Source organism: Sphingosinicella sp. BN140058, from assembly GCF_004135585.1.
In the GTDB taxonomy this organism is placed as follows: Bacteria; Pseudomonadota; Alphaproteobacteria; order Sphingomonadales; family Sphingomonadaceae; genus Allosphingosinicella.
The window spans coordinates 5,461,192-5,687,239 of sequence record NZ_CP035501.1 but is presented as its reverse complement, the minus strand read 5'-3'; the positions used below and the strand labels follow the sequence as shown (position 1 = coordinate 5,687,239).

The window sequence follows — 226,048 nt, the reverse complement described above, 5'->3', positions numbered from 1 at the left end:
AACGTCGTCGACGCCATATTCCTCGAGGAGACCGCCCATGCCGATCATCAGCGCCGCCGCCCAGGTACGCAGACCGGCATAGGCCTCGATCGGCAGAGGGCCGTCGGCGATCACCTCCGCCAGGGCCGTGCGCTTGTCTGCCGGAACCCGGCCGAGGATGGGCCGCGGCGTGTCGAGAGCGAACAATTGCGCCGCTCCCGGCGGGATGTCGTCCTCGCCCTGCTGGTAGGTCTCGAGGACGAGCTCGTCGGCGTCTGCGATCACCCGCTCGATGGCAGGCGAGCGCCAGCGGAATCCCGGCGGCAGGACGTGGATCGTCCCGAGCAGGTAGATCTTGGTATCGGCATCCTCGAGCAGCCACATCGCAGGGCGGGGCTGATAATTCTGGACGACCGGGGCAGGCAGCGCCCTTTCCGCCGCCGGTGCGACCTCCGGCTCGCCCGAAGGCTTGCTCTGCGCTGCCGCGGCGGAGGTGGCGAGCGCCGCGGCGATGCCGACAACCGCGAAGTTTCGCCATGACCTCAATGACATGCCCTCGCTCTCATCCAATAGGCTCCCGCCGGCGCGATCTCTGCAGCCTCGCTGCGGATCGGTCAATCGCCAGCGCTTCCCTTGACCGGTCGCGGGGCTTGCGCCAAGGCAGATCAACATTCTTTGTTGCAGGTGCGAAGCAGATCGACGTGGACAAGCCGCCCAGCTTCCAGACGCTCATCCTCACCCTCCATGATTATTGGAGCCGGCAGGGATGCCTCATCCTCCAGCCTTATGATCTCCAGATGGGGGCGGGAACCTTCCACCCGGCAACGGCGCTGCGCGCGCTGGGCCCCAATCCCTGGAAGGCCGCCTACGTCCAGCCGTGCCGGCGTCCGACCGACGGCCGCTACGGCGAGAATCCGAACCGGCTGCAGCATTATTACCAATATCAGGTGATCCTGAAGCCGAGCCCGCCCGATCTCCAGGCCTTGTACCTGGGGTCGCTGAGCGCGATCGGGATCGACACCCTCCGACACGACATCCGCTTCGTCGAGGACGATTGGGAAAGCCCTACGCTGGGCGCCTGGGGGCTCGGCTGGGAGGTCTGGTGCGATGGCATGGAGGTGACGCAATTCACCTACTTCCAGCAGGTCGGCGGCTATGATTGCAAGCCTGTCGCAGGGGAGCTCACCTACGGTCTCGAGCGACTGGCGATGTATATTCAGGGCGTCGACAACGTCTACGATCTCGCCTTCAACGATGAAGGGGTCCGCTACGGCGACGTCTTCCTCGAGAATGAGCGCCAGTTCAGCGCCTATAATTTCGAGGTCGCCAACACCGAGACGCTGTTCCGCTGGTTCAAGGATGCGGCCGAGGAAAGCGCCCGCTGCATCGAGGCGAAGCTGCCGCTGCCCGCCTATGATGAAGCGATCAAGGCGAGCCACATCTTCAACACGCTCCAGGCTCGCGGGGTAATCTCGGTCGCCGAGCGCCAGGCCTATATCGGCCGCGTTCGCGATCTCGCGAAGGGTGCATGCCAGGCCTGGATGGAAAAGAACGGATGGGCGGCGTGATGGCCGATTTCCTGCTCGAGCTCCTGTCCGAGGAAATTCCGGCGCGGATGCAGGCCAAGGCCTCCGCCGACCTTGCTCGCCTGTTCGCGGAGCAGCTCGCCGCCGCCGGCCTCAAGGCCGAAGCGATCGAGAGCTATGCGACGCCCCGGCGGCTGGCGCTGATCGCCCGCAACCTTCCGGCCGAGACCGCGGCCGTCCAGGAAGAGGTGAAGGGTCCGCGGACCAGCGCGCCGCCGCAGGCGCTCGAAGGCTTCCTGCGCAAGACGGGCCTCTCCCGCGAGCAACTGGTCGACCGCGACGGTGTGCTGTTCGCGGTGATCGACAGGCCGGGGCGGGCCACCGCCGCATTGCTCGCCGAAGCGGTGCCGGCGATCGTGCGCGCCTTTCCCTGGCCGAAATCGATGCGCTGGGGTGCCGCTTCGGCCTCGACCGAGAGCCTGCGCTGGGTACGCCCCTTGCAGGGCATCGTCGCCTTGTTCGGCGAAGACATCGTCGAGTTCGATATTGCCGGCGTGGCGTCGGGCGCAGCGACGGTCGGCCATCGCTTCCACCATCCCGGCATCATCACGATCGGCAGCGCCAACGATTATGTCGAGAAACTGCGCGCCTGCCACGTCATCGTCGATGCGGCGGAGCGCCGGCGCATCATCGAAGACGGCGCGCGCGCTGCCGCCGCCGCCGAAGGGCTGAGCCTGGTCGAGGATGAAGGCCTGCTTGCCGAAAATGCCGGCCTGACCGAATGGCCGATGCCGCTGCTCGGCCGCTTCGACCCTGCTTTTCTCGAAGTCCCGCGCGAGGTGATCCAGCTCACCATGCGCACCAACCAGAAATATTTCGCCTGCATCGATGCCGCCGGCCGGCTTGCGCCGAACTTCGTCTGCACGGCCAATATCGAGGCTTCCGACGGCGGCGCATCGATCGTCGAAGGCAATCAGAAGGTGCTCGCCGCCCGTCTGTCCGACGCCAAATTCTTCTGGGAGCAGGATCTCAAGCAGCCGCTGGAAAGCTTCCTTCCCAAGCTCGAAGACATGCTGTTCTACGAAGGCATGGGCAGCCTGCGCGCAAAAGCGGACCGGATCGGGGCGCTTGCAGCGGAGATCTGCCGGAGATGGTTCCCCGAGCGCGACCCCGAGACGGCACGGCGCGCCGGCCTGCTCGCCAAGGCCGATCTCGCCACCGCGATGGTCGGCGAATTCCCGGAACTCCAGGGCGTGATGGGCGGCTATTATGCGGAGAAGGCGGGCGAGAAGCCGGGCACCGTGTCCGCGCTCACGCAGCAATATGTGCCTGCGGTCGAAGGCTGCATTCCGGCTTGCGTGGCGCTGGCCGACCGCATCGACACGCTGAGCGCCTTCTTCGCGCGCGGTATCCGGCCGACCGGGTCCAAGGATCCGTTCGCGTTGCGGAGGGCGGCCTTGTCGATCATCCAGACGATCCTCAGCAACGGCACCCGGCTGAACTTGCGCGAGGCGCTTGGCCTTGCGGAGACGAAAGCCGACGTGGACGAGCTGATCGCGTTCTTCGCCGATCGGCTGAAGGTGCAGCAGCGCGAAGCCGGCGTGCGCCACGACCTCATCGATGCGGTATTCGCGCTCGGCGGCGAGGACGATCTCGTCCGGCTGCTCGCGCGGGTGAAAGCGCTGCAATCGTTCGTCGAGACGGGCGAGGGCGCCGACCTCCTGGCCGGCTACAAGCGTGCCGCCAACATCCTCAAGAAGGAGGGGTGGGGCGCAGCGTCGCGGGCGATGGCCGGACCGGAGAACGAGTCGATCCCGCAGACCGGCGAGGAGGATCCTCTGGTCCTGGTCGACGATCCGCAGCTCGCCGAGGCGGTCGCCGCGTTCAACCAGCGGCACCCGATCGCCTATGCGCCGGAGCCCGAGGAAGCCGTTCTGATCGACGCGATCGATGCGGCCGCGCCGCAGGCGCAGGCTGCAATCGAGGCGGAGGATTTCGAAGGCGCGATGGCCGCGCTGGCATCGCTGCGGGCGCCGGTCGACGCCTTCTTCGACAAGGTCACCGTCAACGATCCCGATCCGGTGAAACGCGAAGCGCGGCTCGATCTTCTCGCGCGGATGCGCGACGCGGTGCACCAGGTCGCCGATTTCTCGAAGATCGAGGGCTGACGCGCCGCCCGCCGTTCAAGAACAGCAGACGATCCCGCACCGTCCCCATGGATGCGCGGGCAGACAAGGAAGGCTGGCAATGACGCAGTACGTGTACCGGTTCGGAGGCGGCGTTTCGGACGGCGGCAAGGGCGACAAGAACCTGCTCGGCGGCAAGGGCGCGAACCTTGCGGAGATGGCCTCGATCGGCCTGCCGGTGCCGCCGGGCTTCACCATCTCGACGGTAATGTGCACGCGTTATTATGCCGAGGGCGAGCGCTTCCCGGACAGCCTTCGCGAGGAAGTTTCGAACGGCCTCGCCCATATCGAAGGGATCACCGGCAAGAGGTTCGGCGACGTTTCGGATCCGCTGCTGGTCTCGGTCCGTTCAGGCGCGCGGGTGTCGATGCCCGGCATGATGGACACCGTGCTCAACCTCGGCCTCAACGACGAGACGGTCGAGGGTCTCGCCGCGATCGCGGGCGATGCGCGCTTCGCCTGGGACAGCTATCGGCGCTTCATCCAGATGTATTCGGACGTCGTGCTCGGCCTCGATCATGGCCGCTTCGAGGAAGCACTGGAGATCGCCAAGGAAGATCGCGGGGTCCACCTCGACACCGATCTCGCCGCCGAAGACTGGCGCCGGCTGACCATCCGCTACAAGGAACTGGTCGAAGAGGAGCTCGGCCGCCCGTTCCCGCAGGACGTCCATGAGCAATTGTGGGGCGCCGTCGGTGCGGTGTTCGGATCCTGGCAGTCGGAACGCGCGAAGGTCTACCGGCGGCTCAATGCGATCCCGGGCGATTGGGGCACCGCGGTCAACGTCCAGGCGATGGTGTTCGGCAATATGGGCGAGACCTCGGCCACGGGCGTCGCCTTCACGCGCAATCCGTCGACCGGCGAGCGCGCTTATTATGGCGAATATCTGATCAACGCGCAGGGAGAAGACGTCGTTGCCGGCATCCGCACGCCGCAATATCTGACCAAAACCGCGCGTGAGAGCGCCGGCGCCAAGGCCGCATCGATGGAGGAATCGATGCCCGAAGTGTATGCGGAGCTAGCCCGGGTCTTCGATCTGCTCGAGGGCCATTATCGCGACATGCAGGACATCGAGTTCACCGTCGAGCGCGGCAAATTGTTCATGCTGCAGACCCGGTCGGGCAAGCGCACCGCCCGTGCGGCGCTCCGCATCGCGGTCGAGATGGCGGGCGAGGGGCTGATCTCGGAGGAGGAGGCGGTGTTGCGGATCGATCCCGCCGCGCTCGATCAGCTTCTCCACCCGACGCTCGATCCCGCGGCCGAGCGCAACGTCATCGCCAAGGGGCTGCCGGCGTCGCCGGGCGCCGCATCGGGGGCGGCCGTGTTCGATGCGGACAGCGCCGAGAAGCGGGCCGGTTTGGGCGAGAAGGTGATCCTGGTCCGCGTCGAGACCTCGCCGGAAGATATTCACGGCATGCACGCGGCCCAGGGCATCCTCACCGCGCGCGGCGGCATGACCAGCCACGCGGCCGTGGTCGCACGCGGCATGGGCCGCCCCTGCGTGAGCGGCGCCGGATCGGTGTCGATCGATTATGCCCGGCGGCTGATGCGCGTCGGCGGCGTCGAGGTGCGCGAGGGCGAGACGATCACGATCGACGGCGCCTCCGGCGAAGTGATGCTCGGCGAAGTCGCCACCGTCCAGCCCGAGCTGGTCGGTGATTTCGGGACGCTGATGGTGTGGGCGGACAAGGTTCGGCGGCTTCGGGTCAGGACCAATGCCGAAACCCCTGCCGATTGCCGAACGGCGCGCGAATTCGGAGCGGAAGGCGTCGGCCTTTGCCGGACCGAGCACATGTTCTTCGATGCCGGCCGGATCACCGCCGTGCGGCAGATGATCCTCGCGGAAGACGAGGCTGGGCGCCGGTCCGCGCTGGCCAAGCTCCTTCCCGAGCAACGGGGCGATTTCGAGGAGATCTTCCGGATCATGGCAGGCCTTCCAGTCACCATCCGTCTGCTCGATCCGCCGCTTCACGAATTCCTGCCGCATGGTGAGGAGGAATCCGACGACGTCGCCGCGACGATCGGGATCACGCCGGAGCTGCTGAAGCGGCGGGTGAGCGAACTGCACGAGTTCAACCCGATGCTCGGGCATCGCGGCTGCCGGCTTGGCATCACCTATCCCGAAATCTACGAGATGCAGGCGCGGGCGATCTTCGAGGCGGCCGCCGCGGTTGCGGCGGAGACCGGCGAGGCGCCTATCCCCGAGGTGATGGTGCCGTTGGTCGGCACCCGCGCGGAATTGCGGATCATCCGAGAGCTGATCGAACGCACCGCCACGGCGGTGTTCGACGAACTCGGCACCAGCGTCGACTATCGCGTCGGCACGATGATCGAACTTCCGCGTGCCGCCCTGCTCGCCGGCCAGATTGCCGAGGAAGCGCACTTCTTCAGCTTCGGCACCAACGATCTGACCCAGACGACGCTCGGCGTCAGCCGGGACGACGCCGGCCGGTTCCTCACCACCTATGTCGAGAAGGGCATCTTCGAGCGGGATCCCTTCGTCAGCATCGACGAAGAGGGCGTCGGCCAGCTCATCTCGCTTGCCGCCGAGCGCGGCCGGCTGGTCAAGGCCGATCTCAAGCTCGGCATCTGCGGCGAACATGGCGGTGACCCGACCTCGATCGATTTCTGCGAGCGCACCGGCCTCGATTACGTCTCGGCCTCGCCATACCGCGTGCCGATCGCGCGGCTGGCGGCGGCACAATCGGCGCTGCGGCACGTTCGGTCTCGGGAAGCGCTCGGACTTTGATCCCTACAGCGCGCTGATCGGCGCTCGGGCCCGTTCGGCGTCAGTCCTTGGGCTTGTAGTCCGGCAAGGCAGGGGGCGCTGCGAGGCTGCCGAGCCCGCCTTCCTCCACCTGTTCGATGCCGGTCCGGACATTGGCGACCGTCGACCGCAGGTCGCGAACCTTGGTGCCGAGGTCGGCGCTGCGGGTGGAGAGGCTTTGTACGGAGGGCCGAGTGGCGTCGAGGCGCTGGTCGAGGCTCCGCAGGGTAGCGCGTGCATCTGCCGAGGATTGGCGAAGCTGGCGGAGCGTGGCGCTTCCCTGCCGGTCGAGCTTCTGCTCGATCGCGTCAGCGCGCTTCGCGTAATCGGCGGCCATCCTCGTCGTGTCCTTCAGCGTTGCGCGAGAGGCGGCGATCTGGCGGTCGATCGTCGCGGATTGCTGGGCAAGCACGCTGGTGCTCTTCACGGTCGCGTCGAGCCGAGCGGAGATCTCACGCTGTCCCTGGGGCGAGGTGAGTTCCAGCAGCATGTCGGTGCCGCGGGAGATACGTTCCACCATCGGCCCCGGATCGCTGACCAGTTCCCCAAGACCAGCATTTTTCGCGGGGATGAGGCCGACGCCCTCCGTATTCAACCGGATCGGCTGGCCGGAGCCCCGGGGAGCATCGAGGCTGATCAAGGCGCTGCCGAAGACGAGATCGCCGTTCAGCGCGGCGCGGGTGCCTTCGATGATCGGCAATTCCTTGTCGGTGATCGCGATCCGAACTCGGACGAGATCGGGCTTGCCGGGCTCGAGCCCGATCGACTGAACCCGGCCCACGGGGATCCCGGCAAAGGTCACCGAGGATCCTTCCACCAGGCCCGAGACGGACTGATCGAACAGGATGTCATATTGGCGGCCCTTGCGGGGATCGTCGGGCGTGATCCACATCACGAAGGCGACGAGCGCGGAGAAGACGCCGAGCACGACCAGCGAGACCAGGAGAATGTGGGAGCGCGTTTCCAAGTGTTTCTCGCCGATACGGGAAGCGCAGGCCTAACATCAGGCGCGGGGCGAGCGCCAGACCTTCGCTGCAACGGATCGACCGGAAAGCGCGATCAGAGCGGTCCCGGGCCGTCGACGTGCCGCCGTGCTTCGTCGCGCGCAGCGGCCTGGCGGAGCGTGCCCATCTCCACTTCCTGGGCGCGCAGCCGTTTGTTCTCGACCTCAAGATCCTGACGCGCGCGCACTTCCTCGCGATAGCGGCGCTTCCACTTGCCGCCCGCCATCAGCGCCATGCCGACGACGAGCCCGAGCAGGAAGATCAGGATGTAGAGAACCCATTCGTTATAGCTGACGGCGTTCACCGAAGGCTCCTCGTCTCAACAGGGCGACCGAGGGCTCAATGGGCGAGCAGGCAGGTTGTTCCGCACCCGTGCCGTTCTGAGAAGCGGACGCGCGCGATTGCCGAGTGCCGCTCCTTGCAACGTCCTCGTTAGAGCAGGGAGTCGGAGATCGAGCAGGCGGCCGGGCCCAGGATCACGATGAACAGCACCGGCAGAATGAACAGGATCAGCGGCACCGTCATGATTGCCGGAAGCCGGGCGGCTTTCTCTTCGGCGCGCATCATTCGGTCGTTGCGGAATTCCGCCGAGAGCACGCGCAGCGCACTGGCGAGCGGGGTGCCGTATTTCTCCGTCTGGATCATGGTGGTGACCACGCCGCGCACCGCTTCGAGATCGATGCGGTTGGCCAAGTTCTCAAAGGCGGACCGCCGATCGGTGAGGAAGCCGAGCTCGATCGAGGTCAGCGCGAACTCGTCGCCGAGTTCCGGATAGGCTTTGCCGAGCTCGCGCGCGACCCGGTTGAAGGCGGCGTCGACGGTGAGGCCGGCTTCGGCGCAGATGACGAGCAGATCAAGCGCATCCGGGAGGCCCTTGCGGATCGCGGTCGAGCGCTTGTTGATCTTGTTCTTCAGCCAGATGTCGGGGGCTTTGTAGGAGAAGATGAGGGTGCCGGCGACGAGGCCGTAGCGCTTCACCGGACCCCAATCGGGGAACCAATCGAGCAGATAGACGCCGACGATGATCACGGTGCCGAACACCAGGGGCATCACGAAGCGGGCGAAGATCACGACGAAGGCGAGATCCTTGGAGCGGATGCCGGCCTGCATCAGCTTCTTCTGCGCGATCTTGATCTGCTCGTCCTGGAGCATCTTCAGCGAGCCCAGGAGGCTGCGGACCTTGTCCGCCATCTCGTTCTTGTTGGTGATCGACCGGCGGCGCTTGTTGGACGTGCTGGTGATGCCGGCTTTCAGCTGTTCGCGACGGGCATTCAGCGCCTTGACGCGCTTGGCCATCGGATCCTTGACGGTGGTCGCGGCATAGATCGCGACGAACACGGCGAAGGTGGCGATGGCGGCGAGGAACGTCGCCACCGTCAACACATCGACGCCCATCAGGGTCGGGCCGCTTGCTGAACTTGCCATGTCGAATGCCGTCCTAGATCTCGAAATCGACCATTTTGGCCATGATGAAAACGCCGAGTCCCATCCAGATCAGCCCGCCGCCGCCGGTGATGATCAGCCGCTCATCGATGAAGAATTTCTGCATATATTCGCCGTTGATGAACCAGATCATGCCGAACACGATGAAGGGCAGGGATCCGACGATCCAGGCCGAGGCCTTGGATTCCGACGACATCGCCTTAATCTTGAGTTTCATGGCGGCGCGCTTGCGCAACACTTCCGAGAGATTGCCGAGCGTTTCGGCAAGGTTGCCGCCGGTCTCCCGCTGAATGGCGAGCGTGATCACGAAGAACTGGAATTCGGGGGTGCCGAGCCGGTCCGCAGTCTCCTGCAGTGCGACGTCCATCGTCCGGCCGATCTTCATCTTGTCGGACACGGCGCGGAATTCGTCGGCGATCGGACCCGGAACCTCGTCGCTGATCACGCCCATCGTCTCGGTAATCGGGAGACCCGAGCGAAGCCCGCGCACCATCAGATCGATCGCGTCGGGAAAACGAGAGGTGAACTTGGCGATTCGCCGCTTGATCAGCTTGCCGACGATGAAGTGGGGGAGCCCTACGCCGATGAACAGCCCGACGAAAAAGGCCAGCGGGAAGGGAAGCCCCCACATGGTGAGCAGCACCGCCGGCACCAGGAACAAGACGGCAGATGCGGCCACATAGTGAAGCAGGGTCCAATTGTGGCCGGTCCGTTCCAGCCGCTGACGCAGCAGAGCCGGATTGGGGATGATCTGTTGCGCGAACCCCTCCATCTTGGTGTTCTTGCGACTTTGCAGGATCCGACGCATCTGCGCCTGGGCGGCGACCTCCGTGGAGCGGCTGTGGCGCTCGCGCACGCTTTCCAGTCGCCGCTGGGACGCCTTGGACCCGGATGGCCCGGCAAACGCCAGCGCGGCGAGCGCAAGCGTGCCGATCAGACCCGCGAACAGGATGAGCAATTGGAAGCTCGGCGCCATCTCTTATCCTCGCCCGCTACGCGTCACGTCTTCAGGCCGCCTTGACCTTGCCGGATTTCGGCGTCTTGGCGAGCATCGACTTGATGTTGAGCTTTTCCAGCAGCGAGCCGCCGGAAGCCGCTTTCGACTTGCCCTTGGTCGGCGAACCCGGCTGCGTGTCCTCGCCCGCATCGACGGAGGCGACGGTGAGGGTGAGAAGCGCGTTGAGCGGCTGTGCGATCTTGGCGCCAGTTGCGACCTTGGCAAAGGGTTGGCCGAGCTTGGCGGCCTGCGCTGCCGCTTTCGGATCGAACGGGATCACCACGTCGACCTTGCGCTCGATCGATTGCTCGAAATCCTTGCGGCTGATTTCCTGCTGTGTCGGCGGCACCCGGTTGGCGACCACCACGACCTTGGCCTGCGGCGCATTTGCCTTCAGCCAGCTGAGGATGCGGATCGCGTCGCGCGTTGCGGCGAGCGTGAACTCGACGACGACAACGACCGAATGAACGTCGTGGACGAGGTGCGAATGCTGGACAAGCATCGCGCGGGGGATGTCGAGGACGGTTCCTTCGAAGGCGTTCCGGATTTCCTCCTGGAGCTGGTAATAAGCGGAACCGTCGTTGAGCAGCGGCTGGTTGAGGGGCGCTTCGGCCGAGAGAACACACAGTTTCTCGTTGGCGCGCACCATCGCCCGCTCGATGAACAGGCCGTCGATGCGGCTCGGATTCTCGATCGCGTCGGTAAGGCCGCGGCCGGGCTCGAGATCGAGCGCGAGTGCACCGGTGCCGAAGTGGACGTCGAGATCGAGGAGAGCCGTGGAGCGGCCCGCCTTGTCGCCCATCAGCCAGGCGATCGACGTTGCGATCGTCGACGCGCCGACGCCGCCGCGAACGCCGATCACCGCAGCCATGACGTGCGGCCTGTCAGCAGTCGGCTCATTGGCGCGCGGTCCCGAGACGATCATCTGGGCGTTGATGAAGGCGTCGCGCACCTGATCCGCCGTGAACGGCTTCAGCAGATAATCCTGGATGCCGGAGGCGACCAGATCGCGGTAAAGGCGGACATCGTTGACCTGACCGGCGGCAATGACGACCGTGCCGGGCTCGCAGACTTCGGCGAGCGCGTTGATGTCGTTCAGCGGATCGCCGGATTCCGAGAGATCGACGAACAGGATCGTCGGACTGGCCGAGACCGAGAGCGTCTGAATGGCGTTGCGAAGCCCGCCGCGATTGACCTTCTCTGGCGCCCAGCCGTGCTCGACTGCGACCGGCCGCAGGATTTCGGCGGTGGCTTCATCGCAGACGAAGGCAGTGAAGGGATCACGCAAAGCCGCGGCGCGGCTGCCGTGGAAAGGAGCATTCATCACTTGTCTTCCTTGCTGGACACGGCCTTGATCTCGCCAACCGAGGTCGGAATCCTGTCACGGTAGACCTTGATGGCCTTGGTCGTTGCCGTCGCATCGCCGGTGCGTGCACCCTGTTCGCCGAGAACGAGATCGTTCGGATCGGCAATCATTGCCGCGAGGTTGGTGTTGAACGCGCAGCCAAAATTGGGCGAGGTCGAGCTCGGCCCCATCGGCGCCCAATTTGGGCAACCGGGAACGTAAGCGACGCTCCTGCTGACGATCACGCGAACGCCGTCCGGTCCGATCTCCCCGGGGGTGATCGGTGCTCCGTCGCTGAGCAGGATGCCATATTCGGCGGCGACGCGCGCGATGTCCCGACGTGTGCTGTCAGCGCCGCGCGGATCGTCGATCGAGACGCGGTCGCCGTAGGCGAGGTCGAGCGACCGGAACCAGCCGTTCAGCCTCTGACGTTCGGCAGCCGGGAGCCCGTCGTAGGCGCCGGCGAGATCCATGACGTAGTCGGTGCGCTGCACGATCGGCTGGTTTTCCGATTCGAGGCCGCGATTACCGTGTCCCGGCGGGGGCAGCGCTCCGGCGCCGCTGGCCGCAAGGAGTGCTGCACCGAACCCGGCGAGGAGAGCGATGGATTTGACGCGATCCATGAAAGTGTCCTTTCGGGCGATCAGAAGCTGAAGCCGGGCGCCGCGGATGCGGTCTGGGCGGGGGCGGGAGCTGCAGGAACCGTCGAGCGCGCCGTGGCGGCGCCGATCGCGGGTGCGACGATCTGCGGCTCGGCCGAGCGCGGCCGCGGCGTTGGGGTTTGGGACTGACGGCCCTGATCCTTGCCGAGCATGACGCGTTCGCCGGTCGTCGCGCTGCGGAAGCCGTCGGTCGGGAGCGCGATCTGATTGGCGTTGACCGGCTTCACCAGATACGGCGTTACCACGATCACCAATTCCGTCTCGTTGCGCTTGAAGCTGTTCGATCGGAACAGCGCGCCGATCACCGGCAGATTGCCGAGGAAGGGTGTCTTCTCGATCGAGTTGTTGCCGGCATTGCTGAGCAGACCGCCGAGCATGAAGCTCTGGCCCGAGCCGAGCTCGACCGTCGTCTCCGCCCGGCGAACGGTAAGGGCCGGAATCTCGTAACCGCTCAGCTTGATCGCGCCGGCTGAGGAAAGTTCCGACACTTCCGGACGCACGCGCATCGAGATACGGCCGCCCTCGAGGACGAAGGGCGTGAACGCCAGGCTGACGCCGAATTGCTTGAACTCGATCGAGGTGCCGTTCAACCCGTTCGAGATGGCGATCGGAAACTCGCCGCCGGCAAGGAAGCTGGCGGTCTCGCCGGACAGTGCGGTCAGCGTCGGCTCGGCAAGGGTCGTTACCAGGCCGTTATTCTCGGTCAGGTCCAACGCGCCGGCAACGTCCAGCCCAAGCACCTTGCCCATGATGCTGGCGGTCGTCGTACCGGCAGGACGAGTGATCGTGCCGGTCGGCAAGCCCTTGTCGTCGAACACGCCGAGATCACGGCCGCGGCCGAACGATCCGAGGATGCTTCCGCCGGAGAAATCGCTGCTGGTGATATTGAAGCCGATGTCGCGCAGCATGGTGCGGCTGACTTCGGCGATTTTCACCCGCAGCATCACCTGCTGCGGCGTTGCCGTCTTGACGCGGCTGATCACCTGCGTGCCGGCGCCGACATAGGACTGGACCAGGCGGGTCGCCTCCTCGACGTCGGCCGGGGTTGCCACGGTGCCGGTAAGCAGAACCATGCCGTTGACCGGTTGCGCACGGATCTGGGCGTCGGGCATGGCCGCATCCAGGAATTCGTCGAGCGAGCCGATATTGTTGCCGACCCGCACGTTGGCCGACCATATCGTGCGGCCACCCTTATCCGTGGCAAACACGGTGGTTTCCCCGGGCGACTTGCCGAAGATGTAGATCTGGTTGGAGGAACGGACCTGGACGTCGGCGATCGCGTCGTTGGCGACGAACAGATCGGTCATCGTTCCGCCCAATTTGACCATGCGGCCGGCTCCGACCGAGATCGTGACGTCGTTCGCTGGTTTGACCGCAGGCGGCTGTGCTGCGGCGGGCGCGGCGGCGCCTGCGAGGGCGGCGGCGGCAAGCGCCGCGGCCACGGCCGTTCCGAAGCCCGCGCGGGGCGTGAACTTGCGCTTGGTCATCTTATTTGGCTCCGAGCGGAACGATGGTGACGTTGTTGCCGCGTGCGATCCGGACGGTCGGACCGGCGGGTCGTACCGGCTGGGCGGCGGCAGCGGCGGTGAGCGGCGCTGCCGGGGCCTGGCCGATGCCCGAATTGCGGGCCGGGACCGAACTGCGCTGGAAGCGCGACACGTCGGCACCGACGGTGACGCTCGGATCGCTGTCGACCGGCTTGTTGGCGATCTCGATCAGCATCCGCTTCTCGGTCTTCGGATCGGCATTTTCCGGGACGGTGACTTCGCCCGAGGCGATGGCGCGCTCCAGTTCGGCGGAATTGTCCGCCATCGCGCGCAGCGACAGCGACAGAGTGCCGATCGTCTGCATCACGGCGATCTTCTCGGCGATCTTCGGCGTCGCCTCGAGCGTGACGAGCGAGAAATTCTGAACCACCGGCTTGCCGTCCTCGCCCTCGGCGCTCATCCGCTGGTCGGTGGCGAGCACGCGGATGTTGCGCACGACGGTTTCGGACGCCTTGAGCGGCGGGCCTTCGCCGGTGACTTCCTGGGTAAGGACGATGTCGACGCGGTCGCCGGGGAAGATGAAGCCGGCGACGCTGCTGGTCGCCGAGACTGCGACGGTGACGGCGCGCATTCCGGGGCCAAGCGCCGCGGCGAGGTAGCCGCGCTCGCCGGGCTTGATCAGCGAACCGGTGGTGACCGGCTGTCCGGCGGTGATTTCGGTGCGGACGACCGTTCCGATCAGATCCTGCGGGCTCGCGGCGGCGTTGCCCTTGATGTAGTAAGCGGGCTGGACGAGGCCTTCCGGCCACGCCTGGTAGCGCAGGCTTTCGGCGTCGATGATCGTGCCGACGGGAAGCGAACGGGTCGCGACCAGCACTTCGGGGCCGGCCGGGACCACGGGCGTAGCGACGGCTTCGGGCGCTGCGGCACCGTTGAACATGTTCCTGGCCGTAACGGCCGTCACCGCCGCAACGATGAGTGCGCCGACCAGCAGCACGATCTTCTTAACATCCATGACGGCACTCGCCTCCTGCCCGCTTTCGAAAAGCAAGCGTGATCATCAGACAAATTGGTTAAGGAAGCGTTCGCCGATCAGCCAAAGGCCTGCGAACGCTATGGCAATCCCGTAGGGAATCTCGGGTCTGCCGACGGATTTCGAGAGGTGATGGACGATCGCCATCGCCAAAGTGAGGGCGCCGCCGGCGAGCGACATGATCGCCACCAGGTACAGCGTCGCGCCCCACGGGAGCCACAAGGCCAGGGCGCCAAGCAGCTTGACGTCGCCTCCGCCCATCCAGCCGAAATGAAGCGGTACGCTGAACAGCAGGACGATCAGCAGCGCCACCCCGACCTGGATCGCGGCGTCGGGCCAGAAGAGCAGCCCGTTCGCCCACCAGAAGGGGATTGCGAGCAACGCGATCGCGCCGTTCAGTTCGTTGGGGATGATCCGGTTGCGCCAGTCGCCGACCGCCGCGGCAATCAAGCCGGCGGTCAGCAATCCGATCAGAAACCAGGAAATATCGCCCTTCATGGTGAACAGCTACTAGACGGCCTTGCTTACAAAACCGTAACCGCACACCTATGGAGGATCAGGTGATCGATCGTCGGGCGTTGCCGGCCGAGGCGCGGCTCGGCACGTGGCTGGCGCCGGACGGATGGCGGTATCGGCGGCTGGAATGGCCGGGCAGGGGGCGCGGCAGCCTGCTCTTCGCCGGTGGCCGCGGCGATTTCATCGAAAAGTATCTGGAGGCCCAGCATCACTGGCATGCGGCGGGCTGGTCGGTCACCGCCTTCGACTGGCGCAGCCAGGGCGGATCGCGTGGAGATATCGTCGGCGGTCACCTGGAGAGCATGGATCCCCTGGTCGACGATCTTGCCGCGCTGATCGCCGATTGGCGGGCCGACCATCCCGGCCCTCATGTGGTCGTCGCCCACTCAATGGGCGGTCACATCCTCGCCCGTACGCTCGCCGAGCGTCGACCCGAAATCAACGCGGCGGTGCTCATCGCCCCGATGATGATGGTCAACAGCGAGCCGCTGCCGCCCTGGGCGGCGGCGTGGACGGCGCGCTTGTTCAATATCGCCGGCTTCGGGCGCGCCCCGATCTGGCGTTCGCCGACGGCTTCTGCGAAAGCGGGGGCACGCCGCCGCACCTATCTCACCAGCTCGCCCGAGCGATTCGACGACGAGCTCTGGTGGTGGGAGCGCGAGCCCGGCTACAATCTCGGTCCGCCGAGTTGGGGGTGGCTGCTTGCGGCGATGCGCTCCAGTGCCGCCCTGACCCTCGAGGCGCTACGGCGGATCGATTCGCCCTGCCTGTTCGTCGCGACCGAGCGCGACCGGCTGGTCAGCGCTGCGGCGATCCGGCGGGCCGCGGAGGCGATCCCCAACGCGGAATTGCTGATGCTTCAGGATTCGGGTCACGAGATCCTGCGCGAATCTGATCCGGTTCGCCTGCGGGCACTCGCCGCCATCGATGCGTTCCTTGCGAGGCATGCCGCCGGGTGAACGATCGTTGCGACATCCTGATCGTCGGCGCGGGCATGGCCGGGGCCAGTCTCGCCGCAGAACTCGCCGGTGCCGGGTCGGTGATCGTGATCGAGGGCGAGGACCGGCCCGGCTACCACGCTACCGGCCGCTCCGCGGCGTTCTGGTCGGAAACCTATGGCGGCCCGTTGGTCCAGCCGCTCACCACCGCATCGGGAACCTTTCTGCGCGACGGCGGCTTTCTTGGCGCGCGCGGGGGACTCCACATTGCCGGTGATGCCGACGCCCACGTCATTGCCGACCTCGCGCGCGGGTTCGGCGACGCGGTCGACCTGAGGCCGCTCGGACGTGACGATCTGATTGCCCGGATTCCCGGGCTGAAGCCCCAATGGAGACGCGGGCTGCTCGAGCCCACCTGCGCCGACATCGACGTTGCCGCATTGCACGCGCACTACCTCAAATCCGCGGCGACGGCCGGGGCACGCTTCGTCACGGGAGCGGGTCTCCGGTCGGCGGCGCGCGCGCACGGCCGATGGGCGGTCGAGACGGCCGCGGGCGTTTTCACCGCCGACATCCTCGTCGATGCGGCGGGGGCGTGGGCGGACGAGGTCGCGATCGCCGCCGGGCTCGCGCCGATCGGCATCCAGCCCTTCCGCCGAACGATGGTTCAGCTTCGCGTGGACCCGGCCGCGCCGGCGAATCTGCCGCTGGTCATCGATGCGCTCGGCCGCTTCTACTTCAAGCCGGAAGCAGGGGGACGGATCTGGCTCAGCCCGCATGACGAAACGCCGTGCCCGCCCTGTGACGCTGCGGCGGAGGAGATCGATGTCGCCACCGCCATCGCCCGACTCGAAGCCGTCGTCGATTGGCGGATCGAGCGGGTCGAGCACAAATGGGCAGGCCTCAGAAGCTTCGCGCCGGATCGTGTGCCGGTCTACGGCTTCGCGCCCGGGCGAGGCGACTTTTTCTGGTTCGCAGGGCAGGGCGGCTTCGGCATCCAGACCGCACCCGCTGCGGCGAAACTGGGTGCGTCCCTGTTGCTCGATCGCACGTCGGATCCGATCGTTGCGAGCATCGATCCGGAGCCCTACCTCCCGGACCGTCTGCAGCCGCGAGCTTAGCCTCACTCCGCCGGCCAATTGGCGGAAATCCGAAAGCAGATGCACGTGGCCGGCAGGGACGTGCAGCAAGAGTGCAGGCCGCCACGCTCTTGCGATTGCGCGTGCGGCAGGGAAAGCATGTCCCGGAGCGACTCCTGCCGAATCGCCGAGGAGGACCTGCCCAATGCCCTTTGATTTGCCCCGCCGCGATTTCCTGGCCGCCGCTACTGCGACAGGGCTGGCGCCCGCCGCGGCACGGTCCGCGAGCGCGGCACGTGGTCCGGCGGTGATCAACGCTCTCGGCGGCCTCTTCAACCCGAACCGACCCGAGCAGGACGACAGCGGCGCCGAGGTTCCGGGAACCGCCCGAACGCCGATCGAGGCGCGGGTGATCGAGGATGCGCTCGCCTCCGGCACGATCGCGATCAACAACACGCTCGGCTATGTCGCGGGCGCGATGGATCCGTTCGAATTCAGCGTCGCCGAGATCGCGACCTGGGACTGGCGCGTCAGGCACCACCAGGACCATCTCGTGAAAGTGCTGACTGTGGCCGACATCCTTCGCGCGCGCGACACAGGCAAGATCGGGATCGTCTACGGTTTCCAGAACAGCGCGATGATGGGCGACAAGGTGGCGCGGGCGGATGTGTTCGCGGATCTCGGCGTCCGCGTGTTCCAGCTTACCTACAACGTCGCGAATCAGGTCGGCGACGGGGCGATGGCGCCGCTCAACCGGGGGCTGACGCCGTTCGGCCGGGATCTCGTCGCGCGGCTGAACGACAATCGGGTGATGATCGATCTCTCGCACAGCGGCGAACGCACCTGTCTGGAAGCGGCACGATCTTCCAGGCAGCCGATCTCGATCAATCACACGGGCTGCAGGGCTCTGACCGATCTTCCGCGCAACAAGACCGACGAGGAACTCCGTCTCGTCGCATCCCGCGGCGGCTTCGTCGGCATCTATTTCATGCCCTTCCTCAACCCGCGCAGCGTCGCCACCGCAGAGGACGTCGCCCGCCATATCGATCATGCGATCAATGTCTGCGGCGAGGACCATGTCGGTCTCGGCACCGATGGCGGCACCACGGCGATCGACGACATGGCCGCCTACCGAGCCCATGCCAGGAAGGAGATAGCGGACCGAAAGGCGGCGGGGATCGGCGCCGCCGGCGAGAATCCGGACACTGTGCCCTTCGTCGAGGCGCTGCAGGGACCGGACCAGTTCTGCAGCCTCGCCCGCCTGCTGCGCAGCCGCGGCTATCGCGAGTCGAGGATCGAAAAAATCCTGAGCCTGAACTTCCTGCGCTACGCCCGCGACGTCTGGGGCGCCTGAGGTCTTACCGCGCGGAGGAGCGGGGCAGGGACAGCCTTATCGACGTGCCGAGAATTGGAGCGCGGCCGCGCAGGCGAGCTGGTCGGCGCGCTCGTTCTCGGGGTGGCCGGCATGGCCCTTGACCCAGCGCCAGTCGATCTTGTGCTCGCCGACGGCCTCCAGCAATTCCTGCCAGAGCTCGGCATTCTTGACCGGCTTCCTGTCGGCGGTCTTCCACCCGTTGCGGCGCCAGCCGTGGATCCATTTGGTGATACCGTCGCGCAGATAGACGCTGTCGGTGAACAGGGTGACCGAACAGGGCCGCTTCAGCGCCTGCAGGGCGCGGATCGCCGCCATCATTTCCATGCGGTTGTTGGTGGTGGCGGGTTCGCCGCCGGACATTTCCTTCTCGTGCGGCCCGGATCGCACGATCGCTCCCCAGCCGCCCGGGCCCGGATTGCCCTTGCAGGCGCCGTCGGTGAAGATCTCCACTTCGGTCTTGGCTTCGGTCATGTCGGGAGAGTCAGGCAGCGGCTTCGAGGCCGCGCGGCAGCTTGAACACCATGCGCTCGACGACGCCTTCGCCTTCAGACTCGGTGATTTCGAAATGGTCGGCAAGGAAATCGACGACTTCGCGCACGAGGGTCTCCGGCGCGGAGGCTCCCGCGGTCAGGCCGAGGGTGCGCACGCCCTCCAGCCAGGCCAGATCGATATCGGTCGCGCGGGCGATCAGGCGCGCGGGGACCCCTTCGCGTTCGGAGACTTCGACCAGCCGCAGCGAATTCGAGCTCTTGGTCGATCCGATCACCAGCACGAAGTCGCAGGTGCGGGCGATATCCTTGACTGCCGCCTGCCGGTTGGACGTGGCGTAGCAGATGTCCTCGCCGCGCGGACCCTTGATGTCCGGGAATCGCCGCTCCAGCACCCGGATCATCTCGGCCGTATCGTCTACCGACAAGGTCGTCTGGGTGAGGAAGGAGAGATTGTGGGGATCGGCCGGCATCACGCGCTCCGCATCCTCCGCCGTCTCGATCAAGGTCATCCGTCCCTCAGGGACCTGACCGAACGTGCCGATCACCTCGGGGTGGCCGGCATGGCCGATGAACAGGATATGGCGGCCGGCCTCGACCAGGCGTTCGGCCTGGCGATGGACCTTGGAGACGAGCGGGCAGGTGGCGTCGAGGAAATCGAGCCCGCGCTCCGCCGCCTTGGCCGGCACCGCCTTGGGAACGCCATGGGCGGAGAAGACCACGGGAACCCCGTCCGGCACGTCGTCGAGCTCGGCGACGAAGATCGCACCCTGCGCCTTCAGCGTATCAACCACATATTTGTTGTGGACGATTTCATGGCGGACATAGACGGGCGCGCCGTAGCGTTCGAGCGCCAGCTCGACGATCCGGATCGCCCGGTCGACTCCCGCGCAAAAGCCGCGCGGCGCCGCGATCAGAAGGTGAAGAGGGGGTTTGGGTGCCAGCATGGCGCAGCCTCTATGCCGAATAGGTCGCCGCGTCCACCGAACGCAGCCGTGGTCGGGCCGCTCGGCCCCTTGTTCGTTGCTTGCCTCGGCGAAACCCGGTTCCTATGATCCGCTCGCCCGTCCCCGGGAAAATGAGGATCCATTGCCTGTGTTCAAGCCTAAAGCGGCGCTTGCCGCCGCCTTCCTCCCGCTGGCTCTCGTCGGCTGCTCGTCCGACGGTCAGCTGACCGCCACCGGCATCACCGTGACGCGCTCGGCCTGTCCGGCGGTGGCGGTTCCGGCCGCGACCGGGGATATCACCTTGTTCAACCCGGAGAACAGCCGGGACGCCAGCGCGATCGACGTGGTGGCGCATATCACCAACGTGCGCTCGACCTGCGACGAGACCGGCGACAACATCGTCACCACCGTGAATTTCGAGATTCGCGGGCAGCGCCGCGACGCCGCCGGGGCCCGCGAGGTCGTTCTGCCCTATTTCGCGGTGGTCGTGCAGGGCGGCACCAATGTTCTCACCAAGAGCGTCAGCCAGGTCGGTCTCCGCTTCGAAGACGGTCAGCTTCGTGCCAGCGCCACCGGCACCGCCACCGGCTCCGTCGCCCGGGCGGCGGTGACGCTTCCCGACGACGTGCGCCGTCAGATCACCCGCGAACGCAAGCCTGGCGATGCCGATGCGGCGGTCGATCCGCTCGCCGATCCGACGGTGCGCGACGCGGTCCGCAAGGCGAGCTTCGAAGTGCTGGTCGGCTTCCAGCTCACCGAAGCGCAGCTCTCCTACAACGCGACCCGCTGATCGGAACGACAAGCCACGTTGACAGCGGCCGGGCCAGCCTTCAAGGCAGCGCGGTCGCCGTCTTCTGAGCCGGTGCACGTGCGGGAGAGAGTGGCAGGTTTCGGTCTGCCGCCGCCGAAGGAGCAACCGCCCCGGAATCTCTCAGGCAAAAGGGACCGCACGGGCATAGACACTCTGGAAAGCGTTCGCTTCGGCATCGGCCGCGGCGAACCACCGAAGGGGTAACCCGCGGCGTCGCCGGCGCGGGGAAAGCTCTCAGGTCCAGTGACAGAGGGGGATTGTTTGCAAGATTCGTCCGGCACGCCGGACGGCATTGCGGCGCCCTGGAGACTGGACGATGACCGACGCAACGGTTCCCGAGAAGACACTGCCGCTCGACCAATGGCACCGCGACCGCGGCGCCCGTATGGTGCCGTTCGCGGGCTATGCGATGCCGATCCAATATGAGGGGATCATCGCCGAGCATCGCTGGACTCGCGAATCGGCGGGGCTGTTCGACGTCAGCCACATGGGACAGCTGATCATTCGCGGCGCCGACGCCGAAAAGGCGCTGGAGGCATTGCTGCCGGCGGACCTCGCCATCCTGAAGGAAGGTCGGCTGCGCTATTCCCTGCTGCTCACAGAGGATGGCGGGATCATCGACGATTTGATGATCACGCGTCGCGGCGATCATTTCTACATGGTCGTGAACGGTGCGACCAAGGATGGCGACATCGCCCATCTGCAGGCGAAGCTGCCGCGTACCGTTGTGGTCGATCACATGAAGGAGCAGGCCCTGCTTGCCTTGCAGGGGCCCAAGGCCGCGGAAACGCTCGCCCGGCTGGTGCCCGGTGTCGAGGCGCTGGGTTTCATGACCGGCGGCGCGTTCCAGATCGGCGGCGTCACGGCGTGGATCAGCCGCTCGGGCTATACCGGCGAAGACGGCTTTGAGATCTCGGTGCCGGCGGCGCAGGTGCTCGAGGTCGCGGCCCTCCTCGGCGCGCAGAGCGAAGTGAAGCCGATCGGTCTCGGCGCGCGCGATTCGCTGCGCCTGGAGGCGGGCCTGCCGCTCTACGGACACGATCTCGATACCGAGACGACGCCGGTCGAGGCCGATCTCGGCTTCGCCATCTCCAAGCGGCGCCGCGCCGAGGGCGGTTTCCCCGGTTGGCATCGCATCTCGGCGGAGTTCGACACGACCTTGATCCGCCGGCGTGTCGGCCTGCTCGTCGAGGGGCGGCAGCCGGTCCGCGAGGGTGCGATGGTGATCGACGACGAGGGTAACGAGGTCGGCAAGGTGACCAGCGGTGGTTTCTCGCCGATGCTCGAGGCGCCGATCGCGATGGCCTATGTCCCGGTCGGAAGCGCCGAAGCCGGCGCGACGATCCGCCTGACCCAGCGCGGCAAGATATTCCAGGCGAAGGTCAGCGACATGCCCTTCGTTCCGCATCGATACCATCGCAAGGGAGGCGGCCAATGACCGTTCATTATACGCAAGAGCATGAGTGGATCGCGGTCGATGGCGACAGCGCCACCGTCGGCATCACCGATTTCGCGCAGGGTCAGCTCGGCGACATCGTGTTCGTCGAATTGCCGGAGCCGGGCCGGCAGGTGACCAAGGGCGGCGACGCGGCGGTGGTCGAGTCGGTCAAGGCGGCTTCGGATGTCTACGCGCCGGTCAGCGGCGAAGTGATCGAAGCCAATCATGCGCTCTCCGACGATCCGTCACTGGTCAACACCGCGCCGGAAGGCGACGGCTGGTTCTTCAAGCTGCGCCTGTCGGATCCCTCGGAACTCGACGGGCTGATGGACGCTGAAGCGTACCGGACCTTTTGCGAGCAGCAGTGACCGTCAACACATCCTCCCGCTGGTCTCCGACCGATTACGCAACCAACGCCGCCTTCGTGCCGGCGCTCGGTTCCGCAGCCCTCGAGATGCTCGACCCGCAACCGGGCGAGCTGATCCTCGACCTTGGCTGCGGTGACGGGACGCTGACCCGGAAGATCATGGCGAGCGGTGCCGGCGTGATCGGGCTGGATGCATCCCCCGAAATGGTGGAGGCGGCCCGGGCCAAGGGGGTGGACGCGTTCGTCGCCGATGCCCAGGCCCTGGATCTCGAAGGTCAGGCAAACCGGTTCGGCCAGTTCGATGCGGCCTTCTCCAATGCCGCACTGCACTGGATGCTCGATCCGGACGCCGTCGCGGAAGGCGTGTTCCGGGTCCTCAAGCCGGGCGGCCGGTTCGTCGGCGAGATGGGCGGGCAGGGGAATATCGCCGTGCTGCGCGGCGGTATCCGGGACGAGCTCACCGCCCGCGGTTACCCGATTCCGGCCGAGGATCCGCAATGGTATCCCTCGGTCGAGGAGTTCGTTCGCCTTTATGCCTGCGCCGGGTTCAACGAGATCCAGGCGCATCTCGTCGCCCGGCCGACGCCGCTGCCGGCCGGCGTCGCCGGTTGGGTGAAGACGTTCCGCAGCGGCTGGCTCGACGTCGCGGGCGTACCGGACGGGGCCCGGGACGAGGTTTCCCACGCGATCCAGGCCCGGCTGCAGCCGCTGCTCCAGCAGGCCGACGGAAGCTGGAGTGCCGATTATGTCCGGCTTCGCTTCACGATGCGCAAGCCGGACTGAGATTTTCCCCTCCCGTCGGCGGGAGGGAGGGCGCGCCGGTCCGGGGGGATCGGTCGGCGTTCCCGTATTTTCCACCCCCATGATGCGGCCGGCTGAGCCGCGCGCAGAGGAAAGCGGTCTGAGATGCGCTATTTGCCCCTAGCTGAAGCCGATCGACGCGAGATGCTGCGCACGATCGGCGCACCTTCCGTCGAGGATTTGTTCGTCGACGTGCCCGAAGCGGCCCGGCTTGCGTCCAAGATCGACGGGCTTCCCGATCATGCCAGCGAACTTGCCGTCGAGCGCCGGCTGTCGGCAATGGCGCGGCGCAATCTTGCCGCGGGCGACGTGCCCTTCTTCCTCGGCTGCGGAGCCTATAAGCACCATATTCCGGCGAGCGTCGATCACCTGATCCAACGCGGCGAATTCCTGACCAGCTACACGCCCTATCAGCCGGAAATCGCGCAGGGCACCTTGCAGGCGCTGTTCGAGTTCCAGACCCAGGTCGCACGCCTGTTCGGCTGCGATGTCGCGAACGCTTCGATGTACGACGGCTCGACCGCCTGCTGGGAGGCGATCGGCATGGCGCGCCGGATCACCCGGCGTACCAAGGCAATCCTGTCGGGCGGGCTGCATCCCCATTACGTGTCGGTCGCCAAGACGATGGCACGCTTCACCGGCGACGTGCTCGAGACGTCGCTGCCGGATCTGTCGGCGGAGACCGATACGGCACGGTTGCTCGATGCGATCGACAAGGAGACGAGCTGCGTCGTCGTCCAGTATCCGGACATATTGGGCCGCATCGGCGACCTGTCCGAACTCGCCGAACGCGCCCACGCCGCCGGCGCGCTGCTGATCGCGGTGGTGACGGAGCCCGTGGCGCTCGGGCTGCTGCGCGCACCCGGCGAGATGGGCGCCGACATTGTCGTCGGCGAGGGACAGTCGATCGGGGTCGGCCTCAATTTCGGCGGACCCTATGTCGGCCTGTTCGCCACCCGCGACAAATATGTCCGGCAGATGCCGGGCCGCCTTGCCGGCGAGACCGTCGATGCCGAGGGGAAGCGCGGCTTCGTGCTGACCCTGTCGACCCGCGAGCAGCATATCCGTCGGGAGAAGGCGACGTCGAACATCTGCACCAACAGCGGATTGTGTGCGCTCGCTTTCTCGGTGCACATGACTTTGCTCGGCGAAACCGGGCTTCGCCGCCTGGCCGAGCTCAACCACGCCAAGGCGGTGCGCGCCGCCGAGCGGCTGGCACGGGTGCCGGGCGTCGACCTGGTCAGCGAGACCTTCTTCAACGAGTTCACGGTGCGCCTCACCCGCGAGGCACGTCCCGTGGTTCGCACCCTCGCAGAGCGCGGCATTCTCGGCGGTGTTTCGCTCGGACGCCTCTATCCTGAGGCCGAAGCGCTCGGAAGCGGCCTCGTCATCGCCGTCACCGAAACCACCAATGATGAAGATGTCGAGGCGCTCGCCGGCGCGCTCGAGGAGATCCTGGCATGAGCATGAATCGTGAAGGCCGCCCGACCAGGCCGGACACTGACGGTGGTCACGAGGGCGCGGAAACCTGGACCGGAAACCGGGCGCTGATGCTCGAAGAGCCTTTGATCTTCGAGATGGACGAGGATGGCGGCACCGGCGTCGATTTCGACGAGGCGCCCAAGGTCGCCACCCGGCTCGGCGGCCTGGAGCGCAACCGGCCGATCGGCCTTCCGGGTCTGTCGGAGCCGCAGGCGGTACGCCATTACACCCGGCTCAGCCGGCAGAATTACGCGATCGACCTTGGCCTGTTTCCGCTCGGCTCTTGCACGATGAAGCACAATCCGCGTCTCAACGAGCGCATGGCGCGGCTGCCCGGTTTCGCCGACATCCATCCGCTGCAGCCGATCGACACGGTGCAAGGCGCGCTCGAGCTGATCGCCGAGCTTGGCGGATGGCTGGTCAAGCTCACCGGAATGCACTCGGTGGCGATGAGCCCGAAGGCCGGCGCGCACGGCGAATTGTGCGGCCTGCTGGCGATCCGCGCCGCCCTCGAAGCACGGGGCGACGCGCGCGAGGTCATCCTGGTGCCGGAAAGCGCCCATGGCACCAACCCGGCAACGGCCGCGTTCGTCGGCTATCGGGTCGAGAGCATTCCGGCGAACGATCGCGGGCGGGTCGATTTCGACGCGCTGAAGGCCCGGCTCGGGCCGGACGTCGCCGCCGTGATGATCACCAATCCGAATACGTGCGGCCTGTTCGAGCCGGACATGCGCGCGATCTCGGACGCGGTGCACGCTGCAGGAGGCCTGGTTTATTGCGACGGGGCGAACTTCAACGCGATCGTCGGACGCGTGCGCCCCGGCGATCTCGGCATCGACGCGATGCACATCAACCTCCACAAGACCTTCTCGACGCCGCATGGCGGCGGCGGGCCCGGTTCCGGGCCGGTGGTGTTCTCGGAAGCCCTGACCCCGTTCGCGCCGCTGCCGTTCGTGGAGCAGCAAGGCAATCACTTCGTGCTGGTCGAGGAAGAGACCGCCGGCGAGCATCACGCGTCGAGCTTCGGCCGTATGACCGCCTTTCACGGCCAGATGGGCATGTTCACCCGCGCGCTCTCGTACATTCTGAGCCACGGCGCCGACGGCCTGCGGCAGGTGTCGGGCGACGCGGTGCTGAACGCCAATTACATCCTGCGCAGCTTGGAGGACGTGCTCGAGGCGCCGTTTGGGGAAAGCGGCCCGTGCATGCACGAGGCCCTGTTCAGCGACAAGGGCTTCGCCGAGGGCCTCAGCACGCTCGATCTCGCCAAAGGGCTGATCGACGAGGGCTTCCACCCGATGACGATGTATTTCCCTCTCGTCGTCCACGGTGCGATGCTGATCGAGCCGACCGAGACGGAGTCGAAGGCCGCGCTCGACCAGTTCATCGGCGCGCTGCGCTCCGTTGCCGAACGCGCCAAGGCTGGCGATCAGTCGTTGAAGGCGGCGCCGGTTCACGCACCCCGGCGCCGGCTCGACGAAACCCAGGCCGCGCGCAAGCCGGTGCTGGTCTGGAAGCCGCCCGTGCAAGCCGAAGCCGCGGAATGAAGGCGCGCCGCCGGGGAACTTCCCGGCGGCGCCATCAGCTCACGGCGCGGTGCGATCCGGCGTCGGCTCCGCAGCGGTCTCGGCCGGCGTGTCTTCGAACGCGGCCGAACCGGAACCATAGTCAGAGGCATAGCCTTCGTCTTCGGCTTTCCTGCCGCCGAACAGCCGCCGAACTGCGCCTGCGATTGCGGCGCCGCCGGCGAGCAGCAGGACGATGAACTTCTTGCCGAAGGCGAGGATGATGCCGAGCAGGCCCAGCTTCTTCGCCGCGGCGACGCCCACGCCCGCGGCGACCAGCCCGCCGACGCCGAACTCCGCCTTCTTGTCGATGCCGGGCTTGTAGTCGGCATAGCGTGCGCCGGTGTCGAACGCGGCGGCTTGCGCGAACTTCGCGGCGGCCGTGCGGGTCTCGGCGAGCTTGTCCATGCTCGTCACCATGTTGAGGCTGAGCACGCCGTTGCGGCCGAGCAGGCGCACGTCATAGTTGAGCGTGTTGCGCTCGGCGCCGGCGAACTGGATGTTCTGCGCCCAGACAACGCTGTGGGTGCGCACGTCGTAAGCGGGCTGTTGGGCCCAGCCGACGAGATGCTGGGCGGGATAACCCTGTTTGGTGCGTTCGGCGTTGAGTTCCTCCTCGCCGGACTGCATCTGCTCGACGAGTTCCTGATAGTCGGTGCTCTTGGCGTCGTCATCGCTGACCCAGCCCGTCGGCTCGAACGTGATTACCGCGCCCCACACGTCGTCGGCGAAGGTCTTGCCGGCGGGGAAGACCATGCCGAGCACGCCGTTCGCCGTCTCCGGCGGGTTTCCCCAGCCTTCGACCAGCACGCGGCGCGCTTCCTCCGCTGGGAGAAAATAGTAATCCTTGCCGAGATGAAGACCCGCGCTCGCCTCCGGGATCCTGACGTCGCCGGTGACCGGATGAAGATCGCGCATCAGTGCCTCAGCCTGACGCATCGCCGCTTGCTGCTCGTTCGAAGGTGCTTGCGCCTGAACCGGCGCGACGGCGATACTCGCGCAGAGCGCGAGGATGAGTTTCAGTTTAGCCATGTGGTCCCCCTTTTCGGCCCCGGGGCACACGCTGACACGGCGGCTTTGCGGATACCAGCCAAAAGAAGGTAAATGACGATGACCGACATGCGCCGCCGAGCGCCCGCGACCGAACGCAACCGCGAGCCTATCGCCGAACTGCTCCGCGCCGTGCTTCCGGATCGGGGCACCGTCCTGGAGATCGCGAGTGGCACGGGCGAGCATGGCGTGCACTTCGCCCGCGCATTTCCTGGCTTGCTCTGGCAGCCGAGCGATCCCGATCCGGATGCGCTCGCTTCCATCCGGGCCTGGCGTATCGAAGCCGGGTTGCCGAACCTGACCGATCCGGTGCACCTCGATGCCGCGTCGGAGCGCTGGCCGATCGACTCGGCAGAGGCGATCGTCTGCATCAACATGGTCCACATCAGCCCCTGGGCGGCGACGGCGGGGCTGATGGCGGGGGCGCAGCGGGTGCTCAGCCCCGGAGCGCCGTTGGTGCTCTATGGCCCTTATCGGCGGCTCGGGGTGCCGACCGCAGCGTCGAACGAGGCGTTCGACGCCTCGCTCAGGGCCCGCAATCCCGATTGGGGCCTCCGCCAAGTCGAGGACGTCACGGCCGAAGCGGAGGGGAGGGGGCTTCGCTTCGAGCGCCTGTTCGAAATGCCGGCGAACAATCTGACGATCGTCTTCCGGCGGGGGTGATCCTCAGGGATTGAAGCGCGGCAGATTGGCCTGTTCCGGCTTGTCGCTGTCGCGCACCCGGGTCACGCCGTCGCCGTCGCCGACCTCCTCCCTCACTTCGTCGCGCGCGCCGATGTCGCGCTGCAGATTGCCGTCGTGCGAACCGCCGAAGGCGGGGCCGCCCTCCATCTCGTCGATGATCTCGCTGTCGTCGGTCTGGCGGGCCGTCTCGGCGCGATCGGCGCCACGCTCGTTGCGATCGCTCATTGTCGCTCTCCTTCGGCCGGTCAATGCGGGCGGGGAGCAGACGTTCCCTCGTCGGCCCGAGCATCGAACAGGCGCACGAGGAGCAGTGTCCAGGCTGCGCCGAGTGCCCAGCCCCCCATCACGTCGGACGGCCAATGCACCCCGAGCACCGGCCGCGTCAGGCCGATCAGCGCGGCGAATAGGAGTGCGGCGAGGACGGCCGGGCCCCGCCATCGCGGCGGCGCGACGAGCAGCGCGAGGGCAAGCCCGAGGGTCATCGCATTCGCGGAATGGCCGCTTGGAAAGGCCATGGAATTGACCTCGACCAACCGGCCGTGAGGATCCGGGCGGGCCCGGTCGAACAGCTCCTTCAGCAACTCGATGAGGCCCCGCTCGCTGAGCAACACGCCGATCAGGAGCAGAGCGCGCCGGCGCGCGCCCCGGAACAGCAGCCATGCCGCCGCGGCGAGCGTGATAGGGATGACGCTCGTCCAGCTGCCGAGGTGAGTCAGGAGGCGCGCGGCCGGAACAAGCTCTCCGCGCTGAGCGAACAGGAGAAGAGTACGATCCACCTGCGATTCCGGGCCGCCCCTCAGGAACATGCAGGCGAAGACGATCAGGAGGGCGAGGATCGGCAGCCACATGGCTGGTGGGGAGAAACGGCGCATGGATCGGCTGTTGCCTCAACCCGCGTTCGTGTCCAGCGCGATGGCCGCGACTCGGCACCGATACTGCAGATTACCGGAGTTGTACGAAAACACTTTGTGACCGATTCATGGGCTCAACATCGCGGCGCCGTGCACCACAGCCTCAACAAAGGAGGTGAACGGAGGCGGCGTAGCGACGAGTCATTTCCGTTAGACATTTCGGAAACGATTCAATCTATGTTAGTAACAGATATCGCTGGGGAGCGGGGTCCGATGGAATCAAACTATCGTTACTACCAACGTCGCGCGAACGAGGAGCTTCGCGCCGCCTCGCGGGCGATTACGCCGGAAGCGCAGGCACGGCGCCAGGCGCTCGCCGCGTCCTTCTCCAAACTTGCCGAGCAATATCAGGCGGGCCTTGCCGGGACTCTCGTCCACGGTTGATGCGCCGCCGCCGGTTCGCTGAACCGGATCGCCGGCGAAAGCGCTGCCGCAGAACGCGCGCGCTGAGATCACGGGCTTTTTCAGGAAACCACGACGTTTCGGCCTGAACCGGGCGCCTTGTGGCGCTTGCACCCTTGCCGTCCCGCTGCAACAACCTTGCCGGGGAGCAGCGATGGACGCGTCATCGATTACCAGTGTCGGCACCGAAAGGCCGCGCCTGATCGGTCTTCAATATCTCCGCGCCGTCGCGGCTTTGGAAGTGGTGATTGCCCACGCCCTGTTGGCCGGGCACCTGCGAACGCCGGTGCCGGCATTCGGCGTTCCTCTGTTCTTCGTGCTGAGCGGCTTCCTGATGGTCGCGATCACCGATGGCGGCTCGCGTCCCTGGCCCTTCTTCAAGGACCGGCTGATCCGGATCGTGCCGCTATATTGGATCGCGACCAGCGCGTTCGCTCTGTTCATGCTGGTGCGACACGGGCTCGATCCCGTCCACGCGCTCGCCTCCTATCTGTTCATCCCGGTCGGTCCGCCCGGCTTCGGTGCGCGTTTCTACCCGATCCTCAACGTCGGCTGGACGCTGAACTACGAAATGCTGTTCTACGCCGTGTTCGCGTTGCTGCTGATCTTGCCGCGAAAGGCGCTGCTGCAAATTTTGACTCTGCTGTTCGCCGGCGCAGCGGCGGCGTCATTCTACATCCCGCCGGATCAGGCGCCGTTCGCCTTCTGGTGCAATCCGCTGATCCTGCAATTCCTCGCCGGCGCCTGGCTCGGCCGTTTCTGGTTGCAGGGGAGGTCGATGGCCGTTCCGCTGCTGGCCTGCGTCCTCGTCTTCTTCCTGCTCGGGCTTGCCACCGGACGCTTACGCGACGCCCTGTGGCTCGGCCTCCCTTGCACGCTGCTGGTGATCGCGACCTTGGAGCTCGAACGCAGCAGCGCTTTTGCGCGCCCTATCGTCCCGCTGCGCTTCCTTGGCGACGCGAGCTATTCGATCTACCTGTGGCACATCTTTGCGATCATGGCGGTCGACGTGGTTTGCCGGCGGATCGGAGCCCCCGGCTGGACGATCGCTCTCGCCGGCACCATTGGCGGCGTTGCACTGGGCGTGCTGAGCTATCTATTCCTGGAAGCTCCGCTGCTGCGTGTCCTGCGACGCAGGCGCTTTCGGCACGCCATTGCAGTGCCGGCCGGTCCGTGAACGCACGTTCCGATCGATGTGACGCGTGTATTCAGACGATTTGCCGAGGAGGCGCGTCGCCAAATACCATTTCCTGACCACTGCGTGTGTCCATATATTCGCGTATTCTACTTACCTTCCCATCGCTCATTTCGAATACGAAGACATAGTCATTCCTGTAGGGTCTCCCGTTCGCCAAAACCGCTATGTGCCTTTGTTCAAAGACGACGCGATCACCCTCTGCGGTTACGGAGATTGGCTCGATTTCGAGACCGCTCGAGAATAATCTGCGCATGTCGTTGAGCAGGAACGACGAGATCGCCTCCTTGCCGATCATGTGATCGGTAACGCCGAGGGCGACCGCCGTCGAATTCCGCTTCGGCGCTATCCACTCGACATCGTCCGTCAGCACGGCGTGTATGCTCGCGGCATCGCGCGATGCGAACGCGCTCCACACATTCGCTGCCGCCTGTTTTGCATCCATCGTCATCCCTCCCTTGACTGTCCTGGATCAGTTCCAGTCACGCGCCATGAAGCGCTCTCTTGCGCCGCCAAGGATGCGCATCAGGCGTTCGATGTTTCTTGTCTTCGCCGCGTCGGATTTCAGCCTCGCTAGGTAGCGTAGCACCTCTTTCTGCAGGCTTGGCGCAAGCGATATCCACCGGGCCTTGGCCGCAGGACTGATCTCCAGGCCGGCTGCGAACGCGGGAGGGATGGTGTGCTGAGGCCCGGTCTCATAATCGGGATCGAAGCTGACACAGACCGTCACGACGTCGCCGACCTTTGCTCCGGCCTGCTCGCGCAGGTCGGCGTTCAGGTAGAGGTAGAAGCTCCCGTCGCCTGCAGGCATCATATTGATGCGCCGCGCGGGGACTGGTTTGTCGTCAAGCTGGACCAGCACCGGCATCGGCTTGCGCCAGCCAAGTCGGATTCCCTGCGCACGCTCAGCGCTCACCAGCACGAAGGGATTGATTCCGCGAATCTCGATCAACGCTTCGAAGAGCACTGGCAGCACTCCTCTCGGCGGCATTCCCTGACGCTCACTCGCGCGATGCTCTGATCGACCGCAGGAACGGCCGGATCAAGCCTGCGACCTCGTAGAGGTGCGTTTCCAACAGCCAGTGCCCGCCGCCCAGCAAGTGCAGTTCGGCTTCGGGGAGATCGCGCAGGTAGGCTCTGGCAGAGCCTTCCGGCATGTAGCCGTCGTGCGGACCCCAGACGATCAACGTCGGCGGCCGGTGCTCGCGCAGATACGCCTGATACCTTGGAAACCAGGCCAGGTTTTCCTTCAGCCCCGCGATCAGTTGAACCGCGATCGCCCTGCGCTGCGGTGTCATCACCGACCAATGCAGTTCCCAAAGGTCCGGCGGGATTCGGGACGCGACATCGTCTGCCACTTCGTTCAGGAACTCGTCTTTGAAACCGTCCTTCGTGACGGCATCGCCGAGCCTCTCTTTCGCCTCCGGCGACGGATCTTCGAAATAGGCCTGGAGGGGAGCATATTTGGGGCCGAGCTGATCCTCGTAGATGTCGCCATTCTGAATAATCAGCCCCGTGATCCCATGGGGATTTCGGATCGCGAAGCGCAATCCGATCTGCGATCCGAAATCATGGAGGTAGAGGGCCAACCTCCCCACGCCCATTGTTTCGCAAAACCGTTCCAGGAAGCGGGCATACCCATCGAAGCTGTAATCGAAGTCGGCGGGAGTATCGCTGTAGCCGCAGCCGGGGAAATCAGGCGCGATCAGGCGCCACGCATCGCCGAGTAGCGGCATGAGATTTCGGAACTCGTAGGAAGAGCAAGGGTAGCCGTGCGGCAAAAGAAGCACGGGCGCATCCTCCGCACCGCACTCGCGGTAGAAGATGGTACAGCCATCCACGGTCAAATAGCGATGCCGCACGGGGCTGGGGATCACTTCGAAATTCATCATCGGCGTCTTCTTTCGCTCCTCCGTGCCTGATCAGCTGCAGGCAATCGCATCGATCTCGAGCAGCCATGCCTCCTCGAAGATTTCTGCGATCACCACGGTGATTGCAGGCGTGGCAGACCCCAGCAGTTCAGCCCTGATACGGGTATTCTCTTCGCGAAAGCGCCGGTCGCTCAGGTAGATCGTGACCTTGGCGAGGTCCGCGACGTGCATGTCCGCACGGCGGAGCTGCGTCAGAACATTGGACCAGGCGAGGCGCGCCTGCGCCGCGAATTCCCGCGGCGCGTGCCCGTCCCCGTCCGTCGGTGTCTGGCCGCTGATGAACAAGATCCGGGATGCGCCTTCGATCCGCCAGGCCTGAGCATAGCTGGTCGCAGCAGGATCGATCGGCTGCCCCCTGTGCGGCCGCGCCGCCGCGCATCCGGCCAGCGAGAGCATTGCGGCGGTGGCGGAACGACGGGAGATTTCACCGGTCATAAGGCCCCTCGGCGCAGGGCGATGGCCAAGATCGCGAGCCCTTCGGGTCGAGACTGTGGCGGAAGATCTCGCCCGACCGATCCCGAGTGGCCTGGGCAAAGAGGAGCGCGCCTGAATCCGGCGAAAGCAGCGGCCCAACCTGGAAAACGTGCGGATCGGCCGGGACCCGCCCGACTTCCCTCCACCCGCTCTTCGTTGCTTTGAACCGGTACAGGTGCGATCGATCACCGCGATCGGCGACCAGGATCAAGGTGCGACCGTTGCGAGATATCTCCGCTTCATATTCATTCCCGGGGGTATTGACGGGCGCACCCAGGTTGCGGACGCCCCAGCGGCCGCCGGGACTCCGTTCGGCGACATAGATGTCGCTTTGACCATGTCCGCCGGGTCGGCTCGAGCCGAAGTAAAGACGACCGGACAGGTCGGCGCGCGGCAGAAGCTCGGCGTTTGGAGAATTGACCGGCGCCGGCAGGCGTTCAGGCTCGCCCCAAAGCCCCTCGGACGATCGTGCAACGTACCAGATGTCGAAATCCTCGTTCTCAGGATCATGCCGGGCCGAAACGAAATAGAGCCCCTTGCCATCTGGAGTGTAGCCGGGATCTGCCTCGATTGCCGGTGCGGGCGCGGCAAAGGGAGGCGGAGCAGGCGGCGTCCAGCGCCGATGTTCACAGCGCGACATCAGCAGGCGCCACTTCGTGAAGTTCTCGTCCGCAGACAGGTAGACGAGTTCCCGTCCGTCGGTCGAGAATGTCGGAGTGGCTTCATAAGCGGCAGTCGACAGCTGGGGCGGAGTCCAGATCACGGGGGCGGCTTTGCTGCCGGCCAGTGCGTATGCCGCAGCTGCCGAGAATATCCCGGTAAGCGCCGCAGCCGGCAGGCCCCTCATATTGCAGCTTTCAGGCCGGCGAAGCCACGGGCCATGCACGCCACGATGTCGCGCGCATAGGTGCCGCGCGGATCAAGCTCTGGATCGAAGATGGCGATATCGGCGCCAATCACGCGTCGCTCCCCGACCAGTCCGGAGATAAGATCTGCCAACTGTGAGAAGGTCAAGCCGGGAGAGCCCGGCGAGTCAACCGCCGGCATCACGCGTTGGTCGAGCACGTCGAGATCGATGTGCAGCCACATCGGCCGGCGCTCGCCATCTACCGGCGAAAGGGCGCCGCGAACGGTCTCGGCTATGCCGCGCTTCAGGACGCCCCTGACCGGGAATCGCCGAACCTGCGTTCGAAGGATATCGCCATAATCGGCATCGGGCCTGAGCTTCTCCCGCTCGCCGATCTGGATGACAAACCGATCTTCGACAAGCGCCTCGCCATTCCAAGGGGCGAGCAATGGCTCTCCTCGTCCGGTTGCCAGGGCGAGATCCATGCCGGCCGCGCTGCCTAGCCGTCCCTCGCTGTCGTAATTGCCGGGATGATAGAAGTCGCTGTGTCCATCGACATGAAGGAGACCGATCTTCCCGATCGATCGCCCGCCCAGCAGGCCGCCAAGCATGATGCTGCAATCGCCGCCGACTACCAGGGGGAACGCGCCGCTCCGCAACACGCCTGCGACCTGCGCACCGAGCAGTTCACTGAAGGCGCGAATGGCGTGGCCATTGCGGATCCGGGTGCCGGCCTCCTCGTCAAAGCGATAGGAAGGACGATCCATCTGGATGGTCCGGCTCGCCCCGATAGCGTCGGCTAACCCGGCAGCCTTCAGCGCCTTCGGTGCTCGCCAGGCTCCAGGTTGTTGATTGGCCACGAGCGGGCGCAGGCCGAGATTGCTCGGCGCCATGATGAGATGCACTCTTTGTTGCGGCGCTTTCGCCACGACGGCACTCAGCGCGGGAACGGCCACAAGAAAGGTGCGGCGAGTCAGGGCAGCGGTGAGCACTCTCATCGCACTTTGTTTAGAGCTGCGGGGAGCACGGCCATAACGATGATAGTGGCTGTGATTTCAATCTGCGCTTAAGATGGCTGGGATGAGCTTTCGATCCCCACCGCTGGAGACGCTGCGCGTGTTCGAGGCTTGCGCACGACATGGAAGCTACACGCGTGCGGCCGCTGAACTCGGTTTGAGTCCCGCCGCGGTGAGCCAGCGGATGCGGAACCTCCACGCTGAACTCGGTACCGCGCTGTTCCATCGGAGCGGGCCGCGCGTCGCCTTGACCGATGCGGGGCAACGGCTTGCGGGAAGGGTCCGCGAAGCGATGGCGCTACTCGCGGCCGCGGTGGCGGAATGCGCCGACCCGAGGATCCTCAGGGTCAGCGCCACGCCGACCTTTGCATCGCGCTGGCTCGCGCCTCGCCTGACGAGCTTCACCGAACCGCACGGCCTTGCGGTCGCGATCGATCCCGCGATCGACCTGCGCGCGCCCGGCAGTTTCGATATCGCGATCCGCAGCGGGTTCGGAGATTGGCAAGGCTATTCGGCGACGAAGCTTTTTCCGCTCGATCGAACGCCCCTGTACAATCCACGAAGCTATCGGGACCAACAGATTGAGGCTCCCAGGGATCTGCTCGAGTGCCAATTGATCGAGAGCGACGACTGGCCTTCATGGTTCGAAGCTGCTGGAGTGCCGTTTTCGGGCCATCGTCAGGGGACCGGAGTACGGTACCCGACCCAGGACCTGGCCGGCACGGCAGCGATCGAAGGCGGGGGTGTTGCCCTGCTTTCGCCGCGATTGTTTCAGAGCAGCATTCTCGCAGGCCAGCTCGTTCAGCCCTTCGACGTCATCCTCAGCGGACCCGAAGCCTATTGGTTGCTGATCGAAGAACGGGAAGCGAGGCGATCAGTCCTCGCCTTTCGCGATTGGCTTGCGACTGCTTGCGCAGCGAACCGGATAGAATGATCGCCGCCGCACCGCCAGGTCGGAACATTGGAAGCCCGGTTGGCCTGTGAACCTCCGAGGGACCGGGGTGAGACGGTCTAGAACGAGGTCTGGTGGGCCCGCCGGGACTCGAACCCGGAACCTCTCGATTAAAAGTCGCTTGCTCTACCGATTGAGCTACGGGCCCGCGGGCGTCCCCCCTAGGAGGGGCGGCAGCCGCGGTCAACGGGGGAGGCGCGGCGGAGGCGGTGAAACAGCTGCCGGACCGTCGCGCCGGTCAGCGGATCTCGCCAAGCTGGCGCGACCGCGGCGAGCGGCGCGAGCACGAAGCTGCGCTTACGGAATTCGGGATGGGGAATGATCACTGCACCGTCGGCCCACCAGCCTTCGGACCAGAGGATGATGTCGAGATCGAGCACCCGCGGCCCCCAGCGCCGTCCGGCCCGGCGGCCGAAGGCGCGTTCGACGCTCTTGAGCCGCCGCAGCAATTCGGGCGGTGCCAGATCGGTTGTAACGCGCGCGGCGGCATTGGCGAAGCCGCGGCCGGCCGGGCCGAGCGCCGGGGTGGAGCGGATCCGCGACAGACCGTCGACGTCGAGCCCCTCCGCGGCGAGCGCGCGAACGGCCGCCTTCAGCGTCTCGGCCGGTGCGCCATATCGCCCATGCCGCCGGTTCGAGCCCAGCGCCACCAGGTAACTTGTCTTCGCCATGAGGCGCCGCGTAGACGAGCGCGATGATCCCGCCTAGCCCCGCCGCCCTCCCGCGAAGCCCCGTCGCCGACGTCGAGCCGCCGCACGATTGTCCGTTGTGTCCGCGCCTGGTCGCGTTCCGCAACGGCCTCCGCGCCGAGCATCCGGACTGGTGGAATGCGCCGGTGCACGCCTTCGGCGATCCCGACGCATGGATCGCCGTCGTCGGACTCGCGCCCGGCATGCACGGTGCCAACCGCACCGGACGGCCGTTCACCGGCGATTTCGCGGGCATCCTGCTCTACGAGACCCTGCTTAAATTCGGGCTGGCGGAGGGGGTCTACGAACAGCGGCCGGACGACAGCCTGCGGCTGAAAGGGGTGGCGATCGTCAACGCCGTGCGCTGCCTGCCGCCGCAGAACAAGCCGACGCCGGAGGAGATCGCGACCTGCCGATCCTATTACAGCCTGGCGCTCGACCGGCTGCGCAATGCCCGCATCCTGATCGCGCTCGGCCAGATCGCCCACCAGTCGGCGGTTCGAACCGCGGGCGGCCGTCTTGCCGACCACAAGTTCGGCCATCTCGCCGAACATGCGCTTCCCGATGGTCGGCTGCTGATCGATAGCTACCATTGTTCCCGCTACAACCAGAATACCGGTCGCCTCACTGCCGACATGTTCGAGCAGGTCTTCGAACGGGCGCTGGCCGTGCGGGACAGGCGCTAACATCGGCGCATCAGATTTCCGGTAGCTCCGGCAGGATCTTGTCGAGGGTCAGCGGATAATCGCGCACCCGCACGCCGCAGGCATTGTAGACCGCGTTGGCGATTGCGGCGCCGGCGCCGGAAATGCCGAGTTCGCCAAGGCCTTTGGCATGAAGCGGGTTGGAATGCTGATCGCGCTCCGGGACGAAGAAGACTTCGAGCTGCGGGACGTCGGCATTCACCGGCACGTGATATTCGGCAAGGTCGCGGTTGACGAGCTTGCCGTTGCGGCTGTCGTGCACCAGCTCCTCGGTCAAGGCGGCACCGATGCCGAAGGTCATGCCCCCGAGGCATTGCGATCGCGCCGTCTTCTCGTTGAGGATGCGGCCGGCCGCGAACACGCCGAGCATGCGCCGCACGCGCACCTCGCCCGTGACGGCGTTGACTCCGACTTCGGCGAAATGGACGCCGAACGAGGCCTGTGTCACTGCATCCTTCTGTTTGCCCGGGCTGATCGTGCCGATCGCCTCGATGCCGTCGCCGACCAGTTCGGCGAGCGGCGCCGACCGGCCCCCGCCACTGGCGACGCCGTCCCTGAGGCTGATCGCTTCGGGCGCGACTCCAAGCTTCTTGGCGAGCTGGCGGCGCAGCTCTTCGCAGGCGAGATAGACCGCCGAGCCCGAACCGCACGCCCCCCAGGAACCGCCGGAGCCACCCGAGGCCGGCATGTCGCTGTCGCCCATGCGGACGTCGATCGATGCGGGATCGAGCCCCAGCAATTCGCCCGCGACCTGCGAGAGGACCGAATAGGTGCCCGTGCCGATATCGGTCATCGCCGTTTCGATGATGGCGCGGCCGCCGGCATCGATCCGCACCTTCGCTTCCTCGCTCTGCAACAGGTTGCTGCGCGCAGCGGCGGCCATGCCCATGCCGACCAGCCACTCGCCTTCGCGGCGTGCGCCCGGGCGCGGGTTGCGCGTGTCCCAACCGAAACGCTCCGCGCCGAGGTCGAGGCACTGGCGCAGGGACCGCGTCGAGAAGGGCACATTCTTTTCGGGATCGACCAGCGGCTCGTTGCGCCGGCGAAGCTCGACCGGATCGATGCCGATCCGCTCGGCGAGCATGTCCATCGCCGCCTCGAGCGCAAGCATGCCGGAGCCTTCGCCGGGCGCGCGCATCGATCCGGACAGAAGCAGGTTCAGGCGAACCTGATCGTGGGTGATGGTCCGGTGCTCGCCGGGGTAGAGAAAGTGCGTGCCGATCCCCGCCGGTTCGAAATAGTCCTCGTCGGGCAGGTTGGACACCAGGCTTTCGTGGCCGATGCCGATCAGCCGGCCATTGGCGTCGGCGGCCAGACGGATACGCTGCTCGGTGTTCGAGCGGCGTACGGTGGCGTCGAACACCTGCTGGCGCAGCATCACCGCCTTGATCGGGCGGCCGAGCCGCCTCGCGGCGATCGCCGCCGCGGCGCTTTCGGGCGAGATGCCGAGCTTCGAGCCGAAGCCGCCGCCGACGAAGTGGGATATGATGCGAACCTTGTCCTTGGCGACACCAAGCGCGTCTGCGAGCTGCATCGCGTCCTTGGTCGGGATCTGATAGGAACCGTAGAGGGTAAGCTTGTCGTCTTCCCACATCGCCACGGAGGCATGTGGCTCCATCGCCGCCGAATTCTGGCTCGGGGTGGTGAAGGTTTCGTCGAGGGTGAATGCCGCCTGGGTCATCGCCTGTTCGAGGTTGCCCTGACTGAAATGCGCCGGCGTGTTGTTTTCGGGCGGAACGTCGGTCTCGTGCTTGTGGGCGGCGAAATCGAAGCGGCCTTCGCCATCCTCGTAGTGAACCGGCAGCCGGATCGCGGCGTCGCGCGCCGCTTCATAGCTTGTTGCAAGCACGATCGCGATCACCTGGCCGAAATAGGCGATCTCCTCCACCCCCTGGGTGGGCGCCTGGGTCTCGCCGCCCTGCCCGGGATTGCGCAGGAAGGTCTTGAAGTCGGTTACGACGTCCAGCACGCCGGGAAGCGACGCCACCGCATCGACGTCGATCGAAACCACCCGTCCGGCGCCCTGGCGGGTGCCGACCAGCACGCCGTAGGCCATGCCGGGGAAGCTGTATTCGGCCGAGTAGAAGGCGCGGCCGCTGACCTTGAGCGGTCCTTCGTAGCGGTTGAGCGGCTTGCCGATGACGTTCTGCGCGCCGATGTCGAGCAGGCTGGTCGGCTGCGGCTTGTCCATCCGCAGGCTGTTGGTGTGGCCCGATCCGAACATCAGGATTCCTTCGTCAAATCGTGGAGGGTGGCGATCAGCACGCGTCTAGCGAGCGGGATCTTGAAGTCGTTATCGCCGAAGCCCTGCGCCGCCTTCACCAGAACATCGGCCGCCGCTTCGAACAGGCCCCGTCCGGGCGCCTGACCGACGAGGATCGCCTCCACGGCGGGATCACGCCACGGCTTGTGCGCGAGACCGCCGAAGGCGAGGGCGGCCGCCGCGATCCGGCCGTCGCGAATGTCCAGCACGCCGGCGACGGAGACCAGGGCGAAGGCGTAGGACGCGCGGTCCCTGACCTTGCGATAGACTTGCCGGCCGGGGGGCGGCGGCGGAAGCTCGATGTGGGTGATGAGTTCGCCGGGTTCGAGAATGGTCTCGATGTGCGGCGTGTCGCCCGGGAGCAGATGAAAATCGGCGATCGGGATGCGTCGGCGGTCACCATCGGGCTCCAACGTAACCACGGTCGCGTCTAGCGCGCGCATCGCCACCGCCATGTCGCTCGGATGGGTGGCGATGCAGTGCGCGCTGGTGCCGAGGATCGCATGGATCCTTGTGGCACCGCCGATTGCGGAGCAGCCGCTGCCCGGCGCGCGTTTGTTGCAGGGCATGGCGATGTCGTAGAAATAGTAACAGCGGGTGCGCTGCAGGAGGTTGCCGCCGGTACTTGCCTTGTTGCGCAGCTGCCCGGTGGCGCCGGCGAGCAGCGCCCGGCTCAGCACCGGATAGTGGCGTAGGACGTGCGGATCGGCGGCGAGATCGCTGTTCGGCACCAGCGCCCCGATGGTGAGGCCGCCGTCGTCGCGGAGCTCGATCCGGGCGAGATCGAGCCGGCTGACGTCGATCAGCCGCTCCGGGGTCTCGATCTGCAGCTTCATCAGATCGAGCAGATTGGTTCCGCCGGCGATGAAATGCGTGTTCGGCGCCTGAGCGCTCGCGACCGCCTGCTCGGGACTGTCGGCGCGCTGATAGTCGAATAGCTTCATGCGCTCTTCTCCGCGTCGATCCCGCTCACTTCGGAAATCGCATCGACGATGTTGGGATAAGCGGCGCAGCGGCAGAGATTGCCGCTCATCCGCTCGGAAATCTCCGCCTGATCGAGCACCACCTGCTCGAGATCGGCCGAGACGTGGCTCGGCCAGCCCTTTGCGACTTCGTCGAGCATGCCCACCGCCGAACAGATCTGCCCCGGCGTGCAATAGCCGCATTGAAAGCCGTCATGGCGCAGGAACGCGTCCTGCATCGGGTGCAGCGCGCCGGGCGCGCCAAGCCCCTCGATCGTGGTGATTTCGTCATCCTGGTGCATCACGGCAAGCGAGAGGCAGGCGTTCACCCGCCGGCCGTTGACCAGCATCGTGCAGGCGCCGCACTGGCCATGGTCGCAGCCCTTCTTGGAACCCGTCAAGGCGAGGTGCTCGCGGCAGAGATCGAGCAGGCTGGTGCGGATGTCGGGCTCCAGCTCGTAGGCTTGTCCGTTGATGGTGAAGTGCATGCGTGTCCCCGAGCTTGCGCGCTCGGCCCGAGCGGCTTTCAAGGCAAACTCGCGACTGCGGACGGAGTTGCTATGGACGTTCGGTCAGGTCGCCGTCCGGGGGGCGACGGCGCCTATCCTGCGCGATCTCCGGCACGCCGCTTCAGCGTCCGCACACTGCCGCATTGCGATTTGAGGACAGTCGCGTCGCTGCCGCGGAAGGCGCCGTGCTGATCGTCACGGACTGCGCGGCACAGCGGCGCAGCTGAAAGCGTGCCTTGCGGTCTTTGAAGTCCAGCGAGACTCGTCGGAATGTCTCGAGCAGATCCGATCCCAGCAGCAAAGCCGGCTGCTTGGACAGGCCGAACACTTCGAAGGGCGGCACGTCGGCAAAGGCCATAGGTACGTTGCGCAGGGTCACCGCGCCGAGCTGAAGCTCGGGGATCGTGGCGAAATCCAGTTCCACGTCGGTGCCGGTGACGCCCGTCGCGGTGACCTTCTGGATCTTGCCGCGCATGCGCCGGACGAACTTGTCGCGAAGCGCAAGATTGCCGATCGTGACCTGGGTGCCGGTGTCGATCACCGCATCGAGGGCGAGACCGGCGGCCTTGACGTGGGTGAGGATCAGCTGTCCCCGCCGCAACCGGCCGGTGACCACGATCTCGCCGGGCTGCGCTTTCCACTTCTTGGTCGCATCCTCGACCCTGATCTGGCGCTTCTCGAAATCCATCATAAGACGCTGACGAACGAGCGCGTCGATCCCGATCATGCCCGCGCCGCCAAGATCCCGCTCGCGCAGGGCCGGTAGTTCGAGATCGGTGATCGTGGTCGATCCGAGCGTCAGCGCCGCCACCTTGACCCGGTCGACCACGTTGCGATCGGTCATGTTGTTGAGGAGCACCGGCCGTCCCAGCGGCAGCTCGAGCTCGCGGGCGATGCGCAGCCCGACGACCGACGTGTCGGCGCCGCTGTCGACGATGAAGTGATAGGGGCCGCGGCCATTGACCCGCACCTCCACCGTCAGCCGCGTCTCGACCTTGCGGGCCTCGATTTCCTCGCCGCCGATTTCGAGACCGTCGTCGATCGCCGCGGGCGGGAGAGGCGGCATGTTGGGAGGCGTCGCGGGAGCGGGACGTGGCTTGCCGATCCGCGGCGGCGCGGCCGTTGCGTCGCACGGGCCGACCAGAATCGATCCAGCCAGCGCGAATCCGAGGACGAAGACGTTGCGCGCCATGTCGCTTTCCCTGTGGGGACGCTCGGGTCGAGAATATCCCTATGGGCGTCTGCCCGCCACCTTTAATCCCGTCCCATCGGCTTGTTCAGCGTCCCTGGAGCGCGCGGACCAGCCGCGGGAAAGCGGCGGCTCCGGCGAGGAGCGAACGGCGGCGCATCATCATGGTCTCCCGCGATCAAGGAAATCGGCCGGCGCCAGTGCCCGCGGCGTGAACCGCGCGGCGAGGATCGCGCCCTTGAAATAATCGCGGCGATTGATCCGGGTACCGATGGAGGCGAGTCCCTCGGCCTGCGGTGCGAACGCGATCTCCGCCTCCGCTTGCAAAACGCCATCGACATACGCGCGGTAGGTCCGGCCGTCATAGACCTGGGCGACATGGTACCAGCGCCCGACCGGAAAGGTCTTGGCGGGCGCGACGAGCGCCTGGCGGTACTTGGGTCCGGTAGCGAACGCATCCAGGTACCAGCGGTCGCCGGTCACGCGAATTTCGAACATCAGCCGCGGTCCGTTCGGGTCCGGCGGCGATGTCGCTGCTTCGGCGAGGTGGAACCAGCGCTGCTCGAAGGCGCCGCCATCGGGCCGGAACACGGCCTCGAACGTGAAGCGGCCCGCGCCGGCGAGCGGATGACGTTCGACGAACAGCGCATCGTCGACACCGTCGAACAGCACCGCAAGGCCTCGATCCGTTTCGACGACCTGCGGCGTCCCTTCGCTCCGTACCTTCAGGCCGCCGAGCGTGTCGAGGCGATCGAACCGCCACAATGTCGCATCGCCGTCGCCGTGCGGCATCCCGGCGCAGCCGGCGAGCCCCAGCAAGAGAAGGACGACGGCGATGGCGCGCCGCGTCATCAAAGGTGCGCGCCTACCGCCTGAGTCTGGCCGGGCGCGAAGGCCAAGGTGCGGACATCCGGCCCGTAGGCGAATTCGCGCTCCACCGCGCCGGAGGCGCGAACGGTCGCCTCGGCCAGCGCTCCCTCCTGCCAGGCGAGATCGAGGATGAGGCCGCCGCGGAGGCGAACACCGGTGAGCCGACCGCGCGGCCAAGCCTTGGGCAAGGCCGGAAGCAGCGTCACCCGATCGGGCTGATCGCGGACGATCATCTCGACGATCCCGGCGGCACCGCCGAAATTGCCGTCGATCTGGAAAGGCGGGTGTGCGTCGAAGAGGTTGGGGTAGGTGCGATCGGGGCCGAGCAGCTTGCGCAGGACCGTGTAGGCGCGCTCGCCGTCGCCCAGCCGCGCCCACAAGTTGATCCGCCACCCGATTCCCCATCCGGTCGCATCGTCTCCGCGGATCGAGAGCGAACGCCGCGCGGCTCCGTAAAGGTCGCCGCGACCCGGTTCGATTTCGTGCCCCGGATAGAGCGCGTAAAGGTGCGAGACGTGGCGGTGCTGGATCTCGGGGGCGTCGAGATCCCAATCCTCCAGCCATTCCTGCAGCTGTCCGGCCTTGCCGATTCGATCGGCCGGGATGCGGGACAATGCTGCCGCAAACTGCTTGCGCATCCCGGCATCGCGGCCGAGCCGCTCGGAGGCCGTGATGATATTGCCGAACAATTCGCGCAGGATCTGCCGATCCATCGCTGGCCCCGCGCAGATGCTGACACCGGTGTGATGGGCATTTTCCGGGGATATGGACGGGGAGGTGACCAGGCCGCCGCCATGTTCGACGAGCGTGTCGAGGAAGAACAGGCCGCAGTCGCGCATTACCGGGTAGATGCGGCCGAGCAGTTTCGGATCCCGCGAATAATCCCAGCGGTCCCAGAGGTGCTTGCAAAGCCAGGCCCCGCCGGTCGGCCACATCCCGTAGAAGGCGCCGTCGATCGGCGCGGTTGCGCGCCAGAGATCGGTGTTGTGGTGCGCGACCCAGCCGCGCGCGCCGTAATTCGTCCGCGCGGTTCGGGCGCCGCTTTCCGCCAGATCCTCGACCATGGCGATGAGCGGCTCGACGCATTCGCCGAGCCCGGTCGGCTCGGCCGGCCAGTAGTTCATTTGGGTGTTGATGTTGATCGTGTACTTCGAGCCCCAGGGAGGGCTGCGGCTCTCGTTCCACAGGCCCTGCAGGTTCGCCGGCTGCGCGCCCCGGCGTGACGAGGCGATCAGCAGATAGCGGCCATATTGAACGTATAGGGCGGCAAGGAAGGGATCGTCGCGGCCGGTATCATGGCTGTAACGGATGCGCTCGTCGGTGGCGATGCCGGGGAAGGGATCGGCGCCGAGATCGAGCTCGAAGCCGCGGAACAAACGCCGGTGGTCGGTCTGGTGGCGGGCGAGCAGGGCGTCGGGCGCATGGCGTGCCGCCTTGTCGAGATCGCCGAGCACGGCCGCTTCCGGATCGCCGGAGACGTCCCGCCAGTTGCGGTAGCTGGTCCGGGCCGCGATCAGCAGAGTGACGGCGCCGTCGCCTTCCGCGTGCAACGTGCCGTCGGCGATGCGTCCATGGCCGCCCAGGGCGCGCACCCCGACCGCGTAGCGAAGCGCGCCGGCAACGCCGTTCGCGTCGCCGTTGCGTCCGGTGTGGACAAGGGTGTCGCCGCGGCTCTCGGCGCTTTCGGCCGCAAAGCGCAACACGGCGGCAACGGCCCCGCCGCCTACGGCCTCGATTCTGACCGCGATGACCTGATCGGGGGCCGACGCGAAGACGGTCCGCCGAAACAGCCGATTGCCCTGGCGCCACTCGGTGACCGTGGTCGCGGCGTCGAGATCGAGCCAGCGGCGATAGCCCCCGTCGGCCTCTCCGGGCAGGTCGATCAGCAGCTCGCCGAGGGTCTGGTACGACATTTGCCGGATCGGCCTTGCCATCATTTCGGCCTGAGCCAGATCCTGCGCTTCCTTGAACCGTTCCTCCTCGATCAGCTTGCGCACCCGGGGCAGAGCGGCGCGGGCGGACGGGTTGGACGGATCATAGGGGCCGCCGGCCCACAGGCTGTCCTCGTTGAGCTGAAGGCGTTCCCTGGTCGTCCCGCCATAGGCCATTGCCCCGATGCGGCCGTTGCCGACGGCGAGCGCCTCCACCCAGCGCGTCGCCGGCTGGCGGTACCACAGGGTCCAGCGCGAGGTGGCTTCGGGCGCCGCCATCGGCGCCTGGGCCTTGCCGCCGGCGGCGACGAGGCCGGTTCCGGCGAGACCGGTGAGCAGTGCCTGCCTGCGGCTGAAATCGATCATGGGATGAGGTTCCGGCGGAGGGCGGGCACCGCACGTGCCAGCTCCTCGACGACAAGGGCGGCGAAGAAATCGGCGCCTTCGGGGCCGACATGGGTGTAATCGAAGGCGAGCCGTGCCTGCCCCATCGGCTCGGCCGCCGCGTTGGCCGCGGCACTGGCTGCGGTGTGGCCGACGGGTGCGGCAGGCGCCTGGCCCGTAGACGCCTCGATCGTCGTGCCCGTCGCGGCCGCTGCCCAGATCTCGGCGGAGGGCGGCCGCTGCGCAAACTGGGTCGCGGCCGCGGCGCCGAGTGCCTGGATGGCTTTCGTGCTGCGGGCGTGAAGATCGACCAGAGGTGTGCCGGTCTCGGCCGCGACCCGCCGGGTCGCCTCCGCCCAGGGTGCAAGGTCGTCGATCAGCATGCCGTCCTTGAACTGGCGCCGGGTCAGCGGCGTGACCAGCACTGGAACGGCACCGGCGGCGCGCGCTTCGGCAACGTAGCGTTTCAGATTGGCGGGGAATTCGGTCGCGAGATCAGTCGAGCGACCCGGCTTGCCGGGCTGATCGTTATGGCCGAACTGGATCAAGACATAGACCTGCTCGTAGGGCGCCCGCCGCAGTTCGGAGAGCGCGATCTCCCATGATCCCTCGCTCCGGTAATTGCCCGAGCTGCGGCCGCCGCGGGCGAGGTTCACGCAGGCAAGGAAGGAGGTGACGTGGCGCGCGCAGAAGCTCGGCCCCCAGCCGCCGAGCACTGCGACCGTGGAATCGCCGACCAGCACGATCTTCGACGCGCGGATCTTCTGAACCGCCGGCGGGGCCGGTGCCGGCGCCGCGGCCAACATGGCGGCGGCGATCAGCGGCGCGATCACGCCCGCGCCTCGAAGCGAAAGTTGCGGAAGCGCGCATTGCCCTGGCCGGCCGAATAGAGGCCCGGCCGCAGCATCAGGAAGCCGCCGCGGACGTTGTGGTGGTAGCCTGAGACCTCCATGCCGCGATCGAACCGCTTCCAGGTATGGCCGCCGTCACCGCTGGTGTCGTAGGTCACGATGTGGCGATCGTTGGTCACGCGCATGCGCATGCGTCGCCCATGCGGATTGGCCGGGCGTCCGCGCTCGATGCCATATTGATGGGTGACGAAGCGCGTGCCGTCGAAGCCGAGGCCTGCGTAAAGCTTGTCGTCGTAGAACAGGATAAGGCCCGCAGTGCCGCCTTCGTCGATTTCGATGTCGCATTCGAAGCGATAGGCCTGGTCGCCGGCGATCAGCAGCAAGGGCGAGGAATCGCTGGGCGCCTTGCCGCGGGCGGCGAGGTGGAGGGTGTTGCCTGCCACACGCGCACGCTGTGCCTCGTCCGCGGCCGGCTTGAAGAAGTTCCAGGTCTGGCCAAGCCGGAGTCGGCTGAAATCGTCGGACAGAGGCTGGCCATGCCGCACGGCCGTACCGCCCCTTGGTTTGGCGATCGGCCGCGACAGATCGCCGCCATTCATCCGGAACCAGCCGTCGGGCATCCACTCGACGGGATCGAGCAGGGTCTGTCGGCCGAGAGTCCAATAGCCGTTCTCGAAGCCGTGATAGACCGACCACCAGCTTCCGTCGGGGCCCTCGACCAAGGTGGCATGGCCGCGCGACCACCATTTCTCGTCCAGCGAGGTGGTGCGGACGAGCGGATTGTTCGGGCAATTCTCCCAAGGCCCGTTGATCGAACGCGATCGTGCGGCGATCACCATGTGGCCGGTCGGCGGGCCGGCGGTGCCGCCGACGGCTGTGATCAGGTAGAAATAGTCGCCGCGGCGGGTGATCTTCGGGCCTTCCGGCGCGAAGCCTTCGACCACCCAATTCTCGGGGTAGCGCCACGGGTCGTAGACATGCTCGACCGGACCCGCCTTGGCGAGGCCGTCCTCGGACAGCCGCACCCGATCGCCGCCGGACAGGAACAGCCAGCGTGATCCGTCTTCGCCGACCGCATGGCCCGGATCGATATGGTTGGGAAGATCCAGATCGACCGGATCGGACCAGGGGCCCTTGATGTCGTCCGCCCAGATTACCCACGAGGTCGTCTTCGATCCCGGCGCCGGCGTCTTCTTGGTCGGTATGTAGAGATAGTAGCGGCCCTTGTGGCGGGTGAGCTCGGGCGCCCAGACCGAGCCGATGTTGCGGGTGAGGGCGGCGGTCACCGGCGTCCAGTTCACCAGATCGCGCGAATGCCAGATGACGAGGCCGGGGTAGGAATCGAAGGTGGAGAAGGTCATGTAATAATCCGAACCGTCCTTGAGGATGGTCGGATCGGGATGGTCGCCTGCCATCAGCGGGTTGAGAAAGGTGCCGTTGCCGAGATCGGGGACGCGCTGATTGTCGTAGCCGCGCTTCCAGTCCGTCGCGGCGCCGGCCGGGGTGCGGCGCGCCTCGGCGAGGGCGCCGCCGAAGCCGCCGAGCCCGCCAAGTGCGGTTCCGCCGATCACTACGGCACCGAAAGCATCACGCCTGCTGAAATCCACCTCTATCCTCCTCGTTCGGGCCTACGTCCCGCGCCACGTTGGATCGCGCGCGCCATCCGGTTCTGTCGACCCGGGTGAGCGCGATTCCGATCTCGATCGCTTTTTGTTGCACGGCACCGGTCGAGCGGTGAAGCCGAACCGCCGCCTCCGGCGCTGATATTCCTTGCTCCGCCAGCTGACGCAGCCGGCGGAGTTCCTCGTCGGTCCAGTGCTTGTTCGGGCCTCCGCCGTTCCCCGCCATCTCCAGTCTCCGGAGTCTGGGATCAGAAGCGCGCCCGAAGGCCGAGGCGATAGATCGGCCCGGAGCTCGCATATTGGGTGACCACCGGCGAATCCTGGTAGCCGAAGCGTTCGCTTGGCTGGTTGGTCAGGTTCAGCCCTTCCGCCGTGATCGAGATCCACTTGGTGATTTGGTAACTGAGCGATGCGTCGATGTTGGTGGTGGAGCGGCTGAACACGAAGTCGTTGATCAGCGGACTGTCGCACGACGTGCCCTCGGTCGCCGGGTTGCTCGGCAGCGGGTTGAGGCCGGGACTGCAATTGCCCGCGGCGATCGGATAAGCGGTGCTGTAGCCCTTGCGATGGGCAACCGAAACGCGGGCGCGGAACTTGTCGGTCTCATAGTAGAGCGTTCCGTTGAGCGCCTGCGGCGAGACGTTGAGGAACGGCGCCTTGCCCGTCGTCTGCGGCGTCGTCGCGGTGCCCGGATCGAGAATGTAGTTCAGCTCGGACTTGATGTACGTGTAGTTGACCAACGCACCGAAATTCTTGAGGAAACCGGGCAGGAACGTGAAGTCCTGCTGGTAGCTGACCTCGAACCCGCGCAGGTAGCCGCCGGGTGCATCGCGGAACTGGCGGGCCGTGAACGGCGCGTCGGCGTCGATATAGGCGAGCTGGTTGGCATTGGTGAATTGCTGCCGAAGCGCATCGATATTTTCGGCATCGAGGAAGGTCGACAAGGGCGCGGCGTACAGCACGGTCTGCGGGAAGGAGCTGATATTCTTCTGGAAGCCGGCCACCGAGAGCAGCCCGCCCGGCGCAAAATACCATTCCAGGCTGACGTCGATATTGTTCGAATAGAAGGGCTTGAGCTTGGGATTGCCGACGGTCAACGAACCGCCTTCGAGCGAGCCGTTGTTCGGGATCGAGATTGCGGTGATCGACGGCGACAGGTTGCCGAGAAGCGGACGCGACATCACCCGCGAGGCTGCGAAGCGCACGAACAGATTGTCGATCGGCTCGTAGTTGAGGTTCAGCGACGGAAGGAAATCGGTATATTTGTTGGTGCCGACGATCGGGCGGCCGGCGGTGGTTCGCCCCTCCGAGCGCACGTCGGTGATCGCTACCCGGGTGCCGACATTGCCGCGCAGCGGCCGGCCGGCGATTTCGGTGTTGAAGTCCGCCTGCAGGTAGAAAGCGGTGTCCTTCTCCTCGACGCCGAAGCCGGCCGAATTGTTGCGTTTGTCGGTGATCCGCCAATCGCCCCACTTGTTCACGCAATTGCAGGTGAAGTCGAACAATTGGTCGAACTTGGCGATGTCCGGCACGTAGAAGCTCGTCACGGTACCGTCGGGAACCGTCAGGCCCTGGCCGAACTCGATCACCTTGCCGACGTTGGCCGCACTGGTCCCGGCTTCCTTCAAGGTCGGATTGAGCAGATCGTTGTTGCGCTCGAACTGGCTGGTTTCGAAGCCGAACTTGCGCTGGGTGCCGCCGAACGCAATCGAGAATTCGTCGTTTACGCGGAGATCGAAATCGGCCTTGAACGCTTCGTAGGTGTTCTTGACCGTGCGCTGATAATGGCGGATCGCCGAGAAGCCCTTGACGGTATCCCAATTGGCGGCGTCGGCGGCATCGAAGCCGAAATCGATCACCGGCATCGGATCGTCGCCGCGCTCGTCGTAGATGAACGTGCCGGGTGAATCCATGCGGTTGAACTCTACCAGCAGGCCGGTCGAGACATTGGTCGACTTGGACTGGCCGTAGGTCAGATCCACCTTGAAATTGTCCGTGAATTCGTGGGTCAGATTGCCGGAGACCTGGCGAAATTCGGTCGTGTAGCTGGCCTGGTCGACGGCCGAGCGGAAGTCGACGTTGCGCAAGGCGAGATAGTCGGCGACGCCGTCGGTAACGTTGGCATCGAGCACGTCGACGCCTGGGCGACCGATCAGCGAACCGCGGAAGGCAAGCCGGTTGGACGAGGGAATGTAGCCCACCGACGCGGGGTTATTGTAATAATCGTACGGGTCGAGGTTGAACGGATTGACGCTGAAGATGTTCGCGTTGGTCGAAGTGACGCCGCCCGGAATCACCGCCGCCGAACCGAGCACCGACGGGCCGAGCGCGCCGGACTGGTTGAACGCGGTCGCAAAGGCGGGCGTGGTGCCGTACAATTCCTGACCGCAATCCTGCGCGGGAACGATTTCCGAGCCCGCGTTCGGGACGCACAGGCCGGGATAGAGCGCGCGCGCCGCGCTTGGCGTAAGGCTGCCGCCGGCGGTGTTGTAGACGCTGTTGGTGTTGTTGCGGTTGAGGCCGACCGACGAAATCTGGTTGTTGCGGCTGGTGTTCTCGAACCTGGAATAGAGGCCATCGATGCTCAGAACGGTGCGATCGGTGATCCGCCACTGATAGGCCGCGGTGACTCCGATCCGCTCGTTCTTGACGTCCTGCTGCTGCAGGGCGGCAAGGGCCGGGATGCGGACGAGTGAATCGTTGAGCCGGCCTTCGGTCGCATAGCCCGCCGGGTACAATTTCGCATAGGCTTCCGGGTTCGAGCCGGTGAGGATGTCGATCGCTTCGGGATTGGTGATCGCGCTGCCGAAATTGGTGCCCACGGGCGCCGAGAAACCGGCACGCTGGGGGAATTCGTTCCCCTGCCATTGCGTGCCGCGATAGAGATAATCGGAGGAGCCGGCGGTGCGGGCATATTGATCGAGCTCGTTCTGCGCCTTGCTGTACGCGCCCGACACCAGGATGCCCATGCGACCGTCGAGGAACCGAGTCGAGGCGAGGCCGGCGATGCGCGGGCTCGTTTTGCCGCTGTTCTTCTGATAGCTCGCTTCGGTCGAGAGCGCGAACTGCCGACCCTTGTAATCGAACGGACGGCCGGTGGTCAGATCGATGGTCGCGCCGAGCGATCCTTCGTCCGTTTCCGCCGACGGCGTCTTCTGCACCTTCAAGGAACTGAACAGCTCCGACGCGAAGGTGTTGTAATCGAAGGAGCGACTGCGATTGGGCGCGCTTCCGGCATCGTTGGAGCCGGCCGTCGAAAGCGCTTCGAGGCCGTTGAGCCGGGTCCGGTTGAAGTCGCCGCCAAGCCCGCGAACGGTGATGCCGCGGCCTTCGCCATTGTCGCGGTCGATAGAAACGCCGGGCAGACGCTGGAGCGACTCGGCGAGGTTCGTGTCCGGAAAATCCGCGATGTCCTCAGCCGTGATCGCGTCGACCTGCACGTCGGACATGCGCTTCACATTCAAGGCGTTGCGCAGCGAACCTCGAAACCCGGTAACGACGATGCCCTCGTCCGCTGCGGCGGCTTCGGCACCGACGCCAGCATCCTGTTCCGAGGTGACAACGGTGTCAACGCTGGCGTCAGTTTCGGATGCGATCGGCTCCTGAGTTGGGTCAGGCGTGCTTTGTGCGGCTGCCGGGACGGCGGTGAACGCCGCGATGATCAGGGCTGCCGACGAGACCGTGCAGGCAAATGGCGCTCTACGGGCGTGAGTCATCGTTCCTCTCCTCTGGTGCTGCCGGCGTTTGCGCCGGTCGAATGCGAATCGGTGTTAGCGTTACCTTGACACCGGTGTCAACATAACTCAGACCGGATTGAGCAGTCCGGGCCGGCGGGACTCGGTTTCCTCCGGCTGCTGGGGAGTGACGTCGATGCGGCCGAAGAGCCGGCACGACGGGAGGAGATGCAGGTGAAGGGTTTCAGCCGTCGAACTTTCCTTGGCGCCGCTGGTATGGGGCTGTCCGCAGCCTTCATCCCGTCCGTTCACGCGGCACCCATCCTCGGAGAAGTGCCGGACGATGGCTGGAAGATGTGGATCGACCGCGCGGCCGGCTATGCCGACGATCGTCTCTATCTTCCAGGCGAGGTCGCGCTGGCGGCGCTGCCGGTCAACCCTCCGACCGGCGGCTGGGCGGCACTGTGGAAGGCCCAAGCAGTCGACGTCAGCCTGCCGTCCACGGTCGAGGAGCATGCCTGGGGCGCGTTCGGGCTGAGACCGTATAATGGTGAAGAATACCGCTACGCAGAGGACGATGCGGTTCCGCAGAACGGCGCCTATCGGGGCGTGTCCTGGTGGTATCGTCCCATCGACATTCCGGCGGCGGCGGCAGGCAAGCGCGTGGTGTTGCATATCCGTGGCGCACGGCTGAGGGCCGAAATCTTCCTCAATGAACGGCTGGTGGGCTATTCGATCACGTCGGAGCTGCCGATCCACTGCGACCTCACCGAGGCGATGAAGCCCGGTGGCGCGAACCGACTGGCGATCCGGATTACCAATCCCGGCGGCCGCTACGATTGGCGCGACTCGACGACGATGACCTGGGGCAGCGTCAAGCTGTTCGCTTCGCACGGTTTCGGCGGGCTCGATCGCGGCATGACCCTCAGCGTGCATCCTCGCGAGGCGCATATCGCAGACGCTTGGGTGCTCAACACGCCCGATCCCCGTGAGGTCACCGCGCACATGGAGATCGCATTCGCGGACAGGCTGCCGTCGGAGCGGACGCTGCGCCGCAAGGCCACGCTGGCGTTACTGGATCCGCAGGGACGGGTGCAGCCCGCCGCCGCAACCCTCGAGGAGGTGCGCGTCGACGGCCAGCGCGCGACGATCGTCTTCCGCCTACGGGCGGAAGACGCGAGGCTGTGGGAGCTCGACAGTCCGAACCTCTATCGGCTGCGCTTCGGCTGGGGCGAGGATGTGCGCCTTGCCGAGTTCGGCTTCCGATGGATCGGAGTCGAGGGCGTCGGCACCAATGCCATGCTCCGGCTCAACGGCCGCCGCATCAAACTCTATTCGGCCATTTCCTGGGGCTATTGGGGCTATAACGGGCTCTGGCCGACGCCTGAACTCGCCGGACGGGAAGTCGCTTCGGCGAAGGCGCTGGGCCTCAACTGTCTCCATTTCCATCGCAACGTCGGCAAGGAGGAGGTTTTCGCGGCCCAGGATCGTGGCGGCCTGCTGCGGGTGATGGAGCCCGGCGGAGGGCGCCATGCGATCGGGCGTGATCTAAAACCCGGCGAGAGCTTGTCGCCGGCCGACCGGTTCAGTCGCGACTTCATGCGGGCCAAATGCGTGGAGATGGTGCGGGCGTTCCGCTCACACCCGTCGCTGGTCCATTATACCTTGCAGAACGAAATCGGCGCCGACCTCGCCAACCCCGACGTGCAGGCGGTGCTGACGGCGATGCATGATGCCGATCCGAGCCGCGCCGTGCTTCTCAACGACGGCTTCGTCGAGCGGGGCGCCGCTCAGGCGATGTACCTGCCCTATGACGATCACTACTTCCGCTCGGACGTGGAGAAATGGGGCGGCTGGTGGGTCAACCATCAGGGGGCCGGCGATCAATGGTATGACCGTTTCTACCAGTCGCCGGATTCGTACATTCACCGGCAGACGGGCAAGCCGTTCATTGTCGAGTTCGGCGAGATGCAGGGCTGCGCCGTCGGCGACAATCATGCCGGGATCGTTCGCGACATCGAAGCCCGGGGCGGCAAGGCCTATGACGTGGACGATCACCGCGAGATCCTGCGCGGCACCGAGGCTTTTCTCGACCGCTGGGGATTTCGCGGCGCGTTTCCGACCGCCGAGGCGCTGTATCTGTCGATCGGACGCAAATGTTACGAGGCCTGGGAAAATTATCTCGAGAACATCCGGATCGGCGACAGCGTCGACATCGCGGCGATCAGCGGCTGGGAGACCACCGCGATCGAGAACCATTCCGGGATCGTCGACAATCTGCGGCGCTTCAAGGCGGATCCGGAGATCGTTCGCCGCAGCCTGGTGCCGGTGCGACCGTGCGCGAAGCAGCGCCGGCTCGTCTATGCGCCGGGCGAGCGCGCCCTGGTTGATCTCTATTTGTTCAACGACAGCGGCCGGCAGGCGCCCGGAACGCTGGCGCTGTCGCTGCTGACCCCGGGCGGCACTGCGCTGCCGGTGGGAAGCTTCGAGGTTCCGGCACAGGATCCCGACACGTTCCGAACTTTGATTGCGGACGCGGTCGCGTTGCCGCCGTTCACCGAGGCCGGATCGTACCGGGTCAGGTTCACCCATTCCGCTTTCCCGGACGCCGGGTTCGAGCGCGAGCTCTGGGTGGTGGGTTCCGGGCCGCGCGCTGTCCGTCCGCTCCGCATCGCGCTGTCGGGTATTGCCCAGTCGTTGCGACGACAGCTCGAAGCGACCGACACTGCCCGGTTCGAGGATTTCCGCGCCGGGGTTGATTATGATGGGATCATCGCCTCGGGGCTCGCGGCCGACGAAATTACCCGGCGCCAGATCGGCGAGCAGACCGGATTGGAAGCCCAGCCGGCGAAGGGGGAAAAGCCGAAGCTCGTCCCCGGCAATCTTCCCGACGCGATCCTCGCCGCGGTTCGTTCCGGAACGCCTTTGCTTGCGATGGTCCCGGAAGACGGGCTCGCTGACGGGGTGGCGCGACAACTCTCCGCTTTGGGGCTGTTCCGCTATGAGGGGCAGGTCGGCAATTTGCGGGCGCCGTGGATGGGCAATTGGAATTATATCCGTGCCCATCCGCTGTTCGGTGGAATTCCGGTCGACCAGGCGACGAGCGTCCTTCATCAGATCGAAGGGCAGCCATCCAACGGCTTGCTCGTCGAAGGCCCCGGCGTCGAGATCATCGCCGCCTATAGCCGCGATCACGACCGCAAAAATGGTGCAGCGACGATGATCGCCCGGAGCGGCGACATGCGCGTTCTGATTCATCGGCTGCCGGACATGGTCGCGCCCCTGCAGCGTCGCTTCCTCGAAAACGCAGTGAACTGGCTTGCCGCCGATGCGCCCAATCTCTCCTCGAAAGGTCATTGATGAAACGCGCCTCGACCGCGATCCTGTTCGCTCTTGCCGTCATCGCGGTGCCCGGTGAAGCGCGGGTGATCGGCACCGCTACGTCGGCTCTGCCCGTGACAAGCACCCGGATTGCGGCTCTGCCGGCTGCGGAGCGAGCGCAATGGCAGAGCTACCTGGCCCGGTCCCAGGCCCTGATGACGGCGGACAAGGCGGCTCTTGCCGCGGAGCGGCGGCAGACGGGAGCAGGGACACTGCCTGAACGGCCTCATGGTGGCGGCGACGGCATGCCGCTCGATCGGGACGACGCCTTCTATCGGTCTGCGGAGGCGCGTGGCATCGCCGACAATATCGTCAGCTTTCAGACTCCGGCCGGGGGCTGGGGCAAGAACCAGAACCGGTCCGGACCGCCACGGGTGTCGGGGGAGGGGTGGGCGATCGTCGAGAAGCTGCCGCCTTATGCGGCGGGGGACATCCAGGCGGCCGATGCCGGCTGGGCCTATGTCGGCACCATCGACAATGGGGCGACGACGACCGAAATGCGCTTCCTCGCCCGGGTCGAGACGCAGCATCCGGGCAGAGACGGAGACGTCTATCGCGCAGCCTTTGCAAAGGGTGTCCGATATCTCCTCGCTGCCCAATATCCGAATGGCGGCTGGCCGCAGGTCTACCCGCTGCAGGGCGGTTACCATGATGCGATCACCTACAATGACGATGCCGTGGTGGAGGTTGCGCGCTTGCTGGCGGAGGTCGGCGCCGCCGGCGCGCCTTACGGGTTCGTCGCGCCTGAAATCGCTGCTAAAGCCCGTGCGGCCGCGAACAAGGCACTGACGGTGCTGCTGCGCAGCCAAATCGTGGTGAATGGCAGGCGCACTATCTGGGCGCAGCAGCACGATGCGCTGACCCTGGCGCCGGTCGGCGCGCGGGCGTTCGAGCCGGTGGCGCTCTCGTCCGCCGAGAGCGCCGGCATCCTGCGCTTCCTGATGGAACAGCCCGCTCCGTCGCCTGCGGTGATCGCCGCCGTGGAGAGCGGCATCGCCTGGCTGGCCGCCCACGGCTTGCGCGACGTCGAGTGGAGCCGAGCGGACGCGCGGCTGAACCCGAAGCCGGGCGCCGGACCGATCTGGGCGCGGCTCTATGATGTCGAGACATTCAAACCGGTGTTCGGCGATCGCGACCACAAGATCTACGACGACGTCAGCGAGATCAGTCAGGAACGCCGCCGCGGCTACAGCTGGTTCAACGCCGCGCCGTCTGCCGCACTCGCACGGTACCCCGCATGGAAGCAGCAAACGGCGCGCTGACCGCCTCTTCGACAAGGACAGGATTTGACATGAAGGCTTTGCTTGCGGCGATCATGATCGCCGGCTGTCTGCTGACCGGAGCGGCCCCGCCTGCGCAAGCCCGCGATCTGATCGTGTCTGCCTCGGAACGCGGCGCCTATCGCAGTGTCCAGGCAGCGATCGACGCGCTGCCGGCGGACGGTGGGGTCGTGAGAATCGCGCCGGGAACCTGGCGCGAGAAGTTGACGATCAGCGGACCCGGCGTGACCCTGATCGGCACCGGCAAGCGGCCGGATGCGACGATTCTCGTCTACGGAGATTCCGCCAAGAGCGCCGGCGGCACGTTCAACTCGGCCACGGTGACGGCGAGTGGCGATGATCTTCGAATCGCCAATCTCACCATCCAGAACGATTGGTGGCTGGTGCCCGGGAACCCACCCTCCCAGGCGGTGGCTCTGTCACTCACCGGCGACCGCGCTGTGGTCACCCGCGTACGCCTGCTCGGCCATCAGGACACCTTGTTTGCCAACAAGGGCAAGAACGGCCGCATGGCGCGACACTATTTCTCGAATTGCTATATCGAGGGGCATGTCGATTTCATCTTCGGCAACGCCAAGGCCTACTTCCGCGAGTGCCGGATCCATGGTCTCGCGCATGGCGACGTCTGGTACACGGCCCAGAGCCGCGCATCGGCCGAAGAGGATAGCGGCTACGTTTTCGATCGCTGCACGCTCACTGCCGATCCCGCAGCCCGCAACGTCTCGCTTGGTCGGCCATGGCGGGATTATGCGAGCGTCGTCTTCCTGCGCACGCGGATGGATGCGCAGGTGATGCCGGAGGGCTGGCGCGAATGGTATCCGGGCACGTCCAACCGTCTCCCGACGACTCGTTACGCCGAGTACCGCTCCTTCGGCCGGGGCGCCAACCCCGCCGCCCGTGCGGCCCCGGCGCGACAGCTGACCCGGGAGGAGGCGGCCGGATGGTCGCTGCGACGTTTCTTCGATGGCGATATTGGCTGGATCGATGCCGGCCTGAAACAGCTGCGACGGGGCTGAAGAGGGCTGCTCAGCGGCTCGGTGCGCTGCGACCCCGGACAGCCGAGCCCGAATTGCAGCCGCGTGCGGCCAGCAGATTGGTTGGTTCGGTTGCTTCCCGGACGATCTGGGAAAGCGACCTCTCGCCGGTCGTGGCGCAACTTGCTGCGGGGCGCGGCGCGGGTTTGGCGGGAAAGGTCATCCTCGCGGCGGTGCGAACCCTCGGGGTCTCGGCGTCGAAGGCGTCGTAGATGGTGCGCGCGGCCGAGGCGATCACGGCGGGGCGATTGACGCCGCCGCGCGCGAACAGCGCCACCGCGATGCGCCGCCCGTCCGGGAGTGTTACGAAACCGACATCGCCGGTATAGCCGGACAACGTGCCGGTCTTGTGCTCGACCTTGGTGCCGGCGGGCAGCAGCGCCCGCATCCGATTGGATCCGGTGCGGCAGCGGCTCATCATGTCGAGCAGGATGCGGCGGCTGGCCGGCGACAGCGCCTCGTCACCGTCGATGGTCCGGAGCAGACGCAGCATGGCTGTCGGGGTGCTCGAGTCCCGAACGTCGCGCAGGTCGCGGCGCGCGGCGAGCAACTGGGCGATCGTGCGGTCGACACGAATGCCGCTCAAGCCGTGGGCACGCAGCCAGGCGTGGATCTCCGCCGGGCCGCCGAGCCGCGCAATCAGCAGGTCGGTCGCGCGATTGTCGCTGCGCGTGATCATCTGCTCCATCAGCGTCCGTGCACTGACGCCGGCGATGACATCGTCGAGCGACCGACGGCCGTCGTCGACATCAGACAAATAGGCGGCGGCCACCGCTACCTTCATCGTGCTCGCCATCGGAAACGGCTCGTTGCCGTTGAAGCTGATCGTCTCGCCGGTTGCGAGATCGACGGCGGCAATGCCGTATTCGCCGGGATTTTCCGCGGCCATCGCGGCGAGCTTCTGCTCGGCCAGCCGATATTGCGGCGACGCAGCGGCAGGTGCGGCGACCAAGGCCAGCAATGGCAAAAGCAAAGCAAACACACGCATCGGCTACGCTCCAACTCCAGCCGCCATTATAGGACGGATACAGTCCGGCGGCGTGAAAAGCCCGCTCTTTTCCGTTCCCTGCTCCGGCAAGCGTAAAGATCAGGTTGCTTCAGGGCTCTCTGCCGGCGGTTCGTAATGGAACTCGACGAAATAGATGTTGCTGCCGCTGCCGTGGCGGGCCGTTTTCAGCAAATCCACGACGCCCGCGAAACCGGACCGGCGGGCAAGATCACCCGTGACGTCACCAAGCGCGATCGGACGAATAGCATCGACGACGACGTAGCCGCCTTCCAGCGAATATCGGCCGCCGACCTTGACGTGCGGCCGGGTCCAGATCCGGACGCTGCACGTGATCCGGCCGTCGCGTACGCCCTCCCGAAGCTGCTTGGCGAACATCATGCGGCCGAGCGTATCGCAGACCGGCGGTCGCGGACAGTCTGTCGCGACCGTCCGTTCGTCAGATGTCCTGGCTGATGCGGCCGTAGAGTTCCGGCCGGCGATCCCGGAAAAAGCCGAACGCGGCACGATGGGCACGGGCCTGCGCCAGATCGAGCGTTGCGACCAGCACGCCGGTATCGCTTGCACCGAACTCCGCCTGGATGTCGCCCCGTTCGTCGCAGATGAAGCTGTTGCCGTAATAACGCTGGCCATGCTCGGTGCCGATGCGATTGGCGGCGACCACCGGTACGACGTTGGAGACGGCATGGCCGATCATCGCGCGGCGCCAGAGGCGGCTGGTGTCGAGATCGGGATCGTGCGGCTCGGTGCCGATCGCGGTCGGGAAGAGCAGGATCTCGGCGCCGTCGAGCATCAGCGCGCGCGCGGTCTCGGGATACCATTGGTCCCAGCAAACGGCCGGCCCGACCTTGCCATACGGCGTCTTGAACGTCTTGAAGCCGGTGTTGCCGGGCCGAAAATAGAATTTCTCCGAGTAGCCCGGGCCATCGGGAATGTGGCTCTTGCGATAGACGCCCATCACCGCGCCCTGATCGTCGATCATCGCCAGGCTGTTGTAGTGATGATGACCGTCGGCCTCGAAGAAGCTGGTCGGAATGTAGACGCCGAGTTCTGCGGCAAGCTTCTGCATCGCCAGCACCGCGGGATGCTCATCGGCGGGCAGGGCGCGGGTAAAGTGGCCCTCGTCCTGGGTGCGACAGAAATAATGACCCTCGAACAGCTCGGGCGGCAGGATCAGCTTCGCACCCCTGGCCGCAGCTTCGCGGACCAGCTCGGATACGGCGGCGATATTCTCCTGGACATCGTCGGTGAAGGCGAGCTGGAGGGCGGCGACGGTGATCGTGGTCATAGTGCGTAGAGGGATCCTGAAGGCATCAGGCCGGCATTTGCTGGCTGATGCAGTGGAAGCTGCCGCCCCCGGTGAGAACATGATCGGCGCGCAGGCCCACCGCCTTGCGGCCGGGGAAGAGTGCGCCGATCGCCTCGACGGCGGCGTCATCGTTCGGCGCGCCGTAGACCGGGATCACGACCGCCGCATTGCCGATGTAGAAGTTCATATAGGAAGCCGGAACAATCTCGCCATCGCGCTCGACGGCTCCCGGGGAGGGGACCGGGACCACCTCGACACCCGCTGCCTCGGCCCGCCGGCGCGCGTCGGCATAGATGGCAGCATTCGGATCGTCGTGTCCCGCGGGGCTCGGCAGAGCAAGCCGGTTCTCGCCGATGAAGCGGGCGAGATTGTCGACATGGCCATCGGTATGATCGTTGAGCAGGCCTTCGCCGAGCCACAGGATGCGATCGGCGCCGAGATCCTCGCGCAGACGCGCCTCGATCGCGGCGCGATCGAGACCCGGGTTGCGGTTCGGATTGAGCAGGCATTGCTCGGTGGTGACGAGAAGGCCGGTGCCGTCGGCGTCGATCGCGCCGCCTTCGAGGATCCAGTCGTGAGCCCGCGGATCGAGGCCGGCGCTGTTGGCGAGCCGGAGGCCGATCGTGTCGTCGCCCTCCAGATCGTATTTGCCGCCCCATCCGTTGAACCGGAAGCAGCTCGGAACCCGATTTGCGCCACGGCCAAGGATGATCGGGCCCGTGTCTCGAAGCCAGATGTCGCCGAATATCTCCTGCACCACCGTCGCGAACGGCGCGAGCTCGGCGGCGCGGCGGGCGGCCGCGGGATCGGCGGCGACCAGTCGCACCTCTTCGCCAAGCCCATCGGCATGCACCGCCGCAGCGAATGCGGCGACCTCGGCCTGGGCGGCGGCGAGATCCTCGAGCCAAAGATCGGCGTGGCTCGGAAAGCCGATCCAGACGAATTCGTGCTCGCCCCACTCGGCGATCTGACGCAGGTTCATCGTGCCGCCGCTCCGCTGCGCGACCGATCGCGGATCGCGCGGAATTCGTCGCCTTCGTTCCAGTTCGGCCAGCTTGATCCGGTGGCGAGATCACGGCCGATCTGCCAGTAGATCTGCAACTCGTGGAGCGCGCCCGACCAGTCCCAATTGGGGTCGAACTCGTCATTGGGGCCGTGATACCGTTCCGCGCGATATTTCGCCTGCCACGCCTCGCCGGCGGCCGTGCCGCCATTGACGAGATCGTTGCCGAGCTTCGCGTAGAGCATCGGCACGCCCTTCTTGGCGAGGCTGAAATGGTCGGAGCGATAATAATAGCCTGCCTGCGGTGAAGGCTCCGGCTTGACTGTCAGGCCGTTGAGCGCACGGCCGAGATAGTCGTCGAGTTCGGATTTGCCGCCGCCGACGGCGACGAAGTCGCGTGCGTCGCCGGCCAGGCTGAGGCTGTCCATATTGATCCCGCCGACTGTGCTGGCGAGCGGATATATCGGGTTCTCCGCATAATATTGCGATCCGAGCAGGCCCGATTCTTCCCCGGTTACGGCGACGAAGACGATCGAGCGGTCGGCGGCGCCGGCCTTCTCATGCGCCTCGGCGAGCGCGATCAATCCGGCGGTGCCGCTGGCGTTGTCGACGGCGCCATTGCAGATGTCGTCGCCCGCCGGATCGGCGTCGCAGCGGCCGAGATGGTCCCAATGGGCGGTGTAGATGACATATTCGTTCGGGCGTTTGGCGCCGGGGAGGATCCCGACCACGTTGCGCGAGGCCTGGCGCTTGATCTGGTTGTCGAGACGGATCGAAACCTTGGTGCCGAGCGGGACGGCCTTGAAGCCCGGCTGCTTCGCCGCCGCGGCCAGCGCCGTCAGATCCTTGCCCGAGGCGGCGAACAGGCGCTGGGCCGCATCCTCGGTGAGCCAACCGACCAGCTTCGACTGGTCCATGTGGTTTTTGGGATCGTCCATATTGTACTGCGCGCCGGTCCAGGAGGACTGGACGACGTTCCATCCGTAGGCCGCCGGTTCGGTCTGATGGACGATCAGCGCGCCGGCGGCGCCCTGCCGCGCGGCTTCCTCATATTTGTAGGTCCATCGGCCGTAATAGGTCATCGCCTTGCCGCCGAAGCGGCCCTCGAGGCCGGACTCCTGCCAGTCGGGATCGTTGACCAGAATCACCACGGTCTTGCCGCGCACGTCGAGGCCGGCATAATCGTTCCAGCCACGCTCCGGCGCATTGATGCCGTAGCCGACGAAGACGAGCTCCGAACCGGCAAGCTCGGTGCGCGGCTGCACCTGATAGGTGTTGGCGACGAAGTCCTTCCGATAATCGAAGGTGAGCGGTGCGCTGCCGCCGGCGATCGTCATCTGCGACGGCGTGGCGGTATTTTCGACCAACGGTACGTTCTGATACCAGCCACCCTTGTTGCCCGGCTTCAGCCCGGCCTTGCGGAATTGGTCGGCGATGAAGGCGACCGTCTTCTCCTCGCCGGCGGTGGTCGGCGCGCGCCCTTCGAAGCTGTCATCGGACATCGTCCGCGTCGCGGACCGGACGGTTTCGAGCGAGATCGGGACCAGTCCAGCCGCGGACGCGGGCGCACCCAAGGTGGCGGCGGCGGTGCCCATCAGAAGGAATGCGGCAGCGGTTCGTGGCAGGCGTTCGGCGAACATCGGGCGACTTCCTCCAGGCGGCTTTGTGCCCGCGCTTTGGCATTCCGGCCGAAGCCGCGCAAGCATGCGTCCTGACGAGCAGCCGTGTGGAGAGATCCAAAGCAAAACGGCCGCCCCCAAGGGGACGGCCGTCGGTAGCTTCGAGGTCGAGCCTGATCAGCGCGAATAGAATTCCACGACCAGGTTCGGCTCCATGCGCACCGGATAGGGCACCTCGTCCAGCGTCGGGACGCGGGTGTAGGTGACCTTGGCGGCGCCATCGGGGCTGACGTAATCGGGGATCTCGCGCTCGGCGAGGCCCTGCGCTTCCAGCACCAGCGCCATCTCGCGCGCCTTCGGACCGAGCTCGATCACGTCGCCGACGTTCACGCGGCGGGAAGCGATGTTGCACTTCACGCCGTTGACGCGGATGTGGCCGTGGCTGACGATCTGACGGGCGGCCCAGATGGTCGGCGCGAACTTGGCGCGATAGACGATCATGTCGAGGCGACGCTCGAGCAGGCCGATCAGGTTCTGCGAGGTGTCGCCCTTCATGCGGGCGGCTTCGGTGAACGTCTTCTTGAACTGCTTCTCGGTGACGTCGCCGTAATAGCCCTTGAGCTTCTGCTTGGCGCGGAGCTGGATGCCGAAATCGGACATTTTGCCCTTGCGGCGCTGACCGTGCTGGCCGGGGCCGTATTCGCGCTTGTTGACCGGGCTCTTCGGACGTCCGAAGACGTTCTCGCCCATGCGCCGGTCGAGTTTGTACTTGGCGCTGCTGCGCTTGCTCATGTGTCGGTCCAATCTGCTTGGTTGCTGTGTTCCGGAACCGCACCGCCCGGCATGCACCGGACGCGGCCACCGCTTCACCGGAGTGCGGGGCCAATTGCGAAGGCCGGCACATGGCGGCGAGGTCTGGAGAAGTCAAGCAAAAGCGGGTGGATGCGTGGCCATCGACCGCTCTGCGCGTCGGAAGCCGCGAAGCCCTTTCCCGTCGGCCGAACTCGTTCTAAGCGGCCGCCATGGAATTCGATATCACTCCGCCGGCAGAGTGCCGGACCATGTCCGAAGTACGCGCCGGCGTCGACAGTCTCGATCGCTTGCTCGTCGAGCTGATAGCCGAGCGCTTCCGCTACATGGACGCCGCCGCGCGCATCAAGACGGAGCGGGAAACGGTTCGCGACGAGGGCCGCAAGGCGCAGGTGCTCGGCAACGTGGCCGATCACGCCCGCGAGCTCGACGTGCCGGTTGAGCTTGTCGCCAATCTGTGGGAGCGGCTGGTCGAGAGCTCGATCGCCTACGAGCTAGGCCGCTTCGACGCGACACCGGCCGCACAGGCCTGATCCGGCCTCTTCTCGCGGGAAGAGGCCGGAAGACCGTTGCGCTCAGTCGCGCGGTGGCCGCGGATTGACCAGGGCGCGGACCATGCCGCGCATCGCCTGCACCTCCCGGTTTGACCATCCGGCCTTGGTGATCAGGGTGCGGATCGTGTTCTTGGTCGCCGGGGTGCGATCGGGCGGGTAGAAATAGCCGGCGGCATCAAGCGAGTCCTCGAGCTGCCCGATCAGGCCTTCGAGCTGACCCTGCGTCGCTTGCGGTTCGTGCTCGTCGCCCTCGGTCGGGATCAGCAGATCGCCATGCTTGGACCATTCATAAGCGAGCAGGATCACCGCCTGGGCGAGGTTCAGCGAGCGGAATTCCGGGTTGATCGGCACCGTGACGATCTTGCCGGCGATGGCGACCTCGTCGGTCTCGAGCCCCGCACGTTCGGCGCCGAACAGGATCGCCGAAGGCTCCGCCTGTTTGCGGATCTCGCGGGCGACTTCCTCCGGTGTGACGACCGGCACAACCAGGCCGCGCTTGCGCACCGTGGTCGCATAAACGTGGACGCAGTCTCCCACCGCTTCGGCGACGCTGTCATAGACGCGCGCCTGCTCGAGCACGATGTCGGCGCCCGATGCCGCCGGGCCGGCCGCGGGATTGGGCCAGCCGTCGCGCGGTGTGACCAGCCGCAGGTCGGTGAGGCCGAAATTCAGCATCGCGCGCGCGGCCTTGCCGATATTTTCGCCGAGCTGCGGACGGACCAGCACGATCGCCGGGGGAGGGGCGGAGGTCGTCACTCGCGGCCGATCTCGCCGACCGAGCCGGCAAATTCCTCGAAGTCGCGTGCTTCGGTGAAATCCTTGTAGACGCTGGCGAAGCGGATGTAGGCGACCGGATCGAGCGCCTTCAAACCGTCCATCACCATCTCCCCGATGCGCGTGGAGTCGATCTCGCTCTCGCCGCTCGTCTCCACCTGGCGCTGGATCGAGGAGACGAGACGATCGATCCGTTCCTGCGGCACCGGCCGCTTGCGGCAGGCGATGGCGATCGAGCGATCGAGCTTGGTGCGGTCGAACGGCTCGCGCCGACTGCCCGATTTCACCACGTTGAGCTCGCGCAACTGCACGCGCTCGAAGGTGGTGAAACGGGCACCGCAATCCTCGCATTGGCGCCGGCGCCGGATGGAGGTGCCGTCCTCGCTGGGACGGCTATCCTTCACCTGGCTGTTTTCATGGGAGCAGAAAGGGCAACGCAAAGCCGGGCTTAATCCTGGTAGATCGGGAAGCGGGCGCAGAGTGCACGCACCCGCGCCTTGACCTCGGCCTCGACCGCCGCGTTGCCGTCATGGCCGTTGGCCTTGAGGCCGTCGAGCACGTCCGCGATCATGTCGGCGATGTCGCGGAATTCCGGAACGCCGAAGCCGCGGGTGGTACCGGCCGGCGAGCCGACGCGGATGCCGCTGGTCTTGATCGGCGGGAGCGGATCGAACGGAATGCCGTTCTTGTTGCAGGTGATCGCCGACCGCTCGAGCGCCTCGTCGGCGTCGCGGCCCGTGATGCCGAGCGGGGTGAGGTCGACCAGCGCGAGGTGGGTGTCGGTGCCGCCGGCGACGAGCGCCGCACCACGCTCCTGAAGCCGCCCGGCAAGCGCCTTGGCGTTGGCGATCACCGCCTTCGCATAGGTCTTGAAGCCCGGCTCCAGCGCTTCGCCGAAGGCGACCGCCTTGGCGGCGATGACGTGCATCAGCGGCCCGCCCTGCAGACCCGGGAAGACGGCCGAGTTGATCTTCTTGGCGATGTCCTCGTCATCGGTAAGCACCATGCCGCCGCGTGGACCGCGCAGCGTCTTGTGGGTGGTGGTGGTGACGACATGGGCGTGGCCGAAGGGCGTCGGGTGCTCGCCGGCGGCGACGAGCCCGGCAAAGTGGGCCATGTCGACCATCAGCAGCGCACCGACCTCGTCCGCGATCGCGCGGAAGCGGGCGAAATCGATGTGGCGGGGATAGGCCGAGCCGCCGGCGATGATCAGCCGCGGCTTGTGCTCCTTGGCGAGGCTCTCGACCTGATCGAAGTCGATCAGATGATCTTCCTTGCGAACGCCATATTGGACGGCGTTGAACCATTTGCCCGACATTGCCGGCTTGGCGCCGTGGGTGAGATGGCCGCCGGCGTCGAGCGAGAGGCCGAGGATGGTGTCGCCCGGCTTGGTCAGAGCGAGCATCACGGCACCGTTCGCCTGTGCGCCGGAATGCGGCTGAACGTTGACGAAGCCGCAGCCGAACAGCTGCTTGGCGCGCTCGATCGCAAGCGTTTCGACCGAGTCCGACGGCGCGCAGCCCTGATAGTAACGGCGGCCGGGATAGCCTTCGGCATATTTGTTGGTCAGCACCGATCCCTGTGCTTCGAGCACGGCGCGCGAGACGATGTTTTCGGAGGCGATCAGCTCGATCTGGTTCTGCTGGCGGTCGAGTTCGGCGGCGATCGCATCGGCCACCGCGCTGTCGGCGCCACGGAGGCGCTGGGTGAAGAAGCCGTCGGGCTGAACGTCGCTCAGATCGTTGGCGGGCAGATCATTGGCTGGGCGGGTGCTCATGCGGGCTCCTTCGCGAAATCGGGGTTGGTGAGCTTGTCGACGCGGCGCTGGTGGCGGCCGCCGGCAAAGGGGGTGGCGAGAAATTGCGCGATGCAGTCGCGCGCCGTCTCGATGCCGATCAGCCGGGCGCCGAGTGCCAGCACGTTGGCATCGTTGTGCTCGCGGGCGAGGCGGGCAGACAGCCCGTCGGAAATGAGGGCGCAGCGGCACTGGGGATGGCGGTTGATCGCGATCGAGATGCCGATGCCCGATCCGCAGAGCGCAATGCCGCGCTCCACCTCGCCGCCGGCGATGGCGCTGGCCATGCGGTAGCCGTAATCCGGATAATCGACGCTGTCGGTCGAGGCGGTGCCGAGATCGAGCACGTCATAGCCGAGCCTACGCAGATGCTCGGCGAGCTCGACCTTCATCGGATAAGCTGCATGATCGGAAACGATGGCGATACGCTCAGCCACGCCGCGAGACTCCGCTTTTGAATGAAGACGCCTCTCTAGGCGAACGGGTGTTCGCCCGCAATCGCGAGTTCCGACACGAAACGCGAGAGCAGGGGAGCGCTCGTGCTGGTTAGGCAGCCACCCTGAGTTCGAGCCGGTCCCAAATCTCGACGAGGGCCTCGGCGAGTTCGCGCATCATCGCGGTGTCGTGGCTTGGGCCCGGGGTGAAGCGGAGGCGTTCGGTGCCGCGGGGGACGGTGGGATAGTTGATCGGCTGGACGTAGACGCCGTATTCGGCGAGCAGGATGTCGCTGATCTTCTTGGCCTTGACCGGATCGCCGACCATCAGCGGCACGATGTGGGTGGTCGATGCCATCACCGGCAGCCCGGCGTCGGCGAAGATCGTCTTCAGCTGCGCGGCGGCGGCCTGCTGGCCCTCGCGCTCGGCGCTGGACGCCTTGAGGTGGCGGACGCTGGCGAGCGCGCCGGCGACCAGCACCGGCGACAGCGACGTCGTGAAGATGAAGCCGGGCGCATAGGAGCGGATCACGTCGACGATGTTCCTGTCGGCGGCGATGTAGCCGCCCATCACGCCGAACGCCTTGCCCAATGTGCCTTCGATGATGGTCAGGCGGTGGGCGACCGCGTCCCGCTCCGAAATGCCGCCGCCGCGGGCACCGTACATGCCGACGGCGTGGACCTCGTCGAGATAGGTGATCGCATTATACTTGTCGGCGAGATCGCAGATGTCGGCGATCGGGGCGACGTCGCCGTCCATCGAATAGACGCTCTCGAACGCGATCAGCTTGGGCACGTCCGGATCGGCGGCGGCGAGCAGCTCTTCGAGATGCGCCAGATCGTTGTGGCGGAAGATCTGCTTCTCGCAGCCCGAGGTGCGGATGCCGGCGATCATCGAGGCGTGGTTGAGTTCGTCGGAAAAGATCACGCAGCCCGGCAGCAGCTTGCCGAGCGTCGAGAGCGTCGCCTCGTTCGAAATGTAGCCCGAGGTGAACAGCAGCGCCGCTTCCTTGCCGTGGAGATCGGCGAGCTCGGCCTCGAGATCGACATGATAATGGGTGTTGCCGCCGATGTTGCGGGTGCCGCCGGAGCCGGCACCGACATCGTGCAGCGCCTCCTCCATCGCCGCGATCACCGACGGATGCTGACCCATCGCCAGATAATCGTTCGAACACCACACGGTGATCGGCTTGGGGCCGTTATGCCCGGCAAAGCAGCGCGCGTTCGGAAAGGCGCCCTTGTTGCGCAGGATGTCGATGAACACCCGATACCGGCCCTCGGCATGAAGCCGGTCGATCGCCTGCGCGAAAATCCGCTGATAATCCAAAAGTCCGCTCCCCGGGGCTCGTTGCCAACCCATAGCGATTCCGCTCTCACATGGCTAGCCGAAGCCGACCTGCAAGAGCGATGATTTCAAAGTGTTTCTACGCGGGTCAGGCCGAAGGCGGCGAGGCCCGTGCGGTAAGGCTCGATCGCCGTCGTTCGGCCCGTGAACACGGCGCGCCCTTCCGGCGCCTCCGCCGGCCAGACGTGATCGCGGGTGAGCCAGGCGGTCCGGCGGGCAATTCCCTCCTTGCCGTCCACGAAGCGTATCGGCCGCGCCGAGGCGGCGGCGAGTTCGTCTTCCACCAGCGGGAAATGGGTGCAGGCGAGCACGATCGTGTCGATGCGCGCGCCACCTTCGCTTGCATAGAGCGCGTCGAGGATTCGGGCGAAGGCGGCGGGATCGGTGCGCTCGCCGCGAAGTTTCGCTTCGGCGAGATCGACCAGTTCCGCCGAACCATGTCGCACGACCGTACAATCGGCGGCGAATTCGGCGGCGAGACGATCGACATAAGGCTGTCGCACCGTCGCTTCGGTGCCGAGAACGCCGATAGCGCGTGTCTGAGAGACGGCCGCAGCCGGCTTGATCGCCGGCACGGTGCCGACGATCGGAAGATCGAGCGCCGCACGGACGACGTCGAGCGCGATCGTCGAAGCCGTATTGCAGGCGATGACGATCAGTTCGGGGTCGAACCGCTCGGCAAGGCGGCCGAGCAGGGCCGGCACGCGCGCTTCGATCTCGGCCGCGTTCTTGGTGCCGTAGGGGTAGCCCGCGCTGTCGGCGACATAGACGATCGGCGCGGTCGGCAGCAACGCCCGAAGCGGGCGCAGTACGGAAAGGCCGCCGATTCCGGAATCGAAGACGAGGAGCGGCCGGGGATCACGCATCGCCGCCCGCTACAGGGCGAACCCGCACAAGCGCAAGCGGCGGCCGATCGTGCCCGAAAATGTTGCGCCCCCGAGGCGATCCGCTACATTCCGGCGCCTTCGGGGAGTAGATGGTGACGATCGATACGGCAGCCGGTCCATTGCTGGCCTTCCTCCTTGCGTATCTGCTGGGCGCGATCCCGTTCGGCATCCTGCTGACCCGCCTCACCGGCGCCGGAGACCTGCGCAAGATCGGCTCGGGAAACATCGGCGCGACGAACGTTCTGCGGACCGGCCGCAAAGGGCTGGCAGCGGCCACTCTGCTGCTCGATCTCTTCAAGGGAACCGCGGCCGTTCTGCTGGCGGAGCATTTCGTGCCCGGCACGGCGCAATTGGCTGCGATCGCGGCCCTGCTCGGCCACATGTTTCCGGTCTGGCTGCGCTTCGCGGGCGGGAAGGGGGTCGCGACCTTCATGGGCCTGGTTCTCGCCTTCGCGATCCTCGGCGACCTCCATTGGGTCGCGCCGCTCAGCTACGCCCTGGTCTGGATCGGACTGCTGGCGGTGACTCGCATCTCCTCGCTTGCGGGCATGTCGGCAGGGCTGAGCGCGCCGATCGCCGCGGCTCTGCTCGGGCGCTACGATCTTGCCCTGATGTTCCTAGGTCTGGCGCTGCTGGTCTGGTGGAAGCACCGCGACAATCTGCGCAGGCTGCTGGCCGGGACCGAGCCCCGCATCGGCGCAGCCAAGCATGGCTGACACGGGCGCCTACGAGGACGAAGTCGCCCGGCTCCGCCTCATCCGCTCGGACAATATCGGCCCGATCACCTATTTCCAGCTGCTCGCCCGCTTCGGCTCGGCGGGCGCTGCGATCGCCGCAATTCCGGATCTCGCCGCGCGTGGCGGCGGACGCGCGCCGAAACTTGCGAGCCGTGCCGCGATCGAAGCGGAGATGGAGGCGGTGGCGAAGCTCGGCGCACGCTACCTCTTCGTCGGGCAGGGGGCCTACCCGGCCCTGCTCGCCGAGACCGAGAGCGCCCCGCCGGCGATCATCGTCCAGGGCCATCTCTCGCTGCTCGATCGCACCCTGGTGGCCGTGGTCGGGGCGCGCAACGCGTCCGCCGCAGCCTGCCGATTCGCCAGGATGCTGGCCCAACGCCTGGGCGAGCTGGACGCGGTGATCGTCTCGGGGCTCGCCCGCGGCATCGACACTGCCGCCCATGACGGGGCCCTGGACAGCGGAACGATCGGCGTTGTCGCCGGCGGCATCGACGTCTTCTATCCGCCGGAGAACGAGGCACGGCAGCGCGCGATCGCCGAACGCGGCCTGCTCGTCGCCGAGCAGCCGCCCGGTACCGAGCCGCGCGCCCGGCACTTTCCCTCGCGCAACCGGATCATCGCCGGGATCGCCCAGGGCACTGTGGTGGTGGAGGCGGCGCCGCGATCGGGATCGTTGATCACCGCGCGCTTCGCCGCCGATTTCGGCCGCGAGGTGATGGCGGTGCCCGGATCTCCGCTCGATCCCCGGGCGCAGGGCTGCAACGGCCTGATCCGCGAAGGCGCGACCCTGATTCAAAATGCCGACGATGTGCTGGAAGCCCTGAGCCCGGGCCGGATCGGGCCGTTCCGCCAGCGGGATCTGCCCTATGACCCGCCGGCGGCGGCGATCGATGCCGACGACCAGGCGCGAAGCGCGATCGCGGGCCTGCTCAACGCGACTCCGGTTCCGGTCGACGAACTGATCCGCCAGACCGGCCTTCCGCCGGCGGTGGTCCACACCGTCCTGCTCGAACTGGAGCTTGCCGGCCGCCTGGAGCGGCATGCGGGCGGAAAGGCGAGCGCAATCTGATAGGGGAAGGGGAAGAATGAGCGAGATTTCCGTCGGGGCGATTCTCGGCAGGACCGCCAGGTTGATGCGGGCGAATGCCGGCCTGTGCGGGACCGTCGTGCTCCTGCTGACGGCGGTGAGCGTCACTCTGGACGCGGTCGCCGCCAATGCCGAGTCGCGGCCGACCTTCATCGACAGCCTCGCGGCCTTCGCCGCGCAATATTACCTGACTCGGCGCCTGATCGATCAACGCTGGGCCGCGGGCGAGCGGAGCGGCGCCCTGCCGGTGTTCGTCCTTCAGCTGGTGTCGACGCTCGGGATCCTGCTCGGACTGGTGCTGCTGGTCATCCCCGGTCTGTACCTGCTGACCCGATGGTTTGCCGCGGTGCCGCTGCTGATCAGTCGCAATCAAGGAACGGGGGACGCATTGCGCGAGAGCTGGCTTTCGACCGAGGGCCATGGCCTTGCGGTGTTCGGTGCAATGGTGATCGTCTACATCCCGCTGCTTCTCAGCCTGGTCGTCGCCTTCCTGTTCGACGAAGCCCTGATCGGGGGCTTCGGCGCGATCGGGGTGGCCACGAATTTCATGATCAGCCTCGCCATGGTCGCCGGATGGTGCGCGGCAATCGGCTATTGCGAGTTGCGCGGCGGCGATCGCCACACGCTCGAAGAGGTCTTCGCCTGACGCGCCGGCTCAGCCGAGCGCCGACGCTTCCGCCGCCATGTTGCGCCGGGCCTGCGCGCCGTAGCGGGCGTCGAGCGGCGCGTGCGGGTAAAGCGGGTCGGCCGCGAGGAAATGCGCGAGAACCTGCTTGCGACCCGCGCGATAGAGCGGCTCGGCCACGTGGCGATATTCCTCGCGGATCGCGCGGGCATAGGCCTCGTAGCGGGCCGGTTCCGCGCCGAGGATCGAGAGGTCGATCGAGACCAGGATCGCGCCGAGCCGGTCGCCCGGCGCCACTTGGTGTCCCTTGGTCAGCTGGATCAGGCGCCCTATCTCCTGCGCGTCCTTCGCTGCGGCGCCGTTCTTCGTCAGCTCCGCGACCGCGCGTGCGGCGCTGCGTTCCTCATTGTCGCTGCGGGTGGGATCGTAGATCGAATCGTGCCACAGGATCGCGAGGCGGAGGAGGGACCGTTCGCGAGGATCGAGATCCACGACGTCGTCCAGTTTCGTCAGGCAATCCTCGACGTGGCTGAAATTGTGGTAGGCGCGTGGGGGCATGTCGTGGTCGAGGCGCAGCTGCGTCTCGAGCCTTTCCAGGGCGGCAGGATCGATCGTCATGCGTCGTTCCTAGCCGCATCAGAGGGTCGCCGACAGGCGCTTGACGGGCGGCGGAGGCGATCCCCACTCTCGCGCGTACGTATGAAGGATCGAATTGCGCAATGAAGCTCGTCGTCGTCGAATCCCCGGCCAAGGCCAAAACCATCGAGAAGTATCTGGGCAGCGGCTACCGCGTGCTGGCCTCTTACGGTCACGTCCGCGATCTGCCCGCGAAGGACGGTTCCGTCGATCCCGACGCCGGTTTCGCGATGGAGTGGGAGACCTATGCCGACAAAGCGCGGCAGCTGAAGGCGATCAGCGACGAGGCAAAGGGCGCCGACGCACTGATCCTCGCCACCGACCCCGACCGCGAGGGCGAGGCGATCAGCTGGCACGTTCAGGAAGTGCTGCGCAAGCGGCGGGTGCTGCCCAAGGACGTCGAGCGCGTGACCTTCAACGCGATCACCAAGACGGCGGTGACCGAGGCGATGCAGAAGCCGCGGGCGCTCGACGAAGATCTGATCGATGCCTACCGGGCGCGCCGCGCGCTCGACTATCTGGTCGGCTTCACTCTGTCGCCGGTGCTCTGGCGCAAGCTGCCGGGCGCGAAATCGGCCGGACGCGTGCAGTCTGTGGCGCTGCGCCTGATCGTGGATCGCGAGCGCGAGATCGAGCTGTTCAAGGCCCAGGAATATTGGAGCGTCACCGCCTTCATGGAGGCGGACGGCCAGGAATTCATGGCGCGGATGGTCCGCTTCAACGGTGCCAAGCTCGATCGGCTGAGCATCGGCGACAAGGGCATGGCCGACGCCGCCAAGGCTGCGGTCGAGGCCGGCCATTTCACCGTCACCAGCGTCGAGACCAAGCCGCTCAGCCGCAATCCGCCAGCACCCTTCACCACCTCGACCCTGCAGCAGGAGGCGGCGCGCAAGCTCGGCTTCTCCGCAAGCCACACGATGCGGGTGGCGCAGGGGCTCTACGAGGACGGCGCGATCACCTACATGCGGACCGACGGCGTGCAGATGGCGCCCGAAGCGATCTCCGCGGCCCGCAAGGCGGTCGCCGATCGCTTCGACGCCGGCTACGTGCCGGACAAGCCGCGCCATTACGAAACCAAGGCCAAGAACGCCCAGGAAGCCCACGAGGCGATCCGGCCGACCGATTTCGGCAAGGACCGCGCCGGCTCGGGCGATCATGCCCGGCTCTACGACCTGATCTGGAAGCGGGCGCTCGCCAGCCAGATGGCGTCGGCGCGGCTCGAACGCACCACGGCCGAACTCGCCGACGGCACCGGTCAGCATGCTCTTCGTGCGACCGGCCAGGTCGTGCTCTTCCCCGGGTTCCTCGCTCTCTACGAGGAGGGCCGGGACGACGAGCAGGACGAGGATGCGCGTCGGCTACCGCGGCTGCGGCAGGGCGACGCGCCCGCCAAGAAGCGGGTCGCCTCCGAGCAGCACTTCACCCAGCCGCCGCCGCGTTATTCGGAAGCGAGCCTGGTCAAGAAGATGGAGGAGCTCGGCATCGGCCGTCCTTCCACCTACGCGGCGATCCTCCAGACCTTGAAGGATCGCGGCTACGTCTTGCTCGAGAAGAACCGCTTTACCCCCGAGGAGAGCGGACGGCTGCTGACCGCCTTTCTGGAGCGCTTCTTCGAGCGCTACGTCTCCTACGATTTCACTGCCCACCTCGAGGATGAGCTCGACGACGTGTCCGGGGGGCGTGCGCAGTGGCAGAAGGTGCTCGAAGCCTTCTGGCGCGATTTCAAGCCCAAGACGGTCGAGATCATGGAGCAGAAGCCGTCGGAGGTGACGGCCGCACTGGACGAGTTCCTGGCGCCCTGGCTGTTCCCGGACAAGGAAGACGGCAGCGATCCGCGCGTGTGCCCGGCCTGCGGCGAGGGTCGGCTGGCGCTGCGTGGCGGTCGCTTCGGCGCGTTCGTCGCCTGCTCCAATTATCCCGACTGCAAGTTCACCCGCAAGTTTGGCCAGGGCGGCGATGAGGCTGGTGCCGCCGATGCCGGGCCCGCGATCCTCGGCACCGATCCGGAAACCGGGCAGGAGGTCAGCCTGCGCACCGGCCGCTTCGGCGCCTATGTGCAACTCGGCGATGGCAAGGAGGCCAAGCGCGGCTCGATCCCCAAGGATATCGGCCAGGCCGCGGTGGATCTCGACCAGGCGCTGCGCCTGCTCTCGCTGCCGCGGACGATCGGCCTGCATCCGGAGACCGGCAATCCGATCACCGCCTCGATCGGCCGCTACGGGCCCTATCTCGCTCACGACGGCAAATATGCCCGTTTGAGCTCGACGGCCGACGTGTTCGAGACGGGCATGAACGCCGCCGTGGTCAAGCTCGCCGAGGCCGCCGCGGGCGGTGGGCGCGGTCGCGGCGCCGCCCGGGAGCCGCTCAAGATCCTTGGTCCGCACCCGCGCACCGAGGCCGAGATCAAGCTGATGGAAGGCCGCTTCGGAGCTTATGTCACCGACGGCACCACCAACGCGACCCTGCCCAAGTCCGTGCAGCCGGATGCCCTGACCCTCGAGGAGGCCGCCCAGCTGATCGACGATCGTGCGGCCAAGGGCGCACCCGCCAAGAAGGGCCGCAAGGCACCCGCCAAGAAGGCTGCCGCGGCCAAGGACGGCACCAAGAAGGCACCCGCCAAGAAGGCGCCGGCGAAGAAGGCCGCGGTCAAGAAGAAGGATTGATGCGCGGCTGGAGTTTCGCCCGGGCGAGCGGGATCGGCACCAGCGCCGGTCTCCTCGCAATGCTGCTGTGGCCGTTCTTCCGCCGCTTTGGAGGCGCACTGACCTGGCCGTTCGCGATCCTGGCCGCGATCATGGGCCTTTGCGGCCTCTCCATCCTGCTGGTGACGTTGATCGACATGCTGGTGAGAAGGCGCGGCGCGCGGATCCGCCCCTTGCGCGGCTTCGATCTTGCGGTCGGCATCGCCATGGTCGGGCTCAGCCTCCTGCAATTGCAGGATGTGGAGGGTCAGCTGCCCGTCTGAGCGCCGCAGCCGGAGCAGGCGGGATCCTTGACGATCCGGATCGTCCGCATTTCGGGCCGCAGGCCGTCGAAGATGTGGAGCTTGCCGGCCGCACGCTCGCCGAAGCCGGCGATCTCGCGCATCGCTTCGAGCGCCGCGAAGCTGCCGGCGATGCCGGCCATCGCGCCGAGCACGCCGAGCGCCGAGCAGGTGTCGCAATCGTCGGCGTCGAATGCGTCGCCGACGAAGCAGCGGTAACAAGGCCGCTCCGTCTCCCAGCCGCGGAAGGTGCCGATCTGCGCCTGGAACTGGCCGATCGCGGCCGACACCAGAGGAATTCGGGCCCGCGTGCAATGATCGGAGACGATCAGCCGGGTGGCGAAATTGTCGCAGCCGTCGAGCACCAGATCGGGCGTTCCGATCAGTGCCGCGACGTTCGCGGCCGTCAGCCGCTCGGCCAGGCCCTCGAACCGAAGATCCGGATTGAGCCGGGCCAGCGCTTCTCCGGTGACGGCGATCTTGCCGCGTCCGACATCGGCGGTTCCGAACAGGATCTGGCGCTGGAGGTTGTCGAGCGAAACGGTGTCGTCGTCGATCACGCGCAGCCTGCCGATGCCGGCGGCGGCGAGATATTGCAGCGCCGGCGCGCCGATGCCGCCGGCGCCGATCACCGTCACCTCGGCCCCGAGCAGTCGTTTCTGCCCGTCGCCGCCAATCTCCTTCAGGACGATGTGGCGCGCGTAGCGATCGAGCTGATCGTCGGTGAGGCTCACCGGCCGGTCGAGCCGAACCCGCCGGCGCCGCGGGCGGTGGCCCCGAGCGCCTCGACCTCGGCGAACGACGCGCGCAGGACGGGCGCAGGGACCAGCTGCGCGATGCGATCACCGCGGGCGATCTCGAACGGCGCGTCCCCAAGATTGGCGAGGATCACCTTCACTTCGCCGCGATAGTCGCTGTCGATCGTGCCCGGCGTGTTGAGGCAGGTGATGCCGTGCTTCAGCGCAAGTCCCGACCGTGGCCGGACCTGGATCTCGTATCCCGGCGGGATGGCGACCGCGAATCCGGTCGCCACCGCATGGCGGGCGCCCGGTATGAGGGTCAGGCTCTCCGCCGCGACCACGTCCATTCCGGCCGCGCCTTCGCTGGCGTAACCGGGCAGGGGAAGGTCGGCTCCATGCTGAAGTCGCTGGATTTCAATCTCGATCATTGTTCCTCGCATTCGCCGGTTCGGCCTGGTGGGATCGGTGGACGCCTCGGCGAAGACCGCTACGAAGCGACATCCCACTTAGCAACCTCGCTCACGCGCCGGTTTCCGCCGGAAGCGCGAAGGCGGGCAGACCCAGGCCGACGCGCTGCTCGTTGGCGATGCGAAGGACGTAGTCGCTGGCATGGCGGCGTTCCACCGACGGCGCCTCGGCCAGGCGCCAGTCGGCGTTCGGATAATAACGGTCGAGATAGGGTTGGAGGAGAGGCTCCAGCTGCGGAATGTCCTCCGGCGTGAACCAGTTCCGCCACGCGCCGGCGCCGCGCGTCCGCAACACCCGGCCGAGTTCGGGCGTCACCGCGTCCGTCCCGCCGAGCGGAAAGCCCAGATAGGCTTCCAGGCCGGCAAAGCGGTTCGCGACCAGATCCTCGTAGCGAAAGACCTGAATGTCGGGCCGGCGGTCGTGGAACTCGAACGATCGCTCTATCATCGCGAAGCGGTAGTGAGAGGCCCATATGGAGAGGTCGAACCGTTCGGATGGACGTTGGGGAAAACAGCCGATCAGCTCGGTAAGCGGCACGGAGAGCGGGTTCGCCTCTTTGGCGCGCAGGCGTTGGATGAAGCCGGCGAGCGCCCGATCGGATGCGGCGAACTCGGGTTTGTACGCGTCGTAAAGGAGGCGGCTGACCAATCGATCGCGGGGGTCGCGAACCAGGAGGATCTGCTTGTCGAAGCGGTCGAAGCGCTCGACCGCCGGGGTCATGACGCCGAGCGGAAGCACCTTTGCGAGCACGTGCGGGGACAGATCGCCGCGCAGCGCCGCGATGAGGCGTCCGCGCAGGATGATGCTTCCCCGCAGCGCGGTCGGCTCGAACAGGCAGATGGCGGTCGGAGGGAGCGAGTTGCGGATCTTCGAGAACAAGGCGGTCGTACCCGTTTTGGCGAGTCCGTAGATGACGATCCTCATCTCGCCCGTTCAGCTGCCGGCATAATCGATCAGGCGGTGCTTCTCGCCGGGCGGCCACATCGTGCTGATCGAACCCGGCAGGTGGAAGATGACGTTGATGTTCTTGCGCGACGTGCGGCAGCCGCGCGCCACCGGCGATACCGAATGCCAGGAATCGTCCGATCGGACGAGCAGGGCGGAACCGCCGACGATCGGCAGGATCTCGGCCTCCCGATCGGCATCGTCGCGCGAGCGCAAGACTTGCAGGCAGCCGCCGTCGGCGGAATCCCAATCCTCGTTGAAGTAAAGGATGTGGGTCGCGATCTTGTCCTTGAGGTCGACATGCGGGCCAAGCCAGGCGCCGGCGCCGAAATGGATCGCGTTGATCTCCATCGGCGCCTTCCCGAGGTCGAGGCCGGTCGCCTCGGAGAGCGCCTCGCGGTAGCGCCTGGAGAGCAGATCGCCGAGCAGCGCCCGCCATGCCGGGTGCAGGCGCTCGGGACGGGTGATTTCGGAGGCGCCCATGTGAACCAGGGATCGCGACAGATATTGGTAGCTCTTCTCGCCGTCATTGCCGGCGACCCTGCGAAAGCTGTCGCTTGGGAACGCCTCCGCGAGCGTTCGCGCGTCTTCGGGTGCGAACAGGTTTTCGATGTGCGCCCACCGATAGGGTTGGGTGGCGATCGCCGCAGTCTCGATCGCGGCGATGTCGAGGATCGCGCCGCCCCCGTCACGCGCCGTGGATGGCGACCACTCGGCGGCGCCGCCTTCCTTGGCTGGATCGCGCGTGCCCCGACCGAATGCACCGCCGACTGTCTGCTTCAGCCGGTCGTTGAGCAAGAGCAGGTTGTTGCGCCAATGGGCGCGCCGGCGCTTCAAGAACATGATCGGCTCCGTGGCTCTGGTTTGCAGGCGTGACGCGGCGGTGCCCCGCTGGCGGTCGGCGCACAATTGCGCGAAGAGGGCGAGGGTGCGAAGCCTTGCCGCTTCGTCGCGCTCCTTCGAGTCGCCAAGCGCGGCGGCGGCAACTTCGTCCCAGTAACGATCCAGCCGGTCCGCATAATCCTGCGCCAACGCTTCGACGCCGCGGCGGCCGTGCGCCAGACGTTGCATCGCGGCAGGCTCCTCGATGTCGGCGACGCCCTCGAACAGACGCAACTGCTCGAACTTGCGTTCGCTATATTGCACCCCGCGGACGAGAGGCACGCCATAGCTGATTGCGGTGATCGAGGCGTGAAGGCTTGACCCGAAGAGGATCTCCGAGCGCGCGATGATCTCCCGGATGAGATGCGGATGCAGCCAGGCATAGCTGCGCAGAATCCTCGTTTCCAGCCGCGGTGCGTGGTCGGCACGGTCGCCATGACACCAGCAGACCGGCAGGATCACTGCCGCCGGAATGTCCATCAACCGCAACTGGCGCTGAATCGCCTCGGCATGAAGCGGCATGGCTGCATTCGCCTGGACGACGGCATAGCGGCCTGCGAGCCCGAGCGCCTGCCGCCACGCGCGATAGTCGGTGCTTTCCTCGCCGAGCGGCCACAAACGGGAGAGGCCGAAGGCAGTGTCGGGGACGAACCTGGTGGCAGCATCGGGAGCGATCCGCGCGAGATGCCGAAGCGAGGCTTCGTCGCGCAGGCCGACCAGGCGGCTGGCGGCGAACGCCTCCTGAACGATGTGGTCGAGCCCGGCGGCCCGCGGGGAATCGGTCCATGCGCCGATGCCGTTCCAGAAGACCGGCTTGCCGCCGATTGCACCGGCAAGCGCCGGAAGCAGCCAGTAATCCAGCGGTACGCGGCTCCCGGGCGGGACCGGAACCGGATAGGCATCGTCGAACCGCACGAGCTGCCCTCCGCCGATCAACAGCGCCCGCAGATCGGGAATGCGCTCCGGCAATCGCGCGATCGGCTGCACATCATAAGGCCAGTCGGCGGCACTTCGCGAATTCAGCGAGAAGGGTATAAGGTTAAGGCTCTCGTCCCGCTGGTGGAGAGCTTTTTCGGCGATCAGAGGGAAAAGCAGATCGCCGTAATTCTCGACGTCGAACGTGCCGACAATGCCAATCTGTCGCCCATGCGCAGCCTTTTCTACATCGACGTTCACGATCGGCATGCGCTCCTGACGAAGCGCGGCCATAATCCCTGAGTAAGGCATGACAAGCGCTTCTTGTCATGGACGCATCATTCATCGCGCAAGGACCGGCGCGAGGCGTCTAGCGCAACGCAGTCTTTCCGGTGAGTTGCTCCGCAATACGCTGCGCCAGCCGCGCCGCAACCGCCGCCTTCGGCGCTTCGTCCCAATGCTCGACGCCTTCGGCGGTGACGAGGTGGATTTGGTTGCGCTCGCCGCCCATGACGGTGCCGGAAACGTCGTTTGCGACGATCCAGTCGCAGCCCTTGCGCTGCCTCTTGGCGATCGCAGCTTCGACAACGTCATTCGTCTCTGCTGCAAATCCGATCAGCAGGGGAGGGCGGCTTCTGCCTGCCGCCAGCCCCGCCAGGATGTCTGGATTTTCCACCCAGTGCAGTTGCGGCGGGCCGTCGCCCTTCTTGAGCTTCCTGTCCGCGGCTTCGACCCGCCAGTCGGCGACGGCGGCGACCAGCACCGCGGCGTCGGCCGGCAGCGCCTCGTCGACGGCAGCCGCCATCTGTGCTGCGGTCTCGACATCGATCCGGTCGATGCCGGCCGGGGTCGGCAACGCGACCGGCCCAGCAACGAGGGTCACCCGCGCCCCGAGCCGGGCAAGCGCATCGGCGATCGCAAAGCCTTGCTTCCCCGATGAGCGGTTGGCGATCACCCGCACCGGATCGATCGGCTCGTGGGTGGGGCCGGCGGTGACCAGGACGTGCCTTCCGCGCAGCGGCGCCGGTGCGCGCGCGGCGAAATGGTCGCTGAGCGCCGTGACGATCGCGTCCGGCTCCGGAAGCCGGCCCGGCCCATATTCGCCGCACGCCATCGCGCCTTCGTCAGGTTCGATCACCGTCAGTCCATCCGCACGCAATTGCGCGACGTTGCGCCGCGTGGCTTCGTGGAGCCACATGCGCACGTTCATCGCCGGCACCGCAATCACCGGCTTGTCGGTGGCAAGGAGCAGGGTGGTGGCGAGATCGTCGGCGATGCCTGCGGCCATTCTGGCGAGCAGATCGGCGGTCGCCGGGCAGACCAGGACGACATCCGCTTCGCGGCTGAGCTGGATATGCCCCATCTCGACCTCGTCCTTGAGGTCCCAGAGGCTGGTATGGACCGGCTGCTCCGACAGAGCGGCGAGAGTCATCGGAGTCACGAACTGGGCGCCGCTCCTGGTCAGCACGCAGCGGACGCTGCCGCCGGCTTTGCGGATCAGGCGAATGAGTTCGCAGGCCTTGTAGGCCGCGATGCCGCCGCCGACGATAAGGAGAATGCGTTTGCCGTTCACGCCGCCTATGTGGCGAGCGCCGCCCTGAAAGTCGAGGCAGGGCCTTCCGCTGAGCGCAGCAGCGTCGATCGGAAGAGGCGGTCCGCTTCGTGTTTCGCCTCGGCCGACGGCGCGGCGGGTGTGGCCGGGAAGGCGCGCCGCGCCGCCTCGAACTCGCCGTCCACGAACGCCTCGATCGGGCGCGGCAATGGCGCGGCGCCGAGCTCCCGAGTCTCTGCCTTGCGCGCGATCAGCGCGCTGGTGATGGCGGCGACATCATGCGGCGGGGCGCACTCGGCCATCAGGGTGGGGAAGTGCATGGGCGCGATCTTCCGATCGGGATGCAGCCGCAGCCAACGCAGCGCGGCGGCGGGACGAAGCGCGTAGAACAGCTTCTTGAGCTGGACGTCCTTGCCGTCGGCGAAATAGGTGCGGCGCTGCTTTTCGCCGAGGTGCAGGTAATGCTGCGCGATGCCGTTGCGGCTCGCGAAGCGTTCGGCAAATGCCCTGAGGTCCTCGACGGTCTGCGCGTCCGCGTCGTAGACGATCGGCGACATCAACCATTCCACGATCACCGCATTGCCCTTGAGCAGCAGCTTGAGCGCCTTTCCGAGATCCCAGCCGTTGACGTCGAGCAGGCCGTCGAGCGGAGTTTCGATGACCTCGCGCAGCGGCCAGGGCGACAGATAGGCATTCAACGCGCGCACGAACACGAAGCGGCAATCATGGTCGCTGTCCGGCGACGGGAAGCCCCACGCACGGCTGCCGCTCTCGATCGCGAAGCAGATCGTGACACCGTGGTCGCGCCGGACCTCCGCCAGCCGCGTGTCCACATCGGTGACGGCCGCCGCATCGAGATCGGCAGGAATGGCGCGCAGTCGGTGCGCGGCCTGCGCGCTCACGTCAGCAGCAATGTCGCGCCGACGGCGAGCGCGGCCGAAACCAGGCCGGTGAGAACATAGCCGCCGTAGCGGCGCGGCTTCACCACGAGGGCGATGTCGGCCATCGGCGGATCGGGCGGGGCCGCCCCGGGCGCCGGGTAGTAATAATCGATCCGGCGGATGAGATCGGGGATCATCGCCAGGGTCCGCATGTCTCGCACCAGGCGATCGGCCAGCTGCGCTTCGGGGCCGAGCTCGCCGCGAACCCATTCGCGCAGGAACGGCTCCGCCGTTTCCCACATGTTGATGTCCGGATCGAGCGTGTGCGCGACGCCTTCCTCCATCACCATCGTCTTCTGAAGCAGCAGCAGATGCGGCTGCGTCTTCATGTCGAAATCGCGGGTGATGGTGAACAGCGAATCGAGCATCTGCCCGATCGAGATGTCCTTGACGGGAAGGCCGCGGATCGGCTCGCCGGCGGCGCGTAGAGCGGTGGCGAATTCGTCGACGCTGTGGTGCGACGGCACGTAGCGGGCCTCGAAATGGATCTCGGCGACGCGGCGATAATTGCCGGTCAGCAGCCCATAGAGGATTTCGGCCAGCCAGACGCGTGCCTGCCGATCGATCCGGCCCATGATGCCGAAGTCGATCGCGGCCAGCCGCCCGTCAGGAAGCGCGAAGAGATTGCCCTGATGAAGATCGGCATGGAAGAAGCCGTCGACCACGGCCTGCCGAAGAAAGGCCCGGACCAGGGTGGCGGCCATTGCCGGCAGATCATGGCCTGCATCGATCAGCGCCTGGCGATCGGTGAGCTTGATGCCGTCGATCCATTCGAGGGTCATCACCCGCCGCGCGGTGCGGCTCCAGTCGATCTCGGGAATGTAGAAGCCGCTTTCGGCGACCAGATTCTGGCGCAGCTCGGAAGCGGAAGCGGCTTCACGCCTCAAATCGAGTTCGCGCGCGGTCCATTGCTTGAAATGCGCGATCACCGCTCGCGGCCGTAGCCGGGCCGCATCGCCGCCCATGCCTTCGACCTGGGCCGCCGCCCACTGGTAGGTATCGAGCGCGCGCGCGAAATCCTCTTCGATGTTCGGTCGCAGCACCTTCACCGCCACCTGACGGCCCTCGGTGGTGACCGCGCGGTAGACCTGGGCGATCGACGCTGCGCCGATCGGCTCCTTTTCGATATGGGAGAAGATCTGCTCTATCGGGCGCTCCAGGCCCTGCTCGATCGCGGCACGAACTTCGCTGAACGGTGCCGCCGGCAGATTGTCCTGCAGGAGCTGGAGGTCGTTCGCCGCCTTGGCGCCGACCAGATCGGGCCGCGTCGCCAGCGCCTGGCCGAACTTGATTGCCGCAGGCCCGAGCTCCTGGAACGCATCGCCATAGGTCGGCACTGCGGGGATTCGGGCGCCGAAGCGCGCTATCCGAGCCAATCTTCGAACCGGGGCCGGGGTGTTGGGGTCACGCTCGATACCACGCAGCGCGCCGTGGCGGGCGAGCACTCGGCCCCATTTGAGGAGCCGCCAGACATGAACGACTGGGTGGGTCAAATCAGACCTTCCAGCCGCTGTGTATGGCGACGAGGCCGCCGAGGATCGGCTCGACCCGGGTCTGCACGAAGCCGGCTTTCTCGATCATCGCCTTGAACTCGCCCATCGGCGGGAAGCGGCGGATCGATTCGACGAGGTAGCGATAGCTGTCCTCGTCGCGGGCGACGACCTTGCCGATCTTGGGCACCACCCGCATCGAGTAGGCGTCGTAGATCTTGTCGAAACCGGGCCAGGTGGTGGTCGAGAATTCCAGACAAAAGAAGCGCCCGCCGATTTTGAGCACGCGATGCGCTTCCCCGAGCGCCTTCTGGATATGGGTGACGTTACGGATCCCGAACGCGATCGTGTAGGCGTCGAACTGACCATCGCCGAAGCTCAGCTCCTCCGCATTCTGCGGGATCCAGCGAAGGCCTTCCAGCCTCTGCTTCGTCGCACGTTCCTTGCCGACACCCAGCATGTCCTCGTTAATGTCGGACACGGTTACGTGGGCGCCCTGCCGCGCCATTCGAAATGCGATATCGCCGGTGCCGCCCGCCATATCGAGGATCGATTCGCCGGCGCGCGGCTTCACCCGGCGGACGAACATATCCTTCCAGGGGCGATGCAGCCCTGCCGACATGAAGTCGTTCATGATGTCGTAGCGGGCGGCAACCCGGGAGAAGACCGTGCCGACGCGGCGGGTCTTCTCCTCCGGAGCGACGTCCTCGAAGCCGAAAGAAACCTTGTCCATCGCCGCCGCCTCTAGCAGGGGATTGCCCGCATGTGCACTTGCCATCTTAAGAGGATCGCCCTTGCCTGAATTGCCCGAGGTGGAAACCACGGTCCGCGGGCTGGTTCCCGTGCTCGAGGGCCGGCGGCTGGTCAGCGTCGAAGCCCGCCGCGCCGACCTGCGCCGAGCCTTCCCGCCGGATCTGCGTCAGCGGCTGACCGGCGCCACCGTGACGCGCCTCGGCCGCCGCGCCAAATACGGCCTGATCGACACCGATCGCGGCGACACGATGGTCTTCCATCTCGGCATGTCCGGGCGATGGCGGATCGATCCGGGCGAGATCGGCGCCCACGACCATCTGCTGCTCGACACCGACGCCGGCCGCCGTCTCGCGCTCAACGATCCGCGGCGCTTCGGTTCGGTCGATCTGGTGCGCACCGATGCGGTGCCGCTTTATGGGCCCTTCGTCGCGATGGGTCCCGAGCCGTTGGGAGAGGAATTCACCGCCGAGTATCTGGCGGCCGTGCTCGACGGACGATCGGCGCCGATCAAGGCGCTCCTGCTCGATCAGCGGATCGTCGCCGGGCTCGGCAACATCTACGTCTGCGAAGCGCTTCACATGGCGGGCATCGCGCCCTCGCGCGCTGGCGGGCGCATTTCAACGATGCGGCTGCAGCGGCTGGTCGATGCGGTGAAGATCGTGCTTGCGGCCGCGATCGAGGCCGGCGGATCGACTCTGCGCGATTATGCCCGGCCCGACGGCGAGCTCGGCTATTTCTCCAAACAGTGGCGGGTCTATGGCCGGGAAGGGGAGGCGTGCCAGTGCGGGGCGCCGATCCGGCGGCGTAGCGATTCGGGCCGCTCGACCTTTTTCTGCGCGCGCTGCCAGCGTTCCTGAAGGCGCCCGACAGCGAGTTGACCTTTGAGATGCTCTCGCGTAGAGGGCTCGGCGAGCGGGTGCGGTTCGATTCCGCGCCCTTTTCGTTTACAAATAAACACCTTTAGCGAGGCCCTTGGAAGATGGCGAACACGCCGCAAGCAAAGAAACGCATTCGTCGCAACGATCGTCGCGAGCTGATCAACCGCGTGCGCGTCAGCCGCATCCGCACTTTCGTCAAGCAGGTCGAGGCGGCGCTCGAAGCCGGCGACAAGGCGACGGCGCTGGCGGCGATCAGCAAGGTCCAGCCGGAGCTCCAGCGCGGCGTCGCCAAGGGTGTGCTGCACAAGAACACCGCAGCGCGGAAATTCTCGCGTTTGACGAAGCGTATCGCAGCGCTCGCTTAAGCCTTTAAAAAGGTTCAAAATGGACCCGTCGGCGCCTCGCCGGCGGGTTTTTTTGTGTCTCGAAACCGTCACAAAAAATTCAATAAACTCCGCGATTCGCGTGATGCTGCAGCGCAACAAACCGCAGTTTTCTGCCATTCTCGGGCAAAACCGCGGGAATCCGATGTCAAATGCTTTATTTGCCGATCGGGGATTTTCCGGCCTTGATCCAAGCCAGCCCCCCTACCTAAAAAGGTCGCTCCAGCGGGGCGAATCTCCCGCCGGACGCACACAGCAAGAGTGGCTTTCGAATCGGCGACGCCGGGGGGCGTTGCCGTGGGAGCTCAGTCTTGTGCCAGTTTCCGGGCCCTGTTTTTGGCCGCAATAAGAATAAGGGGGTGCCTTGGTGTCGAACAAGCCGATCAAAGGAGAAGCATATGCGTCTCCGGGTCAGCAGGCGGCCGATCCGCTTCAAGCGGCGTGGGAATCGATTCGTGCAGGGCTGCGCCGCGATTGCGGCGCGCGCACGTTCGACGGCTGGCTGCGTCCGATCGCGCTCGGCAATTTCGACGTCGACCACGGCACTCTCCGGCTGGAGCTTCCCTCCCAATTCATGGCTGAGTGGGTGCAAACCCATTTCGCCGAACGCCTGGCGCTGGCCTGGCGTGCGGCCGTGCCGACCATCCGCCACATCGTGATCGGAGTTGGGGCCGCTGCGCCGAAGACGGCCGCCGTCGTCGAAATCCCCGCGCCTCCGGTGGAGGAAGAGCCGGTGGTCGAGAAAGACGGCCTCTATGCGGTCGCCCTCGAGCCCCGCTACCGCTTCGACAGTTTCGTCATCGGCAAGGCGAACGAAGTCGCCTTCAACGCGGCGCGGACCCTCGCCACGGCCGAGAATGTCGCCTTCAACCCGCTTTTCCTTCATGGCGGGACCGGTCGCGGCAAGACCCATTTGCTCCACGCCATCGGGCATGAATTCCATCGCCAGCGGCCGCGGGCAAAGATCATCTACATGTCGGCCGAGAAGTTCATGGTCGAGTTCGTCGCGGCGCTTCGCGCCAACGAGACCATCCAGTTCAAGCAGCAGCTGCGTTCTGCCGACCTGCTGATGATCGACGACGTCCAGTTCATCGCCGGCAAGGAATCGACCCAGGAGGAATTCTTCCACACGATGAACGAGATCATCTCGGCCGGTCGCCGGCTGGTGATCTCGTCGGACCGCGCGCCGCAGGATCTCGACGGCATCGAGCCGCGCATCCTCTCGCGTCTGTCGTGGGGTCTCGTCGCCGACATCAACCAGGCGGACCTGGAACTCCGACTCAACATCATCCACAAGAAGCTCGAGGCGCTGCCGGACGTGCAGGTGCCCGAGGATGTGGTGATGTTCCTTGCGAAGCGGATCAACTCCAACGTCCGCGAGCTCGAGGGCGCGCTCAACCGCATCGCCGCTTATGCGGCGATGACCAACCGCGCGATCGACGTGGATTTCGTCAGCGAAGTGCTGGCATCCACCTTGCGCGCGAACCAGCGCCGGATTTCGATCGACGAGATCCAGACCCGGGTGTCCGAGCATTACCGGATCCGTAAGGCCGAGATGACCTCCGCGCGCCGGGCCCGCGAGGTCGCCCGCCCGCGCCAGGTGGCGATGTACCTGTCGAAGCAGCTGACCCCGCGCTCGCTGCCGGAGATCGGCCGCCGGTTCGGCGGGCGCGATCATACTACGGTGATCCATGCGGTTCGCCAGATCGAGAAACTGCGCGCCCAGGATCCGGAGCTCGATTCCGACATCCGCCTGCTGGTTCGCCAGCTCGAAGGCTGATTTGGGCGCATTGAACCCGCTGGTCGCCCTCGGTGTCGTGCTGGCGCTGGTCAGCGGGACGTTCGTCGCGCTGCAGCCGCCGACGAACGCGCTGATGGGGCGCGCGGTCAATTCTCCGGTCAACGCCGCCTTCGTGAGCTTTGCGGTAGGAACCGTCGCATTGCTGACGCTAGCGTTGGCGCTGGGGGTGCGGCCGAGCCTGCCGGCAGTCCGCGCGCTTCCCGTCTATGCCTGGTTCGGCGGCCTCTACGGCGCCTTTTTCGTGTTCGCCGGAGTCTTCGCCGCGCCGCGGCTCGGCATGGCCCTGTACATCGCGCTGCTGATCGCCGGTCAGCTCGGCATGTCGCTGCTGCTCGACCATGTCGGTGCGCTCGGCCTCGATCGTCAGCCGATCAGCGTCACACGGGTGCTCGGCGTCGTCGTGATCCTTGGCGGCGTGCTGCTCATCCGTCGCTGAAGGCCGAACGCGAAGAGGGCCGGTTTCCCGGCCCTCTCGTTGTCCAACTCTGTTCGGTTCAGCCCTTGCGCGGGGGCGGCGGCACCGTGATCTTCACCTGCTCGCCATTGTTGCCGGGGAAGCCGGTGAACATTGCCTCGACCAGGTTGGGAACCAGGGTCCGGAGGTCGTCGGTTCGCGAGCGCGCCTTGGCGGTCCCTTCGAACACCTTCTGGCCGTCCGATGCACGCCGGATGTCGAGATCCAGGAAGCTGTTGTAGACGGTGTAGACGTCGATATCGTCATAGCCGACGCCCCAGAAGGGATCGTCCCAGCCGAAATAGAAGGGGCTGCGACGGCCGTAATAGCCGAAGCGCGAATAATAAGGACGATAGCCCCAGCCGCCGAAGCCGCCCCAGCCGCGCCCGACACCGAAGCCGAAGGATGAGCGGAAGCCCGGCCGCTCGACGACCTGCTGACGACCGTCGTCGACGCCGTAATCGAGCGAGACGACGAGCGTGGCGGAGTCGCGCGAAGACGCTTCGCTATAGCCCTGCTCGATCAGGCTGCGGCGAACGAGATCGGCATATTGCGCGAATTCGAGGCCGCCGCGATCGGCGGGATCGGCGGCTTCGAGCACGAAGCTCTGACCCTGCGGGGCGGGCATTTGCTGAAATCGCGAGACCTTGGCGGGAAAGCCGGTGGCACACGCGCTCAGCGCCAAAAGCGCCGCCGGAGCGGCGAACGTGAGCAACTTCTTCGAGACAGACATTGAGACGCGACCTTTCAGACCGGAGCCGTATCGGTAACTCTATAGGAAACCGAAGCTTTTTAGAAGGTTCCGGCTGAATGCAGGCTGAAGGTATCAACTGACGCGGACACCCCGGGCGCAGTGCTCCGGAAAAGCCTTATCTTTGAAGGCCAAGCGCTTCATAGGCGCCCGCCAGAGTCGGGGCGCCGAGCGCCGCTGCGCGCGCGGACCCCTGCACCAGAATCGAATCAAGCTCCTCGGGGTTGGCGCGAAGCTCGTCGAGCCGGTTCTTGATCGGCCGCATCGTTTCGACCAGCAGATCGGCCAGCGCCGGTTTGAACGTGCCGAAGCCCTGCCCGGCGTAGCGATCGAGCACCACCTGGGCATCGCTGCCGGTCAGCGCCGCGAAGATCGCGACGAGGTTGCGCGCCTCGGGACGCCCCTCGAGACCATCGACGCTGTCGGGAAGCGGTTCGGCGTCGGTCTTGGCCTTGCGGATCTTCTGCGCGATCAAGTCGCTCTCGTCGTTGAGATTGACGCGGCTCATGTCCGACGCGTCGGATTTCGACATTTTCGCGGTGCCGTCCCGAAGCGACATCACTCGCGCGCCTGCCTTGCCGATCAAGGGCTCGGGCAGGGTGAAGAGGTCGACTTCGAAATCAGTGTTGAACTTGGCGGCGACGTCGCGGGCGAGTTCGAGATGCTGCTTCTGGTCCTCGCCGACCGGCACGTGCGTCGCCTGATAGAGGAGGACATCCGCGGCCATCAGGACGGGATAGGCGAACAGGCCGACGCTCGCCGCTTCCCGGTTCTTGCCGGATTTCTCCTTGAACTGGGTCATCCGGTTGAGCCAGCCGATACGGGCGGTGCCGTTGAGCAGCCAGGCGAGCTCGGCATGGGCGGGCACGCGAGCCTGGTTGAACAGGATCGAGCGGGCGGGATCGATACCGCAGGCGATCAGCGCAGCGGCCATCGCGCGAACGTTGTCGCGCAGCTCGGCCGGCGAGTTGTGCACGGTGATCGCGTGCAGATCGGCGAGGAAGAACAGGCACTCGCCTTCGGCCTGCATCTCGACCCAGCGCTTGATCGCGCCGAGATAGTTGCCGAGGTGCAGATTGCCGGTGGGCTGGATCCCGGAAACGATGCGCATCGGGCGAGGGGAGGGATCAACCGGCATCTTGAACGGGCCTCTTACGGCGAAGGAGAGACTTGAAGGCCTGCTTGTCGACACCTCCGAGCATCCAGGCCAATGGGAAATAGACGCCGAGCCCAGCGCCGACGATCGCTACCACGCCGATCATCCGCTGCGCGACGTTGCCGGTGAACCAGTCCGCAAGGGCGAAGTGCACGGCCAGCAGGGCGGCAACCATCGCCGCGGCGGCGATCAGCTGCCGCGCGATCCGGCTCGCGAGCCACGCCTCGATCCGGAAATGCCCGCGACGATGCAGGATCACGTAGAGAATGACGCAGTTCAGCCAGCTGGCGATCGCGATCGCGGCGGCAAGGCCTGCGATCCCGAAGGGCGGGATCAGCACGAAATTGAGAACGACGTTCGCGATCAGCACGAACGCCGCCGTCTTGACCGGGGTCGCCGTGTCCTGCCGCGAGTAGAAGCCGGGCGTCAAAACCTTCACCAGCACGTAGGCCGGAAGGCCGAGCACGATGATGCTGAGCACGAGCGCGGTGATCCGGACGTCCTCCGGGGTGAACTCGCCGCCCTGGAACAGAGCGCCGATCAACGGCCCCGAAGCCACGCACAGCGCCAGAGCCGCGGGAAGGCAGAGCAGCATCGCCAGCTCGGCCGCTTCGCCCTGAATGCGCGCGGCCTTGGCCGGCTCGCCTGCGCCCACGTAACGGCTGACCTGCGGCAGGATCGCCGTACCCAAAGCGGCACCGATCACGCCCAGCGGGAGCTGGTTCAATCGATCCGCATAGTTGAACCAGCTCATCGCGCCGGTGCCGATGCGCGTCAGGAAGAAGGTGTCGATGAAGGCGCTGATCTGATAGACGCCGGCGCCCAGCGTAGCCGGGATGACCACGCGCACGAACTGGCGCACGCCCGGCGTGACGCGAGGGCGCCTGAGCTTCAGCGCGATACCGGCGCGACGGGACGCGACGATCAGCAGGGCGAGCTGGATCACGCCGCCGACGGTGACCCCGATCGCGAGGGCCGTCGCAGTCAATGCTCCGCCTTCCGGCACCAGAAGCATTGCCGCGAGCATCGACAGGTTCAGCAAGGCGGGGGCGAAGGCGGCCGCGGTGAAGCGTGCCAGGCTGTTCAGGATTCCCGAGAACAGCGACACCAGGCTGATCAGAAGCAGATAGGGAAAAGTAATCCGGGTGAGGAAGGTGGCGAGGGCCAGCTTCTCGCCGGAATAGCCGGAGATCGCCGCCACGAAGAGCGGCATGATGATCTCGAACGCGAGCGTGAACAGCACCAGCGTCGGCAGAAAGACGCCGAGCACTTCTTCGGAGAACTTCCGCGCCTCTTCCTCGCCGGCTTCGCCATGGTAGCGTTGACTGAACAACGGCACGAAGCCGGCGGAGAAGGCTCCCTCGCCGAACAGGCGGCGAAAGGTGTTCGGCAGCCGGAAGGCGACGAAGAAGGCGTCGGCCGCTGCGCTGGCGCCCATGATGCGAGACATCAGCATCTCGCGCGCGAAACCAGCGACGCGGCTCACCATGGTGAGCCCGCCGATCGTGCCTACGGCTTTCCAGATATTCACTGGGCGTACGTCCGCGTTGCGATCAAGCCTCGCCGCCGATCTCGTCCGCGGTGACTCCGCCCTCGCCGGCGAGATGCTGCGCCATGCGTTGCATGAACAGGGCGCCGAAATCGATCGGCTCGAGCAGCAGCGGCGGGAAGCCGCCATCCTGAATCACATGGTTGACGATCTGGCGCGCGAAGGGGAACAGGATCCGCGGCGCTTCGGCGAGCAGGAACGGCTGGACCTGCTCGGCCGGGACGTTCCGCATGCCGACCAGGCCGGCATAGAGCAGGTCGACAACGAAGGCGGTCTGTCCTTCGAAGGTCGAGCGAACCTCGATTTTAAGAGCGACTTCGTGGATTTCGTCGTTGAGCTGGGTCGCACCGATGTTGAAGTCTACGCCGATCTGCGGCTGGCCCTGCCATTGGTAGACTGCCGGGGCGTTCGGATTCTCGAACGAGAGATCCTTCACATATTGCGAAATGATGCCCGCCTGCGGCGTTTCGTCGGCACCGTTCGCCAATTGGTCAAACGCGCCTTCCGCGCCCTGCTCTTCGGCCATGATGTCTTGCTTTCGATTACGGATGGATGCCGTCCGCGAGCGCCGCGGCCGTGCCGGGGGCGGGTAGCAGGAGCGCAGGAGCCACGCAACATGAGGAACGTTCCCGTGGCAGGCGGCGATATGGAACCGCGACGCATTTGAAACCTTCAGCTTGTGTGCCTATGTAGGACGCTGTTCTTCCCGGAGATGAGCGTGACGATCGAGATTGTGCTTCTGGCGATGGTAGCCCTGTTCGTGGGGCTGCGCCTCTATTCGGTGCTCGGGCGCCGCACGGGGCACGAGCAGCAGCCGATCCTGCGCCCGGCCGACACTGCGCCCGCCGCCGAGGCTTCGGTCCCCTTGGGCGAGCAGAGCGCCGAGCGTCCCGAAACGAGCGGCCTCGTTTACGAGGACACGGCAGCTTCGGGGATCCGGGCAATCGTCTCCGCCGATCCTGCGTTCGACGTGAGTCGCTTCGTCGAGGGGTCGCAAGCCGCCTATCGGATGATCCTGGAAGCGTTCTGGCGCGGCGACCGCGAGGATCTGCGCTTCCTGACCGGGCCCGAGGTGTATGGCACGTTCGACTCGGCGATTGCCGCCCGCGAGGAATCCGGTGAGGTTCTCGACAACCGGCTGGTGTCGATCGAGCGTGCGGTCATCCAGGACGCGCGGTTGAGCGGCCGCACTGCCGAGATCGACGTCCGCTTCGACGCCGACATCGCCGCGGTGACTCGTGATCGGGAGGGCAACGTCATTGCTGGCACGCTGACCGATGCTATCCCGACGCACGACGTCTGGACCTTCCGTCGTACGCTGGGCAGCCAGGATCCGAACTGGCTGCTGGTCGAGACCGACGAAGCCTGAGGTCGACGCCTTCCGGCAACACGCACGCTTTCCTTGAAGCAGCGGGGAGGGTTATGCCTTTCCCGTGTCCATGTCCGAATCGCAGCGCCGCCCAGCGGCTCCTCCGCGCCGACGGCGCGCGAAACCAATCCGCCATCTGCCCTCGCTGATTGCGATGCTGGTTGCGCTCGCCAGCTGCAGCCCGCGGATCGTGCCGCCGGTGACCACGCCGCCGCCGGCGGAACCACCCAAACCACAAACGGCGGCCGAGACCGGCGTCAGGGCGGGTCCGGCGATCGACACGGTGGCCCCAACGGAGATCGAGGCGGCGCACGCCGCATTCCGGATATCCTGCCCGGCGGTCAGCAAGCGACAGGACGCGAGCGGCCTAACACGACCTCAGGACTGGGCTGCCGCGTGCGCCGGTCTCCCGGCTCCCGGGAATGGAGCGGCCCTTGTGGCCTGGTTTCGATCGGCCTTCGAGCTGATCGAAGTCGCCGACGGTACCGCCTTCGTCACCGGCTATTTCGAGCCGGAGATTGCCGGATCGCGCGTATCCGGACCGGGGTTCGAGGTGCCGGTATACCGCAAGCCGCCGGATCTCGTGGAGGTGGACGCGGCTGCGGCGGCCGCCGCCGGCACGTTGCGGCGCGGACGGCTCGAAAACGGGGTGATCGTGCCTTATTACGATCGCACCGAGATCGAGGACGGCGCGCTGGCCGGCCGCGGCCTCGAGATCGCCTGGGCCGCCGACCCGATCGACTTCTTCTTTCTTCAGATCCAGGGCTCTGGTCGCCTGCGCCTGCCGGACGGCGGCGTCATGCGGATCGGCTATGCCGGCCAGAATGGCCGCGACTATGTCGGTATCGGCAAATTGATGAAGGACCGTGGACTGCTCGGCCCGGGTCAGACCAGCATGCAGGGGATCGTCGCCTGGCTTCGGGAGCATCCGGAGGAAGGGCGCGCGATCATGCGCGAGAATAAAAGCTACGTCTTCTTCCAGGAACTGACCGGACCGGGGCCGCTGGGCGCGCTCGGCCTGCCGGTGACACCGCGGCGGACCGTCGCCGCCGATCCGAAATTCGTGCCTCTGGGCGCGCCCGTCCTGCTGCAGCTCGATCGCCCGGAAGCGAGCGGCCTGTGGGTCGCCCAGGACACCGGCGGTGCGATCAAGGGCGCCAACCGTTTCGACACGTTCTGGGGGGCCGGGGCGGAGGCGGCACGCGTCGCGGGCGGGATGCAGGGAAAAGGGCGCGCGCTCATCGTCGTTCCCAAGGGTACATTGGCCAGGCTCGGTGCGCCGGCTCAGCCCTGACGAGCAGCAGCTTTGGGCCAAGGTGGTGGCGAGCGTTCGGCCGATCCGGCCGAAGCCGCTCGGCGCCGTGCCCGGGCCGGCCGCCGCGGCGACACCCGTCGAGCCGGTGCCGGTGGCGCCGCCAAAGCTGCCACGCGGCCGGCGACCCGCCGAGCGTCCCGCAGCGGTGGCGCGGCCGGCGCCAACCCCGACGCCCTCGCACGAATCGACCCTGGACGGGAGCTGGGATCGACGCTTGTCACGCGGACTCGCGCAGCCTGATTACGTGCTCGATCTCCACGGCCACAATCTGGCGACCGCCTATGATCTGCTCGACAGCCGCCTGGAAATGGCGATCGGCGCCGGAGCCCGGCTGCTCCTGTTGATCACCGGCAAGCCGCCGGGCCCGGCACGGCCCGTGCAACGCGGCGCCATCCGGGCAGCCGTCGGAGACTGGCTCGCATCCTCGCGCCATGCCCGCGACATCGCCGCGGTGCGCAATGCGCATCCCCGGCACGGGGGCGCCGGCGCGCTCTACATCATCCTCCGCCGGAGGCGCTGAGCGGCTGCCGGCCATCGGCGCTCACCAATTGGTAACCGGAGCAGCCTATGCTCAGCCTGTAGACGTGTTTCCGGGAGAGAGCGCGTCCGAGGCACGAAGGGGCCGGCGGCAGCATGCGGGGGAGCTTGAGCAGGATCGGCAACGGCTTTCTCGCGATCTTCGCGGGGATCGCCTCTTTCGTCCTGACGCTGCTCGGCTTTCTCCTGCTGTCCCGAATCGATCAGCAGATCGTCGGATCGCTGTTCATCGGATTGTTTGCGCTGCTCATCGTGCGGATCGCAACCGAGCGGCCGAACACGCGCCATGCCAAAGCGGTGGCGGCCTTGATCGATCGGCTGCTCGCGGTCGGCCGCGGCGATCTGAATTCGCCCGCGCCCAATATCCTGCGCACCGAGATGCCTGCGCTCGCCGGTGCCGTCGACGGCCTGTTCGAGCAGGTTCGCACCAGCCTCGACAATTTTCAGACGATGGCGATGTACGACCCGGTGACATCGCTCCCCAACCGACTGCACTTTCGCAGAGAAGCGGAACGGATGCTCGGTGTCCGGCGGCCGGATCAACTGTCGGCCCTGCTGTTTATCGATCTCGATGGCTTCAAGGAGGTCAATGACCGTCTCGGTCACGCCCAGGGCGATCAGGTGCTGACCATGGTCGCCAATCGCCTTCGCGACGTCGTCACCAGCGAGACGATTTCCGGCAGTCTCGTGCCGCCGTTACTCGCCCGGCTCGCGGGGGACGAATTCACCTTGCTGCTCCCCGCCGTACCGAGCCGTGAGGAAGCGCTGCGGATCGCCGAGAAGGGATTGCTTGCGCTCTGCGAGCCGTTTCGCTGCGGCGGGCAGACCAGCCAGATGGGTGCGTCCATCGGCATAGCCCTCTGTCCGGACGACGTACCGGATCTGACCGGGTTGATGAAGGCCGCCGACCGGGCGATGTACCATGCCAAGGCCAGCGGGCGTTCGCGGGTCTGCTTCTACGATGCCGACCTGGCCAAAGCCGCCCGGGAGCGAGACCGGATCGAGGAGGCTCTCGCCCATGCGATCAAGCGTCGCGAACTGGAGCTCGTCTTCCGGCCGGAATTGTGCCTCAGAACCGGGGCGCTGCTCGCCGGCGAAGCGCTGGTGCAATGGCGCGCAGCGGACCGCGCGCCGATCCTCGTTCAGGAATTGAGCGGACTGGCGGTCGATCCGATGCTTGCCGCGGCGATCTGCGACTGGACGCTCGAGGCGGCCGCGATGACGAGTGCGCGCTGGCGGGCGGCCGGCCTGGGGCAACGGCTCAGCATCGCTTTGCCGGGGAGCCTGATCGACGGCGATGATCTTGCCGAGCGATTGGAAGGCGCGTTCGCGCTCGCGGGACCCGAACCGTGGCTCGTCGAGCTCGAGCTCCCGCACGATCAATTGGCACGATGCCCGGCAAACATCCGTGCACAGCTCGAGCGGCTCCGTCGGCGCGGCATGTCCATCGCGCTTTACGGTCTGGGTTCGGGGGAGACCAACCTTGCCGCGCTCGGAGCCTTTCCGACGGAGCGGGTCAAGCTGGATGGGTCCCTCGTCGCCGATATCGATCTGTCCGACCGGGCACGTACGATCCTCGCGACCCTGGTGCACCTGCTTCACGCACTCGGCTGCGTGGTGGTTGCGGCACCGGTCGCGCGGCAGGAGCAGCTCGAGGTCCTGCGCGCCGTCGGCTGCGATGCTGTTCAGGGCTTCTTCGGGGCGGAGCCGATGAGCGAACAGGCATTCATCGACTGGATCGTCTCTCAGGAGGGCGCTCGCAACTTCGCTCAGGCGGCGGATGCGAGCGCGGCCTCGATGATGCGCGCATAGATCCTGGCCAACGCCCTTATGTCGTCGACGGCGGCGGCTTCGTCGAGCTTGTGCATCGTCGCGTTCGGCAGACCAAAATCGATCACTGGGCAGAGTGCAATGAGAAAGCGGCCATCCGACGTGCCGCCGCTCGTGGACAAGGTCGGTTTGATGCCCGTCTCGGCGCGGATCGCTTCGGAGACCAGCGTATGGAGCGGCCCCGGAGGGGTCAGGAAGGATTCCCCCGAAATCTTCGCCTCGACGATGGCGCCTGGTGCGACCTGCTCCGCAATCTGCCGAACTCGCGCGATCAGATCCTCGCCGCGATGTAGGTTGTTGAAGCGGATGTTGAGCTGCGCTGTCGCCGAACCCGGGATGATGTTGGTGGCGCGACTGGCGGTGTCGAGTGCGGTAATTTCAAGGTTCGAGGCCTGGAACGAGTCCGTGCCGTCGTCGAGGTGCAGCGCGTCGAGCGCGGCGATGATTCGGGCCAGCTTTGGCACCGGGTTGTCGGCATGCTGCGGGTAGGCGACATGGCCCTGGATACCTGGCACGGTGATCCACATGTTGACAGTGCCACGGCGTCCGACTTTCACCACGTCGCCAAGCCGGTTCTCGGAGGTCGGCTCTCCGATCACGATCATGTCCGGCCTGATCGCCCGCTCTTCCAGCCAGGCCATGATCGCCTTGGTTCCGTAGACCGCAGGCCCTTCTTCGTCGCCGGTGATCAACAGGCTGACGGTTCCCTTATGGTCCGTCACTGCGGCGCAGGCGGCGACGAAAGCAGCTACGCCGCCCTTCATGTCGACCACGCCGCGACCGTAAAGGACACCGTCCGCAATCTCGGGTTCGAACGGATCTCCCCGCCAGCCGTTACCCGGTGGAACCACGTCGAGGTGGCCGGCAAAGGCGAAATGGGGCGCCCCCCTGCCGCGGATCGCGACCATGTTCTCGACCGGACCTTCCGGCGGGGTGCCGGACACGAAGCGGTGCACCGTGAAGCCGAGCGGCGTCAGGGCCTCCTCCAGCACGTCGAAAACGCCGGCGGAATGCGGCGTGATGCTGGGGCAGGCGATCAGCCTTGCGGCGAGGTCCACGGGATCGATTGCGCGCGTCATCGCGGTTCGACTAGCAAGCGTGCATCGCCTTCACCAGTGAAAGACAGCCGATGCCGAAGATCGACCTCGACACGATCCCGCAGACCAACCGAACGGGTTATCCGCAGCCTTACGCCGCACCGATGGACAAGCGTCTGTACAGACGCGTGGCTCCGGCGGCGGGGATCGAGGATTTCGGTGTCAGTCATGTCGTGCTTAAGCCGGGCGGTATTTCGAGCCAGCGTCACTGGCACGAGGGGGAGGACGAGTTCGTCGTCATGCTCGCCGGAGAGGCGGTGCTGGTCGAAGAGGGAAACGAGACGATGCTTCGCCCTGGCGACTGCGCCGCCTTCCCGAAAGGCGTGGCCAATGGCCATCATCTCGTCAACCGCTCGGAGGCGGACTGCGTCTTCATCGCCATCGGCAAACCGGCGACGACCGATTGCCATTACCCCGGTATCGACATGCGGCTCGATGCGGCGAGCGGCCGCTACCTGCACGAGGACGGCACGCCTTATTGAGTGGCGTTGGTGGCCTCTTCATATTTCTCGATCACCCACGGCTCCTCCTGCGCGGCTTCGAGCCATTCCTGCAGCCAGGGGTGGGACAGCATCGCGTCCATATAGGCGGCGGCGAAGCGCGGCACCGGAATGGAATAGGTGACGAACCGCATCACCACCGGGGCGAACATGATGTCGACGGCGCCGAAAGTGCCGAACAGATACGGCCCGCCGCTGCCGTGACGCGCCCGTGCCTGGGCCCACAGCTCGAAGATTCGCACCAGTTCGGCGCGAACATCGTCGGAAAGCTGCTTGGCGGGAAGCCGCTTGCGCAGGTTCATCGGGCATTCGCGGCGCAGGTTCTCGTAGCTGGAATGCATTTCCGCCGCCATCGAACGCGCCATGCCGCGCGCGACCTCGTCCTTGGGCCAGTAGCGGTCCCGGTCGGTCTTGTCGGCCAGCCACTCGACGATCGCCAAACTGTCCCAGATGACGGCCTTGTCGTCCCACAGAATCGGGACCTTGCCGCCGGACGGCGCGAATTCCTGGCCGGCGCGACGCTTTTCCCATTCCTCGTCGAACATGGGGACGGTGATCTCTTCGTATGGCAGCCCGGACTGCCTGACCGCGAGCCAGCCGCGCAGCGACCATGATGAGTACGCCTTGTTGCCGATGATGAGCTTAAGCATCGTGCCTCCCACGCCTGACCTGCACACCGAGTGTTCGACCCGCTTTAGAGTTCCATCCGGCCTTCGGTCCAGTCGTCCGCGCGATCACCCGCGAAGGCCCGCGGGGCAAAAGAAAAGGCCGCCGACCCGATCGGGTCGACGGCCTCCTCCGATGCTTGGCGCGAAGGCTCAGGCCTGCGATGCGGCCTCGCCGTCGGCACCACCGGTGTCGTCGGTGTCGGTCGGGATCTCGCCCGGCTCGGCATTCGGATCACGCTCTTCGGTGAAGCCGGCTTCGCCGCGGTCGAACATCGCCGCCATGACGTCGACGCCCTGCGCCTGAAGCTCCGCTTCTTCCGGCGAGCGAGCAACGTTGACGCGGATCGTCACCGACACTTCCGGGTGGAGGGCAATGCGAACGTCCTGCATGCCGATCGCCTTGATCGGGCGATCGAGGACGATCTGGTTCTTGGCGACCTTGTGGCCGTCAGCTTCCAGCGCCTCTGCGAGATCGCGCGCGGACACCGATCCGTACAACTGCCCGGTGTTCGACGCCTGGCGGATGAGCTGGATGGTGACGCCGTCGATCCCGGTCGCATCCTTCTGGGCGACCGAGCGACGCTCGGCGTTCTGGGTTTCGATGCGCTCACGATTGGCTTCGAAAACCTTGCGGTTCGCGTCGTTCGCGCGCAGCGCCTTGCCGTTGGGAAGGAGGAAGTTGCGGGCAAAGCCGTTCTTCACCTTCACCACGTCGCCGATGGCGCCGAGCTTCTCGATTCTCTCGAGCAGAATGACTTCCATTGCTCGCGCTCCTTATTTCACGACGTAGGGGAGGAGGCCGAGATGGCGGGCGCGCTTGATCGCCTGGGCGAGTTCGCGCTGCTTCTTGGCCGAAACCGCAGTGATGCGGCTGGGAACGATCTTGCCGCGCTCAGAGACGAAGCCCTGGAGCAGGCGAACGTCCTTGTAGTCGATCCGGGGAGCGTCCTTGCCCGAAAAAGGGCAGCTCTTGCGGCGGCGGAAAAATGGGCGTGCCATGATGCTGGTCCTTCTCTCTTACGCGTCGGCTTCTTCGCGACGCGGGGCGCGATCGCCACGGTCGCCGCGGTCACCACGATCGTCGCGGTCACGGCCACGGCCGCCACGCTCGCCACGATCACGCTCGGAGCGCTCGTTGCGGCGCATCATCGCCGACGGACCCTGCTCGTGCTCGTCGACACGCACCGTCATGTAACGGATCACGTCTTCGTTGATCTGGGTCTGACGCTCGAGTTCGGCGACCACCGTCGCCGGTGCTTCGAAGTCGAGGGAGACGTAATGCGCCTTCCGGTTCTTGGCGATGCGGTAGGCGATGCTGCGCAGGCCCCAGGTCTCGGTCTTGACGACTCGGCCGCCATTGCCCTCGATGATGCTGGTGGCGGTTTCCGCCAGCGCGTCGACCTGGCTCTGGGCCAGATCCTGACGCGCGAGAAAGACATGCTCGTAAAGCGGCATGTATCTACGTCCTTATGTTGGCCGATCGCTGACGCCGCCCAATGCGGTCGCCCCTCCGGCTGTCGTCTTGTGTTCATTCGCTAAAATGAAGCGGGGCCGGAAAGCTGACGCTCTCCGCCCCGTGCGCCGCCCTTGGCCGATCGGGGCGGAAAAAGCAAGCGCTGCTTGCGCTCCGGGGCGCTCGTGTCCTAGCAGCTGCGCCGACAGGAGGCATCTATGCGCGCATTCATTTTTCCGGGCCAGGGCAGCCAGACCGTCGGCATGGGCAAGGCCCTCGCCGAGGCGAGCGCCGTTGCCCGCGCGGTGTTCGAGGAAGTCGACGAAGCGCTTGGGCAGAATCTCGCCCGCTTGATGGCCGATGGGCCGATCGACACGCTTACGCTGACCGAGAATGCACAGCCGGCGATCATGGCCAATTCGATCGCGGCCCTGCGTGTGTCGGGTGTCGACGTCGGCAAGGCGGATTTCGTCGCCGGCCACAGCCTGGGCGAATATTCGGCCCTGTGCGCGGCCGCATCGTTCGATCTCGCCACCGCTGCACGGCTGCTCAAGCTGCGCGGGCAGGCGATGCAGGCGGCGGTGCCGGTCGGGGAGGGCGCCATGGCGGCCCTCCTTGGTGCCAACCTCGGTCTCGCACGGGAAATCGCCGAGGCCGCGGCCGAAGGTGACGTCTGCAGCGTCGCCAACGACAACGATCCGACGCAGGTGGTGATATCGGGGCACCGCACCGCGGTCGAGCGGGCGCTGCTCATCGCCAAGGAGAAAGGCGCAAAGCGGGCCATCCTGCTGCCGGTGTCGGCGCCGTTCCACTCGCCGCTGATGGAGCCGGCGGCCCGCGCGATGGAGCAGGCGCTGGCCGATGTCGCGCTCGCGGATCCTGCGGTGCAGCTCTACGCCAACGTCGCGGCGGCGCCGGTCTCCGAAGCGGACGAGATCCGCCGACTGCTGGTCGAGCAGGTGACCGGGATGGTGCGCTGGCGCGAAAGCGTCGAAGCCATGGCCGCAGCGGGGGTGGACCACTTCGTCGAGTTCGGCGGCAAGGTGCTGGGGCCGATGGTGAAGCGCATCGTTCCCGAGGCAAGGGTGACGAGCGTGGTCACGATGGACGACATCGACGCGCTGGTGAAGGAGATCTGACATGTTCGACTTGAACGGAATGACCGCGCTCGTGACCGGCGCCTCGGGCGGGATCGGTTCGGCGATCGCGCGGGCCCTGGCCGAACGCGGGGCGCGGGTGGCGCTTTCCGGCACCCGCGAGGAGGCGTTGCAGGCTGTGGCCGCGGAGATCGGCGGCGATCCCGTCATCCTCCCTGCCAATCTGTCGGACGGCGCCGCCGTGGACGCCCTCGTCCCGCAGGCGGTGGAGGCACTCGGCAAGCTCGACATCCTGGTGAACAATGCCGGCGTCACCCGCGACAATCTCGCGATGCGGATGAAGGACGAGGAATGGGCGGACGTGATCCGCGTCAATCTGGAAGCCGGCTTCCGCCTGTCGCGCGCGGCGCTGAAACCGATGATGCGGGCGAAATACGGCCGGATCGTCTCGATCACGTCGGTCGTCGGCGCCACGGGCAACCCGGGGCAGGCCAATTATGCGGCATCCAAGGCCGGTTTGGTCGGCATGTCGAAGGCGCTCGCCCAAGAGGTTGCAAGTCGCAACATCACTGTTAATTGCGTCGCGCCGGGCTTTATTCGCTCGGCGATGACCGATGCGCTGCCGGAAGCTCAGAAGGATAATCTGATGGGCAAGATTCCGGCGGGGCGGCTCGGCGAGGGGATCGACGTGGCTGCGGCCGTCCTCTACCTGGCGAGCCGCGAAGCCGCTTACGTGACGGGCCAGACCCTGCACGTGAACGGCGGCATGGCCATGCTGTAAGGCGTCTTGCCGCCAACGTAACGTTACGCCACTTGCCAGCCCCCTTTGGGAGCGGCTAGGGCAATCGCAAACAAATCCTAGGGAAGGGTAGAATATGAGCGAGACCGCCGACCGCGTGAAGAAGATCGTCGTCGAGCATCTTGGCGTCGAAGCCGACAAGGTGACCGAGGATGCGAGCTTCATCGACGATCTGGGCGCCGACAGCCTCGACATCGTCGAGCTGGTCATGGCTTTCGAGGAAGAGTTCGGGGTCGAAATCCCGGACGATGCCGCCGAGAAGATCACCACCGTTCGCGACGCGATCACCTATATCGACAGCAACAAGGCCTGAGCTTTCCGGCCCACCGGCCGGCGGTGCTCGAGCCGCTTTGACGAACGGCTCCCCGTCATCGCCGGGGGGCCGTTTTGACTTTTTGACCCCGGGAGTTTCCTGATGCGCCGCGTAGTCGTCACTGGTCTTGGCATGGTGTCCCCGCTTGGGGCCGATGTCGAGACGAGCTGGAAGAACATCATCGCTTCGAAGAGCGGGGCCACCCGAATCACGCGCTTCGATCCGACCGATTATGCGTGTCAGATCGCGTGTGAAGTGAAGGCACCCGATCACGAGTGGGGGTTCGATCCGGCCAAGCGGATCGATCACAAGATCCAGCGTCAGGTCGATCCGTTCATCATCTACGGCCTCGATGCTGCCGGCCAGGCGCTCGAGGATGCCGGCCTCACCGACGCGAGCGAGGAAGAGCGTTATCGCATCGGCGTGTCGATCGGCTCCGGAATCGGCGGCCTTCCCGGCATCGAGAAGGAATCTCTGGTGCTCGCCGAAAAGGGACCCCGTCGGGTCAGCCCGCATTTCGTTCACGGCCGCCTCATCAATCTGATCTCTGGCCAGGTTTCGATCCGCTACGGCCTGATGGGACCGAACCACGCGGTGGTGACGGCCTGCTCGACCGGCGCGCATTCGATCGGCGACGCGGCCCGGATGATCATCATGGACGATGCCGACGTCATGGTCGCCGGCGGCGCCGAGAGCGCCTTGTGCCCGCTCGGAATCGCCGGTTTCGCCCAGGCACGCGCGCTGTCGACCCAGTTCAACGATCAGCCCGAACGGGCTTCGCGACCCTATGACAAGGATCGCGACGGCTTCGTGATGGGTGAGGGCGCCGGTGTGGTCGTGCTTGAGGAATATGAGCGCGCAAAGAAGCGCGGCGCCAAGATCTACGCCGAACTGATCGGCTACGGCATGTCCGGGGACGCGTATCACGTCACGGCGCCGCACCCCGAAGGCGCCGGCGGCTACCGGGCGATGGAAGTCGCCATGAAGCGCTCGGGGCTGTCGCTGTCCGACATCGATTACATCAATGCCCACGGCACCTCGACTCCGATGGGCGACGAATTGGAGCTCGGCGCGGTCCGCCGCCTGTTCGGCAATGCGATCGGCAATTTGTCGATGAGCTCGACCAAGTCCGCCATCGGCCATCTGCTCGGCGGTGCCGGCGCGGTGGAGGCGATCTTCTGCATTCTCGCACTCCGCGATCAGATCGTCCCGCCGACGCTCAACCTCGAAAATCCGAGCGATGGCACGGCCGGCGTCGATCTGGTGCCCCTGGTCGCCAAGGAACGGAGCGTCAAGGCCGTGCTCAACAACAGCTTCGGCTTCGGCGGCACCAACGCCAGCCTCGTCATGAAGGCGGTCTGACCCGCGCATGCGGAAGCTCCTCGTCCTCGGCCTGCTGGCCGGGGCCGCCATCCTCGTCGGCCTCTATTTCATCCAGGGATGGAAAGCGGCGGGGCCGTCGAGCCGGCCGACGCCGGTGCTGATCGCGTCCGGATCCAGCCTCGCAGCCGCGGCCGAGCAGCTGGAAGAGGCCGGCGTGATCGGCTCGGCCAAACGCTTCCTGTTGCAGGCCAAAGTGTTCGGTGGCAGCGCGCCGATCCAGGCCGGGGAGTTCGAGTTCCCGGCCCATGCCAGCCATTCGCAAGTGCTCGGCATGCTGCAGAACGGCAAGACACTGCAGCGGATGGTGACGGTGCCCGAAGGCCTGCCTTCGGTGCTCGTGCATGATCGCCTGATGAAGGCGCCGACGCTGACCGGGTCGGTGCCGGTGCCGGAGGAAGGCAGCATCCTTCCGGACAGCTACAGCTACCAGCGCGGCGAAACGCGCGCGGCGGTGCTGGCGCGGATGCAGCAGGCGATGGACAAGGCGCTCGCCGAATTGTGGCCGAGCCGCAGTGCGCGGAGCGTGGTCAAGACTCCGGCCGAAGCAATCGTGCTCGCATCGATCGTCGAGAAGGAAACCGGCAAGGCGTCGGAACGGCCGATGATCGCCGGTGTCTACTCGAACCGGGTCCGCATCGGCATGAAGCTCGATGCCGATCCCACCGTGATCTATCCGATCACCAAGGGGCGTCCGCTCGGGCGGCGCATCCTGCGTTCCGAGTTGCAGGCCAATAACGGCTACAATACTTACGCTCGGGCGGGGCTGCCGGTGGGCCCCATCGCCAATCCGGGGCGCGAGTCGATCGCTGCGGTGCTCAACCCGGCCGATACCCGGGCGCTCTATTTCGTCGCCGACGGCACCGGCGGCCACGTCTTCGCCGACAGCTATGCGGAACACACGGCCAACGTGCGCAAATGGTTCGCCATTCGCCGCGCGCGCGGCGAGATGTGACAGCGGCTTCGTCGGACACCCACCGCCGGCCCTGAACAAATCCGGGGCGCGGCCGTTTCCCGCTTGCAACCTGGGAGAGCCGCATGGCCGATGAAGACGAAGAAGGCGTGACCCTCGAGGAAATTCTGGTCGAGATCGTCGACGCACAACTCGAGCTGGTCGAGGCGATTTCATCGGGCAAACCGCTGACCGACAGCGAGGCGCTCAAGCTTCGCCTGAACGATATCCGCGATCTGCTCGAGAGCTACACCGGTGACGACGAAGGCTGACGTCGGGGCGATGGGTGGAGGATGCGCCGAGCGCATCCTCCACTTCCTAACGTGTCACGCAGCCGCTTCCGCGCGGCGCGGCAATACCCAATTGGGCCGCACGAAGTGACAGGTGTAGCCGTTGGGGAGGCGCTCCAGATAATCCTGATGCTCCGCCTCGGCTTCCCAGAAGTCCCCTGCTTGCGTGACCTCCGTCACCACCTTGCCGGGCCATAGGCCGGACGCCTCGACGTCGGCGATCGTGTCCAGTGCCACCGCCTTCTGATCCTCGTTGGTGTAGAAGATCGCGGAGCGATAGCTTGCGCCAATGTCCCCGCCCTGACGATTGAGGGTGGTCGGATCGTGGATCTGGAAGAAGAATTCGAGCAGTCGCCGATAGCTGGTCGCATCCGGATCGTAGCGAATTTCGATGGCTTCGGCATGGTTGCCATGGTTGCGATAGGTGGCGTTCGGAACTTCGCCGCCGGTATAGCCGACCCGGGTCGCGATCACGCCCGGCAGCTTGCGGATCAGATCCTGCATGCCCCAGAAGCAGCCGCCGGCGAGAATGGCGCGCTCTTCGCTCATGCGACGTCCTCCACCTGATCGAGATAGGCACCGTAGCCTTCGGCCTCCATATCGTCGCGATGGACGAAGCGGAGCGAGGCGGAGTTGATGCAGTAGCGCAGCCCGCCGCGATCCCGCGGCCCATCGGGAAAGACGTGCCCGAGATGGCTGTCGCCATGCGCCGAGCGGACCTCGGTGCGGATCATGCCGTGGGTGGTGTCGCGCAGTTCGCTGACATGCGCAGGCTCGATCGGCTTGGTGAAGCTCGGCCAGCCGCAACCGGATTCGAACTTGTCCGACGAGGCGAACAGCGGCTCGCCCGAGACGATGTCGACGTAGATGCCCGGCTCCTTGTTGTCGAGATAGGCGCCGGTCCCGGGCCGCTCGGTGCCGCTCTGCTGCGTCACGCGATACTGCTCCGGCGTGAGCGCGGCGATCGCCTCGTCGGTCTTGCGATAGGTACCCGCCATTCGATCCTCCATGTTCATCACGGATCGGAAATGGTGATCGGCAGGCGATTGTCCAAGACGGAGCCGGCACCGCGATTGACGCTCACCGCCTGCGATGCTGTGAAGCGGTCACATCTGGAGGTTCGCGCATGTCCATACCCTGGGATCAGCCCGCTACGCTCATCGACCTTGACGGCAAGGCTCCGATCATCGGAACCATCCGCGACTGTGCCATGCACTTCGCTTTGTTCAAACCGTTTGCCAAGGAACAGGCGCGGATCCTGTTGACCAAGCCCGTCGCACGCGAGGGCCGCAAGACCCGGACCTGGATCCTCGAGCCGTCCGAGATCGAGCAATTGGCGGCGCGGCTGGTTGCGGAGGGCTGACGCGCCCCAGCGCCGGCAGACCTTTTCAGATATTCAACCGGCGGCGCTCCAACCGCTCGGCGCTGTCGCCGCTGCGGGCGCAGTGGAACGGCTCGACCGCGACCTTCCGCGCTTCCGCGCTCACCTGGATTGCCATTTGATCGTCCACCATCAGCGCGACTTGGTCTCCGCAGAACAGGAGATCGCCGCGGTGCAGGGGCAGGGCGTCGGCCAGAGCTTCGCCGAGCGCGCGCTGGAAGATTGCGTCGCGCGGGCAGTCGATGCCGCAGAGCTGCAGCGAGAGCTGGACCAGACCCGCCCCGTCGATGCCGTGCGATGTGCGGCCGCCCTGGCGGTAGGGCGCGCCGAGCAGGCGCCGTGCGACGGCGACAGGATCCTCTTCATGCTCGTCGATGCGACGCAAATAAGCGGTGGGCACGCACCCGGCCTCGATGTGCAGCATCGCACCATGCACCTCGCCGTGGAGGCGGCTGCCCATCGGCAGGGTGGCGAGGGGCGGGGACAGGGGATCGCCGCAGGTCTGGATCGGCGCGGTCGGCTCAACGACGATGTGCGTCGGCTTCAGCGGATCGGCGAGTTCGATCGCCTCGACATAACCGACCCGGCGATCGAGCAGGCTGTAGCCCCAGGCCCAGCCGGCCGTCAGGTCGACCACCGCGAACTTCTCGCCCGGCAACAGTTCCGACACCATTTCCGCCTCGTCCGAGGGCTCGAGCCGCACCGGCGTCGGCAGCAGACCGCAATCGCGGACGAGCGGCGCGGCATAATGGGGTGCGAACAAACGGCCAGCGAGCGCGATGTCCGCGATGTCCTTGCGCCACGCATGGATGCGCGGGTCGAGAACGATCGACGGCCCGTCGAGCGAGAAGCGGTCAGTGCTGGAGGAGGATTCCGCGTTCCTTGGGCGCGCGGCGGCCAACGCCGTCCTGCTGCTCGATGTTGCGTTCGAAGCGCTCAAGGAACTCCTGCCCTATGCTGGTCTTGGCGACGAACACGTTGCGACGGTCCGCCTCGTCGCGCACGCGCCGCAGATAGCCGAGCGTGCCCAGTGTATTCAAGGCACGCGTGATCACCGGTTTCGACACGCCCAACGTCTGCGCGAGACCTCTGACGGTATGAGGTCCCGGCGTCATATAGACGATCATCAGGAGCGCCATCTGGCGATTGGTAAGATCCGGTTGACCCGACCGAACATAGCCGATGAGGGTCTGCATCCAAGACTTGAGGCCGCGCTCTGACACTGATTGTTCTCCGATTCCGAGACGCGTCTGTTTCGGACGTACAACCAGTCAGATCGCTTTTCGTTTCGTACATCATTGAGAATTCGGCGCAAAAAAGCCGGTTCCAGTCTTGTACGGATACCGACTTAGTCTTGAACGGGGTATCGGCGCGAAAGCAGCGCCCAGGCCGCGCGCATCCCCAGCGCGTCCCCGCCTTTGGGGCGGCCGGGCCTGCTCGACGAACGCCAGGCGAAGGTGTCGAAATGCGCCCAGGGCACCCCGGCCGGGACGAAGCGCCGAAGGAACAAGGCCGCGGTGACCGCGCCCGCCATCGGCGCGTCCGAGACGTTGCCGAGATCGGCGATGTCGGAGGACAGCATCTCGTCATAGCCGTCCCACAGGGGCATCCGCCACAGCGGATCGCGTACGTCATGGCCGCAGGCGAGGAGGCCTTCGGCAAGGGCATCGTCGCTTGCAAACAAGGCCGGCAGGTCGGGTCCGAGGGCGACACGCGCGGCGCCGGTCAGGGTCGCGAAGTCCAAAATCAGCTCGGGATCGCCTTCGCCCGCCTTGGTCAGCGCGTCGCCGAGGATCAGCCGGCCTTCCGCGTCCGTATTGCCGATCTCCACCGTCAGTCCCTTGCGGCTGCCGAGGATGTCGCCGGGACGGAAGGCGGCGCCGGACACGGAGTTTTCCACGGCAGGGATCAGGATGTGCAGCCGCACCGGCAGCCGTCGCTTCATAATCAGCCTGCCGAGTCCGAGCACGTGCGCGGCGCCGCCCATGTCCTTCTTCATCAGGCGCATGCCGCTCGACGGCTTGATGTCGAGGCCGCCGGTGTCGAAGCAGACGCCCTTGCCGACCAGCGCGATCCGCGGGTGGGCGGGGTTGCCCCACAGGACCTCGATCAGGCGGGGGCTTCGGTCGGGGGTCGCGCCCTGGCCGACGCCGGCGATCATCGGATAGCCGTCGGCAAGTGCTCGGCCGGCTGTGACGTTCAGTTCCGCACCGCAGTCGGCGGCGAGATCGCGCGCCGCGCTCTCCAACTCGGCGGGGCCGAGATCGCCCGCGGGCGTGTTGACGAGGTCCCGGACGAGGGCGGTGGCTTCCGCAAGCTGCACCGAGGCCTCTATCCGCGCCGGCTCGCTGCTGAGCAGGATACGCGGCCCCTTGGCGTTCTTCGGCGCCTTGTAGCGCTCGAAGCTGTACTGGGCGAGGAGCCAGCCGAGCGTCGCAACTCCAGCGTCTCCGCGGTCCAGCCGATAACGTCCCTCCGGCAGCATCTCGGCGGCCTTGGCGAGGCACCAGGGGCCAAGCTCCGCGCTGTTGCCCACGCCGAGAATGACCGTCGCCTCGCCCCCGCTATCCGTGCCGGGAAAGGCGATCTGGTTCGGCTCGCCGCGGAAGCCCTGCACCTGTACGGCCTGGCGGACTCGTTCCGGCTGGCTCCTGAGCCAATCGTCGAACCCGGCAGGGTCGATGAGGTGGAGGCGGGTGGCGGGCTCGCCTTTGTCGGCAAGGAGCAGGGCTTGGTAGTCGGTCATCATGATGCCTTATGTTCTAGACGCTGCTGGAGAACGCCACCCGCGAACGCCGCCTCGCCTCAAATGAAAAGAAGTCAATTTAAGTGGTTAGAGGTGTCCGATCAGACTCTGCAGCAGGCTGCGCGACTGGTGGGTTCGCCCGTATTGACCTGATGTCGTGATGCGGAAACAGACGGCACCCCACTGATTTGGCATTCTTTTCAATCCAGCGCATCGGTGCGCGCACCGAGCGGCGCACCGGCGACGTGGAGAATGCTCTTCAGGTTCATGAACTCGTGCATACCGAACGGGCCGAGTTCGCGGCCGTAGCCCGAGCGCTTGATCCCGCCGAACGGCGCCTCCGGGGCCGAGGCGAGCATCTGATTGATCGCGGTCATTCCGGCCTCGATGTCGCGGACGAACCGTCGTTGCTCCGCCGCGTCATTGGTCCACACGGAGGAGCCGAGTCCGAACGGAATGTCGTTGGCGATGCGGATCGCGTCGTCGATGTCGTCGGCACGGAACACCATCGCGATCGGCCCGAAAATCTCTTCGTGCATCAACGGGCTGTGGAGCGGCACCTCGGTGAGGATGCCCGCGGAAAGATAGGCGCCCGGCCCCTCCAGCGTCTCGCCACCGAAGAGAAGGGTGGCGCCAACGGATTTCGCTTCGGCGAGTTGCTGGAGGATGGTGTCGCGCTGCTCGGCGCTGGAGAGCGGTCCCATGTCGGTGCTTTCGTCGAACGGATCGCCGGCTTTGACCTTCTGCATTCCGGCGCTGAACCGCGCCATGAAGGAATCGTAGATGTCACGATGCACGATCATCCGCTTGGCGCAGATGCAGGATTGGCCCGTATTCTGGATTCGTGCCTTCACTGCCTGGGCGGCGGCCGCGTCGAGATCGGCGGACGGCATGACGATGAACGGATCGGAGCCGCCAAGCTCGAGCACGACCTTCTTCAAGGCTTTTCCGGCCGCCTGGGCAACGGACGCCCCGGCTCCCTCGCTGCCGGTCAAGGTGACGGCTGCAATGCGATCGTCTGCAATAATCTCTGAGATCTTAGAGGACTTTACCGCAAGATTCTGAAACAGGCCTTGAGGCGCGCCGGCCTCCATCACCATCTCCTCCAGCAGCCCGGCGACGCCCTGAACGATGCTGGCATGCTTGAGCAGGCCGACATTGCCGGCCATGATCGCCGGCGCGATGAAACGCACCGCCTGCCAGAAGGGGAAGTTCCAGGGCATGATCGCAAGCACCGGACCGATCGGCAGCCAATGGAGCTCGGCGGTGCCACCGTTGCCCAGCTTTTGTTGCTGTGGCGCCAGCATTTCCGGGCCATCCTTCGCATAGAGTCTGAAGGCAGCGGTGCATTTGTCCACTTCCGCCAGCGCGCTCGAGAAGGTCTTGCCCATTTCCAGCGTGGCGACACGGGCGAGCCGCTCGCGATTGGCTTCGAAGCGATCGGCGATTCGGGAGAGCAGGGCAGTGCGTTCGGCAAGGCTGGTGGTGCGCCAATGCCGATAGGCAGACGCAGCCGAAGCGAGCTTGGCCTCCAGTGCGTCGTCCTCGAGCTCGGGATAGGTGGCGATCTCTTCGCCGGTCGCCGGGTTGACGCTCCTGAACATGGTCTCTCCTTGTTCGGACCGTCGACGCCCCGGTTAGCCGACCGGAACGCCGAACAGGTCGTGTTCGTCCGCATCTTCGACGAGGACGCGCAGGATGTCGCCTGGTTTCGCATCGGGCGCATCGCGCAGATGCACTTCGCCGTCGATTTCGGGCGCGTCGGCCTTGGAGCGGCCCGAGGCGCCGCCTTCACCGTCGGCAAGATCGATGATGACGTCGATCTCGCGGCCGACCTTCGCCTGCAGCTTCGCGGCGGAGATCCGGGCGGTGGTCTCCATCAGCCGCGCGTAGCGCTCTTCCTTGACCTCTTCGGGAACGACGCCGGGCAGGGCATTGGCCGCTGCGCCGGTCACCGGCTCGAAGCGGAAGCCGCCGACCCGGTCGAGCTGTGCTTCCTCGAGCCACTGCAGCAGATACTCGAAATCGGCCTCGGTCTCGCCGGGAAAGCCGACCACGAAGGAGGAACGGATCGCGATGTCCGGACAGATGTCACGCCAGCCGCGGATCCGCTCGAGCACTTTGGCTTCGTTGGCCGGGCGCTTCATCGCCTTCAGCACCGATGGTGCCGCATGCTGGAACGGAATGTCCAGATACGGCGTCACCAGCCCCTCCGCCATCAGCGGAATGACCTGATCGACATGGGGGTAGGGGTAGACGTAATGGAGCCGCACCCAAGCGCCCAACGTGCCGAGCGCGCGGGCGAGATCGGTCATGTGGGCGCGGACCTCGCCGCCTTTCCACGGCCAGGCGGCATGACGGAGATCGACTCCGTAGGCTGAGGTATCCTGGCTGATCACCAGCAATTCGCGGGTCCCCGCCGCCACCAGCTTCTCGGCTTCGCGCAGGATCGCATCGGGCCGCCGGCTGACCAGATCGCCGCGAATCGAGGGGATGATGCAGAAGCTGCAGCGATGGTTGCAGCCTTCCGAGATCTTCAGATAGGAATAATGACGCGGGGTGAGCTTGAGCCCGCCCTCCGGGACCAGGTTCAGATAGGCCGAGGGCGGCATCGGCGCGGCGACGTGCACGGCGCCGACCACGCTTTCATATTGGTGCGGGCCGGTGATCGCGAGCACCTCCGGAAACTTGTTCCGGATCACTTCCGCTTCATTGCCCATGCAGCCGGTGACGATCACCCGGCCATTTTCGGCGATCGCTTCGCCGATCGCGGCGAGGCTTTCCTCCTTCGCGGAATCGAGAAAGCCGCAGGTGTTGACCAGAACGACGTCGGCCGCCTCATAATCGGAGGAGAGCTGGTACCCGTCGGAGCGCAGCTTGGTGAGGATACGCTCGGAATCGACCAGCGCCTTCGGGCAGCCGAGCGAGACCATGCCGACTTTCGGCGCGGAGGGAAGTGTGAGTGTCATGGATGCGCGCTCAGATAAGGGTGAAAGCGGGCTTTTTCTAGGCCGGGCAACGCCATCGCCGCTCCCGGGCCGTCGTGCGGTGCGGGTGCCACGGTCCGGCTGACGGTGCACAGCGGAATCTAATTTCAGTGTTGTCGTTAGGTATAGCAAGCAAACTATTGTAAGGAAATGGAAACATTGTAGGAACCGGCTCGAGCTTGAATGTTTTCGCCAATCGGTCCGGCAGATCGATCAACGCTGCAAAATAGCTGAGCCGAAAGGGTTTTTTCAGGAAGTGGAGGTAGATGCGACGTCCTTGAACGGGCGGAGAGCCGATGCAGGTGGTAAGAAAAGGCGTGATCGTGGCGGTGCTCGGCTGTTGGCTCTGCGCCTTCCCCGCCCGGGCGGAGCAGACTCCGGTCGATCGTGCCGATCCCTCGGTCGTGCGGGAACAGTTGCGGCCGCCCGCCCTCCCGCCGGCCGCGCCGGCTCAGCCGCTGCTGCAACCGACCGGGGAGACCCGCTTTGGTAACGCCCTGCACCGCCCGGTTCTTGCCGGCGCGATCCTGATCGTCGGTGCCGAAGCGTTGCCTCAATCCGCCTTCGGCTCGGTCGTCGAGCGATACGTCGGCCAGACTCTGGACGCCGAGGCGCTGGCTGCTCTTGCCGGGGCCGTCGCGAATGTCGCGCGGGAGGCGGGCTACGGCCTCGCGACGGCGTGGATCCCCGAACAGGCGATCGAGAATGGCGTGCTTCGGGTTCGGATCGACGAGGGTCGGATCGACGCCGTCGAAGTCACCGGGGCGGCTGCCGCGGCGGTACAGCCACGCCTGGCCCGGCTCGCCGTCGGCAAGCCGGTGCGCACCGCCGCGATCGAGCGTCAGTTGCTCCTCGCCGAGGACATTGCTGGCGTGCGGCTCGGCAAGGCGAAACTGGAGCGGCGCAACGGCCGCAACGTTCTTGTCGTGCCGACCTTTCGCGATCGCGCGATCGGCCGTGCCGGGATGGACAATTGGGGAAGCACCACCGCCGGCCCGGTGCAGGCCCGGGTCAGCCTCGAAGCAAGCAAGCTGCTCTCCGCCGACGACGGGCTCTACCTCGAAGTGGCGGCAACCCCGTTCCAGCCGCGCGAATTCGCGCTGGTAGCGGGACGCTATACCGTCCCCGTGGGCACGCGCGGCACCGAGCTGTCGCTGGGCGGCTACGCTGCCTGGACGCAGGCCGGCGGCTACCTGCGCTCTTACGATCTCGACGGCCGCAGCAACGAGATCGAGGCCGAGCTTCGCCATCCTCTGGTCCGCAGCCGTGCTGCCGGTGCCTGGCTGTCGATCAACGGCCGGCTGCGCAATTCCGAGCAGACCCTGCGCAACCTGCTGATCCGCGACGATCGCCTGGCGCTGCTTTCGGGCAGCCTCTACGCGTACCACCGCCTCGGCAACGGCCGCGTTCGTGCCCGCGTCGCTCTGGTTCAAGGCCTGGATGTTTTCGGTGCAACGAATGCCGCCGATCCGCTCGCCTCGCGTTTCGACGGGCGGGGACGCTTCACCAAGCTCGCCTTGTGGACCGATATCGAACAGCGACTGGGCAAGCGCTTCAGCATCGCCGCGCAGGCGGAGGGGCAATTCGCCGACCGGCCGTTGCTCTCGTCCGAAGAGATGGGGCTTGGCGGGCGCCGGTTCGGGCGTGCCTGGGACTATCGGGAATTCGGCGGTGATCGCGGGGTCGCCGGCTCGGTCGAATTGCGGCGGGATTGGCAGCGTCCGTTCGCGCCGATCGAGTGGGCGCAGCTCTACGCTTATGCCGATGGCGGCAAGGTCGACAATTACCGCCTTGGTCAGGGCGGCGGGTCCCTGGCCTCTGCCGGCGGCGGCGTCCGCCTGTGGCTCAAGCATGACCTTCGCGGCAGCCTCGAACTCGGCGTGCCGCTCACCGACGGCTTCGCCGGGCGCGAGCGATCGCCGCGCCTCTCCTTCACCGTCGACGTGGCCTTCTGACGCGCCTCGTCAGGCCGGCTTTGCGTGGGCCTCGGTGCCGGCGGTTGGTACGATCTCAACGATCCGATCGCCCGGCTGGAGCGCTGCGGCCTCGGCCTCCCAGAAGCCGTATGGCTTGCCGCCGCGATAGAGGCGAAGGCCAAGGCCGCGGCCGAGCGCCGAGAGCGGCTTGCCCGCTTCTTCGGCGTCGATGAGCCGTTCCGACAATTGCACCGTGCCGCCCATCGAGGCGAGATCGGCGATATAGTCCGCAAGGTGGGCGCCATCGGTCGAGCCGGCGAGCAGCAGTCCGGCGAAACTCACCGGATTGATCACCGTCGTCGCACCCGCCTGCCGGGCGAGCAGTTCATTGTCCTCGTTCCGCACGACGACGCTGATCGGAAGGTTCGGAGCGAGATGGCGCGCGGTGAGGGTGATCAGAATCGAGGTGTCGTCGCGGCCGGCGGATACGATCACCGCCCGAGCGCGGTCGACGTTCACGGCCTGCAGCGCCTTGTCGCGAGTAGCGTCGGCCTCGGCGGTCAAGCAGCCGAGCGAGGCCGCCCGCTCGAGCGCCTCGGCGGTGCAGTCGATGACGACGATGTCCGTCGCCGGCGTGCCGCGGGCGATGAGCTCGTCCACCGCTTCCGAGCCGCTTATGCCGAAGCCGGCGACGATGACGTGGTTGCACAGATCCTTGCGTAGCTTTTCCATGCGCCATCTTTCCCAGGTGCGCCGAAGCACGAACGTATAGGCCGTGCCGATGAAGATGAGGACGAAGAACAGACGGATCGGCGTGACGACGAGAGCGTCGAACATCCGTGCTTCGTTGGTGACTGGAACGATGTCGCCGTAGCCCGTCGTGGTGATGCTGATCATCGTGAAATAGATGACGTCGACGAAGCTGACATGGCCATCGGCCGTGTCCTTGAGGCCATGGCGCTCGAACCAGTGTACGGCAAGGGTGAGGCCGAGCAGGCCGAGAACCAGCGCCACGCGCCAGCCGAGCTGCGCCCAGACCGGCAGGCGACTCCGCTGGCGAAGCGTGACCTCGTCGGGCCGCCGCACCGTCATCGGTAGGCGGGCGCCAGCCGCTCGAGCGACGGCTCGTGGGTGAGATCGAGGTGAAGCGGAGTGACCGAGACGTAACCGTCTGCAATCGCTTCGAGATCGGTGCGATGGCCTGCAGTCTCCACCGTCGGACCGAGGCCGAACCAGAAATAATCGTAGCCGCGAGGATCGGTGCGCTGGATGATGTTCAGGCGGCCGTAGTCGCGAAGGCCCTGTCGGACGAGACGGATGCCCTTCACGTCCCCGGGCGGGAGCGCAGGAAAGTTGATGTTGACGAGCGTGCGCGGCGCAAGAGGCTCGGCCAGCAGCGGGGCGAGGGCTCGCTCTGCCCACGCCTCGGCGGCCGCGAACGGGACGGTGTCGCCCATGCCCTCTCGCGCATAGCATTGCGACAGCGCGATCGCCGGAATGCCGGCAAGCGCGCCTTCCATCGCCGCCGAAACGGTGCCGGAATAGGTGCAATCCTCGCCCAGATTGGCACCGCGGTTGACACCGGAAAGCACAAGATCGGGCGGATTGTCCTTCATCACATGCGCGATAGCCATCATCACGCTGTCGGTCGGCGTTCCGGCGACGCAGAAGCGACGCTCGCCGAGCTTGCGCAGGCGAATGGGACGGGTAAGGGTTAGGGAGTGGCCGGCGCCGGATTGCTCCTCGGTCGGCGCGACGATCCAGACGTCGTCGGAGAGACGCCGTGCGATCGTCTCGAGAACCTTCAATCCGCCTGCATTCACGCCGTCGTCGTTGGTGAGGAGAATGCGCATGCCCGCGGCTATGCGGCGCGGCGGTCAGAGACGCAAGGCAGGCGATCTGCCGAAACCATCCCTGCAGTCCCCGCGTTCACCGGACCAAGAGCAAGAAGGAGAATGCGATGCAGGTTCCGCACAACAGTTTCGTGGTCGTCGCCGACGGCAAGAAGATGCTGTTCTTCCGAAACGAGGGCGATTCCGAATATCCCAAGCTCGAGATCGAGCGGAAACGCGAGCAGGAGGATGCCGCGGACCGGGATCAGAAGACCGATGGTCCGGGGCGGACCTTCGATGCGTCGGGCGGCGCCGGGCGCAGCGCCTATGAGGAGGTGGATTTCCACCAGCTGGCCGAGGACCGCTTCGCCCAGGAAACGGCAGAGCTGCTGCGCAAGCGCGCCTTGAACAACGATTTCGAGTCGCTGATCATCGTCGCCCCTCCACGCACGCTCGGCGAACTTCGCAAGCACTATCACAAGGAGGTCGAGAAGCGGCTTGCCGGCGAGGTGGCCAAGGACCTTACCGGACACACGGTTCCGGACATCGAAAAGGCGCTGCAATCCGCCTGATCGGGTGCAGACCGGACGTATGAAAAGGCCGCGTCGCGAGACGCGGCCTTTTCGCCGTCCGGAAGCCTCCGGCGCGGCCCCCCGTTAGACCGTCTCTGTTTCCGTCTTCGTGTCCCGGCCGAAGCGGCGGCGGGCGACCAGAGCCGCGGCCGCCGCTCCGAACAACAGGACCATCGGCGGCGCCGGCACGTCGGTGCCACCGGTCGACGTCGATGTGCTGCCGCTGGACGTCGAGGTCGAGCTGGATGTTGATGACGACGTGGAGGACGAGGTCGAGCTCGACGTCGACGAGCTGGTCGAGGTCGATCCCGACGTCGTGCTGGTGGTGCTGATTCCGCCGAAGCTGCTCGACGACGAGGTCGTCGACACGTTGCCGCTCGACGAGGTCGTCGACACCGTGCCCGATGATGTCGAGGAGGTGCTCGACACGCCGCTCGAGGTCGAGACGTTGCCGCTGGACGTCGACACGCCGCTGGAGGTCGACGTCGAGACGCCGCTCGACGTGGAAACGTTGCCGGTCGACGTCGAGACGTTGCCCGTCGATGTCGAGATCTGGCCGGACGACGTCGAGGTGCTGGTCGAGGCGGTGAAGATGGCGTTGCCGCTGGAGCCGCCGAAGAAGCCGCCGCTGAAGAAGCCGCCGCCGAAACCGCCCCCGAAGCCGCCGCTGCTGCCGCCGACGATGATCGGCGCGCTGCCGCCGCCGGTGACGAAGCCTTCGCTCGGCGGGAGCGGCGGGATCGGCATCGGCGCCATGCCGGGATATGTCATCGTGCGCGTGGTTACGGTCTGCGCCGGCTGCCTGACGACGCAGGCGGTGCGAGCGACCTTGCGCACCCGTTTGGCGCGAACTCGGGCGGCCGGGCGAACCTTGCTGACCTTCGGAGTCCGCACGCTCGCTTTCGCCTTCTTGACGAACACCGGCCGCGAGGGCGGGTTTTCCGCAACATGCACGGCACCGCCGCCGATGATCGCGCCACCGCAGGTGCAGGCGCACAATTTAGCCAAGGCCATTCGAACCGACATATGACGTACCCTGTTCAAGGCTTCGAAGCCGCCCCGGATCGTCACTGTCGAACATCCGGTTTCGCTTCTCGCTATTCACGACAGATGCAAAGGAATCCTTTCCGCGCAAGCGCGTTAACCATGAAGATGCCCCAGAACGGCCTCCGAATGCTCTGCGGCAGGACTTCCGTACCAATAGGGGACAGAGTGTCGACCGCAGTGAACGGAACGCGCCACGCGTGATGACCCAATCAGGGTTAACCCGTGCGCCAAGAGGCCGGTGATTCGGGCTGATTCGGTCGTGCGGGTGCGGCCAGGCCCGCGTCTCCGCTGCGGCAAATATGTCACGCCAAATGCTTCTGTGCGCCCGCTTTTTTGACCCTTTTAGAGTGACTTGTACTCCACGTCTCGGCCGAGTATAGGCGCGCTGGGGACAGGTTCCGGAACTCCCGGACGACTCGGGAGCGGAACCCACGGAATTGCGTATTCGCGAGTGGCGAAGGCGTGGATCGGAGGGGTTATGGCGACGGCGTTAAGTGGGGTTTACGACCAAGGCTATATCGGTATCGCGGGGATGGAAGGCTACAGGCCGACCGCGAACGAAGACTTCATGAACAATGAACAGCTCGCCTATTTCAGGCAGAAGCTGCTGACGTGGAAGGACGAGATCCTCCGCGAATCCGAAGGCACCATGGAACAGCTCAAGAGCGGCCCGATGCGGGAGGCCGATCTCACCGATCGCGCTTCCAGCGAGACCGACTGGGGCATCGAGCTTCGGACCCGCGACAGGCAACGCAAGCTGATCTCCAAGATCGACTCGGCATTGCGGCGGATCGAAACCGGCGAATATGGCTATTGCGAAGTCACCGGCGAGCCGATCGCGATCGCTCGTCTCGAGGCGAGGCCGATCGCGACGATGACGGTCGAGGCGCAAGAACGCCATGAGCGTCAGGAACGAATCTCGCGCGAAGACTGACCTGATCGGGCCGGGGCAATGCTCCGGCCTTTCTTTTTGGCGGGCCGACCTCGTTTCCAGCTCTAGGTTGCGCCGCGCCGACGCTGTGGGGCAGGGCCGAAGCGCCCGTCAGATCCGCGGCTCATAAACCCATTATCTCGCACGGAACCAGGTGCGCCTGGCGGATCGCCGGGTCCGGCCGATCGTGGCCGTCGTCCGTGTTTCAAGGACAGATCAGGCGGAGCCGGTCGAGCCGGCTCCGCGACGTTATTCAGTGAAGGCCGGCGATCGCCTCCTTGACGCGCAGCTTCTCCTTTTTCAGGCGCGCGAGAGCCGCCTCATCGGGACGGGGTCGTTGCGACTCTGCCGTGATCCGGGCCTCGATATCAGCATGTTTCGTTTCCAGTGCCGAGATATGCGCCTGTTGCATCCTCATCTCCGTTGCTGAGTGGACGACCGATAAAACACTCGACCGACGGTCTTGTCTCCTGCGATGGGACCGCCGTGGTCATATATACGACAGTCCGTTGATCGATTATCAAGAGCCGCGTTGCGTTAGGATTGCGTGAGGAGGCGTTTCGGAGACGATGGTGGAAGGCGGGGAGATCGGCGTCGCATCGCAATTGGTGCGCCTGAGGACGGAGCACAGGGATCTCGACGCAGCGATCGAGGCGTTGCGGGCGATGACGGCACCGGATCAGCTGCAGCTTGCCCGCCTCAAAAAGCGCAAGCTGCGCCTCAAGGACGAGATTTCGGTGCTGGAGGACATGCTCATTCCGGACATCATCGCCTGATCACTCGCCGCCGAAAACGCGCGGCGGCGCAGCATTTACCTTCTTTATGCGTTCCCGTGGCGCGCAGGCTGTGGCAGCGTGAGGACGATGGTGCAGGACGACGGACGGATACAGCTCACGCCGAAGCTGATTGGATCGCTTTATACCGAAGCGATGGTGCTCGCCGACGAGGCACGCTCTTATTTCGATCGCGTCGGCCGCAACGAGCGGGATGCGCTGGATCCGATCCTGCGGGTCGGCTTTTCCTGCGAGTCGCTTAAGGTTACGACGCGGCTGATGCACATCATCGCGTGGCTGCTCACCCAGCGCGCGGTCGAGGCCGGTGAACTGAGCGCACTTCAGGCCCGGCGTCCCGCGCGCCGCCTCGGCGAAGCCCCCGAAAGCGACGAAGCGGTTCTCGCCAAGCTGCCCGACAGTGCCCGCGCGCTGATCGACGCCAGCCGGGACCTGTACGCACGCGTTCAGCGCCTCGACGAGATCGAGCCGGGCGGCGATCCTCAGGCGAGCCCGGCGCGCAGCCTGCTGAGCAGGCTGGAGCGTTCGTTCTAGAAGCGGCGTCCGACGCCGCCATGATGTGGCGACGCGTCGCCATTTCACCCGAACCCCGCCTCCGCTAAGGAGGGGGAATGGACGCTTTCCAATTCTTCTACGGTCCGCGCCTGGTCTCCGGGGCGGGAGCCGCGACCGGATTGCCCGGATTGCTGCCGCCCGGGCCGTGCCTGTTCGTCACCGATGCCCAGCTACGTGGCCTGGGTTTGCCAGACGCGGCACTGGATGCGCTCGCCGGCGCCGGTATCACGCCGCGGATCTTCGATTCGGTCGAGGCGGATCCTTCGCTCGACACTCTGATGGCGGCTGTGGCGTTCGGTGCAGACTGTACTTCGGTCGTCGGTTTCGGCGGCGGCAGCCCGATGGACGTTGCCAAGCTCGCAGCCTATCTGATCGGCAGCGGCGACCCGCTCGACTCGCTCTGGGGCGTCGGCAAGGCGAACGGCAAGCGGCTGCCGCTCGCCCTGGTGCCGACGACTGCGGGCACCGGATCCGAGGCCACTCCGGTCAGCATCATCACTGTGGGCGGCGCCGAGAAGAAGGGCATTTCGAGCGCTGCGCTGGTCGCCGACTGGGCGATCCTCGATGCCGAACTCACCACCGGCCTGCCGCGCCAGGTCACGGCCGCAACCGGCATCGACGCAATGGTGCATGCGATCGAGGCCTATACCTCGAATCGGCTCAAGAACCCGATGTCGGACCTGATGGCAGGAGAGGCACTGCGTCTGCTCGTCGCCAACATCGACCGTGCCTGCGACCATCCCGGCGATCTCGAGGCCCGCGGTGCGATGCTGCTCGGCGCGCACCTTGCCGGTGTCGCCTTCGCCAATGCTCCGGTCGGCGGCGTCCATGCGCTCGCCTATCCGCTCGGCGGGCATTTTCACGTGCCCCACGGCGTTTCCAATGCGCTGATGCTGGGCCATGTGCTCGGGCACAATCTTCATGCCGCGATGCCGCTTTATGCCGAGCTCGGCAGGATCCTCGACCCGCAATTGGCGGAGTTCGGCACCCAGGCCCAGGCGCAAGCCTTCGTCCAGCGCATGGCATCGATCTGCCTCAAGGCGGGAGTACCGCTGCGCCTGTCCGAGGTCGGCGTCGCCGCGGCCGACCTCGATCTTCTCGCCCGCGAAGCGATGAAGCAGGAACGGCTGCTGGTGAACAACCCATGTCCGATCAGCGAAGCCGACGCCCGGCGCCTGTACGAGGCGGCTCTGTGAGTCGCGCCGCGCTGAAAGGCAGGGACGCCTATCGCGTGTGGCGCGAGATCGGTACCCGCTGGGCCGACAATGACGGCTACGGCCACGTCAACAACACGGTCTATTATCAGTGGTTCGACACGGCGGTGAACAGTTGGCTGATCGAACGCGGTCTGCTCGACGTCGCAAGCGGGGATCCGATCGGCCTCGTCGTCGAGACCGGCTGCCGTTATGCCCGTTCTCTGTCCTACCCCGAACCGGTCGAGATCGGGCTGGCCGTGGAGCAGGTCGGCCGCTCCAGCGTGCGCTACCGACTGGGCGTGTTCGGCAAGGACGAGAGCGAGGCGGCCGCGGAAGGCTTCTTCATCCACGTCTATGTCGGGCGCGGCGACCGGCGGCCCGTCGCCATTCCGGATAGCTGGCGCTCCGCGTTCGAGGCGATTTCCGCGCCCTGACGATCAGAGCGCGGCCTTGCTGCGGAGCTCGGCCCTGGCGGCATCATATTCGCCGATCAGTTCGCCAATGAAGGCGCCGGCGGGCTGAACCCTGTCGATCGCGCCGATGCCCTGGCCGGATCCCCAGATATCGCGCCAGGCCTTCTTGGCGCTCTCGCCGCCGAAATTCATCGTCTTGAGATCCCCCTCCGGCAGATTGGCGGGGTCGAGACCCGACGCCTCGATCGAGCGCTTCAGATAATTGCCGTGCACGCCGGTAAAGAAGTTCGAGTAGACGATGTCGTTGGCGCGTCCCTCGACGATTCCGTCCTTGTAGTCGGCGCCGGCATTAGCCTCCTCGGTGGCAATGAAGGGGGAGCCGATATAGGCGAGATCCGCGCCCATCGCCTGCGCCGCGAGGATCGACCGGCCATTGGCGATCGCGCCCGACAGCGCGACCGGACCCTCGAACCAGGCGCGGATTTCCTGAACGAGGGCGAAGGGCGAGAGGGTGCCGGCATGCCCGCCGGCCCCGGCGGCGACCGCGATGATCCCGTCGGCGCCTTTCTCCACCGCCTTGCGGGCGAAGCGATCGTTGATCACATCGTGCAGGGTGATTCCGCCCCAGCCGTGCACGGCCTGGTTGAGCTCCGGAATTGCGCCGAGGGAGGTTATCACGATCGGCACCCGCCATTTGGCGCAGGTCGCCATGTCCTGCTCCAGCCGATCGTTGGAGCGATGGACGATCTGATTGACTGCGAACGGCGCGGACGGACGATCGGGATTGTCTCGGTCCCAGGCCGCCAGCTCCTCGGTGATCCGGTGCAGCCACTCGTCCAGCGTCGCTTGAGGGCGCGCGTTCAGCGCCGGAAAGGAGCCGACGATCCCGGCCTTGCACTGGGCGATCACCAGATCCGGCGTGGACACGATGAACAGGGGCGCGCCGATGACGGGCAGGCGCAGCTTCGAAAAGATCGGAGGAAGGCTCATGCCGCCTTCTTAGGGAGCGAGTCGGCCGCTTGTAAAATCCTCACTCGCCATGTTCGGCGGCAAAGGCTGCGGCGGCGCCGAACAGGCCCGGTTGCGGATGGGTGATCAGCTTCACCGGCATCTCGTCCATCCGCCGCTCGAAGCGCCCCTTGGCGATGAAGCGGTCGCGGAAGCCGGAGCGGGGCAGGTGCTTGAGCAGCCGCTGGCCGAGCCCGCCGGCAATGACGACTCCGGCCGCACCCTGAGCGAGCGCGATGTCCCCCGCGACGGCACCGAGACTGAGGCAGAACCGGTCGAAGGCGGCGCCTGCCAAGCTGTCCTTGCCCTCCATGGCAGCGGTCCACAATTCCTTGTCGTCGCGGATCTGAATCGGGCGATTCTCGATCGTTGCAAGCGCTTCGTAGATGTTGGGTACGCCCTGGCCCGACACGATCCGCTCGACCGAGACGCGGCGGAAATGCTTGCGCAGATGGGCGAGGATCTGGTCCTCCAGCGTGTCGAGCGGTGCGTAATCGATATGCCCGCCTTCGGTCTCGATCACGTGGTAATGGCCGTTGCGGCGGAGCAGCTGTGCGACACCCAGGCCGGTGCCCGGGCCGACGATGCTGATCACGCCGCTCGAGGGCAGCGGTACGTCGGGACCGCAGAGGTGGGTGAAACGATCGTCGTCGAGCTGCGCGACCGCGTGGGCGATCGCGCCGAAATCGTTGACGAGGCTGTAGCGCTCCGCCCCGAGCTTCGACGGGATCAGCGAAGGCCGGATCACCCAGGGATTGTTGGTGAGCTTCAGCACCTCGCCCTGGATCGGGCCGGCGATGGCGATCGCCGCCGCCGGCGGCAGCGCGCGGGAAAGGCGGCGTCCGAATTCTTCCCAGGCGGTCTGAAAGCTTGCGTGCTCCGCCGTCTTGAGCGTCACCTCTTCGTCGAGGTGCGTCACACGGCCGCCCTGCACACGGGCGATCGCAAAACGGGCATGGGTGCCGCCGATGTCGACGGCCACGATCTCGGTCAAGCGACAGTCTCCATCGCGTACAACATGGCGGAAGCGCCGCGTTCGGCTTCGTCGGCGCCGTTGCGGAACATGGCGAAGAGTTCGCGGCCGGTGCCGACGGCGGGGGGCGGGGCCGCTGCCTCCGCACGGGCATCCCATTCGGCTGGATCGACCAGCGCGTCGAGCGTTCCCGTGTCCGCCGAAAGGCGGACGATGTCGCCGTCGCGAATGCGGGCGAGAGGGCCGCCGCCGAGCGCCTCGGGTGAGACGTGGATTGCGGCTGGGACCTTGCCGGACGCGCCCGACATGCGGCCATCCGTGACCAGGGCGACGCGGAAGCCGCGGTCCTGGAGGACGCCCAGTGCGGGAGTCAGCTTGTGAAGCTCGGGCATGCCGTTCGCCTTCGGCCCTTGGAAGCGGACCACGACGACGACGTCGCGCTCGAGCTCGCCGGCCTTGAACGCGGCGAGCACCGCGTCCTGGTCGGAGAAGACGCGGGCAGGGGCCTCGATCGTCCAGCGCGACGCATCGACGGCGCTGGTTTTGAAGGTCGCGCGGCCGAGATTGCCGCGGACGAGCCGCATTCCGCCGTCGGGCTGGAACGGGTTGGTCGCCGGACGCAGCATGGTCTCGTCGCGCGAGGCCTCAGGCGGCGCCCGCCAGACCAGGCGATCTTCCTCCAGATCCGGCTCCTTGGCGTGGTCGGCAAGCGGCATGTCGCCCTCTCCGGCCACCGTCAGAATGTCGCCGTGGAGCAGGCCGTTGTCGAGCAGGGTGCGGATGGTGAAGCCGATGCCGCCGGCCTGCTGGAAGTGGTTCACGTCGCCCGAACCATTGGGATAGACACGTGCGATCAGCGGCACGGCCGAAGACAGCCGGTCGAGATCCTCCCAATCGATGACGATTCCGGCGGCACGGGCAATCGCCGGCAGGTGGATGGCGTGATTGGTCGATCCGCCGGTGGCGAGCAGGCCGACCGCGGCATTGACGATCGCCTTTTCGTCGACGCAGCGGCCGAGCGGACGATAATCGTTGCCGTTCCAGCCGATTTCCGTGAGCCGGTGAACGGCCGCTCGCGTCAGTTCCTGGCGCAACTTGGTGCCCGGGTTGACGAAGGCCGCACCCGGCATGTGGAGGCCCATGACCTCCATCATCATCTGATTGGAATTGGCGGTGCCGTAGAAGGTGCAGGTGCCGGCGCTGTGATAGCTGGCGGACTCGGATTGCAGCAGTTCGTCCTTGCCGACCTTGCCCTCGGCATAAAGCTGCCGAATGCGCTGCTTTTCCTTGTTGGGAAGGCCTGTCGGCATCGGTCCACCGGGGATCAGGATCGTCGGCAGGTGGCCGAAGCGCAACGCGCCGATCAACAGGCCTGGGACGATCTTGTCGCAGATCCCGAGCAGGGCCGCGGCCTCGAACATGCCGTGGCTGAGCGCAACCGCCGTCGACAGCGCGATCGTGTCGCGGCTGAACAGGGACAATTCCATGCCCGCGAGGCCCTGGGTGACGCCGTCGCACATCGCCGGCACGCCGCCGGCGACCTGGGCAGTTGCGCCGATCTCGCGCGCGAACAGCTTCATCTGGTCGGGGTAACGGCCATAGGGCGCGTGCGCCGAGAGCATGTCGTTATAGGCGGTGACGATGCCGATGTTGGCGGCCCGTCCCGCGCGGATCGTCGCCTTGTCCTCGGCATCCGCAGCGGCAAAGCCGTGCGCGAAATTTCCGCAGGCGAGCTGCGGCCGGGTCACGCCCCGATCCTGCTCCTGCGCGATCAGATCGAGGTAGCGGCGCCGAGACTCGCGTGAGCGCTCGATGATGCGATCCGTGACCGCGGAGATGGTAGCGTTAACAGTCATGCTCGTGTCCAATGGCGGTTTGCGCCCGAAATAGGAAGCCCGAGGGCGCCGCACAAAAGCTATTCATACCACGACACTCCGTCGCGCTCGGTCAGCGCGATGGCGGCGGACGGACCCCAGGTTCCGGCGCCATAGGATTTCGGTGTCATGGCATTGGCGGCCCAGCCGTCGCGGATGCCGTCGATCCACTCCCATTGCGCTTCCACTTCGTCGCGGCGGACGAACAGGGTGGGATCGCCCTCGAGCAGATCCAGGATCAGCCGTTCGTAGGCGATACGCCGGCGGGTGTCGGCGAACGCGTTTGCCATGCCGAGATCGAGCGGCACCTCGCGCAGGCGGATACCTTCCCGGTCGAGCCCCGGCTGCTTGGTCATCAACAGCAACCGGATATTCTCTTCCGGCTGCAGGCTGATCAGCAGCTTGTTCGGCCGCAACGTCGCGCCCCGCGCACCGAAGATCGAATGCGGCACGCCCTTGAACTGGATGAAGATTTCGGAGCGGCGCGTGGGCAGGCGCTTGCCGGTGCGCAGATAGAAGGGCACCCCCTTCCAGCGCCAATTGTCGACATGCGCCTTGACCGCGACGAACGTTTCGGTGCCCGAAGGGCTGCCGAGCTCGTCGCTATAGCCCGGTACCGGGGCGCCGCCGACGGCGCCTTCCCTGTACTGACCGGTCACCGTTTCGGCGAGCACCGTTTCGCGCGTGATCGGGCGCAGCGAGCGCAGCACCTTCACCTTTTCGTCGCGCACGGCTCCGGCCTGGAAGGCGTGCGGCGGCTCCATCGCGACGAGCGCGAGCAATTGCAGCATGTGGTTCTGCACCATGTCGCGCAACGCACCCGACGTCTCGTAATAGCCGGCACGCCCCTCCAGGCCGACGGTCTCGGAAACGGTGATCTGGACATGCTCGATCCCGGCCGAGTTCCACAGCGGCTCGAACAGGGAATTGCCGAAACGGAGGGCCAGCAGATTCTGCACCGTCTCCTTGCCGAGATAATGGTCGATGCGGAAGGTGCGGTCTTCCGGAAAGGCGGCGGCGACCGCGTCGTTGATTTCGCGGCTGGAGGCGAGATCGGTGCCGAGCGGCTTTTCCAGTGCCATCCGGACCGTCTCACCGGTGAGCCCGGCCAATGCCAGACCCTCGATGGTCGGCCGGAACAGCGACGGTGCCGTCGACAGGAAGATCGCCAGGCCGCCGTCCACCGCGCCGAGCGCGTCCGCAAGGCGGGAGAATTGTGCAGGCTTGGACACGTCCACCTGAACGTAATCGAGCCGCGACAGGAACTGCTCGACGAGTTCGGGGGTGCGGCGTTCGGCGTCGATATAGCGCTCGAGCGACTGCGCTGCAGCCGAACGGAAGGCCGCCTTGTCGAGATCGCTCCGGGCGGTGCCGATGATCCGCAGTTCCTTGGGCAGCAGACCGTCGCCATCGAGCCCGAACAGAGACGGGAGCAGCATGCGCTGGGCAAGGTCGCCGGTCGCACCGAACAGCAGCAGGTTATTCGCGGGACTCTTGGGCACCGTGGCTCGTATCCTCTTCGAAGACGGGGCGCGCAGGGAACGAACATCCCCGCCCGTGGAAAACGGGGCTTACTTTCTCCCGCACGCCTGTCCAGCCCCGTCGAGCCGGATTGGATACAATTTCTCCCGCAGCGCGGGAAATGGCCGCCCCTGCCACCGGTTACCGTTTGCTGGAGGCGACGAAACGGATCGCCTGGCCGCCGCCTGGCGCGAGTTGTAGGTGCAGGACGTCCGCCGAAGTCACTATGCGTTCTTCGACGACGATGTCCTTGCCGTTGGTGCGATAATCGGCGGTAGGGCCGTCGCGATAGATCTGCGCGCGATAGCTGCGGCTCGGGGTCAGAAAGGAGAGCGGCAGATCGAACGCGCGGCCATTCTCGTCGGTGATCGCGCCGAGATACCAATTCTCGCCGGCGCGGTCCTTGCGCGCAATGGTGACGAAATCGCCGACCTCGCCGTTCAGCACTCGTGTTTCCGACCAGTCGGTGGGGACGTCCTTGATGAACTGGAACGGCCCGGGATTGGCATCGTAGTTTTCCGGGAGATCGGCCGCCATCTGGATCGGCGAGTATAGGACGACGTAGAGCGCCAGCTGCTTCGCGACCGTCGACTGGATCTTCTGATCCTTGCCTTCGAGGCTGATCACACCCGGCGTGAAGTCCATCGGCCCGGCGAGCATGCGGGTGAAGACGAGGTTCGCCTCATGCTCGGGAGGATTGGGCGGCTGGCCCCAGGCGTTGAACTCCATGCCGCGGGCTCCCTCACGAGCCACCCAGTTCGGATAGGTGCGGCGCAGGCCGGTATCCTTGATCGGCTCGTGGGCGTTGACCGCGATGTGGCGCTCGGCGGCTTCGGTGACGACCTTGAGGTGGTGGCGCGCCATGACCTGTCCCTCATGCCACTCATGGTGAACCCGGCCGTCGTCGCCACGAGCCTGGATGCCGCCCATGTCGGCGACATAGCCGGTCTTCACCGCATCGATGCCGAGCCTTTGATAGAGGTCGAGCGCCGCCTCCAGCTGCGGCTCGTAGACGGCGATGTTGCCGGCGGTTTCATGATGGCCGATCAGCCGCACGCCCTTCACTCGAGCGTAGCGGGCGAGTTCCTCGATGTCGAAATCGGGATAGGCCCGGGTGAAGCTGAAATCCTTCCCGCTGGCAAACCAAGCGTCGTTCCAGCCCTGGTTCCAGCCTTCGACGAGCACGCCGCGAAAGCCATGCCGGGCGGCGAAATCGATATAGCGTTTCACGTTGGCCGTGTTCGCGCCGTGCCTGGGCCCCGGACCCCATGTCGATTTGTCGAGATGCATCTCCCACCAGACCCCGATATATTTGAACGGCTTGACCCAGCTCACGTCGCCAAGCTTGTTCGGCTCGTTCAGATTGAGGATGAGGTCGTTCATCACCAATCCAGCGGCGCTGTCGGCGATCTGCATCGTGCGCCATGGCGTCGCGAAAGGCGCCGATCGACGAACCTTGGCGCCTTGTGACGACGGTGTCAGAACGGCGCGAAAGCGGCCGCCGCCTTCGTTCTGCAGGTTCATGCCGGAATAGTCGACGAGGGCCGCCTCGTGGAACGCAATGTGCAGCCCGTCGGCGGTGCGGACCGTCATCGGCGTCTGGGCGACGCCGACTTCGCCGATCGAAGTCTTGTTGTAGAGATACTCTTCACGGTTCCACTGAAAGGCGGGAATCCACCATGCCGTCGCAGGACCGGAGACGGCGAACTCGGTGAGCTCCTCGGCGACGTTCACCTGCGCGAGGGAGGATTGATCGGGAAATTCGTACCGGAAGCCGATGCCGTCGTCATAGACCCGGAAGACGACGTCGAGCCGGCGACCCGGGGCGACGCGCTCGGCCAGCTGCACGCGCAACTCGTTGTAACGGTTCCGGACGAAGCGGCGCTCGCCCCAGGGCTGCTCCCATTGTTCGTCCGTGCTGCGCCGGCTTGCAGCCTGGATAGTGAAATTGCGCTCCAACTTGGGCGCGTCGGTGAGCAGGAAGCCGAGCCGCGACGGCGCAATGACGAGACGGCCAAGCCGGGAGACGCTGTATTCCGGCCGGCCCTCGGCATTGACGTCGACCGAGACAGACAACACGCCCGTCGGCGACGACACCGTTTCTGGCGCGGCAAGAGCCGGCATTGCGATCAGCGCCGCAAGCAGGGCGATCAGCATCCTCATCCCTTCATCCTCTTTTGAAAAGCGCTTGCTAAAAACACCGTTCGCTGTCCTATTCGGCACATGGCAAGTTTTGCAGCAAAGTTTGCAGCGTGAGCCGCGGTTCCACTCGTTTGGAGGACATCGCGGCGCTGGCGGGCGTTTCGATTTCGACGGCGTCGCGGGCGCTCAACGATCATCCGGCCGTCAACGATCGCACCAAGCAGCTGATCTGGAAGCTCGCACGCGAGCATGATTACCCATTTAGGCGCTACATGCCGGCAGGCCCGATCGGCGCCTCCGGCACGATCGCGCTGGTGGTTCCGCGGCCGCAGGGCCGCGAAGGGCAGCTCGACGATCCCTTCTTCCTCGAATTGTTCGCCGGGATCAGCGATTCGGCGCGCGACCGCGGCTGCGACCTGATCGTCAGCCATTTCGCACCCACCAGCTTCGACGATCTTTCGGCGGCGATGACAACCAGCCGGGCCGATGGCGTGATCTTCCTCGGCCAGAGTTCGCTGCATCCGGCGCTCAATCTGCTGGCGCAGAGCAGCGACACCCGGTTCGTGGTCTGGGGCGCGCAGCTGCCCGATCAAGCCTATTGCTCGGTCGGCTCCGACAATCTGAACGGCGGCCGCCGGGCGACGCTGCATCTTGCCCGGCTCGGCCGCAAGAACATCGTCTTTCTCGGCGACACCGAGGCTCCCGAGGTTCAGCAGCGCGTTCGCGGCTATCTCGAGGGTCTGGAGCAGTCTGGCATCAGCCACGATCCTGCTCTGCTGGTGCCGGCGCATTTCACGGTCGAATCCTCGGAAGCATCGGTCGACGCCCTGCTGGCCCGCGGCATCGCGTTCGACGGCATCGTCGCCGCCAGCGATCTGATCGCGCTCGGCGCCATCCGGGCGCTGCTCCACGCCGGCATCGACGTCCCCAGCCAGGTGTCGGTGATCGGCTATGACGACGTGCCATTCGCCCGCTATAGCCGGCCGGCGCTGACCACGATCAACCAGGACACGGCGCGCGCCGGACGCCTGCTCGTTTCGAAATTGCTCGATACGAAGGCGACCGGCGACATGCGATCGGAACGGCTGGCAACCGAACTGATCGTCCGCGAAAGCTGCGGCGGCTGACCCGGGGGCCGGCTCTGGCCGCCCGGACGTCACGCGCGACAGGCGATCAGACCGGACAAAGGCGCGAGAGGGTGGCCGACCTCCTCGATCACCTGCCAGCCGGCCGGAAGCGGCCAATCCGACGCCTGCTCTCCGAGATTGAACACGCAGAGCAAAAGGGCGCTGCCTTCACCACGCTCGAACGCGAGCAAGGGGGCAGGGGCGTCGACCGGCCGGATCGTCCCCGTGCGCAGTGCCGGCTGGTGCTTGCGCAGGGCGATGAGCCTGCGGGTCAGCGCTAACATAGACGTTGGATCGCGCTCCTGCCGATCGACGGCCAGCGGCAGATGGCGTGAATCGACGGGCAGCCAGGGCTCGGCGGTCGAGAAGCCTGCATGGGGCGCTTCGGCCGACCATGGCATCGGCGTGCGGGCGCCGTCGCGGCCCTGTGTCTCGGGCCAGTTGGCGATGGCTTCGGGATCCTGGAGCTGCTCGAACGGAACCTCCGCCTGCGGAAGTCCCAATTCCTCCCCCTGATAAAGGAAGACGTTGCCGCGCAGGCACATCAGCAGCAGCATCGCCTGGCGGGCGAATGCGCCGGGGTCGCGCGCGCCGAGCCAGCGGGAGACTACGCGCGGCGCATCGTGGTTGGAAAAGGCCCAGCTTGGCCAGCCTTCGCCCTGGGCGCCCGGCCACAACGCCATGGAATCGTGGATGAGCGCGGCGGTCAGATCCTGTGCGTAGAGGAAGTTGAAGCCGTAGGCGCTGTTCAGCCGGTTGGGCCCGCGGGTGAACTCCTTCATCTCGCGATCGGCCTGTTCGCCGCCGACTTCGGCGACGGTGAACCGGCCGCCGTAGGAGTCGATCAGCCGCCGCAACTTCTCCAGGAATTTGGGAACGTCGGGGTGCGACTGATTGTAGAAATGGTGCTGATAGTCGAACGGGCGCGTCTTGCGGCCAAGCCCGTCGGCGACCGGCGGATTGTCGCGAAGCGCCGGATCGTGCATCGAGAAGTTGATCGCGTCGAGACGGAAGCCGTCGACCCCGCGATCCAGCCAGAATTTCGCGGTTGCGAGCAAGGCCTCCTGAACCTCAAGATTGTGGACATGGAGGTTGGGCTGGCTGCTTAGAAAATTGTGCAGATAATATTGGCCGCGCCGTGCGTCCCACGTCCAGCACGGGCCGTGGAACACCGATTGCCAGTTGTTCGGGGGAGACCCGTCGGGCTTCGCGTCGGCCCAGACGTACCAATCGGCTTTCGGATTGTCGCGGCTCTGGCGGCTTTCCTGAAACCATGCATGCTGGTCGGAGGTGTGCGAATAGACCTGATCGATCACCACCTTGAGCCCGAGCCCGTGCGCCCGCGCGAGCAGCCGGTCGAAATCTTCGAGCGTCCCGAAAATTGGATCGACCGCGCGGTAATCGGCGATGTCGTAGCCGAAATCCTTCATCGGCGAGGTGAAGAAGGGCGACAACCAGATGGCATCGGCACCGAGCGAAGCGACATGATCGAGGCGTGCGGTCACCCCGGGCAGATCGCCGACACCATCACCGTTCGAGTCGGCGAAGCTACGCGGGTAGATCTGGTAGATCACGGCGCCCCGCCACCATTCGGACGCGTCCGGCGCGGAATGCGGGGCAATCGACGCGTCGCCGCGTTCGAGGATGGTCTCAGTCAATGGAAGCAGCCTTGCAGACGATGAAATCGAGAGGTGCGAGCTCGACCGGGTAGCTTCCGGGCGCGCTTGCAGCGGAGGCGCAGCGGCCGTGCAGCGGCTGCCATGCGCGGGTGGCGGGGTCGACGGGGACGTTCCCGGCGACCGACGCCGAACTGGTGTTGAGGACGACCAGGATCTCGCCGCCGCCCGACGGGGCGCGGCGTGAGAAAGCGAACAGGCCGGGGCCATCGCTGGAGAGGCGGACGATCTGCTCGCCGCGGCTCAGCGCCGGCTCCGCCCGGCGGAGTGCCGCCATGGCGGCAATCGCCTCGTAAAGCGGCGCCTTCGGATCGAAATTGGACATTGCCGTCGTCGCCGCGGAGCCGACCAGGCGGTTGTCGTTGTAGCTCGCCACCCGGCTGGGAAACATGTCCTCACGGGCATCCTGATCGCCGCCGTCGCCGACGAAGCCCTGCTCGTCGCCATAATAAATGGTCGGAACGCCGCGCGCGAACAGCAGCATGGCATGGCCAAGCACGACCCTCTTCAGGACCTCGTCTTCCGAAGCCTGCGGGTTCGCCACGCGGACGAAATGCGCGAAACGCCCCATGTCGTGATTGCCGAGGAAGGTCGGTAGCCGCATCGCCGCGGCGGCGCCGCCCTCGTACAGCGAATCCATCTGGAACAGACGGGCGAGCCGCTCGGTCGGCCCGCCCTTGGCGATGACGTCGGTCACCGTGGCCTGAAAGGCGAAATCGAGCACGGCCGGGTAGCGGTCCACCTTCGTGAAGCGGGCAAGCATGCCGGGATCGGGATCGAACACCTCGCCGAAGATGTGGAAATTGGGAATGCCGCGCGCTCTCGCCCGCTCGATCATCGCGGGAACGAAAGCCTGCCAGAACTCGGAATTGACGTGGCGGGCCGTGTCGATCCGGAAACCGTCGATGCCGAAATCGTCGATCCAGCGGCCGAAGATCTCGATGAAGCCGTTCACCACGCGTGGGTTCTCGGTGAACAGATCGTCGAGCCCGGAAAAATCTCCGAGTTGCGAGCTCTCGCCACGGAACGTGGAGTCGCCGCGGTTGTGATAGTAGATCGGGTCGTTCAGCCAGGCCGGGACTTTCACCCGCACCTCGTTCTTGGGAACATAGGGCGTGTAGGCGAAATCGGGCCGGGTCAGCTGTTCGAAATTGTCGAAGCGTTGCTGCGGTTTGTCGATCCCCGCGAAGCCGTCATTGATGGGGGCCCCGGTGATCCCGCCCCGGCGGCTGTGCGGATAATCGCCGAGGCCGCGATAGGCGCAGTCGTTCTTCGGGCATTCGCGATATTTGATCACGTCCGCCGTGTGGTTGGTGATGATATCCAGATACACCTTGATCCCGCGGGCATGCGCGGCAGCGACGAAGGTCTTGAGCTCGGCAGCTGTGCCGAAATGCGGGTCGACCTGGGTGAAGTCGGTGATCCAATAGCCATGATAGCCCGCCGATTCCTGGCCTGGGCCGCCCTGAACCGGCTTGTTCTTGTAGATCGGGCCGAGCCAGATCGCGGTCGCGCCCAGCCCCGCGATATAGTCGAGCCGTGCCGTCAAACCCTTGAGATCGCCGCCATGGTAGAAGCCCTTCGCGGCGGGATCGAAGCCGTGTTCCAGTCGTCCGCCGGCAATGCCGCCGTGATCGTTGCCGGTATCGCCGTTCTCGAATCGGTCCGGCAGGACGAAATAGATGAGATCCTGTTCCGGGGTGCGATCGCGATAGGCAGGGGCAGGGGCAGGGGCAGCGGCAGCGGCAGTGCTCGCGAGCAAGGCGGCCCCGGCGAGCGCTCGAGTCGCGCCGACGATCATGCTGCCTTTTCCGTTCATGACCGGCATCTCACCTCCCACTGGACGCCGCATGCATTCATGTCAGCGCTTCTCGTCCGAAACTTGCAATAATTTGCATTGGTTCGAAGCGCCGGTCAACCCACCAGTTGGACGTGGCTTCAGGCGCATTCAACGAAGCCAATGTGAGCGTTAACAATGTAAATCCGGTGCCGAAGGCGGCAGGATGATGAAATTCGTGCTTGCAACTCTGCGCGCTTGTTTGCATAAATTTGCGAAGACGAAGCAGACCGCGAGGGAATCGCGGCATGTGCCATGCGGCTGTGGCTGGATGGCGCAGGAGAGCGGCAGGTGCGCCTCTTGAAGGTGCGCGCCTGCTCGGATGCACAGGGCCGACTCGAATGGGGGCATTCGGCGGCCGAAGAACTGGGAGGACCCGAATGACCCACCTTTCGACCACAGGCCGCCGCGCGTTGCTCGGCAGCGTTGCCTTGTTCGCGCTGGTTCTCGGTGGCGGTGCGCCGGCATTCGCCCAAGTCGCGCCGGGCACGACCGAAGCCGACGGGGGTGCGGAGGCGCCGACCAGCACGGAGCCGCAGGCGACGGACCAGGGCACGCCTGCGGAATCCGAGTCTGCTGCTGCTCCTGCCGGGGGCGACGAGGAGATCCTTGTCACGGGCATTCGTGCCTCGCTTGCATCGTCGGCCCAGATCAAACGCAACTCGGCCTTGATCGTCGACTCCGTCTCTTCGGAGGATATCGGCAAGCTTCCCGACGTTTCGATCGCCGATTCGCTCGCCCGCCTGCCGGGCGTCACCGCCCAGCGCCTGGAAGGCCGCGACCAGCGCCTGTCGATCCGCGGCCTAGGCCCGGATTTCTCGACGACTTTGCTCAACGGCCGCGAGCAGGTAACCGTCGGCGACAACCGCGGCGTCGAATATGATCAATATCCCGCGGAATTCTTCCGCAACGTCAACGTCTACAAGTCCGCCGACGCGTCGCTGATCGCAGCGGGCATCTCGGGCACGGTCGATCTTCGCATGCTGCGGCCGCTCGACCAGAAGGACGATACGATCGTCGTCTCGCTGCGTGGCCAGATGAACGATCAGAAGGCGCTGAACCCGGACGGCAGCCGCTACGGCTATCGTGCCGCCGCGACCCTGGTGCACAAATTCGCCGGCGACACGCTCGGGATCGCGATCGGCCTGTCCGCGCAGGACACGCCGTCGCAGAACGAGCGCTATAACAGCTGGGGGTTCCCCAACGATCCGGCGGTTGGCGGCGCGCTGCTGCTCGGCGGCGCCAAGCCCTACGTGCAGTCGAACATGCTGACCCGGTACGGCGCGGTCGCGACGATCGAATGGGAGCCGAGCGACAGTTTCCACACCACCTTCGATGCGCTCTACTCGAACTTCAAGGAAACGCAGCGGCTGCGCGGCATCGAATTCCCGATCGCGCCGACCTGGGGCTCGGGCAACACGGTCAGCAACGTCACTATCGAGGACGGGCTCGTCACCGGGGCTACGCTCGGCAACGTGGTGGCGGTGCAGCGCAACGATCTCAACCGCCGCAAGGCCGACAATTTCTCGCTCGGCTGGAATGGCGATCTCAGGATCGCCGACAAGGTACGGTTCAACGTCGATGCGAGCTGGTCGCATGCGGAACGCACCGACTTCCTTCTCGAGACCTATTCGGGCACCGGCTACAATCTCTCCGGCGCCAAGGACACGGTCCGCATCACGGCCAATCCGAACGGCACCTTCGATATCGTGCCGACGCTCGATTATTCGGACACCGGCGTGGTGAAGATCACCGATCCGCGCGGCTGGGGCTTCAACGGCACCCAGGCTGCGGTGCAGGCCGGCTTCCTCAACCGTCCGGATTTCGAGGACGATCTCAAATCGCTGCGCGCCGCGTTCATCGGCGAATTCGATGCGCAGGGCCTGTCGAGCTGGGAATTGGGCGGCAATTACAGCCGGCGCCGCAAGACGAGCAACTATACGTCCTTCTTCCTGTGCCCGCCGGGCGGCGGCACCAATTGCACGGTGGCGAGCGGAACCCCGACCTCGATGCCCGTTCCGAGCGAGGCTCTGCTCGATAAAACGGTGTCGCTCGATTATCTCGGCGTGCCGGCGATGCTGACGCTCGATCCGATGTATCTCTACGACAACGTGTTCAACGCCGTGTTCGACAACCGCCCGGGCTCGCTGGTGCGCGACAACGTCGTCACCGAGAACGTCTATACCGCCTACGGCAAGGTCAATCTCGATGCCGAGCTCGCCGGCGCACCGCTGCGCGGTTCCTTCGGCGTTCAGCTCATCCACACCAAGCAGAGCTCGTCGGGCCAGATCGCCAGCCTCGTCAACGGCGTCGTCACCATCGCGCCGGTCTCTGGCAGCGAGAGCTATACCAATGTGCTGCCGAGTCTGAATTTGTCGCTCGAGCCGTTCGACGGCTTCCTCGTCAAGTTCGGTGCCTATCAGGCGATGGTCCGGGCCCGTCTCGATCAGCTGCGCATCAACCAGGACGTGTCGATCGACATCGCCGATATCGGCCGCGGCAGCCTGCCCCAGAACAGCCCGTTCAGCTCCACCGGCGGCAACATCGCACTGCGGCCCTATCATTCGAGCAACCTCGATCTGTCGATCGAAAAATATTTCCGCAAGGGCGGCTACGTCGCGATCGCCGGCTATTACAAGTGGCTCGACGACTTCGTCGATCCCAACAACAACTACCTCTACGATTTCTCCGCGCTGCTGAGCGCGCTCACTCCGGAACAGCAGGCGATCGTGCGCAGCCAGAACGCGCAGTTCGGCCTCGTCGCTGCCCCGGCGAACACCGGCAAGGGCACGGTGAAGGGCATCGAAGCAACATTGTCGCTGCCCTTCGCCAACCTCTCCGAAAGCCTCGACGGTTTCGGGGTGTTCGCAAGCGGCGCCTATGTCGACAGCAAGATCGAATATGCCGGCAACAACTCGATCACGCTTCCGGGCCAGTCGAAATGGGTAGGCACCGCCACGGCCTATTTCGAGAAGGGCGGCTTCCAGGCGCGGGCGGTCTATCGCTACCGTTCGAAATTCGTCGCCGAGATTGCCGGCCTCTCCGCCAATCCGGAATTCCGCCAAGGCAGCGCCGAGGGCATCCTCGACGCGCAGATCGGCTACGAATTCCAGGAAGGACCTTTGAAGGGGCTCGCCATTCTCGCGCAGGCCAAGAACATCACCGACGAACCGTTCACGACCTACGAGCAGGGCGATTCCCGGCTTGTCCGCGACTATCAGCGCTACGGCCGTGACTACTATCTCGGCGTGACCTACAAGTTCTGATCGGAGCCGGCCCGGCGGCCCCTGGGCGCGCCGGGCCGTTTCTCAAGAGCAGGAGAGGGGGCCGGGAATGGAGCCGGACAGCGGGCGCGCCGATCCGCGTACCATCGTCATCGCCGGCGGCGGCACCGCAGGATGGATGACGGCCGCGGCGCTCGGGCGTTTTCTCGGCAAGGCCATGCGCATCCGCCTCGTTGAATCCGACGAGATCGGCACGATCGGCGTCGGCGAGTCGACGATCCCGCAGATCCGCGTGTTCAACCAGGCGCTCGGCATCGACGAGGACAGCTTCGTCCGAGCGACGCAGGCGACCTTCAAGCTCGCGATCGAATTCGTCGGGTGGCTGCGGCCCGGCCATCGCTACATGCACGCCTTTGGCGACATCGGCCGGGATTCGGGGCTCGCTCCGTTCCATCACAGCTGGCTTCGCGGCAGGCGCGAGGGCGTCGCCCGTGATCTCGCTTGTTATTCGCTCAACAACATGGCGGCGCTCGGCGAACGGATGCAGCGCGGGCCGGCGCGCACCGCCGCGATGCTCCCCGACATGCCCTACGCCTTCCAGTTCGATGCCGGTCTCTACGCCGCCTTCCTGCGCCGCTTCGCCGAGGAACGCGGCGTGGTGCGCACCCAGGGGCGGATCGCGCAGGTCGAACGCGATGCGCAGTCGGGCGACGTGTCGGCCCTGATCCTGGCGGATGGACAATCGATCCGCGGGGACATGTTCATCGATTGTACCGGATTTGGCGGCCTGCTGATCGCGCGGACCCTTGGATCCGAGTTCGAGGACTGGTCGCACTGGCTGCCGTGCGACCGTGCGATGGCGGTGCCGAGCGGCCGAACCGATGCCTTCACCCCCTACACGCGCGCAACCGCCCACGGCGCCGGCTGGCAATGGCGCATTCCGCTGCAGCACCGCACCGGCAACGGCATCGTCTATGCGAGCGGGCATCTGTCCGACGACGAAGCCGCCAGCCGGCTGCTGGCCAACCTCGATTCCGAACCGCTCGGCGACCCGCGTCCGCTTCGCTTCACCACCGGCAAGCGCAAGGAGATGTGGAAGGCCAACGTGATCGCCGTCGGGCTCTCCGCGGGCTTCCTGGAGCCGTTGGAATCGACCAGCATCCATCTCATCCAGACGGCGATTTCGCGCCTTCTCAAGCTGTTGCCGGGCGATCGTCCAACTCAGGCGCAACGCGACCGCTTCAACCGCGAAAGCGACTTCGAATATGCGCGGATCCGTGATTTCCTGATCCTTCATTATCGTGCGAATGCCCGAAACGAGCTTTTCTGGCAGGAGCGGCGCGCCGCAACAGTGCCGGAAGCGCTTGCCGATCGGATCGCACTGTGGGAGGCGGACGGCCACATCGTGCGGGAGCAGGATGAGCTGTTCACCGAGGTGGCGTGGCTGCAGGTCTTCGCCGGCCAGGGACTGGTGCCCGCCGGCAACCATCCGCTGGCCGACGTGCCGTCTCGTGCGGGCCTCGCCGAATATCTCGACCTGATCGAGAAGCTGATCGCGCGCGAGGTTGCGCAGATGCCCACCCATGCCGGCTTCATCGCGGCGCACTGCGCAGCCCGGGCTGCCGCATGAATGAAGGAAACGACGCCATGACGATCGCCGCGCCGGACGATGCCGTGCGGGCCAAGCCGCGTCTCGACTGGCGCGGGCTGTGGAACATCTCGTTCGGCTTCTTCGGAATCCAGATCGGCTTCGCGCTCCAGAATGCGAACATGAGCCGCATCTTTCAGACGCTGGGCACCGAGATCGACAACTTGCCCGCTTTGTGGGTGGCGGCGCCGCTGACCGGTTTGCTGGTGCAGCCGATCATCGGCCACATGAGCGATCGCACCTGGCTCGGCCGCTTCGGACGGCGGCGACCCTATTTCCTCGCCGGCGCAATCATGGCCGCGCTGGCGTTGCTGCTGATGCCGCTTGCGCCCGTCCTGCTGTTCGCGGCGGTGATGCTGTGGGTGCTCGATGCGTCGCTCAACGTCTCGATGGAGCCGTTTCGCGCCTTCGTCGGCGACATGCTGCGCAAGGATCAGCACAGCGCCGGCTACGCCGTGCAGACGGCCTTTATCGGCACCGGCGCGGTGTTCGGCTCGATCTTTCCCTGGCTGCTCGAGCATGCCGGCGTTTCCAACGTCGCGGCGCCCGGGCAAATTCCCGATACGGTGAAGGTCGCCTTCTGGTTCGGCGGCGCGGCCCTGTTCCTGTCGGTGCTTTGGACGGTGCTGACGACTCGGGAATATAGCCCTGAGGAGATGGCCGCCTTTGACGGCGGGGTTGCGGAGAGTACGGATATGGCGGCTCGGCGGCTGGCCGACCGGAGCTTCGTCTCCGCCGCCCTTTGGATCTGTGCGGGCGCGATCGTGCTGTTCGCGGTCGAGGCGCTCGCGCTCGAGAAGGAAGTTTATCTGCTCGGGGCGCTCCTGATCGCCTACGGCGTTGCGAGTGGGGCGGCGGTCGCGCTCGCCCGCGGCGGCCGCGACACCAACATGCTGAGCAGCATCGTCGGCGATTTCTCCGGAATGCCGTCGTTGATGAAGCGATTGGCGCTGGTCCAGTTCTTCAGTTGGTCGGCCTTGTTCATCATGTGGATCAACACCACGCCGGTGGTCGCCCACGACTTCTACGGCGCGCCCGATGCGGCGAGCGCGCTGTACCAGCAAGGCGCCAATTGGGTTGACGTGCTGTTCGCGACCTACAATGGCGTGGCCGCGATCGCGGCGCTCACCCTGCTGCCATTCCTTTCGGCACGGCTCGGCAAGGCCCGCACCCACATGATCGGGCTGCTCTGCGGCGCCGTCGGCTATGCCAGCTTCTTCTTCGTCTCCGAGCCGCAATGGCTGCTGCTGAGCGAGATCGGCATCGGCATCGCCTGGGCCTCGATCCTCGCAATGCCCTACGCCATCCTTGCCTCCAGCCTGCCGCAAAGGAAGCTCGGCATCTACATGGGCCTGTTCAACGTCTTCGTCGTCGTGCCGCAATTGCTGGTGGCGACGGTGATGGGATCGATCATGAAGCGCTTCTTCCCGGGCGAGCCGATCTGGACGATGGCCTTCGCCGCCGGCGTGCTGGCGCTGGCCGCCGTCGCCATGCTGTGGGTCAAGGTGCCGGGAGAGGCCGAAAGCGGCTAGGTTCTCGTCGGAGCGAAGCCCGGACCCGCGCGTTGCGCGGGCAAACGGGAGTGAAAAGATGAAAACCATCCTCTGCCTTGGCGCGGCAATCGCGCTTGCCGGCTGTGCAGGCGTCGGCCGGCCCGCCGCCGCTCCTGCTGGAGAGACCACCATCCCCGCGGTTGCAGGGCGCGGCGTGCTGGAGTGGCGGGCAGGGGGCGAAGACCTGGTCTTCATCCGCTCGTTCCTGGGAAAATGGTACCGCGTCCAGTTGACGGGGCGCTGCGCGCGTCTGGACGACGCGAGAGGGCTCGGCTTCGAAACCTCTCCGCTGGGCGAGCTCGACCGCAATTCGACCATCATCGCCGAAGGCGAACGCTGTCCGGTTTCGAGCATCGTTCGGATCGATGCGCCGCCGCCGAGAAAGAAGCCGGCGGGCGCCTGAATTCACAAAAAGAAGGGCCCCGCAGCATTGCTGCGAGGCCCTCTCCGTCTTTGGCTGATCTGCGACCTTAGAAGCCGATTGCCAGGGTTGCCTGGAAGGTGCGCGGCGAACCGACTGCGAAGCGGGTGGCCGCAACGCCGTTGGTCTGCGTCGAGATGTTGCCGAAGTAGAACTTGTCGAACACGTTGATCACGCTGAAGCGCAGACGCGTACGATCCAGGGCGAAGCCGAGGTCACCGAGATCGATCTGCCCGTCGAGATCGACGGTCGTGTAGGACGGGGTCCGTCCACGCTCGTCGAGGATCGGAATCGTTCCGGCGGTGGAGCCCGCCTGATAGGCGCGGCCGTTATCGTCGGTGGTGTAGCGCTTGCTGACCCACTTGAACTGCGCGCCGATCGAGACCGGGCCGATATCGGCCTGGGCGCGGCCGCCGAAGCTGAGCTTCGGCGTTTCGACGAACTCGGCACCCTTGGTGTTGACCGCAACGATCGAGCAGATCTGGCCGACCGGCGTACCCGCCGGGCACGGCGAGTTCGCTGCGGCGGTCGCGACCGCCGTGCCGAGGATGTCCTCCTTCAGCTTGGAATCGATGTACGATCCGTAAGCGTAGAGTAGCAGTTCCGGGATCGGACGATAGGAGGCCTGGGCGTCGAAGCCGTAGGCACGTGCATCGCCGACGTTGCGGTCCAGCGTCTGGTTGAAGGTGGGGCTGGTCTGATCGACGTCCGCGGCGCTGACGATACGATCCTGGTAATTCACCCAATAGCCGGCGACCTGCGCCTGCAGCTTGGGGGAGCGGTAGCGCAGGCCAAGCTCGTAATTCTGCGTCTTCTCCGGCGTGACGTCGAGATCGACGCTGCGATAGAGATTGTCTGTCGACGGCGACGAGAAGTTCTTGCCGTAGCTGGCATAAACGCTGGCGGCGGGGCTGATGTCGAACGAGATGCCCGCCGACGGCAGGATCGGATCGTACTTCACGGTACGCTCGAACGGCGCGAACAGCGCGTTGGCGGCGAAACCGCCGGTCGGCCGCGGCGTGCCGGGGGCGATGATCCGCGACGAAGGGATCACTTCCGAGGTGCAGAGCGGATTGCCGGTGAGGATGACGGTGTAGCAATTCTGGTTGAGCTCGCGGCGGAAGAACGGCGCGCGCACACCGGCGGTCACCGTCAGCTTGTCCTCGAGGAACTTGCCGAAATATTCGCCGGAAATCTGCTGCAGCTGGGCGACGGAGAAGCGGTCGCGGTTCTGCAGGGTCTTGCCGTCGGCAGAGACGATGCGCGCCTGCTCGTTATACTTGCCGCCGAACACGCTGATCGGATCGCCATTCATCCAGACGCGGCCGAACTCGCCGGTCTGGCGGTGCTCGCCGCGATCGTAGGTGTAGGCGAGACGGAAGCGATGCTGGTCGGTCGCTTCCCAAATCAGCGAGGTCAGGAAGGTGTAGCGGTTGGTGCGGGTGTTGCTCGGCTGGTAGACACGAACCGTGTCGAGCGTGTCGCCATCGCCGTTCAGGTCGACGCCGCTCGCCGTCGAGGTGCCGCGAAGCTGCGACGAATTTTCGGCGAAGGTGCTGGTGCCGCCGCCGTTGGCGAGCGTGCGCTGGTAGCCGGGATCCGCGGTGAGGATCAGGCCGTCGGCCAGGGTCACGCGTAGCGATCCACGGATGTTGCCGGTGTTCGACGGATTGACGCGCAGATTGTAGTAATTGGTGCAGCTTGCCGGGGTGCTGTTGTTCGTCGCGGTGCCCGCGCCGTCATTGTCGGCGACGCCGGCGATCGGCCCGGCCCGGACGCAGGTGTCGATGTTATCGAAATTGCGATTGGCTGCGTAATCGGCCGCGGTGCCGCTATTGTAGCTGTTGTTGCGGTTGCGATTGAAGTGGCCGGCAATCGAGAAGAAGTCGCCGTTGCTGCCGAGCGGCTGGTAGATGCGGGCGTTAAACTGGGTCTTGTGGAGTTTGCCCGGGCCGCGGAACTTGTCATATTCCTGGTCCGAAGCCTGGAACCAGGCGCGGGTGTCGAACGGGCCGAAATTGCCCGTGTTGATGATGCCCGAGGTCCGGAAGTAGTTGAAGTCGCCGACCGAACCGGTCAGCTCGGCACCGAATTCTTCGGTGGGCAACAGCGAGCGATAGGAAACGACGCCGCCGGCGGCAGACGGAGTCGGGCTATCGACGTCGGTGGTACCGAGGTTGACGGAGACCTGATCGATGACTTCCGGATCCATCTGCTGGTTGCCGAAGATCGCATAATTGCCGGTGTCGTTGAGCGGCAGGCCGTCCCACAGCAGAGCGATACGGTTGCCCGGAAAGCCGCGGATGCGGAGGTTGCCGCCCGACGAGCCGTAAGGATCGGTGTTGGTGTAGTTCACGCCTGGGATCAGGTTGATCGTCTGCAGGATCGACTGTCCCGCGGTTTGGCGGCTGATGATCTCCTGCGTCAGGATCGAACGGGTCTTCGGCACGTCCGGAACGACGACACCGCCCACTCCATTGGACAGTCGCGAGCCGGAAACGACGATCGCTTCTTCCTCGACCTCCTGCGAGCCGGTCGACTGCGCGAACGCCATGGCCGGCATCATGAGCGCGGTGGACGCGCAGAGCAGCGTGAACTTGTTCATTGAATTGCTTCCCCTACCACGGCCAGGCGGCCGTCCCGAGTGAGTGTGATCCTGTTGCACCACAGCGATGCCGGCGAATCGCCTAACCCCGCTAGGTTGCGCTTCTGTGACAATGTGTGGCGTTCCTGCTGCACTAAGCCGCTGGAACGCTAAACGTTTCTACACCTGAAGGAACCTTGCGCGGGCCCTTAATGTCACGCGACGCGGGCGTCCAGACGGCGGCCGAGAGTCACCAAAAGAGTGATCAACAGTGGCACAAGTACAACACTTAGCACCACCTTGGCCAAGGCCTGGCCGAGGATCAGATCGCCGATCGGGCGAACGCCGTAAAAGGAGACTGTGATGAAGATCAGGGTGTCGACGATTTGAGAGATCGCGCTGGCGATGGCGGCACGGCCGGCAAGCCACAGACCCGAGCCCCTGGCCGAGCTCTGGAGTCGCGAAAAGATGGCGACGTTGAGGAATTGCGATACGCCATAGGCCAGGATGCCCGCGCCCATCAGGCGCCAGCTCTGCCCGAGGACGATCGGGAAGGCCTCCTTGGCCGGCTCGTACATGCCCGCGTCGGTCGGAAGCTGGATGACCAGCCAGATCAGCAGGATTGCGGTGACGAGCGGGATGAAGCCGAAGCGGACGAGCCGGTTGGCGGTTTCGGCGCCGTGCAGTTCGGAGACGGTGCTGCTGAGCACGACGAGCAGCAGGAAGGGGAAGATGCCGGCTTCGACCGCGAGCGGCCCCAGCGCCACCTGTTTCGAACCGAGAACGCCCGCAATGCAGACCATGCCGCCGTAGAGGACGGTGAAGATGAACAGCGAGCGCGGGATGCCGGGGGCAGGGGTGTTGGCCATGGGCGCGATGCGTAACCGCTTTGCATCGCCGCAAAAAGAGCTTTCCGTTCCGCACACTTCGGGCCATCAGGCGCGCGTGACAGACAGCAGACTGGACGTGCTTGCGATCGGCGACGCGATCGTGGACGTCATCGCCACCACCGAAGATGATTTCCTGACGGAGGAGAAGCTCCCAAAGGGATCGATGCGGCTCATCGACGCCGCGGAGGCGACTCGTCTCTATGGCCTGATGGGACAGGCGCGCGAAACCAGTGGGGGCTCCGCCGCCAACACGATGGCCGGGGTCGCCGCGCTCGGCGGCCGGGTCGGCTTCGTCGGCCAGGTCGCCAGCGATCAGCTCGGCGAAATCTTCGCCCACGACATCCGCGCGCTCGGCGTGGAGTTCACCACCCCCGCCCGCCAGAGCGCGGTGCCGACCGGTCGCTGCCTGATCCTGGTCACGCCAGACGGCCAGCGGACGATGAACACCTTCGCCGGCGCATCGCATTCCCTCAGTGTCGATGCGCTCGATCCGCAGCAGATACGCGACGCCGCGATCCTCTACCTCGAAGCCTATCTGTGGGTTCCCGATACGCCGCGCGCCGCCATGGAGCGTGCCATCGAGATCGCCCATCAGGCCGGCCGCAAGGTCGCCTTCACCTTGTCCGACATCGCCTGCATCGCCAAGCGCCGCGACAGTTTCCTCGATCTGATCGCCGCCGGTGCGATCGACATGCTGTTCGCCAACGAATCCGAAGTGAAAGCGCTGGCCGGGATCAGCGATTTCGATGCGGCGCTCGTCTCGATCCGGGACAAGGTGCCGCTGATCGTCTGCACTTGCAGCGAAAAGGGTGCAGTCGCGGTGGAGAATGGTCGCCGCATCATGGTTCCGGCGGCACGTGTCGAGAAAGTGGTCGATACCACCGGCGCCGGCGATCTGTTCGCGGCCGGTTTTCTCGCCGGACAGGCCCGGCACCAGCCGCTCGACCGCTGCCTCCGCATGGGCGCGCTCGCCGCGGCGGAAATCATCTCTCACTTCGGGGCTCGTCCCGAAGCCGATCTCAAGGCTTTGATGCAATGAAACGACTCGCCGTCTATTGCGGCTCCAGCATGGGTACCGACCCGGCCTTTGCCGACACCGCGCGCGCGCTCGGCGAGGAAATGGTCCGCCGCGGCATCGATCTCGTCTATGGCGGCGGCAAGCTTGGTCTGATGGGCGTGGTCGCCGACGCGGTGCTCGCCGGCGGCGGCAAGGTCTATGGCGTCATCCCGCAGGCGCTGACCGATCTCGAGGTGGCGCATCAGGGCGTGACCGAACTCCATACGGTCTCGTCGATGCACGAGCGCAAGGCGAAGATGACCGAGCTAACCGACGCTTTCGTCGCCTTGCCCGGCGGCATCGGCACGTTCGACGAGCTGTTCGAAGCTTGGACCTGGAATGCGCTCGGCTATCACGCCAAGCCGTTCGCCCTGCTCAACGTCAACGGCTTCTGGGATGGAATGATCGGCTTTCTCGACCAGGTGACCGCGAACGGCTTCATGTCGGCCGGGCGCCGCGCCCAGTTGCTGATCGGCGAAAGCATCGGCGAGTCCATCGATCTGCTGGACAGCGCGATGACGGCGTCCGAAAGAAAGATGGTCTGGTAAGGGCCGAAGAAGGGGCGAGGGGCATATGAACCGGATTCTGATGGGGCTGGCGGGGATGGCGCTCATCCTCGGCCTGGCCGTCCTGCTCTCGTCCAATCGGCGGGCGATCCGGTTGCGCATCGTCGGCGCAGCCTTCGCGCTGCAGGCGGGCATCGCGGTGCTGGTGCTCTATACGTCGTGGGGCAAGGCCGGCATCCAGGGCATGTCGCACGGCGTTTCCAATCTTCTCGGCTATGCCGGCGCGGGCACCAGCTTCCTGTTCGGCAACCTCGCTGCGGATCCGCTCGGTCAGAATTTTGCGATCCAGGCGCTGCCGGTGATCATCTTCTTCGCGGCCCTGGTCTCGATCCTTTACTATCTCGGCGTGATGCAGCGGGTGGTGCGCTGGGTCGGCGGCGCGATCGGCTGGGTGACGGGCGTCAGCCGTGTCGAGTCGCTCTGCGGCGCGGCCAACATCTTCGTCGGCCAGAGCGAAGCGCCGCTCGTCATCCGCCCCTACCTCGCGGCACTGACGCCGCCGCAGCTCTTCACCGTGATGACGGTCGGCATGGCCGGGGTCGCCGGCACCATCCTCGCGGCCTATGCCGCCCTGCTCGGGCCGAGTTCCTTGCCCTATCTGCTCGCGGCGGCCTTCATGTCCGCACCGGGCGGAATCCTGATGGCCAAGATCATGATGCCGGACGAGCCGGCCCGGGAAGCCGAGCTCCCGCTCGGCGACACGCCTGCCGAGGGCAAGGTCGAGATCGAAACCTTCGAAGAAGGCGAGCGCCCGGCCAATGTCATCATGGCCGCATCGCAGGGCGCGCAGACCGGCGTCCGCCTCGCGGTCGCCGTCGGTGCGATGGTGCTCGCCTTCGTCGCCCTGGTCGCACTCGCGAACGGGCTGCTTGGCGGGGTCGGCGCGTGGTTCGGCTATCCGGGGCTCAGCTTCCAGTTCCTGATCGGCCAGGTGTTTGCGCCGATCATGTACCTGATCGGGGTTCCTTGGACCGAAGCGCAGGCGGCCGGCGGCCTGTTCGGCACCAAGCTGGTGCTGAACGAATTCGTCGCCTTCATCGATCTCGGGAAGATGGCGCAGCTGTCGGAGCGCACCCGGGCGATCGTTACCTTCGCGCTCTGCGGCTTTGCCAATTTCAGCTCGATCGCGATTCAGATGGCGGTGACCGGCAGCCTTGCCCCCAACCAGCGCCCGGTGATCGCACGGCTCGGCATCAAGGCGCTGATCGCCGGCTCGCTCGCCAATCTGATGAGCGCCGCTCTGGCGGGGCTTTTGCTCGGCTAAGTCTTTCGACGAACGGCATTTGGCGATAGAGCGGCGGCCATGAGCACATCCGCCAAGTCCATCGCCTCCGTCTCGCTCAATGCCTCGCGCACCGATCCCGAGGGCTTCGCCCAGGAGCTCGGCGAGTCGTTCGAGCGCTACGGCTTCGCGATCATCGCCGATCACGGCATTCCCGCCGATCTCATCGCCCGCGCCGAGGACAAGGCCAGGGCCTTCTTCGCGCTCCCCGAAGAGGTGAAGCGCAGCTATCACAAGGCCGGCGGCGGCGGCGCCCGCGGCTACACGCCGTTCGGGATCGAGACCGCCAAGGGCGCGACCGAGCACGACCTCAAGGAATTCTGGCACGTTGGCCGCGAGCTTCCGCAAGGGCATCGCTTCGGCGACGTCATGGCGCCGAACGTCTGGCCCAAGGAGGTCGCCGAGTTCCGCGAGACCTTCCTCGAACTGTTCGCCGCCTTCGACACGGCGGGCCTCCGCATCCTCGAAGCGATCGCCCGCCACCTGGGGCTCGCGCCGGACTGGTTCGAGAACACGGTCGAGGACGGCAATTCGGTGCTGCGCCTGCTTCACTACCCGCCGGTCTCGCCCGAGGCGCCGGGCGTCCGCGCCGGCGCGCACGAGGACATCAACACGATCACTTTGCTGCTCGGCGCCCAGGAAGCGGGTCTGCAATTGCTCGATCGCGATGGCCAGTGGCTGCCGGTGTCGCCGAAGGAAGGCGAACTCGTCGTCAATATCGGCGACATGCTGCAGCGGCTGACCAACAATGTGCTGAAATCGACCTCGCACCGGGTGGTCAACCCGCCGCCGGAGCGGCGTGGCAATTCGCGCTACTCGATGCCCTTCTTTCTGCACTTCCGGCCGGATTTCCTGATCGAGACCCTGCCGAACTGCATTTCGGAGGAAAGGCCCAACCTCTATCCCGAGCCGATCACCGCGCACGATTTCCTGCTGCAGCGGCTGCGCGAGATCAAGTTGGTGTGATCCCGTTCCTCGCTGCCGCGCGGCAGCGAGGCGGTGTTCAGGCGGCGTCGCTCAGATTGGCGGGGCCGAAGCCCTGCGGGATCAGTTCGGAAATGCGCCGCGTCTCGAGCTCGGTACCCGCGCCGTTGGCCGAGACGATCTCGAGATCGCGGCCGGCGACGTGCGCCGCTTCCAGGATCGCCTGCCGGCAGCCGCCGCACGGCGTCACCACCGCGTTTCCGGCGAGCGACTCGCCGCTGCCGTCGCCGCCCGCCACCGCGATCCGGGCAATGCGTGCAAGGCCGAACGCCTGCTGGGCCGCCGTCAACGCGGCGAGCTCCGCGCAGACGCCGAGCCGGTAACAGGCATTCTCCATGTTGGCGCCGACCGCGATCTCGCCATCGGTCGACTCGATCGCGCAGCCGACGCTGAAGCGGGAATAAGGGGCGTAGGCACCGAGCGCGGCGGCACGGGCGCGTTCGACGAGAGGATCGGGGATGCTGTTCATGTCGGCTGTCATAGAGGGTTGCGCCGGCTGATGACAGCGGCCGCGCTGCGTGCCACTCAGCCGCGCAAGCAGGGCAAGCGAGGGACTCGAAGATGCGGATCGGATACGCGCTGGCAGCAGCGTCGGTGCTGTCGCTGTCGGCCTGCGCCGGCCAGCTGACGGAGAAGCGCGCCGAACCGGTGACGGTGAAGATCGTCGCGTTCAACGATTTCCACGGCAACCTCGAGCCGCCCAAGCGCTCGATCGAGGCGCCCGGGGCGACATCCGGCGCCAAGGTTCAGGTGCCCGCCGGCGGCGCCGCTTATTTCGCGGCCGCGATTGCCGAGCTCAGGTCGCGCAACCCGAACCATGCCGTGGTCGCGGCAGGCGACCTGATCGGGGCTTCGCCGCTGGTCTCCGCTTTGTTCCTCGACGAGCCGACGATCGCGGCGCTGAACATGATGAAGGTCGATTTCAACGCGCTCGGCAACCACGAATTCGACAAGGGTTCGGCCGAGATCCTGCGCATCCAGAACGGCGGCTGCGCCAAGAACACGGTGCGGCAGCCGTGCCGGCTCGAACCCTTTGCCGGCGCCAAATTCCGTCTGCTCTCAGCCAACACCCGCACCGCCGGCGGCGGGACGCTGGTGCAGCCCTACGGGATCAAGAGCTTCGGCCGCGCGAAAGTCGGGTTCATCGGCCTGACGCTCAGGGAAGCGCCGTCGCTGGTCACGCCGGCCGGAGTCGCGGGCCTCAGTTTCGGCGACGAAGCCGATGCCGCCAACGCGCTGATCCCCAAGCTCAAGCGGGAGGGGGCCGATGCGATCGTGATCCTCATCCACCAGGGCGGGGCCACCAAGGTCGGCTTCAACGACAAGAGCTGCGCGGGCTTGTCGGGCGAGATCCTGCCGATCCTCGACCGGCTCGATCCGGCCGTCGACGTGGTCGTGTCCGGGCACACCCACAATGCCTATGTCTGCGACTACGGCAGGATCAATCCGGCGCGTCCTTTTCTGCTGACCAGCGCCGGTGTCGCCGGCACCCTGATCACCGATCTCGACCTCGTCATCGATCCGGCGGCGCATCGGGTGGTGTCGAAGCGCGCCGACAATATCATCGTTCAGGGAGAAGCCTTCACCGGCGCCAAGGGGGCGATCCCGCTCACCGATCTGTACCCGCGCTTTGCCGCCGAGCCGGCCGTGGCGGCGCTCGTCGCCCGCTATGCCGCCGCCGCCGCGCCGGTGGCCGCCGAGCGGGTCGGGCGCCTCAGCGCCCCGGCCCTGCGCACCACGACGGAATGGGGCGAGCAGGTGCTCGGCAATCTCATCGCCGATGCCCAGCTCGCCGCGACCCGCGCGCCCGAAGCCGGCGGCGCCGAAATCGCGTTCATGAACATGGGCGGCGTCCGCGCGGATCTGGTGCCCGCCGCGGACGGGACGATCACCTACGGACAGGTGTTCACGGTGCAGCCGTTCGGCAACACCTTGATGGTCAAGAGCTTCACCGGCCGACAGATCCGCGCCATCCTCGAGCAACAGTTCGACAGCGGATCCAACAGCCTCGAGAGCCCCAACTTCCTGAACCCTTCTTCGACGCTGCACTACGCTTACGATCTGAAGCGGCCCGCCGGCCAGCGCATCCTCGACGTGCGGGTGAACGGCACGTCACTAGACGACGAGCGCGTCTACCGAGTCGCGATGAGCAATTTCCTCGCCAGCGGCGGCGACAATTTCACCGCCTTTCGCGACGGCACCGACGTGGTCGGCGGCATCAGCGACGTCGACGCGCTGGTTGCTTATTTGGGCAAGCAGGCTGTGCTGACCCCGCCTGCAACGGACCGGATCACGCGGCGCTGAGCGTCTCCGCACCGGGACATTCCGTTCGGGCTGAGCTTGTCGAAGCCCTTTCCTTCCGCTTTCTTTCCAAGGAAAAGAAGGGCTTCGACAGGCTCAGCCCGAACGGTTCTTAGCTCTGATGGATCAACGGAACGGGGGTTCGTCGAAGCTCCTGAGCTTGCGCGAGTGGAGCTTGGCGCCCTCGCGCTTCAAGATGCGCAACGTCTCGATGCCGATCCGCAGATGCTGGCTGATCGCGCGCTCGTAAAAGGCGTTGGCCTGGCCTGGCAGCTTGATTTCGCCGTGGAGCGGCTTGTCGGACACGCAGAGCAGGGTGCCGTAAGGCACGCGGAAGCGGTAGCCCTGCGCGGCGACGGTCGCCGATTCCATGTCGATCGCGACGGCGCGCGACTGATTGAAGCGCAATGCGGACTGGGTGTAGCGCAGCTCCCAATTGCGATCGTCGGTGGTCACCACGGTGCCGGTGCGCAGGCGCTGCTTCAATTCGCCCGGTTCCTCGCCGGTGACCTCAGCCGCGGCATCGTAGAGCGCCTGCTGGATCTCGGCGATCGGCGGGATCGGGATTTCGATCGGCAGGACGTCGTCCATGACATGGTCGTCGCGCAGATAGGCATGGGCGAGGACGTAGTCGCCGATGGTCTGGCTTGGGCGCAGGCCGCCGCAATGGCCGATCATCAGCCACGCCTCGGGTCGCATGACGGCGAGATGATCGCAGATCGTCTTGGCATTGGACGGGCCGACGCCGATGTTGACGAGGGTGATGCCGCGGCCCTCCGGAGCGATCAAATGATAGGCCGGCATCTGATATTTGCGCCATGCCCCGGCCGCGACCTTCGCTTCCGCGCCCTCGGTGTCGCGCGTGATCAGCACGCCGCCGGGCACCGACAGTGCTTCGTAGGGACTGTCCTCACGGCGCAGTTCCTCGATCGCCCAGCGCACGAACTCGTCGACATAGCGGACGTAGTTGGTGAACAGCAGATAGCGCTGGGTGTGCTCAGACGCGGTGCCGGTATAGTGCCGGAGCCGCGCCAGGCTGAAGTCGACCCGCGGGCCGTCGAACAGCGCCAGCGGGCGCGCGACGTGGACGGCATGATCCCAGGCGCCGTCCGCGATCTCGTCGCCGATATTGGCAAGCTCGGTGGTCGGGAACCAGCGGCCGAGATCGGCGGCGTGGGCGCCGTCCAGCCGCAGGTCGTCAGTCCCGTCGAGCACGTAGGGGTAGGGGATCTCGCTCGCCGACCGGCCGACGCTGACGTCGACATCATAGTCGCGGATCAGATAATTGAGCTGCTCGGCCAGGTATTTGCGGAACAGGTGCGGCCGCGCGATGCTGATCGCGTAGAGGCCGGGCTGATTGAGGCGCCCGAACGCCCGCCCCGGGAACTTGGGCAGGCTGTCGAACCGGTAGTCGATGCGCAGTTCTGGATAGGCGAAGACGCCGTCGGCGCGGGCGGCGCGATCCGGCTTTTCGCCGGTCTTGAGATAGCGGGCGAGCGCGGTGCGCAGACATGAGACCGAATTGTCGTAGGTCTCGATCAGCGCGGCAATGATGCCGGGGATGTCTTCGGTACGAGTCATGTCCTTCACTGTCCTGCCGCTTCCTGCTTGGCAAGCCTAAGGAGCCTTCGTGACGGTTCGAACCGCGCTCGACCGCGAAGAGCACAGCACCGGTCGGGCGGCCGGCCTCAAGGACCGGCCGCCTTCTCTTCATCGGCGGTGGTGGCCGCCCCGTTGCGGCCTTGCCGCAGCAAGCTCGGCCGCGCTCACAATGCCGTTATGGTCTGCGTCGGCGCGGGCGAACCGGGCTTCGAAGCCGACAGCGAATTCGGCCGCGGTCACCGCCCCGTCGCCATCGGCGTCGAGCTTCGGACGCGAAGGCTGAGGCGCAGCCTCGGCGGCAACGCCCGGCTGTGGGGTCGCCGGTGGGGGCGGGCCGTCATGGTGCCGTCCGCGGTGGCCGCCGCGGCCGCGGCGAGGCAGTTCCTCTCCGGTCAGCTTGCCGTCCTTGTCGGCGTCGGCCTCGGCGAACTTCTGCTGGGCCGCGCTGCGCAGCTCGGCCGCCGTGATCTCGCCATTGCCGTCGAGGTCCGCTGCGGCCAGGCCGCGGGGTCCCGGCGCGAAGGCAAAGCCCGCCGCCGCAGCTGCGAGCAGGGCGATGCCGCCGCCGCCGAGCAGTATCTTCTTCTTGTTGGTCATCATGGTCTCCTGGGTCACGCCGCAACGGCGCCACGCTGGACATGGACCATGGCTGTCGCGAAACTTCCCCGCGGCCGGCGGAGAAGTGTCGCAAGATGTATCAGGCGGCCGGCGCCTGTTCCCAACCGCCGCCGAGCGCGAGGAAGACGGTGACCAGATTGTCCGAAAGCTGCGCCTCGGCCTGAGCGAGAGATGCCTCGATCTCCGACAGCGAACGCTCGGCATCGAGCACCACCTGGAAGTTCTCGCGACCGGCGCGGTAGCGCAGGCGCGCGATCCGGGCGGCCTCGTTGCTGTTGGCGCGCGCCCGGCGCAAGGTCGCGACCCGGTCCAGTTCCGACCCGTAGCGGGTCAGTGCGCTTTCCGTCTCCTGGAGGGCATTGAGCCAGGTGCCGTCGAACCGTGCCAGTGCCACGTCGGCGCCGGCTTCCGCCTGCGCGATCCGCGCCCGGGCGACGGCGACGTTGGGGAAGGACCAGCTGATCAGTGGACCGATGCCGAAGCGGAAACCGGAGCTCGAGGCGAGGTCTCCGATCGAAGTCGCCGTCGATCCGATCGATCCGCCGAGGCTGATGTCCGGATAGAGCTGGGCGGTGGCGACTCCGATCCGCGCCGTCGCCGCGGCGAGCTCGCGCTCCGCCTGGCGGATGTCGGGTCGCCGGGCGAGCAGCGATGCGCCGCTGCCGACCGGGATCGGCCGTGATAGCGACGGCGCGGTCTCGCACGCGGCGACCTGCTGGGGGAATTCCGCGGGCGGGCGGCCGGTCAGCACCGAAAGGCGGTAGAGCGCGGTTCGTCGCTGTGCCTCGAGGGTCGGGATCTGGGCCCGCGTCTGTTCGAGCTGCGCGCCGGCCTGGCCGGTCTCGAGCGCAGTGCCGCGGCCGCCGGCGACGAGGCGCCGGGTCAGATCGAAAGTCTGCTCCTGGATGCGAACGCTTTCCCGTGCCACCGCAAGCTGGCGGCCGGAGCTGCAAGCATCCGCATACGCGCGCGCCGTCTCGGCCGCGACCGTGATCCGGGTGAAGTCGAAGGCAGCCTGGATCGCACCGACGTCGGCGCGGCTCGCTTCGATGCCGCGGCGGATGCGGCCGGCGAGATCGAGCTGGTAACTGACGTCCAGCCCGGCATCGAAGGTGAAGTCGCTGTCCAATGCGACGGGCGAATTGGCGTCGGAGGGATTTGCGTAGGTGACACCCCCCGACACGGTCGTCGAGGGCAGGCGGCCGGCCCGCGTCTCGCGCAGCACCGCCCGGGCCTGGGCCAAATTCGCCTGCGCGATCCGGAGATCGGTATTCGCCGTCAGCGCCTGCTCGATCAGGCCGTCCAGCACGGGATCGCCGAACAGGCTCCACCAGCGGCCCGGCGGCTCGTCGCCGGTGAAGGCGGGCGAGGCCGCGCTGACGAACCCGGTTTGCGCCGGGGCCTTGGGGGCGGGCGAAGTATAATCGGGGCCGGCCGTGCAGGCGGCGAGGGCGAGCAGGCTCGCGGCGGGGATGAGCTTACGGAACATCAGTGGGAGGCCTCGGGCAGCGCACCATGGGGCGCGGTGCCATGATCGTTGGGCGCCGCCTTTCGCTTCCGCCGGTTCTCGAAGAACAGGCCGATGCGGCGCATGACGACGTAGAAGATCGGCGTGAAGATCAGGCCGAACAGGGTGACGCCGATCATGCCGAACGTCACCGCGGTGCCGAGCGACTGGCGCATCTCCGCGCCGGGGCCGACGGCGATCGCCAGCGGGATCACGCCGAAGATGAAGGCGAAGCTGGTCATGAGGATCGGACGCAGGCGCTGGCGGGCGGCGGTGGCGGCGGCCTGGTGAACATCCAGACCTTCCTCCTCGCCCTGCTTTGCGAATTCGACGATCAGGATCGCGTTCTTCGCGGCAAGGGCGACGAGCACCACCAATCCAACTTGGGTCAGGATGTTGTTGTCCATGCCGCGCAGGCCGACGCCGATCATGGCTGCGAGGATACACATCGGCACGATCAGGATCACCGCCATCGGCAGGGTCAGCGCCTCATATTGCGCGGCCAGCACAAGGAACACGAATACCACGGCCAGGAGGAAGATCAGCACGGCGCTGCCGCCGGCATTCTGTTCCTGGAATGCGATGCCGGTCCATTCATAGCTGAACCCTGGCGGCAGCGTCTGCTGGGCGAGGGTCTCCATCGTGCGCAAGGCGACGCCCGACGAGACACCTGGCGCGGCCTGCCCCTGCAGCTCGACGGCAGGGAACATGTTGTATCGCACCACGCGGGTCGGCCCGCTGTCGTTGCGCAACGTCGCGACCGAGGCCAGCGGCACCATCGCCCCGCTCGCCGAGCGGACCTGGAGACGGCCGATGTCGGAGAGGTCGTCTCGCGCCGACGGCTCCGCCTGCGCGGTGACGCGGAAGGTGCGGCCGAGCAGGTTGAAGTCGTTGACGTAGGTGGAGCCGAGATACGTCCCGAGCGCGCTGTAGACCTGCGACGGCTGCACGCCGAGCAATTGTGCACGATCGCGGTCGACGTCGGCCTGGATCCGGGGCGAGCCGGTGTTGAACAGCGAGAAGACCTGCGTGACTTCCTTCTTCTGGGCAGCAGCGCCCATCATCCCGAACGTCAGACCTTCGAGCGTCTTGTAGCCCGCGCCCGAACGATCCTGCAGCATCATCACGAAGCCGCTGCCGGTGCCGAGGCCCGGCACCGCCGGCGGCGAGATGAAGAATACCTGAGCCCCCTGGATCGCACCGGCGACCTTGCCGGTGATCAGCTGCGACAGCTCGGCCGCGGACTGACCGCCTTTGTCGCTGCGCTCGCCCCAATCGGCGAGACGAAGGAACATGGTGCCGGAGTTGGACGCCTGGGAGAAGCTGGCGCCGTCGAGGCCGGCGAACACCGCCGCATCGACCACGCCGTCGGTTCCCCGGGCGATCTTGTAGGCATCGTTGAGCACCGCGCTGGTCCGCTCGAGCGACGAGCCCGGCGGCAGCTGGACGACGCCGATCAGCACGCCCTGATCCTGCTCGGGAATGAAGCCGGTGGGCGTGGCGCCGAGACGCCAGCCGGTGAGGGCAAGCAGTCCGGCATAGACGACCAGCATGATCGTCGCCATGCGGATCAGCCGTCCGGTCATGCGGCCGTAGCGGTCGGAAAGCCAGTCGAAGGCACCGTTGAACTTGTTGCCGGCGGTGCGCACAACCCGCATCACCCAGGGACCCTTGTTCGGGTCATGATCGTGATGCGGCTTGAGCAGCAAAGCGGCCATGGCCGGCGACAAAGTAAGCGAGACGATCAGCGAGATCACCGACGCCGCTGCGATCGTCACCGCGAACTGGCGGTAGAAGATGCCCGGGATGCCCGAGACGAAGGCGGTCGGGATGAACACCGCGGTCAGCACCAGGCCGATCGCGATCAGTGCACCCGACACTTCCTGCATCGTCCGGTGGGCGGCTTCGCGCGGCGACAGGCCGTCGCGAATATGCTTCTCCACCGCTTCGACGACGACGATCGCGTCGTCGACGACGATGCCCACCGCGAGAACGAGGGCGAAGAGCGACAGCGAGTTGATGGAGAAGCCGAGCGCGAGCTGAACCGCGAAGGTGCCGACCAAAGCGATCGGGATCGCGACGATCGGGATCACCGCGGCGCGCCAGGTCTGCAGGAAGACCAGCACCACGATCATCACGAGCACGATCGCTTCGAGCAGGGTCTCCTGCACCGCCTCGACCGAGGCCGAGACATATTCGGTCGGGTTGTAGGGGATCGAGTAGACGATGCCCGGCGGGAAGTCCTTGGACGCCGCCTCGACTTCCTTCAGCACCAGCTCCGCCGCGTCGAGCGCGTTCGAGCCGGGCTGCTGGATGATCGCCAGCGCAACGCCGCGGCGGCCGCTGAACGATCCTTCGATACCATATTCCTGGCTGCCGAGCTCGACTCGGCCGATGTCGCGGACGCGGGTGATCGCGCCGCTGGTCGCATCGGTCTTGATGACGATGTCGGCGAACTGATCGGGGTCGGTCAGTCGGCCCTGGACCTGAACCGGAAGCTGAAAGGCGGGATTGCCCTTGCCGTAGGGCGGCTGACCGACGGCACCGCCGGCGACCTGCACGTTCTGGGTCCGCAGTGCCGCGACGATCTCGTCGGCGGTGAGGTTGCGTGCCGCCGCCTTGTCCGGATCGATCCAAACGCGCATCGAATAATTGCCGCCGCCGAACACCTGGACACCGCCGACGCCTTCGAGGCGAAGCAGGCGGTCGCGCAGGTTGGAGTTGGCGAAATTGCCGACATAATCGATGTTCAGATTGGGATCGGTGGAGGTCAGCGCGACGATCATCAGGAAGCCCGACGACTGCTTGGCGACGGTGACGCCGATCTGGCGCACCTCTTCAGGCAGCCGCGGTTCCGCCAAGGCGACCCGGTTCTGGACGAGCACCTGCGCGGCATCAAGGTCGGTGCCGGGTTTGAAGGTCACGGTGATCTGGGTGAGTCCGGCCGAGGTCGACGACGAGCTCATGTAGAGCATGTCCTCGACGCCGTTGATCTCCTGCTCGATCGGGGTGGCGACGGTGTCGGCCATCGTCTCCGCCGACGCGCCGGGGAACGTAGCGGTGACGCTGATCGTCGGCGGCGCGATCTCGGGATATTGGGATAGGGAGAGTTGCGGATAGGCGAAGGCGCCGATCAGCACGATGAAGACGGCGATCACCGAGGCGAAGATCGGCCGCTCGATGAAGAATTTGGAAATGTTCATCGATGGATCCTCAGCGACCGGCGGCCGGTGCGCCGCCGACCGGGGTGGCGATCGACGAGGGCTGGAGAGCCGGTGCCTGTGGCGTCGGCTCCGGGCCGGTTGCCGCCTGAATACGGCCCGGCGTCGGCTTTACCTTCTGTCCGGGGCGTGCACGCTGCAGGCCGTCGATGATCACCTGCTCCTGCGGCGCCAGGCCGCTGCGAATGACGCGGAGGGCACCGTTGAGCGGCCCGAGCTCCACCGGGCGCGCGAGCACGGTACCGTCCTTGGAGACGACGTAGACGACACGGCGGGCCGCGTCGGTGACGATCGCGGTCTCCGGCACCAGCAGCGCGCGGTAGGGCTGCGACGCGGCCAGCCGCATGTGACCGAACATGCCGGGCTTCAGAAAATTGTTGGGATTGGGAACCACCGCGCGGCCGCGGACGGTGCCGGCGCCCGCATTGACGGTCGTGTCGACGAAATCGAGCGTGCCGGCATGAACGTAGCTGGCCTCGTCCTGCAGCCGGATCCGCACCTGGGTACCGGAGCGGCTGCCGGCATTCTGCCGCTGATATTTGAGCAGCAGGGCTTCCGACCCGTCGAAGGCGAAGTGGATCGGCGAGGTGGAGACGATCGTCGTCAGCACCGTCTGATCGGCGGTGACCGAATTGCCGGGATCGACCCGGCGCTCGGAAACGAGCCCCGAAATCGGCGCGGTCACGCGGGTGAAGCCGACACCGAGCTGCTGAGCCCTGATCGCGGCGCGTGCCGCGGCGACATCGGCCTCCGCAGTGCGCAGGGCGGCAAGGCGCTGCTCGACTTCCTCGGTGCTCGCCGCCTGCGACGCTGCCAGCGTGCGGGAGCGGGCGAGCTCGGTGCGGGCATTGGCGAGGGTCGCCTGGGCACGGGCGAGCTGCGCCTGGGACTGGGCGAGGGCGGCCTGCGACTGGCGCGGATCGATCGTGAAGAGAAGCTGGCCCTTGCGCACGTACTGGCCGTCGCGGAAATGGACCGCCTGCAGGTAACCGGTCGCCCGCGGCCTGAGCTCGACATTCTCGATCGCCTCGAACCGACCGACGAAATCATCCCAATCGAGCACTTCCTGCACCACGGGCGCAGCGACCGTCACCGGCATCACCGGGGGAGGCGCCTGCTGCTCCTCACCTTTCGAACAGCCGGCCACCGAGGCGGCAAGAAGGAGCGACAGCATGCCGCCGAGCGCGGCAGATTTCTTGAGAGACATGGTCAGCTTTCGGTTTTTGGCAAGCGCGAGACTCGCGGCCCACTCCCCGGCAGGCAAGAGGCGAAGTACGGTGCCGTTCAGCTCATGTCAACGGCCGTAGACTTATCATGTCAACAATTGTTGATTATTAACCACTTGCTGCTATCGAGGCCTCATGCCCCCGCGCGTTAAAAATGCCGCCGCCACCCGAGAGGCGATGCTCGCCGCCGCCCGTCAGCGCTTTCTTCAGGAAAGCTACGAGAATGTCGGCCTGCGCGATATCGCTCGGGACGTCGGGGTCGATGTCGCCCTGGTCAGCCGCTATTTCGGCTCCAAGGAAGCCCTGTTCAAGGACGTGCTGCAGGCCGGCAAGAAGGCCGATTGGCTGGATCCGACCGTTACCGCAGCGCAGCTTCCCGCCTATCTCGCCTCGCTCTCGACCGAGGAGGATGATGCCGATCGGCGCAAGCATGCGGAGGGGCTGTTGATCATGTTGCGCTCCGCTTCGTCGCCCAAGGCGACCGAGATCATCCGCGAAGCATTGCGCGAGTCGGTGCTCGAACCGATCGCGCGGCTGCTGCCGGGCGTCGATCCCGAAATCCGCTCGAGTCTCGCGCTCAGCGTCTTCTTCGGCACGACGGTGCTACGGACGATCATGGCGGTCGGGCCGCTGTCCGGCTGCGACAGCAATGCGGTACGGCGGAACATGCAGCGCCTGCTCGAGGCGGCTCTGGCCGACGATTCTGGCGCCTGAGCGAGGGAACGGCATCCGCTCCCGGCGATTGAGTGGCGAAACTCAGCTTTGCGGGAAACAACATGCCACTGACACGACCGCGCGCCCTCGTCACCGGCGCTTCGGCCGGCATAGGCCAGGTCTATGCCGAACATCTTGCCCGTACCGGGCACGATCTCGTGCTCGTCGCACGTCGCGCCGATCGGCTGCAGGCGCTGGCGGACGAACTCGGTGCCGCGCACTCGATCGAGGTCGAGATCCTGCCCGCCGATCTCGCCACGCGGGACGGAGTCGAAGCGGTGGCGTCGCGGCTCGGCGAAGCGCCGGAGATCGACATGCTGATCAACAATGCGGGTTACGCGGCGCGCGGCCGGGTGGCGGAGCTCGATTTCGACGCGCTCGACGCCATGCTTCGGGTCAATGTCCTTGCGCTCAGCCGGCTCTCCAATGCCGCGATGAAGCGGATGGTCGCTGCGGGACGCGGAACGATCATCAACATCTCGTCCGGCACCGCCTTCATGCAGATGCCGGGCAATGCCGGTTACGGCGCCTCGAAGAATTACGTCCTGGCGTTCACGCGCCACATGCAGCTGGAGGCCGCCGGCACCGGCGTGCGCGTACAGCTGGTCATTCCCGGCGTGATCGCGACCGATTTCCACCAGGTCGCCGGCAACGATCTCGCCAACTTCCCGCCCGAGCGGGTGATGCGTGCCGAGGATCTGGTCGTGGCCTCGCTGCGCGGCCTCGAACTCGAGGAGGAAATCTGCATTCCCTCGCTGCCCGAGATCACCGATTGGCAGAGCTACGTCGCGGCGGAGGCGCGGGTCGCGGCAAACGTCTCCCGCGATCGCATCGCACCGCGTTATCACAACGGCGCATGAAAAAGGGCGGCGCTCACAAGAGCGCCGCACTTACTGCTTTCCGACCGCGAAGGTCAGGCGCCGAGAACGGGCTTGCCGTCGATCAGGCGATCGAGACCGAGCGGGTTGGAATCCCGCAGTTCCGCGGGAAGCAGCGCGTCCGGCATGTCCTGGTAGGATACCGGCCGCAGGAAGCGATCGATCGCCAAGGTGCCGACCGAAGTCGAGCGGCCGTCCGAAGTTGAGGGGAACGGACCGCCATGGACCATGGCGGGCGCGACTTCGACGCCGGTGCCGAAGCCGTTGACCAGGATGCGGCCGACCTTGCGCTCCAGCACCGGGATCAGCTTGCGGGCGTCGTCATGGTCCGTTTCGCTGATGTGCAGCGAGGCGGTGAGCTGACCCTCGAGGCTGTCGAGGACGCGGGCGAGCTCGGCCTCGTCGCGGCAGCGGACGACCAGAGAGGTCGATCCGAAGACCTCCTCGGCCAGCGCCTTGTCGGCCAAAAAGGCTTCCGCACTGGTGGAGAACAGGCTCGGAACGCCCTGGTAGCGCTCGCCGGCCTTGCCATGGGCGACCGGCTTGACGTCGGTGTGGCTGCGCAGCTTCTCGACGCCGTCGACATAGGCCTGGTGGATGCCGGGGGTCAGCATGGTGCCGCCGCTGGAATTTTCGAGCGCGGATCCGGCGCCGGCGATGAAGCTGTCGAGGGCGTCGCTCTCGATCGCGAGGATCAGGCCGGGGCTGGTGCAGAACTGGCCGGCACCCATCAGCAGGGACGTGATGAAGCCTTGCGCGATCTGCTCGCCGCGTGCGGCCAGCGCACCAGGGAACAGGATGACCGGATTGATCGAGCTCATCTCGGCATAAACGGGGATCGGCTCTTCCCGCTGCTGGGCGATCTTCATCAGCGCGAGGCCGCCGCGGCGGGAACCGGTGAAGCCGACCGCCTTGATACGCGGATCGGCGACCAAGGCCTGGCCGATCTCGTAGCCGCTGTCGAAGACGAGGGAGAACACGCCCTCGGGCAAGCCGCTGTCCTGAACCGCCTTCTGGACGGCGCGGCCAACCAGCTCCGATGTGCCGGGATGGGCGGGATGCGCCTTCGCAACGACCGGGCAGCCTGCGGCAAGCGCAGAGGCCGTGTCACCGCCGGCAACGGAGAAAGCGAGCGGGAAGTTCGAGGCGCCGAACACCGCCACCGGCCCAAGCGGAATCATCCTCAGGCGCAGGTCCACGCGGGGCAGGGGCTTGCGCTCGGGCTGGGCCGGATCGATGCGAAGGTTCAGATAGCGGCCGTCGCGGACGACCTGGGCGAACAGACGAAGTTGACCGACCGTGCGGCCGCGCTCGCCTTCGAGGCGCGGGCGGGGCAGACCGCTCTCCGCCATGGCACGCTCGATCAGTTCGTCGCCGATATCGACGATGTTCTGCGCGATCGCCTCAAGAAACGCGGCGCGCTCTTCGGGGGCCAGGGCACGATAGGGATCGAATGCGTCCCAGGCCAGGCGGCAGGCCTCGTCGAGTTCTGCACGCGTCGCGCCGCGATAAGCCGGCTCGAGCGTTTCGCCGGTCGCAGGATTGATCGCGCGAACTTCGCCGCTGGTGCCTTGCACGCTGCGGCTGCCGATGAACATCTCTCCGTTGATCACGTCGCGTCCTCCCTTGCGGCCGCGGCGGCGGCCCTCCGAGCCCATCTAGGTCCCGCGGGGCGAAAAGCAACGGGGAGGATGTTAGCGCTCACATGTGATACGGGCGGAGCGTTTCCGCTCCGCCCTCAGCGGACCGCTCGTCGGCTTCACTTCACGCGGCGATAGGGAACGAAATCGCCCAGGAAGACGAAGCCCGTCTGCATCCGCGACGACGTGTCGTAGAGGTGGACGGTATCGATGCTGCACAGCTGCGACGAATAGAGCTTCGTCACCAACGTATCCCACTTGTCGAGCGACTCGGCGCCCGAGCGCGGACGATTGAGATAGATCGTGCTGCCGGCATCGTAGAGGATGCCGACGCCGTCGATGATCCGGGTCGATCGGACATTGTGCATGTTGACGCAGTCCACCGGCTTGCCGGCAACGCGGCCCTCGAGCGCCTTGGCGAGCTTCGCTTCGCCGTCGACCGCGGTCTTCGCTTGAACCGGGGCGGTCGCCGCAAGCAGGCCCCCGAGCGCAAGCATGATCAGCTTTCGCATTACACTTCCTTCTTTCTTTCTGGGCACATTGGCTCTGGGAGCCACCTACCGCAAACGCGCTTAACCGGGGCTGACTTGTCGTGCGCCCTGCTGTCGGGCACGGGATCCAAGTTGAGGCGGGGCGCGTCGGCATGCCTTCGCGCAGGAACGGGTTGACACAGGAGCGACCGGGCTCGATTGGATCCCATAATCATGCATGCACCCTTTCACACCATTGCCATCATCGGTCTGGGTCTGATCGGCTCGTCCATCGCACGCGCGGTCCGCTCGAGCCTGCCAGAAGCGGCTTTGCGCGGCTACGATGCCGACGCCGACGTTCGCCGCCGGGCCGGAGACCTGGATCTGGTCAACATCGTGACGGGATCAGCCGCCGATGCTGCTGCGGGAGCGGATCTTGTCATCCTGTGCGTGCCCGTCGGTGCCATGGCCGAGGCGGCCCGTGCTATTTCGGGAAGCGTGGCGCCGGGGACGATGGTGAGCGATGTCGGCTCCTCGAAGGCGGGTGTCGCCGCTGCTTTGCGGGATGCGCTGCCCGGCGCCACCGTCATTCCTGCCCATCCGGTCGCCGGAACCGAGAATAGCGGGCCGGAGGCAGGATTCGCAGCACTGTTCCGTGGGCGTTGGTGCATTCTCACGCCGGACGATGACGCGCCGCAGGAGGCGGTCGAGCGGCTCTCCGCATTCTGGGCGGCGCTCGGCGCCCGGGTGGAGATCATGGATGCCGCCCACCACGACATGGTCCTGGCCGTCACCAGCCATTTGCCGCACCTGATCGCGTTCACCATCGTCGGCACGGCGTCCGACCTGGAACGGGTCACCGAGAGCGAGGTGATCAAATATTCCGCCGGGGGCTTTCGCGATTTCACGCGAATCGCTGCGTCTAATCCCGTGATGTGGCGTGACATCTTCCTTGCCAACAAAGGTGCCGTTCTGCAGATGCTGCAGCGTTTTTCGGAAGACCTGTTTCACCTGCAACGCGCCATCCGGCACGATGACGGCGACACCCTGCTGGATCTGTTCACGCGCACCCGTGAGATCCGGCGCGGCATCGTCGAGCAGGGGCAGGATGTTGCGAAAGCGGACTTCGGGCGGGTACCGGAGGAACAGGCCGGCTCGGACGCCGGGAAGAGATAGAAGAGATCATGCTGCACCAGGTCGACGACACCCGTATTCGCGAGATCAAGGAACTCGCTCCCCCTGCGCATCTGCTGCGGGAATTGTACCTCGACGATCGCGCTCGCGACACCGTCTGGGAAGCGCGAGCCGGGATCCATGCCATCCTCCACGGGGGCAGCGACCGGCTTCTCGTCGTGGTGGGGCCTTGTTCGATACACGATCCGGCGGCAGCGCTCGATTATGCGAAGCGGCTGCGGGCAGAGCGGGAGCGGCTCGGCGACAAACTCGAAATCGTCATGCGCGTCTATTTCGAGAAGCCGCGGACCACGGTCGGCTGGAAGGGCCTGATCAACGATCCGGACCTCGACGGCAGCTTCCAGATCAACAAGGGCCTGCGCACCGCCCGCGAGCTGCTGCTCGGTATCAACGCGCTGGGCCTGCCGGCGGGGACGGAGTTCCTCGACATGATCACGCCGCAATATATCGCCGACCTCGTCTCGTGGGGGGCGATCGGTGCCCGGACCACCGAGAGCCAGGTCCACCGTGAACTCGCCTCCGGCCTGTCATGCCCGGTCGGCTTCAAGAACGGCACCGACGGCAATTTGCGGATCGCGTTCGACGCGATCAAGGCCGCCTCGCAGCCGCATCATTTCCTGTCGGTGACCAAGGGCGGCCATTCGGCGATCGTCTCCACCGCCGGCAACGAAGATTGCCACATCATCCTGCGTGGCGGGGTCAAGCCGAACTTCGACGCGGAGAGCGTCGCGGCCGCCTGTGCCCAGTCCGAAGGCGCGGGGTTGCCGTGCCGGATCATGATCGACGCGAGCCACGGCAACAGCCTCAAGGATCCGCAGCGTCAGCACCTCGTCGTCGACGAGGTCGGACGCCAGCTTGCGGCCGGCGATCGCCGCGTGTTCGGCATGATGATCGAAAGCCATATCGTCGGGGGCCGTCAGGATCTCGTCGCCGGCGAGCGCCTCACCTACGGCCAGAGCATCACCGACGCCTGCGTCGGCTGGGACCAGACAGTCGAGATGCTCGATCGTCTCGCCGCGGCAGTGGACGCGCGGCGCGTCCGCGGAACCGACCAGGCAGCCTGATCCGAACGGACCAGACTGCCTGAAGGTCGTCGTACTTTCGTCGCCCGCTTATGCGGCGCGGCGCCAGCTATGCACTTCGGCGGAGCGGGTCGGGCGGGCGCCGTCCGATGCCACGATGAACTGGGAGGTGCGAGCGGCCAGAGCCGAGACTTCGCTCGCGAGATTGCGCGCGGCGGCAGACGTCTCTTCGACCATCGCCGCATTCTGCTGCGTCACTTTGTCCATGTCGACGACGGCGGTGCTGACCTGCGCCAAAGCGGAGCTCTGCTGGTCCGCTGCCATGGTGATCTGACCGACCAGCCCGCTAACCTCGTCGATCGAGCCGATGATCCGGTCGAGCGCCTGGCCGGCCTCCGAGACGAGAGCGACGCCGCCTTCGACCTGACGGGAGCTGTTCGAAATCAGGGTTCCAATCTCCTGCGCGGCGTCCGCGGAACGTTGGGCGAGCGCCCGCACTTCGTTGGCGACGACGGCAAAGGCGCGGCCCGCCTCGCCCGCATGGGCCGCCTCGACCGAGGCGTTGAGCGCGAGCAGATTGGTCTGGAAGGCGATCTTGTCGATCACCGTGATAATCTTGGTGATCTCCTGGCTCGACTGCTCGATCGCGGCCATCGCAGCGACCGCCGCAGAGACGACTTTGCTGCTTTCCTGCGCATCCGCCTGCGTGGCGAGAACGCGCTTGTTGACCTCGTTCGCGCCGGTGGCGCTGTTCTGCACGGTCGCGGTGATCTCGGTCATGGCCGCTGCCGTTTCCTCGATCGACGCAGCCTGCTGCTCGGTGCGGCGGGACAGGTCTTCCGAGGCGTGGGCGATCTCGCCCGAACCGGCGTTGATGGTTTCCGCACTTTCCCGAACCGCGCCGACGAGATCGCTTAATGCGCTCACCGCCTGGTTGTAGCTGTCCTTGAGCTGCGCATAATGGTCCGGAAACTCTTCGGTGATGCGCCGGCTGAGATCGCCGGCCGCGAGCGTCTCGAGATGGGCGCTGAGCGTTTCGACGAGATGGCTCTGCTCGGCGGACGAGCGTTGCTGGGCAAGCGCGGTCTCCTGGAAGGTGAACATCGCCTTCGTCATCCGCCCGACGCAATCCTTGTAGTGGGTGAATTCGATGGGGGAGGACAGATCGCCGGCCGCCAGCGCTTCCATCCGGACCACGGTAGAAACATAGGGATCACAGATCGCCCTGCGAAAGCGCGCGGCGAGGAGGGCCGCAGCGCCCGCGGCGATCAGGGTCGCGGCGGCACCGACGAGCGGCCCGCCGAGCGATGCGACGCTGCCGACCACGGCGATGAAGGCGATCATCGTCCCGAAGGCGACGAACGTCTTCTGGCGGATCGGTGCCACCACTTGAAACCATTCCATGTACGAATCTCCCTGTGCATTCCTGCAGCGGCGGGTTAGCCCCGCGATCGAACGCCCTCTACTAACAGGAGTGTAAACAAAGTCCGAACACACCCGTAATCCTACGTAGACGGAAAAATCGATCACTGTGATCGAAGGATAGGAAAATACGCTTGGATGGTGCCTGTATGAGCAGAAAGGCCATATCAGGCAATTCAAAGAGCTTCTGGTAAATGGCTTTACACTGTTGTCCCACGCAACGTGCCGCGATGATTGCATTGTTTCTGGAACGTTTCTGACTAACATTCCACGAGCCGACGCAGCGACCTGCACCGCCAGGGAGACGACCGCTGCCCGGGTAGCAAGAAGCAGAGGACCCGGTGCAGGGTTGGCATGACATCGGCACTCCCGGAGCCGAAGCGCCGCCATTGCACCATTGTGACGCTGACGCGCCGAGGACGTCTTCGCTGCTCTTGCCGTTCCGCCGGCGCGCCGGCGCTGCACAGCTTCTGCACCAAAGCTCCATTTGGCATTCTCTACCCGGCAGGTAGATATTGCGAACTGCTCCCGTTCAAGGATGAAGCCATGCCGACAACCACGATCTTTCGTCGCATTTCATTCCTGTCGTACCTCACATTGCCGCTGATGCTTGCCGCCTGTGGCGGTGGAGAGGCCGTATCGGGCGGCAATGCCGTCGAGGAGCCCGTCGCCGCGGACGATGCCGGAGCGGCCGAAGAAGGAACATCCTTCAGCCGGAAGAGCGAGTGGAGCATCGCAGGGATCGTCCGAGGCAAGAGCGAGACGAAGGTGGAGCCAGCGCCCGCCCCGCCGCCGCCGCGCCGTCAGGCGGCTGGTTTGCTGACCGCCGGCGACCATGACGATCTGCTCAATCCCGAACTCTATGCGGCCTATGCCGGGAGATTCCTGCAGAAGCACGGAGGTGATCTGCCGTTCGTCGACACCCGCACGCGCGTCGCAATCAAGATCGTCGACGCGGACGGCCGGGCTGTTCCATTTGCAAAGGTGGACGTGCAGCGGCGTGGCCCCCCACTTCATCTGGTCGCCGCCGCGGACGGGGTCGCTTCTTTCTATCCGCGGTTCGATTCCGTGCCGGCGAAAACCACCGTCGAAGTGCAGTCCGAGGCGGGCTCCGCCAGCCGCGCGGTCGATCTTGCCGGGCACGGTGCCCGACGGATCGCAATCGCTCTCCCGGGTACTGCGCAGCCGGTCGCCGCGATGGACCTCGCTTTGGTCGTCGATACGACCGGGAGCATGGGCGACGAAATGGCCTATCTGCAGGCGGAACTCGACAGCATCCTCGCGCGGCTGAAGCGGGAGTCGGGCAATCTCGATCTGCGCATCGGCTTGATCGCCTATCGGGACGAAGGCGACGACTATGTGGTGCGTGCAGCGCCGTTGAGCAGCGACGTCGCGGCACTCCGGGCGACGCTCGCCGATCAGGAGGCGGGGGGCGGCGGCGACACGCCGGAAGCCGTCGACCAGGCAATCGCAGCGGCCGGCCGGCTGCAGTGGCGGACGGCAGCCGCCAAGGCGATCCTGCTCGTCGCCGACGCGCCGCCGCACGCGGATCGACTGGCACCGACCCTGGCCGCCACCCAGAAGCTTCGGGCCCGCGGCGTCCAGATCGTTCCCGTCGCGGCGAGCGGGGTCGAGGAGAGCGCACAATATGTGATGCGCACCATGGCCGCGCTGACCCAGGGCCGCTACATCTTCCTCACGGACGACAGCGGCGTCGGCGACGCCCATGCCGAGCCGGATCTCGCCTGCTATGTCGTGTCGCGCCTCGATCAGGTGATCGCCCGTGTGCTTGCCGGGATCGTCGAGGGCCGCCGGATTGAACCCGCCCGCGAGGAGATCGTCCGCACCGTCGGCCATTATGATCGGGGCCGATGCAATGGTGCCGGGGCAACTCCGCTGCAGAGCTGAGCACCGCCGGTTCAGGCGGGGCGGCTCTCGATCTCCTGAATGTCGATCTCACCTTCGTCCCGCATGTCGCCGGACGGCGCACGATTGGCCCAGACCGCCACCAGCAGCGAGGCGAGCCCGCAGGTGGTGAAGCCGATCAGGAAGGGCAGGGTGGTGCCGTCGAAATGCTGGCCGATGAAGAAGCCGATCAGCGCTCCGCCGACGGTGGTGATCACCCCCTGCAGAGAAGAGGCGGTGCCTGCGATGTGTCCCAGCGGCTCCATCGCAAGCGCACCGGCATTGGCGCCGATGAGGCCGAAGAAGATCATCGTCGCGGCCTGCAAGGCGACGAACACCCACAGGTTCTCGCCGATCATCGCGGCGACGGCCAGATGGACGGCCGCGACGCCCGTAAAGAAGCTCAAGGCGACCAGCAGGATCCGCCGGGATCCGAGCCGCATCACCAGCCGTGAATTGGCATAGGCGCTGATTGCCATCGGCCCGGCGATCAGTGCGAAGACCAGGGCCATGATGCCGCCGGCGTCGAACACGTCGAAGACGATCTGCTGGACCGAGTTGATGAACGAGAAGAGTGCGCCGAGCACCAGAGTCTGGGTGATTGTGTTGCCGATCGACTGGCGGTTGCGCAGCACCATGCCCATCGCCTCGCCGAGATGCCCGAGCGACAACGGCCGCCGCTGGTCCGCAGTCAGCGTTTCCGGCAGACGAAGGCTGCTCCAGAGTGCGAGCACCGCGCCGTAAACACCGAGTCCGATGAAGATGTGCCGCCAGGTTCCGAAGGCGAGCACCGTCTGACCGAAGGTGGGCGCAAGCACCGGCACGATCATGAACACGATCATCGACAGCGACATCACGCGGGCCATTGCCGGTCCCTGGTAGCGGTCGCGGACGATTGCGACGACGAGCACCCGGCTTGCCGCCGCGGCCATGCCCTGCAGGACACGGGCCACCAGCAGCAAAGTGAAGCTCGACGCGAGCCCCGCGACGATGCCGAGCAGGCCGTAGAGAATCAGCCCGCCGGTGAGCAGGCGCTTGCGCCCGAATCGATCGGCAAGCGGCCCCCAGAAGAGCTGGGCGATGCCGAAACCGAGGATGAAGGCGGTGATGACCAATTGCCGGCGATTGTCCTCGGTGACGTCGAGCGCGCGGCCGATCGCCGGGAGCGCCGGGAGCATGGCGTCGATCGCCAGAGCGTTGGACGCCATCAGCGCCGCCATCAGCGCGATGGATTCGCGCATTCCGGGCCCGCCTCTTTCTTGCATCTCAGCTAGCGGTGTCGACGGGCTCATCACGAACGTTCTTTCCTTTGCTCGGCTCCCTGCGCGACGCTGTGCGATGTGGCAAGTTCCGTGATCCGCCGCGCAGGCGGGGTAGAAAAGGCAGGCGGCGCGGGCTAGCTGGCGGTGCGAACAGGGGGAAGACGGTAATGCGAGAGGCTCGGCTTTATCAGGGGAGCTGTCACTGCGGCGCAGTGCGCTTCACGATCGAGACCGACTTTCCGGAGCTCACCACCTGCGATTGCTCGATCTGCCGGCGCAAGAACGCGCTGATGGTGAAGGTCCACGAAAATCATTTTCGCCTGCTCTCCGGTGAGGAGAGCCTGACCGAGTACCAGTTCCACACCATGACGGCGCGGCACTTCTTCTGCCGGACCTGCGGTATCTATCCGTTCCACCGCAAACGGGTCACTCCCGACTATTTCAGTGTAAACGTCTTCTGCCTCGCCGACTTCGATCCCGCCGGTATTCCGGTCCGGGCGACGATCGGCAAGGGCATGGCCTGACGGCTCAGGCGACACGCATCCTAAGCGGCGGATCGGAAGCGAGGGCGTACAGGCCCGTGACCTCCCGCACATCTTGCCCGTTTTCGGCAATGGCGCGATCGATCACGCCTTGCCTCAGCATGGAGTGGGCGAGAATCGTCTCGACGAGTTCCCGGTGGGAGACGCCGAGCGACCGCGCAGCCCGCGAAATCGTCTTGCGCGACCAGAGGTTGCACGAAAGGTTCACCTCCATGAAGCGGATCGCGCCGGTCGTCGGGTCGTAGCGATATTCGAAGCGCCCGTAATCGAACGGCCAGAGCTCGGTCATCAGGGTCCGGCTGTGGCGTTCGAGCTGTTCGACCAGCCGGCGATCGCCGATCTGCTCCAGGGGATCGTCTTCCGTCGGCACAAGCCCCCGTTTCTCCTCGTAGGAGCGGACCTGGCTCGGATCCGCGGGAAAATAGCCGGTGGCGGGCAGGAGCCAGGGGCCGGTGCCGCCGACGACCGGAACGGCAATGTCGATCAGCGGGGCGTAAGGTTCGAAGATGACGTCGTGTCCGGCGGCGGCAAGCGCCTCCGCATGGTCCCTGGCGTCGCTCCAGCGCTCGAAGATGCCGACGCCCCACGAGGCCGAGCTCGCATTGGGCTTCACGACCAGCCGGTCCCAGGCGAAATCGGGCTCGCCGAGCTCCGGGGAGCGCTCGCGCACGATCTGCCAGGGCGTGACCGGCACGCCGAGGCGGCTCGCCACCACCTTCATCAAATGCTTGTCGTCGGAGAGGCCGCGGATGATCGGCGCTGCGCCAAGGAAAGGGAGATCGTGGCGGGCGAGCAGCAACGGCGCCAGCATCTCGCTATTCTGAAAGCCGCCCCGGTTGAGCAGAGGGATCACGAAGTCCGCCTCGGGTCGTTGAAACAGGTCTTCGAACCGGTCCGCGGCGGAGACGTCGAGGCCGATCGACCGCAGCGCCGTCAACATTTCATGATGATAGAGGGCGTGGCTGCCGTCCCGGGCGTCGGGGCGGCCCTCGGAAAGCGCATGCTTGGCGAGGAAGAGGATGCGCAGGCGGACCTTGTCCTCGTCGGCGATCCGAAGCAGCGGCAGCGGCGTGGCGCTCATGCGGTCATCAATCGAATGCATCCTGTCCTCCTTGGCCGGAGGTGCCTTGTCGCCGATCAGGGTGACACGCCTGTGTCGATCTGCGGTCACTCGCGTGACGGTTGCCCGGCGCGCCTGAACTTCCGCCATCGCTCGTGCGTAGTCGTTCCATGCCGACAACGAACTCGCTCTTCCCCACCTTCTTCCTCTCCGGTTTCGAATGCTCGACCTTCGACTGGAAGGATGCCGGGCGCCGCGATCTCTCCGCCGAGATCCAGCATTACGCCCATGCCAATGAGGATTATGCGTTCCTGAAGTCGCTCGGCATCGCCGTCGCGCGGGAAGGCATTGCGTGGCCGTTGATCGACCGCGGCGGCGGCGGTTATGACTTCTCGTGCATCGACGGTTTCCTGGCGGCGCAGCGCCGGCATTCCATCCTGCCGATCTGGGATCTGTGCCATTACGGCTATCCCGCCGGGCTCGATCCGCTCAGCGACGCCTTCGTCCATCGCTTCGCCGACTTCGCACGCGCTGCCGCGCGTTACATAGCCGAGCGCGCCCATCACGGGCCGCTTTTCTTCACGCCGATGAACGAGCCGACCTTCTGGGGCTATATGGGCGGGGAATGGGCCTGGGCGGCGCCATTCGGCACCAGCGCGGACTATCGGCGGCGGTTCACCACCGCGCTCGCGCGCGCCGACATTGCAGCGACCAAGGCGATCCGCGCCGACTTTCCGGATGCGCGGATGGTCCATATCGACCCCTTGATATGGGTCGTCCCGCCGCGCGATCGCCCCGATCTCGCCGAGGCGGCGCACCGGGAAAGCTATGACGACGCCTATCTCGCCTGGGACGTGATCTCGGGCCTCAAACATCCCGAACTCGGCGGGTGCCCGGAGGTGCTCGATATCATCGGGCTCAACAATTACAGTTTCGGCCAGATGGAATATCGCGAGCGCGGGCCGCACGCCGCACTGGAGCCCGGCGACGATCGCATTCGCCCTTTGTGCGACCTGATCGAGGAGGCGTGGGCCAAGTACCGTCGTCCTTGCATCGTCGCCGAGACGTCGGGACTGAAGGGCGGCCGTCCCGATTGGCTGAACGACATCGTCGTCGAAGCCATGGCGGCGATCCGGCGCGGCGTCGACCTCCACGGCCTCTGCCTGTTCCCGGCGGTGGACATGCCCGACTGGCACAACGGCGAATGGCTTCATAACGGCATCGCCGACGTCGAAAAGCTGCCCGACGGCACGTTGCTGCGCAAGCCGTACCTTCCTTATGTCGAGTGCCTGCACCGCTGGCAGCGACGTTTGAACCGGGTGACCAGCCTCGATGCGAATCCGTTCGATTCCGCCGTCGATCTGACCGACATCCGGCGCGCGGCGCAAGAGATGGATCCGAAGCCCGACGCCGACTGGCATTGAGCCCGCAGGTCAGGGCGCGCGGGCGCTGAGCTCCAGCCAGTCGAGCTCCTCCTCGACCAGCCGATAGGCATCGTCGCCGATCGTGCCGCTGTGGCGCAGGTCCTCGATCGCCTTGCGCGATGCCGGCACCACCCGCCGGCGCAGCGCATTGTCGGCCGTGTCGCGCGGGTCTCCGCCGCGTCGTGCCTGGTGGAGAGCCTCCTTATATTCGCGGCGGAGGCGCTCGGCCGCGGGGCCGTCTTCCTGTTCGAGCGCCTGCATCGCCGCCTTCAACGCCACCGCCCGCGCCTCGGTCAGCTCGGTCTCGACGACATCGTCCTTCGGAAGCTTCAACCATGCGATGAGCAGACGCAGGGTCAGCCCCTGAAGAACCAGGGTGCCGAGCACCACCACGAAGGCGGTGAACAGGATGAAGTCGCGGTGCGGGAAGCTCTGCGGCAGGGCGATCGCCGCCGCCAGAGTGACGATGCCGCGCATTCCCGACCAGCCGATGACGAGCCCGCTCTTCGGGGTCAGCCGTGCCGGCCTGCCCTGCGGATCCGGCCGGCGCGCCCGTTGCAGCAATGTGTAGACGGTGACCCACAGCAGCCTGATCAGGATCACCGCGGCCAGGATGGCCAGCGCCGCACCGATGTAGCGCACCCGCTCGCTGCCGCTGAGCGGCTCCAGGATCGGCCCCAACTGCAGCCCGATCAGAGTGAAGGCGAGCACATTCAGCACGAAGGTGACGCTTTCCCAGATCGCGAAGGAGGGCACCCGTACGTTCGAGGCCATGGGGTACATGCTGCGCCGTGCCGTGGTGAGGCCGAATACGACGATGGTAATCACCGCCGAAAGGCCCAGCCGCTCGGCGAGCAGCCAGACGCCGAAAGTGATCACGAACTGCAGGACGACCGATGTCGGTGCATCCTCGATGCGGTGGACGAGATAGCCGACCGGCCACGCCAGCAGCCAGCCGACCGCAATGCTGCCGATCACCACCAAACCGAAGGTCGGCACTGCATCGGCGACGCTGAAGCTGCCCGCCGCGGCGGCGCCGATCGCAAGCTTGTAGATGAGCAGGGCCGAGGCATCGTTGAGCAGGCTCTCGCCCTCCAGCACCTTTCGAATCCGATGCGGAGGCTCAACCTGGCGCAGCACGGCGAGTGCCGCGACTGCGTCCGGCGGTGCAACCAGCGCTCCGAGCGCGATCGCCGCGGCCCACGGAAAGTCCGGCACCAGCGCACGCGCCGTCAGCGCCACCACGAAGGTGGTGAGGCCGACGGCGACGAGGACGAGGGAGAGGAGGGGACGCCAATTCTGCTTGAGATCGCGCAGCGACGCATCGTGGGCGGCATCGAGCAGGATCGGCGCGACGAACAGGGCGAGGATCAGCTCCGGAGGCAGAGCGAATTCCGGCGCGCCGGGCAGGAACGCGACCAGCGCGCCGCCGACCGCGAGCAAGGTGGGGTAGGGGATGTTCGCTCGCTGCGCGATCGCCGACAGCAGGGTTGCACCAAGGAGGAGGCCGAGGATGGTCTCGAACAGGAGCATTTCGGCCCTTTGCCAGTGATTGGGATGCAGGCGCCGCCGCAGTCTCCGGACGTCTCGCCCAAGGAGATCAGAATTCGCCAGCCCACGCGAAAGTTCCTGACGGCATGGCGGCGTTGCCGGCGTGCGGATTGGACGGCGCCACGTCCCGTGTATCGCCGGGTGTGATGAAGACCCTCGCCGATCCGCGCAACGCGCTCGCTCATGGACTTGCCGCCATTCGCGGCGCGTACAAGGTCCCCGCATCTTTCCCACCCGACGTCCTCCAGGCTGCAGAGCGCGCAGCATCGCGGGCGCCGGCCGCGCATGTCGATCGCACCGACCGGCCGTTCGTCACGCTCGACCCGGCCTCCTCCACCGACCTTGATCAGGCCTTCGCGATCGAGCGCAGCGGCGCCGATCTGGTGCTTCATTATGCGATCGCCGACGTCGCCTGGTTCGTGGAGGATGGCGATCCGATCGATCGCGAAGCGTGGCGCCGCGGCGAGACCCTGTATCTGCCGGATGGCAAGGCCGGCCTCTACCCGCCGGTGCTGAGCGAGCATGCGGCCAGCCTGCTGCCCGATGGTCCGCGGCCGGCGGTGATCTTCACGATCCGGGTCGCCGTTGATGGTGCGGTGCGCCTCGACGGTGCCGAGCGCGCGGTGATCCGCAGCCGCGCCAAGCTCGCCTACGACACGGTTCGCGACGAACAGCTGCCCTCCGGCTTTTCCGAGCTCGCCGACCGCATTGCGCAGGCGGAGCAGCGCCGTGGTGCCGCGCGGATCGATCCGCCCGAACAGGAACTCGCGCGGGACGGCGCGGGATTCCGGCTCGTGTTCCGGCCGCGCCTCCTTTCCGAAATCCGCAACGCCGCCTTGTCGCTGGCAGCCAACCTCGCGATCGCGGACGCGCTGTACGCGCATCGTACGGGGCTGTTCAGGATCATGCCGGAAGCGGACGCGCTCGCCGTCCGCCGCCTTCGCTTCACCGCCCATGCGTTCGGGATGGAGTGGCCGGAGACGACGGATCTCGCCGGCTTCGAAAAGGGGCTCGACCCCGCCGATCCCAAGCATGCGGCGCTGATGCTGGCGATCCGCCGCGCCGGCGGCGGTGCGACCTACGCCCCGTTCGTCCCGGGCGCCGAGCCGTGGCATGCCGCCATGGCGGCGCGCTATGCGCATGCGACCGCGCCGCTGCGCCGGCTTGCCGACCGCTACGTCGTGCGGGCCGCGCTTGCGGTCGCCAATGGCGAACCGGTTCCGGCTGTGGTGACACAGGCCTTTGCCGCGCTGCCGCCGGTCATGGCGCGTGCCGACGCGCTCAGCGGGCAGGTGGACCGCGCCGTGATCGATCTCGCCGAAGCGGTGATGCTGCAAGGCTCGGTCGGGGAGGTCTTCTGCGCGATCGTCACCGATGCCGACGATCGCGGCGCCCGCATCCAGCTGTGCGATCATCCCGTGGTCGGCCGCGTCGCCGTCGACGGCACCGCACCCGGCGATCGGCTGGAAGTGCGTCTGAAAGCGGCGGATCCGGATCGGCGTGCGATCGCGTTCGATCCCGTACGCTGATCCGCCCGTCGATTAGCGTCCGATCCGCTCTGGTAATGGCCAGGTGCGCACCTACGTGGCGTCGGCACGTCAGGAGATCGAGATGGCCGGCACGGCATTGGTAGTGGGCGCAAGCGGCATCGTCGGCAGCGCCACGGCGGAGTTGCTGGTGAGGCAAGGCTGGGCCGTTCACGGCCTTGCCCGCCGCGCCGTTGCGCAACCCGGGGTGCGCCCCGTCGCCGCCGACCTTCAGGATGCGGCCGCGACCGCGGCGGCCCTGTCCGGGATCAGGGCCGATGCGGTGTTCATCACCACCTGGCTGCGCCAGGACAGCGAGGCCGAGAACATCCGGGTCAATTCGGCGATGGTGCGCAACCTGCTCGATGGCCTGCGCAGCAATGGCAGCACCGGCCATGTCGCCCTGGTCACAGGCCTCAAACATTACCTCGGTCCGTTCGAAGCCTATGGCAAGGGCGCGCTTCCGCATACGCCGTTTCGCGAGGAGCAGGGGCGGCTCGATGTCGAGAACTTCTATTATGCGCAGGAAGACGAAGTCTTTGCCGCCGCCGAACGCGACGGCTTCGCGTGGAGCGTCCACCGTCCGCATACGGTCATCGGCAAGGCGATCGGCAACGCGATGAACATGGGCACGACGCTCGCCGTTTACGCGACCCTCTGCCGCGAGACCGGCCGTGCGTTTCGTTTCCCGGGCTCGGCGGCGCAATGGGACGGCCTCACCGACATGACCGATGCCGGCCAACTGGCGGAGCATCTGCTATGGGCGGCGACGACGCCGGCGGCCCGCGACCAGGCGTTCAACGTCGTCAACGGCGACGTCTTCCGCTGGAGTTGGATGTGGGGACGGATTGCCGACTGGTTCGGTATCGCGCCGGCGCCGTTCGACGGCAGCATTCAGCCGCTGGAGCAGCAGATGGCGGACGATGGGGCGATCTGGCGGCGCCTCGCCGAGCGCGAGGGGCTCGCCGAGCCGGAACTCGATCGACTGATCTCGCCCTGGCACACCGACGCCGATCTCGGCCGCCCGATCGAGGTGGTCACCGACATGTCGAAGAGTCGCCGGCTCGGCTTCATAGGATACAGAGCGACGGACGATTCGTTCTACGATCTCTTTGCGCGGCTTAGGGCCGATCGCCTGATCCCCTGACCGGACGAGGTTTCTTGCCCAACCTTTACGTGCAGGCGCCGCCGAGCGACCATTTCGACGGCCGGCGCTTCTTCAATCCCGGGGAGCCGGACACCGACCGATCGCTGCGCGACGTGCTGCGCTGGCAAAGAGGCGGCGAGCGGAGCCGCTGGCCCAGCCATGTCGCGACGTCTCCGGTCGTGCCGGAGCGGCGGGTGGATGGCCTGAGGGTTACCATGGTCGGCCACGCCACCCTGCTCATCCAGGCGGCAGGGCTCAACATCCTCACCGATCCGGTCTGGTCGGACCGCGCCAGCCCGCTCCGGTTCGCCGGCCCGCGGCGGGTCACGGCGCCCGGCATCCGCTTCGAGGACCTGCCGCAGATCGATGCGATCCTGCTCTCGCACAACCATTATGATCATCTCGACATCGCCACCCTGAAGCGGCTGCAACACCGCGACGCGGCCCTCATCCTGACGCCGCTTGGCAACGATGCGATCCTGCGGCGGCACCTCAGAGGGGCGTGGATCCAGGCCGGAGACTGGGGCGACCTTTTCGCCCTTCGTCACGACGTTCACGCCACCATCGTTCGAGCCAACCATTGGTCCTCGCGGGGCATCGCCGATCGTCGCATGGCGCTCTGGGGCGGCTTCATGCTGCGAACGCCGGACCGCCTCATCTATTTCGCCGGCGATACCGGCTACGGCACCGGCAACATCTTCCGCGAGATGCGCGCGCAGCACGGCGCGCCCGATCTCGCCCTGATCCCGATCGGCGCCTATGCCCCGCGCTGGTTCATGGCCGCCCAGCATTGCGATCCGGAAGAGGCGGTGCGGATCATGCTCGATCTCGAGGCGAAGCGCGCGATCGGCATCCACTGGGGGACGTTCCAGTTGACCGATGAGCCGCGCGGGGAGCCCGCCGAGCGGCTTGCCGCGGCACTGGCCGGGCAGGGGATCGACCCTGCCCGGTTCGTGCCGGCCCATCCGGGCGCGTGTTTCGACGCTTAGCGGTGGATCAGGCGAGCTCGCCGAGGCTGGCCGGATCGAAGCTCTTCAGCCCGGCATGATCGCCGGCCTGCACCTTGGCGACCCAGTTCGGATCGGTGATCAGCGCCCGTCCCACGGCGATCAGATCGAATTCGTCCCGCTCCATCCGGTGGATGAGATGGTCGAGGTTGACCGGGCTCGACCGCTCGCCACCGAACGCCGCCATGAAGTCACCGGAGAGGCCGACCGAGCCGACGCTGATCGTCGCCGCGCCGGTCAGCTTCTTCGCCCAGCCGGCGAAGTTGAGCCCGGTCGCGCCGTCGAGCTCGGGGAATTCCGGTTCCCAGAAGCGGCGCTGCGAGCAGTGCAGGATGTCGACCCCGGCCTCCACTAGAGGCGCCAGCCAATCGGTCATCGCGTCGGGCGTCTCGCCGAGCTTGACGGCATAATCCTGCTGCTTCCACTGGCTGACCCGAAGAATGATCGGGAAATCCGGTCCGACCGCCGCGCGGATGGCGGCGACCACCTCGCCGGCGAAGCGCGACCGCTCCTTGATCGTGGCGCCGCCGTAGCGGTCGGTGCGCTCGTTGGTGCCGCCCCAGAAGAACTGATCGATCAGATAGCCGTGTGCGCCGTGGATCTCGATCGTGTCGAAGCCGAGTTGTTTCGCATCCGCGGCGGCGCGCGCGAAGGCGGCGACCGTGTCGGCAACGTCTTCCTCGGTCATCGCGACTCCGCGCGGCATGCCCGGAGCGACCAGCCCCGACGGGCTCTCGACCGGCGCCTCCGGCACCCAATCGGTCTGGAAGCTCTTGACCGCGCCGGTATGCCAGAGCTGCGGGCCCATGCGGCCGCCGGCGCCGTGAACGGCATCGATCAGCTGCGTCCAGCCCGCGAGCGCGGCGTCGCCGTGGAAGAAGGGAATGCCGGGATCGTTGCGGGACGCCGGGCGGTCGATCACCGTGCCTTCCGACAGGATTAGGCCAACGCCGCCTTCGGCGCGCCGACGATAATAGTCCGCCTGCGGCGAACCGGGAATGCCGCCTTGCGCGAACGATCGGGTCATCGGCGCCATGACGATGCGGTTGGCGAGAGACAGGGATTTCAGCTGAAAGGGTCGGAACAGTGTGTCGAGCGGCGCGGCCATGAACGGGCTCCTTGTTGTCGGAGCGGTTCAAGTATAAACTATATACCTGGCGTCAATGAGGCACCGGTTTTCGACCAAGTATATCCGAGGAAACCATATGCAGGAATGTGGAGCGCAGCGTTTCGCAGCGGATTGCCCGAGCCGCCTGCTGTTCGATCAAATCGCCGACAAATGGTCGATGATGGTGCTGACCGTGCTCGACGGCGGGCCGCAACGGTTCAATGCGATCAAGCGCCAGCTGGAGGGCGTGACTCAGAAGGCGCTCACTCAGTGCTTGCGCCGGCTGGAGCGCAACGGCCTCGTCGAGCGCCGCGTGATCCCGCTCTCGCCAATTGCGGTCGAATATTCGATCACGCCGCTCGGCCGAACTTTGCAGCCGCCGTTCAGGGCGATGTACGCCTGGACGGTGGCATCCTTGCCCGCCGTCGAGCAGGCGCGGCGTGCCTTCGATCAACGCTGCGCGGCGGCGGCCTGACCTTGCTTTCCGCGGCCGACATTGTAGCGCCTGTGCCGTGGAGGCCAGCGTGAAGATCCTGTTGTTCGGAAGCCTGGGTCAGGAGATCGGCCGCGAGATCCTCGCCGATTTGCCGCCGGACGGTTGCTCCGTCGCGGCGCTGCGCCAGAGACTGGCGGCGCAGGACCCGGCCTATGGCGCACTGGCGCGGCCGTCAATCCGCGCCTGCGTCGATCAGGTGATCGTCGCGGAGGAATTCCTTATCCGTCCGGGGCAGGAGGTGGCCTTCGTGCCGCCGCTTTCGGGTGGCTGACGCGGTGCTCGCCGCGCGGCTCGAGAGCGGCGCGCTCGAAGCCGATCGCGAATTGCGGCTGTTCCTTGACAGCGTAACGGGGGAGGGCGCGGTGGTGAGCTTCGTCGGCATCGCGCGGCCGGTCAGCCGCGACGGCGCTGCCGTCACCGGCCTCTATCTCGATCATTATCCTGGAATGACCGAGCGCTCGCTGGCGACGATCGCGGCAGACGCGGCGGCGCGGTTCGACGGCGCCCGGGTCTACGTCGTCCACCGCTCCGGCATGGTTGCACCCGGCGAGGCGATCGTGTTCGTCGCCGCCGCGTCGGCCCACCGCCGCAAGGCATTCGAGGCGGCCGATTATCTGATGGACCGCCTCAAGACCGAGGCTGCCTTCTGGAAGCGCGAGGACCGGCTCGACGGTTCGGCCTGGATCGAGCCGACCGAGCAGGACCGTGCAGACACCCAACGCTGGAGCCAAGCATGCCCGGAATAGACGAGACCCTAGATTTCCATCCGTTGCGGATCGCGGTGCTGACCGTGTCGGACACCCGCACCGAGGAGACGGACAGTTCGGGCAGACTGCTGGCCGAGCGGCTGATTGCGGCCGGACACCGCCTTGCCGACCGGCGCATCGTCAAGGACGATGTCGAGGCGATCCGCGCCTGCGTCCTGCAATGGGCGAAGGACGAGGCGGTCGACGTCATCCTCAGCACGGGCGGCACCGGCTTCATGCCGCGCGACGTCACCCCCGAGGCAGTCCGGCCGTTGCTGAAGCGGGAGATGGACGGCTTTTCGGTCGTCTTCCACCAGGCGAGCCTCGGCACCGTCGGCGTTTCGACCCTGCAGTCGCGTGCCTTTGCCGGCCAGATCGACGACAGCTTCATCTTCTGCCTGCCCGGATCGACCGGCGCATGCCGCGACGGCTGGGATCTCGTTCTCTCGCTCGAGCTCGACAGCCGCTACCGGCCCTGCTCGATCGCCGGGCTGATCCCGCGGCTTCGGGACGTCTGTCCGTGAGCGACCTCACCCATCTCGGCGCCGACGGCCGCGCGCGGATGGTCGACGTGTCCGACAAGCCGGATACGGTCCGCACCGCCAGCGCGAGCGGCCGGCTGCGCTGCCGGCCGGAAACGCTAGCCCGGGTGCGGGCCAACACGGCTCCGAAGGGGGCGGTCACGTCGACGGCCGAGCTTGCCGGCGTGATGGCCGCGAAGCGCACCGCCGATCTGATCCCGCTATGTCATCCGCTCGCGCTCACAAAGGCGGCGGTGGTGATCGCGGAAGATGACGAGCTGCCGGGCTTCCGGGTCGAGGCGGAGGTCCGCACGACCGGACCTACCGGAGTGGAGATGGAGGCGCTGACTGCGGTCTCGGTCGCCTGCCTCACCCTGTTCGACATGCTGAAGGCGATCGATCGGACCATGGAGATCGGCGCGATCAAGGTCACTGCCAAGAGCGGCGGCCGCTCGGGCAACTGGACCGCGTCATGATCGCTCTCGACGAGGCACTGGCGATCGTCGCCGGCGTGGCGACGCCGCTCGGCACCGAGACGATCGGCCTGGAGCATGCCGCGGGACGGGTGCTGGCCGCGCCGGTCCGCGCGCGGATCGATGGTCCGCGCTTCGACGTGTCGACGATGGACGGCTATGCCGTGCGCGAGTCCGACTTCGCCGCGCGGCCCTGCAGCCTCCGCGTGATCGGCGAAGCCTTTCCAGGTGCGCCGTTCGCTGGCGCGGTCGCCTCGGGAACCTGCGTGCGCATCTTCACCGGCGCTGCCCTGCCTTCGGGTTCCGATCGCGTGGTCATGCAGGAGATCGTCCGACGGGAAGGCGATCAGGCCTTGTTCGAAGAGCCGCAGGACTCGCTGTTCGTGCGGCGCAAGGCGTCCGATTTCGGGGTCGGGGACGTGCTCGTCGCTGAAGGGCGGGCGCTCGATGCACGCAGCCTGGTCGCCGCGGCTGCCGCCGACCTGTCCCACGTCGACGTGGTTCGGCGGCCCCGGCTGCTGATCGTCGGCACCGGTGACGAGCTGGTCCTGCCCGGCGAGGCTGCGGCGACCCCGGCCGCGATCCCGGAGAGCATCTCGCTCGGGCTCGCCGCCTTGGCGGCGGAGGCGGGGGCCGAGATCGTCGGGCGCCGGATGCTCCCGGATGACCTTGCGACAATGCAGGCCGCCATGACGGAATCGCTTGGCCTGGCCGATGTCGTCGTCGTCACAGGCGGTGCCTCCGTCGGCGCGCGCGATTTTGCGAAGAACATGTTCGGCGATCTCGACATCCTGTTCTCCAAGGTCGCGATCAAGCCCGGCAAGCCGGTCTGGCTCGGGCGCACCGACGACGCTTTGGTGGTCGGCCTGCCCGGCAATCCGACCTCCGCTTTGGTCACCGCGCGGCTACTGCTGCGCCCATTGCTCGACGGTCTCGGCGGCCGCCCGCCGACCCTCGCCTGGCGCCGCGCTGTGCTTGCGGGGCCGATGGAGCAAGGCGGCGACCGCGAGACCTTCTGGCGGGGCCAAGCCGTGGACGGAAAAGTGGTGCTGGTGCCGAACCAGGATTCCGGCGCGCAGAAGACGCTTGCGGAGGCCGACCTGCTCGTCCGCCAAGCGGTGGGCCAGGCTGCGCTCGCCGCGGGGAGTGCGGTGGACGTCCTCGATTTTTGAAGATCCGTTTCGTACCATGAACCCGTTTGCGATGATGGTCCTGAGCTAAGTCGAAGCGCAGGCCTATGTTCGGTTGCAAAAGGGAAAGGGAAGGGCTTCGACAAGCTCAGCCCGAACGGAGTTATTCGGTTTTCGCTTCAACCCGGCGGCGTCAGCTACCCGCGATCTTCTACACCCGTTCGGGCTGAGCTTGTCGAAGCCCATCTCTTTTTGTGTCTGAAGAAGAGAAGGAGAGGACTTCGACAAGCTCAGCCCGAACGGGTTTCGATGCTGTGCCGCAACCGGGTAACGTCAGGCATACCCGAATTCGTATCGCCGATCTTCACGATGCCAGACGCCGCTGCCCTCAGCTCAGCAGCAATTTCCCGCCGGCGATGACCAGGACCAGGCCGAGGCATTGCAGCAGGCGCGCGCGCGGCAGGCGGTCGACGCCGAGCCAGGTGCCGAGCAGGGCACCGACCGCCACCGCGGCGACAAGCCACGGCAAAGCCGCCGGCAGTCGCTGGACCGAGGCGAAATTGCCCGCCAGGCCTGCCATCGAATTGATCAGGATGAAGGTGGCGGCGACCCCCGACGTCTTGCGCGGTTCCTCCCAGCCGAACAGGATGATCAGCGGGCTGAGGAAGATGCCGCCGCCGGTGCCGGTCAGCCCCGCGAGCAGGCCGAGCGTTGCCCCCGCGGGCGCTGCGACGAGCAGCGACGGGGGCTGGACGGGCCTGTCGGCCAACGCCCTCGGCTGCCAAAACAGGCGCAGCGCCGCCAGGCACAGGAAGATACCGACCAGCGGCCGGTAATATTCGGGCGGAATGCTGATCATGCCGCCGACGAAGGCCGCCGGTGCTGCGGTTGCGGCGAAGATCGCGGCCAGCCGCACGTTGATCTGCCGTGCAACAGCAAAGCGGAGGACGGCGAAGCCGGCGACCACCAGATTGAGCGCCAGCGCGGTCGGCCGCATCACCTCCGGTGCGACCGCGAACAGGGCCATGATCGCGAGATAGGCCGAGGCGCCACCGTGGCCGACCGTCGAATAGAGTGCCGCCGCGATCGCCATCAGCAGCGCGATCCAGACGATCGAGTCCATCAGCCGCCGGTGACGCTCATGTGGCGGGCGACGGCCGGCGCGCTGCGGCCGATCTTGAAATCGTGGCCGAGCGGCTTGCCGGCGATCAGCGCGTCGAGCAAGGCATCGAGGGCAGAGCGGCCCCCGCTGCGCAGCGTGTCGCGCAGCTCGACCTTCTGATCGCGGCCGAGACAGCCATAAACGCTGCCCGTCGCCGTCACCCGGATCCGGTTGCAGCCGGCGCAGAAATTGCCGGTGAGCGGCGTGATCAGACCAAGGCGGATGTCGCTGCCCTCGACCTGGTAATAGCGGGCCGGGCCGCCGGTGCGGTGGGTCGACGGCAGCAAGGTCCAGGCCTGCTCGAGCCGGCGCTTCACGGCATCGAGCGGAAGATACCGGTCGGTCCGATCCTCCACGATTTCGCCGAGCGGCATCGTCTCGATCAGCGACAGATCGAAGCCCTCGCCGGCACACCAGCGCAGCATGGGGCCGATCTCGTCCTCGTTGAGGCCGGCAAGCGCGACCATGTTAATCTTGATCGCAAGCCCCGCCGCCTTGGCCGCCGCAATGCCGGCAAGAACCCGCGCAAGGTCGCCGCGCCGGGTGATGTGCCGGAAGCGCTCGGGATCGAGGCTGTCGAGGCTGACGTTGATCCGCCGTACTCCGGCCTCGAACAGGTCTTGTGAAAGCTCCGGCAGCCGGGTGCCGTTGGTGGTCATGGTCAGCTCGTCGAGGCCGTCGCCGACGCGGGTGCCTAGGCTCCGGACGAGGTCGATGATGCCGCGCCGCACCAGTGGCTCGCCACCGGTGAGACGGATGCGGCGGACGCCGCGCGCGATCAGCGCGTCGGCGAGCTGCTCGATCTCGGCGAAGCTCATCAGATCGCGCGACGGCAGGAAGCGCATGTCATCCGACATGCAATAACGGCAGCGCAGATCGCAGCGATCGGTTACCGACAGCCTGACATAGTCGATTCTGCGGCCGAAGCTGTCGATCAGAGGGCGCATCGCGTTCGACTGTGTCCGTGGCTGACGGGAAGGGCGGCGCAGCGGAGATTGCTCCGCTGTATTCTGCTGTATACAACGCATAGGGTTCCGATCCGGACCGCGTCAACGCGTATGGGAAATCTTCATGCCGAAATCCGCAGCCGAGGCGTGCCGCGGCACCCTCTGGTTTCGTATCCTGCTGCGCGAGGGTGCGCTCGGCCCCGGCAAGATCGACCTGATGCGCCGCATCGCCGAGACCGGATCGATCTCGGCCGCGGCGCGGACGATGAGCATGTCGCATGCACGCAGCGTCAAGCTGGTCGCCGAGATCAATGCGCTCGGCGCCGGGCCTCTGATCGAGACCCGTAGCGGCGGCGAGCAGGGCGGCGGCGCGCAGCTGAGCGAACGGGGCAGGCGACTGCTCGCGGTCTATGACGCGCTGGAGGCCGAGGTGGGAACCGCGGCAGCGCCGCATCTCGCCGAGCTGACGGAGGCGCTGCATGGCTGACTGGCCCGCCGGCGGGCTCGAGGACGACATGCGCCCGCGGATGTTCGAGGCTGCCTCGGCAGGCCAGGCCTTCGCCCTCGCGACTATCGTCGACGCCGACGGCGGGCCGCGGCCGGTGGGATCGCAGATGGTCATCACCGCCGATCGCGCCTGGGGCTTCCTGTCGGGCGGCTGCATCGAAGCCGATGTCGCGCTGCATGGCCGCGCGATGCTGGCGGACGGCACGCCGCGCACGCTCGTCTATGGGCGGGGCAGCCCGTTCATCGACATGCGTCTGCCGTGCGGCGGCCGCCTCGAACTGCTGGTCGAGCGGGTCACGCCCGACGACGCAGCGCTCGACCGCTTGCGGAGATTGACCGAGCGCCGGGTTCCCGCGCGCTGGCAGAGCGACGGGCAGGCTCGCCGCTGCACGGACGTGCTAAAGGGAGCCCCTGACGGAGACGCGATGGTCGACCGGATCTTCTTTCCATATCAGCGGCTTGTGGTTGTTGGCTCGGATCCGTTCGCACTGGCCACTGCCGATCTCGGCGGGCGGCTCGGCTGGCAGACGCTCCTGATCGCGCGGTTCGGGCCGGCCGGGCCGCCGCCGGCCGATGTCGCCTGCGACCGAAGGCCGCTCGCCGACGCGCTCGCGTCGCTTGCGCCGGATCCGTGGACGGCAATCGCGATCGCCACCCACGATGTCGAGCTCGACGAGGAGGCGCTGCTGTTGGCGCTGCGTTCGGCCGCCGGCTATGTCGGCGTGCTCGGCTCCCGCCGCCGGCTGCCGGAGCGGAAGGCGCGGCTGCGGCAGGCGGGCCTGTCCTCTGCCGACATCGCGCGGCTGAAGGCGCCGATCGGCCTTCCGATCCGCGCCCGTTCGCCGTGGGAAGTGGCGGTGGCGGTGACCGCCGAGATCATCTCCGAAGCCAACAGGACGCACGCCGCTCAGGCGGAGACGGAGGGCAATGTCGCCGTCCGCGCCTGAGTCCGGGGTTCATGCCATCGTTCTTGCCGCCGGCGCGGGGCGGCGGTTCGGCGGCGGCAAGCTGGTCAGCGACTTCAAGGGGCGGCCGCTGCTGTGCTGGGCGGTCGACACGGCGCTGGCCTGCCCGGTCGAGTCGGTCCGTGTCGTCGTCGGCGCGGAGGCCGCCGCCGTCGAGCGGATCCTCTCACCCGACGATCGAGTGCGAATCCTGATCTGCCCCGATTGGGACGAGGGACTGTCCCGCTCGCTCCGCTGCGGTGTGGAAAGCCTGCCGGTCGATGCGCGTGCGCTGTTGCTCTTCCTCGGCGACATGCCGTACGCGCCCAGCTGTCTTGCCGGGCCATTGCTCGATGCCGTGGCCGCGGGCGCACCGGCGGCGATGGCGACGTGCCGGGGACGGCCCGCGCATCCGGTCGCAATCTCCGCGCGGCTGTTTCCAGATCTGTTGCGGCTGACTGGGGATCAGGGCGCCCGCGGCCTGCTGCGAACATGTCCGGGCGTGGTCGAGATCGAAGCGGACGACGAGGGCAGCATCGCCGACGTCGACACCCCGGACGACTTGCGCAGGCTGGCCGGCGAGCCCCGCCATTTATGAAGAAAATTCAGCGTAGCGTCGCGCCTGGGGCATCTATCCGGCAGCCGGCCAACCGGCTAGTCTGAGCGCCGGCGCCGCGCTGCGGCCCGAGGATCCACCAGAGCTTGCGACGTCCGCTGTGCGGATCGCCCCCGCGAGACCCAGCATCGGAGTGAGACGCCATGGAGCCAAGCGATCTAGACCTGTCGCGGCGCACCCTGCTGGTCGGCGGCGCCGCGTCGGTAGCGGTCACCGCAGTGCCCGCCACCGGGGCACCGGCGCCCGCCAAGCCGACCCCGCCGGCGACGGCGAAAGTTTCGTTCGAGGTGAACGGCGCGGTGCGGACCTTGGAACTCGACACCCGCACCACTTTGCTCGATGCGCTGCGCGAGCATCTCCAGCTCACCGGCACCAAGAAGGGCTGCGATCACGGCCAGTGCGGCGCCTGCACGGTGATCGTCGACGGCCGGCGGATCAATTCCTGCCTCAGCCTCGCGGTGATGCACGAGGGCGACCGGATCACGACCATCGAGGGGCTCGGCACCCCCGATCGGCTTCACCCGATGCAGGCGGCCTTTATCAAGCATGACGGCTATCAATGCGGCTATTGCACGCCGGGCCAGATCTGTTCGGCGGTGGCGGTGCTCGACGAGATCAAGGCAGGGGTGCCGAGCCACGTCGCCGAAGACATCACCGCCAAACCGCGCGTCACCAACAGCGAGCTTCGCGAACGGATGAGCGGCAACATCTGCCGCTGCGGGGCTTATTCCAACATCGCCGAGGCGATCGGCGAAGTCGCGGGGATCGAGGCATGAAGCCCTTCACCTACGAACGCGCCACAACTCCGGCCGCCGCCGCTGCCGCGGCAGCGCGCATACCCGGCGCGAAGTTCATCGCCGGCGGCACCAATCTGCTCGATCTGATGAAGCTCCAGATCGAGGCGCCAGCGCACCTGATCGACGTCAACGGCACCGGCCTCGATCGGATCGAGAAGAGTGAGGATGGCGGCCTTCGCATCGGCGCGTTGGTCCGCAACACCGATCTCGCCGCCCACAAGAAGGTTCGCGAGGATTACGGGCTGCTGTCGCGGGCATTGCTCGCCGGCGCTTCGGGACAGCTACGCAACAAGGCGACCACAGCCGGCAATCTGCTCCAGCGCACCCGCTGCCCCTACTTCTACGACACCAACCAGCCGTGCAACAAGCGCCAGCCCGGCTCTGGCTGCGCGGCGATCGGCGGCTATACCCGCCAGCTTGCCGTGGTCGGCGTCAGCGATCATTGTATCGCCACCCATCCGAGCGACATGGCAGTGGCGATGCGGGCGCTCGATGCGGTGGTGGAGACGGTGAAGCCCGATGGCAGCACCCGGCGCATCCCGATCGCGGACTTCCATCGTCTGCCCGGCGACACGCCGCACATCGACACCAATCTCACCGCCGGCGAGCTGATCACCGCGGTGACCCTGCCCAAGCCGGCCGGCGGCAAGCAGATCTACCGCAAGGTCCGCGACCGCGCCTCCTATGCCTTTGCGCTGGTTTCGGTCGCAGCGATCGTCCAGCGCGACGGCAGCGGCCGCGTCGCCGTCGGCGGAGTCGCCCACAAGCCGTGGCGGGTCGAGGCGGCGGAGGCGGCGATGCCGCGTGGCGCCAAAGCGGTCACGGCGATGTTGCTCGCCGGCGCCCGCCCGACCGAGGACAATCAATTCAAAATCCCGCTGGTCGAGCGCACGCTCGCCGGGGCGCTGAGCGAAGCGAGGGCCTGAGCCATGAAGTTCGACACCCCCGCCGGCACCAACCCGATCGACCGCCTGAAGGTGGTCGGCAAGCCCACCGACCGCATCGACGGCAAGCGCAAGGCCACGGGCACCGCCCCCTACGCCTATGAGCGGCACGACGTCGTCCCGAACCAGGCCTATGGCTATGTCGTCGGGTCCGCCATTGCCAAGGGCCGGATCAACCGGATGGATCTGGACGACGCCAAGGCGGCCCCCGGCGTGCTTGCGATCGTCACCACCCTCGACATGCCCAGGCTGAAGCGCGGCAAGCAGAATATCGCCTATCTGTTCGGCGGGCCGGTCGTGCAGCATTATCACCAGGCGATCGCGATCGTGGTCGCCGAGACGTTCGAGCAGGCTCGTGCCGCCGCCGCCCTGATCCGGGTCGATTATGCCCGCGCGCGCGGCCGCTTCGATCTCGCCACCGAGGCGAAGACCGCGCCTCTGTTCGGCGGCAGCAGCGGCGAGGGCAGCGGTGCGCCGCCGATCGAGCGGGTCGGCGATTTCGAGGCCGCCTTCGCCGCCGCGCCGTTCACGGTGGACGCCACCTACACCACCCCGGACGAGACCCATGCGATGATGGAGCCGCACGCGACCATCGCCGCCTGGGAGGGCGACAAGCTTACCTTGTGGACCTCGAACCAGATGATCGCCTGGAGCAAGGGCGACGTCGCCATCAATCTCGGCATCTCGCCGAAGAACGTCCGTCTCGATTCGCCGTTCATCGGCGGCGGCTTCGGCGGCAAATTGTTCGTCCGTTCCGATGCGGTGCTGGCGGCGATCGGCGCCAAAGCGGCCAAACGCCCGGTCAAGCTCGCGCTGACCCGCCCGATCATGGCCAACAACACCACCCATCGCCCGGCGACGATCCAGCGCATCCGCATCGGCGCCGGCCGCGACGGCAGGATCACCGCGATCGCCCATGAAAGCACGTCGGGCAACCTGCCGGACGGCAAGCCGGAGACGGCGGTGTCGCAGACCAAATTGCTCTACGCTGGCGCCAACCGGCTGATCGCGATGCGGCTGGCCGAGATGGACCTGCCCGAGGGCAATGCGATGCGGGCGCCCGGCGAGGCGCCGGGGATGATGGCGCTCGAGGTCGCGATCGACGAGGTGGCCGAGAAGATCGGCATGGATCCCGTCGAATTCCGGATCCTCAACGACACCCAGGTCGATCCCGAAAATCCGAACCGCCGCTTCTCGCAGCGCCAGCTGGTCGAATGCCTTCGCCAGGGAGCGGACCGCTTCGGCTGGCGCCGGCGCAACCCGAAGCCGGGCAGCGTCCGCGACGGCCGCTGGCTGGTCGGAATGGGCGTCGGTGCCGGCTTCCGCAACAATCTGCTGATGAAGTCCGCGGCACGGGTGCGTCTCGATGGGCGCGGCATCGTCACCGTCGAGACCGACATGACCGACATCGGCACCGGCACCTACACCATCATCGCGCAGACGGCGGCCGAAATGATGGGCGTTCCGCTCGATCGGGTGGTGGTGAAGCTCGGCGACTCCGATTTCCCGGCCGCGGCCGGTTCGGGCGGGCAGTGGGGCGCGAACAATTCGACGGCGGGCGTCTACGCCGCCTGCGTCAAGCTGCGCGAGCAGGCGGCGCAGCGGCTCGGGCTGGACCCGGCCGGTGCCGAATTCGTCGATGGGCAGGTGCGCTCCGGCGGCCGCAACCTGAACCTCGCCGATGCGGCTCGCAGCGGCGAACTCGTCGCCGAGGACGCGATCGAATATGGCGAGCTCGCCAACGAATTTCAGCAATCGACCTTCGCGGGCCACTTCGTCGAGGCCGCCGTTGACGCCTATACCGGCGAGATCCGGGTGCGGCGGATGCTGGCGGTGTGCGCGGCGGGACGGATCCTCAACCCCAAGGCGGCGCGAAGTCAGGTGATCGGCGCGATGACGATGGGTGTCGGCGCGGCGCTGATGGAGGAACTGGCGGTCGACACGCGCTTCGGCTTCTTCGTCAACCACGATCTCGCCAGCTACGAGGTGCCGGTCCACGCCGACATTCCGCATCAGGAGGTGATCTTCCTCGACGAGGTCGACCCGCTGTCGTCGCCGATGAAGGCGAAGGGGGTCGGCGAGCTCGGCCTCTGCGGCGTCGGCGGCGCGATCGCCAATGCGGTCTACAACGCCACCGGCATCCGGGTGCGCAACTATCCGATCACCCTGGACAAGTTGCTGGACCGCTTGCCCCCGGTCGCCTGAGCGCCGGTCAGCGCGGCCGCCGTTCCAGATAGAGATAGCTCGGGTTGAACTCGGCGAGGCGCTGGAGGCCGGCCCAGTCGCGGATCTCAATCCGGCCGCCACTGAATTCCACCAGCTGCTGCTGCCGCAATTCCTTGAGCATGCGGTTGACGTGTACCGACGTCAGGCCAAGACATTCGGCGATGTCGGCCTGGGTGAGCGGCAGTTCATATTGGTGGTCGCGGGCGAGCCCGACGATCTCCAGGCGAACGTAGAGCTCGCAGAACAGATGGGCGATGCGCGCCGCGGCGGTGCGGCGGCCGAGCGAGAGCTCCCATTCGCGGTGGATGGCGGCATCGAGGTTGGTTCCGAACCAATAGACCCGCGCCAGATGCGGATACGCCTCGGTGATCTCGCGGACTTTCTCATGCGGAACGACTGCCACCCGGCACGGCGTCAGGCACAGGATGTCGTGATCGAGCCGCTTCAGGGTGAAGCTGTGCAGATCTGCGAAATCGCCGGCGACGTGCAGCTCCGTGATCTGGCGTTCGCCATTTCGAAGATCCTTGAAGCGGCACATGATGCCGTCGAGCAGCAGAGTGCAGGTGTCGAGCGGCACGTCGTGGCGAATGTAGACCTTGTCCGCCGGGATCTCCTCGATCCGCTCGACCGCCGCGCGGATCGCGCGCTCCTCCTCGTCGCTGATCTCGTCGCGGGCGCGCAGCTTCAGCAGATGCTTGTCGATCATCGCGCGGGCCGCTCCGGCAGCCGAATCTCGAACGCCTCGTCGAAGCCGATGGTCACCAGCAGCTGGCCTTGCGCGTCGGCGATGTCGAGCGCGCCGGTAAGATCAAGCAGGCCGGCGGCGGCTTCGCTGCTGATGATCGACCTTATGCCCTTCATCGCTTCCCCGCGCGCCGCTTCGTCGTCGGGGAGATCGCGCCCTTCCTCGTCACGGATGACGCCGGTGCCGTTCCGCACGTGAAAATAATAATGTCGCACGGGGCCGCAACGCCGCCGTCCGCAACTTGATCCGCCTGGTCGCCCTTTTCGCCGGCGGCGGCCACGCTCGCAAGGCGATCAAAACGGAAGCGATAAACCCAGGTAAATGCCACCGATGGGGAACGAGGCTTATCCTCGCACCGAAGGAGAGGACCTATGCTGCAGGAACAAGATCGTTATTATCACATGCAGCGCGCTTGTTCGGAGCTCGATCGCGCCGCGCAGGCCGAGCATGGCGAAGTTGCCGACGCGCATCGCCGCCTGGCCGCCTTGCACATGGACGAGCTGCGCCGGCTGGACGAAAGCTGCGGCGGCTCGGTCCCGATCGGCCGCGGTCACTGACCGGCCGACCCGCGAGATTTTTCGGGCGGAGCAGGGTAGGCAGCGCCAACGACCGTATTGACCGATAATACGGTCGATTTTCAGCACCCGTGTCCGCCGACCCGGCCCCGCCCGATCCGCCGTCTGCACGCCGGGGTGACGACCCGTCCGTCCATCCAAACCAGTGCGAACCGACGGGATCGCAGGACGGGTCCCATTTGGCAGCCTCGTTCTTTTCCAGTCCTCGACCTTCAAGAAAGGGCTGAGCCCCGTGGCGGAGGAATCCTTCGCGTCCGCCAATGCTTGCATGAGCGCGGGGAGGTAGAGGACGTCGGAACATATCACGAACACGCGCTTTCGTCAATGGTGACGTCGCGCCTCTTCAAGGGATGCTGCTTTTCTCAGGGCATCAATCCCCCCTGTCCGCGAAGCGGATAGGATGCGTAATCGGATCGCCCGCGCGAAGGAGTTCAATCGAGCCGGTGGACCCGGACCCAGTCGATCTCCATCCGGATATCGTCAGCCTTGATCCGCTGCACCGTCTCGGCGGGGACGCCCGGATAGGGCGCCTTGATGCCGTTGGTCTTGGCCGGATAGGCGCCGCCGAGCGCGAAGTTCAGGATCAGATATTTGGGGTTGTCGAACGCCCAGGCGCCGTAATGCTCCACCATCGGCCGGGTAGCGCGGTAGGCAATGCGGTCGTCGACCTTGAACACCATCTCGCGGCCGGACCATTCGACCGCATAAACGTGCCAATCGGTGACGTCGCTGCCCGCGGGGAAGTAGGATTTGTTCACCAGCGGGGTCTCGCCGGAATAACCGGGACCGTGGAGGGCGACGCCGATCCAGTCCTTCTCGCCGACATATTCCATGATGTCGATCTCGCCGGTCTGCGGCCACTCGCCGTTGCCGAGCAGCCAGAAGGCCGGCCACAGCCCGGCTGCGTCGGGCATGCGGATCCGCGCCTCGGCGCGGCCATGGGCGAATTCGAACTTGCCCTTTGTGTCGATCCGTCCCGACACGAAGTCGGCCTTGCGCTTCGCCGGCGTGGTGTAGCCGGCTCGGAAGCGCGGCTGCAGCACCAGCACGCCGCCCTCGGCGCCAGGCACCGCGCCGGCGGGAAGGAAGCGGATCACGTCGGGCGAATCGATATAGGCCTGCTGCTCGTTGTTCACCCAGAAACCGGGTCCTTCGACGTTCCACTTGCTGCGATCGAGCGTACCCGCATCGAACTCGTCCGCGAACACCAGGGTACTGGAAGGCGGCGGTGCCGCCGCCTCCGCCTGGGCGCCCCCGATTGCAAGCCAGGCCAATCCGGCCAAAGCGCTCCGCCAGTCCATCCTCATCCCCGTCTTTCTGTGAACGTTCACACTCTCTTGGCACGCACCGTGGCGGCCCGGCAAGGCGCTTTGCAGGGACGGTTTCGTTCCGCCGCAGAAGCGGACCTCCGCCGAACATCTACCCAGCGACGTCTGCCCGCCAGGGCGGACTTAAGCCGGCGATCAGAGTTGAGCGGTGTGCTCCGAGATCGGCAATACCGGAACGCGGCTCTGGACCCACGCTGTGCCGAGTGAACGGCCGTAGCCCTGATGTTCCGCCTGCCTTCGAGGTTCGGACCTCGCGTGCCACCCTACCGGTTGCGCATGCTTGTTCGATCTTCCAAATCATCGTCATGCCACCGCACGCTGATCTCTTCGCGCTCTCGCCGTCAGCCAAGGCCAGATGCGAGTGGATTGGCGGCAAGGTCCCCGTCATCCTTGTCGACGATCTGTATGTTCAGCCCGACGCGGTGCGTGCTTTTGCGCTCGAATTGCCGTTCACGCCTGCCGCCACCCATTATCCCGGCAGGATCGCGCAGATGTGCGAGCAAAACCCGTCCTGCGAAACGCTCCTGCGATGGGCTCGAGAACTCGCCACCGCTACGCTCCTGAGCATCTGTCCGCTGTACGCGAATGGACGCTCGATCGCACGCTTCGGTGAGGTCGTCACCGATTTCGCCATTGTCGATGTCCACCCGTCCGCCCTCAGTCCCAAGCAACGCATACCCCATGTCGATGCGGTTCCGGCATTCGGTCTGATCTACCTCAATCGGGAGGAGCGCGGCGGCACCTTGTTCTTCGACAAGGTGCGTGACTCTGAACCCTCGGCGACCGGCTACTATACGGCGAGCGGAGCATCCTACCAGTTGCTCGGTCGCATCGAACCGCGCTTCAATCGTTTGGCGATCTATCCGGGAACGGTCCCGCATAGCGGTGACATCGCTGGCGAGTGGATCAACGGGGATGCGCGGTTTACCAGCCCGAGGCTGACCCAGCGTCTGTTGTTCGCTCCATGACCTGCGCCTTGTCATGATCTGTGCCCGACCATGGTAGCGATCGTCGTCGCTACTTCATGGTTTCGAACAGATATGGCTGAACGGTAAGCGTCTCCTGTGGGCAGCGCATTAGGCGGCTTGGACAACCGGCGGCCGCAGGTGCCGCTTCCCCGCCTCGATCAGCGCTGTGGACGTATGACGCGTCTCCCCAGGGCCCGGCGCAACGTATCGAGCTGACCTGTGCCGCCCGGCAAGGCGAGCGGGAGCAGGAGCGGGAGTTCGCGAAAGGTCAGGTCACGGGATCCGCGGCTTCACGGACCGGTCGCCTCATCGGACACGGCTGAAGTAGGTGGTTACCATCCTCGGCGTGACGTTTTCGGCCCAAACGATGGTTTCCTTCATCGATTCACGGTTGTCTTCGATAGTGTAGACCCGGGTGGAAACCGGCTTGCCCGCCTTGGTGAAGGTCAGAACCAGGGTGTTCGGCGCCGGCTGGCGCATCGACACCTCGTCGGCGAACGTCATGCTGCCGGTGAGGGGGACGGGCGCTCCGTCGGCTGCCCCGGTTGCTTTGGCGTGCTGGCGCGCGCCGTCCCGGGCCACAATTTCGCTTTCGCCGGTCCACAGCCGATCTGCCGAGACGCTGAATGCGAGAGTGACGCTCTGCGGCCGTTCGTTCGCCGGGATGCGCGAAACATCGAGCGACCACTTCCCGACGAGCGGCAGTTGGTCCGACGCGGCAGCCTGCACATTCGGTTGTCGCGCTTCTGTCGAGGAGCCAGCGAGGGTGATGCCGATTGCCGCAGCGGCGGCGAGGACCATTGCCGAAATCATCATGATCAATCCTTTCGACGGTGAGCGGCCGCGATCGACGGGCCGAGCCGACTCTTCGGTCTGGCGTCGAGAGCTGGATAGATCGATATTCTTGTCCCAAATTTTCTGGGCATCGACGATCCGAGCGAGTTCGCGGCTGCTGGTGACACCCGTTTTCCGGCGCGCTTCGCGCAGGCGCTCGTTGATCGCGGTTTCGGATTGTCCCAGGCGCGCGGCGATAGACTTTCCCGTATGTCCTGTGGCGAGCAGGTGAAGGATTTCCAGCTCCTTGGAGGAAAGCGAGGCGATCGCGCGCGGGGACACGTCGGGAGCAGGCATGATCCGGGATCATCACACGTCCGGTCCGGCGTCCACCCCAAATTTATTGGCCGGCGCCCGGTCGATCGTTCGGCACGAGAGCGTAGCGCGCTCGACCGAGTATGCTTTCTGGCGAACAACCCCTTAGAAAATGCCGTGATATCGCACTCGATGAAAAGTGCCTGTCACGGTGAACTTCTTTCACCTTCAATGCGAGTTGGACCGCGCTGGACCGCAGTGTTCGCACGATACCAACGTCTCGAGGATACCTTGGTCCAATCGCGGGCCGGTCGATGGCCCGACATGTTGGGGGCCTTCCGCGAAACGGCGAAGGGAAGCTTCGATGGACCCCAACACCGACCCGAGACAAATTCGTCTGACCCGTCATACCGCGGCTTATTGGCGCGTCACTCTGGACAACCCTCCGCTCAACGTGATGGGACCCGAGATGGTCAGGCAGTTCGAAGATCTGATCGACGCAATCGAATCCGACGAAGAGGTGCGGGTTGTGGTGTTCGACAGTGCCGTCGATGGCTTCTTCCTCAATCACTCGGACTTCACGGCGCGGCTCGAGGATCTGACCTCGATGCCACCCGGCCCATCGGGCTTGGCGCCTTGGCCCGATTTCCTCGTGCGCCTCACCCGCGCCCCCGTGGCTTCGATCGCCCTGATCCGGGGGCGCGCAACCGGCAACGGGAGCGAGATCGCGCTCGCGTGCGACATGGCGTTCGCCAGCAGCGAGAAGGCGATCCTGTCCCAATGGGAGGTCGGAGTCGGGATGGTCGCGGGCGGTGGCCCCATGGCGCGATTGCCGCAGATGATCGGACGCAACCGCGCGATGGAGATACTGCTGGGTTCCGACGACATCTCGGGTCCGCAGGCTGAGGCCTATGGCTATGTGAACCGCGCGCTGCCTGACGCCGAGCTGGACGCCTATGTCGATGCGCTCGCTACGAGAATCTCTCGCTTCGACAAATGGGCGATCGCTCAGACGAAGCGGCTTGTGAACACTAGCCTACCGCCCGACGTCGAGATCGGCGCCGGCTGGGAGGCGTGCATTGCCTCGCTTGGCCGACCCGCCGCTAAGGAGGGCATCAGGTCTCTGACTGCACGTGGGTTCCAGGCGCCGGGCGATGTCGAGAACCGGCTCGGATTCTACCTCGGCGAGCTCCGGTCCACGTCGCCTTCCGATCGCAGTTTCTGACCGATGAGCAGGAGTAGCTTCATGCGCAAGGCCGGCACCACTGTAGCGGGCAGCGTCCTTTTGGCTGCGGCACCCGTTGTGCCTCAGCCGCTTTCTCCGAAACAGCGGGGATCAGTTCATCCCGAGACGATCCAGTTTCAACCGTTTCCGGCTTTCCCCGCGGGCGCGGAACTCGCAAGGGTCGTCGCCGATCCGACCAAGCCAGGCCCGTATGTCGTTCGGGTGAGGGTTGCGGGCGGCGTCAAGCTGCTACCGCACACGCATCCCGAGGACCGGGTGTACACAGTATTGTCGGGCGTCTTCTATATCGGGTTTGGCAGCGTATTCGATGCTTCGAAGCTTGAAGCCTACGGTCCAGGAAGCGTTATCATCCTTCCGGGCGATACACCTCACTTTCATTGGGCCATGTCCGGTGAGTATATCACGCAAGTGAGTGGAGCGGGCCCATTGGGCATCGAATATATCGACGAGGCAAACGATCCACGCGCCGCCCTTGGTTCGAAGCCTGATTCACCTCAGATCGGAGCTGAACGCTCCAACCTAAGGTGATCAGGCTCAAAGGGACGGGGCCAGCCTGACATCGGAGTAGAAGGAATGCCTGGGATCAGCTCCCATCCCGGTCCCGACTTTCCTGCCGCTTTGGGCAGTCGGGTGCGATCGTCCCGTTTCTGCGGGCGGGAACCCCGTGCTTTAGGAACGCGGACATGAGCGGGAGCGCCCTGCATCCGCCGTGCCCTATGTGCGCTCAACTGCGCCCGAGAATGGACTTTAAAGTCTGCGTCGCGTCTTGGAGGAGGCGGTGGTGGGCGGCGGGGACGAGATCGCCGACGCGGCCGCTGACGTCGGGGTCGCGATGCTCGGTGCGGGTCAGGTGGAGGTAATTGGGTTCGTATTGCGCCGCCGCCTTGAGGCCGCGGGGATCGAGCACGTTCAGCACCTTGCTCTTGTAGTCGATCAGGCCGTCGGCGCGGAGCTGTTGCAGCACCCGGTTGACGTGGACCGGGGTCATGCCGGTGGCGTCGGCGAGGTCTTCCTGGGTGAGCGGGAAGGGGAAGCTGTCGTCGCTGGCCCGCGCGACGATGCGATAGCGGATCAGCAACTCGCACAGGAGGTGGGCGATGCGCTCGCGCGCGTCGCGGCTGCCGTGGTCGACGATCCTGGCGCGCAGCACGGCGGAGTCGGTCATCGTGCTCCACCACAGAGCCTTGGTGAGCTTCGCGCTCTCGGTCAGCATCTCCTCGATCACGGCTGCCGGGATCATCACGCAGTTCGTGTCGGCGAGCGCGACGATGTCGTGGTCCATCGCCTCGAGCACGAACACTTCGACATCGCACAGATCGCCCGGAACGAGAAAGGCCATCAGCTGGCGACTGCCGTCGGAGAGCGTCTTGGCGCGCGCGGCCAGGCCGTCGAGGACGAGGTGGATGGTGTCGGCCCTGTCGCCTTCGCCGATGATCGTGGCGCCGCGCGCGAAGCTTTTGCGGGGATAAGCGGCGAGCGCGTCGAGCCGGTTCCGCTCGGCTGCGTCGAAGCGCGTGAACTGCTCGAGCTTCAAGGTCAGCGGATTGGTCATCGGCGGCTCCTTCCCGCTTGCTCTACACCAATCCCGCACCGGCGCGCATGGAAACTGATCCAGATCCCGGCCTCCGGCGTCAGCCGGTGCCGCTTTCAACGCCCTGATCGTCCCGGGCGATCGCCTGCAATTCCTCGATGCTGAGGCCGGCCGGGATCGATCCCGTCAGCGTGCCGTCGCCCGTTTCGAGATGCGCCTTGTCGGTCGGTGCGCCGCTTTCGGTATGCGTATCGGTGGTTGCAAGCGGGCCGCCGCGGGCGCTGTCGCCGCTCGCCTCGTCGATCTTCTTCTCGTCCATGGTCGATCCTTCGTATAACGTGAGACACGGGCGCAACGAACGCCCGCGGATCGGGGTTCACCGGGAGGGGCCGGTCAGCCGAACTCGAGCCGCACCGTCTGTACGCCGGGCGCAACGTCGATGGTGACGACCTTCGCCTTGTCCGGCTTCTTGACCGCGCTGATCGCGCCGTCGCGCTCGAGCCGGGCCTCGGCGACGCCGGCGACATCGGCGATGCCTTTCTCGCGAAGCTCTTCGGCAAGGTCGCGCATCGTCATGTGGGCGGTACGCAGTTCGTCCTCGTCCACCCGTCCATCGCGCACGAGAATGCGGTCATGCCCCTTGATCAGGGTTCCGAAGGCGTGCCAGCGGACGGCCAGCGCCGAAAAGGCCCAGTGCAATGCCATCGTCATGGTGGCAGCAGCCATCGCCGGAGCCATTGGCGCGTTGCCGGTGATCGCGCGACTGGCGATCGATCCCAGCATGATGCCGACGATGACATCGAACGCGCTCGCCCGGCTCATGAAGCGCTTCTTGCCGAGACGAACGATGACAAGCGTCACGAGGTAGATGACGACCGCGCGGAGGGCCATCTCGACCATGCCGAGATCCTCCGGCTTTTCGCCCAGGCCGAGAGCGATTTCAAAGATGTGCATGCCAGTCTCTCCCGCGATACGAGGCTGAACGCCGCCTGGCCTGATCGGATGCCCCGGCCGCAGGCAAAGCGTGCGGGGCCGGGAGGTCAGGGACGCCGATCCGATGAGAGCGGCGTAACGCCAGCATCATGGCCTGGTCAGCCGCCGTCAGCGTCCAGACGGCGCGGTTTTCCATCATCGGTCACCGCGACATAGGTGAACACGCCCTCCGTGACCTTCTCCGGCTCGCCGCCGCCCGGAGACCGCGCCCAGGTTTCGATCCGGACCCTGACCGAGGCCGGACTCTCGTCCTCCCAGCCGCAAAAGCAGCTGACTTCGTCGCCGACGGCGATCGGGCGGAGGAACTTCATGGCGTCGATCGCGACCGTCGCGACGCGGCCGCCGGCGCGCTCGGCGGCGAATACGCCCCCGGCGAGATCCATCTGTGAGAGAGTCCAGCCGCCGAAGATGTCCCCGGACGGATTGGCGTCGCGCGGCATCGCGATGGTGCGAAGGTGCGCGTCGCCGCGCTTGTTGGGCAGCACCGTCATTCCGCAGCGCCGTGCGTCGTTGCAGATGCCGCCGTCATAGCGCCTGCTGCACGGCAATGTGGCGGCATTGGGCGGCTCCTGAGAGACGCACCCCGTCGTCCCCGAGAAACGCGATTCCCGCCGTCTCGAGGGCAGCGCGCATCGCCCGCAGGTGGCCGGGAAGAACGGCGCCGCCGTCTTCGAAGCGGGCGATCGCGCGCGTTTCGAGGCCGCTGGCCTCGGCGAGATCCGCGGGCTCCCATTCGAGCGCGGCGCGGGCCATCTTGCATTGTACGACGTCCATCTTTGTCCCCCAGGGGTGCCGACCGTTTGGCAGGAGCAGCCGATGCGGATTTTTCGGCACGTTTCGAGTGTGTTGCCGGTCAACCCGAACATGCGGGGCCGGTTCCGGCAGGCGCCGAGATTCGGACTGACCCAGATTAAGCGGCGGCATCTTCCGGCAACTCGGCCCTCCGAGGCGTGTTTCCGCAGCAGACGCATGCAGCTCTGGCAGGGACACGGGCATGGTGAATGGTCAGGATTGTCGCCGCCTTCTTGTCGCCACGGGCGTGATCGGCTTCGGCCTTGGCGGTTTCTTCGACGGCATCCTGCTTCATCAGGTGCTGCAATGGCATCATCTGCTGAGCCTCGTACCGGGCGAAGCGTTCCGGGACCTCGGCACCCAGATCCTCGCGGACGGGCTGTTCCACGTCCTGATGTACCTCGTGACCGCGTCCGGCCTGTGGCTGTTATGGCGCCGTCGCCGCTTATTGGGCGACGCCGCCGACTGGCGCCTGGTTGCCGGCGGCGGATTGCTCGGCTTCGGCCTGTGGAACGTGGTCGACGTCGGATTCTTTCACTGGATCCTCGGCATTCACCGGATCCGCGTCGACGTCTCGGAGCCGATGCTCTACGATCTCGGCTGGCTGGCCGCGTTCGGCCTGATCCCGCTGGCCATCGCGGTGCTGCTGCTGCGGGGCGCCCAAGCGGATGGAACGCGCGGCGGCGGGGCAGGGGCGGCTGTCACCCTTGGCCTGCTCGCCTTGCTCGCGGCGCCGATCGCAGCCTTGCCGCAGCCCAATGCGGACAGTGCGCTGGTCCTGTTCGCGCCCGGGTCCGACGCGGCAGTCGCGATCAATGCCGCGCAGCAGGCGCGGACGCCTCTGCTATGGGCGAATCCGGAGGGCGGCATGATGTCCGTGGCGCTGGACCGACCGGGCGGGGAAGCCCGCCTGTACGAGGCCGGCGCCTTATTCGTGACCCGCTCGCCGGCGCTTGCCGGCTGCGCCGCCGCTTTGCGCACCTGACCTTTCGGCCATCTCCTTTCCGGGAACCGCAGGCGGCTGCCGCTGTTGCAGGGCTCGAACAACGACGGAGCATCGCGACATGGAAGACATAGCCGCCTGGGCGGCACCGATCGCGACCATGCTCGCCGCCTGCGTCACCGCCGCCAATCTCGGCGCGCGGGTGACCGGATGGGGCTTCGTCATCTTCACCATCGGCTCGGTGTCGTGGAGTGCCTATGCAATGGCAACGGACCAGCCGAACCTGCTCTGGCAGAACGTTTTCCTGACGGTCGTCAATCTCGTCGGCGTGTGGCGCTGGCTGGGCCGCCAGGCACGGTTCGACGATGGCGCGCAGGCTGCCGCCGAAAAGAGCGAGCGCAAGGACGGGCCGACCCTGTTTCCGGTGTCGATGCTCACCGCAGCCAGTGTCGAGGGGCGTGGCGGTGAGGCGATCGGCACCAGCGTCGATGCGATGGCGCGCTGCGAGGATGGCCGGATTAGCTATCTGGTGGTGAGCGCCGGCGGCGTTGGCGGGGTCGGCGAGCGGCTGCATGCTTTGCCCTGGTCCAAGGTGTCGGCACGGCCTTCCGGGGTCACCGCCGACATCGACGCCGGGGAGCTGGAGCGGCTCGCGCCGATCGAGCCGACCAACTGGCCGACCGCGGCGCCGCCGGCCGCGCGAAGCTGATGGAAGACGGGGCGGAACCCCAAGCGCCCGTCGACGCTGTGCCGCCGATGGAAGATCAAGGAGACAAAGACATGAGTGACGACAAACAGGCCACGCTCTACCGGATGGTGCTGCCGGAGCATACCTGCCCGTTCGGCGTTCGCGCCAAGCAGATGCTCGAACAGAGCGGATACGAGGTCGAGGATCGGGTGCTGAGCAGCCGCGAGGAGGTGGACGCCTTCAAGGACGAGCAAGGGGTTGCGACGACGCCGCAGATTTTCATCGGCGGCGAGCGGATCGGCGGCGCCGACGACCTCGAAGCCTATTTGGCGGACGCCTGAGGTTATCGGGGTAGCGTTCCTGCCCGGAGCGCTGCCCCCCTTGCTGCGGTCATCAGGCGTGTTCGACCAGTTCGACCGCGTCCAGATCCTGCCGCATCAGCTCGACGATCTCTTCCGCGCGGGTGCGATCGTCGGTCTGGAACGAGTGGACGTCGCCGAGATCGTCTTCCCCGCGGACTTCGTACCTGCGCTTGCTCACCCGCACTCTTCCTGCTGATCCAAGGAACGGGATCTCCATAGAGGCCGGCGGTTGGCGCGCCATGACCCCGATCGGGTAATCCGTCTCAGCAGCCCCGCCGCGCCGGCGCACAAGTGCTTGGAATGCGCGCGAAGCGGCCCTAACGCCGAGGGATCGCGGCGCACGCGCTTCAGGGACGATCTTCGACGCATGACCAATTCGGCAACGCCTGCTCCGTTCTTGGCCTCCGGAGAGGCTCCGAGATGGCTTCTTCCTGCCTCCGAATGCGCGCGGCTGATCGTGGAACGGGACTGGGCGGCAAGCGCGCTCGGGCCGCTCGCCGCCTGGCCGCAAAGCCTGCGCACCGCGCTCGGCCTCGTGCTCAAGTCGCCGGTGCCGATGGTGATGCTGTGGGGCGAGGACGGCATCATGCTCTATAACGATGCCTATAGCGGCTTTGCCGGCGCCCGGCATCCGGAGCTGCTCGGAACCAAGGTGCGGGAAGGCTGGCCGGAGGTTGCCGCGTTCAACGACAACGTCATGCGTGTTGGCCTCGCCGGCGACACCTTGTCCTATCGGGATCAGGAACTGACCCTGTTTCGCAATGGCGCCCCCGAACAGGTGTTCATGAACCTCGATTACTCCCCCATTCCGGGAGAGGACGGCCGTCCCGCCGGCGTGCTGGCCGTGGTGATCGAGACGACCGGCAAGGTGCTCTCCGATCGCGCCCGCGCCGCGGCCGAGGCCGCCCTCGTCCGCGAGCGGGACCGCGCGCAAGGCGTGCTCGAGAATATGGCCGAGGGCTTCGTTTTGCTCGATCGCGATTTCCGGATCGTCGACATCAACCCGGAAGGCTTGCGCCTGGAAGGGCGACCCAGATCCGATTTCATCGGCAAGACCCATTGGGAGGCGTGGCCGGGCACCGAGGAGAGCGCGCTCGGCACGCTCTATCGGCAGGCAATGGCGGAGCGGATCCCGATTGTAACCGAGCATCGCTATACCTGGTCGGACGGACGCAGCGCCTGGGTCGACATGCGGGCCTATCCGAGCGGGGAGGGTCTGGCGCTGTTCTTCCGCGATGTGAGCGCGCGCCGGCGCACGGCTGAGCTCGCCCGCGAAGCCGCGGAGCGGGTGCAACTCGCGCTCGATGCGGGTGCCATTATCGGCACCTTCATGTGGGACATAGCGGCCGACCGCATCTTCGCCGACGAAAGGTTCGCCGCCACGTTCGGCATGGATCCCGAGCAATGCCGCGCCGGAATGCCCCTGTCCGAGGCATTCGATTCGATCCACCCGGACGACCGCGAACGTGTTGCCGAAGCGATAGCCGAGGCGCTGCAACGCGGGGGCGGCTACCGGTGCCAGTATCGCGTCCGCCAGCATGACGACGTCTACCGATGGATCGAGGCGAACGGGCGGGTCGACATCGCCGCGGACGGCACGCCTTTGCGGTTTCCAGGAGTTCTCCTCGACGTCGACGAGCGGCGCATGCTGGAGGCGGAGCGCGATCGTGCGACGACGATCCTGCGCACGTTCGCAGAAGCCGTCCCCGGAGTCGTCTACGCCAAGGATCTCGAGGGTCGGCTGCTGGTCGCCAATCGCGGCACCACGGCGCTGCTTGGAAAACCGCCGGAGGCCTATATCGGCAGAACCGATGCCGAAGTGCTCGACGACAAGGCGCAAGCGGCGACCGTCATGGCCAACGACCGCCGCGTCATGGACGGTGGCGAGGCCGAACAGATCGAGGAGGAGGTCCGGCTGCCCGACGGCACCTCCGCGGTCTGGCTTTCGACCAAGGCGCCGCTTCGGAACGAACAAGGCGAGATCGTCGGTCTGGTCGGTTCCTCGGTCGACATCACCGAGCGGCGCATGGTCGAGGACGCGCTGCGGGCGAGCGAGGAACGGTTGCGGATCGCGCAGGCGACCGGCGGCATCGGCACGTTCGAGCTGATACCGGCGACCGGCCGGATCATCGTCTCCGAGCAATTCTGCCGCTTGTGGGGCACGCCCGTGATCGACGAGACCGATGTCGGCTATTTCCTGGCGATCATCCACCCCGACGATCGCGAGCGGGTGATGACCGGGCGGAGCGCGCTGCCCGAGAAAGCGCTGGATTATATCGAGTATCGGATCGTCCGTCCCGACACCGGCGAAGTGCGCTGGCTGGCGCGGGAAGGCGAGCCGGTGCGGAGCGCGGACGGGCAGATCCGCTATTTCGGGGTTTCCTACGACATCACCGCACGCAAACTCGCCGAGATGCGGCTTCGTGCGGAGAGCGAGACGCTGGAGACCCTGAACGAGACCGGCGCCGCGCTCGCCGGCGAGCTCGAGCTCGAACGGATCGTGCAGATGGTCACCGACGCCGGCGTGTCGCTGATCGGGGCCGCGTTCGGCGCCTTCTTCTACAATCTGGTCGACGACGCCGGCGAATCCTACATGCTCTACACATTGTCGGGTGCGGAGCGATCCGCATTCGAGAATTTCGGAATGCCGAGGGCGACCGCGGTGTTCAAGCCGACCTTCGACGGCGACGGCATCATCCGTTCCGACGACATCCTCGCCGACCCGCGCTACGGCCACAATGACCCGCATCGCGGCATGCCGGAAGGGCATCTTCCGGTCCGCTCCTATCTCGCGGTGCCGGTGCAATCGCGATCGGGCGACGTTATCGGCGGGTTGTTCTTCGGTCATCCCGAAACCGGGCGTTTCGAGGAACGGCACGAGCGGCTGATGGCCGGCATCGCCGCCCAGGCTGCGATCGCGCTCGACAATGCCCGGCTCTATCAGTCCGCGCAGCGCCAGCTGCAGGAGAAGAGCGAGGCCGAAGCGGCCCTACGCGAGCTCAACGAGACGCTGGAGCAGAGGATCGCAGCCGCGATCGCCGAGCGCGAGAGCGCCGAGGAAGCGCTTCGCCAGGCGCAGAAGATGGAGGCCGTGGGTCAGCTGACCGGCGGAATCGCCCATGATTTCAACAATCTGCTGACCGTCGTTACCGGAAATATCGATATGGCCGGGCGGGCTCTGGATGCCGCCGAGATCAGCGACGCGCGCGCGCGAAGAGCGCTCGACAATGCCATGAAGGGTGCGGAACGCGCTGCCTCGCTGACCCAGCGGCTGCTTGCCTTTTCGCGGCGACAGCCGCTGGCGCCGAAGGCGACCGACGTCGACAAGCTCGTCGTCGGCATGTCGGATCTGCTGAACCGGGCGCTCGGCGAGACGGTGAAGCTGGAAGTCGTCACCGCGCCCGGTCTGTGGCGGGTGGAGGTGGATCCCAACCAGCTGGAGAGCGCGATCCTCAACCTTGCCGTCAACGCGCGGGACGCGATGCCGCAGGGCGGCGAGCTGATCGTCGAGACCAGCAATGCCAGGCTCGACGACGCATATACCGCGCAGCACGCCGAAGTCGCGCCCGGCCAATATGTCGTCATCGCCGTGACCGACACGGGGGAGGGCATGCCCAAGCATGTCCAGGAGAAGGTCTTCGAGCCGTTCTACACCACCAAGGAGGTGGGCAAGGGCACCGGCCTTGGGCTGTCGATGGTCTATGGCTTCGTCAAGCAATCGGGCGGCCACGTGAAGATCTATTCGGAAGAGGGCCACGGCACGACGATCAAGATCTACCTGCCGCGGCTGGTCGGGGAGACAGCGGACCTGCCCGAGCCGCTGTTGACCCAGGGACTCGAAACCAGCCCGAAAGCGGAATTGCTGCTGGTGGTGGAGGACGATGACGATGTCCGCGCCTATACGGTCGAGTGCCTGCGCGAGCTTGGCTACAAGGTGCTGGAGGCACATGATGGCGCCTCTGCGCTGCGCCTGCTCGAACGCCAGGACGAGCCGGTCGACCTGTTGTTCACCGACGTGGTGATGCCCGGAATGTCCGGCCGCGAACTGGCCGATGCCGCGCGCACCCGGCAGCCGGACCTGCGCGTGCTGTACACGTCCGGCTACACCCGCAACGCCATTGCGCTCGGCGGCCGGCTGGAGCCGGGCGTGGAGATGATCGCCAAGCCGTTCACCTATCAGGCGCTGGCGCAGAAGGTCCGCGACGTTCTCGATCGGGGGCGGACCGGCCGCGTGCTGCTGGTCGAGGCGGAGCCGACGGTGCGGGCGCTGGCGATGGAGGCACTCTCCGCAGCCGGCTACACCGCCGAGGAAGCGGCGAACGCGGGCGAAGCGCTTGGCAAGGTTCGGTCGGCGCAGGGCCGCTACGACGCGGTGTTCGTCGACCACGACCAGCCCGACGGACCCGGGCTGGTCACCGAACTGCGCGCGCTTCATGTCGATCTGCCGATCCTGCTCGCCACTGCCGGCGATCAGACCGGCCTGGCAAAACGCCACGCCGAGGACCGCTGCACGTCGCTGATCGCCAAGCCCTATACCGGCGCGCGGCTCTCCGAAGCCTTGCGCCAGGCCGGCGTGAACTGCGGGCGTGCGGCCGCCGACGAGTCAGAAGCGTAGGCTTGCCGACACCCCCCATTCGCGCGGCCGGCCGTAGCTGACTTCGGCAAGCCCGAAGCCGTTGCTGAAATTGCCCGACTGGATGAACAGAGCGTCGGTGATGTTGGTGCCGAACAGGGCGACCGAATAGCGATCCTCGACATCGGTCCAGGTCAGCCGCAGATTGACCAATGTGTAGCCATTCTCCGTGAGATAGGGATGGTTGCTGAGATCGTTGTAGATGCGGCTGTAGTCGGTGACGTCGCCGCGCAGGCGGAGATTGCCGCTGCGGCCGAGCGGGATGCTGATCTGGGCACCCGCCGCCAGCGTCCACCGCGGCGCCTTCACGAATCGGTCGTCGAGGGTCAGCGGAAGTGCCTGGTTGGGTGCGCGCGGATTGCTGATCTCGGTATAATGCGAATCGACGTGGCCGATCGAGGCGTTGAGATCGAGCCAGGTCGCCGGGCGCGCCACCGCCTCGACCTCGAAGCCCCAGAGCTTGCCGGTCGCGTTGGCGACGAAATTGAGCGGGGTCTGGTTCACCGACAGCTGGATGTCCTTGTATCGGCTCTTCCACACAGCGGCGTTGAGGGTCAGCCGGCGGTCCAGCCACCGAGTCTTCGCGCCCAATTCCCAGGTGGTAAGCGTTTCCGGATCGTAGGCGGTGACCTCCTCGGGGCCGGTCAACGGCCGCAGGTTGAAGCCGCCCGATTTGAAGCCGCGGGAGAAGGACGCATAGAGATTGACGTCGTCGGTGACGTCGGCCTTCAGAATCACGCGCGGCGTGAAGCTGCTCCAGCTTTCGCTGTCGGGAATGTTCTGGGCATCGGAGTCGATGAAGCGGACGAGCCCCGGCGTTTCGAGCGGCGTCAGCAGATCGCCGCCGACGAGGCTGGTGGCGTCGCGCTGGCGGACGTTGACGATGCGGATCTTCTTGCTGTCGTGATTGTAGCGGCCGCCAAGGGTGAGGGTCAGGCGCCGCGCCAGATCGATGTCGATCTCGCCGTACGCCGCATAGCTTTCGTTATCGATCCAATTGTACAGGAACACGGCGGGCGCGAGCGGCGGCGTGGTGACCAGCGGCGGCCAAATGCCGACGGCGAGATCGGCGCGGCCGAAATCCCTGCCTTTCTCTTTCAGATAATAGAGGCCGGTGACGAAGCGCAGGCCGTCCCCGAGGCTGCCATTGGCCTGCAGTTCCTGGCTGAACTGCCAAACCTTGTCGTCGTTGAAGGTTTCGCGGAACGTATAGGGCGTGTTGTCGCCGTCGCGGGCGAAGGTTGCGTGCATGTCGCGATAGGCGGTGATGCTCTTCAATTGAAGGCTTTTACTGACATCGAACGCGATCGTGCCTTGAAGCCCCCACAGATCGAGATCGTTGACGTTGGGCCCGCCAGCCCAGGTTTCGTATGGGTCGGCGGTGATCCACGAGCCGTCGAGCGCCTTGCGGTCGGCCGGATTGACGATGCCGAGAGTCGGCGCGACCAACTGGTTGTAGCGCGCGAGCCAGGGCGCGCCGGAGAGATTGTAGCGCGCGGGCAGGTTGGGCTGCAGCCCGATTGCGACGATGTCGTTCGGCGCGGAATGTTCGCGCGAGCGCGTGTAATCGCCGGCGAGATCGATGGTCAGCCGGGGATCGGGCTGCCAGCGAAGCTGTGCCCGCACCATGTCGGTGTTGCGGTTGCCCATGTCTTCGCCGTCCGACAGACGCTTCACGTAGCCGTCGCGGTTGAGCGTTGCGGCGGAGAGGCGAAGCGCAAGTCGGTCCTGGACGAGCGGCAGGTTGACCGCGCCGCGCAGGTCGATGCGGTCGTAGCTGCCGGTGATCGCCTCCACCTTGCCGGAGACCTGGTCGAGCTGCGGCTTCGCCGTCTCGATGATCACGGCGCCGCCGATCGTGTTGCGGCCGAACAAAGTGCCCTGCGGTCCGCGCAGAACCTGGACGCTCTCCAGGTCGACGGCATCGGTCACCGCGCCGATCGAGCGCGCATAATAGACGCCATCGATGTAGAAGCCGACGCCCGGATCGGTGAAGATGGCGAAATCGTTCGAGCCGACGCCGCGGATGAACACCGTGGGGTTGAAGCTTGCGCCGGAAAGCTGCGCCGCGGTGTCGAACCGGATGTTGGGCGTGAACCGGGCGATCTGATCGATCGAATCGACATTGCGCTCAGCCAGCGCTTCGCCGCTGAACGCGGTGACCGAGATCGGAACGTCCTGAAGGTTCTCGGCGCGGCGGCGGGCGGTGACGATGATCTCATCTTCCGAGCCTGCCGGCGCGACGTCGCCTGTCTCGGCCGCCGCGGCGCTTTGCTCAACCGGCTCCGTCTGAGCCCATACGCCCGCCGGGCACGCGATCGTGCTCAGCAGCGCAAGCCGCAAGGTCCCCTTCATGCTCTTCTCCCTGGGAATGGCCGCCCGTGTCGGACGTGCCGGATGCGCGCAGCGCCCGCTCCGGATTTCCGGTGCGGGCCTGCAAAGGCGAGAGACTGAGCGGGGTCGTCGCCGCCGATCGCGTCGGGCAGGGCGGCATGGAGATCGCGTCGGCTATCGAAGGCATCGTTCCTCCCGCCTTGCCGCGTCAGATGCGCGACATTGTTATGTCATAAGACACTACATTAGCGGGCAAGCACAGGCAATGGCATGCAAAGCGCGCGGTGCCGGTAGTCGCGCGGCCTAGTCCCGGTCAGCGAGCTCGCGGCTCCGGTACCGTATCGACGGTTCCGGACGCGTCGACCGGCATTTCGGACAGCGCATCGAGGGCGCGCGCCGAGTAGAGCATGGCGAGTTCGTAATGCGCCGGCGCGGCCGGGCTCTGGTCGGTGCGGATGGCGAGGATCGCCTCTTCCTCGGCCCGCCTCAGCAGGAAAGCGGTGTCGGGTTCGGGGCTCGTCACCTGGTTCGTCCTTTCATTCTGTGCGCGTCCCCTCACGCGGGACCTCGTGTTTCTACCAGGATGGGTGGCCGGAGGATGAACGGGGAGGGCGATTGCGATGAAATGTGCGTCACGGTCGCCGTTTCGGTGGGCTGGGAATATCCACGGCAGCCGCTATCGTCGCCGGAGAGACGAGGATCGACGAAGATGCGCCCCACGACCTTGCGCCTGATCGGCGCGCCCACCGACCGACATTCCTCCTTTCTGCGCGGCGCGGCGACGGCGCCGGGCGCGATCCGCGCCGCGCTCGCCTCGGACCATGCCAACATGGCGGCCGAGGACGGCACCGAAATCGGCATGGACGTGCTGCTCGACGATGTCGGCGACCTGCCGCTGCGCGAGGACGATGGCGATCACGCGATGATCCGCGAGGCGGTCGCTCGGGCGCAGCGCGACGGCTGCGTGCCTTTGCTGCTCGGCGGCGATCACTCGGTGAGCTTTCCAGCCGTCGAGGCCATGGCGGCTGGCTTAGGACCGGTCGACATCCTTCACTTCGACGCCCATCCCGACCTTTATGACGATTTCGAAGGCAATCCGCTTTCGCATGCCTCGCCGTTCGCGCGGATCATGGAGCGGGGGCTCGCCCGCCGCCTCGTGCAGGTCGGCATTCGCACGCTCAATCGCCACTGCCGCGAGCAGGCACAGCGTTTCGGCGTCGAGATCGTCGAGATGCGCCGTTTCGACGCGGCACGCGTGCCGATCCCTGATGGGCCGCTCTGGGTCAGTATCGATCTCGACGGGTTCGATCCGGCCTTCGCGCCCGGCGTTTCGCACCACGAGCCGGGCGGGCTCAGCGTCCGCGAGGTGCTGAACGTTCTGCACCGGATCGCGCAGCCGATCGCGGGTGCCGACATCGTCGAACTCAATCCCGCGCGCGACATCAACGGCATCACTGCGACCCTCGCCGCCAAGCTGATCAAGGAGCTTGCGGCCCTGGCGCGGCCTTGATCCGGCTTGCGGCCGCGCAACGCAGCCCTTAGCGCCGTCGCGACGGAGGGCCGCGATGATCATAGTGCACCATCTTCAGAATTCGCGATCGCAGCGGATCCTCTGGCTGCTCGAGGAACTGGGGCTCGATTACCGGGTCCGACGCTACGAGCGCGACCCCAAGACGATGCTGGCGCCGCCCGAGCTCAAGGACATCCACCCTCTCGGCAAGGCTCCGGTCATCGACGACGAGGGCGTGATCGTGGCCGAAACCGGCGCGATCGTCGAATATCTGGTCGAGAAGGCGGGCGGACGTCTCGGGCCGCCGACACGGCGGGAGGATGTGCTGCGCTATCGCCAGTTCCTGCATTATGCCGAAGGTTCGATGATGCCGCCTTTGTTCGCGATGCTGGTCGTCAACAAGCTCGGCCTCCTCGGCCGGCCGGCGCGGCCGTTCATCCAGAAACTGCTCGACGGGCATCTGGACTGGCTCGAGACCGAGCTGTCGCAGCGCGACTGGTTTGCCGGAGAGCGGTTCACCGCCGCCGACGTGATGATGAGCTTTCCGCTCGAAGCGGCGCGCTCGCGTGCCGGCCTGGACGAACGCCGTCCCGCGCTCATCGACTGGCTCGAGCGGATTCATGCGCGACCCGCTTACGGCGCAGCGCTCAACAAGGGTGGCCCCTATGCCTATGCCTGATCTCACCCGGCGGGGCCTCGCCGGATCGCTGCTCGCGACGGCCGGCCTTGCGGCGCTGCCGCTGCGTGCGCAAGGCCCTGCGACAGGCGGAGCATTGACCAAGATTACGGAGGATGCGGTGCCGATCGGCGCCGCCGAGCGCCTGCAGCGTATCGCCAAGGCCCAGACCTTGATGCGGGCGCGCGGGCTCGGCGCGGTCCTGATCGAGCCCGGCGCGTCGCTCGATTATTTCACCGGCGTGCAATGGCACCGCAGCGAACGGCTGACTGCGGCCGTGCTGCCGGCCGAGGGCGAACCGATCATCGTCACGCCCTATTTCGAGGAGCCGTCGGTTCGCGAAAGCCTGTCCGTTCCCGCCGAGGTGCGGACCTGGAACGAGCATGAAAGCCCGTTCGCATTGGTCGCCGGAGCGCTGCGCGACCGCAAGGTCGCCGACCGCGCGGTCGGCGTGGAGGAAACGGTCCGCTACTTCGCCGTCGACGGGCTCGGCAAGGCACTGAACGGGGTGCGGATCGAGAATGCGGCGCCGGTCGTGCGCGCCTGTCGGATGATCAAGTCCGCTGCCGAACTCGCGCTGATGCAGAAGGCGACGGACGTGACGCTCGCCGCCTATCGGCACACCTGGCCGCGGGTCGAGAAGGGCATGACCCCGGCCGAGATCGGCAAGATCATGAACGCTGCCACCGTTCAGCTCGGCGGCAGCCCCGAATTTGCCCTGGTGCTGCTCGGCGAAGCGAGCGCCTATCCCCATGGCAGCGGCAAGCCCCAGCAGGTGCGCGAGGGCGAGGTGGTGCTGATGGACTGCGGCTGCACCGTCCACGGCTATCAGTCCGACGTCTCGCGAACCTTCGTTTTCGGCGCGCCGACGGTCGAGCAGCGCAAGGTGTGGAATGAGGTGCGTCAGGGGCAGGAGATCGCCTTCCGCGCGGCTCGGATCGGCGCTTCCGCCGGCAGCGTCGACGATGCGGTCCGCGCCCAATATCAAAAATGGGGCTATGGACCGGGGTACCGGCTCCCGGGCCTCTCCCATCGCACCGGGCACGGCATCGGCCTGGAAGGGCATGAACCCGTGAACTTCGTCCACGGCGAGGAAACCTTGCTGCAGGCAGGGATGTGTTTTTCCAACGAGCCGGGCCTCTATGCGCCGGGCAAGTTTGGTATCCGTCTCGAGGACTGCCTCTACATGACGCCGCAGGGACCGCGCTGGTTCAGCGAGCCGCCGCCGTCGATCGATCGCCCGCTCGGCTGAGCCGGCAGGGCTCCCGGACGGCGCGACCAGCGGGTTCGCGCCCTTCTTGGCTCAGGACAGGAGCCAGTGCCCGAGCAGGCGGCTCGGCAGGAAGGTGAAGAAGCCGGCGATCAGCAGCGCACCGCTGACGAGCAGGGTGATGCTGCGGCGATGGGCGGCGATGTCATGACGGCGCGCCGCGAGGATCGCGCGTGGCACCTGCACGAGAGTGAAGACCGACAGGATGTGGATCGGGCCGAGGTGTCCGGGGTGGCTGATCCGGACCCAGAAGGTGGCCACCGACGTCGTCACCAGCGCGCCGACCCAGACATAGCCGAGCCGACGGTGCCAAAGATCGCCGCGCCTGCGCAGCAGGATGATCGGGGTGAGGGCGAGCGCGAGCAGCATCGTGCCGATGTGAAACCAGACGATCGCCGGCAGACTGTTCCAGGCGGCGAGGCCGCGGCCGAGCGCGGTGCAGACGACCAGCAGCATCGCGGCCGACAGCCAGGCGAGCACGCGCTCGACCCTGGTCGGTGCAAGCCCCAGCGGCCGTGGCCGCGCAGCGCCGTTGTCGATCGTCGTCGCCATCACATCCCCCGCAACTCAGCGCCCGGCGGCACCCGGTGGCACAGTCGCCGCGCGCCGACAATCCTAGAAGGGTTCGTCGCCCGGCGGCGGCGGCGGCCGGCGGGATGGTGCGCGAGGCGCCTCGATGTCGACCGGCTCCGGCGGATCGAGCTGCCCTTCCCAGCGGGCGACGACGGTGCTCGCCACCGCATTGCCGACCACGTTGGTAGCGGAACGGCCCATGTCGAGGAAATGGTCGATGGCGATGATCAGGAGCAACCCGGCCTCCGGAATGTCGAACTGGGAGAGCGTCGCGGTGATCACCACCAGGCTGGCGCGAGGCACGCCGGCCACGCCCTTGGAGGTGATCATCAGCGTCAGGAGCATCAGGATCTCCTGCCCCAGGGTCAGATCGATATTGTAGGCCTGGGCGATGAAGATGGCCGCGAATGTCATGTACATCATCGAGCCGTCGAGATTGAACGAATAACCGAGCGGCAGCACGAAGCTGGCGATGCGCGGCGGCACGCCGAACCGGTCGAGCGCCTCCAACGTGCGCGGGAAGGCGGCTTCGGACGAGGCGGTCGAGAAAGCCAGCACGATCGGATCCCGGATGTAGCGCATCAGCAGACGGGTGCGGCTGCCGACGATCAGGAAGCAGACTCCGATCAGGAAGGCCCAGAGGATCAGCAGCCCGAGATAGAAGGTGCTCATGAAATAGCCGTAGGTGCCGAGGATCGCCGGCCCGCGCTGCGCGATCGTCGCGGTCACGGCGGCAAACACCGCGACGGGCGCGAAGCGCATCACGTAATCGGTGACCTGGAGCATCACCTTGACCAAAGCCTCGACGCCGCGGACGAGCGGCCGTGCCGGCTCGCCGATCGCGGTGATCGCAACGCCGACGAACAGGGAGAAGACGACGATCTGCAGGATGTCGTTGCTCGCCATCGCGCCGATCATCGATTCCGGGAAGATGTGGGCGATGAACTTGGCGACATCGAATGCCGAGCGGTCGATCCCGGCCGAAGCATCGGCGGGCGGCAGCGGCAGGCCGAGGCCGGTGCCGGGCTGGAAGAAGGTCACCAGCAGCAGGCCGAGCGACAGCGAGAAGAGACTGGCGCACAGGAACCACGCCACCGCCTTGATCCCGACCCGCCCAAGCGCGGCGGTGTCCCCCATATGGGCGATGCCGACGACCAGGGTGGAGAAGACGAGCGGCGCGATGATCATCTTGATGAGGTGCAGGAAGATCGTCGTCGGGATGGAGATGTAGCCGGCGAGCGTCTTGAGCTGCGCACCGCCCTCGGGCGTGCCGCCGTTCAGACCCGCATTCAGCGACCAGCCGACGACGATGCCGAGCACCAGGCCGGCAAGGATGAAATAGGTAAGGCGTTTCGCCACGCGCGGCTCCCCCGGGGAAAATCATGGTGGCCCGGCGGTTCTCGGGCTCGTTGCGCGATCCGTAGAGCATGGGACCGGGGCGGAGCAACTTGTTGGTGCGCACCAGGCACCGGCGCCGGTGACGTCTGCCACCCACGCTGGTGCACATCCGCCGATCCGTTCAGGGGCCGCTGCGAAGAGTATGCGCCTGGTTCATGCCGGCACCAGCAGGTGCTGGACCACTTCGTCGGCGAGTTTCCCGTTGAGATCGGCGAGGTGATCGAACTCCGCTTCGTAGGTCGCGAGACCCTGACTCAGCGAGCGCAGCTCTGCATCCAGCCCCTGGAGTTCGGCCTCCGGGAGGAGCGCCTCGATCCGATCCCAGCGCGACCAGCCGTCGCGGCTTGCCATGCCGAGCATCTGGCCGCGGCGGCTGGCGACCGCGGAGGTGATCCGTGACGTCGCCGCGGACGGTGAGAGGATCGTCACCCGGTGGACCGGTTCCAGGAGATGCGGCGCGGCGGCGGCAAGAGCCTCGGACATCGCGATCCGTCCGGCCGTGCGGAACGCGATCTCCGAGCTGTCGACGCTGTGGTAGGAGCCGTCGATCAATGTCACGGCGACATCGACGACCGGGAAACCGAGCGGACCTTTTTCCATTGCGTCACGGACACCCTGCTCGACGGCGGGGAACCATTGCTTCGGCACCACGCCGCCGCTGATCCGCTCGCCGAACTGGAAGCCTTCGCCGCGCGCCAGTGGGCGGAGCTCGATCACGACGTCGCCGAACTGGCCGTGCCCGCCCGACTGCTTCTTGTGTCGTCCGCGCTGGGTGACCTCCTTGCGGATCGACTCCTTGTAGCCGACGGTCGGGGTACGGCAGTCGACGGCAACGCCGTAGCGCCGCTTCAGCCGGGCCAGCGTGACCTTGAGATGCTCGTCGCTGACGCCCCGCAACCTTGTCTCGTGCAGGGCTTCGTCCTGCTCCCAGGCGAGGGAAGGATCTTCCTCGCACAATTTGTGAAGGGCAGTGGACAGGCGGACGTCGTCCTTGCGGTCGCTGGTGGTGATGGCGAGGGTGTAGTTCGATCTGGGATGAGCGGCGGAAACGGCGGCGCCGCTGCCCAGCCATTCTCCCGCACGGACTCCCTCCGCCTTGGCGACCGCGACGATGTCTCCGGTTTCGGCCTTGCCGATCTTGACGATCTTGTCGCCCTGAACCGAGAACAAGGTGCCGACCCGGATCGGATCGCCATTCGGCCCCCGAAGCTCGGCGCCCTCGCTGAGCCCGCCCCCGAACAGCCGGGCGAGAGCGAGACGGCCCATCGAACCGCCGTGAGATATCTTGAACACGAGGGCGGAGGTGCCGGCCGCGCCGAGCCGCTCGGCGGCAGCTTCCGGGGCAGGGGCGTCGTGGCGGAGCGCCTTCAGCAGGCGGCGGATGCCGTAACCGTTGAGCGCCGATCCGAACAGCACGGGCACGACCAGATTGTCGCGGGTCTCGCGGCTGAGATCGGCGAAGATGGTTTCGCGATCGGGCACTTCGTCCATCAGCAATTGTTCGAGCAATTGATCGTCATGGTCGGCGAGCTGCTCGAGAAGATGGTAGCGCTCGGCGGCCTCGTCGGCGCTGAGATCGGAAGGAATGTCGATCGGCTCCGACGCCTTGCCGACGCGGTAGTGGAAGGCGCGCTCGAGCGCGAGATCGACGAAGCCGGTGATCCTGTCGTTTTCGCGAATCGGAATTTGCCGCGCGACCAACGGCGAATTGCTCATCGGCTGCAGCGCTTCGAGCAGATCACGGATCTGACCTCGGGCCTGATCGATCTTGTTGACGAAGACGATGTGGGGAACGCCGAGCGCCTCGATCTGTCGAAGCGCCGGTTCGGCGAGATGCGCGCGTTCGGCATCGGCATCGATGACGACGACGGCGAGATCGGCGGCTGCGATCGCCAGGCTGCCGTCGGCGGCGAAGCCGACCGACCCTGGCGTGTCGACGATCGCGAAGCGATCGCCGAGGAACGAGAAGCTGGACAGGTTCAATTCGGTGGAAGCGCCCCGGGCGCGGGCTTCGGGGCTCGTATCGCCGACACTGGTCTTCGCATCGACCGATCCCTGCCGATCGATCGCGCCGCGTGCGAACAGGAGCGCTTCGGCAAGGCTGGTCTTTCCCGCGCCGCCGGGTCCAACCAGCGCGATCGTCCTGGTTCCAAAGGATCTTTCGGGCATGAGTTCGTCCTCCGTTCGCTGTGCGCGACTCCGCGAGGAAGCGCGTTCGCGCCTGGGGCTGGAAGACTCCTCCTATTCGCGCGCCAGTGCAAGCGGCCTCGCGGCATCTTCCAACATGCTGCCCCGGAACGAGGCCGTACCGTCGCGGGTTGAGCGTGCCGGATGGTTGTTCCGTTCATCGTTCTGCGCGTTGGAGATTGCTCATGCCTGTGAAAGCGGCACTTCCCGTCGTCGGCCTCCTCTCCGCCCTCGGTGCCGGCGCCGGCATCTGGCTCGGGCATGCGGCCGTGGGCGAGATCGATCCCGCTTATTACCGGGAGCCGCCGACCAGCTTCGTTGCCGATCGCATCGCCTATCGCAGCCCCGACTGGGCGGGCGTCCAGCTCGGCGAATATCAGCAGCAGGGGCTGCTCGACGGCATCGGCGCGGAGCAGGCGCCGAGCGCCGCCGTCTATGCCGCGCCCGCGGTCGCGACCTATGGCGACAGCTGGGCCGCCGACACGGCGCGCGAGGCCCAGCCGGTGCGGGCGGTCGCCACGCGCCCGATCGAGATCGAGCAGGAGGCGGATGTCGCGGCGCCACCCGATCCCGAGATCGTCCGGGTGCATCGTTATTCCAGCTACCCCGTGTCGCAGGAGGAGGCCCGGGCAATCGAAGTCGCGGAGCCGGAGGTGCAGGAAGTCTATGCCGCCACCTATGAGGTGCCCGCCGAGTGAGGTTGCGGTAAGGGGGCGGCAAGGCGAGGCGGCAAGTCGGAGCGCAAGCGGCGCTTGCCCGCGTCGGCCGCCTCCCTTACATCGCCGCCATGACCTCGACCAACGACATCCGCCGCTCCTTCCTCGATTATTTTGGACGCGAGGGGCACCAGATCGTGCCCTCGGCACCGTTGGTGCCGCAGAACGATCCGACCTTGATGTTCGTCAACGCCGGCATGGTGCCGTTCAAGAACGTGTTCACCGGCCTCGAGAAGCGGCCGTACTCGACCGCGACCTCGTCGCAGAAGTGCGTGCGTGCCGGCGGCAAGCATAACGATCTCGACAATGTCGGCTACACCGCGCGGCACCACACCTTCTTCGAGATGCTCGGCAATTTCTCGTTCGGCGACTATTTCAAGGAACAGGCGATCCACCATGCCTGGACCCTGATCACCAAGGAATGGGGCCTGCCGGCCGACCGGCTGACCGCGACCGTCTACCACACCGACGACGAGGCGTTCGACCTGTGGCGCAAGATTGCCGGACTGCCCGAAAGCCGGATCATCCGCATCGCCACCAAGGACAATTTCTGGGCGATGGGCGACAGCGGTCCCTGCGGCCCCTGTTCGGAGATCTTCTTCGATCACGGCGATCACATCTTCGGCGGCCCGCCGGGGAGCCCGGATGAGGATGGCGACCGCTTCGTCGAGATCTGGAACCTCGTCTTCATGCAATATGAGCAGGAAGACAATCAGATCGTTCGCGATCTGCCGCGCCCTTCGATCGACACCGGCATGGGGCTGGAGCGGGTCGCCGCGGTGCTTCAGGGCGTCCACGACAATTACGACACGGACACGTTCAAGGCGCTGATCGCCGCGTCGAGCGAGCTCACCAGGACGGAGGCGAGCGGCGCGCGCCAGGCGAGCCATCGGGTGATCGCCGACCATCTTCGCGCCTCGGGCTTCCTGATCGCGGACGGCGTGCTGCCGGCCAACGAGGGCAGGGGCTACGTGCTCCGCCGCATCATGCGCCGCGCCATGCGCCACGCCCATCTGCTCGGCGCCGCCGAGCCGCTGATGTGGCGGCTGGTGCCGTCGCTGATGGCCGAAATGGGCGCCGCTTATCCCGAGCTGATCCGCGCCCAGGCGCTGATCGAGGAGACTCTGAAGCTCGAGGAAACGCGTTTCCGCCAGACCCTCGACAAGGGCCTGCGGCTGCTCGACGAGGCGACCGCCGGGATGAACGAGGGCGACACGCTCGCCGGCGACGTCGCCTTCAAGCTCTACGACACGTTCGGCTTCCCGTACGATCTCACCGAGGATGCGCTGCGGGCGCAGGGCCTCGGCGTCGACCGCGGCGGCTTCGACAGCGCGATGGCCGAGCAGAAAGCCGCTGCCCGCGCCGCCTGGAAGGGATCGGGCGACAAGGCGTCGGACGACATCTGGTTCGATATCGCCGAAGAGCAGGGCGCGACCGACTTCACCGGCTATGCCGGTCACGAAGGCGAGGGCCAGGTGATCGCGATCGTCAAGGAGGGCGCCCGGGTCGAGACGGCTTCCGCCGGCGACAGGGTGACGATCCTCACCAACCAGACGCCATTCTATGGTGAGAGCGGCGGCCAGATGGGCGATGCCGGCACGATCACCGGCGAGAACGGTCTCGAGGCCGACGTTACCGACACGTCGAAGCCGCTGGGGCGTCTCCACGCCCATCAGGCGACGCTGCGGAGCGGAACCGTCAAGGTCGGCGACGCCGTCAAGCTGCAGGTCGATGCGGAGCGTCGGGCCCGGGTCCGTGCCAACCACAGCGCGACCCACCTGCTGCACGCGGCCCTCCGCCACCGTCTCGGCACCCACGTCACCCAGAAGGGATCGCTGGTGGCGCCCGACCGGCTGCGCTTCGACTTCTCGCATCCCAAGGCGCTCAGCAGCGAAGACATCGCCGCGATCGAGGCCGAGGTGAACGCCCATATTCGCGAGAATGACAGCGTCTCGACGCGGCTGATGAGCCCGGACGAGGCGATCTCCGCCGGTGCGATGGCCCTGTTCGGCGAGAAGTATGGCGATGAGGTCCGCGTGCTGTCGATGGGCCGCGCCGACCAGAACAGCTATTCGGTCGAGCTTTGCGGCGGCACCCATGTCAATGCGCTGGGTGACATCGCCTTGTTCAAGATCATCGGCGAGAGCGCGGTCGCATCGGGCGTGCGCCGGATCGAGGCCCTGACCGGCGAAGCCGCCCGTATATGGCTTACCGAACGCGAAACGCGGCTGAAGGAGACTGCGGCGGCGCTCAAGGCGTCGCCCGAGGAAGTGCCCGCCCGCGTGGCCAGCCTGATCGAGGAGCGGCGCCGGCTGGAGCGCGAGCTCGCCGAAGCGAAAAAGGCGCTCGCCCTCGGCGGCGGTGCCGGCAAGGCGGAGGCGCCGGGTCCCGAGCAGATCGCCGGCCACGGCTTCATCGGCCAGGTGATCGAGGGCATGGATCCGAAGGCTCTGCGCGGCCTCGTCGACGATGCCAAGCAGCGCGTCGGCTCGGGCGTGGTGGCGCTGGTCACGGTCAACGATGGTCGCGCCAGCGTGGCCGTCGGCGTCACCGAGGATCTTGCCGGCCGCCGGAGCGCCGTCGATCTCGTCCGCGTCGCGGTCGCGGCGCTCGGCGGGCAGGGCGGCGGCGGCCGTCCCGACATGGCCCAGGGCGGCGGCCCGGACGGATCCAAGGCCGCCGAAGCGATCGCCGCCGTGCGCGACCAATTGGCGGCGGCGACGCTCGCCGCCTGAGGTTGCCGAGGGACCGTTTGCCCCGGTTCCGAACATCAATCGGACTTGCCTGGATGATCGTCGCTGCGGTGCGTTCAGTAGCCGGTCGCGACTCGCGGCTTGTGGTCGCTCGATTCGTCGGCTGTTGATGATTGATGATAATCATCGCTATCGATTAAGCGCTTCGCTCCAGACTTCGTTCGTCATAGCGATCGATTACGAATAGTTGATGATAACAGAAATCTTCGATTCTTATACCCGCCATCATCGTGTATCGGTATTACATTGATCTGCTTAGATCATTTTCACGAATCCATGCTACGTTACCTCTTATGTTGATCTGAGGCCTCCGGTCGGGTATTTATTTCTGTGGGGACAATGATCGACTTGATGGTCGATCTGCGAGGCGCAGTCGATGCGCATCCCGCGTGTCGATCGCCTCTGATGGGAGTATTCCGATGGCAGAGGACGTAAGAGCGGCAAGACTTACCCGGCATGACTTCTTGATCAAGGATCTGGCGATCAGCGTCGCCGGCAATGGCGGCGGCGGAACCTGGCTTCCCGGACCCGACGACGAGACGCCGCCGACACCGATTTCGCCGATCGCGAGCGTGGTGATCAATCTCGGCCTGATCGAGGCGGTACGGGCGACCGTCGCCGAGGCCGTAAAGGCGCGCAAGTTCGACGAGATCGGACGCGCGTTCACCGGCGAAGCCAATGGCAGTCCGGCGATCGTCGCCGCCATCCAGGAGGTGGGCGCGGCCGTGGTCGGCGCCGCCGCTTATGCGGCGCTCGGGCGCGGATCGGCCGGAATGCCCAATCCGGAATGTGGCGGCACGTCGTTCGAGACCATTCCGCCGACGCTGACACCCGTGATCCATCTCGGCCGCGAGGTGCATCGGGTGACGGATCTGCCCCGGCTGCGGAAGCAGCTTGGCCAGACGGTCGCCTATCTCGATCGTGCGGCAAGCGCGCAGGCGCCGCGCGGTGCGGAGGTCGCGGCGGTGCGGGCGCAGCTGGAAGGCGCGCTCAAAGCGCTTCCGGCCCGGTAGGAAGCCGGTCATGAGCGGCCGCCTGGCGCGGCTTTCCATGACCGCGTTGCGGATGGCGGCCGGCATTCTGCCGGCCGCCTCTGCTCCGCTGGCGTCCTGGCTTTACCATTTCGGCACGCTGCCGCGAACGGAAGCGCTGGAACGCGATTTCGGGCTCGACGACGAGCCGCTGGCAGTGCTCGGCCTTGCTTCGGGCGGTCCGGCGAGAGCCTGCCTCGAAGCCGCGTTCGAAGCGTCGACCCACCCCGGCTGGATCTCCTTCGCGGGAAACGGCGCAGCGGGCGCGGTGCCTCCGGCCTGCAAACTCTACGTCAGCCCGGAGCCCAGGGCCTTGCCCTACGCCTTTCCGATCGTCGCCCATGTGTTCGCACGCGCGGGGGTGCGTTCGTTCAAGGTAGGGCGCGGTCTCCACGGCCTTTTGCGGTCCGACAAGATCGTCGCCTATTTCGATGCGCGCGAGCATCTGGACGACGTCGCCCGGTCGCTCGGCCGAGCGCTGGGCGACTGCCCGGCCCAGGGAATTGCGTTCACCGCGGATGCCGGCGGCGACGGCCTGCTCTCGTGGGGTGCGGATCCTCCCGATCCGTCGTCCGGCGCCAGCTGGCGTGCCTGGATCACGCGTCGGCTTGCAGAGGCGATGATCGCGAACCCGCACGCTCCGGTTCCGGCCGCATGCGAGGCGATGCGCAGCGTCGGCATCGATCCCGAGCTCTGGGCACCCAGCGAGGCGACGTTCCAATGACGATGGCTTCCACCTCCGATCCGATCGATCTCACCGCAACCGCGTTCCTCCTTCCCGCGGACGTCAAGTGTCTGGCCGTCAAGGATCTGAGCGCACGGCTGCGGGAACGGATCGGTCCGGTCGGTGCCGGACAGGCGGTGCTCACGCGGCCGGGCTTCCGCCTCGTGCCGCGGCTGATTCCCGAGCCTCTGGCGGCGTTGCTCGACCAATTTCGAACGCCAAGCTTGATCACCGACGCAGTGCTGCGTTTCAGCAGGCTACGGGCGCAGGAGCCCGAAACCGTACTGGATCACGCCTTCGATGCGCTCGCCGCGCTGATCACGGGCGGCATTCTCGTTCCCATCGACTCCGACGCCGCCGCCACGGCCGCGCCGGAGCCGAGTCTGGGATCGGGCCAGGCGTTCGGTGCGTATGAGATCCAGGCACTGGTCCGGTCCCTGGACGACGTCGAGGTCTACCGTGCACGCTGTCCGAGCGGCGCGCCCGCAGCGTTGAAGATCGCGCGCGACGATCGTGCCGGTGTGGCCGCATCGCTTGCCAACGAGGCGCGGACGCTCGCCCGGCTTGGCGGGGCCGACAGCCCGAAGCTTTTCGATCATGGCACCATCGAGGGCCGCGCCTTCATCGCGATGGAGTGGTGCGAGGGAACCAGCATCGCCGCCGCCGCGCGGCAGGCAAGGGCAGCGCGCGATCGGACGGGACTCCACGCGCTGATCGGTCGCATGTTCGCCGCCTATGCCCGGCTGCACGCTGCGGGGATCCTTCACGGCGACGTTCACACCGGCAATATCCTGGTGCGGCCCGACGGACGCGTGGTGATCCTTGATTTCGGCGCGGCGGTGCCGATCGACGCGGCGGACGCGGCGCCGCGGACCGGGATCCCGCACTTCCACGATCCGGACATGGCACTGGCCCTGCTCGAAGGCCGGCTGCCCCCGCCCGCCTCCGCACGGTCGGAGCAATATGGCCTGTGCGTTCTCGCCTATCTGCTCGCCACGGGAGAGCACCCGCAGGACGCGGCGGCGGTGCAGGAGACGCTGCTGCGCTCTATCGTCGAGCGTCACCCGCTGCCGTTCGCCGCACGTGGGGTCGCCGCGTGGCCCGATGCCGAGGCGATCCTGGAACGCGGCCTTGCAAAGCAGCCGGAGCGCCGCTTCCCGGATGTCGCGGCGCTTGCGGCAAGTTGGGCGCGCGCCGCGCCGATGGCTCGGACGTGCGATCGGACGTCAGTCACGACCGGCAATGCGCTCGGCCGTCGTCTCGACGCGGTTCGCCGGCTCGGCCGGCCCCGCGGTGACCCGGTGCTGCATGCCTGGTTTGCTCTGCGAGCCGCGATCGCACTGGAGGATTGCGAGCTCCTGGCGGCCGCCCGGATTCTGGCGGCGCGTGCGCGCCCAGGCCAATCCGCATCCTTCGTTTCCGCGCAGGTCGCTCGCGCGGCCTCCGATGCCCGCGGCGAGCAAAGCGCGATCGACGATTTCCTGGCAAGCGCTTCCGCGTTGGCGGCCGGCCCCGCGCGCGCATGCGCCCTGGTTGCTGCGGCGACGCTGCTGAAAGGTCCGGCGCATGGCGCAATCGATCACGGGCCGCTTCTCGCATGGGTATCGTCGGCGATCGGGCAGGATTGTTCAGGAGAGACAGAGAAGGACGCAGCCTGGCTGCACGCCCAGCTGGCCCTCTGCGACACGCCTGCGCTCGTCGCGTCCGAGAGGCTGCGGCAGGCTTTGGGCGCGCTCGCGCCCGCCGACGGCGACGTCTGGCTGTGGGCCGATGCGCACCGCGCGTTCGAGGAAGAAGATTTCAAACGGCGCGCGCACTCGGCACCCCGGTCCGGCCATCGCGCCCGTCAGGGCTTTGCGCATCTTCGGCTCCATCAACTGACCGGAGCGTGCGCCTGGATCGATGCGGCGCGGTCCTGCTCCGCGACGGCGGACGCCGGCCCGGCCGACCTCCTCGACTGCCTGCTGGAGATCGAGCTGATCGCGCCGGAGCGCGCGCAGCTGCCGTTCTTCCTGCGCGCCGAGCGGGCGCAGGTCGGCCGGGCCGGTGCGGCGCCGGCGGCGCCCTTCAGCTCGAGCGAACGGCGTCTCTCAGCCGGCGTCTACCGAGCGCCGGTTCCCGGCTGAGGTCGCCCTGCTCCATGATCTCCTTGCGGAGTTCGGCCCGCTTTTCGTGGATCGAGGCGATCACCGGGCCCATTGCGATGCCGAGCTCGACCAGCACCGCCTCCGACAATTGCAGCGAGGCTTCCAGCGTCTCCGGCACTGCGTCGGTGGCGCCGGCGCGGTAGAGCTCGGCGGCGTGGCCGGCGTCCCGCGCACGCGCGACGATGGTGAGGCCGGGGCACCATGCTCGCACCTTCTTGGTCAGCCGCACGGTCAGCACCGGATCATCCATGGTCAGCACCAAAGCGGTGGCGCTGCCGAGATGGAGCCGATCCATCAATTCGGGGCGGGACACGTCGCCGAACAGGATCGGGAATCCGGCACGCCGTGCTGCGGCAACGTTGTCGATGTTGGAATCGACCGCGACATAGGCGCGGCCGTGGGTCGTCAGCATGTCGGCGACGAGGCGACCGACGCGCCCGAAGCCGATCACGACCACCCGTTGCGTGGCACCCTGTAGATCCTGCGGAGGCACATCGAGGTCGCCGCCGACATCCACCCGTCGCGCCGCATCGCGGCCGATCCGCGCCAGCAGCGGCGTGATGGTAAGGCCGAGCGCGGTGACGATCGTCCAGAAGGCTGCGGTCTGGGCGCTGATCAAACCGGCCGCCATTGCCGTGGTCAAAACGATGAGGGTGGTTTCCGACGGCGACGCCATGAGCAGTCCGGTTTCGGCGGCCACTGCCTTGCGCGCGCCGGAAAGGCGCAGGAGCAGGAAGGTGACGCCTGCTTTGACCAGCACGATCGCGATCAGCGCGAGGAGCAGAATCTCCCACTGGGCCAGCACCTGACGGACATCGAGGCCCATGCCGACGGTGATGAGGAACACGCCGAGCGCGAGACCGCGAAACGGCGCAGTGATCACCTCGACTTCGTTCGAATAATCGGTTTCGGCAATCAGGATACCGGCGACGATTGCGCCGACGATGGCGGAAAGACCGACAGCGGCGCTGGCGAGACTGGCGACGATTACCACCAGCAGGCTGACGGAGAGAAACAATTCGGGGCTCTTGGTGCGTGCGGCCTGCCCGAACAGGCGCGGCAGCAGGATGCGGCCGAGCACCAGCATCGCGCCGATCACCGCCGCCCCCAGGATGATGGTGCGGCCAAGCGACATCCATCCGTCCCCCGAGGCCTGCGGCGCCAGTGCGCCGAGGAAGAAGATGATCGGGACGATCGCCAGATCCTCGAACAGCAGCATGGCGAAGGCGGAGCGCCCGACCGCGCTGCTCGTGCCGACCATCGGCAACACCAGAGCGGTGGACGACAAGGCCAGCGCCAGCCCGAGGCCGGCGGCACCGCCCCAGGATTGACCGAGGACGAAGAGCGCGCCGCCGACGATCAGCGCCGACAGCAGCAGTTCGGCGGCGCCGAGGCCGAAGACCAGGCGTCGCATGCCCCAGAGGCGCTTGAAGCTGAGCTCGAGCCCGATCGAGAAGAGCAACAGGATGATGCCGAATTCCGCGAACGGCTCGATCGCGTGCGGATTGGTGATCGTGAAATAGCCGAGCCACGGATTGTCGCCGACCAGCGATCCCAGTCCCTTCGGACCGGCGAGGATGCCGACGAGGATGAACCCGATAACGGGACTCACGCGAAAACGGGCGAAAGCGGGGATGACGATGCCGGCGGCACCGAGAATCACGAGAGCGTCGCTGAGAGGGGTCGTCTGAAATTGGGCGGCCATCTTGCCTTTATGCACCGGATCGCGCGAATGTCAGCCCGTGCGTGGCGAAAGCGAGATCCTGATCGTCGGCGGCGGACCGGCCGGCATGATTGCCGGGCTGCTGTTCGCCCGCGCCGGCCTCGACGTGACGGTGATCGAGAAGCATGCCGATTTCCTGCGCGATTTTCGCGGCGATACGGTTCACCCGTCGACCCTGAGGATCATCGCCGACCTCGGGCTCACCGAGCGCTTCCTCGCGCGGCCGCACGACAAGGTGCACAGCATCGGCGCGCTGGTCGGCGGTCGGCATTTCGAGATCGGCGACTTTTCGCGTTTCGACCCGCGCTGGAACTTCATCGCGATGATGCCGCAATGGCATTTCCTGGATTTCGTCGCGGACGAAGCGCGTGCCTACCCGGGCTTCCGGCTGATGGTCGAGACCGAGGCGACGGGACTGGTCTTCGACGGCGCGCGTGTCGGCGGTGTCCGCTGTCGGCATGGCGGTAAGGAGCAGGTGCTGCGCGCACGGCTCGTCATTGCTTCAGATGGCCGCCGCTCGGTGCTTCGCGATGCGGCGGAGCTCAAGGTGCGCGATCTCGGTGCGCCGATGGACGTCTTCTGGTTTCGGGTTCCGAAGACGCGAGGCGCCGAAAACGACACCACCGGCATCTTCGCGCCCGGCCGGATCATCGCGATGATCGATCGCGGCGATTATTGGCAATGCGCCTGGGTGTTCGCGAAGGGGGAGGCGGAGCAGGTCCGTGGCCGCGGCATCGACGCGTTCCGGGCCGAAGTCGTCGCCGCCGCACCGATGGTGGCGGGGCAGATCGGCGCCGTCGGCAGCTGGGACGATGTCAAGCTGCTGACCGTGACCCTGGATCGGCTGGAAACCTGGCACCGGCCCGGGCTTCTGGTGATCGGCGACGCCGCCCACGCAATGTCGCCGATCGGCGGCGTCGGCATCAACGTCGCGGTGCAGGACGCGGTCGCGGCCGCGAACATCCTGGCCGGTCCGATGGCGCGCGGCGAAGATCCGGATCCGCTGCTTGCCCGCGTCCAGAGCCGGAGGATTGCCGCCGTCCGCCTGATCCAGGTCGCGCAGGCCGCGGCACAGCGCGCCATCATCGCGCCGCTGCTGGAACGGAAAACGGCAGCGGTGAAACCACCGCTGCCGCTTCGTCTACTCGATCGCTTTCCGATGCTCCGCATCGTGCCCGCCGCTCTGATCGGCTTCGGCTACAAAGCGGAGCGGGTGCGCTCTCCGAGGATTTAGGCCGCGCTCATCTTCTTCTCGAGGTTGGCGCGGATCGCTTCGAAGAATTGCTCGGTGGTCATCCAGCTCTGATCCGGGCCGATCAGGATCGCGAGATCCTTGGTCATCTGACCCTGCTCGACCGTTTCGATGCACACGCGCTCCAGCGTTTCGGCGAACTGGGTCACCTCCGGCGTGTCGTCGAACTTGCCGCGGAACTTGAGGCCGCCGGTCCAGGCGAAGATCGAGGCGATCGGGTTGGTCGAGGTCGCCTTGCCCTGCTGGTGCATGCGGAAGTGGCGGGTGACGGTGCCGTGCGCCGCTTCGGCCTCGACCGTCTTGCCGTCCGGAGTCATCAGGATCGAGGTCATCAGGCCGAGCGAACCGAAGCCCTGCGCGACCTGATCCGACTGGACGTCGCCGTCGTAATTCTTGCAGGCCCAGACAAACTTGCCGCTCCACTTCAGCGCCGAGGCGACCATATCGTCGATCAGGCGGTGCTGATATTCGATGCCGGCAGCCTTGAACTGATCCTGGAACTCGCCGGCATAGACCTCCTCGAAGATGTCCTTGAAGCGGCCGTCATAGGCCTTGAGGATGGTGTTCTTGGTCGAGAGATAGACCGGCCAGCCGCGGCCGAGTCCGAAATTGAAGCTGGCGCGGGCGAAATCACGGATCGATTCGTCGAGATTGTACATGCCCATGGCGACACCGGCGCTCGGGAAGTCGAACACTTCCTCCTCGATCCGCTGACCGTCCTCGCCCTCCCAGATCATCCGCAGCTTGCCCTTGCCCGGAACCTTGAAGTCGGTCGCCTTGTACTGGTCGCCGAACGCGTGACGGCCGACGACGATCGGATCGGTCCAGCCGGGGATCAGCCGCGGCACATTCTGGATGACGATCGGCTCGCGGAAAACCACGCCGCCGAGGATGTTGCGGATGGTGCCGTTGGGCGACTTCCACATCTTCTTGAGCTTGAACTCCTCGACGCGGGCCTCGTCCGGAGTGATGGTGGCGCACTTCACGCCGACGCCGTACTTCTTGATCGCGTTGGCGGATTCGACCGTGATCTTGTCGTCGGTCTCGTCGCGCTTCTCCACACCGAGATCGAAGTAGATCAGATCCACGTCCAGATAGGGCTGGATCAGACGCTCGCGGATCCATTGCCAGATGATCCGGGTCATTTCGTCGCCGTCGAGTTCGACGACCGGGTTCTTCACTTTGATCTTGGCCATGCGAAGTGCGCTTTCCTTGGCTCGTGCTGGGGTTGGGGCGCCGTGTAGGCCGTGGCGCCGCCCCGATCAACCGATCGGATGTCCGTTGCGGTTGTCACCCGCAGGCCGCGACTGTAGAGGGCGGGGAATGACCTCGCTCGAAAAGCCGGATCTCGTCACGACGAACATCCGC

Annotated in this window: 213 protein-coding genes, 1 tRNA gene and 1 riboswitch (2 of these 215 running past the window's edge); of the genes, 101 read left to right on the top strand and 113 right to left on the bottom strand. The window is 66.3% G+C overall.

The features are described 5' to 3' along the window. A protein-coding gene (locus ETR14_RS25855) for a TraB/GumN family protein (protein ID WP_165356618.1) crosses the window boundary here: on the bottom strand, nt 1-531 show its 5' portion. 432 nt of this gene lie to the left of the window's left edge; the window shows 531 of its 963 coding nt (coding positions 1-531); the start codon lies at nt 529-531; its stop codon lies beyond the left edge, outside the window. Between the two features lie 149 nt (nt 532-680). Here ETR14_RS25855 and ETR14_RS25850 point away from each other — a divergent pair, with 149 nt between their 5' ends. The 3 genes from ETR14_RS25850 to ppdK all read left to right on the top strand — a co-directional run bounded on the left by ETR14_RS25850 (nt 681) and on the right by ppdK (nt 6,440). Next, on the top strand, nt 681-1,547 hold the full coding sequence (locus ETR14_RS25850) for a glycine--tRNA ligase subunit alpha (RefSeq protein WP_129390945.1): 867 nt from the start codon (nt 681-683) through the stop codon (nt 1,545-1,547). Next, entirely contained in the window at nt 1,547-3,673 is a 2,127-nt protein-coding gene (glyS, locus tag ETR14_RS25845) for a glycine--tRNA ligase subunit beta (protein WP_129392444.1), read from the top strand. The genes ETR14_RS25850 and glyS overlap by 1 nt, the downstream gene beginning before the upstream one ends. A 79-nt stretch (nt 3,674-3,752) precedes the next feature. Continuing rightward, complete coding sequence (gene ppdK, locus ETR14_RS25840; protein WP_129390941.1) at nt 3,753-6,440, top strand: pyruvate, phosphate dikinase; 2,688 nt, start codon at nt 3,753-3,755, stop codon at nt 6,438-6,440. A gap of 40 nt (nt 6,441-6,480) precedes the next feature. Here the strand turns inward: ppdK and ETR14_RS25835 are convergent, their stop codons facing one another. From ETR14_RS25835 to ETR14_RS25795, 9 genes are all read right to left on the bottom strand, one after another. Then, a complete protein-coding gene (locus ETR14_RS25835; RefSeq protein ID WP_129390939.1) occupies nt 6,481-7,425 on the bottom strand; it encodes an MlaD family protein in 945 nt (314 codons plus the stop codon). Nucleotides 7,426-7,517: 92 nt separating this feature from the next. After that, entirely contained in the window at nt 7,518-7,766 is a 249-nt protein-coding gene (locus tag ETR14_RS25830) for a hypothetical protein (RefSeq protein WP_129390936.1), read from the bottom strand. Nucleotides 7,767-7,894: 128 nt separating this feature from the next. Then, nucleotides 7,895-8,887: a type II secretion system F family protein gene (locus ETR14_RS25825; RefSeq protein ID WP_206185922.1), complete on the bottom strand. Its 993-nt coding sequence runs from the start codon at nt 8,885-8,887 to the stop codon at nt 7,895-7,897. Between the two features lie 13 nt (nt 8,888-8,900). Then, nucleotides 8,901-9,881, bottom strand: a complete 981-nt coding sequence (locus tag ETR14_RS25820; protein WP_129390933.1) for a type II secretion system F family protein — start codon at nt 9,879-9,881, stop codon at nt 8,901-8,903. 31 nt (nt 9,882-9,912) lie between these two features. Next, nucleotides 9,913-11,226 (bottom strand): pilus assembly protein CpaE, encoded by a 1,314-nt coding sequence (locus tag ETR14_RS25815; RefSeq protein ID WP_129390930.1) that lies wholly within the window; start codon nt 11,224-11,226, stop codon nt 9,913-9,915. Next, on the bottom strand, nt 11,226-11,870 hold the full coding sequence (locus ETR14_RS25810) for a CpaD family pilus assembly lipoprotein (RefSeq protein ID WP_129390927.1): 645 nt from the start codon (nt 11,868-11,870) through the stop codon (nt 11,226-11,228). The genes ETR14_RS25815 and ETR14_RS25810 overlap by 1 nt, the downstream gene beginning before the upstream one ends. Before the next feature lie 20 nt (nt 11,871-11,890). Further along, complete coding sequence (locus ETR14_RS25805; RefSeq protein WP_129390924.1) at nt 11,891-13,396, bottom strand: type II and III secretion system protein family protein; 1,506 nt, start codon at nt 13,394-13,396, stop codon at nt 11,891-11,893. Nucleotide 13,397: 1 nt separating this feature from the next. Continuing rightward, nucleotides 13,398-14,411 (bottom strand): Flp pilus assembly protein CpaB, encoded by a 1,014-nt coding sequence (cpaB, locus tag ETR14_RS25800; RefSeq protein WP_129390921.1) that lies wholly within the window; start codon nt 14,409-14,411, stop codon nt 13,398-13,400. Nucleotides 14,412-14,456: 45 nt separating this feature from the next. Beyond that, nucleotides 14,457-14,927: a prepilin peptidase gene (locus tag ETR14_RS25795; RefSeq protein WP_129390918.1), complete on the bottom strand. Its 471-nt coding sequence runs from the start codon at nt 14,925-14,927 to the stop codon at nt 14,457-14,459. A gap of 62 nt (nt 14,928-14,989) precedes the next feature. Here ETR14_RS25795 and ETR14_RS25790 point away from each other — a divergent pair, with 62 nt between their 5' ends. The 3 genes from ETR14_RS25790 to ETR14_RS25780 all read left to right on the top strand — a co-directional run bounded on the left by ETR14_RS25790 (nt 14,990) and on the right by ETR14_RS25780 (nt 18,316). Beyond that, entirely contained in the window at nt 14,990-15,904 is a 915-nt protein-coding gene (locus ETR14_RS25790; RefSeq protein WP_243455690.1) for an alpha/beta hydrolase, read from the top strand. Nucleotides 15,905-15,939: 35 nt separating this feature from the next. Next, on the top strand, nt 15,940-17,004 hold the full coding sequence (locus ETR14_RS25785; protein ID WP_129392439.1) for an FAD-binding oxidoreductase: 1,065 nt from the start codon (nt 15,940-15,942) through the stop codon (nt 17,002-17,004). Nucleotides 17,005-17,167: 163 nt separating this feature from the next. Next, a complete protein-coding gene (locus tag ETR14_RS25780) occupies nt 17,168-18,316 on the top strand; it encodes a dipeptidase (RefSeq protein WP_129390912.1) in 1,149 nt (382 codons plus the stop codon). A 36-nt stretch (nt 18,317-18,352) separates the two neighbouring features. Here ETR14_RS25780 and rnhA read toward each other — a convergent pair whose 3' ends face one another. Together rnhA and ispH are read right to left on the bottom strand one after the other, a co-directional pair. Next, on the bottom strand, nt 18,353-18,808 hold the full coding sequence (rnhA, locus tag ETR14_RS25775) for a ribonuclease HI (protein WP_129390910.1): 456 nt from the start codon (nt 18,806-18,808) through the stop codon (nt 18,353-18,355). A 10-nt stretch (nt 18,809-18,818) separates the two neighbouring features. Beyond that, complete coding sequence (ispH, locus tag ETR14_RS25770) at nt 18,819-19,772, bottom strand: 4-hydroxy-3-methylbut-2-enyl diphosphate reductase (RefSeq protein ID WP_129390907.1); 954 nt, start codon at nt 19,770-19,772, stop codon at nt 18,819-18,821. 148 nt (nt 19,773-19,920) lie between these two features. Here ispH and ETR14_RS25765 point away from each other — a divergent pair, with 148 nt between their 5' ends. From ETR14_RS25765 to gcvPB, 6 genes are all read left to right on the top strand, one after another. Next, a complete protein-coding gene (locus ETR14_RS25765; RefSeq protein ID WP_129390904.1) occupies nt 19,921-20,562 on the top strand; it encodes a hypothetical protein in 642 nt (213 codons plus the stop codon). A gap of 71 nt (nt 20,563-20,633) precedes the next feature. Beyond that, nucleotides 20,634-20,730, top strand: a riboswitch (glycine riboswitch). A gap of 169 nt (nt 20,731-20,899) precedes the next feature. After that, complete coding sequence (gene gcvT / locus ETR14_RS25760; RefSeq protein ID WP_129390901.1) at nt 20,900-22,021, top strand: glycine cleavage system aminomethyltransferase GcvT; 1,122 nt, start codon at nt 20,900-20,902, stop codon at nt 22,019-22,021. Beyond that, a complete protein-coding gene (gene gcvH / locus ETR14_RS25755; RefSeq protein WP_129390898.1) occupies nt 22,018-22,389 on the top strand; it encodes a glycine cleavage system protein GcvH in 372 nt (123 codons plus the stop codon). The genes gcvT and gcvH overlap by 4 nt, the downstream gene beginning before the upstream one ends. Then, nucleotides 22,386-23,171 (top strand): class I SAM-dependent methyltransferase, encoded by a 786-nt coding sequence (locus tag ETR14_RS25750; RefSeq protein ID WP_129390895.1) that lies wholly within the window; start codon nt 22,386-22,388, stop codon nt 23,169-23,171. The genes gcvH and ETR14_RS25750 overlap by 4 nt, the downstream gene beginning before the upstream one ends. Before the next feature lie 123 nt (nt 23,172-23,294). Next, nucleotides 23,295-24,653: an aminomethyl-transferring glycine dehydrogenase subunit GcvPA gene (gcvPA, locus tag ETR14_RS25745; RefSeq protein ID WP_129390892.1), complete on the top strand. Its 1,359-nt coding sequence runs from the start codon at nt 23,295-23,297 to the stop codon at nt 24,651-24,653. Then, nucleotides 24,650-26,218: an aminomethyl-transferring glycine dehydrogenase subunit GcvPB gene (gene gcvPB, locus ETR14_RS25740; RefSeq protein WP_129390889.1), complete on the top strand. Its 1,569-nt coding sequence runs from the start codon at nt 24,650-24,652 to the stop codon at nt 26,216-26,218. The genes gcvPA and gcvPB overlap by 4 nt, the downstream gene beginning before the upstream one ends. Before the next feature lie 39 nt (nt 26,219-26,257). On the opposite strand, the gene ETR14_RS25735 is transcribed toward gcvPB, so the two are convergent. Further along, nucleotides 26,258-27,268 (bottom strand): DUF2167 domain-containing protein, encoded by a 1,011-nt coding sequence (locus tag ETR14_RS25735; RefSeq protein ID WP_129390887.1) that lies wholly within the window; start codon nt 27,266-27,268, stop codon nt 26,258-26,260. Nucleotides 27,269-27,340: 72 nt separating this feature from the next. Between ETR14_RS25735 and ETR14_RS25730 the strand changes: the two genes are divergently transcribed. Next, nucleotides 27,341-27,949, top strand: coding sequence for a DUF938 domain-containing protein (locus ETR14_RS25730; RefSeq protein WP_129390884.1), 609 nt, complete (start codon nt 27,341-27,343; stop codon nt 27,947-27,949). A gap of 3 nt (nt 27,950-27,952) precedes the next feature. On the opposite strand, the gene ETR14_RS25725 is transcribed toward ETR14_RS25730, so the two are convergent. Further along, on the bottom strand, nt 27,953-28,195 hold the full coding sequence (locus ETR14_RS25725; RefSeq protein ID WP_129390881.1) for a hypothetical protein: 243 nt from the start codon (nt 28,193-28,195) through the stop codon (nt 27,953-27,955). Between the two features lie 20 nt (nt 28,196-28,215). Continuing rightward, a complete protein-coding gene (locus tag ETR14_RS25720; protein WP_129390878.1) occupies nt 28,216-28,842 on the bottom strand; it encodes a phosphatase PAP2 family protein in 627 nt (208 codons plus the stop codon). A 252-nt stretch (nt 28,843-29,094) separates the two neighbouring features. On the opposite strand from ETR14_RS25720, the gene ETR14_RS28615 reads away from it, so the two are divergent. Both ETR14_RS28615 and ETR14_RS25715 read left to right on the top strand, forming a co-directional pair. Then, nucleotides 29,095-29,265: a hypothetical protein gene (locus tag ETR14_RS28615; protein WP_165356617.1), complete on the top strand. Its 171-nt coding sequence runs from the start codon at nt 29,095-29,097 to the stop codon at nt 29,263-29,265. Nucleotides 29,266-29,437: 172 nt separating this feature from the next. Continuing rightward, the gene (locus ETR14_RS25715) at nt 29,438-30,460 is read left to right on the top strand and encodes an acyltransferase (protein ID WP_129390875.1); all 1,023 of its coding nucleotides are present in this window, start codon (nt 29,438-29,440) and stop codon (nt 30,458-30,460) included. 31 nt (nt 30,461-30,491) lie between these two features. Here ETR14_RS25715 and ETR14_RS25710 read toward each other — a convergent pair whose 3' ends face one another. Genes ETR14_RS25710 through ETR14_RS25685 form a run of 6 tightly spaced genes read right to left on the bottom strand, consistent with a single transcriptional unit; the run spans nt 30,492 to nt 34,686 of the window. Then, nucleotides 30,492-30,923 carry a nuclear transport factor 2 family protein gene (locus ETR14_RS25710; protein WP_129390872.1) on the bottom strand — a complete coding sequence of 144 codons (432 nt, stop codon included), beginning with the start codon at nt 30,921-30,923 and terminating at the stop codon, nt 30,492-30,494. A gap of 27 nt (nt 30,924-30,950) precedes the next feature. Continuing rightward, the gene (locus ETR14_RS25705; RefSeq protein WP_165356616.1) at nt 30,951-31,445 is read right to left on the bottom strand and encodes a YdeI/OmpD-associated family protein; all 495 of its coding nucleotides are present in this window, start codon (nt 31,443-31,445) and stop codon (nt 30,951-30,953) included. Between the two features lie 34 nt (nt 31,446-31,479). After that, the gene (locus ETR14_RS25700) at nt 31,480-32,370 is read right to left on the bottom strand and encodes an alpha/beta fold hydrolase (RefSeq protein WP_129390866.1); all 891 of its coding nucleotides are present in this window, start codon (nt 32,368-32,370) and stop codon (nt 31,480-31,482) included. Nucleotides 32,371-32,400: 30 nt separating this feature from the next. Next, nucleotides 32,401-32,844: a RidA family protein gene (locus tag ETR14_RS25695; RefSeq protein ID WP_206185921.1), complete on the bottom strand. Its 444-nt coding sequence runs from the start codon at nt 32,842-32,844 to the stop codon at nt 32,401-32,403. Next, nucleotides 32,834-33,730, bottom strand: a complete 897-nt coding sequence (locus ETR14_RS25690; RefSeq protein WP_129390863.1) for a PD40 domain-containing protein — start codon at nt 33,728-33,730, stop codon at nt 32,834-32,836. The genes ETR14_RS25695 and ETR14_RS25690 overlap by 11 nt, the downstream gene beginning before the upstream one ends. Further along, nucleotides 33,727-34,686, bottom strand: coding sequence for an arginase family protein (locus ETR14_RS25685; RefSeq protein WP_206185920.1), 960 nt, complete (start codon nt 34,684-34,686; stop codon nt 33,727-33,729). Before ETR14_RS25685 ends, ETR14_RS25690 begins: the two co-directional genes overlap by 4 nt. Before the next feature lie 124 nt (nt 34,687-34,810). On the opposite strand from ETR14_RS25685, the gene ETR14_RS25680 reads away from it, so the two are divergent. Beyond that, nucleotides 34,811-35,680 carry a LysR family transcriptional regulator gene (locus tag ETR14_RS25680; RefSeq protein ID WP_165356615.1) on the top strand — a complete coding sequence of 290 codons (870 nt, stop codon included), beginning with the start codon at nt 34,811-34,813 and terminating at the stop codon, nt 35,678-35,680. Between the two features lie 90 nt (nt 35,681-35,770). Here the strand turns inward: ETR14_RS25680 and ETR14_RS25675 are convergent. After that, nucleotides 35,771-35,846: transfer RNA gene (locus ETR14_RS25675), tRNA-Lys, on the bottom strand. Between the two features lie 13 nt (nt 35,847-35,859). After that, on the bottom strand, nt 35,860-36,369 hold the full coding sequence (gene folK, locus ETR14_RS25670; RefSeq protein ID WP_129390857.1) for a 2-amino-4-hydroxy-6-hydroxymethyldihydropteridine diphosphokinase: 510 nt from the start codon (nt 36,367-36,369) through the stop codon (nt 35,860-35,862). Between the two features lie 23 nt (nt 36,370-36,392). Here folK and ETR14_RS25665 point away from each other — a divergent pair, with 23 nt between their 5' ends. Further along, the gene (locus ETR14_RS25665) at nt 36,393-37,073 is read left to right on the top strand and encodes a uracil-DNA glycosylase (RefSeq protein ID WP_129390854.1); all 681 of its coding nucleotides are present in this window, start codon (nt 36,393-36,395) and stop codon (nt 37,071-37,073) included. A 10-nt stretch (nt 37,074-37,083) separates the two neighbouring features. Here ETR14_RS25665 and ETR14_RS25660 read toward each other — a convergent pair whose 3' ends face one another. From ETR14_RS25660 to ETR14_RS25620, 9 genes are all read right to left on the bottom strand, one after another. Further along, nucleotides 37,084-39,315, bottom strand: a complete 2,232-nt coding sequence (locus ETR14_RS25660) for a xanthine dehydrogenase family protein molybdopterin-binding subunit (protein WP_129390851.1) — start codon at nt 39,313-39,315, stop codon at nt 37,084-37,086. After that, nucleotides 39,315-40,298: a xanthine dehydrogenase family protein subunit M gene (locus ETR14_RS25655; protein ID WP_129390849.1), complete on the bottom strand. Its 984-nt coding sequence runs from the start codon at nt 40,296-40,298 to the stop codon at nt 39,315-39,317. Before ETR14_RS25655 ends, ETR14_RS25660 begins: the two co-directional genes overlap by 1 nt. Then, nucleotides 40,295-40,804, bottom strand: a complete 510-nt coding sequence (locus tag ETR14_RS25650; RefSeq protein WP_129390846.1) for a 2Fe-2S iron-sulfur cluster-binding protein — start codon at nt 40,802-40,804, stop codon at nt 40,295-40,297. The genes ETR14_RS25655 and ETR14_RS25650 overlap by 4 nt, the downstream gene beginning before the upstream one ends. Before the next feature lie 142 nt (nt 40,805-40,946). Then, complete coding sequence (locus ETR14_RS25645; protein WP_129390843.1) at nt 40,947-42,017, bottom strand: aspartyl protease family protein; 1,071 nt, start codon at nt 42,015-42,017, stop codon at nt 40,947-40,949. Nucleotides 42,018-42,176: 159 nt separating this feature from the next. After that, nucleotides 42,177-42,866: a LamG domain-containing protein gene (locus ETR14_RS25640; RefSeq protein ID WP_129390840.1), complete on the bottom strand. Its 690-nt coding sequence runs from the start codon at nt 42,864-42,866 to the stop codon at nt 42,177-42,179. After that, the gene (locus ETR14_RS25635; protein ID WP_129390837.1) at nt 42,866-45,181 is read right to left on the bottom strand and encodes a glycoside hydrolase N-terminal domain-containing protein; all 2,316 of its coding nucleotides are present in this window, start codon (nt 45,179-45,181) and stop codon (nt 42,866-42,868) included. The genes ETR14_RS25640 and ETR14_RS25635 overlap by 1 nt, the downstream gene beginning before the upstream one ends. Continuing rightward, a complete protein-coding gene (locus tag ETR14_RS25630) occupies nt 45,178-46,032 on the bottom strand; it encodes a rhamnogalacturonan acetylesterase (RefSeq protein ID WP_243455689.1) in 855 nt (284 codons plus the stop codon). The genes ETR14_RS25635 and ETR14_RS25630 overlap by 4 nt, the downstream gene beginning before the upstream one ends. Next, entirely contained in the window at nt 46,029-47,657 is a 1,629-nt protein-coding gene (locus ETR14_RS25625; protein WP_206185919.1) for a family 43 glycosylhydrolase, read from the bottom strand. Before ETR14_RS25625 ends, ETR14_RS25630 begins: the two co-directional genes overlap by 4 nt. A 263-nt stretch (nt 47,658-47,920) precedes the next feature. Continuing rightward, the gene (locus tag ETR14_RS25620) at nt 47,921-51,388 is read right to left on the bottom strand and encodes a TonB-dependent receptor (RefSeq protein WP_129390834.1); all 3,468 of its coding nucleotides are present in this window, start codon (nt 51,386-51,388) and stop codon (nt 47,921-47,923) included. A 192-nt stretch (nt 51,389-51,580) separates the two neighbouring features. Here ETR14_RS25620 and ETR14_RS25615 point away from each other — a divergent pair, with 192 nt between their 5' ends. The 3 genes from ETR14_RS25615 to ETR14_RS25605 are packed head-to-tail and all read left to right on the top strand — an operon-like array spanning nt 51,581 to nt 57,023. Continuing rightward, the gene (locus ETR14_RS25615) at nt 51,581-54,706 is read left to right on the top strand and encodes a sugar-binding domain-containing protein (RefSeq protein ID WP_206185918.1); all 3,126 of its coding nucleotides are present in this window, start codon (nt 51,581-51,583) and stop codon (nt 54,704-54,706) included. Next, nucleotides 54,706-55,989 carry a pectate lyase gene (gene pelA / locus ETR14_RS25610; protein WP_243455688.1) on the top strand — a complete coding sequence of 428 codons (1,284 nt, stop codon included), beginning with the start codon at nt 54,706-54,708 and terminating at the stop codon, nt 55,987-55,989. Before ETR14_RS25615 ends, pelA begins: the two co-directional genes overlap by 1 nt. Before the next feature lie 29 nt (nt 55,990-56,018). Further along, nucleotides 56,019-57,023 (top strand): pectinesterase family protein, encoded by a 1,005-nt coding sequence (locus tag ETR14_RS25605; RefSeq protein ID WP_129390829.1) that lies wholly within the window; start codon nt 56,019-56,021, stop codon nt 57,021-57,023. 10 nt (nt 57,024-57,033) lie between these two features. On the opposite strand, the gene ETR14_RS25600 is transcribed toward ETR14_RS25605, so the two are convergent. From ETR14_RS25600 to rpsD, 6 genes are all read right to left on the bottom strand, one after another. Next, nucleotides 57,034-58,029 carry a serine hydrolase gene (locus ETR14_RS25600; protein ID WP_129390826.1) on the bottom strand — a complete coding sequence of 332 codons (996 nt, stop codon included), beginning with the start codon at nt 58,027-58,029 and terminating at the stop codon, nt 57,034-57,036. A 99-nt stretch (nt 58,030-58,128) separates the two neighbouring features. Continuing rightward, a complete protein-coding gene (locus ETR14_RS25595) occupies nt 58,129-58,428 on the bottom strand; it encodes an ASCH domain-containing protein (protein ID WP_129390822.1) in 300 nt (99 codons plus the stop codon). A gap of 58 nt (nt 58,429-58,486) precedes the next feature. Beyond that, complete coding sequence (aguB, locus tag ETR14_RS25590) at nt 58,487-59,335, bottom strand: N-carbamoylputrescine amidase (RefSeq protein ID WP_129390819.1); 849 nt, start codon at nt 59,333-59,335, stop codon at nt 58,487-58,489. Between the two features lie 25 nt (nt 59,336-59,360). Continuing rightward, nucleotides 59,361-60,338 (bottom strand): agmatine deiminase family protein, encoded by a 978-nt coding sequence (locus ETR14_RS25585; RefSeq protein WP_129390816.1) that lies wholly within the window; start codon nt 60,336-60,338, stop codon nt 59,361-59,363. Continuing rightward, complete coding sequence (locus ETR14_RS25580; RefSeq protein ID WP_129390813.1) at nt 60,335-61,999, bottom strand: M28 family metallopeptidase; 1,665 nt, start codon at nt 61,997-61,999, stop codon at nt 60,335-60,337. The genes ETR14_RS25585 and ETR14_RS25580 overlap by 4 nt, the downstream gene beginning before the upstream one ends. Nucleotides 62,000-62,155: 156 nt before the next feature. After that, nucleotides 62,156-62,770, bottom strand: a complete 615-nt coding sequence (gene rpsD, locus ETR14_RS25575; RefSeq protein ID WP_129390810.1) for a 30S ribosomal protein S4 — start codon at nt 62,768-62,770, stop codon at nt 62,156-62,158. Nucleotides 62,771-63,000: 230 nt separating this feature from the next. On the opposite strand from rpsD, the gene ETR14_RS25570 reads away from it, so the two are divergent. Beyond that, entirely contained in the window at nt 63,001-63,321 is a 321-nt protein-coding gene (locus tag ETR14_RS25570) for a chorismate mutase (protein ID WP_243455687.1), read from the top strand. A 42-nt stretch (nt 63,322-63,363) separates the two neighbouring features. Here ETR14_RS25570 and ETR14_RS25565 read toward each other — a convergent pair whose 3' ends face one another. The 6 genes from ETR14_RS25565 to murI form a co-directional block, all read right to left on the bottom strand. After that, entirely contained in the window at nt 63,364-64,098 is a 735-nt protein-coding gene (locus ETR14_RS25565; RefSeq protein ID WP_243455686.1) for an RNA methyltransferase, read from the bottom strand. Beyond that, nucleotides 64,095-64,556 (bottom strand): transcriptional regulator NrdR, encoded by a 462-nt coding sequence (gene nrdR, locus ETR14_RS25560; RefSeq protein WP_129390807.1) that lies wholly within the window; start codon nt 64,554-64,556, stop codon nt 64,095-64,097. The genes ETR14_RS25565 and nrdR overlap by 4 nt, the downstream gene beginning before the upstream one ends. Nucleotides 64,557-64,564: 8 nt before the next feature. Next, nucleotides 64,565-65,893 (bottom strand): serine hydroxymethyltransferase, encoded by a 1,329-nt coding sequence (gene glyA / locus ETR14_RS25555; protein WP_129390804.1) that lies wholly within the window; start codon nt 65,891-65,893, stop codon nt 64,565-64,567. Continuing rightward, nucleotides 65,890-66,348, bottom strand: coding sequence for a ribose 5-phosphate isomerase B (gene rpiB, locus ETR14_RS25550; protein ID WP_129390801.1), 459 nt, complete (start codon nt 66,346-66,348; stop codon nt 65,890-65,892). Before rpiB ends, glyA begins: the two co-directional genes overlap by 4 nt. 109 nt (nt 66,349-66,457) lie before the next feature. Next, nucleotides 66,458-67,672, bottom strand: a complete 1,215-nt coding sequence (gene hemA, locus ETR14_RS25545) for a 5-aminolevulinate synthase (protein ID WP_129390798.1) — start codon at nt 67,670-67,672, stop codon at nt 66,458-66,460. Nucleotides 67,673-67,758: 86 nt separating this feature from the next. Next, nucleotides 67,759-68,556 carry a glutamate racemase gene (murI, locus tag ETR14_RS25540; RefSeq protein ID WP_129390795.1) on the bottom strand — a complete coding sequence of 266 codons (798 nt, stop codon included), beginning with the start codon at nt 68,554-68,556 and terminating at the stop codon, nt 67,759-67,761. 110 nt (nt 68,557-68,666) lie between these two features. Between murI and plsY the strand changes: the two genes are divergently transcribed. The 3 genes from plsY to ETR14_RS25525 are packed head-to-tail and all read left to right on the top strand — an operon-like array spanning nt 68,667 to nt 71,047. Continuing rightward, nucleotides 68,667-69,293 (top strand): glycerol-3-phosphate 1-O-acyltransferase PlsY, encoded by a 627-nt coding sequence (plsY, locus tag ETR14_RS25535; protein WP_129390792.1) that lies wholly within the window; start codon nt 68,667-68,669, stop codon nt 69,291-69,293. Continuing rightward, entirely contained in the window at nt 69,286-70,383 is a 1,098-nt protein-coding gene (gene dprA, locus ETR14_RS25530; RefSeq protein ID WP_129390789.1) for a DNA-processing protein DprA, read from the top strand. Before plsY ends, dprA begins: the two co-directional genes overlap by 8 nt. A gap of 16 nt (nt 70,384-70,399) precedes the next feature. Then, the gene (locus tag ETR14_RS25525; protein WP_165356614.1) at nt 70,400-71,047 is read left to right on the top strand and encodes a glycerophosphoryl diester phosphodiesterase membrane domain-containing protein; all 648 of its coding nucleotides are present in this window, start codon (nt 70,400-70,402) and stop codon (nt 71,045-71,047) included. A gap of 9 nt (nt 71,048-71,056) precedes the next feature. Here ETR14_RS25525 and ETR14_RS25520 read toward each other — a convergent pair whose 3' ends face one another. Beyond that, nucleotides 71,057-71,644, bottom strand: a complete 588-nt coding sequence (locus ETR14_RS25520; RefSeq protein ID WP_206185917.1) for a hypothetical protein — start codon at nt 71,642-71,644, stop codon at nt 71,057-71,059. Nucleotides 71,645-71,745: 101 nt separating this feature from the next. On the opposite strand from ETR14_RS25520, the gene topA reads away from it, so the two are divergent. Then, entirely contained in the window at nt 71,746-74,325 is a 2,580-nt protein-coding gene (topA, locus tag ETR14_RS25515) for a type I DNA topoisomerase (RefSeq protein ID WP_129390783.1), read from the top strand. Further along, nucleotides 74,325-74,627, top strand: a complete 303-nt coding sequence (locus ETR14_RS25510) for a hypothetical protein (RefSeq protein ID WP_129390780.1) — start codon at nt 74,325-74,327, stop codon at nt 74,625-74,627. The genes topA and ETR14_RS25510 overlap by 1 nt, the downstream gene beginning before the upstream one ends. Here the strand turns inward: ETR14_RS25510 and ETR14_RS25505 are convergent. The 8 genes from ETR14_RS25505 to ETR14_RS25470 form a co-directional block, all read right to left on the bottom strand. Beyond that, nucleotides 74,612-75,379: a HesA/MoeB/ThiF family protein gene (locus ETR14_RS25505; protein WP_129390777.1), complete on the bottom strand. Its 768-nt coding sequence runs from the start codon at nt 75,377-75,379 to the stop codon at nt 74,612-74,614. The genes ETR14_RS25510 and ETR14_RS25505 overlap by 16 nt on opposite strands. Then, complete coding sequence (gene dut, locus ETR14_RS25500; RefSeq protein WP_129390774.1) at nt 75,376-75,813, bottom strand: dUTP diphosphatase; 438 nt, start codon at nt 75,811-75,813, stop codon at nt 75,376-75,378. The genes ETR14_RS25505 and dut overlap by 4 nt, the downstream gene beginning before the upstream one ends. Nucleotides 75,814-75,904: 91 nt before the next feature. Further along, the gene (locus ETR14_RS25495; protein WP_129390771.1) at nt 75,905-76,777 is read right to left on the bottom strand and encodes a hypothetical protein; all 873 of its coding nucleotides are present in this window, start codon (nt 76,775-76,777) and stop codon (nt 75,905-75,907) included. 9 nt (nt 76,778-76,786) lie between these two features. Next, nucleotides 76,787-78,865, bottom strand: coding sequence for a polysaccharide pyruvyl transferase family protein (locus ETR14_RS25490; RefSeq protein WP_165356613.1), 2,079 nt, complete (start codon nt 78,863-78,865; stop codon nt 76,787-76,789). 100 nt (nt 78,866-78,965) lie between these two features. Then, a complete protein-coding gene (gene coaBC, locus ETR14_RS25485) occupies nt 78,966-80,168 on the bottom strand; it encodes a bifunctional phosphopantothenoylcysteine decarboxylase/phosphopantothenate--cysteine ligase CoaBC (protein ID WP_129390765.1) in 1,203 nt (400 codons plus the stop codon). A 5-nt stretch (nt 80,169-80,173) separates the two neighbouring features. Next, entirely contained in the window at nt 80,174-81,049 is an 876-nt protein-coding gene (locus tag ETR14_RS25480; protein WP_206185916.1) for a nucleotidyltransferase domain-containing protein, read from the bottom strand. Further along, nucleotides 81,046-82,581 (bottom strand): 2-polyprenylphenol 6-hydroxylase, encoded by a 1,536-nt coding sequence (ubiB, locus tag ETR14_RS25475; protein WP_129390762.1) that lies wholly within the window; start codon nt 82,579-82,581, stop codon nt 81,046-81,048. Before ubiB ends, ETR14_RS25480 begins: the two co-directional genes overlap by 4 nt. Before the next feature lies 1 nt (nt 82,582). Further along, a complete protein-coding gene (locus ETR14_RS25470) occupies nt 82,583-83,311 on the bottom strand; it encodes a class I SAM-dependent methyltransferase (RefSeq protein WP_129390759.1) in 729 nt (242 codons plus the stop codon). Between the two features lie 61 nt (nt 83,312-83,372). Here ETR14_RS25470 and mutM point away from each other — a divergent pair, with 61 nt between their 5' ends. The 4 genes from mutM to ETR14_RS25450 all read left to right on the top strand — a co-directional run bounded on the left by mutM (nt 83,373) and on the right by ETR14_RS25450 (nt 86,829). Next, nucleotides 83,373-84,188: a bifunctional DNA-formamidopyrimidine glycosylase/DNA-(apurinic or apyrimidinic site) lyase gene (mutM, locus tag ETR14_RS25465; protein WP_129390756.1), complete on the top strand. Its 816-nt coding sequence runs from the start codon at nt 83,373-83,375 to the stop codon at nt 84,186-84,188. A 122-nt stretch (nt 84,189-84,310) separates the two neighbouring features. Next, entirely contained in the window at nt 84,311-84,574 is a 264-nt protein-coding gene (gene rpsT / locus ETR14_RS25460; RefSeq protein ID WP_129390754.1) for a 30S ribosomal protein S20, read from the top strand. Between the two features lie 385 nt (nt 84,575-84,959). Next, nucleotides 84,960-86,372, top strand: coding sequence for a chromosomal replication initiator protein DnaA (gene dnaA, locus ETR14_RS25455; RefSeq protein ID WP_243455685.1), 1,413 nt, complete (start codon nt 84,960-84,962; stop codon nt 86,370-86,372). Between the two features lies 1 nt (nt 86,373). Beyond that, nucleotides 86,374-86,829, top strand: coding sequence for a DMT family transporter (locus ETR14_RS25450; RefSeq protein WP_206185915.1), 456 nt, complete (start codon nt 86,374-86,376; stop codon nt 86,827-86,829). Nucleotides 86,830-86,887: 58 nt separating this feature from the next. Here the strand turns inward: ETR14_RS25450 and ETR14_RS25445 are convergent, their stop codons facing one another. The 4 genes from ETR14_RS25445 to secB form a co-directional block, all read right to left on the bottom strand. Then, nucleotides 86,888-87,580 (bottom strand): DUF4136 domain-containing protein, encoded by a 693-nt coding sequence (locus tag ETR14_RS25445; protein ID WP_129390747.1) that lies wholly within the window; start codon nt 87,578-87,580, stop codon nt 86,888-86,890. 136 nt (nt 87,581-87,716) lie between these two features. Next, on the bottom strand, nt 87,717-88,709 hold the full coding sequence (gene trpS / locus ETR14_RS25440) for a tryptophan--tRNA ligase (protein ID WP_129390744.1): 993 nt from the start codon (nt 88,707-88,709) through the stop codon (nt 87,717-87,719). A gap of 16 nt (nt 88,710-88,725) precedes the next feature. Next, nucleotides 88,726-90,285 (bottom strand): murein biosynthesis integral membrane protein MurJ, encoded by a 1,560-nt coding sequence (gene murJ, locus ETR14_RS25435; RefSeq protein ID WP_129390741.1) that lies wholly within the window; start codon nt 90,283-90,285, stop codon nt 88,726-88,728. Between the two features lie 22 nt (nt 90,286-90,307). Next, the gene (gene secB / locus ETR14_RS25430; RefSeq protein WP_129390738.1) at nt 90,308-90,829 is read right to left on the bottom strand and encodes a protein-export chaperone SecB; all 522 of its coding nucleotides are present in this window, start codon (nt 90,827-90,829) and stop codon (nt 90,308-90,310) included. A gap of 219 nt (nt 90,830-91,048) precedes the next feature. On the opposite strand from secB, the gene ETR14_RS25425 reads away from it, so the two are divergent. The 4 genes from ETR14_RS25425 (at nt 91,049) to ETR14_RS25410 (ending at nt 95,336) form a co-directional block, all read left to right on the top strand. Continuing rightward, a complete protein-coding gene (locus ETR14_RS25425) occupies nt 91,049-91,672 on the top strand; it encodes a Tim44/TimA family putative adaptor protein (protein ID WP_371416845.1) in 624 nt (207 codons plus the stop codon). A gap of 154 nt (nt 91,673-91,826) precedes the next feature. Beyond that, a complete protein-coding gene (locus ETR14_RS25420) occupies nt 91,827-92,966 on the top strand; it encodes a murein transglycosylase A (RefSeq protein ID WP_243455684.1) in 1,140 nt (379 codons plus the stop codon). Continuing rightward, nucleotides 92,947-93,507 (top strand): Smr/MutS family protein, encoded by a 561-nt coding sequence (locus ETR14_RS25415; RefSeq protein WP_129390729.1) that lies wholly within the window; start codon nt 92,947-92,949, stop codon nt 93,505-93,507. The genes ETR14_RS25420 and ETR14_RS25415 overlap by 20 nt, the downstream gene beginning before the upstream one ends. Nucleotides 93,508-93,632: 125 nt before the next feature. After that, nucleotides 93,633-95,336, top strand: a complete 1,704-nt coding sequence (locus tag ETR14_RS25410; protein WP_165356612.1) for a bifunctional diguanylate cyclase/phosphodiesterase — start codon at nt 93,633-93,635, stop codon at nt 95,334-95,336. Here ETR14_RS25410 and dapE read toward each other — a convergent pair. After that, nucleotides 95,294-96,433, bottom strand: coding sequence for a succinyl-diaminopimelate desuccinylase (gene dapE / locus ETR14_RS25405; RefSeq protein ID WP_129390724.1), 1,140 nt, complete (start codon nt 96,431-96,433; stop codon nt 95,294-95,296). The genes ETR14_RS25410 and dapE overlap by 43 nt on opposite strands. Nucleotides 96,434-96,483: 50 nt before the next feature. Between dapE and ETR14_RS25400 the strand changes: the two genes are divergently transcribed. Further along, nucleotides 96,484-96,933 carry a cupin domain-containing protein gene (locus tag ETR14_RS25400; protein WP_129390721.1) on the top strand — a complete coding sequence of 150 codons (450 nt, stop codon included), beginning with the start codon at nt 96,484-96,486 and terminating at the stop codon, nt 96,931-96,933. On the opposite strand, the gene ETR14_RS25395 is transcribed toward ETR14_RS25400, so the two are convergent. The 4 genes from ETR14_RS25395 to rpsF form a co-directional block, all read right to left on the bottom strand. Continuing rightward, the gene (locus tag ETR14_RS25395) at nt 96,927-97,601 is read right to left on the bottom strand and encodes a glutathione S-transferase family protein (RefSeq protein ID WP_129390718.1); all 675 of its coding nucleotides are present in this window, start codon (nt 97,599-97,601) and stop codon (nt 96,927-96,929) included. The genes ETR14_RS25400 and ETR14_RS25395 overlap by 7 nt on opposite strands. A 168-nt stretch (nt 97,602-97,769) precedes the next feature. Then, nucleotides 97,770-98,381, bottom strand: coding sequence for a 50S ribosomal protein L9 (gene rplI / locus ETR14_RS25390; protein WP_129390715.1), 612 nt, complete (start codon nt 98,379-98,381; stop codon nt 97,770-97,772). Between the two features lie 12 nt (nt 98,382-98,393). Further along, nucleotides 98,394-98,618: a 30S ribosomal protein S18 gene (gene rpsR, locus ETR14_RS25385; RefSeq protein WP_085218763.1), complete on the bottom strand. Its 225-nt coding sequence runs from the start codon at nt 98,616-98,618 to the stop codon at nt 98,394-98,396. A gap of 18 nt (nt 98,619-98,636) precedes the next feature. Next, complete coding sequence (gene rpsF, locus ETR14_RS25380) at nt 98,637-99,074, bottom strand: 30S ribosomal protein S6 (protein WP_129390712.1); 438 nt, start codon at nt 99,072-99,074, stop codon at nt 98,637-98,639. A 216-nt stretch (nt 99,075-99,290) separates the two neighbouring features. Here rpsF and fabD point away from each other — a divergent pair, with 216 nt between their 5' ends. The 6 genes from fabD to ETR14_RS25350 all read left to right on the top strand — a co-directional run bounded on the left by fabD (nt 99,291) and on the right by ETR14_RS25350 (nt 103,885). Further along, nucleotides 99,291-100,211, top strand: a complete 921-nt coding sequence (gene fabD / locus ETR14_RS25375) for an ACP S-malonyltransferase (RefSeq protein ID WP_129390709.1) — start codon at nt 99,291-99,293, stop codon at nt 100,209-100,211. Nucleotide 100,212: 1 nt separating this feature from the next. Further along, on the top strand, nt 100,213-100,950 hold the full coding sequence (gene fabG, locus ETR14_RS25370) for a 3-oxoacyl-[acyl-carrier-protein] reductase (RefSeq protein WP_129390705.1): 738 nt from the start codon (nt 100,213-100,215) through the stop codon (nt 100,948-100,950). 94 nt (nt 100,951-101,044) lie between these two features. Beyond that, a complete protein-coding gene (locus tag ETR14_RS25365) occupies nt 101,045-101,281 on the top strand; it encodes an acyl carrier protein (RefSeq protein ID WP_129390702.1) in 237 nt (78 codons plus the stop codon). Between the two features lie 102 nt (nt 101,282-101,383). Beyond that, the gene (gene fabF, locus ETR14_RS25360; RefSeq protein ID WP_129390699.1) at nt 101,384-102,643 is read left to right on the top strand and encodes a beta-ketoacyl-ACP synthase II; all 1,260 of its coding nucleotides are present in this window, start codon (nt 101,384-101,386) and stop codon (nt 102,641-102,643) included. Between the two features lie 7 nt (nt 102,644-102,650). After that, nucleotides 102,651-103,616: an endolytic transglycosylase MltG gene (mltG, locus tag ETR14_RS25355; protein WP_129390696.1), complete on the top strand. Its 966-nt coding sequence runs from the start codon at nt 102,651-102,653 to the stop codon at nt 103,614-103,616. Nucleotides 103,617-103,699: 83 nt separating this feature from the next. Further along, on the top strand, nt 103,700-103,885 hold the full coding sequence (locus ETR14_RS25350; protein WP_129390693.1) for a hypothetical protein: 186 nt from the start codon (nt 103,700-103,702) through the stop codon (nt 103,883-103,885). 54 nt (nt 103,886-103,939) lie between these two features. Here the strand turns inward: ETR14_RS25350 and msrA are convergent, their stop codons facing one another. Together msrA and msrB are read right to left on the bottom strand one after the other, a co-directional pair. Continuing rightward, nucleotides 103,940-104,452: a peptide-methionine (S)-S-oxide reductase MsrA gene (msrA, locus tag ETR14_RS25345; RefSeq protein ID WP_129390690.1), complete on the bottom strand. Its 513-nt coding sequence runs from the start codon at nt 104,450-104,452 to the stop codon at nt 103,940-103,942. Then, nucleotides 104,449-104,901, bottom strand: a complete 453-nt coding sequence (gene msrB, locus ETR14_RS25340) for a peptide-methionine (R)-S-oxide reductase MsrB (protein ID WP_129390687.1) — start codon at nt 104,899-104,901, stop codon at nt 104,449-104,451. Before msrB ends, msrA begins: the two co-directional genes overlap by 4 nt. 128 nt (nt 104,902-105,029) lie before the next feature. On the opposite strand from msrB, the gene ETR14_RS25335 reads away from it, so the two are divergent. Further along, complete coding sequence (locus ETR14_RS25335; protein WP_129390684.1) at nt 105,030-105,266, top strand: hypothetical protein; 237 nt, start codon at nt 105,030-105,032, stop codon at nt 105,264-105,266. A gap of 25 nt (nt 105,267-105,291) precedes the next feature. Here ETR14_RS25335 and ETR14_RS25330 read toward each other — a convergent pair whose 3' ends face one another. From ETR14_RS25330 to rimO, 5 genes are all read right to left on the bottom strand, one after another. Then, nucleotides 105,292-106,185 carry an NlpC/P60 family protein gene (locus ETR14_RS25330; protein WP_129390681.1) on the bottom strand — a complete coding sequence of 298 codons (894 nt, stop codon included), beginning with the start codon at nt 106,183-106,185 and terminating at the stop codon, nt 105,292-105,294. After that, a complete protein-coding gene (locus tag ETR14_RS25325) occupies nt 106,139-106,480 on the bottom strand; it encodes a MarR family transcriptional regulator (RefSeq protein ID WP_129390678.1) in 342 nt (113 codons plus the stop codon). Before ETR14_RS25325 ends, ETR14_RS25330 begins: the two co-directional genes overlap by 47 nt. Before the next feature lie 152 nt (nt 106,481-106,632). Further along, nucleotides 106,633-108,030, bottom strand: a complete 1,398-nt coding sequence (locus ETR14_RS25320; protein ID WP_129390675.1) for a M17 family metallopeptidase — start codon at nt 108,028-108,030, stop codon at nt 106,633-106,635. A 200-nt stretch (nt 108,031-108,230) separates the two neighbouring features. Beyond that, on the bottom strand, nt 108,231-109,634 hold the full coding sequence (locus ETR14_RS25315; RefSeq protein WP_129390672.1) for an NAD-dependent succinate-semialdehyde dehydrogenase: 1,404 nt from the start codon (nt 109,632-109,634) through the stop codon (nt 108,231-108,233). Nucleotides 109,635-109,667: 33 nt separating this feature from the next. Further along, nucleotides 109,668-110,999, bottom strand: a complete 1,332-nt coding sequence (rimO, locus tag ETR14_RS25310) for a 30S ribosomal protein S12 methylthiotransferase RimO (protein ID WP_129390670.1) — start codon at nt 110,997-110,999, stop codon at nt 109,668-109,670. A gap of 314 nt (nt 111,000-111,313) precedes the next feature. On the opposite strand from rimO, the gene ETR14_RS25305 reads away from it, so the two are divergent. Continuing rightward, the gene (locus ETR14_RS25305; RefSeq protein ID WP_129390667.1) at nt 111,314-112,972 is read left to right on the top strand and encodes a ShlB/FhaC/HecB family hemolysin secretion/activation protein; all 1,659 of its coding nucleotides are present in this window, start codon (nt 111,314-111,316) and stop codon (nt 112,970-112,972) included. Nucleotides 112,973-112,981: 9 nt separating this feature from the next. Here ETR14_RS25305 and ETR14_RS25300 read toward each other — a convergent pair whose 3' ends face one another. Next, a complete protein-coding gene (locus ETR14_RS25300) occupies nt 112,982-114,025 on the bottom strand; it encodes a TrkA family potassium uptake protein (protein WP_129390665.1) in 1,044 nt (347 codons plus the stop codon). Further along, a complete protein-coding gene (surE, locus tag ETR14_RS25295; RefSeq protein WP_129390662.1) occupies nt 114,022-114,786 on the bottom strand; it encodes a 5'/3'-nucleotidase SurE in 765 nt (254 codons plus the stop codon). The genes ETR14_RS25300 and surE overlap by 4 nt, the downstream gene beginning before the upstream one ends. 107 nt (nt 114,787-114,893) lie before the next feature. Here surE and ETR14_RS25290 point away from each other — a divergent pair, with 107 nt between their 5' ends. From ETR14_RS25290 to dksA, 3 genes are all read left to right on the top strand, one after another. After that, entirely contained in the window at nt 114,894-115,337 is a 444-nt protein-coding gene (locus tag ETR14_RS25290) for a host attachment family protein (protein WP_129390659.1), read from the top strand. A 109-nt stretch (nt 115,338-115,446) separates the two neighbouring features. Then, on the top strand, nt 115,447-116,367 hold the full coding sequence (locus tag ETR14_RS28970; RefSeq protein ID WP_206185914.1) for a hypothetical protein: 921 nt from the start codon (nt 115,447-115,449) through the stop codon (nt 116,365-116,367). A gap of 549 nt (nt 116,368-116,916) precedes the next feature. Beyond that, nucleotides 116,917-117,318 carry an RNA polymerase-binding protein DksA gene (gene dksA, locus ETR14_RS25280; RefSeq protein WP_243455959.1) on the top strand — a complete coding sequence of 134 codons (402 nt, stop codon included), beginning with the start codon at nt 116,917-116,919 and terminating at the stop codon, nt 117,316-117,318. Nucleotides 117,319-117,568: 250 nt separating this feature from the next. Here dksA and ETR14_RS25275 read toward each other — a convergent pair whose 3' ends face one another. Continuing rightward, entirely contained in the window at nt 117,569-117,727 is a 159-nt protein-coding gene (locus ETR14_RS25275; protein WP_129390654.1) for a YdcH family protein, read from the bottom strand. Between the two features lie 157 nt (nt 117,728-117,884). Here ETR14_RS25275 and ETR14_RS25270 point away from each other — a divergent pair, with 157 nt between their 5' ends. The 4 genes from ETR14_RS25270 to ETR14_RS25255 all read left to right on the top strand — a co-directional run bounded on the left by ETR14_RS25270 (nt 117,885) and on the right by ETR14_RS25255 (nt 120,291). Then, complete coding sequence (locus tag ETR14_RS25270) at nt 117,885-118,091, top strand: YdcH family protein (protein WP_129390651.1); 207 nt, start codon at nt 117,885-117,887, stop codon at nt 118,089-118,091. Between the two features lie 87 nt (nt 118,092-118,178). Then, on the top strand, nt 118,179-118,640 hold the full coding sequence (locus ETR14_RS25265) for a DUF1465 family protein (protein ID WP_129392405.1): 462 nt from the start codon (nt 118,179-118,181) through the stop codon (nt 118,638-118,640). A gap of 77 nt (nt 118,641-118,717) precedes the next feature. Then, complete coding sequence (locus ETR14_RS25260) at nt 118,718-119,857, top strand: iron-containing alcohol dehydrogenase (RefSeq protein ID WP_129390648.1); 1,140 nt, start codon at nt 118,718-118,720, stop codon at nt 119,855-119,857. After that, complete coding sequence (locus tag ETR14_RS25255) at nt 119,854-120,291, top strand: thioesterase family protein (RefSeq protein WP_243455683.1); 438 nt, start codon at nt 119,854-119,856, stop codon at nt 120,289-120,291. The genes ETR14_RS25260 and ETR14_RS25255 overlap by 4 nt, the downstream gene beginning before the upstream one ends. 3 nt (nt 120,292-120,294) lie before the next feature. Here the strand turns inward: ETR14_RS25255 and ETR14_RS25250 are convergent, their stop codons facing one another. The 5 genes from ETR14_RS25250 to ETR14_RS25230 form a co-directional block, all read right to left on the bottom strand. After that, the gene (locus ETR14_RS25250; protein WP_129390642.1) at nt 120,295-121,260 is read right to left on the bottom strand and encodes a nitronate monooxygenase family protein; all 966 of its coding nucleotides are present in this window, start codon (nt 121,258-121,260) and stop codon (nt 120,295-120,297) included. A 40-nt stretch (nt 121,261-121,300) separates the two neighbouring features. Next, nucleotides 121,301-122,272 carry a glucokinase gene (gene glk, locus ETR14_RS25245; protein WP_129390639.1) on the bottom strand — a complete coding sequence of 324 codons (972 nt, stop codon included), beginning with the start codon at nt 122,270-122,272 and terminating at the stop codon, nt 121,301-121,303. Then, nucleotides 122,269-124,107 carry a phosphogluconate dehydratase gene (gene edd / locus ETR14_RS25240; RefSeq protein WP_129390636.1) on the bottom strand — a complete coding sequence of 613 codons (1,839 nt, stop codon included), beginning with the start codon at nt 124,105-124,107 and terminating at the stop codon, nt 122,269-122,271. Before edd ends, glk begins: the two co-directional genes overlap by 4 nt. 59 nt (nt 124,108-124,166) lie before the next feature. After that, entirely contained in the window at nt 124,167-125,564 is a 1,398-nt protein-coding gene (gene zwf, locus ETR14_RS25235) for a glucose-6-phosphate dehydrogenase (RefSeq protein ID WP_371416844.1), read from the bottom strand. Nucleotides 125,565-125,787: 223 nt separating this feature from the next. Then, nucleotides 125,788-127,809 (bottom strand): glycoside hydrolase family 97 protein, encoded by a 2,022-nt coding sequence (locus tag ETR14_RS25230; protein WP_129390630.1) that lies wholly within the window; start codon nt 127,807-127,809, stop codon nt 125,788-125,790. 89 nt (nt 127,810-127,898) lie between these two features. Here ETR14_RS25230 and ETR14_RS25225 point away from each other — a divergent pair, with 89 nt between their 5' ends. Continuing rightward, a complete protein-coding gene (locus ETR14_RS25225; RefSeq protein ID WP_129390627.1) occupies nt 127,899-128,915 on the top strand; it encodes a LacI family DNA-binding transcriptional regulator in 1,017 nt (338 codons plus the stop codon). Nucleotides 128,916-128,944: 29 nt separating this feature from the next. On the opposite strand, the gene ETR14_RS25220 is transcribed toward ETR14_RS25225, so the two are convergent. Both ETR14_RS25220 and ETR14_RS29455 read right to left on the bottom strand, forming a co-directional pair. Beyond that, nucleotides 128,945-130,561 carry an alpha-amylase family glycosyl hydrolase gene (locus tag ETR14_RS25220; RefSeq protein WP_371416843.1) on the bottom strand — a complete coding sequence of 539 codons (1,617 nt, stop codon included), beginning with the start codon at nt 130,559-130,561 and terminating at the stop codon, nt 128,945-128,947. Nucleotides 130,562-130,565: 4 nt separating this feature from the next. Continuing rightward, a complete protein-coding gene (locus ETR14_RS29455; protein ID WP_243455958.1) occupies nt 130,566-132,410 on the bottom strand; it encodes an alpha-amylase family glycosyl hydrolase in 1,845 nt (614 codons plus the stop codon). Nucleotides 132,411-132,808: 398 nt separating this feature from the next. Here ETR14_RS29455 and ETR14_RS25210 point away from each other — a divergent pair, with 398 nt between their 5' ends. From ETR14_RS25210 to ETR14_RS25195, 4 genes are all read left to right on the top strand, one after another. After that, nucleotides 132,809-135,694: a TonB-dependent receptor gene (locus ETR14_RS25210; RefSeq protein ID WP_129390619.1), complete on the top strand. Its 2,886-nt coding sequence runs from the start codon at nt 132,809-132,811 to the stop codon at nt 135,692-135,694. 67 nt (nt 135,695-135,761) lie between these two features. Next, a complete protein-coding gene (locus tag ETR14_RS25205; protein WP_129390616.1) occupies nt 135,762-137,282 on the top strand; it encodes a tryptophan halogenase family protein in 1,521 nt (506 codons plus the stop codon). A 17-nt stretch (nt 137,283-137,299) separates the two neighbouring features. Beyond that, nucleotides 137,300-138,832, top strand: coding sequence for an MFS transporter (locus ETR14_RS25200; protein WP_129390613.1), 1,533 nt, complete (start codon nt 137,300-137,302; stop codon nt 138,830-138,832). A gap of 58 nt (nt 138,833-138,890) precedes the next feature. Beyond that, the gene (locus ETR14_RS25195) at nt 138,891-139,256 is read left to right on the top strand and encodes a DUF6491 family protein (protein ID WP_129390610.1); all 366 of its coding nucleotides are present in this window, start codon (nt 138,891-138,893) and stop codon (nt 139,254-139,256) included. A 67-nt stretch (nt 139,257-139,323) separates the two neighbouring features. Here ETR14_RS25195 and ETR14_RS25190 read toward each other — a convergent pair whose 3' ends face one another. Together ETR14_RS25190 and ETR14_RS25185 are read right to left on the bottom strand one after the other, a co-directional pair. Continuing rightward, on the bottom strand, nt 139,324-141,879 hold the full coding sequence (locus ETR14_RS25190; RefSeq protein ID WP_129390608.1) for a TonB-dependent receptor: 2,556 nt from the start codon (nt 141,877-141,879) through the stop codon (nt 139,324-139,326). A 194-nt stretch (nt 141,880-142,073) separates the two neighbouring features. Continuing rightward, nucleotides 142,074-142,727, bottom strand: a complete 654-nt coding sequence (locus ETR14_RS25185; RefSeq protein WP_129390605.1) for a queuosine precursor transporter — start codon at nt 142,725-142,727, stop codon at nt 142,074-142,076. A gap of 76 nt (nt 142,728-142,803) precedes the next feature. Here ETR14_RS25185 and ETR14_RS25180 point away from each other — a divergent pair, with 76 nt between their 5' ends. The 4 genes from ETR14_RS25180 to ETR14_RS25165 are packed head-to-tail and all read left to right on the top strand — an operon-like array spanning nt 142,804 to nt 146,619. Then, entirely contained in the window at nt 142,804-143,787 is a 984-nt protein-coding gene (locus tag ETR14_RS25180; protein ID WP_243455682.1) for an adenosine kinase, read from the top strand. Then, nucleotides 143,784-144,353 (top strand): TIGR00730 family Rossman fold protein, encoded by a 570-nt coding sequence (locus ETR14_RS25175; RefSeq protein WP_129390602.1) that lies wholly within the window; start codon nt 143,784-143,786, stop codon nt 144,351-144,353. The genes ETR14_RS25180 and ETR14_RS25175 overlap by 4 nt, the downstream gene beginning before the upstream one ends. Nucleotides 144,354-144,378: 25 nt before the next feature. Next, complete coding sequence (locus ETR14_RS25170; RefSeq protein WP_129390599.1) at nt 144,379-145,635, top strand: NupC/NupG family nucleoside CNT transporter; 1,257 nt, start codon at nt 144,379-144,381, stop codon at nt 145,633-145,635. A gap of 39 nt (nt 145,636-145,674) precedes the next feature. Next, on the top strand, nt 145,675-146,619 hold the full coding sequence (locus tag ETR14_RS25165; protein ID WP_129390596.1) for an isopenicillin N synthase family oxygenase: 945 nt from the start codon (nt 145,675-145,677) through the stop codon (nt 146,617-146,619). 37 nt (nt 146,620-146,656) lie between these two features. On the opposite strand, the gene ETR14_RS25160 is transcribed toward ETR14_RS25165, so the two are convergent. Next, the gene (locus ETR14_RS25160; protein WP_165356611.1) at nt 146,657-147,106 is read right to left on the bottom strand and encodes a cytidine deaminase; all 450 of its coding nucleotides are present in this window, start codon (nt 147,104-147,106) and stop codon (nt 146,657-146,659) included. Between the two features lie 92 nt (nt 147,107-147,198). Between ETR14_RS25160 and ETR14_RS25155 the strand changes: the two genes are divergently transcribed. Next, nucleotides 147,199-148,941 (top strand): bifunctional UDP-sugar hydrolase/5'-nucleotidase, encoded by a 1,743-nt coding sequence (locus ETR14_RS25155; protein WP_129390590.1) that lies wholly within the window; start codon nt 147,199-147,201, stop codon nt 148,939-148,941. Nucleotides 148,942-149,064: 123 nt separating this feature from the next. On the opposite strand, the gene ETR14_RS25150 is transcribed toward ETR14_RS25155, so the two are convergent. The 5 genes from ETR14_RS25150 to ETR14_RS25130 all read right to left on the bottom strand — a co-directional run bounded on the left by ETR14_RS25150 (nt 149,065) and on the right by ETR14_RS25130 (nt 157,093). Further along, nucleotides 149,065-150,519, bottom strand: coding sequence for an AMP nucleosidase (locus ETR14_RS25150; RefSeq protein WP_129390587.1), 1,455 nt, complete (start codon nt 150,517-150,519; stop codon nt 149,065-149,067). Between the two features lie 129 nt (nt 150,520-150,648). Then, a complete protein-coding gene (locus tag ETR14_RS25145) occupies nt 150,649-151,140 on the bottom strand; it encodes a hypothetical protein (protein ID WP_129390584.1) in 492 nt (163 codons plus the stop codon). A gap of 97 nt (nt 151,141-151,237) precedes the next feature. Next, on the bottom strand, nt 151,238-152,647 hold the full coding sequence (locus tag ETR14_RS25140) for an efflux transporter outer membrane subunit (protein WP_129390581.1): 1,410 nt from the start codon (nt 152,645-152,647) through the stop codon (nt 151,238-151,240). After that, nucleotides 152,647-155,868, bottom strand: a complete 3,222-nt coding sequence (locus tag ETR14_RS25135) for an efflux RND transporter permease subunit (protein ID WP_129390579.1) — start codon at nt 155,866-155,868, stop codon at nt 152,647-152,649. Before ETR14_RS25135 ends, ETR14_RS25140 begins: the two co-directional genes overlap by 1 nt. 10 nt (nt 155,869-155,878) lie before the next feature. After that, nucleotides 155,879-157,093 carry an efflux RND transporter periplasmic adaptor subunit gene (locus tag ETR14_RS25130; protein ID WP_206185913.1) on the bottom strand — a complete coding sequence of 405 codons (1,215 nt, stop codon included), beginning with the start codon at nt 157,091-157,093 and terminating at the stop codon, nt 155,879-155,881. A 154-nt stretch (nt 157,094-157,247) separates the two neighbouring features. On the opposite strand from ETR14_RS25130, the gene ETR14_RS25125 reads away from it, so the two are divergent. Next, a complete protein-coding gene (locus ETR14_RS25125) occupies nt 157,248-157,826 on the top strand; it encodes a TetR/AcrR family transcriptional regulator (RefSeq protein WP_129390577.1) in 579 nt (192 codons plus the stop codon). A gap of 62 nt (nt 157,827-157,888) precedes the next feature. Beyond that, entirely contained in the window at nt 157,889-158,686 is a 798-nt protein-coding gene (locus ETR14_RS25120) for an SDR family oxidoreductase (RefSeq protein WP_129390574.1), read from the top strand. A gap of 53 nt (nt 158,687-158,739) precedes the next feature. Here the strand turns inward: ETR14_RS25120 and ETR14_RS25115 are convergent, their stop codons facing one another. Beyond that, entirely contained in the window at nt 158,740-160,302 is a 1,563-nt protein-coding gene (locus ETR14_RS25115; RefSeq protein WP_243455957.1) for an aldehyde dehydrogenase (NADP(+)), read from the bottom strand. Nucleotides 160,303-160,463: 161 nt separating this feature from the next. Continuing rightward, complete coding sequence (locus ETR14_RS25110) at nt 160,464-160,856, bottom strand: hypothetical protein (RefSeq protein ID WP_129390568.1); 393 nt, start codon at nt 160,854-160,856, stop codon at nt 160,464-160,466. Between the two features lie 192 nt (nt 160,857-161,048). Between ETR14_RS25110 and ETR14_RS25105 the strand changes: the two genes are divergently transcribed. Further along, nucleotides 161,049-161,990, top strand: a complete 942-nt coding sequence (locus ETR14_RS25105) for a prephenate/arogenate dehydrogenase family protein (protein WP_129390565.1) — start codon at nt 161,049-161,051, stop codon at nt 161,988-161,990. 8 nt (nt 161,991-161,998) lie between these two features. After that, complete coding sequence (locus tag ETR14_RS25100; protein WP_129390562.1) at nt 161,999-163,072, top strand: 3-deoxy-7-phosphoheptulonate synthase; 1,074 nt, start codon at nt 161,999-162,001, stop codon at nt 163,070-163,072. Nucleotides 163,073-163,120: 48 nt separating this feature from the next. Here the strand turns inward: ETR14_RS25100 and ETR14_RS25095 are convergent, their stop codons facing one another. After that, nucleotides 163,121-164,560 (bottom strand): methyl-accepting chemotaxis protein, encoded by a 1,440-nt coding sequence (locus tag ETR14_RS25095; RefSeq protein WP_165356610.1) that lies wholly within the window; start codon nt 164,558-164,560, stop codon nt 163,121-163,123. A gap of 438 nt (nt 164,561-164,998) precedes the next feature. Here ETR14_RS25095 and ETR14_RS25090 point away from each other — a divergent pair, with 438 nt between their 5' ends. Beyond that, a complete protein-coding gene (locus ETR14_RS25090) occupies nt 164,999-166,360 on the top strand; it encodes a VWA domain-containing protein (RefSeq protein WP_165356609.1) in 1,362 nt (453 codons plus the stop codon). Between the two features lie 11 nt (nt 166,361-166,371). Here ETR14_RS25090 and ETR14_RS25085 read toward each other — a convergent pair whose 3' ends face one another. Beyond that, complete coding sequence (locus ETR14_RS25085) at nt 166,372-167,598, bottom strand: multidrug effflux MFS transporter (protein ID WP_243455681.1); 1,227 nt, start codon at nt 167,596-167,598, stop codon at nt 166,372-166,374. Nucleotides 167,599-167,786: 188 nt separating this feature from the next. On the opposite strand from ETR14_RS25085, the gene ETR14_RS25080 reads away from it, so the two are divergent. Further along, nucleotides 167,787-168,143 carry a GFA family protein gene (locus tag ETR14_RS25080; RefSeq protein ID WP_129390550.1) on the top strand — a complete coding sequence of 119 codons (357 nt, stop codon included), beginning with the start codon at nt 167,787-167,789 and terminating at the stop codon, nt 168,141-168,143. Between the two features lie 4 nt (nt 168,144-168,147). On the opposite strand, the gene ETR14_RS25075 is transcribed toward ETR14_RS25080, so the two are convergent. Beyond that, nucleotides 168,148-169,263, bottom strand: a complete 1,116-nt coding sequence (locus ETR14_RS25075) for a phosphoribosylglycinamide synthetase (protein ID WP_243455680.1) — start codon at nt 169,261-169,263, stop codon at nt 168,148-168,150. 128 nt (nt 169,264-169,391) lie between these two features. Between ETR14_RS25075 and ETR14_RS25070 the strand changes: the two genes are divergently transcribed. Beyond that, nucleotides 169,392-170,645, top strand: a complete 1,254-nt coding sequence (locus ETR14_RS25070; RefSeq protein WP_129390547.1) for a b-glycosidase — start codon at nt 169,392-169,394, stop codon at nt 170,643-170,645. Nucleotides 170,646-170,654: 9 nt separating this feature from the next. Here the strand turns inward: ETR14_RS25070 and ETR14_RS25065 are convergent, their stop codons facing one another. Further along, nucleotides 170,655-172,178, bottom strand: a complete 1,524-nt coding sequence (locus ETR14_RS25065; RefSeq protein WP_129390544.1) for a sodium:proton antiporter — start codon at nt 172,176-172,178, stop codon at nt 170,655-170,657. Nucleotides 172,179-172,342: 164 nt separating this feature from the next. Here ETR14_RS25065 and ETR14_RS25060 point away from each other — a divergent pair, with 164 nt between their 5' ends. The 3 genes from ETR14_RS25060 (at nt 172,343) to ETR14_RS25050 (ending at nt 175,858) form a co-directional block, all read left to right on the top strand. Next, a complete protein-coding gene (locus ETR14_RS25060) occupies nt 172,343-173,725 on the top strand; it encodes an RNB domain-containing ribonuclease (protein ID WP_129390541.1) in 1,383 nt (460 codons plus the stop codon). A gap of 82 nt (nt 173,726-173,807) precedes the next feature. Further along, nucleotides 173,808-174,869 (top strand): SDR family oxidoreductase, encoded by a 1,062-nt coding sequence (locus tag ETR14_RS25055; protein ID WP_129392395.1) that lies wholly within the window; start codon nt 173,808-173,810, stop codon nt 174,867-174,869. A 14-nt stretch (nt 174,870-174,883) separates the two neighbouring features. Next, entirely contained in the window at nt 174,884-175,858 is a 975-nt protein-coding gene (locus tag ETR14_RS25050) for an MBL fold metallo-hydrolase (RefSeq protein ID WP_129390539.1), read from the top strand. Between the two features lie 7 nt (nt 175,859-175,865). Here the strand turns inward: ETR14_RS25050 and ETR14_RS25045 are convergent, their stop codons facing one another. Next, the gene (locus tag ETR14_RS25045) at nt 175,866-176,984 is read right to left on the bottom strand and encodes an NADH:flavin oxidoreductase (RefSeq protein ID WP_129390536.1); all 1,119 of its coding nucleotides are present in this window, start codon (nt 176,982-176,984) and stop codon (nt 175,866-175,868) included. A gap of 97 nt (nt 176,985-177,081) precedes the next feature. Here ETR14_RS25045 and ETR14_RS25040 point away from each other — a divergent pair, with 97 nt between their 5' ends. The 6 genes from ETR14_RS25040 to ETR14_RS25015 are packed head-to-tail and all read left to right on the top strand — an operon-like array spanning nt 177,082 to nt 180,392. Continuing rightward, complete coding sequence (locus tag ETR14_RS25040) at nt 177,082-177,459, top strand: helix-turn-helix domain-containing protein (RefSeq protein WP_129390533.1); 378 nt, start codon at nt 177,082-177,084, stop codon at nt 177,457-177,459. Nucleotides 177,460-177,496: 37 nt separating this feature from the next. Next, nucleotides 177,497-177,751 (top strand): MoaD/ThiS family protein, encoded by a 255-nt coding sequence (locus tag ETR14_RS25035; RefSeq protein WP_165356608.1) that lies wholly within the window; start codon nt 177,497-177,499, stop codon nt 177,749-177,751. Beyond that, nucleotides 177,744-178,226, top strand: coding sequence for a molybdenum cofactor biosynthesis protein MoaE (locus ETR14_RS25030; protein ID WP_206185912.1), 483 nt, complete (start codon nt 177,744-177,746; stop codon nt 178,224-178,226). Before ETR14_RS25035 ends, ETR14_RS25030 begins: the two co-directional genes overlap by 8 nt. Beyond that, a complete protein-coding gene (moaB, locus tag ETR14_RS25025) occupies nt 178,214-178,750 on the top strand; it encodes a molybdenum cofactor biosynthesis protein B (RefSeq protein ID WP_129390527.1) in 537 nt (178 codons plus the stop codon). The genes ETR14_RS25030 and moaB overlap by 13 nt, the downstream gene beginning before the upstream one ends. Then, nucleotides 178,747-179,223 carry a cyclic pyranopterin monophosphate synthase MoaC gene (gene moaC / locus ETR14_RS25020; RefSeq protein WP_206185911.1) on the top strand — a complete coding sequence of 159 codons (477 nt, stop codon included), beginning with the start codon at nt 178,747-178,749 and terminating at the stop codon, nt 179,221-179,223. Before moaB ends, moaC begins: the two co-directional genes overlap by 4 nt. Then, on the top strand, nt 179,220-180,392 hold the full coding sequence (locus ETR14_RS25015; protein WP_129390521.1) for a molybdopterin molybdotransferase MoeA: 1,173 nt from the start codon (nt 179,220-179,222) through the stop codon (nt 180,390-180,392). The genes moaC and ETR14_RS25015 overlap by 4 nt, the downstream gene beginning before the upstream one ends. A gap of 346 nt (nt 180,393-180,738) precedes the next feature. Here the strand turns inward: ETR14_RS25015 and ETR14_RS25010 are convergent, their stop codons facing one another. Beyond that, nucleotides 180,739-181,473, bottom strand: coding sequence for a sulfite exporter TauE/SafE family protein (locus ETR14_RS25010; RefSeq protein WP_129390518.1), 735 nt, complete (start codon nt 181,471-181,473; stop codon nt 180,739-180,741). Then, the gene (moaA, locus tag ETR14_RS25005) at nt 181,473-182,459 is read right to left on the bottom strand and encodes a GTP 3',8-cyclase MoaA (protein ID WP_206185910.1); all 987 of its coding nucleotides are present in this window, start codon (nt 182,457-182,459) and stop codon (nt 181,473-181,475) included. The genes ETR14_RS25010 and moaA overlap by 1 nt, the downstream gene beginning before the upstream one ends. A 124-nt stretch (nt 182,460-182,583) precedes the next feature. Here moaA and ETR14_RS25000 point away from each other — a divergent pair, with 124 nt between their 5' ends. The 6 genes from ETR14_RS25000 to paoC all read left to right on the top strand — a co-directional run bounded on the left by ETR14_RS25000 (nt 182,584) and on the right by paoC (nt 188,472). Then, a complete protein-coding gene (locus tag ETR14_RS25000) occupies nt 182,584-182,946 on the top strand; it encodes a winged helix-turn-helix domain-containing protein (protein ID WP_129390512.1) in 363 nt (120 codons plus the stop codon). Next, the gene (locus ETR14_RS24995; RefSeq protein ID WP_129390509.1) at nt 182,939-183,913 is read left to right on the top strand and encodes an XdhC family protein; all 975 of its coding nucleotides are present in this window, start codon (nt 182,939-182,941) and stop codon (nt 183,911-183,913) included. The genes ETR14_RS25000 and ETR14_RS24995 overlap by 8 nt, the downstream gene beginning before the upstream one ends. Next, nucleotides 183,894-184,508 carry a nucleotidyltransferase family protein gene (locus ETR14_RS24990; RefSeq protein WP_129390505.1) on the top strand — a complete coding sequence of 205 codons (615 nt, stop codon included), beginning with the start codon at nt 183,894-183,896 and terminating at the stop codon, nt 184,506-184,508. The genes ETR14_RS24995 and ETR14_RS24990 overlap by 20 nt, the downstream gene beginning before the upstream one ends. Nucleotides 184,509-184,669: 161 nt before the next feature. Next, nucleotides 184,670-185,302: an aldehyde dehydrogenase iron-sulfur subunit PaoA gene (paoA, locus tag ETR14_RS24985; RefSeq protein WP_129390503.1), complete on the top strand. Its 633-nt coding sequence runs from the start codon at nt 184,670-184,672 to the stop codon at nt 185,300-185,302. Further along, entirely contained in the window at nt 185,299-186,249 is a 951-nt protein-coding gene (locus ETR14_RS24980) for a xanthine dehydrogenase family protein subunit M (RefSeq protein WP_129390500.1), read from the top strand. The genes paoA and ETR14_RS24980 overlap by 4 nt, the downstream gene beginning before the upstream one ends. A 3-nt stretch (nt 186,250-186,252) precedes the next feature. After that, nucleotides 186,253-188,472, top strand: coding sequence for an aldehyde oxidoreductase molybdenum-binding subunit PaoC (gene paoC, locus ETR14_RS24975; protein ID WP_129390497.1), 2,220 nt, complete (start codon nt 186,253-186,255; stop codon nt 188,470-188,472). A gap of 7 nt (nt 188,473-188,479) precedes the next feature. On the opposite strand, the gene ETR14_RS24970 is transcribed toward paoC, so the two are convergent. Both ETR14_RS24970 and ETR14_RS24965 read right to left on the bottom strand, forming a co-directional pair. Then, nucleotides 188,480-189,199, bottom strand: a complete 720-nt coding sequence (locus ETR14_RS24970; protein ID WP_129390494.1) for a Crp/Fnr family transcriptional regulator — start codon at nt 189,197-189,199, stop codon at nt 188,480-188,482. Beyond that, nucleotides 189,196-189,453: a hypothetical protein gene (locus ETR14_RS24965; RefSeq protein WP_129390491.1), complete on the bottom strand. Its 258-nt coding sequence runs from the start codon at nt 189,451-189,453 to the stop codon at nt 189,196-189,198. Before ETR14_RS24965 ends, ETR14_RS24970 begins: the two co-directional genes overlap by 4 nt. Before the next feature lie 156 nt (nt 189,454-189,609). On the opposite strand from ETR14_RS24965, the gene ETR14_RS24960 reads away from it, so the two are divergent. Further along, the gene (locus tag ETR14_RS24960) at nt 189,610-189,795 is read left to right on the top strand and encodes a hypothetical protein (RefSeq protein ID WP_129390487.1); all 186 of its coding nucleotides are present in this window, start codon (nt 189,610-189,612) and stop codon (nt 189,793-189,795) included. Between the two features lie 449 nt (nt 189,796-190,244). On the opposite strand, the gene ETR14_RS24955 is transcribed toward ETR14_RS24960, so the two are convergent. Continuing rightward, nucleotides 190,245-191,114 (bottom strand): family 16 glycosylhydrolase, encoded by an 870-nt coding sequence (locus ETR14_RS24955; RefSeq protein WP_243455679.1) that lies wholly within the window; start codon nt 191,112-191,114, stop codon nt 190,245-190,247. Nucleotides 191,115-191,344: 230 nt separating this feature from the next. On the opposite strand from ETR14_RS24955, the gene ETR14_RS24950 reads away from it, so the two are divergent. Continuing rightward, entirely contained in the window at nt 191,345-192,109 is a 765-nt protein-coding gene (locus ETR14_RS24950) for a DUF6445 family protein (RefSeq protein ID WP_129390481.1), read from the top strand. 306 nt (nt 192,110-192,415) lie between these two features. Here ETR14_RS24950 and ETR14_RS24945 read toward each other — a convergent pair whose 3' ends face one another. Continuing rightward, a complete protein-coding gene (locus ETR14_RS24945; protein WP_129390478.1) occupies nt 192,416-193,240 on the bottom strand; it encodes a helix-turn-helix transcriptional regulator in 825 nt (274 codons plus the stop codon). Between the two features lie 322 nt (nt 193,241-193,562). Here ETR14_RS24945 and ETR14_RS24940 point away from each other — a divergent pair, with 322 nt between their 5' ends. Together ETR14_RS24940 and ETR14_RS24935 are read left to right on the top strand one after the other, a co-directional pair. Next, nucleotides 193,563-194,423, top strand: a complete 861-nt coding sequence (locus ETR14_RS24940; protein WP_129390475.1) for an enoyl-CoA hydratase/isomerase family protein — start codon at nt 193,563-193,565, stop codon at nt 194,421-194,423. Between the two features lie 21 nt (nt 194,424-194,444). Next, the gene (locus tag ETR14_RS24935) at nt 194,445-194,972 is read left to right on the top strand and encodes a cupin domain-containing protein (protein ID WP_129390473.1); all 528 of its coding nucleotides are present in this window, start codon (nt 194,445-194,447) and stop codon (nt 194,970-194,972) included. 196 nt (nt 194,973-195,168) lie between these two features. Here ETR14_RS24935 and ETR14_RS24930 read toward each other — a convergent pair whose 3' ends face one another. The 5 genes from ETR14_RS24930 to ETR14_RS24910 form a co-directional block, all read right to left on the bottom strand. Continuing rightward, nucleotides 195,169-195,996, bottom strand: a complete 828-nt coding sequence (locus ETR14_RS24930) for a Crp/Fnr family transcriptional regulator (RefSeq protein WP_129390470.1) — start codon at nt 195,994-195,996, stop codon at nt 195,169-195,171. 79 nt (nt 195,997-196,075) lie between these two features. Continuing rightward, nucleotides 196,076-196,294, bottom strand: a complete 219-nt coding sequence (locus ETR14_RS24925) for a hypothetical protein (protein WP_129390467.1) — start codon at nt 196,292-196,294, stop codon at nt 196,076-196,078. A 74-nt stretch (nt 196,295-196,368) separates the two neighbouring features. Beyond that, nucleotides 196,369-196,929: a DUF421 domain-containing protein gene (locus ETR14_RS24920; protein ID WP_129390464.1), complete on the bottom strand. Its 561-nt coding sequence runs from the start codon at nt 196,927-196,929 to the stop codon at nt 196,369-196,371. Nucleotides 196,930-197,066: 137 nt separating this feature from the next. Continuing rightward, nucleotides 197,067-197,459 (bottom strand): acyl-CoA thioesterase, encoded by a 393-nt coding sequence (locus tag ETR14_RS24915; RefSeq protein ID WP_129392390.1) that lies wholly within the window; start codon nt 197,457-197,459, stop codon nt 197,067-197,069. 34 nt (nt 197,460-197,493) lie between these two features. Then, nucleotides 197,494-197,742 carry an XRE family transcriptional regulator gene (locus ETR14_RS24910; protein ID WP_129390461.1) on the bottom strand — a complete coding sequence of 83 codons (249 nt, stop codon included), beginning with the start codon at nt 197,740-197,742 and terminating at the stop codon, nt 197,494-197,496. A 220-nt stretch (nt 197,743-197,962) separates the two neighbouring features. On the opposite strand from ETR14_RS24910, the gene ETR14_RS24905 reads away from it, so the two are divergent. The 3 genes from ETR14_RS24905 to ETR14_RS24895 all read left to right on the top strand — a co-directional run bounded on the left by ETR14_RS24905 (nt 197,963) and on the right by ETR14_RS24895 (nt 199,732). Beyond that, a complete protein-coding gene (locus ETR14_RS24905; RefSeq protein WP_129390458.1) occupies nt 197,963-198,745 on the top strand; it encodes a DUF2243 domain-containing protein in 783 nt (260 codons plus the stop codon). Nucleotides 198,746-198,824: 79 nt separating this feature from the next. Then, nucleotides 198,825-199,412 carry a PRC-barrel domain-containing protein gene (locus ETR14_RS24900; RefSeq protein WP_129390455.1) on the top strand — a complete coding sequence of 196 codons (588 nt, stop codon included), beginning with the start codon at nt 198,825-198,827 and terminating at the stop codon, nt 199,410-199,412. Nucleotides 199,413-199,483: 71 nt separating this feature from the next. Beyond that, nucleotides 199,484-199,732, top strand: coding sequence for a glutaredoxin domain-containing protein (locus ETR14_RS24895; protein WP_129390452.1), 249 nt, complete (start codon nt 199,484-199,486; stop codon nt 199,730-199,732). 52 nt (nt 199,733-199,784) lie between these two features. On the opposite strand, the gene ETR14_RS28610 is transcribed toward ETR14_RS24895, so the two are convergent. After that, entirely contained in the window at nt 199,785-199,931 is a 147-nt protein-coding gene (locus ETR14_RS28610; protein ID WP_165356607.1) for a hypothetical protein, read from the bottom strand. 378 nt (nt 199,932-200,309) lie between these two features. On the opposite strand from ETR14_RS28610, the gene ETR14_RS24890 reads away from it, so the two are divergent. After that, nucleotides 200,310-204,368: a PAS domain-containing protein gene (locus tag ETR14_RS24890; protein WP_371416841.1), complete on the top strand. Its 4,059-nt coding sequence runs from the start codon at nt 200,310-200,312 to the stop codon at nt 204,366-204,368. Here ETR14_RS24890 and ETR14_RS24885 read toward each other — a convergent pair. Next, nucleotides 204,357-206,741: a TonB-dependent receptor gene (locus tag ETR14_RS24885; protein WP_129390446.1), complete on the bottom strand. Its 2,385-nt coding sequence runs from the start codon at nt 206,739-206,741 to the stop codon at nt 204,357-204,359. The two genes, ETR14_RS24890 and ETR14_RS24885, sit on opposite strands and share 12 nt — an antisense overlap. 26 nt (nt 206,742-206,767) lie before the next feature. Between ETR14_RS24885 and ETR14_RS24880 the strand changes: the two genes are divergently transcribed. Further along, nucleotides 206,768-206,956, top strand: coding sequence for a hypothetical protein (locus ETR14_RS24880; protein WP_129390443.1), 189 nt, complete (start codon nt 206,768-206,770; stop codon nt 206,954-206,956). Nucleotides 206,957-207,033: 77 nt separating this feature from the next. On the opposite strand, the gene ETR14_RS24875 is transcribed toward ETR14_RS24880, so the two are convergent. After that, entirely contained in the window at nt 207,034-207,243 is a 210-nt protein-coding gene (locus ETR14_RS24875; RefSeq protein WP_129390440.1) for a hypothetical protein, read from the bottom strand. A gap of 186 nt (nt 207,244-207,429) precedes the next feature. Here ETR14_RS24875 and speB point away from each other — a divergent pair, with 186 nt between their 5' ends. The 3 genes from speB to ETR14_RS24860 are packed head-to-tail and all read left to right on the top strand — an operon-like array spanning nt 207,430 to nt 210,158. Next, entirely contained in the window at nt 207,430-208,230 is an 801-nt protein-coding gene (gene speB / locus ETR14_RS24870; protein WP_129390437.1) for an agmatinase, read from the top strand. A 55-nt stretch (nt 208,231-208,285) separates the two neighbouring features. Continuing rightward, nucleotides 208,286-208,909 (top strand): glutathione S-transferase family protein, encoded by a 624-nt coding sequence (locus tag ETR14_RS24865; protein WP_129390434.1) that lies wholly within the window; start codon nt 208,286-208,288, stop codon nt 208,907-208,909. Further along, nucleotides 208,902-210,158, top strand: coding sequence for a Xaa-Pro peptidase family protein (locus tag ETR14_RS24860; RefSeq protein WP_129392387.1), 1,257 nt, complete (start codon nt 208,902-208,904; stop codon nt 210,156-210,158). Before ETR14_RS24865 ends, ETR14_RS24860 begins: the two co-directional genes overlap by 8 nt. A gap of 51 nt (nt 210,159-210,209) precedes the next feature. On the opposite strand, the gene ETR14_RS24855 is transcribed toward ETR14_RS24860, so the two are convergent. From ETR14_RS24855 to ETR14_RS24845, 3 genes are all read right to left on the bottom strand, one after another. Beyond that, the gene (locus ETR14_RS24855) at nt 210,210-210,728 is read right to left on the bottom strand and encodes a DUF2306 domain-containing protein (RefSeq protein ID WP_129390431.1); all 519 of its coding nucleotides are present in this window, start codon (nt 210,726-210,728) and stop codon (nt 210,210-210,212) included. 63 nt (nt 210,729-210,791) lie between these two features. Beyond that, nucleotides 210,792-212,108 (bottom strand): dicarboxylate/amino acid:cation symporter, encoded by a 1,317-nt coding sequence (locus tag ETR14_RS24850; protein WP_129390428.1) that lies wholly within the window; start codon nt 212,106-212,108, stop codon nt 210,792-210,794. Between the two features lie 192 nt (nt 212,109-212,300). Then, the gene (locus ETR14_RS24845) at nt 212,301-214,316 is read right to left on the bottom strand and encodes an elongation factor G (protein ID WP_129390425.1); all 2,016 of its coding nucleotides are present in this window, start codon (nt 214,314-214,316) and stop codon (nt 212,301-212,303) included. A gap of 203 nt (nt 214,317-214,519) precedes the next feature. Here ETR14_RS24845 and ETR14_RS24840 point away from each other — a divergent pair, with 203 nt between their 5' ends. The 5 genes from ETR14_RS24840 (at nt 214,520) to ETR14_RS24820 (ending at nt 221,684) form a co-directional block, all read left to right on the top strand. Next, nucleotides 214,520-215,032: a hypothetical protein gene (locus ETR14_RS24840; RefSeq protein ID WP_129390423.1), complete on the top strand. Its 513-nt coding sequence runs from the start codon at nt 214,520-214,522 to the stop codon at nt 215,030-215,032. 89 nt (nt 215,033-215,121) lie between these two features. Further along, on the top strand, nt 215,122-217,785 hold the full coding sequence (alaS, locus tag ETR14_RS24835) for an alanine--tRNA ligase (RefSeq protein ID WP_129390420.1): 2,664 nt from the start codon (nt 215,122-215,124) through the stop codon (nt 217,783-217,785). A 437-nt stretch (nt 217,786-218,222) separates the two neighbouring features. Continuing rightward, a complete protein-coding gene (locus ETR14_RS24830; protein ID WP_129390417.1) occupies nt 218,223-218,816 on the top strand; it encodes a hypothetical protein in 594 nt (197 codons plus the stop codon). A gap of 10 nt (nt 218,817-218,826) precedes the next feature. Beyond that, nucleotides 218,827-219,558, top strand: coding sequence for a hypothetical protein (locus ETR14_RS24825; RefSeq protein WP_129390414.1), 732 nt, complete (start codon nt 218,827-218,829; stop codon nt 219,556-219,558). Next, a complete protein-coding gene (locus ETR14_RS24820) occupies nt 219,555-221,684 on the top strand; it encodes an AarF/UbiB family protein (protein WP_165356605.1) in 2,130 nt (709 codons plus the stop codon). Before ETR14_RS24825 ends, ETR14_RS24820 begins: the two co-directional genes overlap by 4 nt. Here the strand turns inward: ETR14_RS24820 and ETR14_RS24815 are convergent. Then, nucleotides 221,626-223,410, bottom strand: a complete 1,785-nt coding sequence (locus ETR14_RS24815; protein WP_129392384.1) for a cation:proton antiporter — start codon at nt 223,408-223,410, stop codon at nt 221,626-221,628. The two genes, ETR14_RS24820 and ETR14_RS24815, sit on opposite strands and share 59 nt — an antisense overlap. Nucleotides 223,411-223,447: 37 nt before the next feature. On the opposite strand from ETR14_RS24815, the gene ETR14_RS24810 reads away from it, so the two are divergent. Further along, a complete protein-coding gene (locus tag ETR14_RS24810; protein WP_129390408.1) occupies nt 223,448-224,662 on the top strand; it encodes an FAD-dependent oxidoreductase in 1,215 nt (404 codons plus the stop codon). Here the strand turns inward: ETR14_RS24810 and ETR14_RS24805 are convergent. Further along, nucleotides 224,659-225,876, bottom strand: coding sequence for an NADP-dependent isocitrate dehydrogenase (locus ETR14_RS24805; protein WP_129390405.1), 1,218 nt, complete (start codon nt 225,874-225,876; stop codon nt 224,659-224,661). The two genes, ETR14_RS24810 and ETR14_RS24805, sit on opposite strands and share 4 nt — an antisense overlap. Before the next feature lie 127 nt (nt 225,877-226,003). On the opposite strand from ETR14_RS24805, the gene ETR14_RS24800 reads away from it, so the two are divergent. Then, nucleotides 226,004-226,048, top strand: the 5' end (the start) of a protein-coding gene (locus ETR14_RS24800; protein ID WP_129390402.1) for a phosphatidylserine decarboxylase. The gene runs 693 nt beyond the window's last position; 45 of the gene's 738 nt are visible here — the first part of the coding sequence; the start codon lies at nt 226,004-226,006; its stop codon lies beyond the right edge, outside the window.

What these genes read in the sequence shown, in the direction of transcription:
- ppdK (WP_129390941.1), top strand. Translation starts at nt 3,753, where the DNA reads ATGACGCAGTACGTGTACCGGTTCGGAGGCGGCGTTTCGGACGGCGGC.
- dut (WP_129390774.1), bottom strand. Translation starts at nt 75,813, where the DNA reads ATGATCGAGATTGAAATCCAGCGACTTCAGCATGGAGCCGACCTTCCC.
- ETR14_RS25015 (WP_129390521.1), top strand. Translation starts at nt 179,220, where the DNA reads ATGATCGCTCTCGACGAGGCACTGGCGATCGTCGCCGGCGTGGCGACG.
- ETR14_RS25655 (WP_129390849.1), bottom strand. Translation starts at nt 40,298, where the DNA reads ATGAAGCTATTCGACTATCAGCGCGCCGACAGTCCCGAGCAGGCGGTC.
- ETR14_RS25665 (WP_129390854.1), top strand. Translation starts at nt 36,393, where the DNA reads ATGATCCCGCCTAGCCCCGCCGCCCTCCCGCGAAGCCCCGTCGCCGAC.
- ETR14_RS25120 (WP_129390574.1), top strand. Translation starts at nt 157,889, where the DNA reads ATGCCACTGACACGACCGCGCGCCCTCGTCACCGGCGCTTCGGCCGGC.
- ETR14_RS24805 (WP_129390405.1), bottom strand. Translation starts at nt 225,876, where the DNA reads ATGGCCAAGATCAAAGTGAAGAACCCGGTCGTCGAACTCGACGGCGAC.
- trpS (WP_129390744.1), bottom strand. Translation starts at nt 88,709, where the DNA reads ATGCGCATCGTTTCCGGGATCCAGCCCACCGGCAATCTGCACCTCGGC.
- ETR14_RS25090 (WP_165356609.1), top strand. Translation starts at nt 164,999, where the DNA reads ATGCCGACAACCACGATCTTTCGTCGCATTTCATTCCTGTCGTACCTC.
- glyA (WP_129390804.1), bottom strand. Translation starts at nt 65,893, where the DNA reads ATGAGCACCCGCCCAGCCAATGATCTGCCCGCCAACGATCTGAGCGAC.
- ETR14_RS25520 (WP_206185917.1), bottom strand. Translation starts at nt 71,644, where the DNA reads ATGACGATCGATCCTGCCGCCCTGGAAAGGCTCGAGACGCAGCTGCGC.
- ETR14_RS24910 (WP_129390461.1), bottom strand. Translation starts at nt 197,742, where the DNA reads ATGGACGTCGTACAATGCAAGATGGCCCGCGCCGCGCTCGAATGGGAG.
- ETR14_RS24930 (WP_129390470.1), bottom strand. Translation starts at nt 195,996, where the DNA reads ATGACCAATCCGCTGACCTTGAAGCTCGAGCAGTTCACGCGCTTCGAC.
- speB (WP_129390437.1), top strand. Translation starts at nt 207,430, where the DNA reads ATGCGCCCCACGACCTTGCGCCTGATCGGCGCGCCCACCGACCGACAT.
- ETR14_RS24945 (WP_129390478.1), bottom strand. Translation starts at nt 193,240, where the DNA reads ATGCCTGCTCCCGACGTGTCCCCGCGCGCGATCGCCTCGCTTTCCTCC.
- ETR14_RS24980 (WP_129390500.1), top strand. Translation starts at nt 185,299, where the DNA reads ATGAAGCCCTTCACCTACGAACGCGCCACAACTCCGGCCGCCGCCGCT.
- ETR14_RS25260 (WP_129390648.1), top strand. Translation starts at nt 118,718, where the DNA reads ATGGACGCTTTCCAATTCTTCTACGGTCCGCGCCTGGTCTCCGGGGCG.
- ETR14_RS25170 (WP_129390599.1), top strand. Translation starts at nt 144,379, where the DNA reads ATGAACCGGATTCTGATGGGGCTGGCGGGGATGGCGCTCATCCTCGGC.
- ETR14_RS25690 (WP_129390863.1), bottom strand. Translation starts at nt 33,730, where the DNA reads ATGAGGGGCCTGCCGGCTGCGGCGCTTACCGGGATATTCTCGGCAGCT.
- cpaB (WP_129390921.1), bottom strand. Translation starts at nt 14,411, where the DNA reads ATGGATGTTAAGAAGATCGTGCTGCTGGTCGGCGCACTCATCGTTGCG.
- ETR14_RS24820 (WP_165356605.1), top strand. Translation starts at nt 219,555, where the DNA reads ATGACGATGGCTTCCACCTCCGATCCGATCGATCTCACCGCAACCGCG.
- ETR14_RS25735 (WP_129390887.1), bottom strand. Translation starts at nt 27,268, where the DNA reads ATGGCTAAACTGAAACTCATCCTCGCGCTCTGCGCGAGTATCGCCGTC.
- secB (WP_129390738.1), bottom strand. Translation starts at nt 90,829, where the DNA reads ATGGCCGAAGAGCAGGGCGCGGAAGGCGCGTTTGACCAATTGGCGAAC.
- ETR14_RS25525 (WP_165356614.1), top strand. Translation starts at nt 70,400, where the DNA reads ATGAGCGAGATTTCCGTCGGGGCGATTCTCGGCAGGACCGCCAGGTTG.
- ETR14_RS25425 (WP_371416845.1), top strand. Translation starts at nt 91,049, where the DNA reads ATGGTAGCCCTGTTCGTGGGGCTGCGCCTCTATTCGGTGCTCGGGCGC.
- ETR14_RS25140 (WP_129390581.1), bottom strand. Translation starts at nt 152,647, where the DNA reads ATGTTCCGTAAGCTCATCCCCGCCGCGAGCCTGCTCGCCCTCGCCGCC.
- ETR14_RS25395 (WP_129390718.1), bottom strand. Translation starts at nt 97,601, where the DNA reads ATGCTTAAGCTCATCATCGGCAACAAGGCGTACTCATCATGGTCGCTG.
- ETR14_RS25725 (WP_129390881.1), bottom strand. Translation starts at nt 28,195, where the DNA reads ATGAGCGATCGCAACGAGCGTGGCGCCGATCGCGCCGAGACGGCCCGC.
- folK (WP_129390857.1), bottom strand. Translation starts at nt 36,369, where the DNA reads ATGGCGAAGACAAGTTACCTGGTGGCGCTGGGCTCGAACCGGCGGCAT.
- ETR14_RS25275 (WP_129390654.1), bottom strand. Translation starts at nt 117,727, where the DNA reads ATGCAACAGGCGCATATCTCGGCACTGGAAACGAAACATGCTGATATC.
- ETR14_RS25060 (WP_129390541.1), top strand. Translation starts at nt 172,343, where the DNA reads ATGAAGACCCTCGCCGATCCGCGCAACGCGCTCGCTCATGGACTTGCC.
- ETR14_RS25185 (WP_129390605.1), bottom strand. Translation starts at nt 142,727, where the DNA reads ATGGCCAACACCCCTGCCCCCGGCATCCCGCGCTCGCTGTTCATCTTC.
- ETR14_RS25335 (WP_129390684.1), top strand. Translation starts at nt 105,030, where the DNA reads ATGTCCATACCCTGGGATCAGCCCGCTACGCTCATCGACCTTGACGGC.
- aguB (WP_129390819.1), bottom strand. Translation starts at nt 59,335, where the DNA reads ATGACCACGATCACCGTCGCCGCCCTCCAGCTCGCCTTCACCGACGAT.
- ETR14_RS25085 (WP_243455681.1), bottom strand. Translation starts at nt 167,598, where the DNA reads ATGCGCGAATCCATCGCGCTGATGGCGGCGCTGATGGCGTCCAACGCT.
- surE (WP_129390662.1), bottom strand. Translation starts at nt 114,786, where the DNA reads ATGCGCATTCTCCTCACCAACGACGACGGCGTGAATGCAGGCGGATTG.
- ETR14_RS25495 (WP_129390771.1), bottom strand. Translation starts at nt 76,777, where the DNA reads ATGAGGATCGTCATCTACGGACTCGCCAAAACGGGTACGACCGCCTTG.
- ETR14_RS25315 (WP_129390672.1), bottom strand. Translation starts at nt 109,634, where the DNA reads ATGTTCAGGAGCGTCAACCCGGCGACCGGCGAAGAGATCGCCACCTAT.
- ETR14_RS24935 (WP_129390473.1), top strand. Translation starts at nt 194,445, where the DNA reads ATGCGCAAGGCCGGCACCACTGTAGCGGGCAGCGTCCTTTTGGCTGCG.
- rpsR (WP_085218763.1), bottom strand. Translation starts at nt 98,618, where the DNA reads ATGGCACGCCCATTTTTCCGCCGCCGCAAGAGCTGCCCTTTTTCGGGC.
- ETR14_RS24840 (WP_129390423.1), top strand. Translation starts at nt 214,520, where the DNA reads ATGCCTGTGAAAGCGGCACTTCCCGTCGTCGGCCTCCTCTCCGCCCTC.
- rnhA (WP_129390910.1), bottom strand. Translation starts at nt 18,808, where the DNA reads ATGACCGAAGCCAAGACCGAAGTGGAGATCTTCACCGACGGCGCCTGC.
- ETR14_RS25660 (WP_129390851.1), bottom strand. Translation starts at nt 39,315, where the DNA reads ATGTTCGGATCGGGCCACACCAACAGCCTGCGGATGGACAAGCCGCAG.
- mltG (WP_129390696.1), top strand. Translation starts at nt 102,651, where the DNA reads ATGCGGAAGCTCCTCGTCCTCGGCCTGCTGGCCGGGGCCGCCATCCTC.
- dapE (WP_129390724.1), bottom strand. Translation starts at nt 96,433, where the DNA reads ATGACGCGCGCAATCGATCCCGTGGACCTCGCCGCAAGGCTGATCGCC.
- ETR14_RS28615 (WP_165356617.1), top strand. Translation starts at nt 29,095, where the DNA reads ATGGAATCAAACTATCGTTACTACCAACGTCGCGCGAACGAGGAGCTT.
- dksA (WP_243455959.1), top strand. Translation starts at nt 116,917, where the DNA reads ATGGAAGGCTACAGGCCGACCGCGAACGAAGACTTCATGAACAATGAA.
- ETR14_RS25700 (WP_129390866.1), bottom strand. Translation starts at nt 32,370, where the DNA reads ATGATGAATTTCGAAGTGATCCCCAGCCCCGTGCGGCATCGCTATTTG.
- rplI (WP_129390715.1), bottom strand. Translation starts at nt 98,381, where the DNA reads ATGGAAGTCATTCTGCTCGAGAGAATCGAGAAGCTCGGCGCCATCGGC.
- ETR14_RS25350 (WP_129390693.1), top strand. Translation starts at nt 103,700, where the DNA reads ATGGCCGATGAAGACGAAGAAGGCGTGACCCTCGAGGAAATTCTGGTC.
- paoC (WP_129390497.1), top strand. Translation starts at nt 186,253, where the DNA reads ATGAAGTTCGACACCCCCGCCGGCACCAACCCGATCGACCGCCTGAAG.
- msrA (WP_129390690.1), bottom strand. Translation starts at nt 104,452, where the DNA reads ATGAGCGAAGAGCGCGCCATTCTCGCCGGCGGCTGCTTCTGGGGCATG.
- glyS (WP_129392444.1), top strand. Translation starts at nt 1,547, where the DNA reads ATGGCCGATTTCCTGCTCGAGCTCCTGTCCGAGGAAATTCCGGCGCGG.
- ETR14_RS25720 (WP_129390878.1), bottom strand. Translation starts at nt 28,842, where the DNA reads ATGCGCCGTTTCTCCCCACCAGCCATGTGGCTGCCGATCCTCGCCCTC.
- ETR14_RS25135 (WP_129390579.1), bottom strand. Translation starts at nt 155,868, where the DNA reads ATGAACATTTCCAAATTCTTCATCGAGCGGCCGATCTTCGCCTCGGTG.
- ETR14_RS24865 (WP_129390434.1), top strand. Translation starts at nt 208,286, where the DNA reads ATGATCATAGTGCACCATCTTCAGAATTCGCGATCGCAGCGGATCCTC.
- ETR14_RS25230 (WP_129390630.1), bottom strand. Translation starts at nt 127,809, where the DNA reads ATGAGGATGCTGATCGCCCTGCTTGCGGCGCTGATCGCAATGCCGGCT.
- ETR14_RS25600 (WP_129390826.1), bottom strand. Translation starts at nt 58,029, where the DNA reads ATGCGTGTGTTTGCTTTGCTTTTGCCATTGCTGGCCTTGGTCGCCGCA.
- ETR14_RS25825 (WP_206185922.1), bottom strand. Translation starts at nt 8,887, where the DNA reads ATGGCAAGTTCAGCAAGCGGCCCGACCCTGATGGGCGTCGATGTGTTG.
- ETR14_RS24895 (WP_129390452.1), top strand. Translation starts at nt 199,484, where the DNA reads ATGAGTGACGACAAACAGGCCACGCTCTACCGGATGGTGCTGCCGGAG.
- moaB (WP_129390527.1), top strand. Translation starts at nt 178,214, where the DNA reads ATGCCCGGAATAGACGAGACCCTAGATTTCCATCCGTTGCGGATCGCG.
- rimO (WP_129390670.1), bottom strand. Translation starts at nt 110,999, where the DNA reads ATGACACTCACACTTCCCTCCGCGCCGAAAGTCGGCATGGTCTCGCTC.
- ETR14_RS25470 (WP_129390759.1), bottom strand. Translation starts at nt 83,311, where the DNA reads ATGGACAAGGTTTCTTTCGGCTTCGAGGACGTCGCTCCGGAGGAGAAG.
- ETR14_RS24900 (WP_129390455.1), top strand. Translation starts at nt 198,825, where the DNA reads ATGGAAGACATAGCCGCCTGGGCGGCACCGATCGCGACCATGCTCGCC.
- dprA (WP_129390789.1), top strand. Translation starts at nt 69,286, where the DNA reads ATGGCTGACACGGGCGCCTACGAGGACGAAGTCGCCCGGCTCCGCCTC.
- ETR14_RS25075 (WP_243455680.1), bottom strand. Translation starts at nt 169,263, where the DNA reads ATGCATTCGATTGATGACCGCATGAGCGCCACGCCGCTGCCGCTGCTT.
- ETR14_RS25635 (WP_129390837.1), bottom strand. Translation starts at nt 45,181, where the DNA reads ATGATCGATTTCAGCCGCAGGCAGGCACTGCTCACCGGTCTCGCCGGA.
- ETR14_RS24860 (WP_129392387.1), top strand. Translation starts at nt 208,902, where the DNA reads ATGCCTGATCTCACCCGGCGGGGCCTCGCCGGATCGCTGCTCGCGACG.
- ETR14_RS25080 (WP_129390550.1), top strand. Translation starts at nt 167,787, where the DNA reads ATGCGAGAGGCTCGGCTTTATCAGGGGAGCTGTCACTGCGGCGCAGTG.
- fabF (WP_129390699.1), top strand. Translation starts at nt 101,384, where the DNA reads ATGCGCCGCGTAGTCGTCACTGGTCTTGGCATGGTGTCCCCGCTTGGG.
- pelA (WP_243455688.1), top strand. Translation starts at nt 54,706, where the DNA reads ATGAAACGCGCCTCGACCGCGATCCTGTTCGCTCTTGCCGTCATCGCG.
- ETR14_RS25695 (WP_206185921.1), bottom strand. Translation starts at nt 32,844, where the DNA reads ATGACCGGTGAAATCTCCCGTCGTTCCGCCACCGCCGCAATGCTCTCG.
- topA (WP_129390783.1), top strand. Translation starts at nt 71,746, where the DNA reads ATGAAGCTCGTCGTCGTCGAATCCCCGGCCAAGGCCAAAACCATCGAG.
- ETR14_RS25810 (WP_129390927.1), bottom strand. Translation starts at nt 11,870, where the DNA reads ATGGATCGCGTCAAATCCATCGCTCTCCTCGCCGGGTTCGGTGCAGCA.
- ETR14_RS29455 (WP_243455958.1), bottom strand. Translation starts at nt 132,410, where the DNA reads ATGAACGGAAAAGGCAGCATGATCGTCGGCGCGACTCGAGCGCTCGCC.
- ETR14_RS25320 (WP_129390675.1), bottom strand. Translation starts at nt 108,030, where the DNA reads ATGACCGACTACCAAGCCCTGCTCCTTGCCGACAAAGGCGAGCCCGCC.
- ETR14_RS25580 (WP_129390813.1), bottom strand. Translation starts at nt 61,999, where the DNA reads ATGTTCGCCGAACGCCTGCCACGAACCGCTGCCGCATTCCTTCTGATG.
- ETR14_RS25045 (WP_129390536.1), bottom strand. Translation starts at nt 176,984, where the DNA reads ATGGCCGCGCCGCTCGACACACTGTTCCGACCCTTTCAGCTGAAATCC.
- ETR14_RS24830 (WP_129390417.1), top strand. Translation starts at nt 218,223, where the DNA reads ATGGCAGAGGACGTAAGAGCGGCAAGACTTACCCGGCATGACTTCTTG.
- gcvH (WP_129390898.1), top strand. Translation starts at nt 22,018, where the DNA reads ATGACCGTTCATTATACGCAAGAGCATGAGTGGATCGCGGTCGATGGC.
- moaA (WP_206185910.1), bottom strand. Translation starts at nt 182,459, where the DNA reads ATGCGCCCTCTGATCGACAGCTTCGGCCGCAGAATCGACTATGTCAGG.
- ETR14_RS25175 (WP_129390602.1), top strand. Translation starts at nt 143,784, where the DNA reads ATGAAACGACTCGCCGTCTATTGCGGCTCCAGCATGGGTACCGACCCG.
- ETR14_RS25785 (WP_129392439.1), top strand. Translation starts at nt 15,940, where the DNA reads ATGGCCGGGGCCAGTCTCGCCGCAGAACTCGCCGGTGCCGGGTCGGTG.
- paoA (WP_129390503.1), top strand. Translation starts at nt 184,670, where the DNA reads ATGGAGCCAAGCGATCTAGACCTGTCGCGGCGCACCCTGCTGGTCGGC.
- rpsD (WP_129390810.1), bottom strand. Translation starts at nt 62,770, where the DNA reads ATGAGCAAGCGCAGCAGCGCCAAGTACAAACTCGACCGGCGCATGGGC.
- ETR14_RS25105 (WP_129390565.1), top strand. Translation starts at nt 161,049, where the DNA reads ATGCATGCACCCTTTCACACCATTGCCATCATCGGTCTGGGTCTGATC.
- ETR14_RS25680 (WP_165356615.1), top strand. Translation starts at nt 34,811, where the DNA reads ATGAGCTTTCGATCCCCACCGCTGGAGACGCTGCGCGTGTTCGAGGCT.
- plsY (WP_129390792.1), top strand. Translation starts at nt 68,667, where the DNA reads ATGGTGACGATCGATACGGCAGCCGGTCCATTGCTGGCCTTCCTCCTT.
- ETR14_RS25710 (WP_129390872.1), bottom strand. Translation starts at nt 30,923, where the DNA reads ATGGATGCAAAACAGGCGGCAGCGAATGTGTGGAGCGCGTTCGCATCG.
- ETR14_RS24915 (WP_129392390.1), bottom strand. Translation starts at nt 197,459, where the DNA reads ATGACGGTGCTGCCCAACAAGCGCGGCGACGCGCACCTTCGCACCATC.
- ETR14_RS24925 (WP_129390467.1), bottom strand. Translation starts at nt 196,294, where the DNA reads ATGGACGAGAAGAAGATCGACGAGGCGAGCGGCGACAGCGCCCGCGGC.
- ETR14_RS25110 (WP_129390568.1), bottom strand. Translation starts at nt 160,856, where the DNA reads ATGCGAAAGCTGATCATGCTTGCGCTCGGGGGCCTGCTTGCGGCGACC.
- ETR14_RS24890 (WP_371416841.1), top strand. Translation starts at nt 200,310, where the DNA reads ATGGTGATGCTGTGGGGCGAGGACGGCATCATGCTCTATAACGATGCC.
- ETR14_RS25585 (WP_129390816.1), bottom strand. Translation starts at nt 60,338, where the DNA reads ATGAACCTGCGTCAGATCGCCGAGTGGGGCGAGCACGAATTCGTCTGG.
- rpsF (WP_129390712.1), bottom strand. Translation starts at nt 99,074, where the DNA reads ATGCCGCTTTACGAGCATGTCTTTCTCGCGCGTCAGGATCTGGCCCAG.
- ETR14_RS24825 (WP_129390414.1), top strand. Translation starts at nt 218,827, where the DNA reads ATGAGCGGCCGCCTGGCGCGGCTTTCCATGACCGCGTTGCGGATGGCG.
- edd (WP_129390636.1), bottom strand. Translation starts at nt 124,107, where the DNA reads ATGACTGTTAACGCTACCATCTCCGCGGTCACGGATCGCATCATCGAG.
- ETR14_RS25815 (WP_129390930.1), bottom strand. Translation starts at nt 11,226, where the DNA reads ATGAATGCTCCTTTCCACGGCAGCCGCGCCGCGGCTTTGCGTGATCCC.
- ETR14_RS25010 (WP_129390518.1), bottom strand. Translation starts at nt 181,473, where the DNA reads ATGGACTCGATCGTCTGGATCGCGCTGCTGATGGCGATCGCGGCGGCA.
- ETR14_RS24995 (WP_129390509.1), top strand. Translation starts at nt 182,939, where the DNA reads ATGGCTGACTGGCCCGCCGGCGGGCTCGAGGACGACATGCGCCCGCGG.
- ETR14_RS25820 (WP_129390933.1), bottom strand. Translation starts at nt 9,881, where the DNA reads ATGGCGCCGAGCTTCCAATTGCTCATCCTGTTCGCGGGTCTGATCGGC.
- ETR14_RS24970 (WP_129390494.1), bottom strand. Translation starts at nt 189,199, where the DNA reads ATGATCGACAAGCATCTGCTGAAGCTGCGCGCCCGCGACGAGATCAGC.
- ETR14_RS25265 (WP_129392405.1), top strand. Translation starts at nt 118,179, where the DNA reads ATGGTGCAGGACGACGGACGGATACAGCTCACGCCGAAGCTGATTGGA.
- gcvPA (WP_129390892.1), top strand. Translation starts at nt 23,295, where the DNA reads ATGCGCTATTTGCCCCTAGCTGAAGCCGATCGACGCGAGATGCTGCGC.
- ETR14_RS25490 (WP_165356613.1), bottom strand. Translation starts at nt 78,865, where the DNA reads ATGCCGATCGTGAACGTCGATGTAGAAAAGGCTGCGCATGGGCGACAG.
- ETR14_RS24920 (WP_129390464.1), bottom strand. Translation starts at nt 196,929, where the DNA reads ATGCACATCTTTGAAATCGCTCTCGGCCTGGGCGAAAAGCCGGAGGAT.
- ETR14_RS25190 (WP_129390608.1), bottom strand. Translation starts at nt 141,879, where the DNA reads ATGAACAAGTTCACGCTGCTCTGCGCGTCCACCGCGCTCATGATGCCG.
- ETR14_RS25595 (WP_129390822.1), bottom strand. Translation starts at nt 58,428, where the DNA reads ATGATGTTCGCCAAGCAGCTTCGGGAGGGCGTACGCGACGGCCGGATC.
- ETR14_RS25150 (WP_129390587.1), bottom strand. Translation starts at nt 150,519, where the DNA reads ATGACTCGTACCGAAGACATCCCCGGCATCATTGCCGCGCTGATCGAG.
- zwf (WP_371416844.1), bottom strand. Translation starts at nt 125,564, where the DNA reads ATGCTGCTCCCGTCTCTGTTCGGGCTCGATGGCGACGGTCTGCTGCCC.
- rpsT (WP_129390754.1), top strand. Translation starts at nt 84,311, where the DNA reads ATGGCGAACACGCCGCAAGCAAAGAAACGCATTCGTCGCAACGATCGT.
- ispH (WP_129390907.1), bottom strand. Translation starts at nt 19,772, where the DNA reads ATGCTGGCACCCAAACCCCCTCTTCACCTTCTGATCGCGGCGCCGCGC.
- ETR14_RS25145 (WP_129390584.1), bottom strand. Translation starts at nt 151,140, where the DNA reads ATGATGACCAACAAGAAGAAGATACTGCTCGGCGGCGGCGGCATCGCC.
- ETR14_RS25000 (WP_129390512.1), top strand. Translation starts at nt 182,584, where the DNA reads ATGCCGAAATCCGCAGCCGAGGCGTGCCGCGGCACCCTCTGGTTTCGT.
- ETR14_RS25305 (WP_129390667.1), top strand. Translation starts at nt 111,314, where the DNA reads ATGCAGGTGGTAAGAAAAGGCGTGATCGTGGCGGTGCTCGGCTGTTGG.
- gcvT (WP_129390901.1), top strand. Translation starts at nt 20,900, where the DNA reads ATGACCGACGCAACGGTTCCCGAGAAGACACTGCCGCTCGACCAATGG.
- ETR14_RS25640 (WP_129390840.1), bottom strand. Translation starts at nt 42,866, where the DNA reads ATGACGCGGCGCGCCATCGCCGTCGTCCTTCTCTTGCTGGGGCTCGCC.
- ETR14_RS25100 (WP_129390562.1), top strand. Translation starts at nt 161,999, where the DNA reads ATGCTGCACCAGGTCGACGACACCCGTATTCGCGAGATCAAGGAACTC.
- ETR14_RS25290 (WP_129390659.1), top strand. Translation starts at nt 114,894, where the DNA reads ATGCAGGTTCCGCACAACAGTTTCGTGGTCGTCGCCGACGGCAAGAAG.
- ETR14_RS25365 (WP_129390702.1), top strand. Translation starts at nt 101,045, where the DNA reads ATGAGCGAGACCGCCGACCGCGTGAAGAAGATCGTCGTCGAGCATCTT.
- ETR14_RS25065 (WP_129390544.1), bottom strand. Translation starts at nt 172,178, where the DNA reads ATGCTCCTGTTCGAGACCATCCTCGGCCTCCTCCTTGGTGCAACCCTG.
- ETR14_RS25300 (WP_129390665.1), bottom strand. Translation starts at nt 114,025, where the DNA reads ATGACGGTGCGGCGGCCCGACGAGGTCACGCTTCGCCAGCGGAGTCGC.
- ETR14_RS25715 (WP_129390875.1), top strand. Translation starts at nt 29,438, where the DNA reads ATGGACGCGTCATCGATTACCAGTGTCGGCACCGAAAGGCCGCGCCTG.
- gcvPB (WP_129390889.1), top strand. Translation starts at nt 24,650, where the DNA reads ATGAGCATGAATCGTGAAGGCCGCCCGACCAGGCCGGACACTGACGGT.
- ETR14_RS25730 (WP_129390884.1), top strand. Translation starts at nt 27,341, where the DNA reads ATGACGATGACCGACATGCGCCGCCGAGCGCCCGCGACCGAACGCAAC.
- ETR14_RS24855 (WP_129390431.1), bottom strand. Translation starts at nt 210,728, where the DNA reads ATGGCGACGACGATCGACAACGGCGCTGCGCGGCCACGGCCGCTGGGG.
- ETR14_RS24960 (WP_129390487.1), top strand. Translation starts at nt 189,610, where the DNA reads ATGCTGCAGGAACAAGATCGTTATTATCACATGCAGCGCGCTTGTTCG.
- ETR14_RS25125 (WP_129390577.1), top strand. Translation starts at nt 157,248, where the DNA reads ATGCCCCCGCGCGTTAAAAATGCCGCCGCCACCCGAGAGGCGATGCTC.
- ETR14_RS25210 (WP_129390619.1), top strand. Translation starts at nt 132,809, where the DNA reads ATGACCCACCTTTCGACCACAGGCCGCCGCGCGTTGCTCGGCAGCGTT.
- murI (WP_129390795.1), bottom strand. Translation starts at nt 68,556, where the DNA reads ATGCGTGATCCCCGGCCGCTCCTCGTCTTCGATTCCGGAATCGGCGGC.
- ETR14_RS25160 (WP_165356611.1), bottom strand. Translation starts at nt 147,106, where the DNA reads ATGAACAGCATCCCCGATCCTCTCGTCGAACGCGCCCGTGCCGCCGCG.
- ETR14_RS25270 (WP_129390651.1), top strand. Translation starts at nt 117,885, where the DNA reads ATGGTGGAAGGCGGGGAGATCGGCGTCGCATCGCAATTGGTGCGCCTG.
- ETR14_RS25155 (WP_129390590.1), top strand. Translation starts at nt 147,199, where the DNA reads ATGCGGATCGGATACGCGCTGGCAGCAGCGTCGGTGCTGTCGCTGTCG.
- ETR14_RS25445 (WP_129390747.1), bottom strand. Translation starts at nt 87,580, where the DNA reads ATGTCTGTCTCGAAGAAGTTGCTCACGTTCGCCGCTCCGGCGGCGCTT.
- ETR14_RS24940 (WP_129390475.1), top strand. Translation starts at nt 193,563, where the DNA reads ATGGACCCCAACACCGACCCGAGACAAATTCGTCTGACCCGTCATACC.
- ETR14_RS24845 (WP_129390425.1), bottom strand. Translation starts at nt 214,316, where the DNA reads ATGCCCGAAAGATCCTTTGGAACCAGGACGATCGCGCTGGTTGGACCC.
- ETR14_RS25805 (WP_129390924.1), bottom strand. Translation starts at nt 13,396, where the DNA reads ATGACCAAGCGCAAGTTCACGCCCCGCGCGGGCTTCGGAACGGCCGTG.
- ETR14_RS25620 (WP_129390834.1), bottom strand. Translation starts at nt 51,388, where the DNA reads ATGACTCACGCCCGTAGAGCGCCATTTGCCTGCACGGTCTCGTCGGCA.
- ETR14_RS25070 (WP_129390547.1), top strand. Translation starts at nt 169,392, where the DNA reads ATGCCGACAACGAACTCGCTCTTCCCCACCTTCTTCCTCTCCGGTTTC.
- ETR14_RS25195 (WP_129390610.1), top strand. Translation starts at nt 138,891, where the DNA reads ATGAAAACCATCCTCTGCCTTGGCGCGGCAATCGCGCTTGCCGGCTGT.
- ETR14_RS25570 (WP_243455687.1), top strand. Translation starts at nt 63,001, where the DNA reads ATGGAATTCGATATCACTCCGCCGGCAGAGTGCCGGACCATGTCCGAA.
- alaS (WP_129390420.1), top strand. Translation starts at nt 215,122, where the DNA reads ATGACCTCGACCAACGACATCCGCCGCTCCTTCCTCGATTATTTTGGA.
- ETR14_RS24905 (WP_129390458.1), top strand. Translation starts at nt 197,963, where the DNA reads ATGGTGAATGGTCAGGATTGTCGCCGCCTTCTTGTCGCCACGGGCGTG.
- ETR14_RS24815 (WP_129392384.1), bottom strand. Translation starts at nt 223,410, where the DNA reads ATGGCCGCCCAATTTCAGACGACCCCTCTCAGCGACGCTCTCGTGATT.
- ETR14_RS25795 (WP_129390918.1), bottom strand. Translation starts at nt 14,927, where the DNA reads ATGAAGGGCGATATTTCCTGGTTTCTGATCGGATTGCTGACCGCCGGC.
- ETR14_RS25055 (WP_129392395.1), top strand. Translation starts at nt 173,808, where the DNA reads ATGGCCGGCACGGCATTGGTAGTGGGCGCAAGCGGCATCGTCGGCAGC.
- ETR14_RS25400 (WP_129390721.1), top strand. Translation starts at nt 96,484, where the DNA reads ATGCCGAAGATCGACCTCGACACGATCCCGCAGACCAACCGAACGGGT.
- ETR14_RS25115 (WP_243455957.1), bottom strand. Translation starts at nt 160,302, where the DNA reads ATGTTCATCGGCAGCCGCAGCGTGCAAGGCACCAGCGGCGAAGTTCGC.
- ETR14_RS25420 (WP_243455684.1), top strand. Translation starts at nt 91,827, where the DNA reads ATGCTGGTTGCGCTCGCCAGCTGCAGCCCGCGGATCGTGCCGCCGGTG.
- ETR14_RS25200 (WP_129390613.1), top strand. Translation starts at nt 137,300, where the DNA reads ATGACGATCGCCGCGCCGGACGATGCCGTGCGGGCCAAGCCGCGTCTC.
- ETR14_RS25250 (WP_129390642.1), bottom strand. Translation starts at nt 121,260, where the DNA reads ATGAGCCTTCCTCCGATCTTTTCGAAGCTGCGCCTGCCCGTCATCGGC.
- ETR14_RS24990 (WP_129390505.1), top strand. Translation starts at nt 183,894, where the DNA reads ATGTCGCCGTCCGCGCCTGAGTCCGGGGTTCATGCCATCGTTCTTGCC.
- ETR14_RS25165 (WP_129390596.1), top strand. Translation starts at nt 145,675, where the DNA reads ATGAGCACATCCGCCAAGTCCATCGCCTCCGTCTCGCTCAATGCCTCG.
- ETR14_RS25510 (WP_129390780.1), top strand. Translation starts at nt 74,325, where the DNA reads ATGCGCGGCTGGAGTTTCGCCCGGGCGAGCGGGATCGGCACCAGCGCC.
- ETR14_RS25205 (WP_129390616.1), top strand. Translation starts at nt 135,762, where the DNA reads ATGGAGCCGGACAGCGGGCGCGCCGATCCGCGTACCATCGTCATCGCC.
- msrB (WP_129390687.1), bottom strand. Translation starts at nt 104,901, where the DNA reads ATGGCGGGTACCTATCGCAAGACCGACGAGGCGATCGCCGCGCTCACG.
- ETR14_RS24955 (WP_243455679.1), bottom strand. Translation starts at nt 191,114, where the DNA reads ATGGACTGGCGGAGCGCTTTGGCCGGATTGGCCTGGCTTGCAATCGGG.
- ETR14_RS25780 (WP_129390912.1), top strand. Translation starts at nt 17,168, where the DNA reads ATGCCCTTTGATTTGCCCCGCCGCGATTTCCTGGCCGCCGCTACTGCG.
- ETR14_RS25645 (WP_129390843.1), bottom strand. Translation starts at nt 42,017, where the DNA reads ATGGCGCGCAACGTCTTCGTCCTCGGATTCGCGCTGGCTGGATCGATT.
- ETR14_RS25325 (WP_129390678.1), bottom strand. Translation starts at nt 106,480, where the DNA reads ATGCAGACCCTCATCGGCTATGTTCGGTCGGGTCAACCGGATCTTACC.
- ETR14_RS25650 (WP_129390846.1), bottom strand. Translation starts at nt 40,804, where the DNA reads ATGCACTTCACCATCAACGGACAAGCCTACGAGCTGGAGCCCGACATC.
- ETR14_RS25605 (WP_129390829.1), top strand. Translation starts at nt 56,019, where the DNA reads ATGAAGGCTTTGCTTGCGGCGATCATGATCGCCGGCTGTCTGCTGACC.
- fabD (WP_129390709.1), top strand. Translation starts at nt 99,291, where the DNA reads ATGCGCGCATTCATTTTTCCGGGCCAGGGCAGCCAGACCGTCGGCATG.
- fabG (WP_129390705.1), top strand. Translation starts at nt 100,213, where the DNA reads ATGTTCGACTTGAACGGAATGACCGCGCTCGTGACCGGCGCCTCGGGC.
- ETR14_RS25040 (WP_129390533.1), top strand. Translation starts at nt 177,082, where the DNA reads ATGCAGGAATGTGGAGCGCAGCGTTTCGCAGCGGATTGCCCGAGCCGC.
- ETR14_RS25130 (WP_206185913.1), bottom strand. Translation starts at nt 157,093, where the DNA reads ATGTCTCTCAAGAAATCTGCCGCGCTCGGCGGCATGCTGTCGCTCCTT.
- ETR14_RS24885 (WP_129390446.1), bottom strand. Translation starts at nt 206,741, where the DNA reads ATGAAGGGGACCTTGCGGCTTGCGCTGCTGAGCACGATCGCGTGCCCG.